Source organism: Brevundimonas sp. Br13, from assembly GCF_055391505.1.
The window spans coordinates 110731-329348 of sequence record NZ_AP044008.1; the positions used below are offsets into that span (position 1 = coordinate 110731).

The following is a 218618-nucleotide window of genomic DNA, read 5'->3' on the forward strand; positions in this document are numbered from 1 at the left end:
GCGCCGGCGAAGCCCTGGACATGGATGCGGTGAACGCGCCAGCCGACCCCGTCCTGGGCCGTCAGATGATCCACCGTCCCCTGCCAGATTTCCGGCGAAGAGCTGAGGCCGGGGATCAGGATGATGTCGCGCCCGTCCATGTCGCCGTCGATGCGGACGTGGATGCGGTCGGAGGCGAAGTCCGCATGGTGGTGGCCGTGCGCCGAGCCGTGCTCGGAATGGGTCCCGTGGCTGTTCTGGGCTTCGGCCTGGGCCTGAACCGTGGTGGCGGCGAAAAGGGCCGCAGCGAAACTCAAGGCGCGAAACATGGCGAAACTCCCCTGTGAAGCCATCCTTATGACGTCTTCACTTTGCATTGTAAAGTTCTCTGAGGACTTCGTGAGGACAGACCCCGCGTCCCTCTGTTATGAGGCGCGCATGAAGCCCGCAGACGCCGCTCCCGTCCAGCCCCCTCAAGCCGAAGCCGCCCCGTCCAAGAGCGGCGCCCAGCCGTTCGGCAAGGGATTCGTCGCCGACGCCTGGTATTTCGTCGCCCTGTCGCGCGACGTCGCCCCGGCCGGGCTGAAACGCTATGAGATCATGGGCGAACCCGTCCTGATCGGCCGCACCCGCGCGGGGGCCGTCTATGGGATGCGCGACATCTGCCCCCACCGCGCCGCCCCCCTGTCGGCCGGGAAGCTGGTGGAGAAGCCCGGCGAGGGCGAGACGATCGAATGCCCCTATCACGGCTGGCGCTTCCGGCCCGACGGGGTCTGCGCCGCCATTCCGTCCCTGGTCGAGGATCAGGCGTTCGAGGCGAACCGCATCAAGGTGCGGTCCTATCCGGTGCGCGAGAGCCAAGGCATGGTCTTCGTCTGGATGGCCTCGGACGCCCGCAATCCGTCAGAACCGGACCATGAGCCCCCCGTCTTCCCCGGCGTCGTCGGATCCGGCGCGAAACTGGTCGAATGGATGGAGTTCGACAGCCATATCGACCATGCCGTCGTCGGCCTGATGGACCCGGCCCACGGCCCCTATGTCCACCAGCAATGGTGGTGGCGGTCCGAACATTCGATGCACGAAAAGGCCAAGGCCTTCGCACCCGTAGACTTCGGCTGGGCTATGGTGCGCCATGCCCCCTCGTCCAACAGCCGCCTCTACAAGATCCTGGGCGGCGCCCCGGCGACCGAGATCACCTTCCGCCTGCCCGGCTATCGCTGGGAGCATATCCAGGTGGGCGAGAAACAGGTCCTGGCCCTGACCTGCCTGACCCCCATCAGCGACACCAAGACCCGCATCACCCAGATCTTCTGGTCCGACCACTGGGTCTTCGACCTGGCCAAGCCCTTCCTGCGCCTGGGGGTGGTCGCCTTCCTGAAACAGGACGGCGGCATGGTGAACCTGCAGAACGAGGGCCTGCGCTACGACCCCGCCCTGATCTGGATCGACGACGCCGACAAACAGGCCAAATGGTACCAGCAGCTCAAGCGCGAATGGACCAGGAGCCGCGCCGAAGGGCGGCCTTTCGCCAACCCGATCCAGTCCACGACCCTGAGGTGGAAGAGCTGACACAAAACGACCCTCTCCCGCTTGCGGGAGAGGTGGCCCGGCGTCCGCGCAGCGGACCAGGGTCGGAGAGGGAAGTCTTGCTTAAAGCAAGAAGACTTCCCCCATCGTCAGCCGTCTCGCTCTGCTCGACGAGCTGACACTTCCCCCGCGAGCGGGGGAAGGTCCGGATTACACCCTCAGCCCATGCTCCCCGGCCAGGTCGGCCAGTTTCACCATCGGGCGCGGGCCCCAGTGGGCGATGACTTCGGAGGCGGCCAGGGAACCCAGTTTCCCGGCCTCCTCCAGCGACAGACCGCGCGCCAGACCCAAGAGAAAGCCGGCGGCGTACTGGTCGCCGGCGCCCGTGGTGTCGATCACCTTGGCGACCGGATAGGCGGCGACCGCGACGCGCTCAGCACCCTTGATCACCACCGAGCCCTGCTCCCCGCGCGTCACGGCGGCGATCTCGACAATGGCGGCCAGTTTCGCCGCAGCGGCGTCGAAATCATCGGTTTCGAACAGGGCGCCCAGTTCGGCCTCATTGGCCAGGACGATGTCGGCCGACTGTTCGATAAAGCTCAGCAGTTCGGCGCGCCAGCGGGCCACGACGAAGGTGTCCGACAGGGTGATGGCCACCTTGCGGCCGGCCTTGTGCGCGGCGGCGGCGGCGCGTTCGAAGGCGGCGCGCGCCGGGGCCGGGTCGAACAGATAGCCTTCCAGATAGACGATCTGGCTGGCGCCGATCAGGGCCTCGTCGATGTCGTCGGCGAACAGCTGATTGGCGGCGCCCAGGAAGGTCGCCATGGTCCGCGCCCCATCGGGCAGGACGTTGATCAGGCAGCGGCCGGTGCCGAAACCCTGGTCGGCCCCGCCGGTCAGGACCGGGGTGTCGAAATGGACGCCGGCGGCGCGGATGTCGTGGGTGAAGACCTGACCCAGGACGTCGTCGGCCACCTTGCCGATATAGGCCGCCCGGCCGCCGAAGGAGCCGACGCCCGCCACGGTGTTGCCGGCCGATCCGCCAGAGGCCTCGACGCCCGGCGCCATGGCGTCATACAGGGCGGCGCTGCGTTCGGCGTCGACCAGCTGCATCGAGTTGGGGGCCAGGTCCTGGGCCGTCAGAAAGGCGGCGTCGCAGGGGCTGAGCACGTCGACGATGGCGTTGCCGACGGCGCAGACGTCATATTGGGCGGTGTTCTGGGTCATGGGCGCGCCTTAGCGGTTGAAGACCGGCACGTCACCCGAAAACCTATAAGGAAGCCCTTATATGTATCGGCCGGTTGCGATAGGCAGGGCGCATGACCCGGATCGCCGTCCTGACCCCCGACCCCGCCGACAAATCCTACATCGGCCGCTGGCCCGAGGTGTTGGCGCGTCTGAAGGCCACGCTGGAGACGACCGGCGCAGAGATCACGCCCACGCCCTGGACCGACCATGTCGAGGACGCCTCGGGGCTGGAGGGCCATGACCTGATCCTGCCGGTCATCGCCTGGGGCTATCACCGCGACCACGCCCGCTGGCTGAAGGCCTGCGCGACCTGGGCGACGGCCGGCCTGCCGATCGCCAATGCGGCCTCGGTCCTGGGTTGGAATTCGGACAAGACCTATCTGGCCCGGTTGGCGGACAGGGGCGTGCCCATTCCCCCGACCCGCTGGAGCGAGGCGATCACCCAGGACCAGGTGGACGCCGCCTTCGCCGAAACCGGCGCCCCGACCCTCATCATAAAGCCGACGGTGTCCGCTGGCGCCTTCCGCACCCTGCGCCTGACGCCGGGACAGCCCCTGACCGAGGCGCCGGAAGGTCCGGCCATGATCCAGCCCTATCTGAAGTCGATCGAGACCGAGGGCGAGACCTCCCTGCTCTTCTTCGGCGGCCGGTTCAGCCATGCGGTCAACAAGCGGCCGGTCCCCGGCGACTTCCGCATCCAGATCCAGTTCGGCGGCCTCTACACGACCGTGACGCCCGACGCGGCGGCCATGGCCCTGGCCGAACAGGTGCTGGCGGCGGTCGAGGAACCGCTGCTCTACGCCCGCATCGACCTGGCGCGCGACGACGCCGGGGCCTGGGTGCTGATGGAGGCCGAACTGATCGAGCCCGACTTCTATCTGGACCATGACCCGGCGAACGGCGCCGGGTTCGCCCAAGCGGCTCGAAACCGCCTTTAGAAGGCTTGCCACTCGCCTGCCGCAGCGACCAGACGCGGGCGAGGGCGCAGGGTCTCGGCGGCGAAGGCTTCGATCCGGGCCTGGGCTTGGCGGATCGGCGCGGGTGCCGCCTCGCCTTGCCCCTCGGACAGTCGGAACCGGCCGACCAGTTCGGCCAGGTCGGTCGCCTCGCGGTCGAGGCTCAGGCTGGCGGCCGTCGATTCCTCGACCATCGCAGCATTTTGCTGAGTGACCTGGTCCATGTCATTGACGGCGTTGTTGACCTCGGCCAGGGCCACGGCCTGTTCCTGGGTCGAGGCGCGGATTTCGGCCATCAGGTGCGTGACGTCGTGGATGCGCGTGGCGATGCCCGAAAGCGCCTCGCCCGATTCCCGCACCAGTTTGACGCCGGACTCGACCTGAGCGCTGGAGGTGGAGATCAAGGCCTTGATCTCGCGGGCCGAGTCGGCGGACCGCTGGGCCAGGGCGCGGACCTCGGAGGCCACGACCGCAAAGCCGCGACCAGCCTCGCCCGCCCGGGCCGCCTCGACCCCGGCATTGAGCGCCAAAAGATTGGTCTGGAAGGCGATCTCGTCGATGACGCCGATGATCTGGCCGATCTGGGCGGAGGAGGCCTCGATCTGCTCCATGGCGGAAACGGCGCGCTGAACCACTGCTCCGCCGGTCTCGGCCTGGGTGCGGGTCTGGCCCACGACCGCATCGGCGGACTGGGCGTTCTCGGCTGTCCGGCGCACGGTGGCGGTGATCTGGTCCAGGGCGGCGGCGGTCTCTTCCAGTCCGGCGGCCTGACGCTCGGTGCGGCGCGACAGGTCTTCGGCGGCGCTGCTGATCTCATTGGCGCCGGACTGCATGGAGGCCGCATTGACGCGAATGACCGCCACCGCCTGATCCAGGGCGGCGATCGCTCGATTGAAGTCTTCGCGCAGAACCGCATAGTCGCCGGGGAAGGCGTCGGTGATCCTGTAGGACAGATCGCCGGCCGCCAGGGCGGACAGGGCGCGCCCGGTCGATTGGACCACCGAGGCCTGAACCTGGGCGGCGAGACGGTCCGCCTCCAGACGCCGCTCGCGCTCGGCCTCGACGGCGGTGATGTCGGTGGCGAACTTGACCACCTTGCACGGCTTTCCGTCGATGTCGAAGATCGGATTGTAGCTGGCCTCGATGACCACGCGCGCGCCGTTCTTGGCGTAGCGGACGAACTTGTCGGCGATGAATTCGCCCGCATTCAGCCGGCGCCACAGGTCGGCGTAGGCGGGCGTATTGGCGTCTTGCGGATCGACGAAGATGCGGTGGTGGGCGCCCTGCACCTCGTCCAGGCGGTAGCCCATCACGGATAAAAAGTTCTCGTTCGCCTCCAGGATCGTCCCGTCCAGGGCGAATTCGATGACCGCCTGCGACCGCTTCAGCGCCGCGACCATGCCGGTCAGTTCCTGAAGCTCTTGTTGCTGGCGACGCTTCTGCGCTGTGCCGAACATTCCACACTCCTGTGTCTTCGTCGGAGGGTTATCGGCGAGATTGCCTAATGATTGATTATATCAAATTTGATATTTTTGATTTTTTCAGGTTTTGTGCTTAACAACCTGTGTTTGGGTGCGAACTCGCGCACCCGCGGCGGCTCGAGGAGGGCGAAATGGCGAAGGCGCAGATTGGTTCCGACGGGTTCCGCGATCTGGAGATCGACGCCCAGCTGTGCCTGGCGCTTCAGACCGGAGCCAGTCTGGTGACGCGCATCTATCGACGTCTGCTCGACCCCCTGGGTCTGACCCACCCCCAATATCTGATCCTGCTGGCCCTGTGGGAGAGCGGGCGTCCCCTGACCATGGGCGAGATTGGTCGGCGCACGCACATGGAGACCGGCGCCCTGACGCCTCAGGTCAAGCGGATGGAGGCGTCCGGCCTTCTGACCCGGCGACGCGACGCCGAGGACGAGCGTCGGGTCTGGGTCGAGCCCACCGAAGCGGGCTGGTCCCTGCGTGAGAAGGTGCTGGGCGTGCGTTGCCAGGTGGTGGAGCGCCTCCCCTTGTCCGGCGCCCAGATCGCCGAACTGCGCGCCATCCTGCAGACGATGAATGCGGATATGGAAGCCGCAGAGGCGGCGAACGCCGCCTGAAGCCCCTCAGGGCGCCGCCTCGCCCAGAGCCGCCAGCCCCGCCCGCGACGGACACAGGTCGGCGATGACGCAGGCCAGGCATTTGGGCCGGCGCGCCGTGCAGGTGTAGCGGCCGTGCAGGATCAGCCAGTGGTGGGCCTTGGGCAGCCATTGCTCCGGCACGACCTGGAACAGCTGGGCCTCCACCTTGTCCGGCGTATTGGCGTTGGCCAGGCCCAGCCGGTGCGAGACGCGGAAGACATGGGTGTCCACGGCGATGGCCGCCTCGATCCCCAGTTCGTTCAGCACCACCGAGGCGGTCTTTCGCCCCACGCCGGGCAGGGCCTGAAGATCGGCCCGGTTCAGCGGAACCTCCCCCCCGTGCTTCTCCAGCACCAGACGCGACAGGGCGATGACGTTCCTCGCCTTTCCCCGATACAGGCCGATGGAGGCGATGTAGGGAACCAGCCCCTCCTCCCCGAGAGCCAACATCTTCTGCGGCGTGTCGGCGACCTGGAACAGCCTGTCGGTGGCCTTGTTGACCGCGACGTCGGTGGTCTGGGCCGACAGGGCGACGGCGACGACCAGGGTGAAGGGATTGGAGAAGTTCAGCTCGGTCTTCGGCTCGGGCATGATCCCGGACAGCCGCTCGAAAATGGTCTCGACCCGGTCCTCGTCCGGGGGCCAGCGCAGCACCGGAACCGAGGCGCCGGTCATAACCGCCGGGCGTTTGGGACCGGGCGTCTTGGCCTTGGCGGCGGGTTTTTGGGCCTTGGTCGGCGTCATGCCTCGCTGTCGCCGTCGTCGCGGCGCGGGTCAAGACCCAGGATCGTCAGGGCGGCGTCCGCCGCCCGCTCACCCTCCATCCAGGCGCCGTGGGCCGTGCCGTAATAGACCGGCGCCGTCGCCTCGCCCGCCAGGAAGATCCGGTCCTCGACCGCGATCCGCAGCTTCGCCCGGTCCCCCGCATGGCCCGGCAGGGCATGGGAATAGGCGCCGCGCGACCAAGGATCGACGCCCCAGTTCGACACCGCCGCAGCCTCCAGCCGCCGCCTCATGTTGGACCCCAGGGCCGCGACCAGTTCGGACACGGCGAAGTCGACCAGGGCGGCGGGCCCCTGCGCCTCCAGCCCCCAGGCCAGGTCGGCGCCGAAATAGGCTTCTATCATCGGCCGTCCGAACGGTCGCAGATGATAGCCGCCGGTCTCGGCCGTGTCGGTCCGCGTCCACAGCTGGGTGTCGGGCTGGAAGTCGCCCGCACCCCGCACCGTCATATGCACCTTGGACGCCAGGCCCAGGGGCACGCCCGCCGTCGCCTCCAGCCAGGCGGGAACCGGCGGATCGATCCGCACAGCCTCGCTGGCGATCAGGCTGTTGGGGACCGTCAGGATCACGGCCCGCGCCGTCAGCTCGCCCCGGCTGGTCTCCAGCCGCAAAAGGGGGCCGGAGCGGTCGATGCGCCGCACGGCGCAGTCGCGCACCACGGCGTCCGACACCGCCTCGCCCAGCCAGGCGACCAGCCGGCCATACCCCTCGCGCACTCGCCAGTTCACCCCGGTGTCGCCATAGGCGTCGTAGTCCAGGCTGGACACCTCGGCGAACCGCGCCCCGTTCAGGGCGCCCGAGATGGCGTCCATCCGGGCGTTCCAACGGCAGTCGGGGTCGAAGAAGTCGGAGGCGGGCCGGTCTTCACCCCGCGCCGCCGCTTCGCTTACGCGCTGATCGAAGGCCGCGAAGGCCTCGCCGAACTCGGCCAGGTCGGCGCGCGTAATCTCGTGATCGAAGGCCTGGGTCCGCCACGGCGGCGGGGTCCGGTCCAGGGTCAGGCCCTCGGCCTCCACCCGCCGGGCCAGGACATTGTCGTCGGCCGAGTGCAGCCAGCCGCAGCCCATGTCCAGGCCCTCGCCTTCGACCTGGGCCGTCCAGGCGCGCCCGCCGATCCGGTCGCGCGCCTCCAGCACCAGAACCGACAGGCCGGGCCGCACCAGCCGCCGCGCGGCGGCGATCCCCGCCGCCCCTGCCCCGACGACCGCCACATCGACTTCGGACGGCAGGGGATTCGAAGCTCGGGCGCGGTCGGTCATGAGGCGAGGACATACACGAAAACCAGGCGTGATCGGGCTTCTGGCGATTGGAGATTGATTTTTGGACGGCGACGTCCATTTTAGCGCCGCTTCAAAACGCCGCACCCTCCCCCGGATGTCCCCATGTCCCCTGAACTGAAGAAACGCCTGCCGCTGTTCGCCGCGATCCTCGTCGGTCTCGCCCTGATCGCGGGCGGGATCGTCTGGTGGCTGAACGGCCAGAGGTGGGAGAGCACCGACAACGCCTTCGTCCAGGCCGACACCACCCTGGTCAGCCCCCAGCTGGCCGGCCGGGTGACCGAGGTCCTGGTCGGCGACAACCAGCGGGTCGAGGCCGGTCAGGCCCTGGTCAAGCTGGACGACAGCGACCAGCGCGCCGAACTGATCCGCGCCGAAGCCAATCTTCAGGCGGCCATCGCCGCCGTCGGCAATGTCGACGCCCAGGCCGAGCAGGAGAAGGCGACCGTCGCCGCCCGCGCCGCCGCCGTGGCCCAGGCCCGCGCCCAGGCCGGCCTGGCCCGCGCCGAGGTCGACCGCTACGGCAAGCTGGCCCAGCAGGGCTGGGTCTCGCAGCAGCGGATCCAGACCGAACGCGCCACCGCCGTCACCGCTGACGCCGCCGTGGCCCAGGCCCAGGCCGCCCTGGTCGCCGAACAGCGCACCGCCGGGGTGCTGGGCTCAACCCGCGAACAGAGCGTCGCCGCCGTCGAACAGGCCCGCGCCCAGGTCGAAAAGGCCCGCATCGCCCTGGACCGCACGGTGATCCGCGCGCCCATCGCCGGCGTCGTCGGGGCCCGCAGCGTCCGCCCCGGCCAGTTCGTCAACGCCGGAACCCAGCTGCTGTCGATCGTGCCCCTGACCCGGACCTATATCGTCGCCAACTTCAAGGAGACCCAGCTGGACCGGATGCGGCTGGGCCAAACCGTCGAGATTTCCGCCGACGCCTTCCCCGGCCGCAAGATCGAAGGCCGGATCGACAGCTTCGCCCCCGCCACCGGTTCCGAATTCGCCCTGATCCCGGTCGAGAACGCCACCGGCAACTTCACCAAGATCACCCAGCGCATACCTGTTCGGATCGTCGTCAGCGGCGCCGACCGGAACCTGGCCCTGCGCCCCGGTCTGTCGGTGGACGTCAAGGTGGACCTGAAGAGCCAGGGCGGCGCGAGCTTCGCCGAAGCCTCCATCGCGGCCCCCCGCCCGTGACCGCCGCAGCCCCAGCCGCCTCAGGCGGGGCCCCGTCCGACGCCAGGGCCCCCGTCGCCGGCCATCCCGAGATCAACTGGACCATGCTGCTGCTCGGCTTCGCCGGCATGGTGGTGGGCCAGTTCATGGCCATCCTCGACATCCAGATCGTCGCCGCCTCCCTGCCCCAGATCCAGGCCGGGGTCGGCGCCTCGGCCGACGAGATCAGCTGGATCCAGACCGCCTATCTGATCCCCGAGGTCGTCATGATCCCCCTGTCGGGCTTCCTGTCACGGCTGTGGGGCACCCAGCGGCTGTTCCTGGCGTCCTGCGCCGGCTTCGTCCTGATGAGCGTGGCCACCGGCCTGTCGACGTCCATCGACATGATGATCCTGTTCCGGGCCATCCAGGGCTTCGTCGGCGGGGCCATGATCCCGACCGTTTTCGCCGTGGCCTTCACCGCCTTTCCGCCGGACAAGCGGGTCACGGCCAGCGTGGTCATGGGCCTGATCGTCACCCTGGCCCCCACCGTCGGCCCGACGCTCGGCGGCCACCTGACCGAGTGGCTCAGCTGGCGCTGGCTGTTCTTCATCAATGTGGGGCCGGGCCTGCTGGTCCTCTTCCTGGTCGGACGGTACGGGAACTTCGACAAGGGCGACCCGTCCCTGGCCAAGGGGTTCGACTGGTGGGGCCTGGGCCTGATGGCCGCCTTCCTGATGTCGATGCAATATGTGCTCGAGGAGGGGGCCAAGAACGACTGGTTCGACGACACCCATATCCTGATGCTGACGGTCGTCGCCGCCGTGGCCGGGCCGATCTTCGTCTGGCGCTCCCTGACCTATCGCCAGCCGATCGTCGAGCTGCGCGCCTTCGGCAACCGCAACTTCCTGGTCGGCTTCGTCATGACCTTCACGGTCGGCTTCGCCCTGTTCGGCGGCACCTTCCTGTTGCCCCTCTTCCTGGGGCGGGTGCGGGAGTATTCGTCGTCGGAAGTGGGCACGACCATGGTCGTCTCGGGTCTTGCGATGTTCGCCACCGCCCCCTTCGCCGGGCGCCTGGTGCGCCGGATGGACGCGCGGATCCTGATGTTCGGCGGCTTCATGCTGTGCGCCTGGGGCATGTGGGAGGCGCGGATCGTCACCGACGACTGGGGCTTTTGGGAATTCGCCTCGGTCCAGGCCTTCCGCGGGGTCGGCGTCATGCTGGCCATGATCGCCTCGCAGCAGGTGACCATGGCCACCCTGCCGCCGCACATGGTCAAGAACGCCTCGGGCCTGGTCAACCTGTCGCGCAATGTCGGCGGCGCCTTCGGCCTGGCGATCCTGAACACCGGCCTGACCACAAATACCGCCATCCACATGGGCGAACTGACCAGCGGCATCACCCAGGGCGACCAGGCCATGCGCAACATGATGGCCGGCATGGCCCAGCGCTTCGCCGGCACCATCGACCCGGCCGCTTCGGCGATGAAGGCCGTCTATGGCATCCTGCAGAAACAGGCCACGACCATGGCCTTCGGCGACGCCTTCGCCTTGCTGGGCATCATGTGCGCCGGCGCCGCCTTCGTCACCCTGCTGGCCCAGCCGGTCAAGGCCCAGCCGGGCGCGCCCCCTTCGGACGCCCACTGATGGCGCGCCGCCGGGGCCAGGTCGACGAGAAGAAGAGCGAGGCCATACTGGAGGCAGCCGCCGCCCTGTTCGCCGAGAAGGGCCTGTCGGCTTCGATGGAGGAGATCGCCCGTCTCGCCGGGGTGTCGAAACAGACGGTCTACAACCGCTTCGCCTCCAAGCTGGAGATCGCCCGGGCCATGGCGAACCAGAAGGCCGAGGCGATCGTGGCCCCGCTGCGATCCAGCGGATCGCCCCTGGTCGTGCTCGAAGCCTTCGCCCAAGGCCTGCTGACCCTGGTCTGCCACCCGGACAAGGTCAGTTCGATGCGCGGCGTGGTGCTGCTGTCGGCCGATGCGCCAGAACTGGCCCAGACGGTCTATGAGGCCGGGCCGCGCCGCAGCCTGAGCCTGCTGTCGGCCTGGCTGGCCGAACAGACCCGCGCCGGTCGGCTGAACACGCCTAACCCCGACGAGGCGGCCGAGATGTTCACCGGCCTGGTCCTGGGTCACGCCCATCTGCGGTCTATGCTGAACGTGCCCCAGATCGACGATGAGCGCCGCGCCCATCGCGCCCGAGAAGCCGCGAGGATCTTCGTCACGGCCTATGCGCCGACGCTGGATCAAGCTAGGTGAGACGGTCGCGTAAAGGAGTTCGCCCATGCTGATCCACCTGTCGTCCTGGCCCGAGATCGACGCCCGCATCGCCTCTGACCAGCCCCTGTCCAAGACGGTCGTGGTTCCCATCGGCTCCAATGAGCAACACGGCCCGACAGGTCTGCTCGGCACCGACTGGCTGTGCCCCGAGATCATCGCCCATGAGGCCGAGCGCGCCGACGCCGCCCTGACGGTGGCGCCGACCTTCAACATCGGCATGGCCCAGCATCACCTGGCCTTCGCCGGCACCATCAGCTTGCGTCCCTCCACCTTCATGGCGGCCATCACCGACTGGGTCTCGTCGCTGAGCCGGCACGGGTTCGAGCGGATCTATTTCCTCAACGGCCACGGCGGAAACGTCGCCACCATCGAGGCGACCTTCTCTGAAATCTACGCCGAATGGAGCTTCATGGAGGAGGAGCCGCCCTTCGTGCTGAAGCTGAAGAACTGGTGGGACCTGCCGGGCGTCCAGGCCCTGTGCAACGACATCTTCCCCACCGGCCACGGCATGCACGCCACCCCGTCCGAGATCGCCGTGACCCAGGCCGCCTATCCCGACCGGATCAAGACGGCCGACTACAGCCCTCAGATCGCGCCCAGCGGCCCGATCCGCGACGCCCTGGATTATCGCGCCCGCTTCCCCGACGGCCGCATCGGCTCCGACCCGGCCCAGGCCAGCCCCGAAAAGGGCCGCCGCATCATCGATCTGGCGGTCCCCGCCCTCCTGTCCGACGTCGCGGCCTTCGCCGCCGAGACGCGGCCCCAAGCCGTGTCGGGAGCCGGGTTCTGAGCCGCAGGGCCCGCGTCCCCGCCGCCGTCGCGCCGGCGGTGCTGGGCGCCGAACTGCTGAACGCCTCGGCCCAGGTGATCGCCGCCCGCACCGGGCGAATGGTTCAGGGGCTGACCGATCCGGCCGGACAGGATCTGGCCGAGCTGTCGCTGATGACGACCGAGAAGACCGAGGCCCTGGCCGCCTCCGCCGCCGCCCTGTCGGTTCGCGCGGGCGCCGTGGGCGAACGCCTGGGCCAGGCGGCCCTGGACGAGGGGGCGCGGGCGATGCAGGCCGCGACCGAGATCGCCTGCGCCCTGACCCCCGCCGCGGCCGCCCAGGCCCAGTTCCGCTACGCCCTGGGCTGGTGGAGCCGCGCCGCCGGCCAGACCCTGACCCTGAGCGCCGAACTGACCCAGGCCCAGACCGCCGCCCTGACCCCCATCCACAAGACCGCCGTCGCCAACGCCAAACGGCTGAGGAAGACGTAGGGCGACGCTTGTCTCCTCCCCGCTTGCGGGGAGGGGGACCGCGAAGCGGTGGAGGGGGCCTCTCCGCCCCCCGCTTCGTCATCCTCGGGCTTGACCCAAGGACCGGGCGCCGATCGGGCGCTGCGCCAAGATCATCGCACCAGCGGCGGACCGCTCGATCCTCGGGTCAAGCCCGAGGATGACGACTTGGGGTCCAAAGGCGGACATTGCGAAGGACTGTTTGGGGTGGGAAGCAGACTCAGGGCACGTGCACCGACCAGACTTCGATTAGACCTTTCTCGCCATCGGCTCGGGCGTGGAGGACCAGATCGCTGACTGGCTCTTCGGTGGTGCTCAGATCAATCAAGAACTGCCAGTTCGGGCTGTCCCAAACGTAGATCGACCGTTCCCAAACCTCCTCGCTCAGAGGGGCGAGCGTGGCCCCGTAGGCGTTGATATGCTCCGCGATGAAATCGCCCAAGCGCCCGTCTATCGGCGCGACCCCGTCGAGCCTGGGGTTAGAAAGCTGAAAATCTCCAGCTACCAGTGCGCCTACCAAGTCCCGAAAACGAGGCCGAAGCCCTTCCGGTATCGGGTGCTCTTTGTCATCTCGTGCAAGCATGAGCCCGACGATGAAGTGGGAAGGCAACGTCCGCAACGGGTCGATTTGCGAAATCAACGTCTGACCTCACAACGGACGCTGCCGCGCTCTCCTGTCTCCTCCCCGCTTGCGGGGAGGGGGACCGCGAAGCGGTGGAGGGGTTCTGGACGCCGCAGAGGCCGGCCTTGCGATTTGGACGGGACGCGGACCCGAAGGCCGCCTAAGCCGCGCCCGTCCCCTTCTCGCGATGAGGGCACCCCGGCCAGCAGCAGGGGCGGCGCTTGCCGTCGCTCAGGTTCTCGCGGCCCCAGTCGATCCGCTTCAGCCGGGTCTCGGTCTTCTTCGCCGACTCGACCCAGCAAATCCATTCGTTGCGGGCCAGGGGCGTGATCGACATCCAGGTGGCGCAGGCGGCGACGTCACGGCTCACCGCCTCCGCCAGATCGGCGGGCAGGTCATGAACCACGCCTCCGGGCAGGTCTGTCGGATCAGCCATGCCGGGAGGGTCTCAGCCCCTGGCGTGCGACGCAAGCCGTTTCGCCGCCTCCCCGCCGTCAGGCGACCTCGACCACCTTCAGCCTGGGCTTCTTGGCCTTGCCGGGCTTGGCGGGGCGGACGGCCTTCTTGGCGGCCTTTTCGGCCTTCTTGGCTTCCTTCTCGGCCAGTTTCGCGGCCTTCTTGGCGGCCTTGGCCTCAGCCTTAGCGGCGTCGGGGGCGGCGTCGGCGGCGGCGGCCAGCTCGGCCAGCTGGTTCAGGAAGATTTCGCGCTGGCCCTTGGGCAGCAGGGCCATGATCCGTTTGTCGGCGGTCTCGACCAGGGGACGGGCGGCCTCCAGTCGGGCGGCGCCCTCCGGCGACAGGCGAACCGCCTTGGCGCGGGCGTCCAGGGTCGAGCGTTCGCGCTCCAGGAGGCCCTTGGCGGTCATCCGCGTGACCAGATCCGCCAGGGTCGAACGGTCGATGCCGGTCATCCGAACCAGTTCGGTCTGGGTCAGGCCGGCCTTCAGCGAGGCGGCCTCAAGCACGGCGAACTGGCGCTGGGTCAGGCCGTCGGGGCCCATTTCCTCGGAATAGATGTCCAGCGCCAACTGCAAGGCCCGGTGCATCAGATGGCTGGGCGAGGTTCCAAGCGGCCCGACCTTCCGCGCCGCCTTGCCAGACTTGACCATATCGACCGTCCCCCGAGTGTCTTTCGTCCGCATGCGTATCAGCGGGGCTTTACGATTTGACGCGAGAAGTATGTCGGTTACGCGACATTTTGTCTGTAAGCTCCCGTCATTCCGCCATCAGAGGCCGGGATCGGGCGAGATCGGACCCGGCTCTTCGTCCTTGATCATATTCTTCATGATCAGCGGCACCTGGGACAGGCCGAACAGGGAGGCGGCGATCCACAGAACGCCCCGGAAACTGGTCCAGACGTCGTTGGGATTGGGCGTCTCACGCCCCAGAGCATGCCAGACGGCCGTGACGGCCTCAGGGCTGCGGAACACCTCGTTCAACAGGGCGACGGCCAGGAAATAGAGGCCGTAGCGCAGGGTCAGGGTGCGCCAGGCGGCGTCATTGACCCGGAGGGCCGAGCCCAGCAGGGCCTTGAACGGATATTTCTTCAGCGGGATGGAGCCCAGCAGCACCACGGCCAGAAGCCCGTTCTGAACCGTCAGCTTCAGCTTCACATAGAGGTCGTCGTGGGTGAACAGGGTCAGCATGCCGAACACCAGGGCGAACAGGCCGGTGATCAGCGGCAGGGGCGCGAAGCGCCGCTCCACCGCATAGCCGACGACCAGGGCCAGGGCCGAGGCGCCGACCAGGACCCAGGTCGCGAAGATCATGTCGCGGGTGGTGAAATAGCTGATCATGAAGGCGGCGAGCGCCCCGAAATCGACCAGCTGGCGGATCCACTGGCGGTTCTTGGGCTCGGGGGCGGGGGCGTCGGTCATCTCAGTCCTCCAGCCCCACCAGGGAGCGCGAAAAGGCGCGGGCGTCGAAGGGTTGCAGATCCTCCACCCCCTCGCCCACGCCGATCAGCATCAGGGGGGCGTCGGACGCCTGGGCCACGGGCACCAGCACCCCGCCCCGCGCCGTTCCGTCCAGCTTGGTCATCACCACCCCGGTGACGAAGGCGGTGCGGCCGAAGATCTGTTCCTGGGCCAGGGCGTTACGGCCCACGGTGGCGTCCAGCACCAGAAGGGTGTCATGCGGGGCGTCCGGATCGACCTTCTTCAGCACCCGCACGATCTTCAGCAGTTCGTCCATCAGGGCCGACTTGTTCTGCAGCCGCCCGGCCGTGTCGATCAGGACCACGTCGAACCCCTCGGCCCGCGCCCGGGTATAGGCGTCAAAGGCCAGGCCCGCCGCATCGGCCCCGTCGCGGCGGCTCTCGAAATGGGCGCCGGCCCGTTCTGCCCAGACCTTCAGCTGTTCGCGGGCCGCGGCGCGGAAGGTGTCGCCGGCGACGATCATCACCTTGGCGCCCTTGGCCGTCAGATCGGCGGCGATCTTGCCCAGGGTCGTCGTCTTGCCCGAGCCGTTCACCCCGACGAACAGGACCACATAGGGTTTGGGGCCGGACAGGGGATCAAAGGTCGCCTGACGCGGCGCCAGTTCGGCGGCGACCGCCTCGGCCAGGGCCTCCTTGACCTCGCGTTCGGGGGCGTCCTTGCCGAACTTTAGGGAACGGAACCGCTCGACGATGCGGGCGGTGGCGGCTGGGCCAAGGTCGCTTTCCAGCAGATGCTCTTCCAGCTGCTCCAGCGAAGCCTCGGACAGGGGCTCCTTGACGAAGGCGGAGACGACCTGGTCGGTCATCTGTTTGGAGGAGCGGGAGAGCCCTTGCGACAGGCGCTGGAACCAGCCCTTTTTCGGCGTATCGGTCATGACAGGGCTTTAGCTCCCGCAAGCCCCGGCGTCACCCGCATTCGCGACGTCGGACGATCCGCCGCCTTGCGGCAGGGGCGGGCGCCGGAAAAACAGTGTCCGATGTGTCCGATGTGTCCGGTGGGGCGGATCGCCCCTCTCCCGCCTGCGGGAGAGGCAGGCCGGCGTTCGGCGCCGCCGAACCGGGGGCGGAGAGGGCAGGCGCGGGAAGGTCGGCGACGCGGCCTCGGCGCGCGAAAAGCAGTGTCCGATGTGTCCGATGTGTCCGATTGCCTCTCCCCTCCGTCGCTATTCGCATTATGCGCCGGTGGGGCGGGGCGAACGGTCGATTGGCTCCAGCAGCTGCAACCGGTTGATATTGCAGAGGCGACGTCGCATCGGACCTGGGGACCTCCCGCGCCGGCTTGCGCCGCGCCGAGAGGGAGAGATATACGAAACATATTCGAATCATATCAGGGCCATCCCATGGGCATCGTCAATATCGAGGATGATCTGCACGAACAGCTGCGGCGGGCCAGCAAGGCCTCCTATCGGTCGATCAACGCCCAGGCCGCCTTCTGGATCAGGCTGGGCATGTTGTGCGAGACCCATCCGGGGATGAGCTTTCAGGAGCTGATGGCGCGCGAGCTGCGGGCGGCGGGGGTGGAGACGCCGAACCTGTCGGGCGCGGCGGCGTGACCAAGACCCCGGCCGAGATCGCCCTGATGGCCGAGGCGGGGCGGCGGCTGGCCCAGGTCTTCACCCATCTGGACGGCCTGCCCCTGGAGGGGATGAGCACCCTGGAGATCAACGACCGGGTCGAGGCCTTCATCGTCGATGAGCTGAAGGCGCGACCGGCCAGCAAGGGTCAGTACGGCTACGGCTTCGTGCTGAACAGTTCGCGAAACGCCGTGGTCTGCCACGGCGTGCCCTCGGCGGACGAGGTGCTGAAGGACGGGGACATCGTCAATCTGGACATAACGCTTGAGAAGGACGGCTTCATCGCCGATTCGTCCAAGACCTATCTGATCGGCTCGGTCGGACCCCAGGCGCGCAGGCTGGTGCGCACCACCTATGAGGCCCTGTGGAAGGGGATCAGGGCCGTGCGGCCCGGCGCCCGGCTGGGCGACATCGGCTTCGCCATCGAACGCCACGCCAAGACGGCCGGCTATTCGGTCGTGCGCGACTACTGCGGCCACGGCATCGGGCGCGAGATGCATGAAGAGCCCCAGGTGCTGCATTTCGGCCAGGCCGGGACCGGCCTGCCCCTGAAGGAAGGCATGGTCTTCACCATAGAGCCGATGCTGAACCAGGGCGTGCGCACCGTGCGGACCGAGGACGACGGCTGGACGGTGACGACGGCCGACGGCAAGCTGTCGGCCCAGTTCGAACATACGGTGGCGGTGACGGCCAACGGGGTGCGGGTGCTGACCCTGAGGCCGGACGAGGCGCGGTGAAGCCGTCTGAAATCCTCCCCCTCTGGGGGGAGGTGGATCGACGCGAAGCGGCGAGACGGAGGGGGCGTGAAGCGTCTGGCAGCGGTGCGGCGTCGCCCCCTCCACCGCCTACGGCGGTCCCCCTCCCCCAAGGGGGGGGGGGGGGGGGGGGGAGGAATGGGGCCGCCGAACCATTCCCGCCGTACGTCATTCCCCGCTATAGAGGTCCGGCCGGCGCGGGCCGGGTGATGCGGACGATGCGATGACCGAGAGCCACCCCTTTTTCTCGCCCAAGACCCACGGCTTCGTGCGGGTGGCGGCGGCGACGCCGGTCAGCCATGTGGGCGATCCGGTCGAGAACGCTCAGGCGCATCTGGCCCTGATCCGGCAGGCGGCGGACCAGGGTGTGGACCTGATGGTGTTTCCGGAGCTGTCGCTGTCCGCCTATGCGATCGACGACCTGCACATGCAGGCGGCCCTGCTGGACGAGGTGGAGCGGCAGGTCGCGGTCCTGGCCCAGGCGACCGGGGGGGCGACGGCCGAGCATGAGCTGATCGCCGTGGTCGGGGCGCCGCTGCGGCAGGGGGACGCCCTGTTCAACTGCGCCGTGGTGATGGGCGGGGGCGAGGTGCTGGCCGTGGTGCCCAAGACCTATCTGCCCAACTATCGGGAATATTACGAGAAACGCTGGTTCGCCCCGGCGACGGCGCGGACCGACGACGTGATCCGGCTGAACGGGGAGACGGTGGATTTCGCGCCGGGCCTGGTGTTCGAGGCCGTCAATCGGCCCGGCTTCGTCTTTGCGGTCGAGATCTGCGAGGACTATTGGGCGCCCCTGCCCCCCTCGACCCGGGCGGCCCTGGCGGGGGCGCGCATCCTGCTGAACCTGTCAGCCTCCAACATCGTCATCGGCAAGGCGGACGAGCGGGCCATGCTGAGCGCCAGCCATTCGGCCCGGACCCTGTCGGCCTATGTCTTCGCCGCCTCGGGCTGGGGCGAATCGACCACCGACCTGGCCTGGGACGGTCAGGCGACCATCCACGAGCTGGGGTCCAAACTGGCCGAGGGCGAACGGTTCGCCCTGGAGAACCATCTGACGATCGCCGACGTGGACGTGGACCGGATCGGCCTGGACCGGCTGAGAAACGGCACCTTCGCCGACTGCGCCCGCAACGAGGGGGAGGCCGCGGCGGTCGTGCCCTTCATGGCGCGCGAGGACGTGGTGGAGAGCGAGTTGATCCGGCCGCTGGACCGCTTCCCCTTCGTGCCGGACGAGGCCGGACGGCTGGACCAGGACTGCTACGAAGCCTTCAACATCCAGGTCCAGGGCCTGATGCGACGGATGGCGGCGACGAACGGAGAGCGCCTTGTGATCGGCGTCTCGGGGGGGCTGGATTCGACCCAGGCCCTGCTGGTCGCGTGCCGGGCCTTCGACCGGATGAACCTGCCGCGGTCGAACATACTGGGCTTCACCATGCCGGGGTTCGCGACGTCCGAGGGCACCAAGTCCAACGCCTGGGCCCTGATGAAGGCCCTTGGGGTGACGGGGGCCGAGATCGACATCCGCCCGGCCGCCGAACAGATGTTCAAGGACATCGGCCACCCCTATGCGGCGGGCGAACCGGTGCATGACATCACCTTCGAGAATGTGCAGGCGGGCTTGAGGACCGACTATCTGTTCCGCCTGGCCAACCAGAACCGGGCCTTCGTGCTGGGGACCGGCGACCTGTCGGAACTTGCCCTGGGCTGGGCCACCTATGGCGTCGGCGACCATATGAGCCACTATAATGTCAACGGCGGGGTGGCGAAGACCCTGATCCGCCACCTGATCCGCTGGGTGGCCGATCGCGAACTGGTCGGCGCCGAGGCGAGCCCGACGCTGCACGCCATTCTGAACACCGAGATCTCGCCCGAACTGGTCCCCGCCAAGGACGGGGCGATCCAATCGACCGAAGGGACGGTCGGCCCCTATGCGCTGAACGACTTCTTCCTGTTCTACATCAGCCGCTTCGGCATGACGCCGTCCAAGGTCGCCTTCCTGGCGCATCAGGCCTGGGGCGAGGCCGGCGCCGGACACTGGCCCGCCAATACGCCCGACGATGAAAAGGTCGAATACGACCTGGCGACCATCAAGGCCTGGCTGCGGAAATTCCTGATCCGCTTCTTCCAGACCGCCCAGTTCAAACGCTCGGCCCTGCCCAACGGCCCCAAGGTGGTGACCGGCGGCTCCCTGTCGCCGCGCGGCGACTGGCGCGCCCCGTCGGACGGCAATGCGCGGGTCTGGCTGGGCGAGCTGGACGCGAACGTGCCGGATTAACTGTTTCCTCCCCGCTTTGCGGGGAGGTGGCTCGGAGCATAGCGGAGAGACGGAGGGGCTCTTTACGCCTCCAGTTCTCTGTTCTTCTCGCGGACCAAACCCCTCCGTCACGGCGCTGAAGAAGCGCCGCGCCACCTCCCCACGATGTGGGGAGGAGACACTGTTCAATAGCCGTATCTTTAGCGTGGATATTTGGCGATCCCCTCGCTAGAAGCTTGGCCATGACCGAAGACGTGACCAAAGACTCCAACGGCAACATCCTGGCCGACGGCGACAACGTGACCCTGATCAAGGATTTGAAGGTCAAGGGCTCGGGCGGGGTGACGCTGAAGCGCGGGACCCTGGTCAAGAACATCCGCCTGACCGGCGACCCCGACGAGATCGAGGCCAATGTCGAGAAGGTGCGCGGCCTGGTCCTGCGCACCGAGTTCGTCAAGAAGGCTTAAGGCCCCTCTTTCCAAACGGAACCTCAGCCGCCATCTAGCGGCCATGACCGACACCCTCGACGCCCCCGTCTCGACCGCCGCCCCCCAGGGTTCGGGCGGCAAGATCCCCGTCACCGTCCTGACCGGCTATCTCGGCGCGGGCAAGACGACGCTGCTGAACCGGATCCTGACCGAGGATCACGGCAAGCGTTACGCCGTCATCGTCAATGAGTTCGGCGAGATCGGCATCGACAACGACCTGGTCGTCGGCGCCGACGAGGACGTGTTCGAGATGAACAACGGCTGCGTCTGCTGCACGGTGCGCGGCGACCTGATCCGGGTGGTTGCGGGCCTGATGAAGCGGCAGCGTCCCGGCAAGCCGGCCTTCGACGCCATCATCGTCGAGACCACGGGCCTGGCCGACCCCGGCCCGGTGGCCCAGACCTTCTTCGTCGACGAGGACGTCAAGGCCAAGACCCAGCTGGACAGCGTCACCACCCTGGTCGACGCCAAGCACGTGATGGCGCGGCTGGACGACTCCAAGGAGGCGCGCGAACAGGTGGCCTTCGCCGACCGGATCATCCTGAACAAGGTCGATCTGGCGACCCCGGAAGAGATGGAGGCGGTCGAGGCCCGTCTGCGGGCGCTGAACCCCCTGGCGCCCATCGTCCGGGCCGAACGGTCGAACGTGCCGCTGGATCAGGTGCTGGGCCTGGGCGCCTTCGACCTGGACCGGATCCTGGAGGTCAAGCCGGACTTCGTGAACCCGCCGCACGGCGCCGAGGGCCATGTGCATGACGAACACTGCGGCCATGACCACCATCATCATGACCATGACCATGACCATGATCATCATGATCATGACCACAGCCACGGGGCGCGCGGTCACGCCCACCAGGACGACATCAAGGGGATTTCCCTGTCGCTGGACCGGCCGCTGGACGGCGCGAAGTTCACCGCCTGGCTGGACCGTCTGCTGGGCGAACAGGGTCAGAACATCCTGCGCGCCAAGGGCATCATCGACCTGAAGGGCGAAGACCGCCGCCTGGTCTTCCAGGCCGTCCATATGATCCTGGAGGGCGACCTGCAGCGCGAATGGGGCGAGAACGAACGCCGCTGGAGCCGCGCCGTCTTCATCGGCCGCGATCTGGACGAGGCGGAGCTGAAGGCCGGGTTCGAGGCCTGCGCGGCCTGAACCGTCCGGCGGGCTTGCGTCGCCCGCGCGCCCCATGCCAACTGGCCGTTGTTTGGGGGCGGGACCGTTGGAACAGCACAGTCAGCCGGATCTGACGATCGACCTGGGTTCGGGCGTGCGCGCCCTCGCCTCGGCCGATCCGGATTCGTCGATCCTGACCCGCTTCTTCGAAGGCTATGACCGGGCCTTCGTCCTGCCGGACGAGCGCGAGGATTTGGCGGGTTTTCGCAAATGCCTGGCCCTGAACCGGACGCATCGCCGGGCGTTCGGCCGCACCCACTGCGAACTGGTTGCGGTGCTGGAGGACGAAGGCGGCGCGCGTCTGGGCGGGATCAACTTCCTGGCCACCGCCGTCAACCGGGCCTCGGCGCCGGACATCGCGGTCGCATTGAACTATGTCTATGTCGAGGAGGCGGCGCGGGGGCGCGGCCTGCTGCGCCTGGCGCTTTCGGCGGTGCGCCGACTGGCGACCCAGGCCCTGGACGCCGGTCCGAACGCCCAGACCGCCGTCTTCATCGAACAGAACGACCCCTTGCGCCTGACGCCCGAGGAGGCCGCCGCCGACACCCTGCGTTCGGGCCTGGATCAGGTCGATCGACTGGCGATCTGGGCGCGGATGGGAGCCGAGGTGGTGGACTTTCCCTATGTCCAGCCGGCCCTGTCGGCGGATCAGGACGATGAGGACGGGCTGATCTACGCCGCCGTCGACTATCCGGGCGAGGCGGTGGATGCGGGTCTGCTGCACGACCATCTGGAGAGCTTCTTCAGGATTTCGGTGCTGAAGGGCGAGGCCGGACCGCCGGGCGGAGCGGCCGAGCGCCAGATCGCCGACCTGGCCGCGCGCCGGGAGCCGGCGGCCCTGTTGCCGATGACCCCGGCCCTGGCGCGGCTGCGGTCCGGCCGGGGGACGGGGTTCGACAGTTTCCGGGACTTGGCGAGGGAGGCCGCAGGTCGATGACGGTGCGAGGCGAGCGGCCGGAGACGGACGACTATGAACAGGCGCGCTCGGGCGCCCTGTATTGGACCCTGTCGCTCTATATCGGGCCGGATCGGGTGGCCGAGGCCCTGAATCTGGCGCCCGGAGAGCGGATCGAGCCGCCCGTCTTTCGCCGGACCCAGAGGAACCATCTGCCGTCCCTCGCCCTGGGCCACGCCATCGACCCCCTGATGAACGACATCGCCGATCGCGAAATCCGGGGCGAGTTGCAGGAGTTCCTGCTGTCCACGGCGGACGATGCGGGAATCAAGAACCTGGACGAGGCTGCGCTGGCCATCCGAAGCCATGAAGACCTGATCTTCAGCCTGCCCAAGTCCGTCTCCTGGACCACCGAGGGGGTGCGGTTTCACGCCCATCCGCCCGGAATGGACGATGACCGGCTGGTGCGGCTGCGCCGGTTCTGGCTGTCCCACAACGACGGCTCCCTGAGCTACCACCTCAGCTTCAGCCACTATTACGGCGGCGGCTATGTGGATGCGGAGGGTCGCCGGCGCTCGGGCTACGACCCCTCGACCTATTATTTCCTGTCCCTGCTGCAGAAGCTGGCCGCGCCCAAGGAATATGTGCTGGACCCGCAGCGCCTGAAGCCTGCCGAGGCCGATCCCCACCCCTTCCTGGACGTCTTCAGCGAGACCAAGCTGGACATCGGTCCTTTGGACGACATCAGGGTAAGGCGAGCGACCGGCCCTGAGGGCCAGGCCCCGGTCCAGGTTGAGGCCCAGCGGTTCTGGCCGTTCGTCAGGACGGTGTTCGAGCGCGACGCCGTCCGCCTGTTCCCCCGTCTGGCGGCGGAACTCGATCCCTCCAAGCCGCCCAGGCCCGGTTTCGAAACCCGTCTGCTGGAACTGGCGCCCGTCATGGAGACGCCGGGGCTGAAGGCGCCCAAGTCGCGCTTCATGTTCATGCTGCACGACGAACGCTTCTTCGACCGGCTGATGCCGGTGGACGAGGCGACGAAGATCCCGGCGCCGCGCAAGCGGATGGTGCAGCCGCTCTGTTACGACCCGTATCAGGACCGCATCCGCGCCCTGACCAAGCCCGTGAACGGCCGACCGCCCAAGGCGGTGCATCTGGGCGCCCCGCCCGCAGGGACCAAGGCCGGCGAAAGGGCTGATCCTGAGTTCTGGAACTGGGTCGAGCGCCGGGCGGACTATGAGGCCGCCTTGGAAGACGGGGTCTTCGTGCGTCGCAATCCGACGCCGGACCCGGCGCGCGGCGACGAAGGCCGGTGGCTGCCGATCTCGGACAGGGCGACGCCGCAGGCGCGGATGGCGGATTTCGTCGAGGCGATGCGGACCGGCCAGGCCGTCCAGATCAAGGCTTTTCGCAAGCCGGACGAAGCCGAGGCGCGCCCCCGGCTGGAGACGCCGATCGAGCATCACCTTCCCGCTTTCGAAATCGCGCGGGCGGACTGTCTGGACTATCTGTTCCTGGCGGGATTCAACCAGAACATCATAGACTTCATGAACCAGGACACCTCGGAGATCCTGGACAGCATCGACCCCATCTATCCCGACAGTTCCGAACAGAGCGACGAGCGGTTCTTCGTCCGCTACGCCAACCACCGGGCCATGATCACCTATGTGCCCAAGAGCCGCAGCCTGGAGATCGGCAACGACTATATCGGCGCCTGCCCCTACGCCTTCCTGATCCACGCCCTGGCCCTGCACAACGAGTTCCTGGCGCGGGAGCATGAGCAGAAGACCATGGCCCGGATCGATCGGATCGAGGCCCTGGTGGACGAGCGCGCGCCCGCCGACGATCCCCGCATCCGCGCCCTGGCGGATCGGGAGCCGCTGGACGGCGAGGACCGGCTGAGCCAGGCGGAGTTCGCCATCAACCAGGCCAAGCTGGCCGAGTTCGCCCAGTACGAAAGGTTCAGACACGCCAATCCCTTCCGTTACGACACCGAGCGGGACGTGTTCAAAAAGCTGGAGGAGCTGCGGGGCGTCAGCCGCAAGAACAAGGCCCTGTCCCTGGCGATCCAGAGCCTGGAGGACCACGCCAGCGACCTGGCCCGCCGCCAGCAGAAGCGGGCGGATGCAGCCCAGGCGGCGGCCGAGCGCAAGCAGAAGGATGCGGAAGAGGCGGCGGCCAAACGCGGCCGTCATCTGAACTTCCTGCTCAGCATGACCGGCGTGTTCGGCGCGGGGCAGATGTTCTACTGGATCGGCGAGAAGGCGGCCGGCGGAGAAGGCAAGGACGCGGAGCCGGCGCGTCAGTTGTTCGGGCTTCTGCCCTCGGCCCCCTGGGCGGGAAACTTGATCCTGTCTTTAACAGAAGGGCTGATGACCGTCGCGCTCATCCTGTTCTTCGTTCACCTGGGACGATGGGGCTACGCCGTTTTCGCCAAAAAGGGCTGATCCCGGCAGCCTGAAACCCCCAGGCCTTGCGGAGCCGCCGATCCATCGACCGGTTCAGCGCCGCAAGGCTGTTGGAAGGCTCAGCGCCGGGCCTTCTTGCGCTGGCCCGCCTTGCCCTTGGGTCGCGACAGGCGCACGACCTTGCGCGCGTTCTCTTCCGCCGTGGTGCGCACGGTGGGGATGGAACGCGGGGCCAGGCCGTAGAGGGAGGCCATGGGGGCGTCCTCGACCGCGGCGATCTCATGCTCGCCATAGCCGTTGAAGCCGGTCGTCATGGCCACCCCATAGGCGCCCAGCATGCCGATCTCGATGAAGTCGCCTTCGCGGATGTCGGCCGGCAGCCAGAAGGGGCCGGGCATATGGTCGATCGAATCGCAGGTCGGGCCGTAGAACTGGAAGGCCTTCAGCTCGCCCGAGGCTTCGCCGTCCCGGACCAGCTTGGTCGGGAAGGGCCAGCGCGAGTGGGTGGCGTCGAACAGGGAGCCGTAGGAGCCGTCGTTCAGATACAGGGCGTCGCCCTTGCGCAGATCGACGCGGGCCAGGATCGACGAGGATTCGGCGACCAGGGCCCGGCCGGGCTCGCACCACAGTTCGGTGGTTTCCGACACCGGCATTTCGTTGAAGCCGCGATGGATGGCGTCGGCGTATTCGCTCATGTCCGGCGGGACCATGCCCGGATAAACCGAGGGGAAGCCGCCGCCGACATCGACGATATCCACGATCACGCCCGCGCGGCTGATCGACCGGCCGACCTGGGCCATGGCGGCCTGATAGGCGGTCGGGCGCATGCACTGGCTGCCGACATGGAAGCTGACGCCCATCAGCCCGTCCTTGACCGCCTGGCGCGTGGCCAGCAGCAGGGCCGGGGCCTGATCGACCGGCACGCCGAACTTGCCCGACAGGGTGTAGGCGGCCCCGTCGGCCGAGACGGCCATGCGCACGATCAGATTCAGGTCGTCGGCGCCGCCGGTGGCGTCGAGGATCTTGTTCAACTCGTCCACGCAGTCGAGCGAGAAGGTCCGCACGCCGTGGTCGAAATAGGCCTTGGTGATGGCCGAGCGGCTCTTGACCGGGTGCATGAAGGCCAGGCGCGCGTCGGGGCTGACCGAACGGACCAGTTCGATCTCGGCAAGGGAGGCGACGTCGAAGCCGCAAACCCCGGCCTCGATCAGGGTCTCGATGACCCAGGCGGACGGGTTCGCCTTCACCGCATAGAAGACGTCGGCTTTCAGATTATCCTGGAACCAGCGCGCCGCTACGGAAACCGAGCGCGGCCGCACGAGGGCGACGGGACGCTCAGGGGACCGCTCACGGACCAGGTCCAGGGGAAGTTGGTACGTGCGCAATTCACGTAACCCCCTGCTAATTGTTAAACCCAGACCGGCGTTAGCGGCGCAGCATCAGACCTACGGGGTCCGCCGGAAGGCGCGATATGGGGGCATTGGACTGTCATGTAAAGGGGTTTTTTCGTGACAGGGCCTGGGTTCGAGGCCGAATTGACTGTCACAATTCCCTTTGACGGCGGTCAGCTGAACGGCGGTCAGGCAACCGCAGCGGTTCTGCGCCGTTGCCTCGGCTGGAGGGCGCAATGAATCGGTGGCTGTTCCTGTGGCGCAAATGGACGCGCCAACTGTGGGTCAAGGCGACCGCCTACGCCGGGGTGGGCGTGGCCGCCGCCCTGCTGGCTGCAGCCCTGGCCCCCTGGGTGCCCGACGACATGGCCGAACGGCTGGGCGGCGAGTCGGTCGAATCCATCCTGACCATCTTGGCCTCCAGCCTGCTGGGCGTGGCGACCTTCTCCGTCGGCGCCATGGTGACGGCCTATACGTCGGTCTCCACAGCCGCCAGCCCCCGCGTCGCCGCCCTGGTGACCTCCGACGACGAGACCCAGAAGGCTCTGGCCACCTTCGTCGGCGCCTTCCTCTACGCCATCGTCTCGGTGACGGCGATCAACGCCCATTATTACGGCCAGAACGGGCGGGCCATTCTGTTCCTGGTCAGCCTCGCCATGGTCGGGCTGGTGGCCTTTCGGCTGCTGGCCTGGATCAACCGTCTGTCCAGCCTGGCGCGGGTCGGCCATACGATCGACCTGGTGGAGGCGCGCGCGCTGAAGGCCCTGGAAACGCGGCGCGACGCCCCCTTCTTCGGCGGCCGGGAGGGCCGGCTAACCACGGGCGCCGAGATCGTCGCCCCCTGCACCGGCTACGTCCAGAACGTCGATCCCTCTCGGCTTCAGGCCATGGCCGAGGCGCGCGACTGTCAGGTGGAGATCGTCGCCCCTCCCGGCGCCTTCGTACGACGCGGCGCGGTGCTGGCGCGCATCAGCCTGGCGGCCTGCGACGAAGAGGCCCAGGCCGATTTCCGTTCGGCCTTCGCCCTGGGGGATTCGCGCTCCTTCGACCAGGATCCGCGGTTCGGACTGATCGTCCTGGGCGAGATCGCCGCCAAGGCCCTGTCGCCCGGCGTCAACGACCCCGGCACGGCCATTCAGGTGATCGGGACGGGGGTGCGGCTGCTGGACGTCTGGGTTCAGACGCCCGAAGACGACGGGCCCAGGCCGCCGCGCTGCGACCGACTGCTGGGGCCGGCGGTCACGGCCGAAGAGCTGCTGGAAGACCTGTTCGGTCCGATCGCCCGTTATGGGGCGGGCGATCTGGCCGTGGCCATGCGGCTGCAGAAGGGTCTGGCGGCGCTGGCGGCCACGCCGCGGCTGGCCGAGCCGGTCGCCGTCCTGGCCCAGGCGGCCGTGGAGCGATCGCGCGCCGCCCTGCCCATCGAGGCAGACATCCGACGGCTGGAAGCGGTCGCCCTGGCGCGGTGACAGGGCCGCTGCGACACCAGGCTGCAACGACGCAGGGACGACGGGGTCTGGACGAGATTGCGCCGGACGTGCGATTAAGACTTGCCCAAACGCCCCGGTCGCGTCATGCGGCGCCCGTTCGCCACAGCCTTCCCAGCGAGTTCATGAGTTCATCCGCAGCCGCCGCCCCAGGCCTGGTCCTGGCGCGTGACGTGTCGAAGACCTTCGGATCGCGAAAGGCGCTGGACGGCGTCTCGATCTCCGTCGCCTCGGGCGAGATGGTGGCCCTGATCGGTCCGTCGGGATCGGGCAAGTCCACGCTTCTGCGCTCCATCACCGGCCTTCAGTCCATCGACCCCGGCAAGGGGACGATCAGCGTCTTCGGCGAGACGGTGCAGAAGGACGGCCGCGTCACCGGCGCCGTGCGCCAGGCGCGCGGCCGGCTGGGCATGATCTTCCAGCAATTCAACCTGGTCGGCCGACTGACCCTGTTCTCCAACGTCATGCTGGGGGCGCTGGGCCGCCTGCCGACCTGGCAGGGCCTCTTGGGCCTGTGGCCCCAGGCCGACAAGGACCGGGCCATGGCCGCCCTGCACCGGGTCGGGGTCAGCGACTACGCCGGCCAGCGCGCCAACACCCTGTCGGGCGGTCAGCAACAGCGCGGCGCCATCGCCCGCGCCATCGTCCAGGGCGCCAAGGCCATCCTGGCCGACGAGCCGGTCGCCTCGCTGGACCCGGTGTCCGCCCGCAAGGTGATGGAGCTGCTGGTCGAGCTGAACCGGCGCGACGGCATGGGGGTGATCGTCACCCTGCACCAGGTCGACTACGCCATCCGCTACTGCGACCGCGTCATCGCGTTGCAGGGCGGCAAGATCGTCTATGACGGTCCCGCCACGGGCCTGGACCACCAGCGCCTCATCGACATCTACGGTCCCGAATTCGAGGACGCGTTCTGGGAGACCAAGGCATGAGCCTGTCCCGCACATCTCTTTCCCGTCGTCTGTTCGCAGCGGCCGGCGCCGCCGTCCTGCTGCTGGGCGTCGCCTCGTGCGGCGGCGGTGAGGAGAAGAAGACGTCCGGCGCCATGCCGTCGGAACTGACCTTCTCCATCCTGTCGGCCGAAGGCCAGGCCTCGTCCGGCCCGCTGTGGCAGCCCCTGCTGGACGACATGTCCAAGGCGATCGGCGTTCCGGTGAAGCCCTTCTTCGCCGGCAACTACAACGTCCTGATCGAGGCCATGCGCTTCAACCAGACCCAGGTGGCCTGGTTCTCGGCCAAGCCGGCGCTCGAAGCCGTGGACCGCGCCCAGGGCGAGGTCATCGCCCGGATCGTCGATCCGGAAGGCCGCGACAGCTACACCTCGACCCTGATCGTGCGTAAGGGTTCGGGCATTACGCTGGACAAGGTGCTGGCCTGCGGCAAGCAGTACGACTTCGGCATCGGCGACGCCCAGTCGACCTCGGGCACCCTGGCCCCCCTGACCTTCCTGTTCAATCCGCGCGGCATCGTGCCGAACCAGTGTTTCAAGACCGTGCGTTCGGCCAGCCACCAGGCCAACGCCTTCGCCGTGGCGACGGGCGTGGTCGACGTCGCCACCTCCAACTCGGTCAACACCGTCTTCATGCGCCGCGAGAACCCGCAGCTGGCGTCGCAGATCGAGGACATCTGGGTCTCTCCGCCGATCCCGGAATCGGGCATCGTCATCCGCGAAGACCTGGACCCGGTGCTGAAGGAGAAGCTGCGCAGCTTCTTCCTGACCTACGGCCAGGGCCAGGGGCCTGAAGCCGACCGTCAACGTCAGGTGCTGGCGGGGCTGAACTATTCGATGTTCCGCGCCGCCGACGATTCCTATCTGGACCCGGTGCGGGAAATGGTCGCCGACCAGAAGCTGGCCGAGGCCAAGGCCAAGAACGACCAGGCCGCCGTGGCCGCCGCCGAACGCGAACTGGCCGCCCTGCGCGCCAAGCGCGAGGTCCAGCCTTGACCGACGCCGCCGCCGAGATTGCCGCCGCCGACAAGGCCGCCCGCGGCGGCCTGGCCCCGGACGCCGTTCCCGCCGCGCCGAAGAAGCCCCTGTCCTCAACCCTGTTCGACCTGATGCTGTGGGGCGGTCTGGCGATCATCCTGATCGCCAGCTTCGGCAAGGTGGACATGCAGAACATCGGCCGGCTCTTCTCGGGCTCGTCGAACATCTCGACCTATGGGGCGGATCTGCTGCGGCCCGACTGGGGCGCCATCTTTCCGCCCGGGGACTTCTGGACCGCCTTCACCCATGTCTTCACCCAGCCGACCGCCAGCCTGGCGGGTCAGATGTGGCTGACGGTGCAGATCGCCCTGTGGGGCACCTTCCTGGCCGTCTTCCTGGCCCTGCCGCTCAGCCTGATGGCGTCACGCAACATCGCGCCCGGCTGGATGGTCTTCATCGTGCGCCGGGTCATGGACCTGCTGCGCTCGATCCCCGACCTGGTGATCGCCACCCTGTTCATCGTCGCCGTCGGCCTGGGCCCGCTGGCGGGGGTGCTGGCGCTTGCGCTGAACACCGGCGGCGTCCTGGCCAAGCTGTTTTCCGAAGCGGTCGAGTCGATCGACAAGGGGCCCGTCGAGGGGGTGCGCGCCACCGGCGCCGGCAAGCTGCATGAGATCGTCTGGGGCGTCTTCCCCCAGGTGGCGCCCCTGTGGACCTCCTTCGCCCTGTACCGGTTCGAATCCAACAGCCGGGCGGCCACGGTGCTGGGCCTGATCGGCGCGGGCGGCATCGGCCAGACCCTGTTCGAAAGCATCCAGGCCTTCGACTACAGCCGCGTCGCCGCCATCGCCATCGTCATCGTGGTCGCCGTGACCCTGATCGACACCCTGTCCCAGGTGATGCGCAAGCGCCTGCTGTAAGGCCCCGACCTCACGCTCATTGCCGGAAAAACCTTCACAATCCTCTGGTCTAACCGTCGCCAAACCGATGCTCAGGGAGAGCGCACGATGATCCGCACACTGAAACTGACGACGGCGGCCGCCGCCCTTCTGGCCCTGGCGGCCTGCGGCGACGGCGGAACCGGCGGCGGCGCCTCCAGCGCCCGCTCCGGCATCTGGGCGGCCGGTTCCTCGACCGTCTTCCCCTTCGCCACCCGCGTGGCTGAGAACTTCGCCCGCACCTCCGGCGGCGCCGCGCCCCGCGTTGAATCCCTGGGCACCGGCGGCGGCATTCAGGCCTTCTGCCAGGGCGTCGGCCCGACCACGCCCGACATCGCCAACGCCTCGCGCCCGATGAAGGCGTCCGAGTTCGACCTGTGCCAGAAGAACGGCGTGACCGACATCATCGAGCTGAAGATCGGCTTCGACGGCATCGTCATCGCCACCGCCCGCAACGGAAACAGCTTCAACTTCGAACTGAACGACCTGTATGAAGGCCTGGCCAAGGAAGTGCCGGGCGCCGACGGTCAGTTCGTCGCCAACCCGGCCAAGACCTGGAACGAGGTCAACAAGGGCCTGCCGAACCAGCGCATCCAGGTCTATGGCCCGCCGCCCACCTCGGGCACGCGCGACGCCTTCCTGGAGCTGGGCATGACCCCCGGCGCCAAGCTGGTTCCCGCGACCGCCGCCGTGGAAAAGGCCGACAAGAACCGGTTCGAAGCCCTGGCCCACACCCTGCGTGAAGACGGCGCCTGGATCGACTCGGGCGAGAACGACAACGCCATCGTCCAGACCCTGAGCCGCACCCCCGGATCGCTGGGCGTGTTCGGCTATTCCTTCCTGGAACAGAACCTGGACACGGTGAAGCCCGAGACCATCGACGGCGTCACGCCCAATGCCGAAACCATCGCCAGCGGGGAATATCCGCTGTCGCGCAGCCTCTACATCTATGTGAAGAAGGCCCACATCGGCGTCATCCCCGGCCTGCAGCAATTCGTACAGGAGTTCCTGTCGGAAGGCGCCGCGGGCAAGGGCGGCTATCTGGCCGACCGCGGCCTGATCCCGCTGCCGGAAGACCAGCTCCAGGCCCAGCGCGCTGCGGCTACGGCCCTGACCCCGATGCAGCGTCCCGCCGGCTGAGGCGGAACCGACCGCCGTCCCGCCCCTTCTTTCGCCGGCCCGCACCGGCTAAGAGGGGCGGGATAGCTGTCAGGATTCATTGATGACCACCACGCCCGCGCGTCTGCGCAAGGCCGTTCTGCCCGTCGCGGGCCTCGGCACCCGGGTTCTGCCCGGCACCAAGACGACCCCCAAGGAACTGCTGAACGTCGTCGATCGGCCGATCCTCTCCTACATCGTCGAAGAGGCCCGAGAGGCGGGGATCGAACACATCGTCTTCGTCACCGGCCGCTCCAAGGGGGCGATCGAGGACTATTTCGATCACCAGATCGAGCTTGAGGCTCAACTGCAGGCCAAGGGCAAGACCGACATCCTGGAAATGATGAATGCCGAACTGGCCTCGGCCGGCGAGATGAGCTTCACCCGCCAGATGCAGCCCAAGGGGCTGGGCCACGCGGTCTGGTGCGCCCGCGACATCATCGGGCATGAGCCTTTCGCCGTCCTTCTGCCCGACGTGATCGTGGATGGACAACCCGGCGCCTTGAAGCAGTTGCTGGAGGCCTACGAGGAGGTCGGCGGCAATCTGATCGGCGTCGAAGCCGTGCCCGAGAGCGAGACCCACAAATACGGCATCGTCGATCCGGCCGGCCGTGACGGCCGCCGAATCACCATGAAGGGCATGGTCGAGAAGCCGGCCCAAGGGACGGCGCCGTCGAACCTGTCGATCTCGGGCCGCTACATCCTGCAGCCGGAAATCTTCGACCTGCTGGCCACGCAGGAACGCGGCGCCGGCAATGAGATCCAGCTGACCGACGCCATGGCGCGGCTGATGGCGACCCAGAGCTTCACCGCCGTCGAATATGCGGGCGTGACCCACGACTGCGGCGACAAGATCGGCCTGTTGCGCGCAAACGTCGCCCTGGCCCTGAAGCGCCCAGACCTGGGCGAGGCTGCGCGGGCGGCGGTTTCGGCCCTGCTGTGACGCAAGCGAAGGCGGCAGGGGTTCCGGTTCGCGCCCACCCCTGCTAACCCTCCGCGCAAATCATCAGGAGACGAACCATGGCCACTTCCGAAGGCTGGGACATGCCGACCGGCGACCTCATGAAGGGCAAGAAGGGCCTGATCATGGGCGTGGCCAATTCCAGCTCGATTGCCTGGGGCATCGCCTCGCAACTGGCGGCCCAGGGCGCGGAACTGGCCTTCACCTATCTGGGCGAGAGCCTGGAGCGCCGCGTGCGCCCGCTGGCCGAGAGCGTCGGCGCCAAGCTGCTGATTCCGGCCGACGTCACCGACGACGCCTCGATGGACGCCGCCTTCGCCGAGCTGGAGAAGACCTTCGGCACGATCGACTTCGTCGTTCACTCGGTGTCCTTCGCCAACAAGGACGAACTGAAGGGCAGCTTTGTCGACAACACCACGCGCGACAGCTTCCTGCTGGCCCTGAACATCTCGGCCTTCAGCTTCGTGGACGTGTCGCGTCGCGCCGCCAAGCTGATGCCGAACGGCGGCAGCCTGATCACCCTGACCTATCTGGGGTCCGAACGGGTCATTCCGAACTACAACACCATGGGCGTGGCCAAGGCGGCGCTGGAGGCGGCGACCCGCTATATCGCGCGCGACCTGGGGCCCAAGAACATTCGCGTCAACGCCATCTCGGCCGGGGCCATGCGCACCCTGTCGCTGGCCGGAATCTCGGGCGGACGCGGCCTGCACTCCAAGAGCGCCCAGTTCTCGCTGATCAAGGAAGAGACCTCGATGGAGGGCGTCGCCGGCGCCGCCCTGTGGCTGTGCTCGGACCTGGGGCGTTCGACCACGGGCGAGGTCGTCCACGTCGACGCCGGCTTCCACGCCGTGGGCCTGCCGGAAGACATCGAGGGCTGAACCCGCTTCCGCCATCTGCGGTGAAGGTTTAAGGCCGGGGCATGACTGCTCCGGCCTTTTCCATGCGCCCTCCGCCCGCCTCAGCCTTTTCGTCGGCCGCCGTGGCCACGGTGATCGGCTTCGGCGGGACCGTGGCCTTGGTGGTGCAGGCGGGACAGGCCCTGGGCGCGGGCGCCGGCCAGATCGGCTCCATGGTCACGGCGCTGTGCCTGGCCATCGGCGTTCCCGGCGCCCTCTTGAGCTGGCGGCTGAGGATTCCCGTCGTCCTGGCCTGGTCGACGCCGGGCGCGGCCCTGCTGGCCGCTTCGACGCTGGGGCTGTCGTGGGCGACGGCGGTCGGCGCCTTCGTCTTTTCAGCCCTGCTGATGATCCTGACCGGCCTGATCCCGGCCTTGGGGCGGCTGGCGGGGCGGATCCCGTCGGCGATCGCCTCGGCCATGCTGGCGGGGGTTCTGCTGCCCTTCGTGCTGCGACTGTTCAAGATCGTGCCCGACGAGACAGCGCTGACGGTGGGTCTGATCGCGGTCTTTCTGGTCTTCCGGCGGCTTTGGCCGACCTGGGCCCTGCCCGCCGTTCTGGGCGCGGCCTTTGCGGTTCTGGCGATGCGGGGACAGTTGGGCCTGCCCGCCGGAACCGGCCTGTTCGGACATCTGGAGCCCGTCGCCCCCGCCTTCGACTGGAAGGCCGCGGTCAGTCTGGGCTTTCCGCTGTTTCTGGTGACCCTGGCGGCGCAGAATCTGCCTGGACTGGTGGTGTTGCAGAGCGCGGGCTATCCGCCGCCGGCCAAACGGCTGATCCTGTCGACCGGGATCGCCAGCCTGATCGCGGCGCCCTTTGGAGCCCACGGGGTCAATCTGGCGGCGATCACGGCGGCGATCTGCACCGGCCCTGACGCCCATCCGGATGCGGGCCGACGCTGGATCGTCGGGGTGATCTACGGCGGCTTCTACCTCATCGTGGCCCTGTTCGCCGCGCCGCTGGCGGGCCTGTTCATCGCCATGCCCCCGGCAGTGCTGGCGGCTGTGACGGGACTGGCCCTGATCGCCCCCCTGACCGGCGCCTTGCAGAGCCTGACGGCCGAGGCGCCCTCGCGCGAGGCCGCCGTCCTGACCTTTGCGGCGACGGCCTCGGGCCTGGCCCTGTTCGGGGTGGGATCGGCCTTCTGGGGGCTGGTCGTCGGATTTGCGGCCCTGGGCGCGGGCCGCCTGCTCCGTCGCGCCTAGTTCCGCGCTGGGATGTTCAGACCGCGCTGCACCGCAGGACGGGCCAGGCCGCGCTCCAGCCAGGCTGCGACGCGGGGGAAGTCCGCAAAGCCCACGATCTCGCCCGCCTCATAGAAGCCGATCAGATTGCGAACCCAGCCGAGGGTGGCGACATCGGCGATGGAATAGTCGCCCACCAGCCAGTCCCGACCTTCCAGCCGCGTCTCCAGCACGCCCAGCAGGCGGCGGCTCTCGGCGACGTAGCGGTCGCGCGGACGCTTGTCCTCATAGTCCTTGCCCGCGAACTTGTGGAAGAAGCCCAGCTGGCCGAACATGGGGCCGATCGCCCCCATCTGGAACATGATCCACTGGATCGTCTCGTACCGTGTGGCGGGATCGCTCGAGAGCAGTTTGCCTGTCTTTTCCGCCAGATAGATCAGGATGGCGCCGGATTCGAACAGGGCCAAGGGCTGACCGTTCGGGCCGTTCGGATCAAGGATGGCCGGGATCTTGCCGTTGGGGTTCAGCGACAGATACTCCGGCCCCCAGGTCTCATTGGCCATGATGTCGATCAGGTGCGGCTCATAGGCCAGGCCGATCTCCTCCAGCATGATGGAGACCTTCACCCCATTGGGCGTGGGCAGGGAATAGAGCTGCAGCCGATCGCGATGCTGGGCCGGCCAGCGGGTGGTGATCGGGAAGGCGGACAGGTCGGTCATGGAGAGGCCTCGGCTTTGCGATAGGCCTATGTCGGCGCCCGCCGCGCCATTCGCAACACCCTTGGGCGCGAATACCTCAGTCCGGCTCGCGCTCGCCGACTTCGGTCGGGGGCACGGCGGTCAGCCAGCCTTCGGAAAGCCGCAGCTCGGGCGTCGCTTCCTTGGTGAAGGGCAGATACCAGGTCGGGCCGCCGGTCGCGGGGGCGATCTCCAGCATGTCGTCGGCGCCGAAATTCTGGACCGACTTGACCGAGCCCATGACGGCGCCGGCGATGTCGCGGACCTCCAGGCCGATCAGGTCGGCGAGATAGAATTCGTCCTCCTCCGGCTCGGGGAAGCGGTCGCGGGGGACGTAGAGTTTCAGGCCGCGCAGGGCGTCGGCCTGTTCCTTGGTGGCGACCTCCTTGGCCCGGCCGACGACGCCGTTCTTGTCGGGCCGGGTCGAGGTCAGGGTCAGGGCCACCGTGCCGTCTGCGCGCAGCAGCGGACCATAGGCGGTCAGGGCCAGGGGATCGGCGGTGAAGGCGGTCACCCGCACCTCGCCCCGCACCCCGAAACCGCCGCCGATCTGGCCGACGAGGATGAGTCTGGAGTCTTTCGACATTCGGATCCTCAAGACCTTCCCCCGCTTGCGGGGGAAGTGTCAGGTCGTGGCGCGCAAGCGACACGCCTGACGATGGGGGAAGTCTTCCTCTTGAAAGAAAGACTTCCCTCTCCGACCCTGGTTCGCTGCGCGAACGCCGGGCCACCTCTCCCGCAAGCGGGAGAGGGTCGGCCACTTAGGCCTCGGTGGTCTCTTCGGCAGCCGGGGCTTCTTCAGCGGCGGCTTCGGCGGCCGGAGCCTCTTCAGCAGCCGGAGCGTTCTTGGCGGCTTCGGCCTCTTCCTTGGCGCGGGCGGCGGCTTCGGCGGCTTCAGCCTTGGCGGCGGCTTCGGCTTCCAGGCGGTCGGCTTCGCGCTGGGCGCGTTCAGCGGCGCGCTCCTGCGCCTTCTTGCCGGGGGCGCCCTTGTTCGGGTTGTTGCCCTGCGACCACTTCACCTTGGCGCCCAGGGTTTCGTCCTGCGACAGGAAGCGGGCGACGCGGTCGGTCGGCTGGGCGCCCTTGCCGAGCCATTCGGCGATCCGCTCGACCTTCAGGGCGACGCGCGGCTGGGCGCCGTCCTTGGGCAGCATCGGGTTGTAGGAGCCGACCTTCTCGATGAACTTGCCGTCGCGCGGGGCGTGCGAATCGGCGACGACGATGTGGTAGTAGGGGCGCTTCTTGGCGCCGCCGCGGGCCAGACGAATCTTCAGCATTTCAAGTCTCTTTCTAGGAAGTCGTTATTTCTTGGGAAGGCCAGGCAGGCCCGGAAGCCCCCCCGGCAGTTGTCCGCCGCCCAGACCCGCCAGGCGGTCCTGAATGGCTTTCAATTCGTCGGCCGAGGGCTCGGCCATCTTGCCGCCGCCCAGGGCCTTCAGTCGGTTCAGATCGGGGCCGCCGCCCATGCCGGGGATGCCCCCGCCGCCGCCGAGACCGCCCAGCATGGCGGCCATCTGCTGCATCTTCTTGGGACCGCCGCGCGCCATCTGTTTGACCATGTCGGCCATCTGGCGGTGCTGTTTCAGGACGCGGTTGACGTCCTGGACCTCGACCCCGGCGCCGGCGGCGATGCGTTTCTTGCGGCTGGCGTTCAGGAGGTCCGGCTTCTTGCGCTCGGCCTTGGTCATCGAGGAGATGATGGCTTCCTGGCGCAGGATCATTTTGTCGTCCACGCCGCTGTCGGCCATCTGGGCCTTCATCTTGGCCACGCCGGGCAGCATGCCCATGATGCCCTGCAGCCCGCCCATCCGCTTCATCTGCTGAAGCTGGCCGGCGAGATCATCCAGGTCGAACTGGCCCTTGGCCAGTTTGCGGGCCATCTTCTCGGCCTTGGCCTGATCCAGATCCTGGGCGGCCTTTTCGACCAGGGCGACGATGTCCCCCTGACCCAGGATGCGGCCGGCGACGCGGCGGGCGTCGAACACGTCCAGCGCATCGACCTTTTCGCCGGCGCCCAGATATTTGATCGGCAGGCCGGTGACGGCCCGCATCGACAGCATGGCGCCGCCGCGGCCGTCGCCGTCGGCCCGGGTCAGGACCAGGCCGGTCAGGGGCAGACGTTCATGGAAGGCCTTGGCGGTGCGGACGGCGTCCTGGCCGGTCAGGCTGTCGGCGACCAGCAGGGTCTCGACCGGCTTGGCGATGTCGGCGACCTCGGCCACCTCGTTCATCAGCCCCTCGTCCAGGGTGATGCGGCCGGCGGTGTCGAGGATCAGGACGTCGAAGCCCTGAAGCTTGGCGGACTGCAGGGCCCGGCGGGTGATCTGGACCGCGCTCTCGCCCGCGACGATGGGCAGGGTCGCGACCTCGATCTGTTTGCCGAGCGTGGCCAGCTGTTCCATCGCCGCCGGACGGCGCGTGTCCAGCGAGGCAAGCATGACCTTCTTGCGGTCGAACTTGGTCAGGCGCAGCGCCAGCTTGGCCGAGGTCGTGGTCTTGCCCGAGCCCTGAAGGCCGGCCATCAGCACCACGGCGGGCGGGTTGGCGTTGGTGTTCAGCGGGACCGGCTCTTCGCCGCCCAGCATTTCGATCAGGCCGTCATAGACGATCTTGACCACCTGGTCGGCCGGCTTGACCGAACGGATGACCTCTTCGCCGGTCGCGCGTTCGGTGGCGAAGGCGATGAATTCCTTGACGACCGGCAGGGCGACGTCGGCCTCGAGCAGGGCCACGCGCACCTCGCGCATCGCCTCGGCGACATCCTTTTCGGACAGGGCGCCGCGCCCGGTGATCCGGTCGAAGACGCCTGTCAGCCGCTCGTTCAGAGCCTCGAACATTCACTACCTCATGTGGCGCAGGTGAAACGGCTCCATACGACAACGACCCCCGGCGACGATCACGTCGGCGGAGGGTTCTCGCCCACCTCGTCCCGACGGAGCGGGGGTCGTGTGGGTGGAGACGCGAGGTTCACTTGCGTCGGAAGCGGCGGCTTATGAAGGAAAACGGGGGGAAAGGCAACCGATGCGAGTCACGTCCCCGCCCGCTTTGCGTCATCCTCGGGCTTGACCCGAGGATCGAATGCGCCGCCGCTCTGCGCGGACGTCAGGCACACGTCTCGCTCCTCGCCCGATCCTCGGGTCAAGCCCGAGGATGACGGAGAAGACTAGGTCCAATCGACATTCAGGGATTCACGCGGGGCTTGATGCGTGATTCATAGGTCTCCGCTTTGGCGGAGGTTTGTGATGGGCGTGAAGCGTTATGAGCTGGACGAGGCGCAGTGGTTGCGGATCGCGCCGTTGCTGCCGGGTAAGGCGTCGGACCCCGGGCGGACGGGGTCCGACAACCGACTGTTCGTGAACGGGGTGCTCTGGGTGCTGCGCTCCGGTGCGCATTGGCAGGATCTCCCGGAGCGCTACGGCAAGTGGAAGACGGCGCACAAGCGCTTCAGCCGCTGGGCGGCGGCGGGGGTTTGGGAGAAGGTGTTCGACGACCTGATCAAGGATCGCGACAACCAGTATCTGATGCTGGATTCGACCCTTGTGCGGGCCCACCAACAAGCGACGACCGGCCGGGGCAGCGGCCAAAAAAAGGGGGCCCCGACCCGGCTGTGGGGCGTTCCAGAGGTGGACTGACGACCAAGGTCCACATGGCCTGCGACACGCTCGGACGGCCCGTTCGCTTCCTTATCGCAGCCGGTCAGAGCCACGACATCCTGGCGGCGCCGGCCCTTCTGGAAGGCCACCGCCCCGCCGCCGTGCTCGCCGACCGCGCCTATGACGCCAACAGCCTACGCGCCCATCTGGCCAGGATCGGAGCCGAGGCTGTCATACCCTCGACCCGATCTCGCAAGGCACAGATCCCGCACGATCCCCTGATCTACAAGCTGCGCAACTGCGTCGAGCGTTGCTTCAACAAGCTCAAGCACTTCCGCCGCTTCGCCACCCGCTTCGATAGGCTGGCGCGACACTACCTCGCCTTCGTCCACATCGCCGCTTCCATCCTCTGGATGCGCTGAATGTCGATTCGTCCTAGACATCAGTCCTCAGGCGTCTCTTCCGACCCCTCGTCCGCCTTCGGTTCCGAACCCGGCTCGGTCACCACAATCCCCTCCGGCGGGGCCGACAGTTTGGACAGGTCGCCGCCGGCGCGCAGGACGTCCAGGGCGCGTTGCAGCTGGTAGTCTTTTTCCTTGTCATAGGCCTCGCCCGGCGCTTCGCGGGGCGTGTGCGGCCCCTTGCGTTCCGCGCCGATGGAGGAGTCCAGGGCCGTCGCATAGGCGGCCTCGGAATAGATGAAGCTGGAACGCGAGACGATCCGGGCCTCGGCCTCGGACCGGGCGACCTCCAGGTCCGGCTCGATGCCGATCTTCTGGATCGAGGCGCCCGAGGGCGTGTAGTAGCGGGCCGTGGTGATCGACAGGGCGCCGTCGCGCCCCTGACGCAGCGGGATCACCGTCTGGACCGAGCCCTTGCCGAAGCTGGTCAGGCCGACGATGGTCGCCCGCTCGTGGTCCTTCAGGGCGCCGGCGACGATTTCGGAGGCGGAGGCCGAGCCGTAGTTGACCAGGACCACCAGAGGCAGGCCGCCGGTCAGGTCGCCGGGCTTGGCGGAATAGCGCTGAATCTGCTCGGGCTTCCTGCCGCGCTGGCTGACGATCTCGCCGCGCTCCAGGAAGGCGTCGGACACGTCGATGGCGGCGTTCAGCAGGCCGCCGCCGTTGTTGCGCAGGTCTAGGACATAGCCCTTCACGCCCGGCTTCTGAGCCTTGATCTTGGCGATGGCCTCGGACAGTTCGCGGCCGGTGTTCTCATTGAAGGTCGAGACGCGCAGATAGCCGAAATCGCCCTCGACCCGGCCCGTGACCGACTGGACCTTGATGATCTCGCGGGTCAGGGTCACCTCGCGCGGCTCTTCGCCGTCGCGCAGGAAGGTGACGCGCACGCTGGTGCCGGCCGCGCCGCGCAGCTTCTCCGACACCTGGCTGACGGTCAGGCCCGCCGCGTTCTGACCCTCGATGGCGCTGATGACGTCCCCGGCCTGGACCCCGGCCCGGGCGGCGGGGCTTTCGTCCATCGGAGAAATGACCTTCACCAGGCCGCCTTCGGAGGTGATGGTCAGGCCGACGCCCGAATACTGGCCCTCGGTCCGCTCGCGCAGTTCGTCATAGTTGGACGGCGGCAGATAGTTGGAGTGGGGATCCAGCGCCGTCATCATGCCCGCGAGGGCGGCCTCGATCAGCTTCTTGTTGTCGACCGGGACCACATAGGCCTGTTCGACGATGCCGACGACGTCGCCGAACAGCTCCAACATGCGGAAGGTTTCGTTGCGGGGCGTCTGGCTGGTGGCGACGGCGGCCGAGCCGCCGAGAACCAGGGCGGCGCAGCCGACGAGGAGCAGTTTACGCATTCGGTCTCTTTCGGTCGGGCCGATCATGGAAGGCGCCCGTTGGGAGGGTAGGGCCGCACAGACACGACGAAATCGTGGCTGAGCGGCGTCGGTCCGATAAAATCAGCGTCCGGCGGGAAAGCAAGGCCAATCGTCGCCCGAGGGCGCATCCGGCCGCTCATCGCAGCCAGGGACCGGGGTCGATCGGGCGCTCGTCCCGGCGCAGTTCGAAATAGACGTCGCCGTCCGGCCCGCTGCGGCCCAGGGTCTGGCCGTCGGAGACCCGGGCGTCCGCCTGGACGTCCAACTGCTCCAGCCCGGCGATCACCGCCCGCCAGCCGGGGCCGAGATCAAGAATCACCACCTGGCCCCAGCCCGTCAGGGGACCGGCGTAGGCCACCTTGGCGTCAGCCGGGGCGGCGACGGGGGCGCGGTCGGCGCGCCAGCGCCAGCCCGAGGTTCCCGCCCCCCAGGTCTGGGTCGGCGCGCCGCGCACGGGCGGACTGAGCCGGTTGCGGCCGGCCGGCAGGCGCGCGGTCTCGGCCTCGGCGGCCTCGGCCTCCTGGGCGGAGGGGACGGCGCCGCCCAGGTCGCGGATTCGGGCCTCCAGCGCCCGCGCCGCCCGTTCGGCGCTACGCGCCTCGGCGTTCAGCACGGCGGTGAGGGCGGTCTTGCGCGCGGTCAATCCCTCGATCCGGGCGCGGCGATCGCCCTGGGCGCTTTCGGTGGTCAAGAGCCGTTCCGAGGACAGGACCGCCAGGCGGCGAATGCGCATGATCTCGGCCTGACGCTCGGCCAGCGCCTTGGCGCGGCGCTCCAGCTCGGGCGTCATGGCCTTCAACAGGATGGAGGCGCGCACCGTGTCGATCGCCTTGTCGGCGGGAACCAGAAGCGGCGGCGGCGGGCGGCGGCTCATCATCTGAAGCGCGCTGAGCAGACGCCCCTGGGCGCCGCGCTCGCGGGCCAGGTCCGTGACCAGGTCCGCCTCCCGTTCGCTCAGCTGCTTCAGCCGGGCCCTCTGGTCCTCGATCTGGCGGTCGTCGGTCCGTTCGTCGGCGCGCAGGGCGGCGAGCCGACGCTCCAGCTGGGCCAGTTCGGCCTTGGCGGCCTCGGCGTCGGCGCGCAGGCGCCGCGCCCGCACCGCCTCGTCGCGATACTCAGCCTGGATCCGCGCCAGTTCGCTCTCAGACGCTTGCCGCCCCGCCGCAGGGGCGGCGAGGACCAGCCCCGTCATCAAGGCGAGAGAAAGTGCTGAGGCGCGGCCCATGTCAGTCGCGATGATAAGGCGATCCGGCCAGAATGGTCACGGCCCGATAGAGCTGTTCGGCCAACATGGCGCGGGCCAGGGCGTGGGGCCAGGTCTGGGGACCGAAGGCCAGGGTCGAGGCGGCGGCGGCGCGCACGCTTTCGTCCAGCCCGTCCGCCCCGCCGATGGCGAAGACCAGCCGCCGCTCGCCCTGATCGCGCAGCTTGGCGACATGGTCGGCGAAGGCGCGCGACGAATAGGTCTTGCCCCGTTCGTCGCAGGCGATCAGGTGCGCCCCTTCCGCGGCCGCAAGGATCAACTCGGCCTCCGGCGCCTTGCCGGGTTTACGGGCTTCCAGATCGATCAATTCGAGGGGACCGAGGCCCAGCGCGCGTCCCGCAAGGGTGGCGCGCCGGGCGTAGTCGTCGGCGAGCATCGCCTCAGGCCCCCGGCCCGGTCGGCCGATGGCGACGATGCTCAGCTTCATCCTCTAGTCGCGGACCATGCGGTGGGCCGAGTCCACGGCCCAGATCTTCTCGATATTGTAGAAGGTCCGCACTTCCGGGCGGAACAGGTGGACGATCACATCGCCTGCGTCGATCAGAACCCAGTCGCAGTGCGGCAGTCCCTCGACCTTGGCCTTGCCCAGGCCCTGGTCCTTCAGGGTGCGCAGCAGGTGGTCGGCGATGGCGCCGACGTGGCGGTGCGAGCGGCCGGAGGCGACGATCATTGTGTCGGCCATGGCGCTTTTGCCCTTCAGGTCGATCAGGACCATGTCCTGAGCCTTGTCCTCGTCGAGGCGGCTCAGCAGGGCTTCTTCAAGCGGAGTCGATCCGACCGGGCGGGGGACGGAATCCCCGAATGCGGCGGTCGTTTCAGATCCGTCTTCGGAATGGAGAGGTTCGATAGGGTCCATCTCGTGCGCCGTGTTCGAAACGGCGGCGTCTTGCGCGTCATACGCGGGCGAGGGGGTCAGCGGAGGGCTCCAAGAGCATTGACTAAAGCAGCCCCTTAGCACGGATGGGCGCGAACGTGAACCGGCGCCGAGATCACGACCCCGCGTCCGGCCTCTTCGAGGCCCGGATGGCGGTCGACGACAGGGGATTCAAAGGCGCCGTCAGATAGGTCCAGGCCGGGGCCGCCAGGGTCGGCAGAAGGCCCGCCTGTTCGGCCGGAATGCGGAAGGCGGCGAAGCGGGCGGCCGCCGGCGCCGTGCGGCTGTCGAGCAGCGATCCCGGCCGGGCGATCACCGCCACGGGCATCAGCCGCATGATGTCGGTCCAGCCCCGCCAGCGATGGAAGCCGGCCAGATTGTCCGATCCCATGACCCAGACGAAATGGACGCCCGGATGGCGGGCGACCAGCAGGCGCAGGGTCTCGACCGTCCAGACCACCCCGGCCCGGCTTTCGAAATCCGAGACGATCATGGACGGGCCTCCAACCCTGGCCTGGGCCTGGGCCGAGGCCATCCGTTCGGCCAGGGGGGCGCTGTCGCGCGCGTCCTTCAAAGGGTTCTGGGGGGAGACCAGCCAGACCACCCGATCCAGGCCCAGCCGCCGCATGGCCGTCTCGGCCACATGGGCGTGGCCTTCATGGGCCGGATTGAACGATCCGCCGAACAGGCCGACCTTCATCCCCGGCGTCAGGATCAGCCCGTCGCGAAGGGCCCCCGGTCGGGGGCCGGCGCCTTGGGGCGCGGGACCGGCGTGAAAGAAGGGCAAGCGAGGCGTCTCGGGGGTTATGCTCAAGGCGGCCTTATCATGGGGGCGACCGCCCTGTCCCCCGATTATTCGTCCGACCTCAGACGGCGGCTTCGAACAGGGCCTCGCGCGTCACGTCGGCGTGGGTCATGGGGAACATGTGACCGCCGCCGCGCACCACCTCGACCGAGACGTGCGGCAGGCCGCGCGGCGACGAGGGCACGTGGGTCAAGGCGCCGTGTTCCGCCTTTAGAATGCGGATTGGACCGCGATAGAGGCGAAGCGCCCGCCAGGGATCGTGCGCCTGGGCGGCGTAGTTGGCCGCCTCCCAGGCCGGGGTGGCGGCCAGGGCGAAGCCGTCGGGGCCTTCCACCAGACCTTCGGCCAGATAGTCGGCCAGCACCATGTCGGGCCAGCCCTTGAACGCCCCCCGACCGCGGTAGGCGGCCATGGCCTCCTCGCGGCTGGCGAACAGGGCGCGGCGGCGAAGCGTGGCGCGTGCGATCGGAATGCGGGACAGAAACCGGTGGGCGAAGGGCAGGTTGAACACCAGCATGGCGGACCGCCGCCAGATCACTGCGTCCAGCAGAACCAGGCTGGCGACCCGGTCCGGCCGCTCCGCCGCCGCCAGCAGGGAGGCGGTCCCGCCCATGGAATGGCCCGCCAGGACCGGCGGCGGACCGTCGATCGTCTCCATCAGGGCCAGAAGATCGTCGCGGTGATCCCGCCAGCTGGTCTTGGGCCGGGCGAACACCGGCAGGTCAGAGGCCCCATGGCCACGAAGGTCCGGGGCCCAGATCCGCAGCGACGTCGACAGGGGCGACAACAGGCTGCGATAGGCGCCGGCGTTGAAACCGTTGGCGTGGGAGAAGATCAGATCGACCGGACGCTTCGGATCCCCGAAGTCCAGGACCGACATCCGCCCCCCGCCCCATCGATTGTCGATCGGGACGCTGAGCCGGCGCGGCGGCGACATCAGGGCCGCATCCATGATCAGGCCGCATCCCGGCAGGCGGCGCACAGGCCGTGCGCCTCGATCGTGGTGCGGGCGATCGCATAGCCGGCGGCGGCGCCGGCGGCGGCGATGACGTCCTGGCCCGGCCCGTCGATCTCGCGCGTCACCCCGCAGCAGTCGCAGATCAGAAAGGCGGCCGCATGGTTGCCCCCGACCTCCTGGCCGGCGCAGGCGACATAGGCGCTGATCGAGGCGATCCGGTGGGCCATGCCATGGCGTTCCAGGAATTCGAGCGCGCGATAGACGGTGGGCGGCTTGGCGGCCTGTCCGTCCTCGCCGAACCGGGCGATCAGATCATAGGCCTTCACCGGCTCGCCGCTCTCGAGCAGCAGCGACAGCACCCGGCGGCGCGGCGGGGTCATGCGCTCGCCGGCCGAGACCACCCGCGCCTCCGCCTCGGACAGGGCGCGGTCCAGGCGTGCGCCGTCAAGGCCGGAATGAAGATGATCATGGTCGCAGACGGCGTTCATGAGCCACAGCTAATCCTTGATAAGCCCGGCCGCAACAGAACACGGCTTGCAGTCCGTGATGTTATCTCATAACAGAAACGCTTCCTCTCCTGAACCCCAGTGATGTCCATGCGTCAGACCGTCACCCGCTCGCTTTTGCTTTCCGCCGTCGCCTGGAGCGCCCTGGGCGCCGCCGCCCTGGCTCAGACCGGCCCCGGCCGTCCGGCCCAGGTCGATGACGTCATCGTCACCGCCACCCCCTATGGCGTCACCCAGCGCGCCACCACCATCGCCACCGACGTGCTGGACGACCAGGCCCTGGCCATCGCCCCGGCGACGTCTCTGGGCGATCTGGTCAACGGCCTGCCGGGCGTGCGCTCGACCGACTTCGCCCCCGGCGCCAGCCGCCCGGTGATCCGGGGCCTGTCCGGCCCGCGCGTCCAGGTGCTGACCAACGGCCTGGGCCAGATCGACGCCAGCTCCGTTTCGCCGGACCACGCCGTGGCCACCGATCCCGGCGAAGCCCATCGGATCGAGGTCGTGCGCGGCCCGGCCACCCTGGTCTATGGCGGCTCGGCCATCGGCGGGGTGGTCAACATCATCGACGACCGCATCCCTGAAGCCCTGCCTGAAGGCGGGGTCGAGGGTCGGGTCTCGACCCAATATTCCAGCGTGGACGACGGCCGCGGCGCCTCGGGCCATGTCACCGTCGGCGCCGGCCGGTTCGCCTTCAACCTGAGCGGCGTGACCCGCAAGACGGACGATTATGACATCCCCTCCCCCGCCCGGTCCCAGGTTCTGGCCGACAGCGACGGCGAGCCGCGCGGCGCGGGCGACAAACAGCCGAACTCCTGGTCCGAGCTGAACGCCTGGGGCGTCGGCGGCTCCTATATCGCCGACAAGGGCTTCGTCGGCCTGTCCTACAAGAAGACCGAAAGCGAGTACGGCACGGTCGCCGAGCCGGAAGTCTTCATCAATCTGGAGCAGGAGCGCTGGGACGGCCGCGGCGAATACCGGTTCGACGCCGGTCCCTTCGCCAAGGTTCGCGCCTCCTACGGCCACGCCGACTACACCCACACCGAGTTCGAAGGACCGGGCGAGCCGGGCACCGTCTTCAACTCCGACGGCTGGGAGACCCGCGGCGAGCTGGTCCAGCGCGAGCGGAACGGCTGGAACGGCGCCGTCGGCGTCCAGGCCCTGGAGCGCAATTTCGAGGCGATCGGCGAGGAGGCCTTCGTCCCGACCGTCAAGATCGAGGAACAGGGCCTCTACACCGTCCAGCGCTATGACCGCGACCGCTACGGCTTCGAGGGCGGGCTGCGCTATGACCGCCGCACCCTGAGCGCCGTTCCGCTGGGCGAGACGGCCGAGGTGGAGCGTCAGTTCGACAACTGGTCCGCCAGCGGCGCCGCCTTCCTGCGTCCCCAGGCCGGCCTGTTCCTGGGGCTGAGCCTGTCGCGGACGGAACGCGCGCCCAGCGAGGTCGAACTGTTCGCCGACGGCGTCCACGTCGCCACCGCCGCCTATGAGACCGGCGACCTGGGCCTGGACACCGAGAAGGTGACCACGCTGGAGGGCACGGTCCACTTCGACCGTGACCGGTTCTCCGGGGATATGCACCTCTACAAGGCCTGGTACGACGGCTTCATCGACGAACGCCGCACCGGCGCAGACTTCACCACCGACGAGGGCGAGACCTTCCCCGTCTATCGCTTCGTCCAGACCGACGCGGACTTCTACGGCTTCGAGGCCGAGGCCGCCTACGCCCTGTGGCAGGACGGGGATCGCAAACTGTCGCTGGAGGGGGCGGCCGACTATGTCCGCGCCGACACCGACCTGGGCCCGGCCGCGCGCATTCCGCCCTGGTCGGCGACCGCCCGCCTGGCCTGGACCTCGACGCTTTGGGACCTGACCGGCGAAGTGCGCCACGTCGGCGAACAGGACCGGCTGGCGGAAGGCGAACTGCGCACGGACGCCTATACGCTGGTCAATCTGCGCGGGGCGGTTCGGCCGTTCGCCGACAAGGACGTCACCGTCTTCGCCGAGGCGCACAATCTGACGGACGAGGAGGCGCGCGAGCATACCTCCTTCCTGAAGGACATCGCGCCCCTGCCTGGGCGCAACCTGCGGATCGGCGTCTCCTACGCCTTCTGACCGGTTCCTGATCGGGGCCGTTTGCCGCTGAGGCGGGCTTGGGCTAGAAGGCCCGCCTCATTCCACTCCAAGAGCGCCTGGCTCCTCATGACCGATACGAACAACTCGCCGCTCGAAGGCAACGTCCTCTTCTATACGAAGCCGGAACCGCTGGACCCGACCCTGCACGGCGCGCTGGGCGTCAACGCCGCCGACAAGCCCTACGCCTTCGTCGGCCAGACCAACATCGTGCCGCTGACGGTGACCGAGTTCGCCGCCGCCGCCCTGTCCTATCCGGTGATCTTCACCGGTGAGAACCGCCAGCCGGTCGTGGTCATGGGGCTGCGCCAGGGCGAGAACCTGTTCGTGGCGGACGACGGCGACTTCCGCCCCGACGCCTACATCCCCGCCTATGTGCGCCGCTATCCGTTCGTCTTCGCCGACGACAAGCAGAATCAGCGCCTGATCCTGTGCATCGACCGCGGCGCCTCGATCGTGGCCGAGGGCGGCCAGAACCCGCTGTTCGTCGAGGGCAAGCCCAGCGACTACACCAATATGGCGATGGAGTTCTGCAACAACTTCGAACAGGAGCGTCAGCGCACCGAAGCCTTCGTCAAGCTGATCCAGGACCTGGACCTGCTGGACGTGCGTGAAGCCGTCTTCACCCCGCGCAACCCGGACGGCACGCCCGGCGCGCCCCAGAAGCTGGCCGAATATTACGCCGTGTCGGAAGACAAGCTGAGGGCCCTGCCGGCCGAGAAGCTGGCCGAGCTGCGCGACAACGGCGCCCTGGGCCAGATCTACGCCCATCTGGTGTCGCTGCTGGGCTGGGACCGCCTGATCGCCCTGGCCTTCCTTCGCCAGGCCCCGGCCAGCGTCAACTGAGCCTCGGCCTGACGTCAAGGAGAACGCCCGCCGGTCGCACCGGCGGGCGTTTTCAATTTCAGCGGCGGGAGAACAGGGCGCGGGTCAGGCAGGAGAAGACCAGCCGCCCGGCCTCGTCCAGCAGATCGTGCTGGGCGATGACGATGCCCTTTCCGTCCCCGACCGGATCCTTGCCCATGACGGTCATCCGGCCCCGCAGCAGCTCGCCCGGCGGCGGATTGCGCAGATAACGCAGCCCGTCGACGGCCAGGATCTTGGTCTGGGCCCAGGCGCCCGACTTCTCGGCCGCCAATCGGCTCCACAGGGCGTAGATCATCGCATCGGGCGCCCCATAGGCGGCGTCCCAGCCGGGCGCGAACCGCTCGACGAAGAGGTCGAGCGCTCCCGGATCGACCGCACAGGCCCCCAGGGGCACGACCTGCCCCGTCTCCAGATCCTCGAAATGGACGAGCAGGGGGTCGCTCATGGAAATCCTTCAGCCTGGTTCTTCGGAAACACGGACCAGCAGCTTGCCGTCGTGGTCGCCGGTGAACAAGCGGTTCAACGAGTCCACCGCGCCTTCCAGGCCGTCATCGACGTGGACCTTCCACTTCACCTTGCCCTCGGCCAGCCACGGACCCATCTCCGCGACCATTTCGCGGGCGCGAGGCGCATAGTCCAGAACCAGGAAGCCCTGGACATGGAGCCGATGGGTGATGATCCGGGCGAAGTTGGGCGACGGCGGCGCCTTGGTGGCGTTGTAGGATGAGACGAGGCCGCACACCGCCATCCGGCCGTGGACCTTGAGCCGGTTGAAGACGGCGATCATGATGTCGCCGCCGACGTTTTCGAAATTGAGATCGATTCCGTCGGGCGCCAGCCGGTCCAGCGCGTCGCCGACGTCCTCGTTCTTGTAGTCGATCGCCGCGTCGAACCCGAGTTCGTCGGTCAGCCAGGCGCATTTCGCAGGCCCGCCGGCGACGCCGATGACGCGACAGCCGCGCTGTTTGGCGATCTGGCCGGCGATCGAACCCACCGCCCCCGCCGCCGCAGAGATCACCATCGTCTCGCCAGCCTTGGCTTTCAGCACGTCGGTGACGCCGAAATAGGCCGTAAGCCCGGTCATGCCCAGGACCGACATATTGGCCGTCAGCGGCAGGCCGGGCGCCCGGTGTACGGGCCGAAGCCCGGCTTCGGGCACGACGGCGTAATCCGCCCACCCACCGGCGGCGGGCATGACGACGTCGCCGACCTTGAACCGGTCCGACCGGCTGTGCTCCACCACCCCCAGGGTCAGGCCGCGCATGACCTCTCCCAGCCCCACAGGCGGCAGATAGCCTTCGGAATCGTTCATCCAGGTCCTGTTGGTGGGGTCCAGCGACAGATAGACGGTGCGGACCAGCACCTCGGATTCCTTCACCTCCGGCACGGGCGTCTCGACCAGCTCCAGGTCGCCGGGCTGAACCAGGCCCTTGGGCCGCTGACGCAGCACCCACTGACGATTGATCTTGGCGTTGGAAACCATGCGTCTCTCTCCGTGCGTTTTCTTTGAGGATCATCTTGGCCCTGTGCGCGGCGCGGGTCGAGGGCCGGGTTGAAAAGAAAAAGGCGGTCCAAGCGGACCGCCTTTGAAGTGGCATCATCGAGAATGAGGTGCGGAGGCGGCAGATTGGCTGTCGCCAATCTCAAGTCGGGGGGGCGTCGCCGCCTCCGCAGTCTCCTAACGGCGTGGGTGAACCCCGGTTCCCGACAACAGGCGGCTTTTTTTCGTGCCTGGCGCGAAAGATCCCGGGTAGGAACGCCGTTACTCAGGCGGCGTTGTGTCTGGTCATAAGCAACAGCCGGGACGCAGACCATGACGCACCAAGAACCGCAACCGAACAACGATCGTCTGGTCGATCGCCAGGGCGTAGATGCGCGCTCGGCTCGCCAGGGCCGATCCGGCAGCCGAATCCTGCTGATCCTTATCGCCTCCCTGGGCGGCGCGGCGCTTTTGCTGGGTCTGCTTTGGATGTTCAGCCAGGGCGGCCTGTCCCAGACCAACGCCAACGACGGGGACCAGGCGGTCGATGCGCGCGCCTTCAGCGGCGATGCTGCGACGCCGCCGGCCGCCGACGCGCCGACCGGCCCGAACGGCGAGCCGCAGCCCGTGCCGACCGGAGAGGCGGCGAACGTCAACGCCCCGACCCAGCCGTCCAGCTGATGTGAAAAAGCCCCGGCGCCGAGGCGGCCGGGGCTTCATCCGCGCCCCCCTTTTTTTTTTGGGGGGGGGGCGCAAGGGCGTCCGAGATTAAGCCGCTTCCTTGTGGCGCGACGGATGGAAGAACAGGGCTTGGCTGATCGCCGCCTTCACCGTCTCGGGCTGGAAGGGCTTGGTGATCAGGAAGGTCGGCTCAGGCCGTTCGCCGGTCAGAAGGCGTTCGGGGAAGGCGGTGATGAAGATCACCGGCACGTCGATGTCCTTCAGGATGTCCTTGACCGCATCAATGCCGGAAGAGCCGTCGGCCAGCTGGATGTCGGCAAGAACCAGGCCGGGCTTGTGGCGAGCCACCGCCTCGACGGCCTCGTCATGGGTGGTCGCAGCCCCGGTGACGCGGTGGCCCAGTTCCTTCACCAGGCTCTGAATGTCGGCGGAGATGATGGCCTCGTCCTCGATCACCAGGACGTCGGTGGCCAGTTCGGCGTCGATGTCCGACTGGGCGTCGGCGATCAGCCGCTCGACGTCGCGGGGATCGGCCGAAAGGATCTGGGCCGCTTCCGAAGGCGTGAAGCCTTCCAGGGCCGTCAGCAGAAAGGCCTGGCGCGAGCGCGGCGCGATCCGCATCAGGCGACGCGAAGCCTCGTCGCGGCCGTCGCCCAAGGCGCCGATCTGAGAGCCGCTTTCCAACTGGGCGCCGGTCGAGGACCAGATGGCGTGGAAGACGTGATAGAGGGCGACGCGCGGCGTCATGTCCGGCGAGAGCTGCTGCTCTCCCGCAGCCAGCGCTTCGAGTGCGACCCGCACATAGTTGTCGCCGGTCGATTGATCGCCGGTGAGGGCCCGCGCATAGCGGCGGACATAGGGCAGATGCGGCGCAAGTCTGGCCAGAAGGCTCATGCTGGATAGTCCCCGACAGAGGCTGCGCGCCCGAGGATGGACGACAGCGATACAGAGGCTGAAAACGCCAAAGCCCCGATGCGGTTCCGCAGCGCTTGCGCTCTGTCGATTTTTATTACCGCATCTGAGGAACCCGGAGCCAGAGGGACCGTTAATGGACCTGCATTTCTGCACTGCAGTTGGGTGGGCGGTGTTCTGTCTATGATTGACTCTTCCGATTCCTCGCGGCGCAAGGGCGCCGGCAACACGGGGGAGGCGGGGCTCGAAGAAGCTCGCCTTCGTCAACAGGCCATCGGCGTCAAGCTGCGGCACATGTTCGACGAGGTGGTCAACGAGCCCGTGCCTGACGAATTCCTGGATATTCTGAAGCGCGCCGACGCCAAGGCGTCGGACGGTGGCGCATGAGCACGTCCCGATTGGGCGCCGCGCCCAAACCCGCCTCTGCGGATGATGAGGGCTTCAAGCGGGAACTGGTCCTGCTGATTCCGCATCTGCGCGCCTTCGCCCGCACCTTGACGGGCGATGCGACGGCCGCTGACGATCTGGCCCAGGATGCGATGATGAAGGCCTGGGACGCGCGCGCCAGCTACCAGATGGGCACCAATATGAAGGCCTGGACCTTCATGATCCTGCGCAACCAGTTCTATTCCGAGAAACGCCGATCCTGGCGTCAGTCGCAGCTGGACCAGGAGGCCGCCGAGCGGACCCTGGTGGCGGTGGACGACCCCGAGGCGCCGGTGGCGCTGGACGAGCTGAGACAGGCCCTTAAGACCCTGCCGGAAGAGCAGCGCGAAGCCCTGATCCTGGTGGGCGCCGGGGGCTTCGCCTATGAAGAGGCGGCCGAGATCTGCGGCTGCGCCGTCGGCACGGTCAAGAGCCGCGTCAGCCGGGCGCGCCGCGCGCTTCTGACCACCTTGGAAAAGGGCGGATACAGCCGCGACGGCAAGGCCGCCGGGGACGCCATGCGCACCATTCTCGGCGAGGCCGACAGGCTGGCCGGCGCGCGGTCCTGAGCCTCGGTGAACCAGGCCGCCCAATCCGACGCCCCCGCTCCGAGGCCTCGCCTGGGACGACGCTGGAATTCGGCCCGCTTCCAAGGGATCCGCTTCCGGCTGGGCACGGCCATGGCGTTGGCCCTGCTGCCCATCCTGATCCTGATCATCATCCAGACCCAGGCGGACTTCCGCCGGCAGGCGGATGATCGCCGCACCGATCTGCAACTCGCCGCCGAACGCAGCGCCGGCAGCGCCAAGGCGCGGCTGGACAGCGCCCAGGTTCTGCTGCGCGCCCTCAGCCCCGACGCCCTGGGCCCCTATTGCGCGCCACGCCTGACCGCCCTGGTCGATCGGCTGGACGGTTATGAGGGCCTCTATCGCCTCAGCCCGACGGGCGAGGCCGTCTGTTCGTCCGGTCGGCCCGAGGGATTGCGGTCGGGCGTGACGCCGGCGGCGGGCTCGACCTGGTTTCAACGGCTTCGCCGCGGCGAGGATCTGGTGGTGGTTCGCGCCCCCGTCTACGCCGGCTATCCCGCCGCCCTGATCGTCGCCATCCGGGCCGAACGGCCGATGGGCCGGTTCGACGGCGCCATGGCGGCCGTCATCCCCCTGTCGGCGCTTCAGCCGGACACTCGCGATCCGGCCCTGCCCGACCAGTCCGAAGCGGCCCTGACGGACGCCGCAGGGCGGGTGCTGCTCGCCAGCGACCCCGCCGCCTTCCGCCTCTCGGACGGGGGGGACGTCACCGGCTGGGTGGAGCGCGCGCGAGACCAGGGCTCGGCCGTCTTCGCGGCGAAGGACAGCCAGGGCCAGCGCCGCGACTACGCCGGAGCGGTTCTGGCCGGGGGCGATCTCTACGCCCTGCTGTCGGCGCCGGCGCCGGGGCTGTTGTCCTGGGCGCGGCTCAATCCGATCGGCACCCTGCTTCTGCCCCTGGGCGCCTGGCTGACGGCCTTCGCCGCCGTCATGCTGCTGTCCGAGCGGATCTTCATCCGCTGGCTGGACTATCTGGAACGGATCGCCGCCCTCTATGCGCGCGGTCGCTTTTCGGTGCGGCCGCTCCAGGCCATGAACGCCCCGTCGGAAATCCGCGTCATGGCCCGGACCCTGGACGAAATGGCCGAGGCCATCACCCAGCGCGACCGGGAGCTGAACGCCTCCCTGGCCGAGAAGGACGCGCTGATGCGCGAAATCCACCACAGGGTGAAGAACAATCTGCAGATCATCTCCTCGCTTCTGTCGATGCAGCAGCGGGCCCTGACCGACGCCCCGGCCAAGGCGGCGCTGGGCGACACGCGCCAGCGCATCTCGGCCCTGGCCCTGATCTATCGCACCCTGTACCAGAGCGAGGACATCCGCCACGCCGACGCCCGCGACTTCCTGAACGAACTGGTGGGCCAGCTGATCGCCGGCGAGGCGGTGCGCGGCCATGTGGTCGTGAGTTCGGTCGACGCCGATTCCCTCTATGTCGATCCCGACAAGCTGGCGCCCCTGGCCCTGTGGCTGGTCGAGGCCGTCAACAATGCGCAGAAGCACGCCTTCGCCGGTCGCGGCGGCGCGCTGAAGGTCCGCTTCCGGGTCTATGGCGAGACGTCCATTCTGGAAGTCGAGGACGACGGTCCGGGCGGCTCGGCCGCCGCCGAGGCGGGCGTGGGTCAGACCCTGATGGGCGCCTTCGCCAAACAGCTGCGGGGCGAGACCGAGTTCGTGGAGGCGCCGGGCGGCGGCTCCATCGCCCGCATGACCTTCGCCACGCCCGAAGCCCTGTCGCCCGCCGACCCGGCCGACAAGGCCTGAAGCCGGAGGGAACCGCCGCCGTGGCGTCGCGTTCCTAGGGCAAGACCGACAGAACCCCATGTCGGCTGAACCGGAGCCTTCTCATGCGTAAGATCTTTGTCCTGGTCGCCGCCGCCGCCGCCCTGACCACCGCCGCCTGCAACACCGTCGAAGGCGTGGGCCGCGACACCCAGGCCGCCGGCCAGGCCGTGACCGGCGCCGCCCAAGACGCCAAGAACTAAGCCGCCGCCGCCTCGCCTTCCCGACAGGCGAGCCGCATCGGACTTGCAAGGCCCCGCTTCGTCGGGGCCTTGTTCGTTTCGGGACAGCCTCAGGAGATTGATCGTGAACCAGACCGCCAAGAACGCCGGCCTCGCCCTGATGCGCCAGCACGCCCTGATCGCCGGCGAGCCGATCCCGGCGAACGGGTCAGGCATTGCGGTGGACGACCCCGCGACCGGCGAGGTGATCGGCCATGTCCCCGAGCTGGGCGCCGCAGAGACGGACGCCGCGATCCAGGCTGCCGCCGAGGCCTTTCCCGACTGGTCGCGCGGCGATCCGCACAGGCGTGCGGCCTTTCTGCGCCAGTGGGCCGCCTTGATTGATCAGAACCTCGAAGGCCTGGGCGCCCTGATGGCCCTGGAGAACGGCAAGCCCTTCGAGGAGGCCAAGGGGGAGGTGACCTACGCCAACGGCTTCATCAAATGGTTCGCCGGCGAGGCCGAGCGGCTGATCGGCGAGACCCAGGACAGCCCGCTGGGCCATCTGCTGCTGACCTATCGCGAGGCGGTGGGGCCCTGCGCCCTGATCACCCCGTGGAACTTCCCGGCGGCCATGCTGACGCGCAAACTGGGACCGGCTTTCGCAGCGGGGTGCACCGCCGTGGTCAAGCCGGCCAGCCAGACCCCGTTCACGGCCATCGCCCTGGCCGAGCTCGCCTATCAGGCCGGCCTGCCGGTCGGCGCCCTGTCGATCGTGACGGGCGAGGCCTCCGTGATCGGCAAGGTGCTGACGGACAGCCCCCTGATCCGCAAACTGTCCTTCACCGGCTCGACCGGCGTGGGCCGCAAGCTGGCCGAACAGTGCGCCCCGACCTTGAAACGGGTGTCGATGGAACTGGGCGGGGCCGCCCCCCTGATCGTCTTCGCCGACGCCGATCTGGACCTGGCCGTCGCCGAGACCATCAAGGGCAAGTTCAGGAACTCGGGCCAGACCTGCGTCTGCCCCAACCGGGTCTATGTCGAGCGGTCCGTCGCCGAGGCCTATGCCGAGAAGCTGGCGGCCGAGGTGGCGAAGATCAAGGTGGGCGCAGCCTTCGAAGAGGGGGTCAAGGTCGGTCCCCTGATCGAGGACAAGGCGATCGAGAAGGTCGAGAAACATGTGACGGCGGTGAGGGCCGACGGCGGGCGGGTTCTGACAGGCGGATCGCGCCATGCGCTGGGCGGCCGCTTCTTCGAGCCGACCGTGACCCTGGGCGGCGACGACGCCCTGTTCCGCGAGGAAGAGACGTTCGGTCCGATGATCCCGGTCTTCGCCTTCGACACCGAGACCGAGGCGCTGGACAAGGCCAACGCCAGCGAATTCGGCCTGGCCTCCTATCTGTTCACCCGCGACCTGGATCGGGCCATGCGGTTCAGCCGCCGCATCGAGGCGGGCATGTGCGGGGTCAACACCGGCCTGATCTCCACCGCCGTCGCCCCGTTCGGCGGGGTCAAACAGTCCGGCTACGGCCGCGAGGGCTCGATCCACGGCATAGACGAATATGTGGATGTGAAGACCGTGACCCTGGCGTTGAGATGAGGCTCAGACCGGCAGGACCCCGCGCTTGACCACCGATCGCATGGCCACGCTGGACGAGACCCGGTGGACGCCGGGCAGGCGCGTCAGGGTCTTGGCGTGGACCCGTTCCAAATCATCGACGTCGCGCACCACCAGACGCAGCAGATAGTCGGCGCCCCCGGTCATCAGATAGCATTCCATCACCTCGGGCGCGGCGGCGACCGCCTGTTCGAAGGCGCTGAGCGCCGCCTCCGACTGGGACGACAGGGTGACGGTGACGAAGACGCTGATGGGCAGGCCCACGGCGCGTTCGCTGATCACGGCCGCATAATGATCGACCACCCCGGCCGCTTCGAGCGCCCGCAGCCGGCGCAGGCAGGCGCTTTCCGACAGGGCCACCTGACGGGCCAGGTCGGCGTTGGTCATGCGGCCGTCCTGCTGAAGCAGACGAAGCATCTTCCTGTCGGTTCCGTCCAGTTCGACGGCGGAAACGGTCTTCATGGGCCAACCTCTTCGCAGAAAATTCGCATGTACGGCGATCAGGTCCTGAAATGAACAGGATTCTGCGTTCGGCTCGGCGCTATATGTGCCGTCTGCGATCCGCCCAGGAGAGGCGGAGGTTTGAACCATTCACGGAGAGGCCCCATGCGAGTCGGCGTTCCCAGCGAGATCAAGAAGAACGAACACCGGGTCGGCCTGACGCCGACGGCGGTGCGCGAATATGTGGCCCACGGCCATTCGGTGTCGGTCCAGACCGGCGCCGGCCTGGGCGCCGGCTTCACCGATGCGGATTACGAGAAGGCCGGCGCGACCCTGGTCCCCGATGCGGCGACCGTCTTTGCGAACAACGACATGATCGTGAAGGTCAAGGAGCCGCAGAAGGTCGAGTGGGAGATGCTGCGCGAGGACCAGATCCTCTACACCTATCTGCACCTGGCGCCGGACCCGGAGCAGACCAAGGGCCTCCTGGCCTCAAAATGCGCCGCCGTGGCCTATGAGACCGTGACCGATGCGCGCGGCGGCCTGCCGCTGCTGGCGCCGATGTCGGAAGTCGCCGGTCGGATCGCCGTCTTCTCGGCGGCCGAGACCCTGTTGAAGCACAACGGCGGCATGGGTCTGCTGTTCTGCGGCGTGCCGGGCGTGGCCCCGGCCCGGGTGCTGGTGCTGGGCGGCGGGGTCGTCGGCCTGAATGCGGCCCGCATGGCCATGGGCCTGGGCGCCGAGGTGGTGGTGCTGGAGCGGTCGATCCCGCGCATGGCCTATATCGACGAAGTGACCAACGGCCGGGTCATCACCCGCTATTCCTCGATCGGCGCGATCGAAGAGGAAATCGTCAAGGCCGATGTGGTGATCGGCGCCGTCCTGGTGCCCGGCGCCTCGGCGCCGAAACTGGTCAAGCGCGAACATCTGGCCAAGATGAAGCCCGGCTCCGTGCTGGTCGACGTGGCCATCGACCAGGGCGGCTGTTTCGAGACCTCGCACGCGACGACCCACGAAGACCCGACCTATGTCATCGACGGCGTGGTCCACTATTGCGTCGCCAACATGCCGGGCGCCGCGCCCCGCACCAGTTCCGAAGCCCTGAACAACGCCACCCTGCCCTTCGGCCTGGCCCTGGCGGATCACGGTCTGGAGGCGCTTAAGAAGGACCCGCACCTGGCACGCGGCCTGAACGTGCTGAAGGGCGAGATCACCTATCCGGCCGTGGCCCAGGCGCTGGGCATGGACTGGAGCGATCCGTTCGGCGTCTGGGCCAAGGGTTGATCTAGACGCTCAGCGAGACGCCGGCCGTCCCCAGGTCGCGGCCGGCGGACTCGACCGCGCGCAGCGCCTCGGCGGCGGCCTGATCGGCCTCGTCCGCCTGTCGAGTCTGAGCAGGGTTTGAGCTCGCCTGCTGCTGAGCGCGCTTGGCCAGGGCCTTGATCTGGTTGGCGAGGTCGCGGACCTCCCTCAGAAAGTCGCGGTCCTCCTGTTGGGCTGCGCCGCGACGCGCCTGGTCCGCGATCCGCGCCTGGGCCTCCTCGGCCATGCGGCGATAGGGATTGGCGTCCGCCTTGGCGCTCTCGCCCGACTTTTCGTTTTCCGCCCCGGTCTCGTCAGAGCCCCGTTCGTTCTGACCCTCGGTCACCGGCGTCGTTTCAGTCGCCGTCTCGGTCGAAGGCGCGTCCTCACTCACGGCGACCTCGGCGCTCGCGTCGGAATCCGCCGGGTTTGACGCCGCCTCGCCTTGGACGGGCGCCGCCCCCACGCCGCCGCCCGCGTCGCCGCCGTACATCTTCACAGCGGCCTTCAGCTCTCGCGCCAGCTGGGCCAGCAGTTTGGGATCGGCCGAACCGCTCATTTGCAGCATGCGGATGCGGGCCTTGAGCTGTTCGACCTTCTGTTTGGCGGCGGCCTTGCGCTGCGCCTTGGCGTCATCGGCGGCGGCGCTCGCGCTCTTTTTCAGGGTCTCCACGGCGGAACGGGCGGCGTGCAGCTTGGCTTCGGCGCGCTCCTGCACCTGTTTTTCCCGCTGCGCCCGACTTTCCGCCAGGACAGTCGTCATGGAGGTTGCGACCGAGACATTCATTGGAGGGAGTCTGGCGCGACAGGCTTAACACCCTCTGAATGACGGGGCGCCTCGCCCTCGCCGCCGTCTTTTGGCATAAGCCCGCGATGAAGTTCCTCGACCAGGCCAAGATCTATATCCGCTCCGGCAACGGCGGCGCGGGCTCCGTGTCGTTTCGACGCGAGAAATTCATTCCCAACGGCGGCCCCGACGGCGGCGACGGCGGCAAGGGCGGCGACGTCTGGATCGAGGCGGTCGAGGGGCTGAACACCCTGATCGACTATCGCTACCAGCAGCATTTCAAGGCCCAGACCGGCCACCACGGCCAGGGCCGCCAGATGCACGGCGGCAAGGGCGAGGACGTGGTCCTGAAGGTGCCGGTCGGCACCCAGGTGCTGGACGAGGACAAGGAGACGGTGCTGCTGGACATGGATACGCCCGGCAAGGTCGAGCTGCTGCTGAAGGGGGGCAATGGCGGCTGGGGCAATGTCCGCTTCAAGGGACCGACCAACCAGGCGCCCGCCTACGCCAACCCCGGCCAGGAGGGCCAGGAGCGTTGGGTCTGGCTGAGGCTGAAACTGATCGCCGACATCGGCCTGGCGGGCCTGCCCAACGCGGGCAAGTCCACCTTCCTGTCGGCGGCCAGCGCGGCCAAGCCCAAGATCGCCGACTATCCCTTCACCACCCTGGCGCCCAATCTGGGCATGGTGGACCTGTCGCCGACCGAACGGTTCGTCATCGCCGACATCCCCGGCCTGATCGAGGGCGCCAGCGAAGGCGCGGGCCTGGGCACCCGCTTCTTGGGCCATGTCGAACGCTCGGCCAGCCTGATCCATCTGATCGACGGCACACAGGAGGACGTGGTCCACGCCTATCACATCATCCGGGGCGAACTTGAAGCCTATGGCGAAGGGCTGGCGGACAAGGCCGAGATCCTGGCCTTGAACAAGATCGACGCCCTGACGCCCGAAGAGCGCGAGGAAAAGGCGGCGGCCTTGGAGGCGGTCGCGGGCCGTCGGCCCATGCTGGTGTCGGGCGTGTCCGGCGAGGGCGTGCCCGCCCTACTGCGCGCCGCCTGGGCCGAGGTGAAGAAGACCCGGGGCGCCCTGGCCGGGGACAGCGAGGCGGATCAGGTCTCGGGCTGGCAGCCCTGATTGACGGCGGCCGCGCGCCCGACAGATGTGGCGCGCGCACGTCACCCTGAGATTTCGGCGATCTGGGTCTGCGTGAATGAAGCGGACAACGGTTTTCAATGCTATGCGTTAACCGTGCCAACGGTGAAGCTGGAGCACCCCGCCTGATGCGTCGTTTCTTGATATGGTCGGTTCTGGCCGCCGTGGTCGGTCTGGTTTTGGCCGGGACGGGCTATTGGGCCTATTGGAACTTCTATTCGCGCTTCCAGCCCGTCACCATCACGCGCAATCAGGCCCAGATTCAGCAGCTGCTGGACGAGGCTTCCTGGGTCTCTGGCGGCGGCGGGGGCGAACCCCTCTATGTCATCGGCTATCGCGACAGCGCCTCGACCCAGCGTTACGTCCGCGAAGAGATCGACAAGCTGAAGGCGGCCGGGGTGGAGCCCCGCATCATCCTGTTCGCCCGGGCCGACCGGGAAGGCGCAGCCCAGTCCACGGCGGCCGAACGGGCCACCGTCGCCGAACTGTGGCTGACCCGCGACTGGTCGCTGTACCAGCGCTGGATCCAGACACCCGCGCGAGAATGGACGGCGGCCGGCATTCCGGCGGCCGACGGCAATCTGGCCCGCGCCGCCGTGGTCGAGGCCAGTCGTCAGTTCGACGCCCGCCTGACCGAACTGCTGAAGGACGCAGGCGTGCAGATCACCTATCCGCTGGTGCTGTGGCGGGATCGGGACGGATTCCTGAAGGCCTGCGGCTGCGCCGACAACCGCGCCTGGCCGTTCATCCGCGACGACCTGAACGCGCCGGATCGGGTCGGGACGGCCACGCCCGATGCGGACGCCGCCTCGGCGCCTTACGGCGGTGAAACGCCCGCTCCGGGCTCCGATCCCTCCGCCCTGCCCTATCCGAACCTGCCGGCCGTTCCGCCGGCCGCCACCCCGCCCGGAGCCGCTCCACAGGCTCCAGGCGCGCCGACGCCGGGCGCCCAGGGTTCGGCCCCCAATGGGCAGGCCACAAACCGAACGCCGACGCCCCGCGCCGCGCCGACGCCCAAGACCCAGGACGACAGCACCTTTTTCTGATCGGGCTCCCGCCCCTTCACGCCGCCTTCACACCGCCCGGCAGGCCGCGATCAGCCGATCCACGTCCGCGGCGTCCTGATAAAGGCCGAAGCCGAAGCGGATCACGTCGTCGCGGACGTCCGTCACCACCCCCGCCGCCAGCAGGGTCGCGCGCCACGCCTGGGCGTTGGGATGACGCAGGGCCAGGAACCGGGCGCGCGTCCCGTCGCCGACGACGGGGTTCAAAATCTCGGCCTCGCCGAAAACACCCGCCTCGCCCGCACCGACCGCCGCCTGGAACTGCAATGCCAGCGCCCGGCCGTGTTCGGCGACATCCTCCGTCGTCAGCCCCGCCTGGCTCAGCATCCCGCGGGCGGCGTTGAACCGGTACAGGGCCGAACTGTCGAAGGTGGCCCCCCAGAAACGGCCGCCGTCCGAGCGATACTGAACCCCGCCGGGCGGCCCCGACAGATCCCCGAACTCGGCGAACCAGCCGGTGATGACGGGCCTGGCGCCGAAACCGTCCGGCGCATGCAGGAAACAGGCGCCCTCGCCCGCCATGGCGTACTTATAGCCGCCGGCGACATAGAAGACCCGGCCTGCGACGCCCGACAGGTCGGTCGGCGTGGCCATGAAGCCGTGATAGCCGTCGATCAGCACCCAGGGCCCCTCTGGCCGGGCCAGCGCCGCCAGAGCCTCGATCCGGTCGAACAGCCCCCCGGTGCGGAAGAAGACATGGCTGACGACGATCCAGTCGTAGCCGCCGCCCTGGGCCGCCGCGACGAACCGCTCTGCAAAGGTCTCGAACGGGGCCAGGGCCACGCGGGTGACGACGGCCTGGCCCGCCTCCTCCCACCGGTCGGCCTGGCGACGGAACGAGTGGAACTCTCCGTCCGTCGACAGAATCCGCACGGGCCGGCGCTCGATCGCCGAAAAGACCCGCAGCAGCAGATCGTGCGTGTTGGGGGCGAAGACCAGGCTGTTCGGGTCGGGAAGCCCCAGTTCGGCCGCGACCTCCGCCTGGGCCCGGGGAATGACCTCGCCGAAGATCAGATCCCATTTGCGATCGGCGTGCAGATTGGCGTCGAGCCAGGCCTGCTGCTGCGCCTCGAATGAGGCGTCAGGCCACAGATGGTGGCTGTGGGCGGCGAAATGCAGGCGCTCAGGCGCCAGGGACAGGGCGCGTGAAAAGAGGGCTTTGAACGACATGGGCGCACCATGACGGCTTCGACCCCGAACGTCGAGATCAGCGCGCCCGCCGGAGCCCCAACATCCCCAGCCAGCCGCCGCTGGTCAGCAGGGCCACGTCCAGCAGGGCCAGGGGCAGGGGCGTGGGGACTGGCGCGGCGATGAAACGGGCCTTCCATTCGGGGCCGAACTTGCCCTTGTAGCTGCGCAGACCCTGGAAGCCGTAAAGGGCGCCGCCCTCTTCGAACACCAGGGCGCCCACCCGCGCGAAGACAGGGGCGATGCGGCGATCCTCCAGCCCCGCCAGGGGCGCCATGCCCAGGTCGAACTCGGCGATCCCCTCGGCCTTGGCCCATTGGACGCAGCGGGTGAACAGATAGTCCATGACCCCGTGCGGGGCGTCGGGCGTATAGCGCATCAGATCCACCGCCGCCTCGCCCGGCGTGACCAGAAGATTGGCGAAGGCCACGATCCGGTCGCCCTCGCGCATCACCGCCAGCGGCGTCAGGTCCAGATAGTCGATGTCGAACCGGCCCAGAGAGAAGGCCTTTTCGGCCCCGTTGTGCATGGCCAGCCAGGCGTCCGAAATGGCGCGCAGTTCGGCCTCCAGAGGCCGGGCTGACCCGGGCGGCAGGACTTCGAACCGCGCCCCTTCTCGCTCGGCCCGGTTCAAGGCCGTGCGGAGGTTCTGCTTGCCCTTGCCCTCGGTGGTGAAGGTTTCCGTGCGGATCACCGCCGTCTCCCCGACCTTGCGAAGGGCCAGGCCCATGGTCGCCAGTTCGCCCAATATGTCGTCGCCGACGGAATAGAAGACCGCCGAACCGCCGTAGCTGTCCGCCATTTCGGCGAAGGCCCAGAGCAGCTCCTGCCGCTCCGCCATCAGGCCGGCGGGTTCGCCCATGGCGATCCAGCGCCGCCCGCGCACGCGATAGGCCAGGAAGCTGCGGCCCGACGGGCTGAACAGCAGGGCCTTGTCGCCCAGCATGGCCAGCCAGGCTTCCGGGGCGGCGGCGTCGGCCGTCTCCAGCGCCTGACGCGCGCGTTCGATCTCCTCGCGCGACGCCGGGCCGTGGCTGTCGGCGCCGGGCGAACTGAGCAGAGACCGGCCTGCGACCAACAGGGTCAGCAGGGACAGGATCAGCCCGGCCCGCAGGAAGCCGGAAGCCTGGCGATCGACCAGGAAACGCCACCACAGTTCGTCCGAATAGGCCACGTCCCGATAGGCGAAAAACCCCAGCCACAGCATGGAGATCACCACGGCGATCAACAGCAGCAGCCAGCCCGGCCGCAGAGGCTCGCTGAGACGCGAACGCCGGTTGAAGGCCGAACGGCACGGCGCCAGCAGGACAGCCACGAGGATCAGATCGATCGATTCCCGCCAGTCCAGCCCCTTCAACAGAGAAAAGACCGCCCCCGCCGCCAGGGCCGCCATCGCCGCCCAATAGGCGCCGCGCCTGCGCCGCCACAGGCCCGCCGACAGCAACAGCAGGATAAAGCCGGCGATGCTGGCCATGAAATGCGACAGGTCGATCAGTATGGGCGAGACGACGCCCGTCAGGAGCCGTAACCGCTCGTCGAACTCGGGCGTCACCGCCGAGATCAGCATCAGCGCCCCCGCGCCGAAGGCGAGGACGGCGAAAACCTGGGGCGTCAGCTCATAGGCCAGCCCGAGCAGCCGCCGCACGAGCCGAGGCCCATAGATGTTCTTCTGGCTCACAGAGCCCCCCGATTCGCCTTTTCCGCCCCATCATAGACCAAGACTCGTCCAACCGGGGCGGGTCCAAGGTCATTTAGAGGCGCGTGAAACAATCCGTAACACGGCGGGTTTGGTCGATGCGGGCGCCGGGCCCGCTTGTACGAGGGTATAGTCCCATGAACATCAAGACCGCTTTTCTGACTAGCGCCGCCGCCGCCTTTCTGATCGCCGCGCCGGCCCTGGCCCAAGACGCCGCCTCGACCCCGCCGGCCTCTCCAGACGCCGCGGCCGCAGCTTCGAGCCAACAGAGCCTGCAACTGACGCCGGGCGTCTCGGTGCAAGGCCCTGACGGCGAGCTGGGCAAGCTGGAAGGCGTTCAGACCAACGCCTCGGGCGCTCAGGAGCTGACTGTCCGCGGCGCGGACGGCCAGGTTCGCGCCGTGCCGCTGAACGGCATTCGCCAGGAAGGCGAAGCCGTTAAGGTGGATTACACCAAGGCTGAGTTCGACGCCGCAGCCGCCATCGCGGGCGAGGCTTCCGCCACCCCCGACGCGACGACGCCGCCCGCTGACGACGCCATGACGTCCCCGACCGCGCCCGAGCCGACGACTGCGCCCGACGCGGCGGAACCGACGCCGCCGACCCTGCCCGCCGAGCCGGCGCCGACTGAACCGACGGACCCCGCGACCTCGAGCGATCCGACGACCCCGCCGGCCAGCCCCCAGGGCTGATCGCGGCAAGCCTCTGAAGGCTTGATCCTGGAAGGCGGTCGGCTCAGCCGGCCGCCTTTCCTGTGTCGGTGATCCGAGCCGGACAAAAAGAAGGGGCGGTTCCTGCGAACCGCCCCTTCGTCTTATATTGCCTTAAGTCGGGTGTCAGGCGCGACGCTTGACCAGGCCCAACAGGAACAGAAGGATCACGGCGCCGATGGTGGCGACGATGGTCGAACCGATCCAGCCGCCCCAGCTGATGCCCAGGGCGCCGGCGATGAAGCCGCCGATCAGGGCGCCGATGACGCCGACGATCAGATTGGTGATCAGGCCGTGGTTACGACCCATGATCTGTTCCGCGAGCCAGCCCGCGACGATGCCGATGATGATCCAGGCGATAATGCCCATGAGTTTGGTCCCTTCCTTCAAAAGCCAAGCTGCCGACTAAATGCGTCCGCCCGGATCGGGTTGCGCGCCGGCGTTTCGATTCCTGGCGAGGTTCGCCGGCGCCTCGCGGCCCCCGTCGCGGCATGGGGATTGCGTGATTTGGAGCGAGCCGTACCAGTTCGGGACGGGTTGCACATGAGGACCTGGGGGCCATGGCCACCGACATCGATCTCCACCTGGGCCGCCGTCTGCGGCGTCGCCGTCGCCTGCTGGGGCTGACGCAACAGCAGTTGGCCGTGCAGGTGGGCATCCGCTTCCAGCAGATTCAGAAATACGAATGCGGCGCCAACCGCATCTCGGCCGCCCGCCTGTGGCAGCTGGCCCAGGCGCTGGAGACGCCCGTCAGCTATTTCTACGACGGCGTCGCCGAAGCCCTGGAGACCAAGGGCGGCCTGCCCACGGCCCAGGAGGTCTTCTCGCGCAAGGAGACCCTGGATCTGATCCAGGCCTATTATCAGCTGGAAGAGCGGCCGCGCCGCCGCCTCCTGGACCTGGCCAAGTCGCTGCACGACTCAAAGGACGTCGCCGCCTGATCTGACGCCTCAGCCGGGCCCCTTTCGGTTCCGTCCCGACCGATCATGCTCTAAGAGCCGCGCATGACCGAGTTCGAATCCTTCGCCGTGGAACTGGCGCACGCAGCCGCGCGCGTCACCCTGCCCTTCTTCCGTTCCGACATCGGCCATGAGGACAAGGGCGGCGCCAAGGGCTTCGACCCCGTGACCGAGGCCGACAAACAGGCCGAGGCGGCGATCCGCCGCCTGATCGCCGAACGCTATCCCGACCACGGGGTGATCGGCGAGGAATACGGCGAGGACCGGCCGGACGCCGATCATGTGTGGGTGCTGGACCCCATCGACGGGACGCGGGCCTTCATCTCGGGCCTACCGCTGTGGACCACTCTGATCGCCCTGCGCGTCGGCGGCAAGCCGACCGTCGGCGTGATCGCCCAGCCCTATCTGGACGAGATCTTCATCGGCGGCCCGTCCGGCGCCCGGCTGCTGCGCGGCGAAACCGAGACGCCGCTCGCCGTGCGGGCGTGCGCGCATCTGACCGAGGCCGTCATCTCGACCACCGATCCGAACATCTTCAACGGCGCCGAACTGGGCGCCTGGACCCAGGTCCGCGCCGCCGCCCGCCTGGCCCGCCTGGGCTGCGACGCCTATGCCTACGCCATGGTGGCGGCGGGCAGGATGGACCTGGTCGCCGAGACGAGCCTGAAACCCTGGGACTGGTCGGCCCTGATCCCGGTCATTGAGGCCGCCGGCGGCCGGGTGGTCAACTGGCGCGGGGAGGCGCCGGACGGCAGCGGACAGATTTTGGCCGTCGGGGATGAGCGGCTGATCGGTCAGGCGCTGGTGACGCTGAAGCGGGCGGCGGCCTGAAAGCAGACGTCGGGATTGGCTGCAAAGGGTGGATAGCGGACATTGGTCCCGGTAAGCGTTCATAACCTGAAGAGGTAGGCCAACATGCGCTGGTATTATCCGCTATTCGCCTGTGCGGCTGTCCTTCTCTTGGTAGGCGTCACGCTCGCACAGTTTTTCTGGCCGCTGTTTTTTCTCGGCCCGATTTTCTGGATGCTGATGGGGAACTCGCTTCGATGCCCTCGCTGCCGACGGGACATCACGGACACGGGGAAGGGCTACGTTGCACCTTGGCTGCGGACGCCGAAGACCTGCGTAGGTTGCGGACGCCGGAAAGACGACATCTGGCCTTTCCAATGGGCACTTCGCCCAGAAGCGGAGCCTCGCAAGAGCCGGTAAGGGTCGATTTGCGAAATAGACCTCGGCACCGAAATCCGACCTTGCCCTAACCTCAGCGGCACAAATCTCTCCTGCCGTCATCCTCGGGCTTGACCCGAGGACCGGGCGCGGATCGAGCTCTGCGCTTGCCCCCTTCGCACAAGCGGCGGATCGTTCGATCCTCGGGGCAAGCCCGAGGATGACGACAGGGGGGTAGGCCCCTCACGCCACCGACGGCGTCTCCTCCGTCACGTCCTCGACCCGCGCCGACGGATCGGCCACGGCCCCCTTCGGCGGGGAGACATATTCCGCCATGGCGTCGAACTCGTCGAGGAAGACGGCGCGCATGGGGTCGGCTTCCATGATGACTTCGTGCTTGGCGCCGGGGACCTCGACATAGCGGCCGCGGCCCAGGCGTTTGGCGGCCCAGCGGGCGGTCTGTTTCCAGACCACGTCGTCGGCGTCGGCCTGGACGATGGAGACGGGGATCTTGACCGTCTTGAGGGCCTTGGGCTTGAGCGCGCGCTCGCCGGCGTCCAAGGCGAAGGCCAGCCAGCCGTAGGTGGGGCCGCCGATGGCCAGGTGGGGGCAGGCGTACAGCTGCTGGCGCCACATCTCATAGCGGGTCTCGTCCGAGGTCAGGGCGTCCTCGGCGAAGGTGTGGTCGAACGGATCGTCCGGGTCGCCCAGCAGATAGTCGCCCGCATGGCCGTGGCGGATGCTCCAGCGCACGGCCAGCTTGACCGACCACATCGACCGTTTGCCCGTCTTGATCCGCAGCATGGGGCTGGACAGGACGGCGCCCGAGAAGCGGGTCTCCCCGGCTTGCAGGGTCAGCAGGTTCAGACAGGCGCCCATCGAATGGCCGACCATGATCCAGGGCTTGGGGCACTGGTCCTCGAAGGCGTCCAGCAGCCGGCCGTAGTCGTCCAGAAACTCCTCCACCGCCCGGGCATGACCCTTCAGCCGGTCGGGCAGCAGCCGGGCCGACAGGCCCTGGCCGCGCCAGTCATGGGTCAGGACGCACCAGCCGCGCGCCAGGAAGTTGCCGATGACCTCGAAATATTTCTCGATCGGCTCGGTGCGGCCGGGGCTGAGCACCACGGTGCCGCGCGGCTGTTCCGCGGTCAGGTGGGAAGGCTTCCAAATGGCGGCGCGCAGCCGCATGCCGCCGGCGCCCCGATACCATTCGCCCTTGCCGCCGGGCGGCGAGGACGCGCCGGGAACCCCCATAAGGGGTGCGTTGGCGGCGAAGGCTTGGGCGCGGTTCACTCGGGCTTCCTGAACTTCAAGGTCATACGGTCGCTTTCGCCGATCGCTTCAAACTTGGATCGGTCGAAGGTCGGGTCGGCGGGCTGGCCCTGGGGAGCGGTCAGACGCATCGGCGGCAGGGTGTCGACACCGAACGGATGGTCCTTGGTGTCCTTCTCATTGGCGTTGATCTCGGAGGCCGCGACGAAGACGAAGCCGGCCTCGGCCGCCAGCTGTTTGACGAAGGCTTCCTGGACATAGCCGTTGGCGGCCACCGGATCCTGGTCCTCCTCCGGGGCCAGCCGGTGCTGCACCACCCCCAGAACCCCGCCGGGCTTGAGCGCCGCAAAGGCGTCGGCGAAGGCCTTTTCGGCGATGCCCGCCGCCATCCAGCCGTGCAGGGTGCGCATGAACAGGCACAGGTCCACCGTCCCGGCCGGCGCCACGGGGCCGGAGGCCGCGCCGAAGGTGGTGAACTGGGGCTCGCCGTACAGCTTCTTGTCCGCACTGAACCGGGTCTGGAAGGCGGCGTTCAGCGCGGTCTGGGCCGGGTCGGCGGCGGGGCCCTCGGGAAAGAGGGCGGCGATATAGCTGCCCTTGCCGCGCGCCAGATAGGGGGCCAGGATTTCGGTGTACCAGCCGCTGCCCGGCCAGAATTCGACCACCGTCATACTGGGCTGAAGACCGAAGAAGCGCAGGGTCTCCATCGGGTGGCGAAAGGCGTCGCGCGGCCGGTCCTGGGCGCGCCAGGGGCCGGCGACGGCCCATTCCAGCGAACCTTCCGGCGGACCGGAGGGGGCCGGCGGCGCCTCGGGAGCGGCCTCCTTCTTGCGGCCGCAGGCGGCCAGGCCGGTCAGGGCCAGACCGGTCGCGCCGGTCAGCAGGAAGCGGCGGGACAGGCCGTGGGACGTCGCAGAAAGATCAACCATCAAAACACCCCCTCGGAAGCCGGCCCCCGCGTCCGGCTAACCTTGGTCGAACGGGCTTACCCACGTTCGCGACGCGGGTCAAAAGAGACTATTCGGGTTTGCGGAAACGCAGGGTCATACGGTCGCTTTCGCCGATCGCGTCGAAGGCCGCACGCTGGTCCGGGGTCAGCGCCCCCGAGCCGTCGCGGGCCTGGGACTGGCGCACCGGCGGCAGGGTCCAGACGCCGAACGGATGGTCGTGGTCGTCCTTGGGATTGGCGTTCAGCTCGCTGCGCGCCTCCAGCACGAAGCCGGCGTCCTGGGCCTCATGGATCACATAGCTTTCCGGGACATAGCCGGTGGAGGCGACGTCGGCGACGTTCAGGCCTTCGGCGCTGCGGTGTTGCTCGACCGCCAATACGCCGCCGGGCTTCAGGGCGGCGTAGAAGGCCTTCAGATAGGGTTCGGTGCGGCCGTCGCGCGACCAGTTGTGGAAGGCGCGGGCCACCAGGATGAAGTCGGCAGAACCGGGGGCGACCTCCATCGTCTCCAGCGGGCGGTTGACGGCGACGTATCGACCGCCGGTCGCCGCGGCGTAGGGTTCGAGGATATGGCGCCACCAGCTGGCGCGGCCGGGCTCGATCTCCACCACCGTCATGCCGGGCTGCAGCCCCCAGAAGGTCAGGGATTCGTAAGGATGGCGGGCGGCGTCGCGGGCGCGGTCTTCGGCCGGGCGGGTCTCGGCGGCGACGGCGGCCTGAAGCGCCTTATCTTCCTCCAGGGTCGGCAGGGTGCTGGACAGGGCCGAGCGCGGCGGGGTCCAGGCGCCTTCCGTCTGGGCTGGGACGGTTTGGGCGGCGGCGGGAAGGGCGACGAGGACGGCGGCGAGGCCGAGCAGATGAAGGCGCATGGGGGACGGGCTCCTGGTGCGGGTCATCTTCCTTAAGAGACCTGAGGCCGAGCGCAAATGACGATCCCGAGACACCGACATTCGGTCGCAGCACGGGCGCCCCTTGACGGCCGATCTGCGCCTCCCATCTTTGTCTCCGAGAGCGCCGATGTCGGGCTCTCCGGACGGACGAGGCCGGTTTCGGGTCGTCGGTCTGAACTCCCACCGTCCGGGCAAATCGCCGGGCGGCTCAACCTTGCTGATCCTCAGGAGGATGCTGATGCGTACCTATGATTTCACCCCGCTGTACCGTTCGGCCGTCGGTTTCGACCGCCTGGCCAACCTGCTGGAAACCGCCGCGCGGACCAGCCAGGACAGCGGCTATCCCCCGTACAATATCGAGACCACGGGCGAGAACGCCTATCGCATCGAGATCGCCGTCGCCGGATTTTCTCCCGACGAGCTGAACATCGAGGTGAAGGAGAATCTGCTGACCGTGACCGGGCGCAAGACCGCCAATGACGACGCCGCCGCGCAGAAGACCTATCTGCACCGCGGCCTGGCCGAGCGCGACTTCGAACGCCGCTTCCAGCTGGCCGACTATGTGGTCGTGACCGAGGCCGATCTGGTCAACGGCCTGCTGTCGATCTCGCTGAAGCGCGAGCTGCCCGAGGCGCTGAAGCCCCGCCGGATCGAGATCGGTGGCGCCCAGCCCCTGATCGAGGGCAAGACCGAGAAGCCCAAGGCGGCCTGATCGGTCCCACAGAACTGGAGAAGGGCGGCGTTCGCGCCGCCCTTTTTTATGTCGCCAGGTGCGCGAAGGCGGCGACCACCTGTTCATAGGCCGGGCGTTTGAACGGCACGATCAGGTCGCAGGCCTCGGACAGATCGCCCCAGCGCCAGGCGTCGAACTCGATCTCCTCGTCGGCCTGCAGGTCGATCTCGCTGTCCTGGCCGGTGAAGCGGAAGGCGAACCACTGCTGGCGCTGCCCCTTGAAGCCGCGCCAGGCCTTGGGATTGTCCATCGCCTCGGGCGGAAAGTCGTACAGGATCCAGTCGTCGGTCCGGGCGAGGAACTCCACCGAGGTCACGCCGGTCTCTTCCTTCAACTCGCGCAGTGCGGCGGCCAGCAGATCCTCGCCCTCATCCACGCCGCCTTGCGGAAACTGCCAGTTATAAGGGCCGGGGGTGGCGTGACGGCGACCGTACCAGACCTGGCCTGCGCCGTTGAACAGCACGACCCCGACATTGGGGCGGTAGAGGGTGAGGTCGGTCATCGAGTGGCGAGTGGCGAGTGGCGAGTGGCGAGGACGCACGGCCACATCCATGCGCTCGGACGGCGAGCGTTCTCACTCGCCACTCGCCACTCGCCACTCGCCACTTCTCAGCGCCCCGGCCGAAGCGTCATCGCAGACGCCGGCGCCAGTTGCAGGCCGCGCTGGTCCAGGCCGGCGGTCCAGCGGGCGGCGGCCTCGACGGTGACGGGATAGGCGAAGCCGGTCCCCATCGCCGAGCCGCGCAGCTTGGCCTGGGCTTCCAGACTGTTCAGGGCGCCGATGATGGCGGCGGGCGACTGGGTCTGGTCGATGACCTTGTCGGCGCTGGCCCGAGCCCAGGCGCCGGGACGGCGCTGGAAAGAACCGTCGTCCAGGAAGGCGACGCCGCGCTGGCGCAGGATCAGCAGGAAGGCGTTCATGCCCGTGTCGGAGGTCGCGAACCGGTCGCCCAGATAGTTGGTCACGCCGAAATAGCCTGTGGCGCGACCCAGCAGCCAGTCCAGCTTGGCCTCGACATCGTCGGGCGTGCCGTTGGCCAAAAGCGTATAGGGGCCGGGGTCGTTGTCGGGATAGCCGCTGGGCTCCATCGGCATTTCCAGCATGACCTCATGGCCCTGGGCCCGGGCCTGGTCGATCCAGGACTGGAGATTGTCGGCATAGGGGACGAAGCTGAGGGTCACCTCGGCCGGCAGGCGTTCGATGGCGGCGCGGGTGGTGACGGCGTTCAGCCCCAGGCCGCCGACGATCAGGGCCACGCGCGGCTTGCCGTTCGAGCGGAAGGGCCGGGCGTAGGCCTGGGCCGGGACGCGGCCGTCGGGCGCGATCATCGGCAGGGGACCGCTGGGGCCGGGCTGGGACAGGCCGGCGATCGGCGCCTTGGGCAGGGGCGAGGCCGGCTGGACCGGGGCGCTGTAGCTGGCGCCGCCCGCGACGGAAGCGCCGTCCGGCAGGGTGATCAAGGCCTCGCCGCCCGCCGCGCCCGACGGATCGCCGCTTCCCGTCAAATCCTGATAAAGGCCCATGGCTCCCATGGAGAAGGCTTCGAATCCGGTCGGGGCGGGGGCGTCCGGCGCGGCCGGCGCCCGGTCCAGGGCGATGCGGGCCGAAGGCGTGCCGGCGCGCGGGTCGCCCAGGACGGTCAAGAAGAGGGCGGTCGAGGTCAGCAGGAAGACGCCGGCCAGGGCCGCGACCACCGGCGGCTTCTTCAGCACGGCGACGACGGGTTTCAGACTCGGCTTGGCGCGCGGCGCCGGCGGGGCGCCGGCGGCGGCGGCGAGGGCGGACTGGCGTTTGGCGAACATGGACACGGGGCGGAATCCTTCACCCCCATGCTGCCATGCGCTCAGTTAAGAAATCCTAACGGGCGTTCACCACGATTGGAGCTGAGGGCGGCTGTCACGGATCGTGCGTTGACGGGCGTGTTTGCGGCCCCTCAGATGGGCTTCTCCCCACGCCGACCGAGGATATTCGCCGATGATGAGCCCTGCCGCCGACGACGCCCTGCGCGAAGAAGTCCGACTGCTGGGCGGGCTTCTGGGCGAGGTCATTCGCGCCGAAGGCGGAGAGGCCCTGTTCGAACACGTCGAGGCCGTGCGCCAGGCCTCCGTCGCCTATCACCGCGACCCCGCCTCCCATCCGGCGAAGCGGCTGGAGAAGCTGCTGACCGCCATGAGCGTGGATCAGGCGGCGGGTCTGGCGCACGGTTTCGCCCTCTTTTCCCTGCTCGCCAACATCGCCGAGGACCGGGCCACCCGCCGACGCGCCCAGCACCAGGCCGAGGCCGGCGCGCGTCCCGACACGCCCGAGGGCGCCTTGCTGCGGCTGGCCGATCAGAAGATCGACAAGGCGGCGGTGCGCGCCCTGCTGGACGAGGCCCTGATCTCGCCGGTCCTGACCGCCCACCCGTCCGAGGTGCGGCGCAAGAGCGTCATCGACCGGATCACCGCCATCTCCGATCTGCTGGATTCCTGCGACAAGGCCGGCGACGCCTGTTCGACGGCCCAGATCAACGAACCCCTGCGCCGCCAGATCGTCATCCTGTGGGCCACCCGCCTGGTGCGCACCCAGGGTCTGGTGGTGCAGGACGAGATCGACACCGTCGTCTCCTTCCTGGACCGCATCTTCCTGCGGGTCGCGCCGAAACAGCTGTCGGCCTGGCGTCGTCTGCTGGACGCGCCCCAGCTTCAGCCCTTCCTGCGGGTGGGCACCTGGGTCGGGGGCGACCGGGACGGCAATCCGAACGTGGACGGCGCGGTGCTGAGCGCCGCCTTCCGCACCCAGGCGCGGGCGGTCCTGGGCTTCTATCTGGAAGAGGTCCACGCCCTGGGCGCCGAGCTCAGCCTGGCGGCGGAACTGGCCGAGGTCTCGCCGGAACTGGCGGCCCTGGCCGACGCCGCCCAGGACCCGTCGCCGCACCGGGCGGACGAGCCCTATCGCCGCGCCCTGACCGGGGTCTATGCGCGTCTGGCCGCCACCTATGAGGCGCGGGGCGGCGCACAGCCCCCCCGCCGCGCGGCCGTTGCAGCCGAAGCCTATCCCGGCCCAGACGCCTTCGAGGCCGATCTGCGAATCCTGCGCGACAGCCTGGTCTCGCACCACGGCGAGGTGTTCGCCGACGACCGGCTGAACGATCTGATCACGGCGGTGGAAATCTTCGGCTTCCACATGGCGACCCTGGACCTGCGCCAGAACTCGGATGTCCATGAGCGGGTCGTCGCCGATCTGCTGAAGACGGCCGGGGTCTGCGACGACTATTCCGCCCTGGACGAGGAGGGCCGGCTGGCGGTGCTGGCGGCCGAACTGGCCTCGCCGCGCCTGCTGTTCAGCCCCTATGCCGACTATGCGGCCGAGACCCTGAAGGAGCGGGCCATCCTCCAGGCCGCCGCCGACGCCCTGGCCGCCTTCGGCCCCCAGGCGATCCGCACCCATATCGTCTCCAAGACCGACGCGGCCTCGGACCTCTTGGAGGTCTATCTGCTGCTGAAGGAGGTCGGGCTTTACCGCCCCGAAGACCCCGCCGCCTGCCCGATCCAGGCGGCGCCCCTGTTCGAGACCATCGAGGACCTGCGCGCCTCCCGCCCCACCCTGGAGCGGCTGCTGAAGGAACCCTCCGCCCTGGCCGTCGCCAAGGCGCGCGGGGTGCAGGAGGTGATGATCGGCTATTCCGACTCCAACAAGGACGGCTCCTATCTGACTTCGGGCTGGGAGCTGCACGAGGCGTCGCGCGCCCTGGTCGAGGTCACCCAAGCCGCCGGTCTGAAGCTGCAGCTGTTCCACGGGCGCGGCGGCACGGTCGGACGCGGCGGCGGCTCGGCCTTCGCTGGGGTCCTGGCCCAGCCGGAGGGCACGGTCCAGGGCCGGATCCGCACGACCGAACAGGGCGAGGTCATCGCCAACAAATACGGCGAGCCGGAGATCGCCCTGCGCAATCTGGACGCCCTGACCTGCGGCGCCGTGCTGGCCTCCCTGGGCCAGGGACGGGACCAGGCCTTCACCGCCGAACACGGCGCCACCCTGTCGGACCTGTCGGCCCGGTCGATGGCCGCCTATCGCAAGCTGGTCTATGAGACCCAGGGCTTCGTCGACTATTACCGCGCCGCCACCCCCATCGCCGAGATCGCCGATCTGAAGATCGGCTCGCGCCCGTCGTCGCGGACCGCCTCGACCCGGATCGAGGATCTGCGCGCCATTCCGTGGGTGTTCAGCTGGTCCCAGAGCCGGGTCATGCTGCCCGGCTGGTTCGGCTTCGGCTCGGCGGTCCAGGGCTGCGACATGGACGAGCTGAAGGCGATGGCCGAGGCCTGGCCCTTCTTCAAGACCTTGGTTCAGAACATGGAGATGGTCATGGCCAAGTCGGACATGACCATCGCCCGCCGCTACGCCACCCTGGTCAGCGACGCGGGTCTGGCCGCCCGCATCTACGGCGAAATCCGCGACGAATGGCAGAGGACGCACGACGCCATCCTGGCCATCACCGGCCATGACAAGCTGCTGGGCGGCCAGCCGGAACTGGACCGTCTGATCCGCCTGCGGATGCCCTATGTCGAGCCGCTGAACCATGTGCAGATCGAGCTGATCCGCCGCCGCCGCGCCGGCGACGAAGATCCGCGGGTGCGCGAGGGAATCCTGCTGGCGATCAACGGGGTGGCGGCGGGGCTGAGGAACAGCGGCTGATCCCCGCCCTCATCCTAAATCCGATTTAATTGAACTGTCGCAGATCGGCGCCGCAATCCTCACTGCGCCGTTACAGAAGAAAGCTATTGCGCCTTCATCGCCATTTCGGGCGATTATCGTTCCCTAGGAGCTAAAACGATGAAGGTTCTCTCCCCCGTTCTCTTCGCCGTCGCCGTCCTGTCCGCCTCCTCCGCCCTGGCTCAGGACGTCCGGATCCCCTTCGGCGATCTGGACCTGGCCTCGACGGCCGGCGCCGCCGCCTTCGACGCCCGCCTCGATCAGGCGGCCGAGCGTCTGTGCCGCGACCTCGTCTTCACCTCGACCCGAATCACCAATCGGGGCGTCTGCCGCGCGGCTGTGCGGGCCGAGGCTCTGCGCCAGCTGCCGCGCGTCCGCCGCGTCGAATATGTCCGCGCCTCGCGGGACGCCCGTCCCGTCGTTCGCGCCGCGACCGCGTCCGACGAAGGCTGAACGGCGAACCGGCGAGGGGCGCTGCGTCCCTCGCCGGCGCTCTGCATCACAGCCATCTGGTCCGCTTGAAGGCGACGTAGAGGCCGAGGCAGACCCCGGCGATCACCGCCATGACGGCCGGATAGCCGTAGCGCCAGTGCAGTTCCGGCATGTGTTCGAAATTCATGCCGTAGATGCCGGCGATGGCGGTGGGCACGGCCAGCAGCGCCGCCCAGGAGGCGAGCTTGCGGGTGATGACCCCCTGCCTCTGCTGTTCCAGCAGATTGGCGACTTCAAAGACGGACGACAGGATTTCGGTCAGGCCGTTCAGGCGGCTGTTGACCCGTCGGACATGATCGCCGACGTCGCGGAAATAGGGTCGGACGTCGGGGTCGATACAGGGCAGGTCCAGCGACTGGAGCTTGCCCGCCACCTCCTCCATCGGCCCCAGGATGCGGCGAAACTTCAGCAGTTCGCGGCGAAGGGTGAACAGGCGGCGGATTTCGTTGCGCGACAGAAACGCCTCCAACGCCCTCTGCTCGATCTCCAGCACGGCGTCCTCGGAATGATCGACGATGGGCACATAGGCGTCGACGATGAAGTCGAGAACGCCGTGCAGCACAAAGTCCGGCCCGGCCCGCAGCTGGGCCGGCGAGGCCTCCAGCTGGGTCCGCAGGGCCGTGTGGGCGCGGTTCGAGCCGTGACGGATGCTGATGACGTGGTCATCCCCCACAAAGACGTGGGTTTCGCCGTACTGGATATGGTCCTCGATCTTTTCCGCCGTCCGAGCGACCACGAACAGTTCGCGCCCATAGACCTCGACCTTGGGCATCTGATGGGCCGACAGGGCGTCTTCGACCGCCAGGGGGTGCAGGTTGAAGCGCCGGACCAGAACCTCGAACTCGGCGTCGGTCGGGTCGTGCAGGCCGATCCAGACGAACTCGCCGGGTTGCAGGGCCAGTCCTTCGGGGGTCAGAGGCGCGGCGCGCTCCCTTTGACCGTCGCGATAGACGTAGGAGGCGACGACGGGCATGGGCGCTTCTTCTTTCTTCGGCAGTCCTCCCGACTTAGGCCAGACCGCGCGCAAACGAAACGGCCGGCGGATCGCTCCGCCGGCCGCAAACGTCATTCAGCCCGTTCGGGCCTCAAACAGGCCCCCGGATCAGGAAACCGGGAAGCCCCGGACCTTCAGCAGAGCCGCCACGTCGGGGTCGCGGCCGCGGAAGGCGCGGTAGGCCTCGGCCCGGTCGGTGGTGTTGCCCGGCGCCAGCATGATCGACTTGAACCGGCCGGCGATGTCCGGATTGAAGACGTCGCCCGACTCCTCGAAATAGGCCCAGGTGTCAGCGTCCATCGTCTCGGACCACAGGTAGCTATAGTAGCCGGCCGAATAGGCGTCGGACGTGAACAGGTGATTGAACTGCGGCAGGCGGTGCCGCATCACGATCTCCTTGGGCATGCCGATCCGCGTCAGGCTGGCCTTTTCGAAGGCGTCGATATCGGTCGGAGGCGTCGCCTGGGTGTGCAGATCCATGTCGACGATGGCCGAAGACAGGTAGCTGACGGTCGCATAGCCCTGGTTGAAGGTGGACGAGGCCTGGATCTTGTCCACCAGGGCCTGGGGCATGGCTTCGCCGGTCTGATAGTGTTTCAGATAGCCGTCCAGAATCGGCCGGCTCAGCACCCAGTGCTCGTGCACCTGCGACGGATATTCGACGAAGTCGCGCGGGGTGTTGCCGAAGGACGGATAGGTCACGTTCGACGAGAAATAGTGCAGGGTGTGGCCGAACTCGTGGAACAGGGTCTCGGCGTCGTCCAGCGAGATCAGCACCGGCTCGCCCGGCTCGGGCTTGGTGAAGTTGTTGTTGTTGGAGCCCAGGATCACCTTGGATCCGTCCAGGGTCGAGAAGGACCGATAGGTGGTCATCCAGGCGCCCGAACGCTTGCCCGGACGGGCGTAGTCGTCAGTGTAATACAGGCCGATCAGCTTGCCGGTGGCCTTGTCGTGCAGCTCATAGACCTCGACGTCCGGCTCGAAGGTCGGAACTGAGCCCTTGGGCAGTTTGGTGAATTTGAAGCCGTACAGACGCTCGGCCATGGCGAAGGAGCCGGCGCGGACCGCGTTCAGCTCGAAATAGGGCTTCAGCTGGTTCTGATCCAGGTCGTACTTGGCCTTACGCACCTTCTCGGCGAAGTAGAGATAGTCCCAGGGTTCGATGTCGAAACCGGCGATCGCCTTCATGTCGGCGACCTCTTCGGCGACGCGGGCCTTGGCCGGGGCCCAGACGCGGTCCATCAGATTTTGCGCATTGGCCGGAGTCTTGGCCATGGTGTCCTGCATCCGCAGTTCGGCATGGTTTTTGTAGCCCAGCAGCTTCGCCCGCTGGTCGCGCAGTTTCACGATCTCGGCGATGGTGGCGTTGGTGTCGTTGGCGTCGCCGTTGTCTCCGCGGTTGACGAACTTCTTCCAGACCTGTTCGCGCAGGGCCCGGTCGTCGGCGAAGGTCAGGAAGGGATCGACCGCCGAACGGGTGTTCAGAATGGCCCAGCCCTGCAGATTGCGGCTGCGCGCGGCCGCGGCGGCGGCGGCCTTGTTCGAGGCCGGCAGGCCGGCGACGCCGGCTTCGTTGGGGATCAGGGTCCAGCTGTTCTCATCGGCGACGACCTTCTGGCCGAAGCGAGTGAAGGCGTTGGACAGGGCGGTGTTGATCCGGCCCAGCTCGGCCTTGCCGGCCGCGTCCAGATTGGCGCCGGAGCGGATGAAGGCGTCGCGGCGGCGTTCGGCCAGACGCTTCTGCTGGGGGCTGAGGCCCATGGCGTCGGCGTTGTCGGCGACCGTCTTGATGCGCTGGAACAGTTTTTCGTTGAAGGTGATCTCGTCCGAGGCCGCCGACAGGATCGGCGACAGTTCGGTGTCGACGGCGTCATAGGCCTCGCCGCCGATGTTGGAGGTCATGACCCCATAGAGGTTGGATGCGCGGTCCAGCGGCTCGCCGGCCAGCTCCAGCGCCGTCATGGTGTTGGCGAAGGTGGGGGCTTCCGGATTGTTCGCGATGGCGGCGATGTCGGCGCGCTGCAGTTCGATGCCTTCCAGCATGGCCTCGCGCAGCTTGGCCGGGGTCACCTTGTCGAAAGGCGGCACGCCGTCATAGGGGCCGGTCCAGGGCTGGAGCAGTTCGGCCTTCGGCGTCGCCTTGGGCAGGACGGCGCGGGCGATCCGGGCCTCTTCGGCGAGGTCCATGGCGGCGGGCGCCGAGCCGGCCGGGGCGGCGCCGGAGCCGGTGGAGGCGCAGGCCGAGAGGGCCATCAGGCTGCCGCCCGCGATGAGAAGCTGGCGTCTGTGCATGGAATGCTCCGTGAAAAGGTCATGTCGCGGTCACACTTAGGCGCGCCGGGGCGGATCGTCACCTGTCCGACCCGTTAAAGCCCCGTAATCTTGTTGGAAGGATCGTCGCACTGTTCTAAAGCGCGCCTATGGCTATTGGCGTTTTCGACTCCGGCGTGGGCGGCCTGACCGTCCATCGTGAACTGACGCGGCGGTTCCCGCAGCGCGACTTCGTCTATCTGGCGGACCAGGCCCACGCCCCCTACGGCGGGCGCGGCGGCGAGGAGATCGTCGATCTGACCAAGGCCGGGTGCGAGCGGCTGTTCGAGGCCGGCGCCTCGGTCGTGGTCCTGGCCTGCAACACCGCCAGCGCCATCGCCCTGCGTCGCCTGCAACAGACCTGGATCCCCGGCCTGCGCGAACGGCTGGGCCGACCTGTGAACGTGCTGGGCATCATCGTGCCCACCATCGAGGCCGCGACGGGCCTGCCCTGGAGTTTCGAGGCCGAACGCCCCCAGGAGGGCGAAAAGATCCAGGCGGTGGACATCACCGGCGTCTTCTGCACCGCCGCCACCGCCATCAGCCGCGTGTTCGAGATCGAGATCGACAAACGGCGCGAGGACATCGCCGTCTTCTGCGAACCCTGCCCCGGCCTGGCCGGCCTGATCGAACTGGGCGCCCCGGTCGAAGAACTGACGGTCGTGGTCAATGATCACGTGGACGCGCTGCGCCGCCGCATCGGCCGCCACCCGGACAAGGCCATATTGGGCTGCACCCACTATGAGATCATCGCCGAACTGTTCGCCGCCGCCCTGCCGCCTGGGACGGCCCTGATCGAACAGCCGACGGCGGTGGCCGACGCCCTGGATCGCTATTTCGCCCGCCATCCCGAATACGCCCTGGGCGACGGCGGCCGCCGCGACTTCCTGACCACCGGCCAGGCCGGGCCTCAGTCGGACCTGATCGCCCGCTTCTGGGGCGCCCCGCTGACCTTCGATCAGGCTTAAGCGCAGCGGCTCAACACCCCGGACAGTCCGGCAGGGGTTCGTTCTCCAGCTGGAGCGTGGTGTGGCGGATCGCATGGCGTCGCGCCACACCCTGGGCCTCTCGCAGAAGCGTATCGCCGTCCGGCCGGTCGTGGACCAGGTGGGCCGTCAGGGCGGTCTCGGTCGTGGACAGGGCCCAGACGTGCAGGTCGTGCACCGCGCGCACGCCCGGCAGGGCGCACAGTCCCTGTTCCAGCGCCGTCATGTCGACGTCGTCCGGCGCCCCGTCCATCGCCAGATGGACCGAGTCCTTCAGCAGGCCCCAGGTCGACCACAGGATGACGGCGACGATGACCAGGCTGACGATCGGATCGACCACGGACCAGCCGGTCAGCAGAATCATGCCCCCCGCCAGGACGACGCCCAAGGACACCCCCGCGTCGGCCATCATGTGCAGATAGGCGCCGCGCGCGTTCAGATCGTGCTGGGACTTCATGAACAGCAGGGCCGTGCCCAGATTGATGATGAAGCCGACGGCGGCCACCGCCATGATGACGCCCGAGCCGACCGGCGCCGGTTCCGCAAACCGCCGCACGGCCTCGAAGGCGATGGCGCCGCAGGCGAAGATCAGCAGCACGGCGTTGGCCAGGGCCGCCAGGACCGTCGCCTTGCCGAAACCGTAGGTGCTCCGTCCGCCCGCCGCCCCGTGCGCCCCGCGCCGCGCCAGCCAGGCCGCCCCGCCGGCCATGGCCAGGCCCAGGACATCCGACAGATTATGGCCGGCGTCGGCCAGAAGCGCCGTGGAATCCGCGATGAGCCCGGCCGCGAATTCGCAGACCACAAAGGCCAGATTGACCGCCAGGCCGACGGCGTAGCGCCAGTCTCCTGTGTCCACGGGGCCATGGGCGTGCCCATGGCCGTGATGGTGATGATGACGCCCCCCGTGCGCGTGGTGATGACCGTCGTGCGCATGATCATGGTCGTGATCATGGTCGTGGTGGGCGGAGGGGTTTTCGGGCTGGGCTGTCATGGCTCTCGCCTATACGCCAATTCCGCAAACAGCGAAGCTGCTACATGATAACGCTTTGAATGTTATCATGTAATATCCCATCAATGCTGGTGCAGCGCGACCAGCAGCCCCAGGCCGATCAGGGCCAGGCCCAGCACCGCGCCTTCATAGCGCGCCCATCGCTCCAGCCGCAGGATCGAGGCGCCCGCGCTGGCCAGGGCCGTGAAGACGGCCATGCCGGCGATGGTGCCCAGGGCGAAGATCAGGGTCAACAGGGCCAGGGCCGCCATCCCCTCCGAGGCCGAAGACAGATAGATGGGCAGCAGAACCTCGCCCGGGGACACGGCCATCATCGCCACCAGCCCCAGGAAGGCCGCCTTGTCCGACACGGCGGGGGCGGCGATCTCCAACGCGGGGCCGCCCGCCACGGCCGGGCGTTTCAGCGTGGCCCGCGCCAGATAGAAGGCGCCGAACAGGAACAGCAGGACGGCGGCAAGATGCGGCAGCAGACCCTCCACCCAGCGCTCGAGCGCCAGGCCTGCCGCCACGATCAGCCCGCCGACCAGGGCGGTGGTGGCGATATGGGCCAGGCCGGCGACGGCCACCACCGCCAGCACCCGCGACGCGCGCCAGCCCTGCGCCCGCCCCACCAGGGTGAAGGGCAGCCAGTGGGTCGGAAGGGCCGCATGCAGGAAGGCCGCGACGAAGCCGCCTCCCAGGAGAGACAGCAGGACAGGCGGGTCGGACGGCGGGGACATGACCGGGCCTATAGCTTGTTACTTTATAACAGTCGAGACCAAATCGCCCTTACAGCCAGTCTGCGAAAGGCTCGCGATCCAGCATCTCCTCATAGGTCGGCCGCGGACGAATGACCGCCCACTGTTCGCCGTCCACCAGAACCTCGGGGACCAGGGGACGGCTGTTGTACTCGCTGGCCATGACGGCCCCATAGGCGCCGGCGCCGGTGAAGACCACCAGATCCTCGGGCTCCAGCGGCGGCAGGAGCCGGTCGCGGGCGAAGGTGTCGCCGGTCTCGCACACGGGGCCGACCACATCATAGGGTCGGGCCGCGCCGGGCCGGGGATTGACCGGGCGGATGTCGTGATAGGCGTCATACAGGGCCGGACGCATCAGATCGTTCATCGCTGCGTCCAGCACCAGGAAGCGGCGGCCGTCCGAGCGTTCATTGACCTGGATCACCTGGCTCAGCAGCACCCCGGCGTTGGCGGCCAGAAGACGGCCGGGCTCGAAAGCCGCCTCGACCTCCAGCCCCGCCAGGACGCGGGCCGCCATGGCGACATAGTCGGCCGGAGACGGCGGCTCCGTTCCCCCGGCGTAGGGCACGCCCAGACCGCCGCCCAGGTCGAGCCGGGTCACGGCGTGGCCCTGGCGTCTCAGCTCGCGGGTCATGTCGGCCAGGATCGTGAAGGCCGCCTCCAGCGGCGCCAGGTCGGTGATCTGGCTGCCGATATGACAGGCCAGGCCCACGGGCGTGGCGTGGGGCGAGGCCGAGGCGCGGGCGTAGAGCGCCATCGCCTCCTCGACCGGAACGCCGAACTTGTCGCCCTTGCCGCCCGTCGTGATCTTGGCGTGGCCGCCGGCCCCGACATTCGGATTGACCCGCACGGCGACGGCCGGGGCGGCCTGCATCAAGGCGGCGACGGCGATCAGCCGGTCCAGTTCGGCCCCGGACTCGATATTGATCTGGCGCACCCCGACGCTGATGGCGAAGGCGATCTCCATGTCGGTCTTGCCGACGCCGGAGAAGATGATCTTGTCGGCCGGCACCCCCGCAGCCAGGGCCCGGCGGATCTCCCCTTCCGAAACCGTATCGGCGCCCGACCCCAGCCGGGCCAGGGTCGCCAGGACCGAAAGGTTGGAGTTGGCCTTGACCGCAAAGGCGATCAGGGCCTCGCCCAGGGCGTCGCGGTGCGCGTCGGCGGCGGCGCGCAGCAGGCCGTAGTGCCGCTTCAGCGTCGCGGTCGAATAGACATAGACGGGCGTGCCCACCTCGTCGGCGATCAGGTCCAGCGGCGCGCCTTCGGCGTGCAGGGCGCCGTTCTTGAGATCGAAATGGTGCAAGGCGGCCTAGCGGGGGTCGTTGGCGGCGGGGTTGGCGCCGAAGGGATTGGAGGGGCCGCCGTCGATCGGCACGCTGCTGGACGGCCGGTTGATCGTCGCCGGCTCGGGCAGGCTGGGGGCGCGGCTGCTGCGGGGCGCCCGCTCGGTCTCGCGCCTGGGCGATTCCAGATCGGCCATACGACCGCAACCGGCGACCGACAGGGCGAGCAGGCCCGCGAGGATCAGGGTCTTTTTCCCAAAGACGTTCATAAGCGGGCTCTCCAGTCGGCGATACGCGCGCGGACCTGTTCCGGCGCGGTGCCGCCATAGCTCTGACGGCTCCGGCACGAAGCCTCGGCGGTCAGCACCTTGTAAACCGCTTCCGTGATCCCCGGCTCGAGTTTCTGCATTTCTTCCAGCGGCAGTTGCGACAGGTCCACGCCCAGGGCTTCCGCCTGTTTCACCGCCGCGCCCGTGACGTGGTGCGCCTTGCGGAAGGGCAGGTTCAGTTCGCGCACCAGCCAGTCGGCGAGGTCCGTCGCGGTCGAAAAGCCGGCGCCGGCTGCGGCCGCCATCCGTTCGGTATTGGGCCGCAAGGCCGAGACCATGGCGGTCATGGCGACCAGGGCTAGGTCCAGGGCGTCGAACGCCTCGAACACCGGCGGCTTGTCCTCCTGCATATCCTTGGAATAGGCCAGCGGCAGGCCCTTCATCACGGTGGACAGGGCGACCAGCGAACCCATGATCCGGCCGGTCTTGGCCCGAACCAGTTCGGCGGCGTCGGGATTGCGCTTCTGCGGCATGATCGACGAACCGGTGGTCAGGTCGTCGGGCAGGGTGGCGAAACCGAACATCGGCGTCATCCAGACCACGATCTCTTCCGCCAGGCGCGACAGATGGCCCGCGGTGATCGAGGCGGCGGCCAGGCTTTCCAGGGCGAAGTCGCGGTCCGAGACGGCGTCCAGCGAATTGGCCATCGGCCGGTCGAAGCCCAGCTCGGCCGCCGTCATGTGGCGGTCGATCGGGAAGGGCGAGCCGGCCAGGGCGGCGGCGCCCAGGGGGCTTTCGTTCATCCGCGTCCGGGCGTCGGCGAAGCGGCCGGCGTCGCGGCCGAACATTTCGACATAGGCCATCAGATGGTGGCCCAGGGTCACCGGCTGGGCGGTCTGCAGATGGGTGAAGCCGGGCATCAGGTCGGCCGCATGCTGTTCGGCCCGGTCCAGAAGCGCGGCCTGCAAGGCCTTCAGCTGGGCGATGGAGCGGTCGCAGGCGTCGCGGACCCACAGGCGGAAGTCCAGGGCCACCTGGTCGTTGCGGCTGCGGGCGGTGTGCAGCCGCCCCGACGGCTCGCCGATCAGCTCGGACAGCCGGGCCTCCACATTCATGTGGATGTCCTCGAACTGGTCGCGGAAGGGGAAGGTTCCGTTCAGAATCTCAGCCTCGACGGCGTCCAGCCCCTTCAGAATGGCCTCGGCGTCCGCCGACTGGATCACGCCCTGTTTGGCCAGCATCCGACAATGGGCGCGCGATCCGGCCAGATCCTGACGCCACAGACGCCGGTCCACCCCGATGGAGACGTTGATCGCCTGCATGATCTCGGCGGGGCGCGACGAAAAGCGGCCGCCCCACATGTCTTGACCTGCGGGCTTCGCCGGGGCCTTAGAAGCATCGACTTGGGCGGTATCGGAGGCGGCGTCGGTCATGAGTGGCTCGAGAAAGGCGATCTGGGCGGTCGTCGGCGCTCTGGTGCTGATCAGCACGCTCGCCGGCGCCGGCGGCTTGGCGATGTCGCTATACGCCAATCATAGGCAGAAGGCGCAACCCCAGACGACGCCCGTCGCAAAAAGCGATCTGGCCCGGTTCGCCGTCGGACCGCTGGCGGCGCTCCAGACGCCGTCCGAACTCAAGCCCGCGCCCGAATATATGTTCCGCGACCGCAACGGCACGGCCGTGCGGTTTTCGGCCTTCAAGGGCAAGGTGGTGGTCGTCAATCTATGGGCCATGTGGTGCGCCCCCTGCCGCACCGAAATGCCCACCCTAGCGGCCCTGGCCCGGTCCTATCAGACCAACGAGGACCTGATCGTCCTGCCGATCAATGTCGACGCCACCGCCGACGCCCTGGCCGACGCCAGGAGCTTCATCGACGTGCACGAGCCTCTGCCGCTGTACAGCGACATCCGCTTCCAACTGCCGTTCGAGTTTCCGGGCAAGGGCAAGATGCCCCAGACCGTCTTCCTGGATCGCGAAGGCCGCATCCGCGCGATCTTTGCGGGCGAGGCCGACTGGAACAGTCCCGAGGCCCACGCCCTGATCGACGCCCTGCTGGCGGAAGGCGCGCCCGCCGCCTGATCCGGGGGGAGCCTCAGTTTTCGTCGGGCACGCGCCGGTCGGTCGCGGGGTCCACGGCGCCCGGCCGACCTTCGGCGGCGGCCTCAGCCTGGTTTTCCTCCAGCTTGTCGGCGACCTTGCCGGCCCCGCTCTCGACCGCCTGAGCCGCCTTCATGGCGCCGGATTCGATCACTTCTCCGGCCTGGGACGCCGCCTCGGCGGTGTTGTCGGCGGCCGCCTCGGCATGGGCCTCGGTCTTTTCCTGCTCCGCCTGGGTGCAGGCGGCGGCCCCCAGGGCGAAGGCGGCGGCGACGGTCAGCAGCATCGACTTGCGGATGGTCATGCGAATTCTCCGGTCAAGGTTGTCCGCCGGTGAACGCCCCAGGGGCGTACCGGTTGCGCCTGTGGCCGAACCTTCGATGTCGGAGAAGAAGGGGAAGGTGGTGACTGGAGGCGGGATCGAACCGCCGACCTGTGGGTTATGAATCCACCGCTCTAACCATCTGAGCTACCCAGTCGTATCCCGCATCCGGGCCTTCGCGAGGCTTGGGCCAGCGCGAAAGAGGCGTGCCTATATCGCCGTCGCGCGCGCGGTTCAAGTCGTGTCGATGCAGATCGTGCGGCGATAGGGCGCAAGACGGGGCAGGAGCGGACAGATAACGCTGGGGTTTCTTCGTTACCGACGCCCCCAACCCGCCCGGAGCCGCCTATGCGCCCCATCGCCCTCGCCGCCTCGACCGCCCTGCTCGTCCTCGCCGCCGCCTGCGGCGCGAACGGAGAGACCGCCTCCGCATCCGGCCAGTCGGGCGCCCCGCTGGAGACCCGGCCCGCCAACAATCCCGACCAGCAGCCCGCCTTCCCCGGCCAGACCCGGGCGCCGGGGGTGAAGACCGAACAGGCGATGCGCCACAGCGTGGTCGCCTCGGGCTTGTCGCATCCCTGGGGCTTGGCCCTGATGCCCGACGGGCGCTGGCTGGTGACGGAAAAGCCCGGCCGGCTGCGGATAATCACGGCCCAGGGCCAAGTCGGCGAACCGGTCCAGGGCCTGCCCCGCGTCGATGCGCGCGGCCAGGGCGGCCTGCTGGACGTCGTCGTCAGCCCCGGCTTCGCCCAGGACCGTCTGATCTACTGGAGCTATGCGGAGCCTCGGGACGGCGGCAACGCCACCTCGGTCGCACGGGGGCGGCTGTCCGACGACGGCGCGCGGGTGGACAATGTCCAGGTCGTCTTCCGCGCCCTGCCCGCCTATGACGGCGACAAACATTTCGGCTCGTCCCTGGCCTTTGCGCCGGACGGCAAGCTGTTCATCACCCTGGGTGAACGCTCCGACCGGCCGATGCGGCCCCAGGCCCAGGATCTGGGCTCGCACATGGGCAAGACCATCCGCATCAACGCCGACGGCACAGTTCCCCAGGACAATCCCTTCGTCGGCCGCGCCGGCGCCCTGCCCGAGATCTGGAGCCTGGGCCACCGCAACGTCCAGGGGATCGCCGTCCAGCCCGGCACGGGCGCGATCTGGACCATCGAGCACGGGACGCGCGGCGGCGACGAGGTCAATCTGGACAGGGCGGGCCTGAACTACGGCTGGCCCGACGCGGCTTACGGCGTCGAATATGCGGGCGGCGCGATCAACAGCGGCGCGACCCAGAAGGCCGGCACGGAACAGCCCGTCTATTATTGGGATCCGGTCATCGCGCCGGGTGGGGCGGTCTTCTACCAGGGCGCCATGTTCCCGGCCTGGGACGGCGATCTGCTGGTCACCGCGCTGAAGGAGAAGCATATCGCCCGGCTGGTGATCGAAAATGATCGCGTCGTCGGGGAAGAGCGGCTGCTGACCGACCTGGGCGAGCGTGTGCGCGACGTGGCGATCGGCCCAGACGGCGCCGTCTGGGCGATCACCGACGAGAGCGACGGAAAATTGGTCCGACTGGCTGCGGCCGAGTAGTCTTTAGCGAAGCGCGGGCCCCGCCCCTGCGGGCCTCGCCCATAGGAGAATACCATGCGCCACGCTACATCCTGCATATGGGCGGCGACCCTGGTCGCCCTGCCGTTTATCGCCGCCTGCACCTCGACCGGCGTCGAAAACCGCTACCAGACCGAGCTGGACGCCCTGGAGGCGCGCTGTACGGCGCGGCAGGGGATATTGGTCACCACGGGTCTGCAGACCGGCCGTCCAGAGACCGACTACGCCTGCCGGATCAGCGGCGTCGCCAGCCGAATCCCCGGCGACTGACGGCTGGGGCGCCGCGCCTCGACCGCCTCACGCGCCTTGTTACTTGACGTTGACGTAAACGTAGGGTTCTTGGCGACCAAGCTTTGATCCGACCCGGCCATAAGCCGCGCCGCCCTTTCCGGGCGACGTCGCTCCGGCCCAAAGATGGAGACTCCCTGTCATGGCTGACGCCTATATCTACGACGCCGTCCGCACCCCCCGCGGCAAGGGCAAGAAGGACGGCTCGTTGCACGAGATCACCGGCCTCAGCCTGGCGACCCAGGTCCTGGAGGCCCTGCGCGACCGCAACGACCTGGACACCTCCAAGGTGGATGACGTCATCCTGGGCTGCGTCACGCCCGTGGGCGAACTGGGCGCCGACATCGCCCGCACCGCCGTTCTGTCCGCCGGCTGGTCGCAATATACGGCCGGGGTTCAAGTGAACCGCTTCTGCGCCTCGGGCCTGGAAGCCGTGAACATGGCCGCCGCCAAGGTGAAGTCGGGCGAGTCCGACTTCGCCGTCGGCGGCGGGGTCGAGGTCATGAGCCGCGTGCCCATGGGTTCGGACATGGGCGCCTGGCCGACCGATCCGTCGTCCGCCTTCCCGACCTATTTCGTGCCCCAGGGCGTGTCGGCCGACATGATCGCGACCAAGTACGGCTTCAGCCGCGACGACGTGGACGCCTATTCGGTCGAAAGCCACAAGCGCGCCGCCCGCTCCTGGGCCGAGGGCCGGTTCAACAAGTCGGTCATCGCCGTGAAGGATCAGCTGGGCCTGACCATTCTGGACCGCGACGAGACCATTCGTCCGAACACGGACATGCAGACCCTGGGCGGACTGAACCCCTCCTTCACCATGATGGGCGAAATGGCCTTCGACAGCGTGATCAACCAGCGCTATCCCGAGGTCGAGCGGGTCAACCACGTCCACACCCCCGGCAACTCCTCCGGCATCGTCGATGGTTCGGCGGGCGTGCTGATCGGTTCGCTTGAGGCCGGCCGGGCCCTGGGGCTGAAGCCGCGCGCCAAGATCCTAGGCGGCGCCTCGATCGGCTCGGAACCGTCGATCATGCTGACCGGACCCGAATATGTGTCCAAGAAGCTGCTCGGCAAGCTTGGCATGACGACCGACGACATCGACCTGTGGGAGTTGAACGAGGCCTTCGCCGCCGTGGTGCTGCGCTACATGCAGGCCATGAACATCCCGCACGACAAGATGAACGTCTGCGGCGGCGCCATCGCCATGGGCCACCCCCTGGGGGCCACCGGCGCCATCATCACGGGCACGGTGCTGGACGAGCTGGAGCGCTCGAACAAATCGACGGCCCTGATCACCCTGTGCATCGGCGGGGGCATGGGCACCGCCACCGTCATCGAACGCGTCTGATCCATTGCTCCCCCGTCGGGGGAGCTGTCAGCGAAGCTGACTGAGGGGGGCGAACCCATCGCCGGCGTCGGCGGCGGCCCCCTCCACCGCTTCGCGGTCCCCCTCCCCCGCTGGGGGAGGATCTGAGGAAGAGAGATTATGGAAAACTTCAAGATCGACATCGACGCCGACGGCATCGCCGTCATCGCCTTCGACGTGCCGGGCCGTTCGATGAACACCCTGACCAGCGCGGTGATGAAGGAGATCCCGGAACTGGTCGAACGGGTCAAGACCGACGAAACCATCAAGGGCGCCGTCATCACCTCGGGCAAGGCCTCGGGCTTCTGCGCCGGCGCGGACCTGGGCGACATGGCGGGCGGCGTGCTTTCCGGCGGCGGCGACCTGCAGAAGGCCTTCGACGCCGGCTGGGCGCTGAACGGCGCCTTCCGCGCGCTGGAGACCTGCGGCAAGCCGGTGGCGGCGGCGATCAACGGCTTGGCCCTGGGCGGCGGGCTGGAGTTCACCCTCGCCTGCCACTACCGCGTGGTCGAGAACGACAACAAGATCCAGCTGGGCCTGCCCGAGATCAAGGTCGGCCTCTTCCCCGGCGGCGGCGGCACCCAGCGTCTGACCCGTCTGGTCGGGGTCCAGAACGCCATGATGGCGATGAGCGAGGGCAAGTCCTTCCGCCCGAACGACGCCAAGGGCGCCGGCATCGTCCATGAGGTGGTCGAAAAGGGCCAAGCGGTCGAGGCGGCCAAGGCCTGGATCAAGAACGGCGGCAAGGCCGTCCAGCCCTGGGACGACAAGTCCTTCAAACTGCCCGGCGGCGGCCCCTATCACCCGGCCGGCATCCAGAACTTCATGGTCGGCAACGCCATGCTGCGCAAACAGTCCTACGGCAACTATCCGGCCGTGGTGAACCTGATGAAGGCCGTCTACGAAGGGACCCAGGTGCCGATGGACGCGGCCCTGCGGATCGAGACCCGCTATTTCATCAAGACCCTGATGACGCCCCAGGCCCAGGCCATGATCCGGTCCCTGTTCCTGTCCAAGCAGGAGCTGGACAAGGGCGCCGTGCGGCCCGCCGGCGTGCCGAAATCCGATCCCAAGAAGGTCTCGGTCCTGGGCGCGGGCATGATGGGCGCCGGCATCGCCTATGTGCAGGTCATGGCCGGCATCGAGACCGTGCTGATCGACCAGACCCAGGAAGCCGCCGACAAGGGCAAGGCCCATGTCGAGGAGCTGCTGAAGAAGCGTCTGTCGCGCGGTCAGATGACCCAGGAGAAGTATGACGCCACCCTGGCCCTGGTCACGGCGACGACCGACTATGACCACATCAAGGGGTCGGACCTTGTGATCGAGGCGGTGTTCGAAAACCGCGAGATCAAGGCCGATGTGACCAAGCGGGCCGAGGCCCAGCTGGTCGAAGGCGCCGTCTTCGGCTCCAACACCTCGACCCTGCCGATCACCGGCCTGGCCGAGGCCAGCGTGCGGCCTGAGGACTTCATCGGCATCCACTTCTTCTCGCCGGTCGACAAGATGATGCTGGTCGAGATCATCCTGGGCGAGAAGACGGGTCAGGCCGCCATCGCCAAGGCGCTGGACTATGTGCTGAAGATCAAGAAGACGCCGATCGTGGTCAACGATTCGCGCGGCTTCTACACCTCGCGCTGCTTCTCCACCTTCCTGATGGAAGGCATGGCCATGCTGGAGGAGGGTTACGGCCCGGCCCTGATCGACAATGTCGGCCGGATGACCGGCATGCCGCGCGGCCCGCTGGAGATGCACGACGACGTCGCCCTGGACCTGTCCTACAAGATCGCCAAACAGACGGCGCTGGACCTGGGCGACAAATACGTCCCGACCGAAGGCGCCGACATTGTCGCCAAGATGGTCGAGGGCGGACGCTACGGCCGCAAGAACGGCAAGGGCTTCTATGACTATGACACCAAACCCAAGACGATCTGGAAGGGGCTGAGCGAGCTGGCGCCGACCACCAAGGGCATCGATGCGCCCGAGGAGCCCGGCGCCTTCGCCCAGATCGACGAGCTGAAGACCCGCCTGCTGTATCGCCAAGCCGTCGAGGTCGCCCGCTGCTGGGCCGAGGGCGTCATCGACGACCCGCGCGAGGCCGACCTGGGCGCCATCCTGGGCTGGGGCTTCGCGCCCTGGACCGGCGGCCCGATCAGCATGATCGACGGCATCGGCCTGGCCAAGTTCGTCGAAACGGCGGATCGCCTGGCCGCGACCTATGGCGACCGGTTCAAGGTCCCGGACCTGCTGCGCGACATGGCCGCCAAGAACGAGACCTTCTACGGCCGGTTCGCCCCGGAGAAGGCCGCCGCCTGATCGGTTGCGGAAAGTGTGCGTACGGAACGGGCGGCCTTGGGGTCGCCCGTTGTGGTTTGAGGCCGCATTTCCCTTTTCGTCATTCCGGGCGAAGGGCCGCTTGGCCCGTAGACCCGGAACCCAGCGGCGCGCGAGAGCGCGAACCTGTCGCGGGCTCGGTGTTCAAGCATCGTGCGGCGGATGGATTTCGCCTTCGGCGCCTCCCCCGGTCCCGCTTCGCGGGCCGGAGGAGGACGAGGGGTTCCGGGTCTCCGCTGCGCTCCGCCCGGAATGACGAAAGGAGAGGATGCCGCGTCCCCCAAAAAAGACCCGCCCGACACGAGGTCGGACGGGTCGCTCCGCCGCCCCTCGCGGGGTCGGTGGCGGGTCGCTTGGGGCGACGGAGTGTCCTTAAGGTCCGGAGAGGCTCAGCCTTCCAGATCCTGGCCTTCGTCCGGCTCGGGCGTGCCCAGCAGTTCGTCGGCGATCTTGTTGGTCGAGGCGCGCACCGCCTTTTCGATCGAGGCGGCGATGTCGGGGTTCTGTTTAAGGAATTCGCGCACATTCTCGCGGCCCTGACCGATCCGGGTCGAGTCATAGCTGAACCAGCTGCCCGACTTCTCGATCACCCCGGCCTTGACGCCCAGGTCGATGACCTCGCCCAGTTTGGAGATGCCCTCGCCGTACATGATGTCGAAGATGACCTCGCGGAACGGCGGGGCGACCTTGTTCTTGACCACCTTGACCCGGGTGGTGTTGCCGACCACCTCGTCGCGGTTCTTGATCGCGCCGGTGCGGCGGATGTCCAGGCGCACCGAGGCGTAGAATTTCAGCGCATTGCCGCCCGTCGTCGTCTCGGGGCTGCCGTACATGACCCCGATCTTGTGGCGGATCTGGTTGATGAACAGGACGATGCATTTGGACTTGGAGATGGAGGCCGTCAGCTTGCGAAGCGCCTGGCTCATCAGACGGGCCTGAAGGCCGGGCAGGCTGTCGCCCATCTCGCCCTCGATTTCGGCGCGCGGCGTCAGGGCCGCGACCGAGTCGACCACCACGATGTCCACCGCGCCGGAGCGCACCAGGGTGTCCACGATCTCCAGCGCCTGTTCCCCGGCGTCGGGCTGGGACACCAAGAGATCGTCCAGGTTCACGCCCAGCTTCTGGGCGTAGACTGGATCCAGGGCGTGTTCGGCGTCGACGAAGGCGGCGACGCCGCCCTTCTTCTGCACCTCGGCCACCGTATGCAGGGCCAGGGTGGTCTTGCCCGAGGATTCCGGGCCGAACACCTCGATCACCCGCCCGACCGGCAGGCCGCCGATGCCGAGCGCCATATCCAGACCCAGCGAGCCGGTCGAGACGCTTTCGATCTCGGCCACAACCCCGGCCTTGCCCAGTTTCATCACCGAGCCCTTGCCGAAGGCGCGATCGATCTGGGCGATCGCCGCCTCGAGAGCCCGTTGTTTGTCGCCGTCTTCCTTACCCACCAGTTTCAAAGCCGCCTGTGCCATTGCCTTCGTCTCCCTTGCCATGATTCCCGTCAGAAGCTTGGGAGAGACCCGCCATGGACCCGCCCCCGTTTTGGTGAGGCCGACTATGTGCACGGTTTGTTCTGGTTCACAAGATGTTCTCATCAGAGACCGACGAATCTCTTCGGGTCTACGTCCGTTTTTGACGCATCACTCGGCGACGACGTCCACAGCCGAGGCCGGTTCGGCATGGCGCGCGGCGAGGGACAGGCCGCAGCCGAGGATCAGCACGGCCGCCGACAGGCCCGCGAGGGTGTGACTCCAAGGGCTGCGCGTTCCCGACGGCTCCCCCCGCATCGGCGCAAGGGGCCGGACCAGGACGAGGATCAGCAGGGCGATCAGGGCCAGGGCCCAGGCCTGGCTCATGCCCACGCCCAGGAAGATGAAATGGCCCAGGCCGAACAGCCAGCCGCCGACCAGGACCGTGGCCACGGCCGCCGGCGCCAGGGCCGCCCACCGCTCCAACCGGGCGCCGATCAGGGCGGCGAGCGCCGCCGCGAAGGCCGCCGCCAGGCCGGTCCAGACGAACAGCAGGGCCGCCTCGGGCGCGATCGCCTGAACCAGGCCGCCCAGAACCAGCACCAGGACGATCGCGCCCAGCCAGCCGCCCCAGACCGTCTCGTCCTCGCCGTCCGGCCAGAGGCTTAGGGCGACGCCGACCACGGCGGCGCCGAGCACCAGATAATCGACGCCGCCCAGGACCGTCGCCAGAACGGCCGCCGCCGCGACCACCCCGGCCAGCAACCGCCGCCCGATCAGGGCCCGACCCGCCATGAGGGCCAGCAGGACCGCCAGCACGGCCAGACCCACGCCGGCCTCCATCCACGGCAGGCGACGCAGCATCATGTAATAGGTCTCGGCGGAGTCGATCCGCTCGCCGATCGGCCCCGCCAGGACCCGCGCCGCCTGGGCCGCCACCATGCCGACGCTCAACAGCCACAGGCCGCCGGTGAAGCCCTTCACCCCCTGTCTCCAGGTCAGGCCGGTCGAATGACGCGCGCCCCAGGCGGCGAAGGCCGTGAGCCCAAGGGCCAGAGCCAGCAGGCCCCAGCCCGTCTCAGCCCCATGGCGCAGAAGCCCCAGGCCGAAGACGTCGGAATAGACGAGGTTGCGCGTCGCCTGCGGCAGGGTCGGCGCGCGCAACAGGGCGTCGGCCGTCTCCAGCGCCTGGGCGCCGATATGCTGGACGCTGCCCTGGTCGAGGGCGTCCGGCGTCGAACCGGGCGAATGGTACTGAGCCGGGCGGCCGATGAAGGCCAGATTGACCCCCGCCAATCCCCGGTCGGCGGCGATGGTGAAGTCGGTGCCGTTGGGCATCAGCCGATAGACGAAGACGGCGAGCGCATTGCTGGACGGCCCGCCCTCGGCCCGCCGCGCCGCCCGGGCGTACAGATCGACCGTCTGGGCGTTGCCCGGCCCGGTCTCGAACATCAGGGCCCGACCGCCGCCGCCCCGCGCCTCCAGGTTCACCACCGCCCCGACCCGGTCGCGCAGCGGATGTTCGCTGAAGAAGGCGCGCGCCCCGTCCAGGTTCAGTTCCTCGGCGTCGGTCAGGAGGACGATCAGCCCCCTATCGGCCGGGCCGCGCGCCTTGATCGCCCGCACCGCCTCCAGAACGGCGGCCACGCCGCTGGCGTCGTCGGCCGCGCCCGGCGACCCCGGCACGCTGTCGTAATGGGCCATCAGCACCACCAGAGGCAGGCGCGGGTTCCGGCCGGGCAGGACGCCCACCAGATTGACGGCCGAGACCCCTTCCGTGGAAAGGCCGTTCCGCTCCATCCGCCGCACGGCCGCCGGAGACAGGGCGCCGGCCTGGAACGTCGGCGACAGGCCCAGTTCCGCCATCCGGCCATAGAGATAGGCCTGGACCAGGGCGTGGTCGGTCGAGCCGACCGGCCGGGGCGCCCGGGCCGTCAGCCGCACGTCCTGCATCGCCCTTTCGGCGGAAAAAGCGGCGGCCGGCGCGCTCGCCGGCTGGGGTCGAGGGGTCTGGGTGGTGAGCACGGCCAGACCCAGGGCCGCCGTCAGAGCCGCCAACAACAAGACCAGCCGCATGCGATCCATCCCCCGAAGTCTCTAGCGGCACTAAGGACCGAGGCCGTGGCGTTTCGCAAGAGCGAGACGTCAGCGCCGCGTCAGCGCCTTGTCCGGTTCCGCTCGACCCGGTTGCCGACCGCCCCATCGCCGTCGTCGGCGCTTGAACCGAAGGGATAGCCCGCGTCATCGGCGCAATAGCGCCGGTTTCCCTCACGCGCGCCGACCACCACCGTGCGAGGTCGCAGCCAGCCGGCGTCCGAGAAGCTATTGTCCGCGATCTGATTATAGGACGGCGTCTGGTGTCGGATCACCCCGTCCTCGCCGCAGTTGCGGTACAGAAAGATCCCGCCCCGACCGCCCAGGGCGAACCGGTTGCCGATGATGCGATTGGCGCCTGACCCGTCCACGGCGATCATTTCGCGTCCGGTGCGCAGCACGAAGTCGTTGTCCTGGATCAGGGCGCCCGCGCTTTCGGCGTCCAGATAGACGGCGGTGGAGACCGAACGGCCGGTGAAGCGCGATTCCCGAACGGTCGTCCGCGTCACCCCTGGTCCGACATAGAGGGGAATGGTCCCTGTCGCCTGAACCCGCACCTGCTCCAGCACGGTCTCGGACGGAGCCGCCACCTGGGCTGCGGTCGTATGGTCCGGGCGGCGGGACGAGGCCAGAAGATCCCGCATCGACCCGCCCGCCCCCATGCCCCAGATGCGGATATTGCCGACGACGGTGCAGTGGCGCACCACCGCGCCGATCGGCCGGCTCCACCCCTGCGGCGTCTGGCGCGACCAGACGGCGACGGTGGGGGATTGGGCGGTCGCCTGACCCGGCTGGCGGACCGTCCCGCCGCCGCAGTCCAGACCGGCGCCTGAGGCTTCCGCCCCCTCGATCAGGACCGGACGGGACACGTTCGCCCCCGCCAGGACGGCGCGACACAGCAGCCGATAGGGGCGGTCGGAGGGGGTGATCAGGTCGCGCACCTCCTGCGGCGTGCACGGTCTGGCGGCGGGGCGGGCGGCGGGACGGTCGTCGATCGGCGCCAGCAAGGACAGCAGCAGGAGGCCGACCATTTCAGTCAGCGGCCGTCGCCGCCAGGGCGGCCCGTTCGGCGGCGCATCCCGGATTGGTCAGGCCGGCGGCGCGGCGCGCCTCCAGCTCTCGCCGCGCCGCCTTTGCCTCGGCCTGGAAGGCCGGCGCGGCGATGATCTGTAAGGCGACGGCCCGCCCGAGGGCCGCGCCGGCGGCGACGTCGCTGGGATAGTTCATCGCGCAAACCATTCGGCTGACGCCGATCTGACGGCCGATGCGGCGCACCGCGCTCGCATGATCCGGCTCCAGCGCGGCCAAGACCTCGGCATAGGCCGCGCCCGCCGCCGCGCCCAGGGACGGATAGGCGGCGCTGTCGCGCGCCGTCGGCGTCAGCCGTTCGCAGGCCGGGCGGTCGGGATCGTTCGACACAGGCCGGGCGCGACGCGCGCGGGCCGCGACCTGTTCGGACACGGCCCGCACATCGTGAAACGCCTTGGCCGCCATCCGATCCAGCGTCGGCGTCTCTGCATCGCCGCCCAGCCGCAGCCCCAGGGCGCAGTCGAAATGTTGCAAGGCCAGGGGCGGACGAAGCTCGGCGTGGGCGGTGGCCAGCAGCCACCGATCCGACTGTTCCAAGGCCCGGAACCGGTCCGACTGATCGCGGTCTTGACGGTCGGCGGCCGAGCCCGCATCGGGAGCGGGCGGCGCGGCCTCTGCCAATCGCGCCAAGGCCTCGGGCGACAGATAGCCGCCGTCGGCCAGGACGAAGACCGGCGCGGGGGACGGCCGCCCCGCGCCCGCACAGGCCGACAGGACGAAGGCTGTCGTCAGGACCGCCGCGAATGAGGCGGCGAACGGCTTCACCGCCCTTCGCTCCAGCTCAGCTGCACGGAGGTCTCTCCGCCTTCGCCGGGGGCGGCGACGACGTGGATATTGGTCGCACCCGCCGGGCCGCCGGCGGCGCCATAGGCGCGGGCGTCGCCCTGGTTCATCCCCATGACGGACGAAAGGCCGGCCTGTTCGGCCCGTTCACGATAAAAGGCCACCACCTCATCGGGGCTGGCGGAGGTTCGGAAGGTGACCAGGCCGCCGTCTCCGTGCGGTCCGGTCGCCGTCGTCCCCGGCTGATCCATGACCGCGCCGGGATAGAGGGCGGCGTAGTCGGGCGCCCCCGGCGCGGCGGGCTCAACGCCGCCGCTCGAGGCGGGAGCGGGGGCTTCGGCTGGGGGCGGAATCGCCGCGTCGCGCGCCTCAGCCGGTCCCGCCTCAGCCGGCGCAGCAGCGGCGCGCCCTTGAGCCGGGCGGGCTTCATCCTCTCGGCTGCAAGCGGCGAGCGTCAGTATGAAGAAGGCGGCCGAGGCCGCCGAAAGGCGTATCATCGGGGAATCGTCCCTTGGACCCTTAGTCGAGGCGGCACCGTGGCCTAAGGATGCGGCGCCAGCAAGGCGTTCAGTCGCCGCCGCGCCCGCCCTCGACCGGATCGCCCGCCTCGCCGGTGAAGCGCCGCCCGGACTCTGCGACGGCGTCGGGCTCGGCGTTCGACGGCGACTGCGGGTCCGCCTCCGCCCGCCCTTCGGCCGCCAGGGCCTCATTGATGACCGCCGAGTCGGGATCGTCGTCCGACCCGCTCGCCGAGCCGCCGCGTAACGAGCCCGCCCTCAGGTCCGAACCGGAGTCCGAACCGTCCAGCGCCTCGATCAGGGCGTCGCCCCTGCGCCCCAGGTCGGGCTTCTCGCCCATGTCCTGAGCTTCACGGGAGTCCCGGCCTTCGAGTTCCGATTCTGCGCCCTTGTCTTCCGCGTCCTTGTCGATGTCGGTCATGGCGCCGTCTCCTGTTCTGTCTCACTGCGTCAAAGGTCTGTGACCGTCTTCGGGTTCCCGTCCGCCGCGCCTTCCGCCCCGCGCCCCTTGAACCCCCGACGCCGCTTCCGATCTAAGCGTCATGATCCCCTTTTCCGTTCTCGACCTGTCTCCCATCATCGAAGGGGGCGACGCCGGCCGCGCCTTCGACGAGACCCTGGCCCTGGCCCAGGCGGCCGACCGATTGGGCTATCAGCGGTACTGGCTGGCCGAGCATCACAACATGCCGGGCATCGCCTCCGCCGCGACCGCGATCGTCATCGGTCATGTCGCGGCGGGGACGGACCGAATCCGGGTCGGTTCGGGCGGGGTCATGTTGCCCAATCACGCGCCCCTGGTGGTCGCCGAACAGTTCGGCACTCTGGAGACCCTCTATCCCGGCCGTATCGACCTGGGCCTGGGTCGGGCGCCCGGAACCGACGGGGCCACGGCGCGCGCCCTGCGCCGCTATTTCGAGGGGGCGGACCATTTTCCGCGCGACGTGGTCGAACTGATCCAGTGGTTCGAGCCGGCCGCCGAGAACCAGCCGGTCCGGGCCGTGCCGGGCGCGGGGCTGCGCGTGCCGATCTGGCTCCTGGGCTCCAGCCTGTTCAGCGCTCAGCTGGCGGGGCAGCGGGGCCTGCCCTACGCCTTCGCCAGCCATTTTGCGCCGGAACTTCTTCTGGAGGCCCTGGCCCTCTATCGCCGCAACTTCACCCCGTCCGACCGGCTTGCCGCCCCCCACGCCATGGCCGTGCTGAACGTCTTCGCCGCCGAAACGGACGCGGAGGGCGTGCGCCTGGCCACCTCGATGCAGCAGAGTTTCGCCCGGCTTTCGACCGGCAAGCCCGGACGCCTGCCTCCGCCGGTCGATGACATCGCCGCCGTTCTGACCCCGCAGCAGATCGAGAGCGCGCGCAGCCGCCTGACCTATTCCGCCGTCGGCGGGCCAGAGACCGTCCAGAAGCAGCTGTCGGACTTCATCGCCCTGACCCAGGTGGACGAGTTGATGATCACCGGGATGATGTTCGACAAGGCCGCGCGAATCCGCAGCCTGGAGATCGTAGCCGAGGCGCGCGAACGCCTGGCGGCCTGATCTTCGGACCGCAGGACGTCAGGCGCGCAGCTTGCCGCCCTGCTTCTCCACCGCCGCCACCACCTTGGCGGTCAGGGCCTCGATCTCGGCCTCGGCCAGCGTGGCCTCGCGCGGCTGGATCACGACCTCCAGGGCGACGGACTTGAAGCCCTCGTCCACCCCCTTGCCGCGATAGACGTCGAACACGCGGACGTCGGCGATCAGCGCCTTGTCGGCGCCGGCTGCGGCCCGGACCAGATCGCCGACCGGCTTGGCCTCTTCGACCACGAAGGCGAAATCGCGGGTCAGGGGCATGAAGGCCGACAGGTCGGCGGTTCCCCGCGCCTTGCCCGACCCATTCTTGCCTTTCTGGCCGCGCGGCTCGGGCACGGCGTCCAGCACGATTTCGAAGGCCAGCATGGGCGCATCGGCGTCCAGCGCCTTCAGCACGCGCGGATGCAGCTCGCCGAATTCGACCATCACATTCTTGGGCCCCAGCTGCAGGCGGGCCGAACGGCCGGGATGCCACCAGTCGCGGTTCTGGCCCTGGACCAGTTGCAGCGAGGCGACCGGGGCGCCGATCTCCTCCAGCACGGCGGTCAGATCGGCCTTCAGGGCGAACAGGGCGTCTTCTCCGGCGCCGGCCCAGTGGCGAGCGGCGTGGGGCGCGACCAAGCCCGCGACGACGGTGCGCTGATCACCAGGACCGTCGCCCAGATAGATGGGGCCGATCTCGAACAGGGCGGCGTCGGCGAAGCCGCGCGCGGCGTTCCTCGCCGCCGCCTGGATCAGGTTCGGCAGGGCGGAAGGCCGCATGCAGTCCAGATCGGCCGCAATCGGGTTCTCCAGCACCAGCCGTTCGTCCCCGCCGCCGAACAGGGCGGCGGTCGATTGTTTGGTGAAGGACCAGGTGACGGCCTCGGCATAGCCAAGAGCGGCAAGCGCCCGGCGCGCCGTGCGGACGCGGGCCTGGCGGGGGCTCAGCACCCCGCCGGCGGGGCGGGCGACCTCGGGCAGGGGCGTGTCGGGCAGGCGGTCGAAGCCCTCGATCCGCGCCACCTCTTCCACCAGATCCGCCCGACCCTCGACGTCGCGCCGCCACGAGGGGGGGGTGACGATCCAGGGTTCGGCCTGACCGGCCGGGGCGGCCTGAACCAGGAAGCCGAGCTGGCCCAGGATGGTCCCGATCCGATCCGTCGGCAGATCCATGCCGCTGAGCCGCTTCACATAGGCGGGGTCGAAGGCGAAGGGCGCCGGGCTGGCCGGGGGTTCGCCGACGAAGACGATCTCGGACGGTTCGCCGCCGCACAGGTCCAGGATCAGGCGGGTGGCCAGCTCCAAGCCGGGCGTGACCGAGACCGGATCGACGCCGCGCGCGAACCGATACTGGGCGTCGGAATGGATGCCGAGCGCACGGCCCGTCTGGGCGATGACCAGGGGGTCGAACCAGGCGCTTTCCAGGAAGACGTCGGTGGTGTCGTCGTCGCAGCCGGTGCTTTCGCCGCCCATGACCCCGCCCAGGCCGATGGGGCGCTCGCCCCCGGCGTCGGCGATGACGCAGTCGGCGGCGGAGACCGCATAGGTCTTGCCGTCCAGGGCGATCAGATGCTCGGGCTCGGCGCCCTCGATATGGGCTGTCCCGGCCGAAACCTGTCCGCCCCGCACCACGATCTCGGTCCCAGACAGCTTGGCCAGGTCATAGACGTGCAGCGGGCGGGCGCGGTCGTAGGCGATCAGATTGGTCACATCGACCAGGCGGTTGATCGGGCGCAGGCCGATGGCGGTCAGGCGTTTCTGCAGCCAAGCCGGCGACGGGCCGTTCTTGACGCCCCGGATCACCCGACCGGCGAAGACCGGGCACATCTCGGGCGCGTCCAGCCGCACGCTGATCGGCGACGGGAAGCCCCCGCGCACCACGGCGATGTCGAAATGCTTCAGCTTGCCGACGCCGGCGGCGGCCAGATCGCGCGCGATCCCCGCCACGCCCAGCCAGTCGGGCCGGTTCGGCGTGACCTCGAAGTCGATGACGGGTTCGGCGCCGAACAGGCCGGCGACCGGGGTTCCCACCGGGATCTCCGGCGGCAGTTCCTGAATACCGTCGCTTTCGTCGGCCAGCTCAAGCTCGGAGGCCGAGCACAGCATGCCGTTGGACACCACGCCGCGCACCGGCTTCTCGACCAGGGTGACGCCAAGACCCGGCACATAGGCGCCGATGGGGGCGTAGATGGTGGTCAGGCCCGCCCGCGCGTTCGGGGCGCCACAGACGATCTCCTTGATCCCGTCCACCGTCTCGACCTGACAGACCTGCAGCCGGTCGGCGTTGGGGTGGCGTTCGGCCGACAGGATCTTGGCCACGGTGAAGGGCGCGAGCTTGGCGGCCGGGTCGAGCACCTCCTCGACCTCCAGCCCGGCCATGGTCATGGCCTCGGCGATCTGATGGACGTCGGCCTCGGTTTCGAGGTGATCCTTGAGCCAGGAAAGGGTGAACTTCATGCCGGAACCCCGCCCAGAACCTGCTGAATATTGGTCAGAAACTCCGGCGTCCCGGTGAAGCCGACGCGCAGGAAGCGGCAGTTGACGAAGCTGCAGTCCTGGAAGGCGACCGTGCCGGTGACCTTTTCAGGGCCGACCGGCTGAAGCAGCAGATTACGCGGGTCGCCCATGGCGTCACCCATGTTGCAGCCGTCGAAGCTGCACCCGCCGACGGCCAGCAGCACAGCCGGCCCTTCCAGAAAGCAGTCGCGGAAGGTCTTGCCGGCGATCATCGCCTCGCCGCGCTGCGCGGCCTCAATGACCAGCTGCGGCAGCCAGATGTGGACGCCCTCATAGGCGGGACCGGCCCCGATCAGGGGCAGTTTCAGCGTGTCGTCTTCGATCTTCATGATTCAGCTCAGGCCCGAAGCCGGATTGGGGGCCGCAAAGGCCGAAAAGCCGTAGTGCGCCAGCCAGCGCGTGTCGGCCTCGAACATGGGGCGCAGGTCGGGCACGCCGTATTTCAGCATGGCCAGCCGATCCACCCCCATGCCGAAGGCGAAGCCCTGATATTCGTCCGGGTCGATGCCGCAGTTCTTCAGCACATTGGGATGCACCATGCCGCAGCCCAGGATCTCCAGCCAGTCGTCGCCGGTGTTGAACACCAGCTTCCCGCCGGATCGGTCGCAGCGGATATCCATCTCCGCCGACGGTTCGGTGAAGGGGAAGTGGTGCGGACGGAAGCGCGCCTGAACCGCGTCCAGTTCGAAGAAGCGGGCGATGAAGGTCTGAAGCGTGGTCTTCAGATGACCCATATGGATGTCGCGGTCGATCACCAGACCTTCGATCTGGTGGAACATCGGCGTGTGGGTGGCGTCCGAATCCTTGCGGAAGGTGCGGCCCGGCGCGACGATGCGGATCGGCGGCTTTTGCGACATCATGGTGCGGACCTGCACCGGGCTGGTGTGGGTCCGCAGCACCTTGCGCTCGCCCGTCTCGGGATCGGGCTTCAGGAAGAAGGTGTCGTGCATCTCCCGCGCCGGATGTTTCGGCGGGAAGTTCAGGGCGGTGAAGTTGTGGAAGTCGTCCTCGATGTCCGGGCCTTCCGCGACCGCAAAGCCCATCTCGGCGAACAGGGCGATCATCTCGTCCATCACCTGCATGGTGGGGTGAACCCCGCCCTTCCTGCGCGGCCGGGCCGGCAGGGTCAGGTCGATCCGCTCGGCCTGAAGCCGGGCGTCCAGTTCGGCCGCCTCCAGTTCGGCCTTCCTGGCCGTGATGGCGGCGGACACGCGGTCGCGCAGGCCGTTGATCATCGGCCCCTGTTCGCGGCGTTGGTCGGGGCTCATGGCCCCCATCCCCTTCAGCAGGCCGGAGACGGAGCCGGACTTGCCCAGGGCGGCGACGCGCACCTCCTCCAGGGCGGCGACGGTGTCCGCGCCGCCGATGGCGTTGATCAGGTCGAGTTCGAGTGTGGCGAGATCGGTCATTTGGCCCGTGCCTTAGAGCATGATCGTTTCGGACGGAACCGCTTCGCGGTTCCGGCTGAAGCGTAAATCATGCTCTCGGTTTGATCTGGAGCCTGATTCACGGCTTCAGCGGGATGGCGAAGCGATCCCTCTTCAGCCGATCAGGCTCTAGCGGGCCGGAGCCGTTTCGTCACCCTTCAAGGCGGTTTGCGCGCCGGCGATGGCCTCGAGCTCCGAGGCCGGCGCCTTGTTCGCCGCGACGATCCAGGCCGGTGGCTCCGGCTCCCAGCGGATGGGCTTGCCCTCGGTGCTGGTCCAGCGGTGCAGCCACGAGATTCCATTGGCGCGGACATAGGTGTCGGCGTGCTGATAGATCGGGTCCGCCAGCGCCTCCTCCAGCGGCACGAACCGATAGCCGCGCGCCAGATAGAGGGCGTGGATCTGCGGATAATAGGTCTGGTTCAGGCTGTTGGCGTGCAGCAGCAGGACCTGGGCCGGCTCGCGCCCCCCGTTCAGCTCGGCGCTATAGGGTTCGTAGAAGTCGAGCACCCGGGTCATGTGGGCCACATAGGCCTCGCCGATCCGCCGCTTCAGCGCCGCGTCGCCCAACTGCTCGGCCTTGCGATAGACGTCGGCGAACATCCAGTCGTTGTTGTCGATCGTGACCGGCGCGACCGTATAGCCGCGCTCGGCCAGGCCGGCGGCGATGGCGTCATGCTTTTCCTGGGTCTCGCCGGTGAACAGATAGGGGTGGCGGAACCAGCGCAGGGTCCGCCCGCGCGCCTGAAGCGCGGCCCGTGTCGTCGCAGCACCGGCGTCCACATCGGCCAGATAGGCTTCCGCCGTCGTCTGGTGGATGTTGATGTGGCTGAAGCTGTGATTGCCCAGGTCGAGCCCGGCGTCCAGCCACAGGTTCAGAACCGTCGGCAGGGTCGAGGCCCGCGTCGCTTCGCACACCCGCCCGTCGTTGACGAAGGCCGTCCCATGGGTGTCCAGCGGCTTGAGCATGGCCAGGAAATCCGTCGTGAACCGCATCAGCTGCGCCGGGTCGCACAGGACCGCCGCCGGCCCCTGATAGGGCAGGTCGTCAAAGGTCACGGCCACCTTCCGATCCTGGGCGAGGGCCGGGCTGCCGAGACCGGCGACCAGGGCGAGGATCAGGCTGAAGAGGCGGCGCGTCATACCCAAAGCCTAACGCCTGTCGCCGCACGCGCAACCCCGGCTTATTTCATCAGCTTACGGATCAATTGTCGGAAAGGCGCCGCGAAAGGTTCATCTACGGCAAAGCTGATGTTAAAGATCAATCGCTAAGCCCCCCGATGTGGACATTGGGGGGCCGAATGCCGCTGGTGGGTGACTTTGTCGAATTGATCGCGCCGGTCGCCCCGTCCACCCTGGGCGCCGAGGTGTTCGACCGTTTCCAGCGAGAACCCAACACCCTGGCGATCGCGGTGGTGGGGCAGGACGGACGGCCTTTGGGGCTGATTGAGCGCAACGCCTTCACCCTGCGGATGGCGGCGGAGTACGGCCGCGCCCTCTACGCCCGCAAGCCGGCGGCGAGTTTGATGGACCGCAACGCCCCGGTGGCCGAGGCTTCGACCAGTGCGGAGTTCTTTTTCCAGGCCTATGGGGCGGCCGAACTGGGCGCCCTGCTGGGCGGCTTCATCGTTGTGGCCGATGGCCGCTACCTGGGGGTCGGCACCGCCCTGCAGATCGTCCAGGCGGGCGCCGCCTTGCACCGCCAGCGCGCCGAGGAAATGGGCGCCCTGGCCCGCGACCTGGCCGCCGCCGAGGCCGAGGCCGTCGCCTCCAGCCGCGCCAAATCGGAATTCCTGGCCGTGATGAGCCATGAAATCCGCACCCCTCTGAACGGCGTCCTGGGCGTCGCCGCCCTGATGGAGAAGAAGCTCGAGCAGGAAGAGCTGCGGCCTTACGTCCGCACCGTCATCGATTCCGGCCAGAGCCTGCTGCGGCTGTTGACCGACGCCCTGGACATGTCTCGCGCCTCGGCCGGGATGCTGACCCTGGAGGAGGAGCCGCTGAACCTGTCGGCCGTGGCCTTCGACATCGACGCCCTGTGGCGCGCGCGCGCCGAGGAGAAGGCGCTGAGCCTGACGGTCCGCACCGAGTTCGAGGCCGGCCCCTGGGTCAGGGCGGACGGCATGCGCATCAAACAGTTGCTGAACAATTTGGTCGGCAACGCCCTGAAGTTCACCCAGAGCGGCGGTGTGATCGTCTCCCTGTCCAGCCACTTGACCCCCGACGGGGTCAGGGTCGAGCTGACGGTGGACGACAGCGGTCCGGGCGTGCCTGAAGCGGCGGCGGCGACCATTTTCGAACCCTTCAACACCGGCAAGGCGGGGCGCGAAGGCGCCGGCGCCGGCCTTGGTTTGGCGATCTGTCGCCAGATCGCCGAACGGATGGACGGCGGCATCGGCCTCAGCGTCTCGCCCCTGGGCGGCGCGCGCTTCCATGTCGTCCTGCCCCTGACCGCCTGCGCGGCCGAAGAGGCCGCCGCCGCCGTTCCGATGGCCGAGCCCACCGCGCACGAGACCCTGCATGTCCTCGTGGTCGACGACAACGCCGCCAACCGTTTCGTCGCCGCCAAGCTGCTGGAGATGTTCAACTGCACGGTCGAACTGGCCGAGAACGGACAGGAGGCGCTGGACGCCGTCAGCAACCGCCCCTTCGACCTAGCTTTGATGGACATCAAGATGCCGGTCATGGATGGGATCGCGGCGACCCGCGCCATCCGCGCCCTGCCCGGACCGGCCGCCCGCCTGCCCATCCTGGCCCTGACGGCCAACGCCGACGAGCGCGACGAGCTGGACTATGTCGCCGCCGGCATGAACGGGGTGGCGCAAAAGCCGATTCAACCCGACGCCCTGTTGAACGCCATTCGCCTGGTCCTGGCCGAAGCCGAAGCAGAGACCCCGGCGGCCGAGAGGGCCGCAGCCTGATCCCTGAAACGAAGAACGCCCGCCCCGGCGAACCGGAGCGGGCGTTGATCCTTGTCGCGAAGACCCGGCTTAGGCCAGGGCGGCGCGGACCTTGTCGGCGATCGCCTTGAAGCCGGTCGGATCGGCGGCGATGGCGGCCAGAACCTTGCGGTCCAGCTCGACACCGGCCTTGTTCAGGCCGTTGATGAACTGGCTGTAGGTGAAGCCTTCGATACGGGCGGCGGCGTTGATGCGCTGGATCCACAGGGCGCGGAAGTTGCGCTTCTTGGCGCGACGGTCGCGATAGGCGTATTGCCCGGCGCGGTCGACGGCGGCCTTGGCCGTACGGATGGTGTTCTTGCGGCGGCCGGAGAAGCCCTTGGCCTGCTCCAGAACCTTCTTGTGCTTGGCGTGCGAAGTTACGCCACGTTTCACGCGAGCCATGTCGCTATTCCTTCAAATTCTTTGGGTTGGATCAGTTCGTACAGCGCGCGCCGATCAGGCGTACGGCATGTAGGACTTAATCTTCTTGGCGTCGGCGTCGGACATGGTCTCGGTGCCGCGGTTCTGGCGGATGTATTTCGAATTGTGGCTGATCAAGCGGTGACGCTTGCCCGCAACCCCGGCCTTCACCTTGCCAGTGGCCGTGAATTTGAAGCGCTTCTTGGCGCCCGACTTCGTCTTCAGTTTCGGCATTTCAGTCTCCTTGTTGGAGGGGCGACCGTCCTTCGGACTGCTTGAGCCCGTCGGGTGAGGTGTCTCTCCAGAGTTATGAACCGCCCAGGCATGCCTGTTCGCCCGGCGGTTCGGTACGCGAAGGCGCGGCTTCTACGCGAAGACCGAGGCCAGCGCAAGATGAGTCAGGCCGGGGCTTTCACGCCGTCATCGACCTTGCGAATGACCCGCCCCGCATTCAGCGCCATCACCGCCGCCGGAACTGTCAAGAGCGCGCCGATCAGGAAGGGCCAGTCATGCCCCAGGCCGGAGAACAGGCCCCCAGCGACCATGGGGCCGAAGATGCGCGCCACCGAGCTGGAGGCCATGTTGAGCCCCAGCATGGCCCCCTGCCGATCCGGCGGCGAGGCTCGGCTGATCATGGCCGAGATATTGGGCATGGCCAGGGACATGCCGCAAGCGCCCACGGCCATGATGATCGGAACGACCCATCCCTGCACCACCGGCAGGGACAGGCCGCCCAGCTCCAGCCGGGCCGCCGGGAACCACTCGACCGGCGCCAGCACCTGAAGCACCAGCGAGGCCCCGAACAGCAGCATGCCGGTCGCCAGCACCCGCGCCTCGCCGAACCGGCGCGCCAGCCGCCCTGCCAGGAAGCCCTGATTCAGGACCGAAATCACGCCCACGATCATGAAGCTGAGCCCCACCTCGCGCGCACCCCAGGCGTAGCGGCTTTCGGACCACAGGCCGAAGACGCTCTCCATGGCCGAGAAGCCGGCCATATAGATCAGGGTGACGACCAGAACCCGCGACACCACCGGATTGGTCCGCGCGTCCTTCAACCCCGCCAGGAAGGCCGGACGCGCCGCCGTGGGATCGGCCTTGGCCCGGCTTTCGCGCAGAAAGACCATCACCCCGACGGCCGCCAGGGCCGCCAGGGCTGCGGCCAGGAAGATCGGCAACTGGTAGCCCAGCCGCCCCAGCTGCGGCTGGGTCAGCAGTCCGCCCAGCCCCGGCCCGACGATGAAGCCCAGGCCGAAGGCCGCGCCGATCAGCCCCATCCGCCCCGCCCGCTGTTCCGGCGGGGTGACGTCGGCCACATAGCCCTGGACCGTCGAAATATTGCCCGCCCCCAGGCCGGTGAACAGCCTGACCGCGACGGCCAGCCAGATATTGGGCACGAAGGCCAGCATCAGATAGCCCAGCGCATTGGCCACGAGCGTGACCAGCAGCACAGGTTTTCTTCCCACCCGATCCGACAGCCGCCCCCAGAAGGGTTCGGCGAAGAACTGGCCGAGCGAATAGGCCGAAAACATCAGGGTGATCTGCCAGGCCTCGGCCTTCAGGCTCTGGGCGAAGAAGGGCAGCAGCGGCACGACCAGCCCGAACCCCACCAGATTGATGAAGACCACCGCAAACAGAACCGCCAGGGCGGGCGCACGAACGGCGGGGCTCGGGGTCGTCTGGGTCATGCCCCACGCTTAGCGCGACGCTTGGCCTGCGAGAAGCGCCGTCCTGACGTCGTCGATCGAATCCCCGCCGGATGCGCCGCCCAAACCTTCACTGTCCTCCGAGCCACGCCACGAGGCCGCCCGCCAAGGCTTTCCAGACAGGATTGGGATAGAGCGACGTGGCCACGACCAACCAACCGATCGCCCAGGCAGTGGCCCATGCCACACCCGCCGATATCCGTCGATGCATGACGAGGTCGAGGAACATAGGGGCGAGCAGGGCGAGAGCGCTGAACCCGCAACCGGTGATGAAGGCACAGGCGAATCCATCGCCTAGCACTGGCTGTAAGGACTGGCCCAGAAGCGCGAAACTCCAACGTCCGAAACCTGCGTCGGCGAGCGCCAGGGTCGATAACAGCATCAGCCGTTTGTGCAGCGCGCCCTTGGCGCGATTGATGAAGCCCGCGCAGACCAGACCGGCGAAGCTGATCATGTCGCTCATGGACACGGCCAGGAAGGCGGGATCCGCCGCCGGGGAACCCAGGCGATTCACTTGGACGATGAGCGCCGTCGCCGGCCCCAGGACCAACATTACCCCCGCGAGCGCCATCGCCGCCAAGCCCAGGGTCCGATGCAGGCCGAACCTGCCTTGACGGATAAAGACGACCTGGGCGGTAAACACCACCAGCCAGCCCGTGAACACCAAGGCGTGAATATGCACGATCAGCGGGTAGGTGAGATCGCCGGCGCGAGACTGGCGCACCATTTCGCCGCCGAACCCCATGATCACGCCCAGCCAGACCACTGCGGTCATGACGGGAAAGAACCAGGCGTCCGCCTTGGGCCGCGGCGCCGCAGCCGTGGCGAGATGATTCATCGGACCCCCCCTCGCGCCGATCCCCATCGACTTCGCGAAACTTAGAAGTCCTTTAGACGCGGCGCCAGTCTCAAGGACGGGCCGTCAGAAAATTTGCCTGAGACCGGCGTCAGTTCGCGCCCACTGGATTGTTCATTTCCAGGAACCGCACCGTCTCGCGCAGCATCTGCATCCGGGTGTCGGCGCGCGACAGCCAGTGATCCTCGCCCCTCAGCTCGATGAACTCGACCGGCTTGTCCGCCCGTCGCAGGGCCTCGGCCATGACCCGGCTCTGTTCGATCGGAACGACCGTATCGTCGCGGCCATGGAGCAGCAGCAGAGGGCCGGCGCTCGCCTGGGCCTGATAGGCCGGCGACAGGGCGTCCAGCCCGCGATCGTTCAGGCGTTCGGCCCCCATGAACCGGTTCCAATAGCGAACGGTCTGGCTGTCGCGGCGGGCCTCCTGGCGCGCCTCCCAGTTGACCATGCGGCGCAGATCTGAGACGCCCGCCACGGCGACGCCGCAGCGATAGACCCCCGCGTCCAGGGTCATGCCCGCCATGGCCGCATAGCCGCCGTAGCTGGCGCCCACGATACAGACCCGCTCGGGGTCGATGATCCCTTCGGACGCCAGCCAGCGGACGCCGTCCGACAGGTCGGTCTGCATCTTGCGGCCCCATTCGCCGTAGCCGGCCTCCATGAAGCTGCGGCCGTAGCCGGTGGAGCCGCGGAAGTTGGCCTGGAGCACCGCATAGCCGCGCGACGCCAGGGCCTGGGCCCACCAGTCGAAGCCCGCCTCGTCGCGAGCGGCCGGCCCCCCGTGGGCCAGGACGATCAGAGGCAGGGCCTTGGGCGTCTCTACGCCCGGCGGCAGGGTGAGATAGGCGGGGATCTCCAACCCGTCGGCGGCCTTATAGGCCACCCGTCGTGTCGCGCCGACCTGTTCGGGCAGGACCGTCGGATAGGGTTCGGCCAGAATCTCCGCCACGCCGCGGCGGAAGTCGATCAGCTGATAGACACCCGCCTCGCCCTGATCCGTGAAGACCACAATCTGGTCTTGCGCGTCGTTCCACGACACCAGCTTCGGCCGCTTGCCGGCAAAGGCGCGCTCGATGGCGGCCCAGCGACGCGCCGCATCCGCGTCGATGAACTCATAATGGACGCCGTCGTCCTCGGTCCGGCCCGCGCCGATCAGAAGTTGGGTGACGGGATGATGCACCAGAAAGTCAGGATGGTGTTCGAAAGGCAGGGGGCTCCACTCGCCGCTGTCCACATCCACCTCGAAAAGCACGTCCAGGGTTTCCGCCTCCGGATCCGCAGGCGCCAGATCGGGTCGATCCGCCCCGATGATTATCGATCGCGCCGTGCGGCCCAGACCATAGAAGGCCGGGGTGTCGATCGGCGCCTCCGTCGACCAGCCGTCGCGGAAGAAATTCCCCTGCTTGAGGCGCAGCGTCCATTGTTTGCTGCGCTCGACATAGCGGCCCATGGCGATCACGTCGCCGGACGGGTCCTGCACGAAGTCTTCGATCTCCCGGTCCATGCCCTTGACGGGACGGCCGCGCCCGGAGGTCAGGCTGATGGCGTGAAGATCGATCTGATTGGTCACCAGATTGACGCCGCGCGCATAAAGCGTCGCGCCCTCATCCGAGCGACGGATCGTAGCCGGGCCGTACAGAACGGCCAGCACGTCCGGCGTCCGGTTCAGAACCTGGACCATTCGTTGGGTCTGAAGGTCGAGGATCTGACCGAAATACAGTTCGGACCTGGGCACCCCCAGAGAGGCGATGCTCTCGGTGCGAGAGGTGACGACCAGCACCTTGTCCTCGCCGAGCCAGCGCAGGTCGCGGACCTTCACATCCCCGACGTCGGCGACGAACAGGAGCCCGCCGCTCATATCCGTAACGACCAGGGCGCGGATTTCGCCGGCGACGGTGATGCGGGCCAGGCGATCGCCGCTCGGCGACAGCTCCAGATATTCGATCGCCGGCAAGGCGCCGTAGGCCTCCAGCGGCGGCGCGTTCTGAGCCGAAGCCTGAGCCGGAATCGCACCGCCCCCGCACACGGCCGCCGCGACCGCCACGGCGGCCGCCCAAATCCTCAATCCGAACACCACGCCCGTCCTCCCCCGAGTCCCGGCTCCTTTTCAGACCCTCAAAGCCCAGGTTGCAAGACCTCTTCGCTCAGGACGCAAAAAAGAAAACGCCCCGGCCGTTTCCGACCGGGGCTTTCAGAACTCGGCGATGAATCGGTCGATCAGCGCGGGGCCAGGATCATGATCATCTGGCGGCCTTCCATCTTGGGCGCGAACTCGACCTTGGCGATTTCGTCGAAATCGGCCTGGACCTTGTTCAGCAGCTTCATGCCCAGTTCGGGGTGGGCCATTTCACGACCGCGGAAGCGCAGGGTGACCTTCACCTTGTCGCCCTCGTCGAAGAAGCGGTGCATGGCCTTGGCCTTCACCTCATAATCGTGGGTGTCGATGTTGGGACGGAGCTTGATCTCCTTCAGCTCGACGACCTTCTGGCGCTTGCGCTGCTCGGCCTTCTTCTTCTGTTCCTGGAAACGGTGCTTGCCGTAGTCGAGGATCTTGGCCACCGGCGGCTCGGAGGTGGAGACGATCTCGACCAGATCCAGCCCGGCTTCCTCGGCGGCTTCCAAAGCGGCGGAGGTGGGCATGACGCCCTGCTTTTCCCCGTTCTGGTCGATGAGAAGAACGCGAGGGGCGCGGATATCCTGGTTCATACGCGGCCCGTCTTTCACGGGTGGCGCTTGCATGGGACGGCGAATGGGCGTCGTTTCCTTATGTGGTCAAAGAAGGCGTGTGTCGTGATGAGCGAACGGGCGCGGCTGTGGCCACGGTCCCCTCTCGCCCGGCAATATGCGTCAGGAAGCCCTATTTTTCAAGGCTCGGCGGGCGCTCCGGCGATATAGGCGTCGTGCAGGGCCAGCACGGCCTCGAAGACATGTTCGACCGTCAGGTCCTCGATCGGGGCGAACTGGCCGCGCGTTTCGTTCGAGGCGGCGGTGCGGGTCTTGGCCCCCCAGGGCCCGTACAACCACCATTCCGTGGGCCCGAACAGGCCCAGGGTCGGGCGCCCGAGGGCCGCCGAGACGTGCATCAGGCCCGAGTCATTGCCGACGAACAGATCGGCCCGGTCGATGGCGGCGGCCGAGGCCAGGATGTCGCCCTTGCCGACGAAGTCGATCCCCCGCGGCCCCGCCGCCTCCAGGGCCGGGGTCGCCGGCGGCCGGTCGCCCGGTCCGCCCACGGGCATGAAGCGCCAGCCGTCGAAACGGGGCTCGGCCTTCAGCTTCTCGACCAGGGCGCCCCAGCGGTCGGCGGGCCAGCTCTTGCCCGGCTGGTGGGCGATGGGGGCGAGCGCAATGATCGGTCCGGGACCGGCGCCGCCGGCCAGCTGCGGATCGATGACGGCGGCGGCCTCGGCCCGCGCCTGGTCGTCCAGGAAGATTTCGGGATCGAGCGGCGTCTGCGACCCCATCAGGCGCGACACCATCTCGACCTTGCGCAGGCCAGTCTCCCAGGATCGGTTGTAGACGATGCGCCGTTTCGCCGGGATCAGATAGGCCAGGGCCGAACCGCGAATGTCGATCACCAGGTCCCAGCGCGTACCGACGACCTGTTTCCAAAGATCGACCCAGTGACCGGCCATCTTCTTCTTGTCGAGCACGAGGGTCCGGACCACGCCCGGCGCCGAGCGGAAGAAGGGGGCGGGCGGGCGACCGCAGGCGACGGTGATCTGCGCCCCCGGAACCTGACGCGCGATCTCTCGGATCACGCCCGAGGAAATCACGCAGTCGCCGATGCGGTTGGAGGTGACGAACAGGACCTGGGGTGCGGACAAACGACTGACCTTTCACACCGTCATCCTCGGGCTTGACCCGAGGATCGGGTGCGCCGCGAAAGACTGCGGATGGAGTGGCGACTGTCGCCGCCTTCAGCCGTCCGTGTGCGTCACGCCCGATCCTCGGGTCAAGCCCGAGGATGACGAAGACGCGAACAGGAGGATGACGCCCATACAAAGTCGCGGCACAAGAGCCCCATGAACGATCTTCAACACCTGTCCCGCCCCGATGGCGAAACGCTCGCCTTCAAACGGATCAACGGCTCCGGTCCCACCGTCGTTTGGATCGGCGGCTTCCGTTCGGACATGGAGGGGACCAAGGCCCTCGCCCTGGACGCCGCCGCGCGCGACCGCGGTTGGAGCTTCATCCGCTACGACCATTTCGCCCACGGCCAGTCGTCCGGCGACTGGCGCCGGGCCACCATCGGTCGCTGGCGCGAGGATGCGATCGCCCTGATCGACAGCCTGTCGGGCCCGGTCATCCCGGTCGGCTCGTCGATGGGCGGCTGGGTCTCGCTGCTGGCGGCCTTGGCGCGGCCACAGCGGATCAAGGGTCTGGTCCTGATCAATCCGGCCCAGGACTTTACCGAACGGCTGATGTGGCCAGGCCTGGCCGACCACGAGCGCCAGGCCATAGTGCGCGAGGGCGAGACCCTGATCGTCGAGGAGGGCCTGGGCGAATACGTCCTGACCCGTCGCATGTTCGAGGAGGCGCGGAACTGGCTGCTGCTGGACGGCGTCATCGACATCGCCGCCCCGGTCCATATCCTCCAGGGGCGGGCCGACGACGTGGTGCCCTGGCGCCATCAGGTCGAACTGATCGAGCGGCTGACGGGCGGCGACGTCCGCCTGGACCTGATCGACGGCGGCGACCACCGGCTGTCGTCGCCGGCGGACCTTGCGCGACTTGTGGCTGCGGTTGAGGGGATGCGGGACTAACCCCAACTTGTCGTCATCCTCCGGCAAGCCGCATCTTCGCGGCGCAGACCGGGGGACCCAGCGGCGCCGAAGGCGATGCGTCCACCGCACCACTGCAAAAACCTCGTCCGCGGCAGGTTCGCGCTATCGCGCGCCGCTGGGTTCCCCGATCTCGCTACGCTCGCCGGAGAATGACGAAAGGAACCTACGCCCCGCCCGTCAGCGCGCCATACAGATCCGTCCGCCGATCACGGAAGAAGCCCCAGGCCGCGCGATACTGGTCCAGTTCGTCCAGGTCGAAGCGGTGCACCAGCACCCCCTCCTCCTCGGCGCCCAGGCTCTCGACCAGCGTTCCCTGCTGATCGGCGATGAAGGAATGGCCGTAGAAGGTCTGGCCGACCTCGGTCACCGTCTCATGGCCGATGCGATTGGCCCCGACCACCGGCACGGCGTTGGACACGGCGTGGCCCTGCATGGCCCGACGCCACGGCTCGGCCGTGTGCAGGCTGGCGTCGTGCGGCTCGGTGCCGATGGCGGTCGGATACATCAGCACGTCGGCGCCCATCAGCATCATGGCCCGCGCGGCCTCGGGGAACCACTGGTCCCAGCAGATGCCGACCCCGACCTTGCCGAACCGGGTCTTCCAGACCTTGAAGCCCGTATCGCCCGGCCGGAAATAATACTTCTCCTGATAGCCGGGGCCGTCAGGGATATGGCTCTTGCGATAGACGCCCAGCGCCTCGCCGTCCGCGTCCAGCATGACCAGTGAGTTGTAGTACTGGGGTCCGTCCTTCTCGAAGATCGAGACCGGTATGGCCACGCCCAGCGCCTTGGCCACCGGCGCCAACGCCGTGACACAGGGATGCTCGCGCCACTCATAGGCTTGGCTGAACCAGTGCTCCTCCTGCGACACGCAGAAATACGGCCCCTGGAACAGTTCCGACGGCAGGATCACCTGCGCGCCCTTCGCCGCCGCTTCGCGGATGAAGCCGACGGTCTTGGCGATATTGGCCTGCATGTCCTCGCCGTAAGAGGTCTGGATGCCGGCTACGGTGATGGTGCGGGTCATGCGGGCTCCTGCTGGGAGATACAGTGGAACGAGCCGCCGCCGGTCAGGATAGCCTTGGACGGAAGCGGGATGATCTCGCGATCGGGAAAAGCGGTCTTCAGCGCCTCGCAGGCGAAACGCGCCGCCTCGTCGTCGCCATAGGTCGGCACGATCACCGCCCCGTTGGCGATCAGGAAGTTCATGTGGCTGGCCGGGATCGGGCGCTCGTCCTCGTCCAGGACGAGGCCCGGCGACGGGATCCTCAGCACACGGATCTTGCGTCCCGCTGCGTCGGTCATGCCCGACAGGTCGCGGGCCACGGCGTCATAGACTTCGGCGTTCGGATCGTTGCGACCCCAGGCGATCGGGCAGGCCACGACACCCGGCGCGACGAAACGCGCCAGATTGTCGACATGACCGTCGGTATGGTCGTTCAGCAGCCCGTCGCCCAGCCAGAGCACCTTTTTCGCCCCGATGGCGGCTTCCAGGGCGGCGGTCGCGACCGCCTCGTCCTGGTTCCAGGCCGGGTTGCGGTTCGGGTTCAGCAGGCACTGGCGCGTGGTCAGGACCGTGCCCTCCCCGTCATGATCCAGCGACCCGCCCTCCATGATAAATTCGTTCCAACTCAGGGCCGCGCCGGAATGAAGGCCGATCTGCTCCGCCACCGTCTCGTCGCCCGGCATCACATATTTCTCGCCCCAGCCGTTGAACCGGAAGGCGGCCGCCGTCTTCGACCCGGCCCGGAACAAGGGACCGGTATCGCGCAGCCAGACGTCGCCGAATACGCCCGGCACGACCTCGACGTTCGCGACGTCGGCGAAGCGCGCCCGCACGCCCTCCGCCAGCTCCGGCGCCCCGACCATCAGCTTCACCCGTTCGCGCCCCGGCCCGGCCAGGGCCCGCACCAGAGCCTCGACCTCGTCCTGGGCCTTTTCGAACGGCTCGAACCAGTATTCCGCATGGCTGGGCCATCCCACCCACATGGCGCGGTGCGGAGCCCATTCGGCGGGGAGAGGAGCGGTCATGGGCGGCGAAGTCCTGTCAGGGTTCGAAGGCGACGGGCGGGCGACCCGCGAGCCGCGCCATATGGCCCCAACCGCCCCCGACTTCAACGGCGCCGGACGCCCAGGGGCCGCGGCCAAAGAAAAAGGGCGGCCCGCGACCGGACCGCCCTTCGTCAGCACATTGCTCGCTTCACTTAGAACGAGATGCGGGCGCCGAACTTAATCTGCCAGGTCGAGGCCGGCAGTTGGGCGTTCGGGCGCTTAGCCTCACCACCGAGCGGCGTTCCGGCAGCGCCTGCGCTTTGCAGCGAGGAGTACTGGTACACTGCATTGGGGGCGGCGCAGGAGGAGGCGACGCCGGCCGTCTGGCAGTTCAGCACAACCGTACCGACGCCGCGATAGAACGGATACTGCTCCAGAACGCCCCACTTCTCGTTGAGTAGGTTCCCGAAGTTCTCGATGTCCATGTACAGCTTCAGCTTGCCGGTCGGCAGAACCGGAACCGGGATTTCCTGCGACAGGCGCAGGTCCACCGTGGTGACGGCGCCGGTGCGGAAGGCGTTCCGCGGCGCAATCGAGCCGGCGTACTTGATCAGACCCGTGTTGTTCAGGAAGGCGTTGAAGTCCGTCAGATTAAAGCCCGACGCATAGGTGATGCGGGGATCGCTCGTGGCGGTGACGACGCCGTTGCCGTCGGTCTGGGGCACGTAGAAGAGCTGGTTCGACGTACCCAGGGCGCCGGAGTACGACTGCGGAACGGCGTTGCCGAAATCGTTGTCGTAGTTGCCCGTGCGGCTGCTGTGATAAACGTAGGAGAAGGGCAGGCCCGAGCGTCGTTGGGCGAAGACGTTGATGGACGTTTCGTTGTCGCCGAAGAAGGCGCGGGTGTAGTTCGCGTTGACCGTGAACTTGTGACGGATTTCGTAGTCCGACGTCGCCAGCACCGGGTTGTTGTGATCAGCCGAAGCGAAGCGGACATAGGACGAGTCCGGCTGCGAGCTGGTCATCGGATTGCCGTCTTCCGATTCCGTGTAGGTGTAGGTGCTGCGGACGTCCAGACCTTCGAACACACCGTCGCGCCACGTCTTCTGACCCGTCAGAGCGACCGAGGTGGAGGATCCGCCGTCCTTCAGATTATCCAGCAGCAGATCGAAGACCACCGGGCCGGTCGGGTGGGTATAGACCGGACGACCGTCCGGCGCTGAACCCGAGCGGGTTGCGAGCAGATCTCGGTAATAGAGGGCGTTCTCGAAATCCGTACGGATGACGTCCGCCTGCAGACGGAAGTCTTCGATCAGCGGCAGGCGGAAATCGCGGGCGACCGTCAGGTTGTACTTCCAGGCGCTGGGGATTTCGAAGTTCGGATCCAGCGCCACCACGCTGCCGTTGCCGGGCGTGAAGGTGCAGTTCGCGCCGGTGGGAACGACGGAGAGATCCGTCACGCCCCGAATGGCGCCGGTGCAGACCGCATTGGTGATCCGCGCGCCGTCGTTGCCGAAGGGGTTGCCGATCTGGACGTTGGTGCCGATGGCCGAGAAGCGACCGACGCCGCCCGAGATCGACCAGTCGCTGGGCGTCCAGTTGAAGCCAAGGCGCGGCATCAGCAGGTCACGACCGTCCAGATTGGCGGTGTTGTCGAAGCCGTTGCGGGTGCGGAAGTTGGTGTTCAGCACCGGACGGTCGTCCATGGCGAACCAGTCGTAGCGCAGGCCGTAATTCAGGCGAAGCGTGTCGCTGATCTGCCAAGTGTCTTCGGCGTACAGCGAGTTCACGTCGTAACCGAATTCGACGGCCCCGTCGCGCGCAGTGCCGAACCGAGCGGGAACGGTGCCGCCGGTCGGGTTGACGGCGCCGCGAATGACCAGACCGGAAGCGTTACCGGCCAGGAAGTCGGCATAGCTGTTGAACGTCCACTGACCCAGCGACTGCGACACGAAGACGTTGGTGAAGTCGCGCGTTTCAATCCGCGCGCCGGCCATGAAGTCGTGCGAACCCCAGCTATAGCGGCCGATCAGTTCGGCGTTCTTCACTTCACTGTACAGATAGTTGTCGTGACGGAAGTTGTCGGCGCCGAACTGGATTTGCGGCGTGCCCGAGCCGGCTTGAACACCCGCCAGATCGGAAACGTTGACCGTGACTTGGCCGACAGTCAGTCCGCCGACAGGCAGCTGGGTGGTTTCAGTTTCCTTGTAGCCGACCCGCAGTTCGGTCGAGAAGGCGTCCGTCCACTGCGAGTTCAACTGAGCGTTCCAGGTCGTGAGGCGCTCATCCTTGACATACTGGCTGGATTCCAGCGCCAACCGCGGCTGCGTGGTCGAGCCGCCGTTAATGAAGGCCGACGTGGTCGAACCGTTGAACGAGGTGCCGGTCGTCTCTTGGAAGGTCACGGCCAACCGGTGGTTGGCGTTGATGTTCCAGTCGATTTTCGCAAGGTACTTCTCGTCCTGGACGGGAGGCGCCACATTGACGAAAGAACCGGTTTCATAGCCGTAGCGCGTCTTGGCGCCTTGCCGGAAGGTTTCGACGGCCGAAGTGGTGATGCGCGGAATCGGATTTGCGAAGCCGGCGTCGACCGGACCTTCGTTCAGCGAGAACTGCGACTCAAACTTTTCGTAAGACGCGAAGAAGAACAGGGTGTCGCGGATGATCGGACCGCCCAGGGTGGCGCCCCAGGTCTTTTCGTCGAAGACGCGGTTATAGTCTTGGCGGGCGCGGAAACCGTTGCCGCGCGGGCCGTAACCCCAGTACCGGTCGCCCAGCAGGCTGTCGTCCGACTTCTCATAGAAGGCCGAGCCCGAGAAGGTGTTGGTGCCGGACTTGGTGACGGCGTTGATCGAACCGCCGACAAAGCCGTTGTTGATGACGCTGAAGGGCGCCACCGAAACGTTCAAAGCCTGAATGGCGTCGATGGAGATCGGCGACCGTTGGGTGGGATAGCCGTTGCCGTTCAAGCCGAACTCGTCGTTCTGGCGAATGCCGTCGACGGTGAACTGGTTCTGGCGCGTATTGGTGCCGGCGAACGACAGGGCGTCTTCGTTCGAGGGGTCAAGCGTCACAAACGGATCGAGGCGCGCGATGTCCTTCGGATCACGGCTGATCGAGGCGGCGGCGGCGATGTCGCCCGCGCCGTAGTTCGAGCCGGTGCCGTAGCCGAAGTCGTTGGAGAAGCGCTGGCCGGTCACCGTAATGGCTTCCAGCTCGGCGGCGGCCTGATTGACGATCACGTCGCCGTTGACGGCGTCGCCCACACCGATGCTGTCCAGCTGAATGCCGCCTTCACCGGCCGCGCTTGACACCGTCACCGTGTATGGTCCGCCGGCGCGCAGACCCCGCGCGCTGTAGAAGCCCGACGAGTCCGACATGGTGGTGACGGTCGTGCCGGTGGGCTCGTGAACGATGGTCACCGAGCCGACCACGGCCGCGCCGGAGCCGTCCAGGATGCGGCCGCGGATAGCGCCGGTCGTCTCTTGAGCAAAGACGGCCGTCGAGGCCGACATCATGATGGCGGCGGCCGAAACGCCATACGCCAATTTACGGAAGGTCATTCGCTATCCCCAGCTGGTGGACCAAAAAAGTCGGAAACGTGGTCGTCACGTCTAAATCCGGCCCCGTGTACGATCCATCTTGTAATGCTAGGTGACACATATGTGTCAGAATCGTGACAACACGCTTGGGTGGCTCAGAGAGCACACCCTTGACGCCCTTAAGCGCAAATTTTGTTCAGGAAACCCGTTCGAACACGTCCGCTACGCCTTCTGCGGTGCGCCGAATGGCGCGCGGCTCGTGGAAATTGCCGTTGACCTGGCTCTGGGCGATCACATGGGCGCGGAACCGGGCGAACAGAGCAGGGTCCGGGGCCTGGGGTTTGGACCAGAAGGCGTTCAGCCCCTGCTGATCCGTCAGACCGTCGAAGTCGAAGAAGGCGTCGCCCAACACCTTGACCGGCGTCTGAAATCCCAGGGCCGAAAGCGCGGCCGAAGAGTTGTTGACCACCATGCCCTGAGAGGCGCGGCACAGCTGGGCCAGGTTTCCGCCGTCTATGAAATCGACCCGGCCTTGCAGCTCCCGCTCGATGACCAGGCGCCGCGTGACGGCTTCCAGATCGATCAGGCCCGGGTCCAGAGGGTGGTTCTTGATCACCAGCCGCGCCGCCTTGGGCGCATGGACGGCGAAACTGGTCATCACCTCGGCGAGGAAGGCCGTATTGTCGGCATAGCGAGAGTAGCGCAGCAGCTGGGCGTCGCCCTCCCGCTGAAGACAGGCGATGAAGAAGGGGCCCCGCGCCGCAATGGCCTCCACATCGTTGCGCGACGGCGACTGAAGGGCCAGGCCGAAATATCGCCGGACGTGACCCAGGCACTGGCTGAGCGGAGAGGCGGTGTAGTGGTTGGCGTGGCGCGGAAAGAGAAAGCCCCCCACGGCCTGAGCCAGATGATAGGCGGTGATGTTGACCACATGGTGCGGCAGGATTCGCCCCACGGGTTTCGGATCAGGCAAAAGCGGCGCCGGCTCCGGATAGCCGTCCTTGAAACGCGGCAGGCCGCTTGAGGCGTTCACGCCGTTCTGTTCGACGGTGATCCAGTCCGGGCGGAAATAGCCGTTCTCCAACACCCAAACGCGTGGCCCAAGTCCTTCCGCCGCAGACAGAACCGCGCGATTGTAAGGGCCGCCCTCGCCGAACAGCAGAAGATCGGTGAAATCGGCCGTCAGTTCCGCCAGTCGCGAAGCCCAGACCTGGGCGGAGTGTTTGAACACCCTTCCCCCCGCTCGCGGCCAGTTCAAGGCGTCGCCCGCATTGAAGATCATTCGCTGGACGGTCGCGCCGCGGGCTTCGAGAGTCCGCGCCAAGGCGACGCCGAACGGCCCGAACGGCGCCGAGATGATAAGGAATCTCCGACCATCCAAGCTTTGGATCGCGCGACCTGGCCCGGCCTCCGCACCGTTTTTTTGAGACGAAGGGAAGACGGCGATTTCGGCCGCCCGCTGCGGCGTGGGGGTGCGAAGGCGAAGCTGAGGTCGAGGCGCGCTCATGACCTCTCCGCGAAGCCGGTAGCGCCTGCGCCGCCGGCCCAAGAAGGTTCGATTGGAGTGTCTTAAATCGACCATCTAAGGGGTTCCACGCCGTCCGGCCTGGCGATCCATACAACGCCAGGTCGCTTCACCTCTCCGATCAGAACATCTGGCGCAAGAGAATTTGTTCGATGGCTTTGTCGCGCTTAGCCGAAGAGGGATCAACCCACTAAAGCTGAGCGATGGGAAAAATGCGGGGGCGGCTGAGGCAGGCACGCGAAGAAGCCGACGCCCTGGATGCAAGGGCGCCGGCTCTCCAACTTTCCGCTGACAGACTTCCAAGAACAAGACCCGATCTGACGATGTCAGACCGAGTCTTGCCTGTCTTAGAAGTTGATGTCGATGGTGGCGCGACGGTTGAGCGGTTCGCGCACGCCGTCGGCGGTGGGCTTGGCCAGGGCGGTTTCACCCTTGCCGTCCAGGGCGATGACGCCGCCGTTGACGCCTTGGGCGACCAGGGCGTCCGCGACGGTGCGCGAACGACGGTTCGAGAGGCCGACGTTATAGGCGGCCGAGCCCGAGGTGTCGGTGTAGCCGACGATCAGGACGCGGGTCGGACGGCCCGACTTGGCGTAGTTGGCGGCCTGAGCGACCACCGAGCGGGCTTCAGCCGTCAGGTCCGAGCGATCCCAGTCGAAATAGACCACGAACTGACGCGCGGCCGGGGTCTGCGGAACCGGCGGCGGGGGCGGCGGGGGCGGAGGCGGCGGGGGCGGCGGAGGCGGCGGAGGCGGCGGAGGCGGCGGGGCCGCTTCTTCGGCGCCGAAGCTGTAGCGCAGGCCCAGGGTCACGGTGTGGGACTGATCGTAGTCGCCGTCCCATTCGCCGAAGGCGGTGGCGCCGGCGCCCGTGCCGGCCGTGGTCGATTCCCACGAGGCGTCGCCCGTCAGATAGCGGTAGGTCAGGTCGATGTTGGCGCGCTCGCTGACGGCCCAGGCCAGACCGGCGATCGCCTGAGCGGCGAACTTGGTCGAGCTGTCGTCGATGGCGAACGCGGCGCCGCGGTTGGCGCGAAGATTGCCGATGGTGTCGACGTTGACGCGGTTCACGCCGGCGCCCAGGCCGACGAAGGGACGCACGCCCCAGGCTTCATAGCCGAAGTCATAGATGACGTTGGCCATCAGGGTGGCGGACTCGATGTCGCCTTCCGGAGAGAAGCAGCCGCCCGTCGCCGGGGTCACGTTGCACAGGCCCTGGGTGCCCGAAACGGCGCGCACCGTGCCGATGTCGCCCGAGCGGTAGCCGCCTTCGAGCTCGACGCGCCAGTTGGGGTTGAAGCGATAGCCGAGGCGAGCAAAGGCCGCCCAGCCGTTGTTCACCTCATAGTTCCAGTTCGCGCCGGTGGTCGACGACTCGGCGTTGATGTCGTCGATCATGTGGTAACCGGCGTCAATCGCGCCATACCAACCGTTGGGATCTGCCGAGGCCGCGCCAGCTGAGAACAGCCCGGCGACAGCGACGGATGCGAGAAGTTTGAGCTTCATAGCTTCCTCGTTCTGTAAAAAATGCCCGAAGCCGAGCTGTCCGCCCGACGTTCAGGAGCCGAACGGCAGGCTGCGGCTGCGGTTCCCTCGCATCTGCGAACAATGTGGCGACTGTGGCGCCGTTTCAACACAAAAGACCTGGGCGCCGACGGCCCCGCGAGCCTCTCCGCTTGCCTTACCGCAGGGGGAGGCGCCTAAGTTCCGCCCATGAGGAAACACGGCCGCGCCTCCAAAGCGGCGAACGAAACCGGGAAGGACCCTCCATGCGCGAAGCCGTCATCGTCTCCACCGCCCGCACCCCGATAGGCCGGGCCTATCGCGGGGCCTTCAACGACACCCAGGCCCAACAGCTGGGCGCCCATGCCGTCAAACACGCGGTCCAGCGCGCCGGCGTCGATCCGGCCGAGATCGAGGACGTGATCATGGGGGCGGCCCTGCAGCAGGGTTCGACCGGAACAAACGTCGCCCGCCAGGTCGCCTTGGCGGCCGGCCTGCCGTCTTCGGTTCCGGGCATGAGCCTGGACCGTCAATGCGCCTCGGGCCTGATGGCCATCGCCACGGCGGCCAAACAGGTGATCTTCGACCAGCAGAAGATGGCGGTCGGCGGGGGCCTGGAGAGCATCTCCCTGGTCCAGAACCAGTATATGAACCTGTACCGCGGCAAGGACGAGGCCCTGCTGAAGCTGGCGCCCCATATATATATGTCGATGCTGGAGACGGCCGAGGTCGTGGCCCGCCGCTACAACATCAGTCGCGACCGCCAGGACGAATACGCCCTTCAGTCCCAGCAACGCACGGCGGCGGCCCAGGCGGAAGGCCGACTGGACGCCGAGATCGTGCCCATGACGACCACCATGCTGGTCACCGACAAGGCGACCGGCGAGACCGCTTCGAAAGAGGTGACCCTGTCCAAGGACGAGGGCAACCGGCCCGAAACCACTCTGGAAGGGTTGAAGGCGCTGAAACCCGTCTTCGGCAGCGGCGAGGCGATCCAGCAGGGCGAATACATCACCGCCGGCAATGCGTCCCAGCTGTCCGACGGCGCCTCGGCCTGCGTCGTCATGGAGGCCGGCGAGGCGGTGAAGCGCAATCTCCAGCCGCTCGGCGCCTATCGCGGCATGGCGGTGGCGGGGGTGGAGCCGGAAGAGATGGGCATCGGCCCCGTCTACGCCGTGCCCAAGCTGCTGAAGCGCCACGGACTGACGGTGGACGACATCGGCATCTGGGAGCTGAACGAGGCCTTCGCCGTCCAGGTTCTCTATTGCCGCGACCAGCTGGGCATCCCCGACGAGCTTCTGAACGTCTCGGGCGGCGCCATCTCCATCGGCCACCCCTATGGCATGTCGGGCGCCCGGATGACCGGCCACGTCCTGATCGAGGGCAAGCGGCGCGGGGCCAAATACGGCGTCGTCACCATGTGCGTCGGCGGCGGCATGGGCGCGGCGGGACTGTTCGAGATCTATTGAGGGGCGGCCACGCCCCATTCCAAATCCGTCATCCTCGGGCTTGACCCGAGGACCGGGCGTGGATCGGGCTGTGCATCGCCTTTGGCGCAATGCGGCGGACCACCCGGCCCTCGGGTCAAGCCCGAGGGTGACGGTGGCGCGGGATCAAACCTTCTCGCTGATCTTGATCGCCGCGCGGCATCCCGCCTTGATCACCCCGCTCAGCAGCCGATAGGCCGGCGCCTCGCGGCTGCCGTGCTCGACGGCGTGGTCGTGGTGGGCCAGCTCCTCGTCGCGGAACTGTTTCAGCTCGGCGGCCAGGGCCGGGTCGCGGTCGCCGATCTCGGCGATCTGGTCGGCGTAGTGTTTCTCGATCACGCTCTCGACCGCCTCGGTGCAGGCGTGGGCCGCCTTTTCGCCGATCAGGGCCGTGCCGGCGCCCAGGGCCGAGGCGGCGATGCGCCACAGCGGCGTCATGGCCGTCGGCCGCACGCGGCGTTCGTTCAGCAGCCGCTCGAACCGGGCCAGGTGAACCGCCTCCTGATCCTGCATTTCGCCGAGGTCGCGCACGATGTCGCCGCGCGCCTTGCGCCCCTCGAACACGGCCTTCTGGGCGCGATAGATCAGGACCGCCGCATATTCGCCGGCGTGATCGACGCGAAGGATTTCGTCCATCCGCGCCCTGTCCGCGCCCAGGCCCGGGCGGGGCAGAGGAGTGTGCGGGGCGGCGTCGGTCATGGGATCAGGCCCTTTCGAAGCGGGGGGCGCGGGCGTCCTTGGGGCGTTTGGTCGCCAGCAGGCTGAACCCGGCCAACGCCAGGGAGATCAGGGCGTTCCAACCGGCCATCGACAGGCCCAGCCAGCTCCAGGCCACGGAATCGCACATGGCCACCCTCTGGGCCGGCCCCGTGCCCAGGGCCAGGGCGGTCAGGCTCTCCAGATCGACCGACCCGCTGCTGACGCAGGTCGCCGGCAGGCTCCACCACTTGTATTCGCCGCCCATATGGAAGACGGCGGTGATCGCGCCCGTCGCAAACACGGCCGCCAGCAGGAAGGCGGCGATCCGGGGCGTGCCGCGTCGCCCGCCGCTCAGCACCGTCCAGGCCGTCGCCACGGCCGCCACGGCCACGGCGCCCCAATAGACCTCGCGCTGTTTCAGACAAAGGTTGCACGGCGCCAGGCCCGCGAACCGTTCGAACCCATGGGCCGCGCCCAGCATGGCCAGCGACGCGGCCAGGGCGAAGGCGGTCCACCAACGGGTCAACAGGCGATAGAGGCTTCTCATTGCGAAACGGTCTTACTCCGGTCCGGTCTCCGCGTCGACTTACAGAAGCTTCACCGCGATTATCAGGCCGACCAGCAGAACCAGGCCGGTCCCCGACCACAGAGCCAGGCGCTTTTCCACCTGGGCCAGCATGGCCTGGCCCCAGCGTTTCAGAATCCAGGCCTCCAGGAAGAACCGCCCGCCCCGTGTCACGACCGACGCCGCCATGAAGACCGGAAAGCTGAAGGCCGCCAGGCCCGAGGCGATGGTCACCAGCTTGTAGGGGATCGGCGTCAGCCCCTTGATCAATATGACCCACAGACCCCACTGGGCGAACCACTGGCGGAAATGATCCAGCCCGTCGGCATGGCCCAGGAACCGCAGGATCGCCAGGCCCACGTCGGTCAGGAAATAGCCGATGGCGTAGCCCAGCATCCCGCCCAGAACCGAGGCGATCGTGCAGACCCCGGCGTAGACATAGGCCCGCTCCGGCCGGGCCAGGATCATCGGCGCCAGCATGACGTCGGGCGGAATGGGAAAGAAGGAACTCTCGGCGAAGGAGACCGCCGCCAGGGCCGGCGTGGCGTGGCGATGGCGCGCCAGGTCGAACACGCCGTCATAAAGTCTGCGAAGCATGGAGATTTCCTCGAACCGCCCCGCCCTAGCAAGACCCGGTCCCGCCGTCACCCGCTGCGACACCGCAACGCTCGCGACCGGCCCCGTCGCGCGTTATGCCCCCGCCATGACCCCCTCCCGCCCCGCGCCTCAGGTTGACGACGTCAGCCACGACATCACCCGCCTGCTGCGCCGCCTGTCCGACGAAGGGGGCGAGGCCGGCCTGACCCTGGACGAGATCCGCGATCGGCTGGACGAGCGCGCCTACGGCCTTTTGATCCTGCTGCTGTCCATCCCCTGCCTGGTGCCGGGCCTTTACGGCGTGCCCCAGGTCGTGGGCGTCATCGTCATTCTATTGGCCGCACAGATGCTGGTCGGGCGCGAAGAGCCCTGGCTGCCGCGCTGGTTCCTGAAGCTGCGCGCCAAGGGCTCCTGGCTGAAGGCCATGGCCGATTTCGCCGAGTCGAAACTGGGCTGGATCGACCGGCTGTCGCGCCCCCGCTTGCGGCGTTTCGCCGACGGACCGGGCGAGAAGCTGGCGGCGATCTTCATGATCCTGGCTACGGCCACCATCGTCCTGCCCCTGACCAACACCGTCCCCTCCGTGGCCCTGGCCCTGCTGTCGGTCGGCCTGATCCAGCGCGACGGCCTGTTCGTGATCGCCGGGGCGGCGGTGACGACGGCCTGGCTGACGATTTTGGGCGCGGTTGCGACAGGGCTGCTGCTGGGCGCCGAGTGGGCGACGCGGCTGCTGCCGGGCTGAACCCCGTCTTAAACGGAGGCGGGTTTTGGCAGTGCGATCCGGACGCCCATCCACAGCAGGGCGCCTATGGCCGATATTCCGGCGTTGACGACCAGTCCGACGACCAGAAGAAACAGGAGAACGCCGACCGCCTGTACAGGCGAAGTGGCCGGAGCGCCGTTCATGAAGAACAGGCCGGGCGACAGAAATGCGAGAAGTAGTCCCAACAGGGCCATCAACACCTGAAACGTCGCCGCCACCGTGAATGTGACCAGGAACAGTCCGCCAAACGGCGCGCGTTTTAGATAGTCCATGTCTGCCTCCCCCAATGGCCATCCATCTGGCACGCCAGGATTGCGGATGTCCATCAGAACGCCCTCCGCATCACGACCCCGTGGGACCGCCTTGGCTCTGTCGTCATCCGCGACTAGGTTCCGCGCCAATCGGCGGCCCCTTTCGGTTAAGCCCGCCTCAGAACGCTACGCGGGAGACGCGCCATGAACGACATGACCCCCAACCCCCATCAACCGACGGCGGAACAGATCGACCGGGAGAACCCCCTGGGCGTCGACGGTTTCGAATTCGTCGAATTCACCGGCCCTGAGCCCCAGGCGATGATCGCGCGGCTGGAGATGATGGGCTTCACCAAGACCCATGTGAACCCCAAGACCGACGTGGTGCGCCTGAAACAGGGCGACATCTCCTTCCTCGTCCACCGCTCGCCAAAGGGCCAGGCGGCGGACTTCGCCAGGGATCACGGCCCCTCGGCCAACGGCATGGCCTTCCGCACCAATGACGCCAAGGCCGCCTATGAGGGGGCGCTCCAGCGCGGCGCCGTGGCCGCGACGGATGCCGACGGCGGCGCCCTGGGCGACTATCCCTACATCCTGCAAGGCATCGGCGGCTCGCTGCTGTACGTCATCGACCAGTACGGCGACGCCGGCTCCCTGTATGACGCCTGGGACGAGATCGAGGGCTGGGAAGAGGCCGAGCGCAAGAACAACGTCGGCTTGGAGGTCCTGGACCACCTGACCCACAACGTCCGTCGCGGTCAGATGCGCACCTGGTCGGGCTTCTACAATTCGGTCTTCAACTTCGAGGAACAGAAGTATTTCGACATCAAGGGCAAGGCGACCGGCCTCTTCTCCCAGGCCATGATCGCGCCGGACCGCGCCATCCGCATCCCGCTGAACGAGAGCCAGGACGAAAACTCCCAGATCGAGGAGTTCATCCGCCGCTACAACGGCGAAGGCATCCAGCACATCGCCCTGACCACCGAGAACATCTTCGAGACGGTCGAGGCCATGCGCGCCCGCGGCGTGGACTTCCAGGACACGATCGAGACCTATTTCGAACTGATCGACAAACGCCTGCCCAACCACGGCGAGGACGTGGAGCGGATGCGCAAGAACCGCATCCTGATCGACGGTTCGGACAAGGAAGGCCTGCTGCTGCAGATCTTCACCCAGGACACCTTCGGCCCGATCTTCTTCGAGATCATCCAGCGCAAGGGCAACGAAGGCTTCGGCAACGGCAATTTCCAGGCCCTGTTCGATTCCATCGAACTGGACCAGATCCGTCGCGGCGTCATCAAGGTCGACGCCTGAATGAAGATGCGGCCGCCGACCTGGCTGCCCTGGCTCGGCCCGGCCCTTGCGGCCGGCGCCGGCGCCCTGGCCGGGCGTTTCTGGCTGGAGGGCGGCTTCTGGACGGTCCTGATCGCCGCCCTGATCTGCGGCTTCGCCCCCATCGTCGCCTACAGGATCTGGAAACGGCTGCACCACCGGGGGTGAGGGGTGAAGTTGGCGCTCGCCAGCAAGTGGATGGATCGAGAATACTGGGGAGTTGTAGCGGCAGTTAGAACTGCCAACACGTTCGACAACGAGTATGCCGTGCCGAAGCACAAGAAGCTCATCCCAAAGAACGAGCGTCATCATTGGTGGCCGAAGACGCTATCACGGCACTGGGCTGACAGCGCTGGCCTGGCTCACAGCCTGTCTTGCGACGGTGAGCTCGTAACATCCAAGCCGGAGCAATTTGGAGCGATCCGCAACGACAACAATATCTATCTTAGCGATGTGGCGAGCCCTTGGGACGAGTCGTTCGAACACACATTCGGACCACCCGACGCTCTGATCACTCCGTTGATTGACTGGTTGAAAACGGCGGAGTCGCCGATCGTTCCCTCCGACAGCACACTCTCTAAGCGCCTCACGCCGCTTATCGTCGATGAGGAACGTTTCACGTCACTCACCAAAGTTCTCGCTTCGCTTATCGCCCGTAGTCCCAGTTTCCGTCACAGAGTTAAAAGCGGGACGCGCGCACTACGCGAACGCATTGGGCTCGACCCCAACAACGGTGATCGTGGCCTGCTCGGCATGAATGTTCGCAATGCTCAAGCGACGCTGTCAGAGGCTATGACGCGAGGCAAGTTCGCCGTGCTTCTCAGCGGTAGTCGTGAGTTCATATTTGGCGATGGTTTCTTCCACAACGTGCACTCGGTCGCCAACTCTCCACGGGGTGTCCGTTGTATCGTTCCGCTGACGCCAGCGATTGCAATCTTCTACACACACCCAATGCGCTATCATTCCTACCCACGCGCCTTTGTGTTGAATCTAACAAACGACGAAATCGATTTCGTAAATCGCTCGGTTCAGATCTATTCCAAGCGCTTTGTCTTCTATCGGTCACAGCCGCCCAACATTGAAGAGACGTTCACTCGGTGCACTCATCTACAATGGCAGTACGATAAAGTTCATTGGACAGACGCATTGGAGACCGCCGTAGCGGATACGTTCTTCGGAAACGACTCGATGTTTTACCCACCCGCTGAGTAAGCAGTTGGGCTAATCTAGAAATCAGCGTGACGAAGGAATGTCTGCAGCTGGGTGGAATGCTGAACGTCGCTTAGTGGTCGATTAGCGACCAACCCTGCAAGATCAAAGAGACCTTCCGCTAATGGGCGGCTCCAACTCACGCGGGCGAGCCATCTCAACGCCCAAACTCAACACTCTGATTTTCCCTCGTTTCCGATTTTCTTCGGCCAATCGACCTGACACGCCCGCACACGGCGTTACACTGCGACAGACCGGCGTCTCGGAGGAATGTGCACCCATTGCACTCGGTTTTTCGGCGCGGAGGAGTTTCACCATGCGCATCGCCTGTTCTGGACTGATTGCACTCTTTGCACTGTGTTTTTCCTCGGCCCAGGCCCAGGACGCCGCGCCGCGCTGGTCGCTGGCGATCCACGGTGGGGCGGGCGTGATCGAGCGGTCCAGCCTGACGCCCGCGCAGGACGCGGCATATCGCGCGGCGCTGCAAGCCGCGCTGGACGCCGGTTCAGCCGTGCTGAAGAGCGGCGGCTCGGCGCTGGATGCGGTCCAGGCCGCCGTCGAGGTCATGGAGGACGATCCCCTGTTCAACGCCGGGCGCGGGGCGGTCTTCACCGCAGCGGGTCGTAACGAGCTGGACGCCGCCGTCATGAACGGATCGGACCTGACCGCCGGCGCGGTCGCCGGCCTGACCACCACCCGCCACCCCGTCGCCGCCGCCCGGGCGGTGATGGAGCGGTCGCCCCACGTCATGTTGATCGGCCCCGGCGCCGACGCCTTCGCCGCCTCGGTCGGGTTGGAGCAGGTCGATCCGGCCTTCTTCTTTACCGAGCGCCGCTGGCAGGGTCTGGTCAAGGCCCTGACCGAGGCCGGCCTGCCCATACCGGAACGCCCCGCCGGCGCCGCCGCGCCCGTCGACCGATCGGCCGCCCCCCACGCCAGCGTCGCCCCGCCCCTGAACGAGAAGAAGTTCGGCACGGTCGGCGCCGTGGCCCTGGACAGCCAGGGCCGCCTCGCCGCCGCCACCTCGACCGGCGGCATGACCGCCAAACGGTGGGGCCGGGTCGGGGACGTGCCGATCATCGGCGCCGGCGCCTATGCCTCCAACGCCGACGGCTGCGCCGTCTCGGCCACCGGCTCGGGCGAATATTTCATCCGCTCCACCGTCGCCCGCGACATCTGCCGCCGCACCGCCGACGGCGCGACCGTCCAGGCGGCGGCGGAGGCCGAAATCGCCGACGTCGGCTCGATCGGCGGCGACGGCGGCGTCATCGTCATGGGCCTGAACGGAACCCCCGCCTTCGCCATGAACACCTCGGGCATGTATCGGGGGGCGGTGTCTTCGAATACCCCGACCCGCGTCGCCATATACGCCGACGAAGGAGACCCCCGTTGACCGACGACGAACTGACCAAGATGGCCGAGGAGGAGCTGGACGCCGCCTGCGCCATGCCCTTCGTCGAGCTGAAGAAGATCACCCCCTGGGGCGATGCGTTCGAGGGGTTCGCCCCGTCGGGCCGCACGGTCGAGGTCGAGCGTCGCTATCTGTGGGCGGTCGAGCCCGAGGGCGGCGTCATCGTCGAGGTCGAGGTGCGCGACCGCGCGGCCCGGACCGGCGCCGAGGCCCGCGCCCTGCTGACCCCTGCCGCCTGAGGGCTGTCGTTAACCTTTTTCTTGGCCCGGCTTCGCCGCTGCGGCATCATGGTTCGGCGAACAACGGGTCAGACAGGGTGCGGCATGTCGGCGAGCGTCTCCAACTATCCGCAGGATTTCCAGACACCCGATCCGGCGGCGTTAGAACCCGTTGACTCCACTCTACTCCTTGGCGTCCACCCGCTGCTGCTCCTGCTGCTGGCGGCCCTGATCCTGGGTCTGACGGTCCTGGCCTGGCGGGCCGGCAAGGGCGCCACGACCACCCAGGCCGACGCCGCCGAATCAATCTGGCGCGCCATCGACCGCGCCTGCCACGCAGCCATGACCGCCAACAGCGACGCCCTGGTCGGCGCCGCCAAGGCCCTGCGCGCCACCTATGACGACTGTCTGGGCGCCGTCGTCGTCCTGGCCGAGGGGCCGTCCAAGCCTCTGAAAGCCGTCGATCACGCCCTGAAGGGCCGGATCAAGGAGACGGTCAAACCCAAGGAAGAGACGCCCCCGCAAGACCCGACGGCCAAGCCCGACCAAGAGGCCCACCGTCCACCCCCCCCTCACCCCGCCGTCCCGGCCAATGTGACCGTGGTCTCCAACAGCCATGTGGTCATCAAGGGCGACCGGGTGGAGCACGCCCGCGCCGAGGAATCCGGCCCCGCCCAAGCCTCCGGCGTCGCCGGGCTGGACAAGCCCCCCTACGCCCCGCTCCCGCCCCAGCCCGTCCCGCCGCCCGTTCCCGCCAAGCCGGTCGAGGAGATCGAGCGAGAGATGACAAAGGCCGAACAGCTGACCGCCTTGCGCGAGGCCGTGGCCCAGTTCAACGACCACTGGTGCCGCCGCAAGGAGCGGATCGAGGAACTGCGCGCCGCCCACCGCCAGCTGTCCACGCCGCGCCCCGGCGGCCAGACCCCCGGCCACGGCCGCAGCGTCCACTGATCCCTCCCTCTGTTCCCCCCGGCGCGATTTCGGTCTAGGCGTTGGGCATGAAACTCGCCTCGCTCAAGCACGGCCGCGACGGCCGCCTCGTGGTCGTCTCGCAGGACCTGCACTGGTTCACCGACGCCTTTCTGATCGCCCCCACCCTCCAGGCCGCCCTGGACGACTGGGACCGCTGCGGCCCCCAGCTGGCGGCCCTGGCCGAGAGCCTGGAGCATGAGGCCGTGCCGCGCGGCCGCTTCCATGAACGGGACGCCGCCTCCCCCCTGCCCCGCGCCTATCAGTGGGCCGACGGCTCGGCCTATGTGAACCATGTCGAACTGGTGCGCCGGGCGCGCGGCGCCGAAATGCCCGAAAGCTTCTGGACCGACCCCCTGATGTACCAGGGCGGCTCCGACGGCTTCCTGGCTCCCCGCGATCCCATCCCGCTGGCCGATCCGGCCTGGGGCTGCGACCTGGAGGCCGAGATCGTGGTCGTGACCGGCGACGTGCCCCAGGGCGCGACGCGAGACGAGGCCCTGGCCGCCGTCCGCCTGGTCGGCCTGGTCAATGACGTCTCCCTGCGCAATCTGATCCCGGCCGAACTGGCCAAGGGCTTCGGCTTCGTCCAGTCAAAACCCGCCAGCGCCCTGTCGCCCGTCTTCGTCACGCCCGACGCCCTGGGCGACCGCTGGAAGGACGGCAGGCTGCACGGCGAACTGACGGTCCAGCTGAACGGCAAGGACTTCGGCAAGGCCGACGCCGGGGTCGACATGACCTTCGACTTCGGAACCCTGATCGCCCATCTGGCCAAGACCCGGTCCCTGTCGGCCGGAACGATCATCGGCTCGGGCACGGTGTCCAACCGCGACGCCGACGGCGGACCCGGCAAGCCGGTCACGGAAGGCGGCCTGGGCTATTCCTGCATCGCCGAGGTCCGCACGGTCGAGACGATCCTGCGCGGCGCGCCCGAAACCCCCTTCCTGACCCACGGCGACACGGTGCGGATCGAGATGCTGGACGATCACCACCGGTCCATCTTCGGCGCGATCGAACAAACGGTGGCCCCGCTTCCGGCCGGGTCCTGACGGGTGTAGGCTGGGCCGCGTCGGCTTCCGGGGGGAGGCCCGGAGAACGACATGCCGCCTGAAAAACTGATCCCGCTTCTGGTCTTCCCGGCCGTCCTGGCGCTTGTCCTGCTGCGGAACCGGCGGCGGCGGCCGCTGAAGCTGAAGTTCATCTGGGTGACGCCTGCGGTGGTCCTGCCGCTGATCGCGCTTGGCCTTTGGGGTTCGACCCAGGCGCCCGGCGCGGTCCACGCGCCGTTCGGCCCCGCCGGCTGGGCGATCCTGGCCTTGGGCGGACTGTTGGGGGGCTTGGCCGGCTGGTATCGCGGCAAGACCGTGGCCATCGAAAAGGAGCCGGACGGCAGCCTCATGGCTCAGGCCTCGCCCCTGGGGCTGATCCTGCTGGTCGCCCTGTTCGCGGGCCGCACGGCCCTGCGCGACCTGATCGAAGGTCATGCGGCCCAGTGGCATCTGAACGCAATGGCCGTGACCGACGCCTTCCTGGTCTTCGCCATGGGGCTGATCGTCATGCAGCGCGTCGAAATCTACATTCGCGCCAAACGCATCCTCGCCGGCGGGACCGACGCCCATGTGGAGGTCGCGGCGCCGCCCGCCGCTTGACGGTGGGCCGACGCCGACGCGGTTGAATTGCGGCCGAGGCCGGTATAGGAGCGGTGCCTTCGCGCCTGTGCGGGTGTGGTGGAATTGGTAGACGCGCTGGACTCAAAATCCAGTTCCGAGAGGAGTGTCGGTTCGAGCCCGACCACCCGCACCAAAGATCAGATCCGGCGGACGCCGCCGCAGCCGCGCCCGCCGTCTCTCTTCTCGTCTCTTCAGTCTTCGATCGGGGTCGTCCGACCTGCGCCCGCCCCTGCGCCCAGGTCCGCGCCGGTCACGGGGTCCGACTCGGGGTCCGACATGGTCCGGCTCATGAAGGCTTCCACCGCCTTGCCCGCCTTGGCGTCCATCTCGACCGTGGCGTGGCCGTCGCCGCCGTCCACCGCCATCTGCATCTCGCGATCGGACACCACCTCCCACTGCTCGCCCTCGTTCCAGGGACCGGAGGCGTCGCCCTCGCCTTGGGACATGTTGTAATATTTGTCGGCGAACTCCGGCCGGCCGGGGATCTTGCCGGGAGGGAAGTTGGCGGGGATGGCGTAGAGCGCCTTTTCGAACGACTTCTGGTGCGCCACTTCGCGCGTCATCAGGAAGGACAGGGCGTCCTTGATCCCCGGATCGTCGGTGACATTGATCAGTCGTTCATAGACGATCTTGGCGCGAGCCTCGGCGGCGATGTTGGAGCGCAGGTCGCAGGCCGGATCGCCGATGGAGTCGATATAGGCGGCCGTCCACGGCACGCCGGACGAGTTCACCAGGGCCGTGCCGCCGCCATAGAGGATCGACATGGTGTGGCTGTCTCCGCCGGAGGTCATGCTGGCGTAGAGATCTGCCTCTTCCTCGGCCGCCTCGGCCAGCTTGCCCTTGGCGCCGCGGTTCAGCATGGCGACGATGGAGCCGATGACTTCCAGATGGCTCAGTTCCTCGGTCGCGATGTCCATCAGCATGTCGCGCCGATTGACGTCCTCGTCGGCCAGGCCCTGGGTGAAGTAGCGCATGGCCGCCGCCAGCTCGCCCTGCGGCCCGCCGAACTGCTCCAGCATCAGGGTGGCCAGGCCGGGATTCGGCTCCGCCACCCGCACCGTATACATCAGCTTCTTGTTGTGCATGAACATGGGTCAATCCTTGATTGCGTAGCCGATCAACGGCTGGGGTTTTCGCCGTCGCGTTTCAGACGCAGATATTTCTCGGTCAGGGTCGGCAGGCTCTCATCGACCCAGCGGGCCATCCGCTGCTCCTCCTCCAGGGTCGCGGTAAGCGGATCGAGGGCTGCGGAGTAATCACCGTGCCGGGCCAGGAGGATCAGCCCCTTGTAAACGGCCGCCTCATAGTTCTCGAAGGCGAAGTTGGCGAAGGCGTTCTTCAGGATCTCGTCCTCGGCGAAGACATGGCCCATGGCCGCCATTGATCCGCCCAGCGAAAGGGCGGCGTCCTTCAGGCCGGAAGGCGTCTCGTCAAACTGTCCCAGCAGCTGTTCCAGCCGGGTGATCTGCTGTTCGGTCTCGGCCCGGTGCGCCGTCAGCTGATCGGCGACCTCGGTGAAGTTCTTGGCGCGTTCGATCTGCCGGTCCATCAGGGCCAGGGCCTGATGTTCGACCCCATGGGCGTTCTTCAGTCCGGTCACGAACACCTCGCGCCAGACGTCGTCTGTCATCACAGCCATACATCCGCTCCTTGATTGGGATGCGGAGGTAACCGGACCTGCCGGCCGATGTTTCCGGGTGTCGAATAGCGGACGCGCCGGAACGATCGCCGCCGTAATGCGCGTGCCGGACGGCCGGACCTGTGATGTGGAAGGGTCGCCTCTGCGGCGCGATCGGAAAGGCGGTTACACCGGGCCGACACTGCACGGCCTGTACCGGAGCCAGTCAGGTTCGGCGCGTCGCCGCGTCGGAGCCAGCCAGGTTCGGAACAGGCCGTGGAAGATCGAGGTACGATACAGGTTCGACCTGCGAAGGCTTTTGCCACTAAGTCGCAGTGTTGAAAAGATGCTTTTGCGCTTAAGCAAGTGTTTCGTCGTCCCGGTCCAAGGCGCGTCGCAGGAATCCGGTCACATCCTTCAAAACCGGGGCCTTGGCGCGAAACAGGGGCGAGAAGCTCGCCACCAGATCGGCGTGATCCAGGCCGGGATAGAGCTTGGCCTCAGACCGGCCGCCGACGGCGCGCTGGCGCGCGTGCAGCAGGCGGGTGTCCTCGTCATGGACCACGACGTCCGCCGTGCCGTGGCCCAGCCAGATCGGCGGAGCGTCGGGGCGGACGAAGGTGATCGGCTGGGTCAGGGTCGGATCGGGCGCCCGGCCGAAGGCGTTGCGGGACGCCGCCACATCGAAGGGCAGAAAGTCGTAAGGCCCCGCCAGACCGGCCGCGGCCCGGATCAGGTCCGGCCGTTCGACCGCCGCCATATAGCGCCGATCCAGGGTGATCATCATCGCCAGATAGGCGCCGGCCGAATGGCCCAGCACGCCCAGGCGGCGGGGGTCGCCGCCGTGGTCCGCCGCCGCCTCGGCCGCTGCAGCCGTCGCGGCGGCGGCGTCCTGAACGAAGGCGGGAAAGACCACCTGCGGAACCAGCCGATAGTCCGGCAGGGCGACGACGAACCCCTGGGCCGCCAAGGCCTGCGCCGCCCAGCCATACAGGTCGCGCGACCCTGAATCCCACCCCCCGCCGTAGAAGAAGACCAGGACCGGATGGGGACCCGGCGCCTTGGGCGCATAGAGGTCCATGCGCTGGCGCGGGTCGTCGCCGTAAGGCAGGTCGCGCGCCACGCGACGCGCGCCGGCATCCCGCGGCCCCAGGCTGTTCAACAGGCCGAGCGGCGAAAGCGCCGGGGAGCTCAGGGGCGAACAGGCCGCCGCCACCAGTCCCAGGGCGGGCGCGAAAAGGCCCCGGCGCGTCATCTGATCCGATCCATGGACCTCAATACGCGCGACGAGGCGGATCGGCTCACACCGTCGAGACTCTTTTCCGGAAGGCCCTATCGCGCGCCGGCGATCAGCTGGCCGCAGTTGGCATCCTCCGCCAGACCAGGATCGACGAAGGCGAACAGGGCCGTCACCGGCGCCGCCACCGTCGCCAGAAGGCCGGCTAAGCCGCCCTGGCTCGCCACAGCGCCGACGTCCACCCCGACGCGGGGCGCCGTCAGCGGCCCCTGTACGGTGATGGGCGCCCAGACCCGTAGCAGGCGCGGCTTCTTGGACTCGCCGTCGATCCGCAGATTCAGCGTCTCCTGGCCCAGGTCGATCGACCCCCCGCCCTGGGCCAGCACCACATCGGTGTCGATGACCAGGGTCTTGGCGGCGGCCGTCCCGCCGCTGACGTTGAAATCGGCGACGGCGCAGCGGATCTGGGCGGTCGACTGATCTCCGCTCAGCAGCTTCAACAGACCCGCGCTGGCGTTGATGCCCAACAGTTCGGCGAAGGCGGCCCGCATCCGCCCGTCCGGCACGACCAGGCTGATCGTGCCCTTGGACGAGGCGGCGAACTGGTGGACCGAGGCGCCCGGTCCCTCCAGTCGGGCGCGGCCCAGGGCACGACCCGTCAGCGGCGGCGCGCCGTTCCGGGCGGGGACGATGGACTCCAGAGGATAGCCGCTCAGCCGCAGGTCGACGCGGCTGTAGGGCCGCGCCTGGGTGGCGTCGATCCGCGCCGTCCCGTTCAGCGCCCCGCGATTGAAGTCGAAGCTGATCGGATCGAGGTTCAAGATCCCGTCCTTCAGCTCGGCGCCCAGGTTCACCGCCCGCACGTCCAGCTCATTGGCCTTAACCGCAGCGGCGCGATAGGTCAGATGTCCGTCCATCTGGCGCAGCCGTTCGGTCTGGAGGGGCGCGTCCGGCAGCAGTTTTCCGCCCTTCGCCACGGGCGCCTCCGTCTCGGTTCCGCGGGCATTGGTGACGGTCCGCGCCCCCAGGACGGCCGCGAGGTCGTCGATGTCCAATCGACGCGACGCCAGTTCGGCCTCGACCCGCAGCCGGCCGCCGCCCTGGACCCGCAGGTCGCCGGACAGGTCCGACGCCCCGACCCGGCCGTCAAAGTCGTTGAAGGTCCAGACGGCCTCGTTCCGCTTCAGGGCGCCGCTCAGCCGATAGGGCGGCGTATTGGGCAGGGTCAGGCCCGTCAGCAGGTAGAGGTCCGCCAGATCGCGCCCCTCCAACGTCAGGGTCGCGTCGAACCGACCCAGGTCAAAGGGCCGGGTGACGGCGCCCGTGGCGGTCAGGCTGGAGCCCGCTCCCGCCATCCGGGCCTTGAAGCGATAGGGCCGGTCGCGGCGAATATTGACGAAGGGCCCGCCCTCGATCCGCAGCGTCAGAGGCGACCGGTTGACCGTCCCTTCGCCTTGCAGGAGGAAGCCCGCGTCGCCGTCCGCGCCCTCGTGCGCATCGACGGCCGCGTCCAGGGTCATCTTGCGCCGCCGCTCTTCGAACACCAGACGCCCGTCGGTGATGACCAGCTTCTGAATCACCGGCAGTTTCATGCCTTGGCCGTCGTCGGCGTGGTCGGCGTTCAAAGCCCAGCTCTTGCGGCCGTCTTCGGCGGCGATCAGGACCACCTGCGGCCGGGTGAAGCGCAGCAGGGGCATTTCGACCTGGCCCGCCAGCAGCCGCCGCAACCGCACCGAGGCCTCGACCGTGTCGATTCTGGCCGTGTCGCGATCGCGCGCCCAGTCCGGGCCGCCGATCTTCAGTCCCTGGACCCTGACCGAGGGGGTCCAGCTGAAGAGATGAACATTCAGATCGCCGTCGATGGCGATGTCGCGGTGATATTCCGCCGAGGCCCACCGGCCGATCGGCCCCCTCAGCCGGTTCCAGTCGAACCAGGCCAGAAAGATCAGGACGACGGCGATCAGAAACAGGGTCAGGCCGCCGGCCCACCATTCGGCCGGTCCTGGGCGGCGCACGGCGGCGTAGACGGGATCATTGCGCCTGATCCAGTCGCGTCCCTGGACGGCGCGCGCCTTAGCCGAGGCGGCGCCCGCGCCGATCCGCGTCCTTAAGGCGTTCCAGTTCAACATCTTGGGCAAGGGCCGGCCTCCAGAAGCAGAGACAACGCCCCAAGGCGGTTTTGGCGCCGCCGCCCCTTTCGGGCCCGCCTCATCCGCCTCGATATTGGTCCGTTTACCGCATATTTTTCGCAATAGCTTTACATTGTAGAAAATGCGCGCATATTTGGTCCGAGTCCTGACTTTAATTCAGGCCGTAGGAGGATGCCCGATGACCCGTTTGATCACCCCCGCCCTGATCGCCGCCGCCTTGATCGCGCCCGGTCTGGCGCACGCCCAAACCCAGCCCGAAACGCAGGATAAGCCCCGTCTTCAGGCCGTTCGCGCCGAGCTCGACCGCGCTCAGACGCGCAGCTCTGCCGTCCAGCCGGTGATGATCTGTGAAACCGACGCCGCCACCCGGCGCGCCTACCAGCGCGAGTTCGGCGCCGCGCCCGTCTTCGTCACGGCGGAGGACGCCATGGCCGCGCGCCGGGCGGGTGAACATTGGGCCGCGCCCCGTTGCATGACCGAGCGGCAGTACGAGCGGCTGGTCTCCTCGACCCAGGACCGCGCCGGCCTCTAACCCCGTCGCGCATTAAAAAAGGGGCGCGGCCTTTGCGGCTGCGCCCCTTCGTCGTTCCGGCGTCGTTCCGGAGCACCGCCCCTATTGGGCGGGGGCCAGGTGTTTGTTCAGCCAGCCGAACACCTCATTGTGCCATTGCAGGCTGTTGGCCGGCTTCAGCACCCAGTGGTTCTCGTTCGGGAAGACGATCAGGCGGCTGTCGATTCCGCGGCGTTGCAGGGCGGTGAAGGTGGACAGGCCCTGAGCCGTCGGAATGCGGAAGTCCAGGTCGCCCTGGACCACCAGCATCGGCGTCTTCCAGTTCTCGACATGGTTGGCCGGGTTGAACTTCTGATAGCCCTCCGGCCTGTCCCACGGCGTGCCGCCGTATTCCCACTCGGTGAACCACAGCTCCTCGGTCGAATAGCCCATGCCGAAGGTGTCGAAGACCCCATCGTGATTGACCAGGCACTTGAAGGCGTCCGACCAGTTGCCGGCGATCCAGTTGATCATATAGCCGCCGTAGGAGGCCCCCAGGGCGCAGGCGTTGGCGCCGTCCAGGAAGGCGTACTTCGCTTGAGCCGCCGCCCAGCCCTTCTGAAGGTCCTCCAGCGGCCGGTCGCCCCAGTGCTGGCTGATGGCGTCGGTGAAGGCCTGGCCGTAACCGGTCGAGCCGTGGAAATCGATCATCACCACCGCATAGCCGGCGCCGGCGTAGGTTTCGGGATTCCAGCGATAGGACCAGCTGTCGCCGAACGACCCCTGAGGCCCGCCGTGGATCAGGAAGGCGACCGGATATTTGCGACCCTCGACATAGCCGACCGGCTTGATGACATAGCCGTGGACCGTCTCATTGTTCCAGCCGGGGAAGCTGAACTGCTCGTATTCCCCGAAGGCCTTGGCGTCCAGGGCCGGATTGGCCTGGGTCAGGCGACGCGGCGTTTCACGACCCAGATAGGTCTTGAAATACAGATCGCTGGGCGACTTCAGACTGTCCTGGGCGAAGACGAAGCCCGACGGCGTCTGCTGGAAGGCCGAGACATGGCCGGGTCCGGTGACCGGCGTCACCACCCCGTTGCGCGTATCCACCGCGAACAGCTTGGTCGAGCCGACGTCGCCGGCGGTCGTATAAAGGGTCTGGCCGTCGCGCGACCATTGCAGGGTGTCGGCCGAGCGATCCCAGTTCGAGGCGATCTCGCGCTTCTGACCGCTCTGCACGTCCATCAGCACGATCTGATAGCGATCGGCCTCAAAGCCCGGCCGCGCCATGGCGCGATAGGCCAGGGTGCGGCCGTCCGGCGAAAACACCGGGCCCGCGTCCCAGGCCGGATTGTCCTGGGTCAGATTGGTGAAGGTCCCGTCCCCGCTCAGGCCGTTGGTCTTCCACAGGTCGAAATTGGTGCTCCACGGCTCGCTCTTGCCGGCCAGACGCGCCGAAAAGACGATGGAGTCGCCGGCCGGGGTGAAGACGAAGTCGCTTTCGTCGCCGAACGGCTTGGACGGGGTGTCGCCGTCGAAGCCCTTGGTGACCCAGACCGGATTGCCGGTCGCCTGGCCGTTGCGGCCGATCGACTGGACGAACAGGTGGTTCTGGGTGTGGTCATTCCACGTGTCCCAATGGCGCACGAACATCCGGTCATAGACCTGGCCGGTCGACTTCCGCTCTGCCACGGCCTTGCCCATCTCGACCGAGGCGTTCAGGTCGGCCGCGTCCGGATAGACGGCCAGAGACACCGCCACCTTGTCGCCCGAGGGACTGATCCGATAGGCGTTCACGTCCAGCGGCAGATTGGTCACCTGCACCGGCGCGGCCGTCGGCGAGGCGATGCGCCACACCTGGCTGGTCCCCGACTTGCCCGACAGGAAATACAGATTGCCGTCGGCGCCCCAGCGGGCGGTGTTGGCGCCCTGGTCCGAAATGGCCAGCCGGCGCGGCGCGGCGTCCGGCGTTTCCAGGTCCAATATCCACAGGCTGCCGCTGCGGCGGTTCGCCTCCACATCCGTCGTCGTCACCGAATAGACGACGTAACGGCCGTCCGGCGACACCTGCGGATCGCCCAGCCGGTTGGCCGAGATCATGTCCTGATAGGTGAAGGCGTCAGGCGTCGCGGCCGGCGCCGGAACCGGGGCGGGCGGAACCTGGGCCAGGGCCGGAGCGGCGCTCATCAGGGCGCCCGAGAAGGCGACGGCCGCGCAGGCGGCGAACAGGAGGGAACGGTGGCGCATGAAGCAGTCCTCGCAAAGCTTGCAGCGGCGAGGCGTAGCACCCTCGTTCGCCGGGCGGAAGTTGCTGACAGCTCAGAAGTTAGCTAAGCTGCTTGGACCAAGGAGCGCGACATGACCACCGTCACCGTCCACCACGCCAAGACCCATCTCTCCAAACTGATCGCCGCCGCCGAACGCGGCGAAGAGGTGGTGATCGCCCGCGGCGACAAGCCGGCGGTGCGGATCGTGCCGTTCGAGGCGGCGAAACCTGAACGCAGGCGAGGTCGGCTGAAGGGCATGGGGCGTTTCGACGAGAGCTTTTTTGATCCGCTGCCCGAAGAGGAACTCCGCCTCTGGGAGGGCCGGGGAGATTGAACCTCCTGCTCGATACCCACGCCCTGATGTGGTGGGTTTGGGACGACGAACGGCTGTCGGGCGCAGCCGACGACGCCATCCGGAACGCTGACGCCGTCTTTGTCAGCAGCGTGTCGGCCATCGAGATCGCGATCAAGTTTCGCATCGGCAAGCTGCCGAACGCCCACGCCCTGGCCGAGCAGTTTGCGGACGTCATGCGTCGAGAGGGGTTCGCCGAACTCCCTGTGAGCTGGCGCGAAGCCAGCCTGGCCGGTCGGATGGCCGGCGATCACCGCGACCCTTTCGACCGGCTGCTGATCGCCCAGGGCCTGCTCAACGACCTGACCCTGGTCTCGAACGAAACCCTGTTCGACGGCTTCGGCGTGGCCCGGCTCTGGTAGGCTTGCTCCCTTTCGCCGAACCGGCGACAAGCGGTCGTCCATGAATTCCGCCGCCCTTCCCGTCCGCCGCTCGCCCCACATCGTCGATGTGCTGATCGCCGAGCGTGCGCCCCGTCTGACCGCCTCGCCGCTGTGGCCGGCGGTGCGCCCGCTGCTCTATTCGATCTTGAACTACAAGGCGGCCGTGCGGATGGCCGACGCTGTGCGTGACCGCTCGGGCTCCGAGAGCCTGGACTATGTGTCGGACCTGCTTCGGCTGAAGGTGACGGCGTCCCCTCTGGACCGCCTGCCCGCGACGGGCCGGTGCGTCGTCGTCGCCAACCATCCGACCGGCATAGCCGACGGGGTCGCGGTCTATGACGCCGTAAAACGGCGCCGTCTCGACGCGGTCTTCTTCGCCAACGCCGACGCCCTGCGCGTCTCGCCCCGGCTCGCCGAGACGGTGATCCCGGTCGAATGGGTTCACGACAAACGCACCCGCGAGAAGACCCGCGCGACGCTGAACGCCGCCAAGGCGGCCTTCGAAGCCGAACGCTGCGTGGTCATGTTCCCCGCCGGCCGTCTGGCCCGCGTCGGCGCCGACGGCCTGCTGACCGACCCCGAATGGGCGCCGACCGCCGCCTCCCTGGCGCGGAAATACGGCGCGCCGGTCGTGCCCATGCACGTCGCCGGCCCCTACAGCCGGCTGTTCCACCTGTTCGACAAGGTTTCGCAGGAGCTGCGCGACGTGACCCTGTTCCACGAACTGCTGAACAAGGCGGGCAAGCCTTTCGATATCTTGGTCGGCCGCCCCATCCCGCCCGAACGGCTGGACGTGGACGCCGTAAAGGCCACCGTGGCGCTGAAACATTTCACCGAACGCACCCTGGCCGCCGATCCAGACGCGGTCTTCCCATGAAGGTCGAACTCCCTGACGCCGAGGCCACCACCCGTCTGGGCCAAGTCATCGCCCCCCTTCTGGCGCCGGGCGACAGCCTGCTGCTGTACGGGCCGCTGGGCATGGGCAAGTCCACCCTGGCGCGCGGCCTGATCCGCGCCCTGACCACGCCGGAAGAGGAGGTGCCGAGCCCCACCTTCACCCTGGTCCAGTTCTATGAATCCGACCTGCCCGTCGCCCATTTCGACCTCTATCGCCTGACCCGACCGGAAGAGGCGTTCGAGATCGGCCTGGACGAGGCCCTGGACGAGGGCTGCGCCCTCATTGAATGGCCCGAGCGGCTGGGCGAGGATCCGGGCCGGTTCTTGGGGCCCGACCGCCTTGTCATTGAGATTTCCGAACACGGCGACGGCCGTGTTGCGACCGTTTCCGGCGTAGGCCGGTGGGAAGACCTGATCGACCATGTCCGTCTCTGATCGCGAACAGCTTCGCCTCGACTTCCTGGCCGCCGCCGGCCTGGCCGAGGCTACGCGCGCGCCTCTGCCGGGCGACGCCTCGACGCGGCGCTACGAACGGCTGACCCCGCCGGGCGGCCCCACCCTGATGCTGATGGACCAGGCGCCCGCCGCCGAGAGCCCGCCCGCCGATCCGGCCTGGACGCCCGAGCAGCGTCACGCCGCAGGCTGGAACGCCGTCGCCCGCCTTTCGGCCGGTCGGATCGAGGCCTTCGCCGCCGTCGCCGCCCATCTGAAGTCGCTGGGTCTGTCCGCGCCTGAAATCCCGGCCTTGGACGCGCCCAACGGCCTGGCGGTGCTGGAGGATTTCGGCGACGCCCTGTTCGCCCGCGTCATCGAGGACGGCGCCGAGGAGACGCCCCTCTATCTGACCGCCATCGAGGCCCTGGCCGCCCTGCACGAGGCCGGGACCCCGCCTGAGGTGCTGACCGGTCCCGGCGGCGACTGGCCGCTCCTGACCTATGACGAGACGGCGCTCCAGGGCGGGGCCGACCTGTTCGTCGACTGGTTGCCCCGTCTGGACGCGCGCGTCGCCTTCGACGCCGCCGCGGTGGCGGAATGGCGAGAGGCCTGGGCGCCGATCGTCGCCTCGGGCGCCGCCGGGGCCTCGGTCATGGCCCATCGCGACTATCACGCCGAGAACCTGATCTGGCTGCCCGAGCGTGAAGGCCCCGCCCGCGTCGGCATGATCGACTTCCAGGACGCGGTCCGCGCCCACCCGTCCTGGGATCTGCACTCCCTCCTTCAGGACGCCCGCCGCGACGGGTCGCCGGCACTGGAGGCCGAGGCCCTGGACCGCTATTTCGCCCTGCGCCCCCAGGTGGACCGCGCCGCCTTCATGGCCGACTACGCGGGGCTCGCCGCCCTGAACGAGGCGCGGATCATCGGCGTCTTCGCCCGGCTGATCGCGCGCGACGGCAAGCCCCGTTATCGTCAGTTCCTGCCGCGCATGTGGCGGCATCTGAACGCCAATCTGGACCAGCCGGCCCTGGCGCCCGTCGCCCGCTGGTTCGACCGTTACGTTCCTGCCGAGGCGCGCGCATGACCCACGCTCCCAAGACTGCGATGGTCCTGGCCGCCGGCCTGGGCACCCGGATGCGTCCCCTGACCGACGACCGGCCCAAGGCCCTGGTCGAGGTGGCGGGCTGCGCCCTGATCGACCATGTGTTGGACCGTCTGGCCGACGCCGGAGTGGAGACGGCGGTCGTCAATGTGCACTGGTTCGCAGACCGGCTGGAAGCCCATCTGGCCGCGCGCGGACGCGGCCCCCGCATTCTCATCTCCGACGAACGGGCCGAACTGCTGGAGACCGGCGGCGGGCTGAAGAAGGCCCGCCCCCTGCTGGGCGACGCCCCCGTCTTCGTCGCCAATATCGACAGCGTCTGGATCGACAGAGGCGACGCCCTGACCGATCTGATCCGCCTGTGGAACCCGGACATGATGGACGCCGCCCTCTTGCTGGCCCGCCGCGAGGGCTCCATCGGCTTCGAGGGCGACGGCGATTTCTTCCTGGCCGACGACGGCCGCCTGACCTTCCGCGGCGACGCCCCGTCCGCCCCCTTCGCCTATATGGGCGCCCACATCACCCGCCCCGGCTACGCCGACCACGGCCCCGACGGCCCCTTCTCCCTCAGCCCCCTGTGGCGCAAGTCCGCCGCCGAGGGCCGTCTGTTCGGCTGCGTCCTGGACGGCGACTGGATGCACGTCGGCGATCCCCAGGCGCGGGAAGAGGCCGAGGCGAAACTGGCGGGATTGGGGTGACGACACCTGTTTTTTCCTCGTCATCCTCGGGCTTGTCCCGAGGATCCATACGCCCGGTTTCAAAGGGTGCGCACCGGCCGCGACCGAGTCTATGGATCCTCGGGACAAGCCCGAGGATGACGGATTGTGAGGGAGGGGGATGACGATGGCCGCCATGTCTCCCTTCGATCCTTTTACGGCGGCCGGCCCCCGCTGGTACGCCGTCCCCGCGCACCGGCCCTTCCTCGAAGACCTGGCCGCCGGCGTCCTCGCCTGGCTCGGCGATCTGCCGCCCGAGACCCTGTCGGACGCCACACTCCTTCTGCCCAACCGGCGCGCCGCCCGCGCCTTCACCGACGCCCTGTCTAAACTCTCCCAGGGCCGTCCCATCCTGCTGCCCCAGGTCCGGCCGCTGGGCGATCTGGAGGAGGACGAGCCTCCCTTCACCCCCGGCGCCCTGGGTCTGGACCTGCCGCCCGCCATCCCCGCCCTGACCCGCCGGTTCGAGATGGCGCGGATGATCGTCGAGCAGTTCGACGACAGCCTGACGCCGATGCGCGCCCTGGATCTGGCCGATGCCCTGGGCGGCTTCCTCGATTCCTGCCAGTTGGAAGAGGTTCCGAACCCCGAACGGATCGCGACCCTGGTCGACGGCGAAATGGCCGAACACTGGGAACGCTCGGCCGAGTTCCTGGGCCTGGCGGTCGAGGCCTGGCCCAAACGCCTCGCCGAACTGGGCCTGGTCGATCCCGCCTGGCGCCGCGCCACGCTTCTGCGCCGCCTCGCCGAACAGTGGGACCACACGCCCCCGACCCAGGCCGTCATCGCCGCCGGTTCGACCGGCACCGTCCCCGCCGCCGCCGACGTCCTGGGCGCCGTGGCCAGAGCGCCCCTGGGCTGCGTCGTCCTGCCCGGTCTCGATCTCGACCTGGATCCGGCGGTCTGGGACCGGTTGGACGAACAGCATCCGCAAAGCGCCATGAAGCGACTGCTGGACCGGGTCGAGGTCACCCGCGCCGACGTCCGCCCCTGGTTCGCCCCGACCCGGCCGCCCGCCGCTCTCGCCCGCGGCCAGGCCCGCCAGCGCCTGGTCAACGAGGCCCTGCGGCCCGCCGAGGCCACCGACGACTGGCGCCGCGCCATCCGCGACCTCCGCTCGACCGCCGCCGCGCGCGGCGAGGCCCGCGACCCCATAGCCGAAGGGCTGCAAGGCCTGTCCCTGCTGACCGTCCGCGCCGAGGAGGAGGCCGCCGCGGCCATCGCCCTGATGATGCGCGAGACGCTGGAAACCCCCGGCAAGACCTGCGCCCTGGTCACCCCGGACCAGGCCCTGGGCCGCCGCGTCGCCGCAAGACTGGAACGCTGGGGCGTGGTCCCGGATTCCTCGGCAGGCAGCCCCCTGTCGCGCCTGCCCGCCGGCGCCCTGGTCGATCTGTGCGCCCGCTGGATCGCCGATCCCGTCCAGCCCCATCTGCTGCTGGCGATCATCAAACACCCGCTGGTCCGGTTCGACCTGGGCGACGCTCCTCAGGCCGCCGCCGTCGCGGCGCTGGAAGAGCACGCCCTGCGCGGCCCGCGCCCCCGCGACTTCGCCGCCGTGCGCCGCCGTCTGCTGGAAGCCGTTCAGCCCGACCGGCGCGGCAAGGCTCCGCCCGAGTGGAAACGGGAACGCCTGTCGGCCGCCACCCGCCTGGTCGAGCGTCTGCAAACCGCCGTCGAGACCGCTACCGCCGTCTTCACCCCCGACGCAGACCTGAACGTCGCCGCCTCCGCCCTGACGCGCCTGATCGAGACCCTGGCCGGCCAGGACGCCTGGGCCGGTCCCGACGGCGAGGCCGCCGCCGCCCTTCTGTCCGGCCTGATCGAGGGGGGCGCCGCCCTGGGCCGTATCGACCGGGCCGACCTGGCCGAGCTGACCTCCTCCCTGGTGCGCGAGACCGTGGTCCGCACCGGGGGCGCCACCCATCCGTCTCTGCGGATCCTGGGGGCCATAGAGGCGCGGCTTGTGCGCGCCGACCGGATGATCCTGGCGGGCTTGGAGGAAGGCGTCTGGCCCCAGGCCGCGCCCACCGACCCCTTCCTGTCGCGCCCGATGCGCAAGGCCCTGAGCCTGCCCCCGCCCGAACGCCGCCTGGGCCAGACGGCACAGGACTTCGTCCAGGCCGCCTGCGCCGAGGAGGTGATTCTGGTCCACAGTGAACGACGCGGCGGCCAGCCTGCCGTCCGCTCCCGCTGGCTGTGGCGGCTGGAGATGCTGACGCGGGGGGCGGGAGTCGACCTGCCCCGCCCCAGCACCGTCCTGGACTGGACCCGCGCGCTCGACGCCCCTCCGCCCGGACCGCCGCGCTTCGCCAAACGGCCCGAGCCGCGCCCGCCGGTGCATCGCCGCCCGCGCAGCCTCTATGTCACCCGCATCGAACGCTGGGTGCGCGACCCCTACGCCATCTACGCCCTGTGGGTGCTGGGGCTGGAGGCGATGGAGCGTCCCGGCGCGTCCGCCGAAGCGCTCGCCCGTGGCGACGCCGTCCACGCCGCTGTCGAACGACTGACGCTGGACTGGCCCCATGACCTGCCCGACGACTGCGAGGCCGTCCTGCACGACCACCTGTTGCGTGAACTGGGCGCGCGCGGTTTCGAGGACGCGGCCATGGCGCGCGAGGCGCCGCTCGCCCGCAACTGCGCTCGCTGGCTGACCGATTTCGAGCGCCGCCGCCGTGCACGCGGGATCGAAATCCTGGTCGAGCAACAGGGCGCCCTGACCTTCGACGCCCCCGCCGGCCCCTTCACCGTCAAGGCCTTCGCCGACCGGATCGAACTGTCGTCCGACGGGGCGGCGGTGATGGACTTCAAGACCGGGGCGGCGCCGTCCGCCAAACAGGTCAAGTCCGGCTTCGCCCCGCAGTTGACCCTGACCGCCGCCATCCTGGCCGACGGCGGGTTCGAGGGCGCCAAGGGCCCGGTCACGCCCGACGAACTGACCTATGTCCGCGTGGTCGGGCGCAAGACGGCGGGCGAGGTCATCACCCGCGCCTCGGGCGCCGAGGCGGCCGACCTGGCCCAGGCGGCGCTGGACGGGCTGAAGCGCCGCGTCGCCCGCTTTGACGACCCGAACACCCCCTATGTCTCCTGGGCCGCGCCCCAGTTCATGGGCAATCAGGGCGGCAACTACGACCATCTGGCCCGCGTCTGGGAATGGTCGGTGATCGGCGACGGCGAGGACAGCGAATGACCGCCCCCTCCCCTCAGATCATCGCGGCCGACCCGCGCCTGACCGTCTTCGTCACCGCCAACGCCGGCTCGGGCAAGACCACCACCCTGGTCAACCGGGTGGCGCGGCTGTTGCTGGACCAGGTCGATCCCGGCGCCGTCCTGTGCGTCACCTATACCAAGGCCGCCGCCGCCGAGATGCAGGCCCGGCTGTTCGACCAGCTGGGCGGCTGGGCCGTGCTGGACGACGCCGCCCTGTCGGAAAAGGTCGCAGAGCTGGACGGGCGCGATCCGAAGACCCTCGATGGTCAGGCCCTGTCGCGCGCCCGCAAACTGTTCGCCCGCGCGCTGGAAACGCCCGGCGGGCTGAAGATTCAGACCCTTCACGCCTTCTGCGAGAAGCTGCTGCGCCGGTTCCCGCTGGAGGCCGGGGTCTCGCCCCGTTTCACCGTGCTGGAAGACCAGGCCGCCGCCGCCCTCAGCCATGCCGCGCGCGAAGACCTGGCCCGCGCCGCCGTCGCCGATCCGGACGGCCCTATCGGCCAGGCCTACAGCCATTTCGCCGTCGAGCTGGACTGGCAGCGGTTCCAGGCCCTGCTGTCGATGATCGAGGCCAGGCGCGCCGACCTGCTGGACTATATCGACCGCGTCGAGGCGGGGACTGCGCCCGACCCTTACGCCCTGACCGGGGCCGAAACGGGCCGCAGCCCGGAAGATCTGGAGCGGGACTTCGTCGCCTGGATCGACCCCGCCGAATGGAACCGCATGGCCGAGGCCATGGCGACCGGCTCGACCAACGACCGCAAGATCGCCGACGCCATGAGCGTCGCCGCCCCGCCCTACGCCGGCTTCGCCGCCCTGGCGGGCGTCTTCTGCACCCAGGCGGGCGAGCCGCGAAAAAGCATGGGCACCAAGTCGGCGCCCCAAGGCGCCGTCGGCTGGCTGTTGGACCTCCAGACCAAATACCTCGCCGCCCGCGAGGCCCTGCGTAAGGCCAAGGTCGCCGACGACACGATCAAGGTCCTGACCCTGGCCCGCGCCCACGCCGCCTTCTACGAGGCCGCCAAGGCCCAGCGCGGGGCGCTGGACTTCCCCGACCTGGTCGCCCGCGCCGCCGCCCTTCTGACCCGCAGCGGGGCCGCCGCCTGGGTGCTGTACAAGCTGGACGGCGGGGTCGACCACGTCCTGATCGACGAGGCCCAGGATACCGCCCCCGACCAGTGGGCCATCGTCCGCGCCCTGACCGGGGAGTTCTATTCCGGCCAGACGTCGGGCCGCACCGTCTTCGCCGTCGGCGACGAGAAACAGTCGATCTACTCCTTCCAGGGCGCCCGCCCGGAACGTCTCCGCCAGGAACGGGCCGACTTCCTGGCCCTGGCCGAAGGCGCCGGCGAGCCCTTCGCCGGACCGGAGCTGAACACCTCCTACCGCTCGACCGAGGAGGTGCTGACCTTCGTCGACGCCGTCTTCGCCGATCCCGACCGCACCCGCGCCCTGACCGGCCCCCAGGGCGACATCGCCCGCCATATCCCCGCCCGCATCGGCCAGCACGGGGCCGTCGACCTGTGGCCCCTGTTCCTGGACGAACCCGCGCCCGAGACCGACGCCTGGGACGATCCGGTCGATCAGGAAAGCGCCGGCAGCGCCAGGAAGCGCCTGGCCCGCGACCTGGCCCGCGAGATCCGCCGCCAGGTCGAAAGCGGCCTGGCCGTCTTCGACAGCCGAACGCGGGATCTGCGCCCCGCCGGCTACGGCGACTACATCGTCCTGGTCCGCCGCCGCGACGCCACCTTCGAAGAGATCATCCGCGCGCTTAAGACCGAGGGCGTCCCCGTCGCCGGCGCCGACCGGCTGAAACTGTCCAGCCATATCGTCTTCGACGACCTGATCTCTCTGGCCCGCTTCGCCCTCTTCCCCGACGACGACCTGTCGCTGGCCGAGGTGCTGCGCAGCCCCCTGTGCGACGTGGACGAGGACGGCCTCTATGCGCTGGCCGGGCGCGAGAACCGCAAGGGCGGCCAGCTGTGGCGCGACCTGCGCGACCGGGCGCACGAACGCCCCGAATGGACGCGCGCGCGGGATGCGCTCCAGGCCGCCATAGCCGCGCGCGGCGGCGACCCGTTCGCCTTCTTCTCCCAGGCCCTGAACCGGGTGGACGACTTGGGGCTCTCCGGCCGCGCCCGCATCCTGACCCGGCTGGGCCGCGAGGCGGAAGAGGCGATAGACGAAACCTTGAACCAGGTGCTGGCGGCCGAGAACCGCGGCGCGATCGACCTTGAATCCTGCCTCGCCCAGCTCGAGGCCGCCGACGTCGAGGTGAAGCGCGAACTGGAAGGAGCGCGCGGCGAGGTCCGCGTCATGACCGTCCACGGCGCCAAGGGGCTGGAGGCGCCGATCGTGATCCTGCCCGACACCACCATGAAGGCGAAGGCGCAGGGGCCGTCCCTGATGCCCGCCGTAGTGCCTGACGGCGAAGGCGAGGCCTGGCTGATGGCGCCCGGCTCGGCCCGTGACGACTGCCCCGCCTCGGCCGACGCCCGCGCCGCGCGTCAGGCCCGCACCGACGACGAGACCCTGCGCCTGCTCTATGTAGCCCTGACCCGCGCACGGGACCGCGTCATCGTCATGGGCCGCGCCTCCAGCCGGGGCGCCGAGGCCGGCAGCTGGTGGTCGGTGATCGAGGAGACCTTCGACCGGCTGGGGGATCAGGTGCGCGAGGTCGAGAACGGCGTGCGTCGCTTCGGCGTCGACCCCGAACATCGCCCGACGCAGGCCGCCGCGACCGCCGCCGCCGACGCCCTGCCCGCCTGGGCCGCAGTGCCGCCCCCGCCCGACGCCGCCGCCCGCTTCGCCTCGCCGTCGCGGATGGAAGGCCAGGTCCGCATCCCCGCTCCCTCGCCGCTCGCCCGCAGCGCGGCGGGCGGCGCGGCCCTGGGCCGGTTCCGCCGCGGCGACCTGATCCACCGGCTGCTGGAGCGCCTGCCCGAGATCGCGCCCGCTGATCGCGCCGACGCCGCCCGCCGCCTTCTGGCGCGCGAGACCGATCTGGACGAGGCCCAGCGCGCCGAAATGATCGCCGCCGCCTTCTCGGTGCTGGACGACGCCCGTTTCGCCCCCGTCTTCGGCCCCGGCTCCCGCGCCGAGGTCGCCCTGACGGGGTCCGCCCCCGGCCTGCCGTCCGGCGTCGCCGTCAACGGCCGCATCGACCGGCTGGTGGTCACGCCCGAGCGGGTCCTAGTCATCGACTACAAGACCAACCGCCCCGCCCCGGACGCCCTGGACCGGGTCGATCCCGCCTATGTGCTCCAGGCCGCCGTCTATGTCGCGGTGCTGAAACGCCTCTATCCCGACCGCCCGGTCGAGGCCGCCCTGGTCTGGACCGACGGACCCAAGCTGATGCCGATCCCGCAGGCGATGTTGGACGCGGCGCTCGCGCCCTAACCCCCGTCATCCTCGGGCTTGACCCGAGGACCGGGCGCAGGTTGGGCTGTGCGTCGCCGTCTTCGCACGAGCTGCGGAACATCCGATCCATGGGTCGAGCCCGAGGATGACGGACGGAGAGAGGGAGCGACGGCGGGAGTTGAATTGCCCGCGATTCGCTCCCACATCTGCGGCCGAACCCGGACGGATCCGGCCAACCCAATTTGCGCGCGAGCGGCAAGGCCCTAGCGCCGAGCGTCAGCGCCCAAGGAGCCATTGATGGCGACAGTCAAAGTCACGGATGAAAGCTTCGACGCCGACGTCCTGAAATCCTCCACCCCCGTCCTGGTGGACTTCTGGGCCGAATGGTGCGGCCCCTGCAAACAGATCGGGCCGGCCTTGGAACAGATCGCCGACGAACTGGGCGGCCAGGTCACCGTGGCCAAGATCAACATCGACGACAGCCCCCTGACCCCGTCCAAACTGGGCGTGAAGGGCATCCCCACCTTGATGCTGTTCAAGGACGGTCAGATGACCTCGATGAAGGTCGGCGCCATGCCCAAGGGCAAGATCGTCGAATGGCTGGCCGAGGCCGGCGTCAAGGCCGACGTCTGATCCTTCCGCCTGTCCGACAGGATCGAACGCCCGCCGGTTCCGACCGGCGGGCGTTTTTGCTAGAAGGCCGCCTATGAGCGACGAAACCCCGCCCGACGACACCCCGGACGACATCCCCGGCGAAACCCCGGTTCAGAAGGCCCTGCGCCTGAAGAACGCCAAGCTGGAGGCTCGGCCCAAGCCGCCGCGGGGCGGACGTTTCCAGCGCGAACAGGCCGCCCGCATCGCGGCGGGCAAGTCCAAACCCTGGATGACCCGCTAAACGGGCCAGGTCTCCGGGCTGGCGCCCAGCACCTCGCCCGCCAGATACAGCGACCCGCAGATCGCCACCCGGCCCGCACCGAACCGCAAGGCAAGGTCCAGGGCCTCGCCCACCGAGCCCGCCGGGGTCGCCGCCAGCCCATGGCCGCGCGCCACGGCCGCCAGGGCCGCAGGTTCGGCCGCCGCCCCGTCGAAGCCGACGGTGAAGACCGTGGCCTGGCTGTCCTTCAGGGCCGCAAAGAAACCACCGGCGTCCTTATTGCCCAGCATGCCGCAGATCAGGGCCAGGGGGCGCGGCGCCCGCGCCTGACGCTCGGCCAGAAAGGCCGCCAGCGCCCGTCCGGCATGGGGATTGTGCCCCCCGTCCAGCCAAAGCTCGGCCGCCGCCGCCTTGGCCGCCTGCCCATAGGGTCCGGTCGAGATCCGCTGGAGGCGCGCGGGCCAGCGCACGGCCTTCAGCCCTTCGACGATCGCGCTTTCCGGCAGGTCCAGCTCCAGGGCCGCGGCTATGGCCACGGCCGCATTGTCGATCTGGTGCGCGCCCGCCAGGGCGGGCGCCGGCAGGTCCATGAACAGGTCCGCCGTCTGGAAGGCCATGCCGCCCCGCTCGGCCCAGGCGTCGAAATCCACCCCCAGCACCGTCAGCCGCGCACGGACGTCGGCGGCCCGGCGTTCGATGGCCTTGAACGCCTCCTCACGCTGGCGCCCGATCACGCCCGGCGCCCCCGCCTTCAACACCCCGGCCTTTTCCGAGGCGATCCCGGCCAGGTCCGTGCCCAGAAACTCGGCATGATCATAGTCGACCGGGGTGATCACGCTCAGCAGCGGCCGCTCGATGACGTTGGTGGCGTCCAGCACCCCGCCCAGGCCGACCTCGATCACCGCCAGATCGGCCGTTGTCTCGGCCATGGCCAGGAAGGCGGCGGCGGTGGTGCTCTCGAACACCGTGGCCTCGCCGGACACGCCCTCGATCCGGTCGAGGATGGCGTTCAGATGATCGTCCTCGATCAACCGCCCCGCCAGCCGGATCCGCTCGTTGAACCGCACCAGATGGGGCGAAGTATAGGCATGGACCTTCAGCCCCGCCGCCTCGGCGATGGCCCGGATCAGGGCCACGGTCGATCCCTTGCCGTTCGTCCCCGCCACATGGACCACCGGCGGCAACCGATGCTGCGGATCGCCCAGGGCCGCGCACAGGGCGCGCATCCGGTCCAGCGACAGATCAATCCGCTGCGGATGTCGGGCGCGCAGCCGCTCGGAGATGGGGTCCAAGGCCGTCAGGCCGCCAGGCGGTTTCCGCCCATCAGCATGGACAGGATCCGGCCCAGGACGCGGGGCAGATCGGCGCGGGTCACGACCCGGTCGACCATGCCCTTCTCCTGCAGATATTCGGCGCGCTGGAAGCCCGGCGGCAGTTTCTCGCGGATGGTGGCCTCGATCACGCGCGGACCGGCGAAGCCGATCAAGGCCCCCGGCTCAGCCAGATGCACGTCGCCCAGCATGGCGTAGGAGGCGGTCACCCCGCCCGTGGTCGGGTCGGTCAGCACCACTACATAGGGCAGTTTCGCCGACTTCAGCTCTTCGATGGCCAGGGTGGTGCGGGCCATCTGCATCAGCGACAGGGCGCCTTCCTGCATCCGCGCCCCGCCGGCGGCGGTGAAACAGACCAGCGGAACCCTGCGGGCCACGGCCTCGCGCGCCGCCTTGATGAAGGCCTCGCCCGCCGCCATGCCCAGCGACCCGCCCATGAAGGTGAAATCCTGAACGATCACCACCGCCTTCTGACCGCCGACCGAACCCCAGCCGATGGCCATGGTGTCCTTGCGCCCCGCCGCCTTGCGCGCGGCGTTCAGCCGGTCCTTGTAAGACTTGCCGTCCGAGAATTTCAGCGGATCCTCAGGCACGTCCGGCGTCTCGATAGGCTCGTATTGGCCGCCGTCGAAGGTGGCCTTCAGCCGCGTCGGCGCGTCGATCCGCATATGGCGGCCGGTCGGCGTCACCCACAGGGCGGCCTCCAGGTCCGAGCGGTACAGCATCTCGCCGGTGTCGGGGTCCTTGACCCACAGATTGTCGGGGGTGTCGCGGCGCGACACGATCTTGCGGACGCCGGGCGCGAAACGGCTCAGCCAGCCGCCGCGCTTTTCCTGGGGTTTGTTCTTGTCGACCATGGGCGGGCTCTTAGACGGTTTCCGTCACGGAAGCACTAGTCACCGATCGAACCGCGTCGCCCAGCGCCTTGACCCGGGCCAGCACCCGCGGCGCGGCAGGCTCATTGGCCTCCAGAGCGGCGGCCACCTCGTCCACCAGGGCCGAGCCGACCACCACCGCATCGGCGACGCGAGCGATCTCGGCCGCCCGTTCCGGCGTCTTGACCCCGAAGCCGACCGCGACCGGCAGGCCCGAGGCCTTGCGCACCCGCTCCACCGCCGGCGCCACGACGTCGGCGTTCGCCTCCTTGACGCCGGTCACGCCCGCGACGGCGACATAATAGACGAAGCCCGACGTGCCCTGGACCACGATCTTCAGCCGGTCGTCGTCCGAGGTCGGGGTCGCCAGCCGGATCAGCGAGATCGACACCTTGTCCAGCGCTTCGATCAGCGGCCCGGCCTCTTCCGGCGGGCAGTCCACCACGATCAGCCCGTCGATGCCGCACTCGGCCGCATAGGCGGCGAAGGCGTCGTATCCCAGGCTCTCGATCGGGTTCAGATAGCCCATCAGGATGATCGGCGTCGTCTGGTCGTCCTTGCGGAAATCCCGCGCCAGATCCATGGTCGAGCGCAGGCCGAACCCGGCCTTCAGTCCGCGAATGGCGGCCCGCTGGATCGGCGGCCCCTCGGCCATCGGATCGCTGAACGGAAAGCCCAGTTCGATGATGTCCGCCCCGGCGGCGGGCAGCCCCTTCAGGATCTCCAGCGCCGCCTCGCGCGACGGGTCCCCCCCCATCACATAGGGGATGAAGGCCGCGCGGCCCTCGGCCTTCAGCGCGGCGAAACAGGAGTCGATTCGAGCGGTGGTCATTGCGGCGGGGTGTCCGAAGCGGGCTTCTCGGCCGCGGCGGCCTGGGCGCAGACGTCGCCGGGCACGACGGCGAAGCCCAGATGGCCGGGCAGTTCGGCGACGGCGGTCTTTGTGGTGTCGTAGAAGGCGATCAGCTGCATCCCCTCGCAACCGCCGCCATCGCGACGCTTGATCAGGACGACGCGGTTCTCATCGCCGCCAGCCGCCAGCCAACCCTTGGTCGCCAGATCGGCGATATAGGCGTCGGCCAGGGCGCCGACCTGGCCCAGGGGCGCGGTGACGCACCAGGCGCGGCCGGCCAGATTGTTCAGCCCGCCGCAATCGGGCGACAGCTGCGCGCCGGGCAACAGGCCGACATCGGCCGGTTTAACCTCAACCGGCGTCTGGGCCTGAACGGCGGTCGAAAGGCTCAGGAGGGCGGCGGCGATCGCCGACAGGCTGCGGATCACAGTTCCACTCCCAGATGACGGGCGACCTGGAAGATGTCCTTGTCGCCCCGGCCCGACATCAGCAGGACGACGTCCCCGCCCTTGCCGACTTCGCGCGCCACCTCGCCCGTTCGCGCCAGCGCATGGGCCGGCTCCAGAGCCGGGATGATGCCTTCCAGCTTCGAGCACAGCTGGAAGGCCTCCAGCGCCTCATTGTCCGTCGCCGACCGATATTCGGCCCGGCCGATGTCATGCAGCCAGGCGTGCTCCGGCCCGATGCCGGGATAGTCCAGCCCGGCCGAGATCGAATGGCCCTCGACGATGTTTCCGTCCTCGTCCTGCAGCAGATAGGTACGATTGCCGTGCAGCACGCCCGAGCGACCGCCCTTCAGCGAGGCCGCATGGTCCGGCGTGTCCAGCCCGTGGCCCGCCGCCTCGACCCCGATCAGCCGCACGCCTTCGTCTTCGATGAAGGGGTGGAAGGCGCCGATGGCGTTCGATCCGCCGCCGATACAGGCCACGACGGCGTCCGGCAGCTTGCCGAACTGAGCCTGGGACTGGCGCTTGATCTCCTTGCCGATCACCGACTGGAAGTCGCGCACCATGGCCGGGTAGGGGTGCGGCCCCGCCGCCGTGCCGATGATGTAATAGGTGTCCGAGACGTTTGTGACCCAGTCGCGCATCGCCTCGTTCATCGCGTCCTTCAGGGTCGCGGCGCCGGCGGTGACGGGGAAGACCTCGGTCCCCAACAGACGCATGCGGAAGACGTTCGGCTGCTGCCGCTCCACGTCGACCGCCCCCATATAGACGGTGCAGGGCAGGCCGAACCGCGCCGAGACGGTCGCCGAGGCGACCCCGTGCTGGCCGGCGCCGGTCTCGGCGATGATCCGGGTCTTGCCCATGCGCCGGGCCAGCAGAATCTGGCCCATACAGTTGTTGATCTTGTGCGCGCCGGTGTGATTCAGATCCTCGCGCTTCAGCCAGATCTTGGCCCCGCCGAAATGTTCGGTCAGCCGCTCGGCGAAATACAGCGGGCTCTCGCGACCCACATAGTGGGTCAGATAGCCGTCCAGTTCGGCCTGGAAACTGGGGTCCGCCTTGGCCGCCTTATAGGCCGCATCCAGCTCATGGATCAGCGGCATCAGGGTCTCGGCCACGAACTGCCCGCCGTAAGGCCCGAACCGTCCCTGCGCGTCCGGCCAGGCATAGGCGTTGGAGAGCGGCTGAGCGGGATCAGGAGCTTGGATGGGCGTTTGAGCGTTCACGGTTTCGACTTTCACGCGGAGAGGCGTCGTAATTACGACCGGCGCGCATTTCGGATGAAGGCCGCGATCCGGTCGGCGTCCTTAACACCCGGCGCGCTTTCGACGCCAGAGGAGACGTCCACCATCGGCGCCCCGGCGATCCGCAGCGCCTCGGCCACATTGTCGGGATTGAGCCCCCCCGCCAGGAACCACGGATGACGGAACGCCCGATCCGCCAGCAGGGTCCAGTCGAAACTGTGCCCCACCCCGCCGGGCAGGACCGACCCCTCCGGCGGCTTGGCGTCGAACATCAGATGATCGGCGTGGTAATCCCATTCGTCGGCGGCGGCGAAGTCGTCGCCGTGCCGGATCGGCAGGGCCTTGATCACCCCGGCGCCGGTCAGGGCCCGCAGGGCCTCCGCCCGCGCCGGGCTCTCCGCCCCGTGCAGCTGGATGAAGTCCGGCCTCAGCGTCCGCGCGATCTCTTCCAGCAGGGCGTCGTCCGGATCGACCGTCACCGCCACGATCTTCGCCCGCCCCCGCGCCCGTTCGAACAGGGCGGCCGCAGCCTCAGGCGCCAGGTGGCGCGGGCTCTTAGGGAACACCACCGCCCCCACGAAATCCGCCCCGCCCTCCAGGGCGGCGTCCAGGGTGTCGGTGGTGGTCAGGCCGCAGATCTTGATGGCCGTCATAACGAAACAACCTCCACGCCCTTCAGCCTTGCGGCCGCCGCAAGCTCCTTGTCGAGAGTGGCCAAGTCAAAACCGTGCCGCAGGACCACGGCCAGATGTAGGGCGTCGGGTGTTCGTAGCCGTGCTCCATCGCGCAACAGCGCACGGCATCTCACAAAATCCAGGTCGTCCAGACGGCATTCGTCACGCCCGACGCGCCAGCCATCGAACTCCGCCTCGATCTGATCGCGCTTGTCCGCCTTCATAGCGCCCGACCGCACACGCAAGCCCAAGGCTGAGCTGAACTCGGCCTCGACCCACCGGCTGACCACCACGTCAGCCCTGCGGATCAGCAACGCCGCCGCCCATTCCGAATGCTCGTCTTGAACAAAGGCCGAGACGAGGACGCTGGTATCCAGGTAGAGGGCCAAAATCAGTCTTCGTCGCGCATCTGGCGGACCAGATCGACGGCGTTCAGACCGTCCTCCGGCTTGGCGCGGATCCGTCTGAACCATTCCATATCGACATGTCTGGGCGCTGGCTTGCTCTCCTGCGCCGGCTCAAGCCGAGCGATCGGCACGCCGCGTCGTGTGATGGTCACGGCCTCGCCCGCCAGCATGCGATCCAGCAGCTTGGGCAGGTTGTTCTTGGCTTCGGCGACGGAATAGCTGGACATGGCCATCAAGATAGCCATCCAGCGTCAAATGTCCACGATCTCGGCTCAGACGAAGATCGACGCGATCTCCTCCGGCGTCAGCAGCCGCCATGCCCCCGGCGCCAGATCCTGCGGCAGAACCAGCCCTCCCAGCCGCTCCCGGTGCAGGGTCTCCACATGGTTGCCGACGGCGGCGAACATGCGCCGCACCTGATGATAGCGGCCCTCCGTCACCGTCAGCAGGGCCTCGGTCGGGGACACGGCCTCCAGCATCGCCGGTGCCAGGGGCTTGTCCTCCCCCTCCAGCACCAGTTCGCCGGAGGCGAACAGCGCCCCTTCCGTTCCCGTCAGCGGCCGCGCCAGCCCGGCGCGATAGACCTTGGCCACATGGCGTTTGGGGCTGATCACCCGGTGCAGCAGGTCGCCGTCGTCGGTCAGCAGCAACAGGCCGCTGGTTTGCTTGTCCAGCCGGCCGATGGTCGAGATGGCCGGATCCCGGCGCCGCCACCGGTCCGGCAGGATGTCATAGACCAGCGCCCCCTCTTCCTTGTGGGAACAGGTCATGCCCAGCGGCTTGTTCAGCAGGATCACCAGACCCTGCACCGGATCCAGCGGCGCGCCGTCGACCTCCATCCGGCTGGGCAGGTCCGGCGTCACGGCGATCCGCTTCGACACGTCCGTCAGGTCCGCGCCGTCCAGCACGATCCCGCCCGCCTTGGCCATCCGCGCCATCTCGGCCCGCGACCCGTAGCCCATGGAGCCGAGCAGTCGATCGACGCGCGATGTGGGGGTCCTTTTCATGCGCTGACGCCCTTCGGGCTGCGGGAGCGCGGGCTCACTTCACCGCCTCGAACAGCTTGTACCCGCCCTCGTCGGCGACCAGGCGCACCCGGCCGAAGGCGGCGTTCAGCTCGGCCTCATAGGGCAGATGCCGGTTCGCCACGATCCAGGCTGTCCCGCCCTTCTTCAGCAGTTCCGCCGCCTTGCGGATGAAGGCCTGGCCCAGCCGTCGATCCTCGGCCCCGCCGTCGTGGAAGGGCGGATTGCTGACGACGAAATTCAGGTCGCCTCCGGCGGGCAGGGTCCGCACATCGGCCCACTCGAAGCTCGCGCGCGGATCTTCGACATTCTTCCGCGCCGCCTCGACGGCCCGGCGGTCCAGGTCGATCAGCCGCAGGCCCGTCACCCCCGGCGACCGCAGGACCACCGTCGCCAGCGCCCCATAGCCGCAGCCCAGATCGGCGCCCGCCCCCTTCAGCGCCGGCAGGTGCTGCGCCAACAGGGCGGAGCCCGCGTCGATCCGGTCCCAGGCGAAGATCCCCGGCTGGGACCAGGCCTCCAGCCCCGGCACGATCCGCGCCGCCCCCTCGGCTATGGCCTCGTCGATCCCGGCCATCGTCTCGGGTCTGACCACGATGCAACGCCGGTGGTGCGCCTTGGCCGTCTCGCCCACCTCGACGCCGAAGCCGGTCAGCTCCTTCTTCAGACGCGACCCGCCCTTGTCCTTCAAGGCCATGACGTCCAGCCGCCCCCCGACCTTCAGCGCCTTCAGCGCCAGGGCCAGGGTGTAGCGCCGCTCCAGCACGCCGGGCGGGGCGTAGATCATGATCTCGTCGACCGAGCCTTCGCTCACAGCCTCCAGGGCGGTCGAGCCGGGGATCAGGGGCGAGACTTGGATCGCGGCGCCGGCGCCGGCGGTGGGCGGATCGAAGACGACCGGCGGTCGGCCGTAAAGAAGCGTGCTCATGCCCCGCCCCTTAGAGGCTGGGGGCGAAAATCGCCAGCCGGGGCGTCAGAACCCCGCCTGCAACAGGGCCAGACCGACCACCCCGACCACGATCCGCCACCAGGCGAAGGGGCCAAAGCCGTGCTTGGAGACGAAGTCCAGCAGGAAGCGCACCACCACCAGGGCCGTCAGGAAGGCCACCACGAAGCCCACCGCGATCAGACCGACGTCGCTGAAGTCCAGCGTCTTATGGTTCTTCAATAGGTCATAGGCCACCGCCGCCCCCATGGTGGGCAGGGCCAGAAAGAAGCTGAACTCGGCCGCCGACCGCTTGTCGGTCTTCAGCAACAGGCCGCCGGCGATGGTGGCGCCGGATCGCGATACGCCGGGGATCATGGCCAGGCACTGGAACAGGCCGATCAGAAAATAGACCCGCATCGGATACTGGCTGGCGTCCAGCCACTGCGGCCGCTTGTCCATCCGGTCCAGGGCCAACAGGATCACCCCGCCGACGATCAGGGCGACGCAGATCACCTGGGGCGTTTCGAACAGCACGTCTTTGATGAAGCCATAGGCCAAAAAGCCGACCGCCACGGCGGGCGCAAAGGCCAGCAGCAGGCCGATCAGGAACCGCCGCGCCTCCGGATCAACAGGCCAGCGCGTGGCCAGGGTCCACAGCCGTTTGAAATAGACGCTGACGATGGCCAGCAGCGCCCCCAGCTGGATGACGATCTCGAACGTCTTGCCCGCGCTCTCGAAGCCCATGAAATGGCCCAAAAGCAGCATGTGCCCGGTGGAGGACACTGGAATGAACTCGGTCAGTCCTTCGACCAGGCCGAGAATGATCGCCGCAAGCCAGTCCGACATGAAGTCCCCGTCACAGGCCGGAGGTCAGTGCGCGCCCGGCTCGGGCCCCACATAGCGCAATCGCGCCCGGATAGGCGAGCCGTCCGTCGCCTGATCCACAGCATGGGCCAAAAGGCCGACCAGCCGCCCCAGCAGCAGCAAGTCGCCCGCTCCCGTCGGCCCCAGGTCCAGCCGTCGCGCGATCAGGGCCAGGGCCAGATGGAAGCCGGCCGGCCGGCCCGCCGCCGCCTCGCCCTCGGCGAGCAGGGCCTGGAGATCGGCCGGAAGCCCCGCCGCCTCCAACAGCGCCCGCGCCCGCGGATCGACCCGGCCGAAGGCCGCCGTCTCCTCGAAGCCCGGAACCCCGCCCTTCAGGGCCAGCCAGCGTCGCGCCGCGCCCGACGGATCGCGCCGCGCCTCCCCGACATAGGCCACGACCTCGCCCAGTTCGCCCAGAGGGGCCCCGCTCAGGGTGGTGATTCCGGCCAGGACCGCCCCGGCCAGGGGCGCGCCGCCGAAGGCCGCCGCCCGCGTCGCCAGCACCGCCTCGTCCAGACCGCAGTCGGCCCCCAGCACCAGGGCGCGGCGGATCAGAGGACTGTCGCGTTCGAACGCCTTGAAGCCGCGCGCCAGCCTCTGGTGCAGATACAGGCGCGGCCCGGGCCCGGAGACGCTGTCCACCACCTCGTTCAGCAGCGAGGCCGCCTCCTGTTTCAGGCCCGCCGGATCGTGACTGCGCAGGGAGCGGTCCTCGATCGCGCGACGGCCCAGCACGGCCAGAACCCGCCTCTGTGTCGAACCGCCGACGATCGGATCGATACGCGGCTTCAGTCCGACGAAGGGGTCCCCGTCCCGCACGTCCCACAGCAGGCGGGCCGCCGCCTCGACGGTCGCCGTCTCGGCCAGCTGCACCGCGTCCAGACCGCGATAGAACAGCCGGCCCTCGGCGATCAGGCCTACGGAGGATTGAATGTCGGCCTCGCCGCGCGCCGCCGCCCCCACGACCGGCGTCCGCACCTCGGTCTCGCCTTCGGCCCCGTCGCCGCACAGCCGGGCCACGTCGGCGGCGGCGTACAGGCTTCTGCGGGGGTCGGCGGGGTCGGGACGGGCGGCGATCCGTCCCCGACTGACATAGGCGTACAGGGTCTGGGCCTTGACCCCCAGGCGGGTCAGGGCCTCATGTCTCGCGATCCAGCGTTCGTCAGCGTCCATGCCGCCCCCACGACTACGACCGATGCCCCGTATGAACGGAAACCGACATAGCGCCGTTTCGTCTCCTTAATCCTAATGACGCGCCCGATCCAGTTGGACCAGTCCAAATGAGCGCCCCGGTTGGCTTTCCGCCACGATTGCGCGACAAGACCAGCCGATGACGCCGACGCCCGCCCCCGCCCGACCGCCCGCCCCGCCCCCTTCGGAGGATCCGCATCTGGCCACGCGCCGCATCACGCGGCTGTCGGTCGGGGCGGCCCTGACCCTGATCGCGCTGAAGGCCTTCGCCCTGGGCGCCTCCGGCTCGGTCTCCATCCTGGCCAGTCTGACGGATTCGGTTCTGGACCTGGCGGCCTCCCTGGCCACCTTCTTCGCCGTGCGCTGGGCCGCCGCGCCCCCGGACGAGGATCATCGCTACGGCCACGGCAAGGGCGAGGCCCTGGCGGCCCTGGTCCAGGCGGGTCTGGTCTTCGCCTCGGCCCTGTTCATCGGCTGGGAGGGGCTGCAGCGCATCTTCGACCCGCGTCCTGTCACCGCCGGCGGCTGGGCGGTCGGGGTGATGATCGCCTCCATCGCCGTCACCGCCTGGTTGGTCTGGATGCAGACCCGCGCTCTGAAGACCAGCGGCTCCCTGGCGGTCGCGGGCGACCGGGCCCATTACGCCGCCGACCTGGCCTCCAACCTCGTGGTGCTCGTCGGGGTGATCTCGGGCGCCTTCCTCAGGGCGCCGGGCCTGGACGCCGCCGCCGGACTGGTGGTCGCCGTTTGGCTGTTCTGGGGCGCGATCGGCATGTTGAGGGCCGCCGCCGACCATCTGCTGGACCGCGCCGCGCCGGAAAGCGACCGCGCCGCCATCGCCCAGGCGGTGCTGGCCGACCCCCGTATCCAAAGCGTCCACCAGCTGCGCACCCGGATGGCCGGTTCGGTCATGATGATCCAGATGCATGTCGATCTGGACCCCGATCTGCGTCTGGACGCGGCCCACGCCATCGTCGTCGAGGCCGAACACCGCGTGCTCAGCCACTATCCCACGGCCGACATCCTGATCCACGCCGACCCGCGCGGGCGCGCCCTCGCTCCCGCCGCGCCCGAACCGGCGCCCGCCGCCGAGGCCCAGCCCCCTGCTGCGGACACGCCGCCTGCCCCGCCCAAGGGTCCCTGGTCCTGACAGCCCCGCCGTCGATGCGGTAAACGGACATTAACGGGTGCGGGCGCATCTAGGGCCTATGTCCGGCTCCTGCGTCCTGTTCCACTTCCCCTTCCAGCCCGCCTCGCGCGCGGCGCGCCTGGGCCTGGGCGAGGCGCGGATCGAATGGACCGACACGCCGGTTCGTCCGTGGGAAGAGGATTGCCCGGTCAATGATCTGAACCCCTCGGGCCTGCCGCCCGTCGTCCAGACGACCGACCGCGGCCGCCCCCTGACCCTGTGCGAACTGCCGGCCGTCCTGGGCTGGATCGAGGACCAGCAGAAGGCCCCCCTGCTCCTGCCCGCCGACCCCGCCGAACGGGCCGAAGCGCGCCGCCTGACCGGCTGGTTCGAGCGCCGCTTCACCGACGAGGTCGACGCCGTTCTTCTGCACGAGCGGATGGAGAAACCCCTGCTCAAGCTCGGTCCGCCCGAGGCCCGCGCCCTGCGCCACGGTCGCGACGCGCTGAAATCCCACCTCGCCATGTTGGAAGAGCTGGTCGCCGTCCGCGACTGGCTGGCGGGACGCCGGCTGTCCCAGGCCGACCTGATCGCCGCCGCCCATCTGTCGGTGCTCGACTATTTCGGCGAGGTGCAGTGGACCCACTGGCCGTCGCTGAAGCTCTGGTACTCCAAGCTCAAATCCCGCCCCTGCTTCCGTCCCCTGCTGGCCGACCGCTTCATCGGCGTGCCCCCGTCGGCCTGGTACGCGGATTTGGACTTTTAAAGTGCCTCGGCCCCCAATCGCGCGATCCACAGCTTCGCTCGACTGACCAGCTCATCCTTGCGGCGCAGGTCCGAGACGTCCGCCGGCAGACGGTCCAACTGCTCGAAGCGGAAATCCTCGGGTGCGTGCGCCTTCCAGGCCGCCTGGAGCGACCGATAGGGGCTGCCGCCGTGACGCAGCGCGAACCACAGGCCGTTCTGTTCGGTGTCGATGTGGCGGCTCTTGCCGACCCAGACCTGGCCCGTCGCGCTGCAGATCACAGCATAGACCCCGGCGATGGTCGGCCGCTCCTTATATTCCGCGATCAGGGTCTTGCGATCTGTCTGGGTCATGGCGCTCTCTTATTTATCCGGGTATAAACATGACGACTAATTTCATCCGGGTAAATATATGGGCGACGAAAATCGCAATCTGGTTCTGTTCGACGGCCCCCGCCGCATCGCCAGAGGCTCGGACGCCGCTGTAGCGGCCGCCTTGCGCAAGGCCCTGGAGGCGGCGCCTCAAGCCGCGCTGCGCGTGTTCGATCTGGCGACCGGTCGGCCGGTCGACCTGGACCTCCGCGAGACAGAAGCCGCTCCGGCCGCCAGGCGCGGCCGTCCGCGCCTGGGCGTCGCCGCGCGCGAGGTCACGCTCCTGCCTCGCCACTGGGACTGGCTGGCGAGCCAGCCGGGGGGCGCCTCGGCCGCCCTGCGGCGTCTGGTGGACCAGGCCCGCAAGACCGGGGCGGACGAAGACGCGCGGCGCCGCCGCACCGAGGCCGCCTATGGCTTCATGGTCGAGATGGCCGGCGACGCCCCTGACTTCGAAGAGGCCAGCCGCGCCCTGTTCGCCGCAGATCGCGACCGGCTCGCCGCCCTGATCGCCCCGTGGTCGCCCGACATCCAGGCCCAAATTCTTGAGCTGTTCGACGGCGCCGCATCGACCGAATGACCGCCCCAGAATCCTCTCCGCTTGCGGGAGAGGTGGCCCGGCGTCCGCGCAGCGGACCAGGGTCGGAGAGGGAAGTGTCGCCAAAGGCTGAACTTCCCCCATCGTCAGCCGTCTCGCTCCGCTCGACGCGCTGACACTTCCCCCGCAAGCGGGGGAAGGTCTTCCTCGCCCGATTTCGTGCTATCCCCGCCCCGTGTCCGACCGCCTGAAAACCTTCATCCGCCGGCGCGCGGCCGAGCTCGGCTTCGACGTCTGCCGGTTCGCCTCGGCGGCCGACGCCTGGCCGGCGGGCGAGCGGCTGCGGCGTTTCGTGGACGAGGGCCGGCATGGCGACATGGAATGGATGGAAACGACGCTGGATCGCCGCGCACACCCCACCGCCATGTGGGACGAGGCCAGGACCGCCATCGTCCTGGGCATGAACTACGGCCCCGACGATAATCCGCTGGACCAGCTGGCCGACCGTTCCGCCGCCTATATCTCGGTCTATGCGCGGGGCGATGACTATCATGAGGTCATAAAGGGCCGGCTGAAACAGCTGGCGGGCCAGATCGCGGCCCGCAACGGCGCCGACATCAAGGTCTTCGTCGACACGGCGCCCCTGATGGAAAAGCCGTTGGCCCAGCGCGCCGGACTGGGCTGGCAGGGCAAACACACCAATCTGCTCAGCCGCACCCACGGCAACTGGTTGTTTCTGGGCACGATCCTGACCGCCGCCGAGATCGAGCCGGACGCGGCCGAGACCGAACACTGCGGCCGCTGCACCGCCTGTCTCGACGCCTGCCCCACCAAGGCCTTCCCCGCCCCGTTCCAGCTCGACGCCCGACGCTGCCTCTCCTACCTGACCATCGAATTCGGCGGTCCCTGGCCGGTCGAATTCCGCACCCTGACCGGATCGCGCATCTATGGCTGCGACGACTGTTTAGCCGTCTGTCCGTGGAACAAGTTCGCGCAAGAGGCCCGCGAGATCCGGCTTCAGCCCCGCCCGGCCCTTGAAAGCCCACGCCTGGACGACCTGCTGGGGCTGGACGACCCCGCCTTTCGCGCCCTCTTCGCCAAGAGCCCGGTCAAGCGGATCGGCCGGGATCGGTTTCTCAGGAACGTGCTCTACGCCGTGGGAAACTCGGACGACGCGACGCTGATCGCCCCGACGAAAGCCTTGCTGGCCGACCCCTCGCCCCTGGTGCGCGGCGCCGCCGTCTGGGCCCTGTCGCAGCTGACGCCGGCCGCCGCCTTCGCGGCCTTGGCCCAGGCGACGACCGAAACCGATCCCCAGGTTCTGGAGGAATGGCGGCGGTCCGAAACGGCTTGGTCCTCATGACCCACGCGATGGACGGATGCGATTTCAAAGGCTTGCTCGAAATCAGCGCTCTTCAACCCACCGCGCGCGCCGAGACGGTTATACTGCCGTCCTGATCTTTGACATTCACCGCAACGCTGCGAGCCGATCGCAAAAATCTGCACGAAAGTGCACTCAAAAAATTCGCGGTGCACTTTTCGTCTCCTCCCCACGACGTGGGGAGAAGACGGATCGTGCGGGCCTCACCCCATCGCGGTCCCGACGCCCGATCCGCCGCCCGGCGCCTTGGCCACGTCCAGCAGCTTCAGCCGGAAGATCAGGACCGAATTGGCCGGAATCTTGGGGCTGGCGCGTTCGCCATAGCCCAGCTCGGGCGGCACATAGAGGATCCATTCGTCGCCGACATGCATCTTCTGCAAGGCTTCGGTCCAGCCCTTGACCACCTCCTCGGGGGTGAAGATGGCCGGCGCGCCGCGCGCGAAGGAGCTGTCGAAGACGGTGTCGTCGATCAGCTTGCCCTCGTAATCGACCTTGACCAGGTCGTTGCGGTCCGGACTGACGCCGCCGGCCGGGCCCGACTGGACGACCTTGTACTGAAGCCCGCTGGGCAGGGTGACGACGCCCTCTTCCTTGGCGTTCTTCTCCAGAAAGGCGACGGCCTCGGCCTTGCCCGCGTTCGGATCGACCGGCTCGGATCGGCCGCAGCCCGCCAGCAACACGGCCGCCAGCAGCGCCGCCCTACCCCATCCGAAGTTCATAGCCGCGTTCCTTCAAGGCCTCGCCGATCTCGTCGGCGTGGGTGCTATCGCGCGTTTCGACCATGATGTCGAACTCGGCGCCCTTGGCCGGCACGTCCAGGGCCAGGCGGTTGTGGACCACGTCGATGATGTTTCCGCCCAGGCCGCCGATCACCGCCGCCATGGCCGACAACATGCCCGGCCGGTCGTCGCCCAGGATGCGATAGACGATCAACCTCCGTTCACGGACCATCTCGCGGTTCAGCACCACCGCCAGCATCCGCGGATCGATATTGCCGCCGCACAGCTCCAGCCCGACCTTCATCCCCTTGAACCGATCAGGATAGGCCAGAAGCGCCGCCAGACCGCCGGCGCCCGCCCCCTCCGACACCGTCTTCTCATAGGTGACGTAATAGGAGACGGCCCGTTCGAAGTCCGCCTCCTCGCAGACGAAGACCTCGTCGATCAGCGGATTGGCCAGGGCGAAGGGGATGTCGCCCACCGCCTTGATGGCGATCCCCTCGGCTATGGTCTGACCGGTGCAGACCGGCGGCTGGCCCGCCCGTTTGGCGGTGAAGGAGGGATAGCGCGCCGCCTCGACCCCGAAGACCTTGATGTCCGGCTTCATCGCCTTGGCCGCAATGGCGCAGCCGGCGATCAGCCCGCCCCCGCCGATCGGAATGACCAGGGCCTCCAGATCCGGCGCATCCTCCAGGAACTCGATGGCGCAGACCCCCTGGCCCGCCACTATGCCTTCGTCGTCGAAGGCCGAGACGAAGACGTAGCCCTTCTCCGCCTCCAGCCGCTTGGCCGCCTCGGTCGAGCCGGTGAAGTCCAGCCCCTCGATCACCACGGTCGCCCCGTGCGACCGGGTGCCGTTGATCTTGGCGAAGGGCGTGCCCTCCGGCATCACAATGGTGACCGGCACCCCCAGCCGTCCGCCGTGATAGGCCAGGGCCTGGGCGTGGTTGCCGGCGCTGGCCGCGACCACGCCGCGCTTGCGCTCCTCGGGGGTCAGCATCAGCAGCCGGTTCAGCGCGCCGCGCTCCTTGAAGCTGCCGGTGAAGTGCAGATTGTCGAACTTGACCCAGACCTCGGCCCCCGTCAGCTGCGACAGCTTGCGGGAATAGCGGGCGGGGGTGCGGTCCACCTGACCGGCGATCCGGCCCTGGGCCGCCTCGATATCGGCGAAGGTGACGGTCATATAGGCGGGCTCCAGTACTGCCTGCCGGGCGCTGCGCCCGAGCATTTCCGCCGCCTCTTTCGCGCTTTGTCGGTTCCGGGTCCAGAGGGTGCAACCTTGACCGTGGCGAGGGCGTTGTGGGTCGTGCGATAATGGACCGTCGCATCCCGGCCCTTCCCCTGGGGCCGGATTCTCGGAAGGAAGCCCCCATGTCGATCCGCCCCCTCGCCCTGGCCGCCGTCGCGGCCGCCGCCCTTTCGGCCTGCGCCCCCACGACCTTCCCCGCCGGCGCCCCGACCGGCGGCCCCGCCGCCTTCAACGCGGCCGACTTCGCCTGGTCCCAGCGCACCGGCCAGGCCGCCATAGAGGGCCGCGTCGCCTACACCCAGGACGGAAAGTCCTACGCCTGCGTCGCCTCGGCCGGCCTGACGCCCGAGACCCCCTATACCCGCGCCCGTTTCCGCACCCTCTACGGCTCCACCGACCGGGCCGCCGTCCCCGCCGCCGTGGTCCGGGCCCGCACCGTGCCCGACGCCAGCGCCGACTACACCGGCTTTGTCCGATCCGAGCCCTGCCGCGACGGCCGGTTCCGTTTCAGCGACCTGCCCGACGGCGGCTGGTTCCTGATCGTGCCGGTGCGGACGGGCGACGAGCCGCCCCTGGTCCTGATGCGGCGCGTTGACACGCGCGGCGGCCGCGTCGTCAACGTCACCCTGTAAGCTGATCCGTAGCGTCCCCACGATCCTCCGCCCGGCGAACCGCCGGGCCCCGTTCAGGGAGACTGACATGAGACCCGCCCCGATCCTCGCCGTCCTCCTCCTGTCGTCGGCCGGCCTTTCGGTCGCCGCCCCGACCCAGGCCCAGGCTCAGACCTATTCCAGCTACGGCTCCTACCGGACCTATGAGTACGGCTATGGTCATGATGACCGGGCTTGGCGCCGCGACGCCCACCGCCGCTACGACTTCAACGGCCAGGCGGATCGGCCGGGCGACTATCGCTGCGACCGCTATTGGGACGCCGGCCGCAGCGACTGCGGCGCCGCCTGGCGCGACCAGCGGCCGGTCCGCGATCGGGCCTGGAGCGATCGCCGCTGGGCGCCGGATTACGGCCATGGCCGCCCCGGCGTCTATCCCGGCGCCTACGGTCGCCCTGACCTGATCTATCCCGGCGGCGGCGTCGGCTACGGCCAGGACTATGGACGGGGTTACGGCTACGGCGCGGCGCGCGATCCCTATCGCGTCGCCTGGTGCCGAGCCTCCTATCGCTCCTATGACCCGGTCGGCGGCTACTACCGCATCTACGACGGGCGACTGGTCTTCTGCGGCTGAGCCGCAGAACCGTCTTCGTACGGATGAAGCTCACGAAGTTGCGATTCCGGTAACGGGGATCGCCATCTTCTGGCCGCGACCGGCCCCGACTTATCCCCGCCTGTCGCCGAAGATCAGGGGAGGGTCTTGATGTCCCAGCATAATATCATCGGGTCCGAAGCCTTCACCCGGGGTCCGATGATCCTGGTTCGCCAGTATCGGGCGGGCGGCGCGCGCCGTCGCCGCGCCCGAACGGCGGCCGCCTTCATCGCCGGGGCGACCGCCATGCTGCTGGCCGGCCTGGTCGGAGCGGCCGTGGTCTACGGCCCCGGCCTGGCAGGCTGATCGAGAGGCGCGGCTCAGGCCAGCCAGACCATCATCCGCGTGTCCGCCTCGGCGCCCCGCGCGCGGCTCCAGGCGCGGCGGGTCTCTCCGGTGTAGAGAAAGCCCGCCTTCTCCAGCACCCGGCCCGACGCCGGATTGTCGGCGAAATGGCCGGCAACCAGGGCGCGCCGCTTCCACCGCCGTCCGGCCCAGACAAGGGCGCCGTCCAGCGCCTCGGTCGCAAACCCGCGCCCCCAATAGTCTCTGCCGATCCAATAGCCGGTCTCAGGCACCCGGTCCTCGCCTTCGAACAGGCCGATCACCCCGATCGGCCCTTCCGCCTCATGCTCGATGACGAAGGTGTTGGCCCGCGCCGGGTCCTGGGACGCGACCTGAATGACGAAGTCTTCCGCATCCTCGATGCGGAACGGGTGCGGCATGCGCTTGGTCATGCGCGCAATGTCCAGATCATTGGCCAAGGCCGCGATGCGCGGCGCGTCCTGCGGCGCAGGGGCGCGCAGGATCAGGCGCCGGGTCTCCACGACGGGAGAGGTTTCGATGACGCACATGGCGTTCGCCTCCGTTCGGACCGCCTCCTTGGAGGGCTCGGGCGGTCTTCGAGGCGGGGAAACGCAAACGGGGAGCCTGGTGATCCAGACTCCCCGCGGAATAGTTCCCTGGTCCGGATCGGCTGCTTCGGTGAGCAACGCGATCCGGTATGTTCCAGACTGCGTTACTCGGCGGCGAGCGCCTGGGCGGCGTCGTCATTCGCCGCAAGGATCGACACGTAACAACGGCCGCCGCGTTTGGTGGTGAACTTCACCGCACCGTTTGTCAGGGCGAACAGGGTATGGTCGCGGCCCATGCCGATGTTCTCACCCGGGTGGAAGGTGGTGCCGCGCTGACGCACGATGATGTTGCCGGCCAGCACGCGCTCGCCGCCGAACTTCTTCACGCCGAGGCGCTTCGACTCAGAGTCGCGACCGTTGCGCGACGAACCGCCGGATTTCTTGTGAGCCATCTTGCCGCTCCGTCTTTCCTGAGCGTCCTACCGGCCTGTCGGCCTACTTGAGGACGTCTCTCTTAACTGGTCTGGCGCCAGGGCGCCGGTGAATGTCTTAGGCTTCGTCGCCGGCGGCTTCAGCCTTGGGCGCGGCCTTCTTCTTGGCCGGGGCCTTCTTGGCGGGAGCCGAGCTCTCGACCACGGCGGCCTTGACGTCGGCGCCGTCGGCTTCGGTCACGACCGTCTCGGTCGAACCCAGCGACGAGGTCGCGCCGCGGGTCGCGAGACCGCGGGCCCGCAGATTGATCTCGGCCTTGGTGATCAGCTCGACCTTGCCGTCCCACTTGGCGGACTGGCCGGCGCCTTCGATGCCGGTGATGCGCAGGACCGATTCCATCTGGCGATGGCCGTTGGTGCGGCGATAGCCCTGGCGACGGATTTTCTTGAAGATCTTGATCTTCTCACCCTTGCGGGTCTCGATCAGGGTTGCGCCGACGAAGGCGCCGTCGACCAGGGGCGCGCCCACGGTCACGCCGTTGTCGCCGCCCAGCATCAGGACGCTGTCGAACTTCAGCTCAGCGCCGGCGTCGCCGTCGAGCTTTTCGACGACGATGGTGTCGCCCGGTTGAACCCGGTACTGCTTGCCGCCGGTCTTGATCACCGCGTACATGTTGAAGCCTCAGCGCAAACGCAAAAAAGAATACGCCCTCCGGGAGGACCCCCGGGGGCGAAGAGCGGCGACATATACGGAAGGGCGTCTCAGAGTCAACGCCGAACCGGCCGCTTTTATCGTCAGTCCAGCGCGCAGATGTCCGGCAGGCCGCGCAGGCCGCCGGCGTTGTCCAGGCCGTAGCCGACCAGAAACCGGTTCGGCGCCTCCCAGCCGACGAAGTCCGGCTCGGGCGCGCGGGGGGCGGGCCAGGGCTTGCGGGCGAAGACGCAGGTCAGGACTTCGGACGCCCCGCCCTCGCGCGCGATCCGCGCCGCCTCGGCCAAGGACAGGCCGGTGTCGAAGACGTCGTCCAGGATCAGCACCTTGCGCCCAGCGATCGGCCGCTGGAACGGCGCATAGACGTCGATCGCGCCCCGGCTGGTCTTCTCGTCCCCATAGGAGGCGAGCCAAAGCGCGTCGAAACGAACGTTGCGGCCGATGCGGGACAGGGCGCGGGTCAGGTCGGCGGCGAACCACAGCCCCCCGGTCAGAAGGACGGCCGCCACCGTCTCGTCGTCGGTGACGGGGGCGATGCGGGCGGCGAGGTCCGCCACGATGCGGGCGATGTCGGCCTCGGCCAGGAGAACGGTCGGCGTGGGGGAAGGATCAGCCATGAGAGGCGGATACCGCCTCCCCATGAGCCCTGTCCACCGTCGCGAGGGGTCGGGCCTCGACCGGAGCGCCCTGACGGCCGCCCATCCCCGGCGCCACCGCCGAACGCAGGCCGTTGGAGGCCGGCGCCAGTTCCGCATGGGCGTTGGCGGGCGCGTGGCCTTCGGAAGCGGCGGCCGGCGCATGATCGGCCGGAGCGTGGGCGGCGGCGGGCGGCGCATGGGCCTCGCCGTGGGCCTCGGCCCCATGGCCTTCGTCTCCATGGCTTTCGGGCGATCCATGGGAAGCCGCTGCGTGGCCGTTCAGCGCTCCGTGCGCCTTGGCCGGCGGGGCGTGCGGCGTCTCGGCGGTGACGAAGTTGACGCCGATGTCGGCGGCGTGTCCGCCGGGGTCGGGGATCAGGACGGCGAAGCCCTGCACCTTGCCGGGCAGGACCGGAGCGGCGTCGATGGTCACCAGCTTGAAGCCGATCTCAGCGCCGTGTTCGTCCAGCAGGGCCACCCGCACCGGCGGGGCCACGATCTCGGTGTCACGGACGTTGCGCAGGGCCCCGGAGACCAGGACCATGCCGGGCCGCGAAGGAACCTCCTTGGCGCTCATGGCCTCGAAGTCGAGGCCGACGGGGTTCACCGGGGCGCCGACCGCGGCATAGGCGGCCGCAGCGCGGGGAAAGGCGTCGACCACCTCGATCCGGAACAGGAAGGCTGAAACGATCAGGCCCACGAAGACGCTGGCCAGACCGGCCCAGACCACGCCGTGGGTTGCGGCCCGACGCAGGCGTCGCTGCTGTTCGGCGCGGGCGCGGAAGGCCTTGGGCAGTTCCGGCGCCGGGGTTTCGGCCAGGCTGGCGGGCTCAGAGACGGCTTCCGGCTCGGGCGTAGAGATGACGCGCGGTTCGGGCGCGACGCTCAGCTCCAGCGGTTCATCGGGGCTCGCCCGCCACACCTCGCCGCAGGATTTGCAGCGGACCTTGCGGCCGTTCGCCCCCAAGGCGTCGTCGGGAATGAAATAGCTGGTGGCGCAGGCGGGGCAGGTCAGTATCATGTGGCTGACTGCGAGGCTGTCGCCCCCTCCCGTAAGGCGCGGTCCACGCCCTGTCCCTGAAAACAAACCCTATGCCGTCCCCGCCCCCCAGCGCCGCCGATTCCGCCCCCGTCGCCGAGACCGCCCGCCTGTCGGGCGTGGGTTTCGGCTATGCGGACGCGCCCGACGTGCTGCGAGACGTTAACCTCATTCTGACGCGAGGCTCTTTCCACTTCCTTACCGGACCGTCCGGCGCCGGAAAGTCGTCGCTGCTGCGGCTTCTGACCCTGGCCGACCGGCCGACCAAGGGAAGCCTCCGCCTGTTCGGGACCGACGTTTCACACATCGACCGGCGCGACATCCCCGCTTTTCGGCGCCGCATGGGGGTGGTGTTTCAGGATTTCCGCCTGCTGGACCATCTGTCCGCCTTCGACAATGCGGCCCTGCCGCTGCGGCTGGCGGGCGGGCGCGAGGCCGACTACGCCGCCGATGTCGAAGAGATGCTGAAATGGGTCGGGCTGGGCCGCCGGATGGACGCCCGTCCGCCCGCCCTGTCCGGCGGCGAGAAGCAGAGGCTGGCCATCGCCCGCGCCGTCATCACCCGTCCCGGCCTGATCGTCGCGGACGAACCGACCGGCAGCGTGGACGCCGTCATGGCCGACAAGCTGCTGCGCCTGTTTCAGTCGCTGAACCGCCTGGGGGCCACCGTCCTGATCGCCAGCCACGATCAGGCCCTGGCCGAACGGTCGGGAGCCAAGGTTTTGAAGCTGGACCAGGGCCGGTTGAGCGAAGCCGGCAGGATGGCGGCATGACGCCGTCGATCCTGGCCCGGAGCCTTCCCCGACGTCGACCCGGCCTGCTGCCCCCCGCCGCTGCGGGCGAGCCCTGGCTGATGACGGTCATCGCCGTCCTGTGTTTTCTGGCCTGTCTGGCCGCCGTCGCCGCCTCGGCCGCCGATCGGGCCGCCCACGGCTGGGCGCGTCAGCTGGGGGCCGAGGCGACCGTCCAGGTGCGGCCCCGTGTCGGCGAAAGCGGCGACACCGCCGCCGCCCGCGCCGCCGAAACCCTGGCGGGCGTGCCCGGGGTCGAAGAGGCCGCCGCCCTTGACCGCAAGGCGGCCGAGGATCTGCTGCGGCCCTGGCTGGGCGACGCCGTCCTGCCGGACCTGCCCCTGCCGCATCTGGTGACGGTCCGGCTGGACCCCGACGCCCCGGCCAGCGCCGTGACCCTGAGCCGCGCCCTGGCCGAGGCCGGTCTGGACGCCACGGTGGACGACCACAGTCTGTGGCGAGGCGAGGTCGAACGGTCGGCCGCCCTGATCACGGTCCTGGCGGGCGCGGCCTTCCTGGCGATCGCCTTCGCCGCCGCCGCCGCCATCGCCTACGCCACCCGCGCCGGCCTGGCCGCCGGCCGAGGCGTGATCGAGACCCTGAGCCTGAACGGGGCGACCGACGGGCGCATCGCCTGGCTGTTCCAGCGGCGGTTCGCCCTGATCGCGGCCGGCGCCGGCGCCGTCGGCGCCGTGCTGGCGGCCCTGCTTCTGGCCTTTGTGCGGTTCCTGGGCGGATCGGGCGGCCTGACCCAGGCCCTGCCCGTGACCTGGGGGGATCTGCTGTTGCTCTCGCCATGTCCGCTGCTGGCGGCTACGGTGGCGCTTGTCGCGGCCAGATTCGCCGCCATGCAGGTGCTGGGCTCAGGCAGGGGGAAGGCATGAGACTGCTCGTCGTCATCGGCATCGTCGCCCTGATCTGGCTGGTCGGCCTGTTCGCCTTCGCCCATCGGGTGCGCGAACTGACCCCGGCGGAAGAGCCCGCCCCCGCCGACGCCATCGTGGCCCTGACCGGCCCCTCGTCCGAACGGGTCAACGCCGCCATCCGCCTGCTGGAGCAGGGAAAGGGCGAACGGGTGCTGATCTCGGGCGTGAACCGCGAGGTCCGCCGTCGCGAACTGCGCGAACTGACGCCCGGCTCCAGCCGCCTGTTCAACTGCTGCGTCGATCTGGGCTTCGAGGCCGAGGATACGGTGGGCAACGCCCAGGAGATCGCCGCCTGGGCGAGGTCCAAGGGCTATGATCATCTGATCGTCGTCACCTCCGACTATCACATGCCCCGCTCCCTGGTGGAGATCCGCGGCCAGGCGCCGGGCGTGGAACTGACCCCCTACGCCGTCTCCACGCCGTCGCTGGACAATCGGCACTGGTGGCGGGCCACGGTCACGGCCCGACGGATGACCCTGGAATATATGAAATACCTCGCCGCCCTGGGGCGCGAGGCCGTGCGACGGCTCAGCCGAGACGCCCCCGCCCCAGCCCCAGCCTCAGCCTCAGAGCCCGAGGCTTCCGCCCCGACCGAAAAGGCCCCCGCCTAAGTGAACACCCTGCGTTCCCTGCTCTTCACCGCCTGGCTCTATCTGTCGATGCCGATCATCGCCATCGGCCTGTCGCCCATCCTCCTGGCGCCGCACCGCTACGTCCAGGGCGTCTGCAAGCTGTGGGCGCGGATCGCCCTGTTCGGGCTGCGCTGGATCGCCGGCGTCAAGGTGGAGGTGCGCGGGCTGGAGAACGCCCCCTCCGGCGCCGCCCTGATCGCCTCCAAACACCAGGGGATGCTGGACATCGTCGCCCTGCTGGCGGTCCTGCCCGACGCCTGTTTCGTCATGAAGAAGGAGCTGATGCCCCTGCCCTTCTTCGGCTGGTTCGCCTGGCGCGCCAAGATGATCGCCGTGGATCGCGCCGGTCACGCCAAGGCGCTCAAGGACATGACCCGTCAGGCCAAAGACCGCCTGGCCGAAGGCCGTCAGATCGTCATCTTCCCCGAAGGCACGCGCAACGCACCCGGCGTCCCTGGCGATTACAAGCCCGGCGTCGCGGCCATCTATCGCGATCTGGAGGGACCCTGCTGGCCCGTGGCCACCAACTCGGGCGTCCACTGGCCCGCCCACGGCTTCCGCCGCTATCCGGGGACGGTGGTGTTCGAGTTCCTGGAGCCGATTCCCGCCGGACTGAAACGCGGTCAGATGATGGCGTTGCTGGAAAGTCGCATCGAGACGGCTTCCGCCGCCCTGTTGGAGCCAAAGGCCGCGCTCGAACGTATGGGGTGACCGATCCCGTATGAGGAAGCTCCCCCATGTCCCTGCGCCGCCTGGCCCTGACCGCCGCCGCCTTCACCGCCGCCGCCCTGACCGCGGGCGCCGCCCTGGCCCAGTCCCAGCCCTATGAGCAGATCCGCCCCGCGGCCGACGGCTGGACCGTCGATCTGGGCGTCGGCGCCCTCTACAGCAAGGACAGCGGCGGCGACACGGGCTCTGAGACGCGGGTCGTGCCCTGGGTCTCAGCCAACTATCGCGACGTCGTCTATCTAAACGCCATCGACGGCCTGGGCTGGAATGCGATCAAGACCGACAGCTTCCGCGCCGGGCTGCAATTGCGCCCTCGCTTTTCGCCGGAAGACATCGAGGGCCTGGACCTGGATCGGCCGGACTTCGGCGCCGACGTCGCCGCCTACGCCTTTCAGCGCCTGCCGGGCAACATCGTGGTCGGCGGCCGGGTCAGCCGCGACGTGTCGGACGTCAGCGAGGGTACGGAATACTACGCCTCGGTCGGCCACCAGCGCGTGACGCCGATCGGCCTGATGAATGTCTCGGTCTATGCGCGCGGCGGCGACGCCAAACTGGCCGACGCCTATTACGGCGTCAGCCCCGAAGAGGCCGCCCGGAACGGCATCGCCCCCTATTCGCCGGGCAGCGGCCTGCAAGGCGCCGGCGCCAGCCTTTTCCTGCTGGTCCCGCTGAACGACAAATGGGGCGCCGGCGCCCTGATCAACTATGAGCGCCGGCTGGGCGACGTGGCCGACAGCCCCCTGTCTGAGGAAGACGACACGATCCGCACGGGCGTCTTCTTCGCCCGTCGCTTCGGCGGCTGAAGCGGAATGCGGCGACCGATCAGGTCGCCGCGAACTCGCTGAGCGCGTCGATGACGGCGCGGTTCTGGTCTTCGGTGCCGATGGTGATCCGCAGGCCCTGCGGCAGACCGTAGCCGCCGACCGGCCGCACGATGATCCCCTTGCCGTTCAGATAATCGCTGGCCGCCGCCGCCCGTTCGGCCGTCTCGAACAGCACCAGCACGAAGTTGCCCGCGCTGGGCAGGACCTCCAGGCCGAAGCCGCGCAGGGCCTGGGTCAGGCGCGGCTTCCACGTGGCGATCAGCTCGCGCGACGCCTGCTGGTGCGCCTCGTCGCCCAGGGCCGCCGTCGCAGCCTCAAGCCCCGGAACCGAGACGTTGAACGGCAGCCGGATGCGGTCGATCGCCTCGGCCACCTTCAGCGGCGCATAGCCGAAGCCGATCCGCAAACCGCCCAGGCCGTGGATCTTGGAGAAGGTGCGGGTGACGACGATGTTCTCGGCGTCCTTCGCCAGGGGGAAGGCCGTCTCCCAGTCCGGCTCGGTCACATATTCGGCATAGGCCTCGTCGATCACCAGGATGACGTGGGCCGGAAGAGCCGCGTGCAGGCGGCGGACTTCTTCGCCTGAGTTGTAGCTGCCGGTCGGGTTCGACGGATTGGAGACATAGACGATCTTGGTCCGCTCATCGACCTGGGCCAGAAGCGCGTCCACCTCGGCCTTGTAGTTGGGCTCGGGCGCCAGCTTGACCTCGGCCTCGCAGGCCTTGGCGCTGATGCGATAGGCCAGGAAGCCGTACTGGCCGCAGACGATGTTGTCGCCCGCGGTCAGATAGGTCTGGTTCAGCAGGGCGAAGACCTCGTCCGAGCCGTTGCCGAAGATCAGCCGCTCGGGCTCCAGCCCGTGGGTCTGGGCCACGGCGGTGCGCAGTTTGGTCGCCCGCCCGTCCGGATAGACGTGGATGTTGCGAACCGCCGCCTCATAGGCCGCACGGGCCTTTTCCCCGGCGCCCAGCATGTTCTCGTTGGAGGACAGCTTCATCGGTTCGGCGACGCCGACGATGGACGACTTGCCGCCGACATAGGGGGCGATGTCGAGGATGCCGGGCTTGGGCTGGGGGCCCTGGGGCGCGTCGGTCATGGAAAACCTTGATCTCAGAAGATGGGGGCGGCGCCGATGACGCCGGTCAGGCGGCCGGGGGCGTTCGTCAGCCGCCCGTCCTCGGCCTGCACATAGCCTGCCAGGGCGAACAGCTTCAAGCCGCCTGCCGCAGCCAAAGGATCGGCGATCAACCCGGCCTCGCCCATGGCTTCCACGATCTTAGTGTCGGACCAGCCGCTGTCGGTGACCCAGAAGGTCCGATCCTCGCCGGTCGGCCCGGACCCCTCGCGCGTCACCAGAAAGGCTTGGGGACGGGCGCGGGCGTCGTCCGGCAGGGCCGCAGCGATCTTCAGCTCCGGCCGGGCCAGGAGCCGACCCCACCAGGGACGATCGGACGACAGGTCGATCAGAGCCCGCGCCCCCTCCTCGGCGGCCTTCAGCGCCTCTTCGGCCGGCAGGGGCCGCCCGCCCAGGCCGTACCGGTCAGCCGCCAGCGCCTGGGCCAGGCCGCCGCTGGTGATCAGGGCCGGCCCGACGGCGGCCTCGATCCGCCCCCATAGGGCCTTCAGCACCTTCGCATCGACAGGCTGCGCCCCGGCCAGAAGCGCGCGCAAAGTCAAGGCCGAGGCGTCCAGGCGCGTCCTGGGGCCGGCGGCCAGGCGCGCCCGCACCGCCTCGACCACCGCGCGGTCCAGGGCGTCCAGGGCCGCATCGGCCGGGGGCTCGTTCAGGAACGCCATCAAAACAGCTTGGGCGCAGGGGCCAGGGCGAAGGGCCCCAGCCAGGTCCGGCCGTCGCGGAAGACCAGGGTCAGCGGAACCTCTTCGCCCCCGGCCGCCTGGGCGGCGCCCGCCGCTGCGGCGGCCCCGGCCTCGCCCAGACGTTCGCCGGGCCGGCTGCGGCTTTCCAGCAGGCCCGAAAGCGCCGGCAGCGGCTTTTGGGACTGGACCGTCACCTGGCCGGTCAGCCGCCCGTCGGCGTCGGCCCTCAGAACGTCGCTGCTCAGGGTGGCGCGGCTTTCGCCGGCCTGAAGATCGCCGCGCAGATTGCGGAAGGTCCCGCCGCCCTTGGTCCAGGCGGAAAAGACCCCGGCGGCGTCCGCCCCCTTCAACAGACTGGCCTGACCGATCGTGGCCTCCAGCTGGGTCGTCAGCTGTCCGTCCTGAGCGAAGCCCTCGACCGGCCCATCGCGTCGCCCCTGGCCGTCGACCAGTCGGAACATGACGTCGATGTCGTCGGTCGCAACGGTCGAGCCTTCCAGATGCGGCCGCGTGTAGAATTCGATCCGCGCCGCCCGGGCGATGGGGAAGGGCTCGCCCTGGGGCAGGGCCGTGAAGATCGGATTGACCAGCTCCAGCGCCAGATTGGGCCAGCGCTGATCAATGCCGCTGGCGCTCATGCGGATCGCATCGCCGTGGACCGCCACCTTGCCCTTGCCGGCGCGGGTCAGGACCAGCCCCTCCGGCGCCGCGACCACCCATTTGGTCGGCTGATAGGCGTTGGCCTCGGCCTCCAGCTCCGGCGCCGCCAGGGCCAGGCCCGAAGGCGCGGCCACGGTGACGTGGGTCAGGCGCAAATGGGCGCGGAACGGCCAGCCGACGATCCGCTTGTCGGCGTAGCGGACCTCCCACCCCTGCTGGCGCAGCTTCGCCGCCTGGGCCTCCAGCCCCGCGTCGATCCGGCGGGTCAGATAGAACCACCAGCCCGTCCAGGCGGCCAGGGCGATCAGCACCAGGATGAAGGGGCCGTAAAGGCCGGCGCGGCTGTGTCGCGGGGTCGAAGGCTGGGTCATGCAAACTCCGGTTTAAGGCCGCTATAGCCCAACCGACCCCGGCCGCATAAGGCGTCAGGCCGTCAGATCGACCAGCCGCGCGGCCGCCGCCCGCACCGCCTCGTCCGGCGCCAGGCCCAGCAGCAGCCCCCTTTGGCCGCCGTTGATCAGGATCTGGTCGAACAGCGCCGCCGTCTCGTCGAACAGGGTCGGCACGGCCTTGCGCTGACCGAAGGGACTGACCCCGCCGACCTTGTAGCCCGTCAGCCGCTCGGCGTCGGCGGGTTTCATCATCTGGGCCGATTTGGCGCAGAGGGCGGCGGCCAGCTTCTTCATGCTGACCTCGGCGTCGGAGGGAATGACGACGCAGGCGGGCGCCCCGTCCGCCAGGGTCATCAGGGTCTTGAACACTTCTTCCGGCGGCCGCCCCAGGGCTTCAGCCGCCTGAAGCCCCGTGCGCGGCGCATCGGGATCATAGGAATAGGGAAACAGTTCGAACGCGACGCCCGCCTTGGCGAGGGCGACGGTGGCGGGCGTGGTCTTCGACATCTCAATCGGTCTCGGTCTGCGGCGTCGTCTGAAGAAAGTCACGGGTCAAGGCGACGGCGTCGGCCAGACCCATGCGCTGCACCTCTATCCCAGGCGGCAGGCTGGCGAACAGCCGCGTCGGGGTGGCGGCGTCCAGCATCAGGAAGACCCCCTTGTCGTCCGCACGGCGGATCAGCCGGCCGAAGGCCTGGGCGATGCGGGCGCGGGCCAGGGCGTCGTCATAGCCCCTGCCCTGCCCGAACTGGCCGCCCAGCCTTTCGCGTCGCGCCTTGTGCAGCAGGTCCGGGCGCGGCCAGGGCGCGCGATCGAAGGCGAGGACTCGCAGCGACCGGCCCGGCACGTCCACCCCGTCGCGCACCGCGTCCGTGCCCAGCAGGCAGGCGTTCTCCTCGACCCGGAACATGTCGACCAGGGCGCCCACCTCCAGCGGATCGACATGCTGGGCGTACAGCGGCACTCCGGCTTTCGCGAGGTCCGGCCCCAGCCGCTCATAGACCGCCTTCAGCCGACGGATGGCGGTGAACAGGCCCAGGCCCCCGCCCCCGGCCGCCAGGAACAGCTCACGCATTGCCGCCGCCGTCTGGCGCGGATCGTCCTTGACCAGGTCGTTGACGACGATGACCCGGCTGTTGGCCGTATAGTCGAACGGGCTCTCGACCTTCAGGGTGCGCGGCGGCTCGATCAGCCGGGCCGAACCGGTCCTGAGCCGCGCCAGATCGAACGGATCGTCCTGCAAGGGGTCCGACAGGGTCGCCGAGGTCACCAGCACCCCGTGCGAGGGCGCGATCACCGCCGCCTCGAGCGGGACGGTGGGATCAATCCAGTGGCGGCGCAGGGCCACGTCGTGGATGCGGCCGAAGGCGGTCTCGGCCGACAGCCAGTCGACGAAGTCGGGATCCGGTTCGCTCCCGCCGTCCTCCAGCGCCGCCAGCATCGACCGCCAGCCGGGCAGGGTCATGCGGGCGCGCCGGTCCAGGCCCCGCAAGGCCCCCTCGATCCGCGACCGCTGCGAGCCGTCCAGCTCGGCCGCTTCGTCGTCGAGGACGTCCTCCAGATGCCGGGCCAGGGCCAGAAGCGGGGCCTCGACCGCCGCCAGGGCCTGGGCCGCCGCCCGCGCCGTTTCCGCCACGGGATCGGTCACGGGCTTGAGCGCGCACTCCATGCCGAACTCGGCCCCGCCATAAGGGGTTTCGGCCGTGCGGGCGCGCAGCTGATCCAGGGCGGCGGCTAAAAAGGCCTCGATCGGCCCGATCGGATTGACCTCGCCCGAGGCCGGGGCCACCCGGCCGGACACCCCCTCGCCGGGCAGGGCGGCGGCCGCGCGGATCGCGTCCTGAAGCGCCTTCAGCGCCGCCTCATTGTCCCCGACCAGATCGCCCAGCCTCTGTTCCAGACCGCGTCCGCGCCGCCCCCGCCCCTCGGGTCCGCGAATCCAGCGGCGCAGCTCGGCGGCCTCCTGGCCCGACAGACAGGCGGAAAAGGCGCTGTCGGCGGCGTCGAACAGATGGTGGCCCTCGTCGAAGACGATCCGCTTCAGCGCCGCCGTCTCTCCGTCCTGCTGCTGCCCCCGAGCCGAGCGCGCCCCGTCGAAGGCCGCCTGGATCAGGACCAGGGCGTGGTTGGCGATGACCAGGTCGGCGCGACGGCTGGCGCGTATGGTCTTTTCGACGAAACAGGTGCGGTAGTGGGGGCAGGCGGCGTGGACGCACTCGCCCCGCCGGTCGACCAGATTGGCCGCGCCGGCCGCATGGGCGGGCGGGACGGCGAACAGGCCCGACAGCCAGCCGGGGAAGTCGCCGCCGGTCATGTCCCCGTCGCGCGTGTGCAGGGCCCAGCGTCCGGCCAGGCCCAGGCCGATCAGGTCGCCGCTCCCCAACTGGGCCGCCTGGACCATGTCCTGAAGATTGAGGACGCACAGATAGTTCTCGCGCCCCTTGCGGATCACCGTCTTTCGGCGGCGCTCCTCCGGATCGGGCCACAGAGCATGGCTTTCCCGGTCGATCTGGCGTTGCAGGGCCCGCGTATAGGTCGAGATCCAGGCCGCCCCCTGGTTCCGCTCGGCCCAGAGTGAGGCCGGCGCCAGATAGCCCAGGGTCTTGCCTGTCCCCGTCCCCGCCTCGGCCAGCAGCACCCGCGGCCGCCCCTCTTCATTACGCGGCGAAAAGGCGAAGGCGGCCTCGGCGGCGTAGTCGGACTGGGTCGGGCGCGTCTCGTCCAGACCCGAGGCCTGAAGCAGCTTCTCCAGCCGGATGCGGGCGCTCTCGCTGTCGACCGGCGCCGACCCCGCCTCGCCGCGCGGCGCCTCGTCCTCCCATTCCGTCAGCCGGCTCCAGACGTCCAGGCCCGAGCCGCGATGCTGGCGCGCCCGCACCCCGCCCGCCTCCAGGGCCTCAACCACCCGCTCGCCCCAGGCCCAGCCCGCCCGTTGCAGGGTCAGGGCCAGCACATAGGCGGCTTCACGTTGGGGATAGGCGGGCGCCGCCAGCTCACGCAGCAACACGGCCGCCGCTTCACGCAACACCGCCGCCTGCGCCTCGGGCGACTTCGGCTCCGCCAGCTCCAGGACAAGAGCCAGCCCCGTGGGCGACGGGGCGCAGAACCGCGCCGGCCGCACGAAGGCGTACAGCTCCAGCACATCCATCAGGTCGCCGGACCGAGGCGGCGGCGTCAGCCCCAGCCGCCGCGCGGTCAGCGACGCATGGGCCACCAGCACCGGCCCGCCGGTGAAGAAACCCTCGGCCGCCCCCCGCCCGATCTTCCTGGCCCCCGCCTCATCGCACACCGCCCCCGCGCCGGGCGGGGTGGCGAGCGCCGGCGGCAGATCGAGCCAGGGCTCGGCGCCGGTCAGGCGGGATTCGGCGGTGACGGATTCGTCGGACACGGCCGCAGCATAGCGAGCTGACCAGCGAAACGGAACGGGAACATCTGGTTTCGCCGGCCTTCTGGCTCTATATGTCGTCCAAACGAGGAGATCGCCGTGAACAAGCCGATTGATCCCGATGCGTGGCTGGAAGCGCTCGCCGCTCGCGTCGAGGCTGACGGCCCTCAAAAGCTGGAGGTCGAAGGCCACGATCCTTTGGTCGTGATCCCCCTGAATCGGTTCCAGGAAATGCAGAAGCGCAAACCGACCATGCTGGAGATTCTCCGCGGCATGGACTGGTCCGACGTCGATCTTACCCGCGACCCCCGGCCGGCGCGCGAGGCTGATTTTTGAGGTTTCTGCTCGACACCAACGCCATCAGCGAACTGGGCAAGCCTCGCCCCGACCCCGGCTTCATGGCGTGGCACGACCAGCAGGCCGAAACTGCGGACCGGCAAGAGGGAATTTTCCTAAGCGTTCTTCTACTGGGCGAGATGGATCGCGGCATTCTGAACCTGCCTGAAAGTCCCAAGCGGGCCGAGCTTTCGAAGCGGCGGGATTTGATCCTGTCGGTTTATCGAAAGCGGATCCTGCCCGTCGATGTCGACGTCGCGCGGCGATGGGGCGCCGTCAGCGACGCACATCGGAGGCAGGGTCTGACGCCCGGCGTGATCGACGAACTGATCGCGGCGACCGCCCTAGTCCATGATCTGACCCTCGTCACCCGAAATGTCCGCCATTTCGAACACAGCGGCTGCCGTCTGCTGTCGCCGTGGAGCGGATGACGACGCTTCCGCCCCTGTTCACCGACTGGTTCGCCGGGCGCGGCTGGTCGCCCCGCCGTCATCAGTTGGAAATGGTCGCGGCGGGCCAGGCGGGGGCGCACGCCCTGCTGGTCGCCCCCACCGGCGGCGGCAAGACCTTGGCGGGGTTTCTGCCCAGTCTGATCGACCTGGCGGAACGCGGCCCCAAGCCGCAGACGGGGCCGGGTTCGGGCGTCCACACCCTTTATCTGTCGCCGTTGAAGGCCCTGACCACCGACGTCGAACGCAATCTGATGACGCCGATCCGCGAGATCGGGCTGAACATCCATGTCGAGACGCGGACGGGCGACACCAAACAGTCGAAACGCCAGCGCCAGCGCGACTTCCCGCCCGACATCCTGCTGACCACGCCGGAACAGTTGGCCCTGTTCTGCGCCTGGGAAGGCGCGCGGTCCTATTTCGCCGATCTGAGATGCGTGGTGCTGGACGAGGTCCACGCCATTTGGAGCGGCAAGCGGGGGGACCTGCTGTCGCTGGGCCTGGGGCGGTTGCAGAGCTTCGCCCCCGGGATGCGACGGGTGGGTCTGAGCGCAACGATCGAAGACCCGGACCTGATCCGGGGATGGCTGGCGCCGCGCTTCAATCCTCCCCCATTGGGGGAGGGGGACCGCGAAGCGGTGGAGGGGGCCGACTTAGACGCCGAGTTCGAAGCAAGCCCCCCTCACCAGGCTTCGCCTGGTCCCCTCCCCCCATCGGGGGGAGATTTGGTGCGCCTGGTCAAGGGCGATCCCGGCGCTCCCGCCGTCATCGACGTGCTCATTTCCGAGGGCCATGTGCCCTGGGCGGGCCATACCGGCCGCCACGCCATCCCCGAGGTCTACGCCGCCATTGAGCGCGCCAACCTGGCCCTGATCTTCGTCAACACCCGCTGGCAGTCGGAGTTCGTCTTTCAGCAGCTGTGGGAAATCAATGATGCAAGCCTGCCCATCGGCCTGCACCACGGCTCCCTGGCCGCCGAACAAAGACGCAAGGTCGAGGCGGCCATGGCGCGAGGCGACCTGCGGGCCGTGGTCTGCACCTCGACCCTGGACCTCGGCATCGACTGGGGCGACGTCGATCTGGTCATCCAGATGGCGGCGCCCAAGGGCTCCAGCCGTCTGGTCCAACGGATCGGCCGCGCCAACCACCGGCTGGACGAACCGTCGCGCGCCCTCTTGGTGCCCGCCAGTCGGTTCGAAATGCTGGAATGCCAGGCGGCGCGCGAGGCGGTCGCCGACAACGCCTTCGACTGGGAGCCGATCCATATCGGCACGTTGGATACGCTGGCCCAGCATGTGATGGGCGTGGCCTGCTCCGAGGCCTTCGACATGCAGGCCCTGTACGACGAGATCACCGGCTGCGACCCCTATCGCGGCCTGAGCTGGGAGCAGTTCGAGGAGGTGGTCGATTTCGTCGCCACCGGCGGCTATGCGCTGCGCACCTACGACCGGTTCGCCCGCATCGTCAGGACGCCGGACGGCCGCTGGAAGGTGCGCAACCAACATATCGCCCAGCGCCACCGGATGAATGTCGGCGCCATCGTCTCGGCCGGAACCTTGAACGTGCGGGTGGCGGGCCGTCGCGGCGGGGCCTCGCGTCAGCTGGTCCCCGGCCGCAAGGTGGGCGAGGCCGAGGAATGGTATTTCGAACAGCTGACGCCCGGCGACACCTTCCTGTTCGCAGGCCAAGTCTGGGCCTTTCAGGGCATCGTCGGAACCGACGCCCTGGTCACCCACGCCAATGACAAGGAGCCCAAGATCCCGTCCTGGGGCGGGTCCAAGTTTCCCCTGTCCACCTCCCTGGCCGACCGGGTGCGGACCATGGTCCAGGATCCGGACCACTGGCGCGTCCTGCCGCCGGACGTGCAGGAATGGCTGGAACTTCAGGCCGAGCGCTCCACCATCCCCGACGCCGAATCCATGCTGGTGGAGACCTTTCCGCGCGGCAGTCGGCACTTCCTGGTCGCCTATCCGTTCGAAGGCAATCTGGCCCACACCACCCTGTGCATGCTGCTTACCCGGCGGCTGGACCGGCTGGGCGTCGGACCGCTGGGCTTCGTGGTGACCGACTATTCCCTGGCCGTCTGGTCCATCAAGCCGATGGACCAGATCGATCTGGACGCCCTGTTCCAGCCGGACATGCTGGGCGACGACCTCGAGGCCTGGCTGGAGGAGAGCTTCATGATGAAGCGGTCCTTCCGCAATTGCGCCCTGATCTCGGGCTTGATCGAGCGCCGCCAGCCGGGCGCCGAAAAGACCGGCCGGCAGGTGACCTTCTCCACCGACCTGATCTACGACGTGCTCCGCCGCCACCAGCCCGACCATCTGCTGCTGAAGACCGCCCGCGCCGACGCCGCCTCGGGCCTGTTGGACGTGGCGCGCCTGGGCCAGATGCTGACGCGGATCGAAGGTCGGATTCGACATCAGCCCCTGACCCGCCCCTCGCCCTTCTGCGTGCCGGTTCTGGTCCAGATCGGGCGCGAGCGGGTGGGCGGCGACGCGGCCGAAATGATCCTGGACGAAAGCGCCGAACAGTTGATCGCCGAGGTCATGGACGAGGGCCCCGTATGAACGCCGCCCTGCGCCAGACCCTGTCCCCCACGCGCAAGCCCTGCGGGTCCTTGCGGGTCCAGATCGCGGGCGAGACCTGCGTGCTGCGCTGTTCCGGGGCTTTGTGGCTTCCCGCCCATCGCACCCTGATCGCGGCAGACCTGCACCTGGAAAAGGGCTCGGCCTTCGCCGCGCGCGGCCAGATGCTGCCGCCCTACGACAGCCGCGCCACCCTGGACCGGCTGGAAGCCGAGATCGCCGAACTGGACCCGGTCCGGGTCATCCTGCTGGGCGACAGCTTCCATGACCGAAAAGCCGTGCCACGCATGGCGGTGGAAGACCGCCTCCGCCTGGACCGGCTGGCGGCCGGGCGCGACTGGACCTGGCTGGAGGGCAATCACGACCGTGAAGCCCTGACCGCCTCCACGCTCGGTTTGCCCGGCGTGGTCCTGGCGGAGATGCGGCTGGGCGGGCTTCGCCTGACCCACGAGCCCGAGCCCCGCACCGGGACGGACGACCGCCAGGGCGAGGTCGCCGGCCACCTGCATCCCGCCGCCCGCGTGGTCGCCTATGGCCGCGGCGTTCGCCGCCCCTGTTTCATCACCGACGGATCGCGCCTGATCCTGCCGGCCTTCGGCGCCTTCACCGGCGGACTGGACGTCTGCGATCCGGCCATAGCCGACCTGTTCGGCTCAGAACCGATGGCCGCCGTCCTGGGGCGCGACAAGGTTCATGCCGTGTCTTGGAAGACCTGCGCCGAGCCCGCCGGCCTGGACCGCCGGCGTTCCGGCCGGTTCGCCTGACGCCGTGATCCGACGAAATTCAGGGCTCCAGCTCGATGTCCCAGTACAGGATATTCGATGCCGCGAACTCTCGTTCTATCCTATTGATAAAGCTGATTTTTCTAAGAACTTAGGAAATCTCAGCGACGATTGGTCACCATATGGTCACCAGAAGAGGGGAAGAGCCAGCAATCTGGATCAATACCCACTTCCTGAAATCCCATAGCAGAAACCCGGTCGGAAATCTCCCGACCAGCGGCCGCTGAGCCGCCGAAAGCCCTAGCCCAACTTAGTGAGCCAGCAGTGGGGTGCGTGCGGGCTATCCTCGCTGTGCGACCAGCAGCCGTTTGCATCAGCAGACGCTGGAGGTGAGAACATCTAATGTCCGCCTCCGATCCGCGATCGGCCCCGAGCTCACCCTTTCGGCGTGCCGAGATCGTTGTTAGTCGGTCAGCGTGCTAGGCTTATGCATCGACCCCGAAGCCTCAATAGCAACTATCACCTCGACACGGAGACCGCCTCCTGGTGAGCGCAAGAACTGCACCTGTCCCCCATGGGCCTTCACTGTGGCGAGGACGATAGAGAGGCCCAGACCGCTCCCTCCGGAAGGTGCATTGGCCGCACGGAAGAAGCGCCTACCCAGCCGATGCAGATCCGAGAAGGCCACGCCCGGGCCGTCGTCCTCGACGATTAAACGCCCGGAAGTCGGGTCGTAACTGATCACGACTGAGGATGCCGCATGCGCCTGCGCGTTGGCGAGGAGATTGGCAGCCGCTGCCTCGAAGCGATCTGGATCCACGTTAAGCAGCGCGTCACCTTCAACGATCGACACCCGATCATCGCCTTCCGCTCCTGCAAACAGCGACCGAAGCGTCACCCAGCGGCGATCTTCGTCGCTAACCGGCATCTCGTCCTCGCGCGCCAAGACGAGAAGACCTGTGACGAGGCGGGCAGTGCGATCGACAGAGGTCTGGATCTGCTCCAGCGCGCGTCTTCGAACGGCCGTATCCGAAGACGACGCCGCAATCTGCGCCTGGACGCGCAGGCCTGCCAGAGGCGTACGCAATTCGTGCGCGGCAGCGGCCGTGAACTCGGCCTCGCGACGTCGCGCTGCGCCAAGGCGTGACATCAAGTCGTTCAGCGCCAGGGCGAAGGGACGGAGTTCGCGGGCGTCCGGCGATACGTCCAACGCCGTCAGATCTTCCGCATCCCGTACCGCAAGGCTGCGGGTCATTTGTCGAATAGGGGTCAGCCCCCGCCCTACCGACCACCAGATCAATACGCCAAGCACCAGCAGACCAAGGACCGCCGGACCGATCAAAGCGGTGACGACATTGCCGACCAGGTGCTCGCGAACGGCCAGATTGTCCCCGACCATGACCCTGAAACCGGCATCACGATCATGCACCGTGTAGACGCGCCAGCGCTCGCCCCGGATCGTGCGTTCTGAAAAACCGTCGCCCCCTTCCGACAACCGCTCCGCAGGCGCGCTTTGGGACCGACCAATCAGATCGCCTTCCAGCGACCAGATCTGGCAGGAGAGCTGACGGTCGTAGACATCGGCGGCCCCGCTTTCCGGAGCCTGCATCGCCGGGCGCACGCTGCCGGCCTGCATCAGGGACGAGACCATGCGGGCCGACTCCATCAGGCGCCGGTCCAGCACCCGTTGCACCTCGGCCCGGGTCTGGATCTCGACCCAGACGACCGCGCCGCCCCAGACGAGGGCGGTCACGAGCGCGAGGGTGGCGAACAGACGCAGGCGGATCGAGCTCATTGCAGGGTGTATCCTACGCCGCGGACGGTGCGGATGAAGCCGGCTCCCAACTTGGCCCGGAGATAGTGGATGTGCACTTCCACCGCGTTAGAGCCGATCTCCTCCTGCCAACCGTACAGGCGTTCTTCTAGCTGACTGCGCGAGAGGACCTGTGCAGGCCGTTCCATCAGGGCCTCCAGGATGGCGAACTCACGTCTCGAAAGGGGCAGGTCCCCCTCTTCACGCCAAGCCAGACGCGACTGGGGATCAAGGGTCACCCCGCCGTGGCGCAAGGCGGGCGCCGAGCGCCCAAGCAGGCGACGCCGCACCGCGCGCAGTCGCGCCGCCAGTTCGTCGAGATCGAAAGGCTTGCCGACATAGTCGTCCGCGCCGGCGTCCAGACCCACAATGCGGTCCCGACTGTCATCGCGCGCCGACAAGACCACCACGCCGACATCCATGTCGCGCTCGCGAACGAAACGCAGCACCGAAAGGCCGTCGCCATCAGGAAGACCCAAATCCAGCACGACCGCATCGAACGCCGAGCTTTCCAGCGCCGCGAGGGCGTCCTCGACCCGCCCGACGACTTCGACCGTCCAGCCGCAGGCGCTGAGCCCGACCTGGAGGCCGTCGGCGAGAACGGGATCATCTTCTATGGCGAGCAGTCTCATGCGGCGTGAGGTGGAAGTTGCGGCTTAAGCCTGACTTAAGCTCGTTTGCCGACGAGATGGCCATGAGGTTTTTCCGCCGACTGTTGCCCGCCGCTCTCGCGATCCTGTCCTTCACCCTTCCGGGTTCGGCATTGGGTCAGGCTCCGCTATCGCCTGACAAGGCCTTCTCCCTGACGGTGACGCGTGAGGCTGACGGCGACCTGGCCTTCGCCTGGGACATTGCGCCCGGCCATTATCTCTATCGTGACCACACCGTCGCCAGCACGCCGGGCGGGAAAGCATCGCTGCCTCTGGAGCTTGCGACCGGCGAAACCAAGGACGATCCGGGCTTTGGCGTCGTCGACGTCTGGCATGACGAGGGTCGCGCGACCCTATCGGCGCAGACCCTGACGCAGGTTGGCGGCCCGACGTCGGTCAACATCACCTACCAGGGGTGCCTCGAGGACTCGATCTGCTACCCGCCGATGACGCGGACAGTGGACGTGCCGACCCGGCCGCAGTCCGAGGTTGCCGCTCGGGAGGCCGATGCGCAGACCGCTCAGGCCGCCGCTCTGCTGGCGATCCAGGCGCCGGGCGCTGCACCCACACCCGCACTCGCGAGTGATGAGGGCGCGTTGGCGCCTCCGCCGGTCGCGCCATCGCCGGCGGTCATCCCGGACCCCAGCCCGGGCTTCGTCGATCGCTTGGCGCTGCAGGGCGGGGCCACCTGGGTCCTGCTCGCCTTCTTCGGTTTCGGCGTGCTTCTGGCCTTCACGCCCTGCGTCTTTCCCATGTACCCGATCCTGGCCGGCGTCATCGGACGCGGCGTGGACGGGCGCGGTACGCGCCGAGGCCTGATGCTCTCGGTCGCCTATGTGCTGGGCCTTTCCGTCGCCTTCGCCCTGCTGGGCGTCGCGGCCGCCTGGTCCGGACAGAACCTGCAGATGGCGCTCCAGTCGGTTTGGGCGATCGGCGCTCTGGTTGTCGTCTTCGTCGTTCTCGCCGCGTCCATGTTCGGCGGCTTCGAGTTGCAACTGCCCTCGGCCTGGACCAGCCGCCTGTCCCGCGACAGCGGTGACGGACGGCGGTCCCTGCCCTCAGCCGCAGGTCTGGGCTTCGTCTCCGCCCTCATCGTGGGCCCTTGCGTCACCGCGCCCTTGGCGGGTGCCCTGCTCTATATCGCACAGACCGGCGACGTTGGGCTGGGCGCGGCGGCCCTGTTCTTCCTGGGCCTGGGCAAGGGGGTGCCCTTGATCGTGTTCGGCACGGTCGGCGCGCGCTTCCTGCCCAAGGCTGGGCCGTGGATGGACCGGGTGAAGATGCTGTTCGGCTTCATCTTCCTGGGCATGGCCTGGTGGCTGGCCGGCCGCATCCTGCCGCCGAGCGCGACGCTGGCTTTCGGCGCGGCGCTGGCGCTCGGTCTGGCGGCGGCTCTCGGCCTGTTCCAGCCGCTGAGCCCGAATCTGAGAAACGGCGTCGCACGTGTCGCTGGCCTGGCGGCCGCGACCTGGGGCCTGTTGCTGCTGGTCGGCCTCAGTCTCGGGGCGGACGACCCGTGGCGTCCGCTTGAGCCCCTGGCGCGGCCCGCTGGAATCTCAGCCGCCGCGCCGGTCGAAACCGCAGCGGTCGTGCTGGATCAGACGGCGCTCGACCGCGCCGTCGCCGATGCCGCCGCGCGCGAACGTCCCGCCCTGGTCTATTTCACCGCCGACTGGTGCGTCAGCTGCAAGGTGATCGAGCGGACGGTGTTCGAGGACCCCGCGGTCATCGCCGGCCTTTCGAACACCGACCTCATCAAGGTCGACGTCACGCGCAGCACGCCCGAGGCGCGCGCGCTTCTTGAGCGGCACGGAGTGATCGGACCGCCGACGATGATCTTCCTGTCGCCCTCGGCGACCGAAGCGCCGGGCAGCCGACTGATCGGAGAGATGTCGGCCCAAGACGTCGCCTCCGCCCTGCAGAGCGCCGGAGCCGCCGCATGAACGCCATCACCCTGGGCCCGCTCGTCCTGTCGGGCGAGCGGTTCGCCATCATCGCCGGCGTGTTCGTCTTCATGATCGGCGTCGGGCTGTTGGCCAGCCGGGTCAGCCCGCGCTTCAACCTGTGGAGCACGGTCCTAGTCTTCGGCGGTCTGGCGGTCGCCCGCCTCGGTCACGTGGCGACGCACTGGGAGTATTTCGGGGCTGACCCGTGGCGGGCGCTCGCGGTCTGGCAGGGCGGATTCAGTTGGATCTGGGTCGCGCCGGTCGTGATCCTGGCCACCATTCTGCTGCTGCGCACGACGCGCGAACGCGCCTGGGCCATTGCGCCTGTGCTGGCCAGCGCCTTGGTTTGGACCACCGCCCATCAGTTGGCCTCGGCGACGCAGCCCATGGCGCCGCCCGCCCTGACGCTGGCCGCGATGGACGCACCGGCGATCGACCTTTCGGCGCCGATCGATCGGCCTACGGTGATCAATCTCTGGGCCACCTGGTGCCCGCCCTGCCGGCGCGAGATGCCGGCTTTGGCCCAGGCCGAAAAAGCCCATCCGAATGTGCGCTTCCTCTTCGTCAACCAGGGCGAGGGCGAAGCCGGCGTTCGGGCCTTTCTGCAGAGCCAGGGGCTGGCCCTCGACCATGTGCTGTTCGACGAGGCCATGGCGCTGCCCCGCCACTACGGTACGGCCGGCATTCCGGTGACCCTGTTCCTCCACGCCGACGGCCGTCTGGCCAAGGCCCACATGGGGGAAATCGCCCCCGAACAGATCGCGACCGAAATCGCGCGTCTGCACTGACCCCCTCGCCTCACGGAGCTTCCATGAACCGCACCTTCGCCCCTGCCTTCGCCGCCGTCCTGGCGCTCGCCGCCTGCGGCCCGGCCGACGCCGACAACGGCGCGGCGCCCGCCAGCCCTTCCGCCGCCTCCGGACAAGACATGCCGCCCATCGCCCAGGTCGGCTTCAATGACCTGCTGCGCGATCCCGCAGCGCCCTTCATCGGCGCCGAGAACGCCGATGTGACCATCATCGGCTTCGTCGATTACAACTGCCCCTACTGCAAGAAGATGCAGCCTGAGATCGACGGCCTGCTGAAGGCGGACACCAAGGTGCGCGTCCTGTACAAGGATTGGCCGATCTTCGGCGACGTCTCGGAGACCGCCGCCCGGACCGCCCTCGCCGCCGCCTATCAGGGCAAGTACGAGGCCGTCCATAACGCCTTCATGCTGTCGCCGTCGCGCATCGGCGACCAGGCGGACATCACCCGTCTGGTCCAGTCGGCCGGCGTGGACATGGCGCGCCTGAATCAGGACCTGGCCGAACACCGCGCAGACATCGACGCGGTGCTGGACCGAAATGGTCGAGAAGCGGCGGCCCTGGCCCTGCAGGGCACGCCCGCCTTTATCATCAACGGCAATCTGATCCCCGGCGGCATGCCCCAGGCGCAACTCGAAGCGGTGATCGGTCGTATCCGCTCCGGACAACCGCTGCGCTGAAGCCGACCATGACCACCCTGACCCTGCTCCAGCTGAACGACCTCCACGGCTATCTCGAGCCGCATCCCGAACTGGTGCGCACCGAAGGCGGCTGGCGGTTCGAACGGCTGGGCGGGGTCGCCCGCATCGCGCGCCTCTTCGAAGAGGCGCGCGCCGAAGGTGCATGCCTGACCCTGGACAACGGCGACACCTTCCATGGCACGCGGGTCGCCGTCGCCAGCCGGGGCGAGGCGCTGGTTCCGATCATGAACGCCCTGAAGATCGACGCCATGACGGCGCACTGGGAGTTCGCCTATGGCCCGGCGGGGTTCAAGGCGTTGGCGGCGGGACTGGATTATCCCGTCCTGGCCGCCAATGTCTTCCGCAAGGATGACGGCGCGCCGGAGTTCGACGGGCGGTGGGTGTTCGAGCGCGGCGGTCTGAGGATCGGCGTGATCGGCCTGGCCTGCCCCATCATCGACAAGACGATGCCCCCCGCCTTCTCTGAAGGCGTGCGGTTTGAAATGGGTGTGGCCGAAGCCCGCGAGCAGCTGCACCAGCTCCGCGAGGAAAAGGTCGATCTGGTCGTCCTGCTGTCGCACCTGGGCTTTCCGCAGGATCTGAAGCTGGCCGCCGAAACGCCGGGCATCGACGTGATCCTGAGCGGTCATACCCATAACCGCCTGCACGAACCGGCCCGCGTCGGCGACACCCTGATCATCCAGTCCGGCTGCCACGGCGCCTATATCGGCCGGCTGGATCTGGAGATTGCAGAGGGCCGCGTGTGCCTGCGGCGCCATCGGCTCATAGCCGTGGACGCTGGCCCCGAAGACGATCAAGTCGCCGGCTTGGTGGAGATGGCCCTGGCGCCCGAGCGCGAGCGTCTGGCGCGCATCGTCGGCCGCACCGCCATCCCCCTTCACCGCTACGCCATGGCCAGCGCGCCGATGGACGACGTCCTGCTGGCGGCGGCGGCGCAGGCGGCGGGCGTGGACATCGCCTTCTCCAACGGCTGGCGCTACGGCGCGCCCGTCGCGCCGGGTCCGGTCACTCTGGGCGACCTCTACAATATGGCGCCGATGAATCCGCCGATCTCACGCACGACGCTGACCGGGGCCGAGTTGCAAGCGATGCTGGAAGAAAATCTGGAGCGCACCTTCGCCGCCGACCCGTATGAGCAGATGGGCGGCTACATCAAACGTTGCCGGGGTCTCACGGCCTTCGTGAAGCTTGAGAATCCCAAGGGGCAGCGCCTCGACCGCCTGCTGGTCGGAGACCGCCCTGTCGAGCCGGAGGCGGACTATCTGGTGGCCTTCGTCACCGCCCAAGGGGTGCCCGAACATTACGGGCGAGACCGCCGGACGCTCGACATCGACACTGTGGGCGCGCTTGAATCCTGGTTCGCCGACCATACGCCTGGCGAGACCGATCTGCCCGTCAGCGTCCTCATCATCTGAAGGAACACCTTATGGACTCCGTCGCCGCCCGCGACTTCTGGAACAGCCGCTATGACCGCCAGGACTATCTGTTCGGCGAGACGCCCAACGCCTTCCTGGCCGCTCAGATCGCGCGGCTCCAGCCCGGCATGACCGCTCTGGCGGTCGCCGACGGCGAGGGCCGAAACGGCGTGTGGCTCGCCGAACAGGGCCTGGCCGTCACCACCACGGATATCGCCCCGCGCGCGGTCGAGAAGGCCCTCGCCCTGGCCGAGCGACGTGGCGTCACACTGGACGCCCAGGTGGCGGACTTCGAGACCTGGGGCTGGCCGCAGGGTGCGTTCGACGTCGTGGTCGCCGTCTTCATTCAGTTCGCCCCGCCTCCCCAGCGCGACCGACTTTTCGAGCGTATGAAGGCGGCCGTGAAGCCTGGCGGCCTGGTCCTGTTGCAGGGCTATCGGCCGGAACAGATCGCCTATGGCACCGGCGGTCCGGGGCAGGTCGAGAACCTCTACACCGAGGCGCTGCTCCGCGACGCCTTCGCCGACTTCGACATCCTGCATCTGAAAAGCCACGACAGCGACGTCTCCGAAGGCGCCGGCCACAGCGGCCGGTCCGCCCTGATCGATCTCATCGCCCGCCGTCCCTGACCCCCAGCGCCCGCACACCGGAACCCGCCATGAAAACCCTCGTGATCGCCCTGTCCTTGGCCGCCTCCCTGGCGGCCTCCCCGAGCTTCGCCCAGGCTGTCTCAGGCTTCGGCGGCTTCAAGCCCCTGCCCGAGGCCGGCGAACAGCCGGATCCGTCGCGCATCTATCGGGTCATCTTCGACGTGTCCCAGGGCGGTGCGGACGACAGGCCGCTGAAGGGATTGGATCGCGTCGCGCGGCTGGTGAATATGCTGGCGGCGGGCGGCGTGGACGCCGACCACCGTCAGATCGTGGTCGTCCTGCACGGCGCCGCCACCCCTGCAGTTCTCTCCGACGCCGCCTGGACCGCGCGCGGCAAGGGCGACGCCAACCCCAACAGCGCCCTGATCCGCGCCCTCATCGCCGCCGGCGTCCAGGTTCGACTGTGCGGCCAGGCCATGGCGGGGAACGGCATCGCGCAAGCCGATCTCGAAGCGGGCGTGAGCGTTGATCTCGCCGCCCTGATGACGGTCATCCACCTTCAACAGGCCGGATACGCCCTGGTTGTGAACTGACGGCTCGGCATAGGCGGAACCTTTCCTGAGCATAAGAACTATTAGTTTGCGTAAGTATGTATGTAATTGTTCATTGGGGCGTCTGAAGGAGATATCGACATGACCGGACTGCCCCGCCTCAACGAACCCGCCCCCGACTTTCACGCCCGCACCACGCACGGGGATCGCAGCTTGGCCGATTACCGCGGCAAATGGCTGATCCTCTTCTCGCACCCGTCGGACTTCACCCCGGTCTGCACGACCGAGTTCATCGGGTTCGCCAAGCATGCGAATGAGTTCGCCGCCATGAACTGCGAGCTCCTGGGCCTCTCGATAGACAGCATCTTCTCGCACCTAGCCTGGACCCGGAACATCAAGGAGAAGTTCGGCGTCGAAATCCCCTTCCCCATCATCGAGGATCTGAAGATGGAGGTGGCCCAGGCCTACGGAATGATCCACCCCGGGGCGGCCGACACCTCGGCTGTTCGCGCCACCTTCCTGATCGATCCGGAAGGCAAGCTGCGCGCCATGGTCTACTATCCCATGAGCAATGGCCGCAGCATCGAAGAGTTCGTTCGGCTGCTCACCGCGCTCCAGGCGTCCGACGCCAACGGGGTCGCGACGCCTGAGAACTGGCGCCCTGGCCAACCGGCCATCGTCCCCCCGCCCAAGGCCGCCGAGGCGGCCGAGGCTCGCGCTTCCGAGGGTTACGTCTACACCGACTGGTATTTCTCGACGCGCGACCTCCCCGACGCCCCGAAAGCCGCCTGATCGGATTCCGGCCGGACCTCGCAAGCGGTCCGGCCTTTTTCTTCGCAAACCAAACGGAGCCTTCATGCAGATCATCGACCACGGCGGAGCGCGCATCGCGGCGCTCCACGACAAGAAGACCGGCAGTTGGCAGTATGTCGTCTCCGACCCGGTCAGCCGCAAATGCGCGATCATCGATCCGGTCTGGGATTTCGACGAGAAGGCGGCGGCGACCTCGACCCGCAACGCCGACGCCATCCTGGACTACGTCAAGGCGGAGGGCCTGACCGTCGAGTGGCTGCTGGACACCCATCCCCACGCCGACCACTTCTCCGCCGCGCCCTTCCTCAACGAGAAACTGGGCGCGCCGACCGCCATCGGCGAAAAGGTCATCGGCGTCCAGAAGCTGTGGAAGGACATCTACGGCCTGGACGACGACTTTCCGGCCGATGGTCGCCAGTGGGACCGACTCTTCAAGGCTGGCGACACGTTCGCTGTTGGCGACCTGCCGGCGCGGGTGATGTTCTCACCGGGGCACACCATGGCCTCCATCACCTATGTGATTGGCGGCAACGCCTTCGTCCACGACACCCTGATGATGCCCTATGCCGGCACCTCGCGCGCCGACTTTCCGGGCGGCGACTCGAAGACTCTCTTCCGAAGCATCCAGGACATCCTGGCCCTGCCTGAAGAGACCGCCGTCTTCGTTGGCCACGACTATGGCCCGGATGGCCGCGAGCCCGCCTGCTTCAGCACCGTGAGAGAGCAGAAGGCGGACAACATCCATGTCGGCGGCGGACGCGGCGAGGCGGATTTCGTGCGGCTCCGCGACGATCGGGACGCCACCCTGCCCTTGCCGAATCTGATGCTCTACGCGCTTCAGGTGAACATCCGCGGCGGGGTGCTGCCGCCGGCCGCGCCGGACGGGCGCGTCTATTTCAAGATTCCCGCCAATCACTTCGCCCCACCCCAGGAGAATTCTTGATGCGCCCGTCCGCACTGACGCTGGCCGCCCTCCTGAGCGCAACGGCCCTGGCCGCCCACGCCCAGACGCCCGCCGATCCACTTCATGTCTACGGTCCCGGCGGCCCCTCCCCCGCCATGCGCGACGCCGCGAAGGCCTATGAGGCGCGCACCGGTCGCGCCGTGGCCGTCGTCGCCGGACCCACGCCCCAATGGCTGGACCAGGCCAAGGCGGATGGCGACCTGATCTTCTCAGGCTCCGAGACGATGATGACCGACTTCGTCAGCGCCCTGGAGGGCCGCATCCGCGCCGAGGCGGTCGAGCCGCTCTATCTGCGCACCGCCTCCATCCTCGTTCGGCCGGGAAATCCGGACGGCATCGGCGGCCTTGAGGATCTTTTCCAGCCCGATCGCCGGGTCTTGGTTGTCAACGGCGCGGGCCAGAACGGCCTGTGGGAGGACATGGCCGGTCGCACCGGCGACATCGCCAAGGTGCGCGCCCTGCGTCGTAACATCGTCGTCTACGCCCGCAACAGCGCCGAGGCCCGACAAGCCTGGATCGACGACCCGACGCTGGACGCCTGGATCATCTGGGGCATCTGGCAGGTCGCCAATCCGGACCTCGCTGATGTGGTCGAGGTCGAAGAGCCCTACCGCATCTACCGCGACGCCGGCGCCGTTGTGACAGAGACCGGCCGCCAGGACGCCGACGCCCAGCCGTTCCTCGACTTTCTGAAGTCCGACGAGGGGGCCGCCATCTTCGCGCGGTGGGGCTGGCGGACCGGCCAACCTTAAGCCTGCCTTAAGGTGAACCCTGCGGTGTCGGCGGCATGGTTGATCGTCGCTCCTCAATCCTGAACCGCCGACACCTGCTGGCGGCCGCAGCGGCGCCGCTCTGGGTCTCTACGGCGGCGCGAGCAGCACCCGCGCCCGCCGCCTTTGACATCACTGTTCTGACTACAGCCTTCTACGCGGCCCGCGGCGGACGCCCCGCCTGGGCGGGGTCCGCGCGCCGGCAAGCCATGGACGCCCTAGCTCTGGCGGACCGCCACGGGCTGTCGGCGCCCGACGGTCTCGCCCTTAGCGAAGCAGAACTGACCCAGGCCGTCCTGATCCTGGCTGAGGCGCTCGCCCATGGCCGGGTCGATCCAGCATCCGTCGAGACGCTCTGGGAGATGGATCGCAACCAAGTCGACACGCCGCCTCTCCTCGCAAAGGCGGTCGACGACGGAACACTTGCGGCGACGATGGCCGGCCTCGCACCCCAGGACCGCGGCTATCAGGGCCTGTGCGACGGCTTCCTCCGCTATCGCGCCATCGCCGACCGCGGCGGTTGGCCGCCCTTTGCCCTGGGCGCGACGATCGAACCATTTGCGTCCGACCCGCGCCTTCCCGCCCTCCTGCCGCGCCTTCGGGTGGAAGGCGATTTAAGCGAAGCCGCCGCCGCGATGGTCGGCCCGTCTGGCGGTGAATACGGCTCCATTGTGCAAGAGGCCGTTCGGGCGTTCCAGGTGCGCCACGGTCTTGAAGCGGACGCCCGCATCGGCCCGGCGACACAGCGGGCGCTCTCGATTTCGGCCGAGGCCCGCGCTCGCCAGATCGCGCTGAATTTGGAACGCCGCCGTTGGCTGAAGAGAGACGTCGCCCCGGAACGGATCGAGGTGAACACCGCCGCCTCCATCATGGTCTACTGGAAGGACGGTCGGCCCGTGCATTCGATGCGGGTCGTGACGGGTGACGCCGACAATGCGACGCCCAGCCTCGAACGGCCCTTCGCCTCGGTGGTCGCCAATCCGCCCTGGACGGTGCCGACTTCCATCGCCCAGCGCGAGATCCTGCCACGCGGCGCCGCCTATATGCGGGCGAACAACATGACGATTCAGAATGGCATGGTGGTTCAGCGCGCTGGCCCGAACGCCGCCCTGGGCCAGGTCAAGTTCGAACTTCAGGACAGCTACGCCATCTTCCTGCACGACACCCCGTCGCGGGGTGCGTTCGACCGGAGCTTCCGCCATCTCAGCCACGGCTGCGTGCGGGTGCAGGACGCGGTCGGCTTCGCTCGGCTGCTGCTTGCGCCCGACCCCGCGAGGCTCGCCCGATTCGACGCCGCGCTGGACAGCGGCGAGACCGTCCGGGTGGCGACCGGTCGGCCGATCGACGTGCGCCTGCTTTATTGGACGGCCTTTCTGGACGGCCAGGGCCGCGTCGCCTTTCGCGATGACATCTATCGTCGCGACACCCGTCTGGCGGAGGCGTTGGGTATCGACCTGCACCTGCCGCGGCCCGACGACCGGCGCGCCGATGCGGACGACGTCGGCCCCTGACGGTTATTCGGTCGTGCGGCCGTCGAAATGCTCGTGGTCGGCGGAGGCCTCTTCCACCGTGGCGTGAACCGTACCGTCGCGATGCTCCGGCGGACCATAAAGGGTGTAGAGCCGAAGCGGCTCGGACCCCGTGCTGACCACATTGTGGCGGGCGCCCTGAGGGACGATGACCCCGTCATCCGCCTTCACGGCGTGACGAACGCCGTCGATCCAGATTTCGCCCTCGCCCGCCTCGATGCGGAAGAACTGGTCGCGGTCGTCGTGGACCTCTTCGCCGATCTCCTGGCCGTGCGGAATGGCCATGAGGACGAGCTGCAGATTGTGGCCGGTGTACAGAACGCGGCGAAAGTCTGTGTTCTCTTCCGTCAGACGTTCGATATTGTCGATGAAGCCCTTCACTAGAGTCTCCTGTGCGGGTTTGCCGTCAGCGACGTGCGACGGCGGTGATGCGGGCGAACTGAGCTGTGTCGCCGCGCGCCGGCGTCGATGTGCGGGGCGCCGGGGCGGCGGCTCGCGCGCCGACCGCCTTCGCATCGCCGCAGAAGATTTCGTAGAGCATCCCCATGACCGCCTGGGCGCGCTCGTCGGCGATCGAATAGAAGATCGAGCGGGACTGACGGCGGGTCTTGACCAGGCCATACTGGCGCAGCTCTGCCAGTTGCTGGGATAGCGCCGGCTGCTTGATGCCGAGGTCCGCCTCGAGCTGGCCCACCGAGCGCTCCTCTTCGGCGATATGACACAGGATCAGCAGCCGGTTGGCGTTGGCCAGCTGGCGCAACAGCTCTGCGGCCTCCGGCGCCTTTTCCTTCAACCGCTCCATCGCGGCCGCTTGATCGTCGGTCATGCGCTGCGCTCGCGATAGTACCAGGGTGCATCGCCGTCACCGTCGGCGATGGCGGCGTCCAGTGTGGTGGCGGCCGGCTCCAGCAGTGCGTCGCCGGGCGTCCAGCCCGCCGGCGTGGAGGCCGCCTCACGGTCCGAGGTCTGCAGGGCGGTGACGAGACGCAGCAACTCATCAACCGAGCGGCCGATGTTCATCGGGTACCAGCTGATGGCGCGCACCACGCCTTCGGGATCGATCACGAAGGTCGCGCGCACCGTGGCGCTGTCGCTCGAGCCGGCGTCCACCATGCCAAAGGCGTGGCCGATGGCCATGGAGGGATCTTCGATGATCGGGAACGGCACCTTCACGCCGAAGCGGCGGAAGATGTCCTTCAGCCAGGCCAGGTGCGAATACAGACTGTCCACCGACAGGGCCATCAGATCGCAGTCGATCGCCGCGAAGGCGTCGGCCTGCCGGGCCAGGGCCACGAACTCGCTGGTGCAGACCGGCGTGAAGTCCGCCGGATGCGAGAACAGCACCAGCCAGCGTCCACGGTAGTCGCTGAGGCGCCTTTCGCCCTGAGTCGTGCGCGCCGTGAAGTCCGGCGCCGTATCGTTGATGCGCAGGGCGCGCATTGCGGGGGGATAGACGGCTGGCCCGGTGTCGATCGTGTCCATAGCCGCAAGCTAAGCGCATCCCACCGTTTCCGCTACATTAAAATACATACTTGCACGAACTATGAATGAGTATATGTGTTGAGTCACCGAAACGGAGACACGTCATGTCCTCGCCCACACCCGACCCCGCCCGCGACGACGCCGCCGACATCGTGCGCGCCGCGCTGGGCGATCCTCGCCAACGCCCTGTCGTGAAATCGTTCTTCGACGAAGCCACCTTCACCGTCAGCCACGTCGTGCGCGATCCCGGCTCCGACGTCTGCGCCATCATTGACAGCGTGCTGGACTACGATCCGGCGTCGGGCCGCACCACGCACGCTTCGGCCGATGCGCTCATTGATTACGTGAAATCCGAAGGTCTCACGGTTCAGTGGCTGCTCGAGACGCACGCCCATGCCGATCACCTGTCGGCGGCGCCCTATCTCCAGGAAAAGCTCGGCGGTCAGCTGGCGATTGGCCATGAAATCCTCACCGTCCAGGCGGTCTTCGGCAAGATCTTCAACGAAGGGACCGACTTCCGCCGCGACGGCAGCCAGTTCGACCATCTGTTCAACGACGGCGACCGGTTTGAGATCGGTGGTCTGAAGGCCACGGTCCTGCACGTGCCCGGCCACACCCCGGCCTGTCTGGCCTATGTCATCGGCGACGCCGTCTTCCCCGGCGATACCATGTTCATGCCCGACTATGGTACGGCGCGCTGCGACTTCCCCGGCGGCGACGCCCGGACCCTGTACCGCTCGATCCATCGCCTGACCTCCCTGCCGGACGAGGCGCGGGTCTTCCTGTGTCACGACTACAAGGCGCCGCCGGGCCGGACCGAGTTCGCCTGGGAGACCACCATCGGTGCCCAGCGGACAGGCAACATCCATATTCGCGACGACGTCAGCGAGGACGAGTTCGTGGCCATGCGCACCCAGCGCGACGCCACCCTGCCCATGCCCAAGCTGATCCTGCCGTCGGTTCAGGTGAACATGAACGGCGGCCGCCCGCCCGAGCCCGAGGACAATGGGGTGCGCTACCTCAAGGTCCCGCTGAACGCGCTGTGAGGCGAGGCTCCGATGCTTGAGCCTCTTCCCTTCATCTGGCCGCTGGCCGGCGGTCTGCTGGTCGGCCTGTCGGCCGGTCTCTATCTGTTGCTGAATGGGCGCGTAGCCGGGATTTCCGGCCTGACCGCCGCAGCGACCGGCCTGTCAAAAGGCGCGCCGCGCATTCTGGGCCTGCTTTTCATCGCCGGCCTGCTGGGCGGCGCGGCCCTGGCCTCGGCCCTGATCCGCAGGCCCGAGGTGCAGATCACTTCGGAGGTCTGGCTGCTGGTGCTCGGCGGCCTGATCGTCGGCTTCGGCACCCGCTGGGGCTCGGGCTGCACCAGCGGCCACGGCGTCTGCGGCCTGGCCCGCCTGTCGCCCCGCTCCATCGTCGCCACCGGCGTCTTCATGGCCGTCGCGGCCCTGACCGTCTTCGTCACCCGCCACCTGTTGGGAGGCCTGGCGTGAGCCGGCTGATCGTCGCCGTCCTGTGCGGCTTGTTGTTCGGCGCCGGCATGGTGGTGTCCGACATGATCAACCCGGCCCGCGTCCTGGCCTTCCTGGATGTGACGGGCGCCTGGGACCCCTCTCTGGCCTTCGTCATGGGCGGGGCGCTGATCCCCTCCGCCATAGCCTGGCTGATCCGCCGGCGCATGGAGGCTCCGGTCGCGGCCGACACCTTCCATGTGCCCGAGGGCCGGACCATCGACACCCCTCTGGTCGGCGGGGCCGCCCTGTTCGGCCTTGGCTGGGGCTTGGTCGGCCTGTGCCCCGGCCCGGCGCTTGCGGCGCTGACGACCGGCGCCTGGCAGGCCTTCGTCTTCGTCGGCGCCCTCGCGGCCGGCATGGCGCTGTTCCGCCTGACCCTCGACCGAAACGCCTGAACCAGAAAAGACCCTAGGGAGACAAAGCCATGCATATTCGCCCTTTGGACGAGGCCCTGTCCGCCTCGCCCCAGATCGCCCCGGAAGACCTGCCCGACATCGCGGCCCAAGGGTTCCGGTCGGTGATCTCCAACCGACCCGACGGCGAAGAGCCCGGCCAGCCCAGCTCCGAAGATCTGCGCCAGGCCGCCGAGGCTGCGGGACTGGCTTTCGCCCATGTTCCCGTGGTCGGCGGCGCAATCTCCGACCAGGACGTGGCGGACTTCCGCGAGGCTCTGGCCAACCTGCCCCAGCCTGTGTTCGGCTTCTGCCGCACCGGCACGCGCACGACCACCCTGTGGGCGCTGGCGAACGTCGCCTCGATAAGCGCTGACGATCTGATCGCACGCGCCAAGAGCGCCGGCTACGACCTCGGCGCCCTGCGTCCCCGTCTCGAAGGAGCCGCGTCATGAGCGCCCAGTACGCCCCCCTGGAGTCCTGCGATGTCCTGATCGTCGGCGGCGGATCCGCCGGCATCGCCACAGCCGCCAGCCTCCTGCGTCGTCGCCCCGACCTTGATGTCCGCATCGTCGAGCCATCCGAACATCACTACTATCAGCCCGGCTGGACCATGGTCGGCGCCGGCGTCTTCACGCCCGAGCGGACCCGGCGCCGCACCGAGGACCTGATCCCCCAAGGCGCCCAGTGGGTGCGCGGCTCGGTCGCGGCTTTCGACCCCATCCACGATCGCGTCGAACTGACCGACGGCCGCTGGATCGGCTATCGCATGCTGGTCGCGGCGCCGGGACTGAAGCTGGACTGGGGCGCCATTCCGGGCCTGGCGGAAACGCTCGGGCGCAACAACGTCACCTCCAACTACGGCTATGAGACCGCGCCCTACACCTGGAAGCTGGTCCAGGCGATGCAGAGCGGTCGGGCGATCTTCACCCAGCCGCCCATGCCGATCAAATGCGCCGGCGCCCCGCAGAAGGCCATGTATCTGTCGGCCGATCACTGGCGCGACCACGGTCGAAACGACATCGAGATCGAATTCCACAACGCCGGCCCGGTGCTGTTCGGGGTCAAGGACTACGTTCCGGCCCTGATGGAATATGTCAGCAAATACCGCATCGACCTGAACTTCGGATCGAAACTGGTGGCGGTGTACGGCCCGGCGCGGATCGCGACCTTCGCCGTGACCGGTGCGGACGGTGAAGTTCGCCAGGTTCGGCGCGAGTTCGACTTCCTGCACGTCTGCCCGCCGCAGACGGCGCCGGACTTCATTCGCGAAAGTCCGCTGGCCGCCGAAAGCGGCTGGATCGAGGTGGATGACGCCACCTTGCGCCACAAGCGGTTCGAAAACGTCTTCGGTCTGGGCGACGCCTGTTCGGCACCCAACGCCAAGACTGCTGCGGCCGCCCGCAAACAGGCGCCCGTGGTGGCCGAGAACATCCTGTCGCTGCTGGACGGCCAGCCGATGCGGGCGGTCTATGACGGCTATGGCTCATGTCCGCTCACGGTCGAGCGCGGCAAGATCGTGCTGGCCGAGTTCGGCTATGGCGGCAAGCTCCTGCCCAGCTTCCCGAAATGGATGCTCGACGGGACCAAGCCGACCCGTCTGGCCTGGCATCTGAAGGCCCAGGCCCTGCCCGAAATCTACTGGCTTGGGATGTTGCGCGGTCGCGAATGGCTGGCCGGCCCCCACCACATCGAACCCGCCCCCCAGCTTCGCCCTGCTGTCGCCTGAGCCTGATCATGGACCTGTCTCCGCTGCAGTACGGCCTCGGCGCCGGCGCCGGCTCGCTCGTCGGCTTCACCCTGGGCCTGGTCGGCGGCGGCGGGTCCATCCTGGCCGTGCCGCTGATCGTCTATCTGGTCGGGGTCAAGGAGCCGCACCTGGCGATCGGCACCAGCGCCTTCGCCGTGGCCGCCAACGCCTTCGCCAATGTGATCAATCATGCCCGCCACGGCACGGTGAAATGGAAAATTGCCAGTCTGTTCGCGGTCGCCGGGGTGCTCGGAGCCTTTCTGGGTTCGAGCCTGGGCAAGGCCGTGGATGGTCAGAAGCTGCTGGCCCTTTTCGCCGTCCTGATGCTGGTCGTCGGCGTACTGATGTTGCGGGGCCGCTCCGCCGGCGGAGACCCGAACGTCCAGCTTGATCGGCGCAATGCACCCAAGCTCGTCGGCACGGGCCTGGCCACGGGCGTGATGTCGGGCTTCTTCGGCATCGGCGGCGGCTTCCTTATCGTGCCCAGCCTGATGTTCTCGACCCGCATGCCGATCTACTATGCCGTCGGCTCTTCCTTGGTCGGCGTCACCGCCTTCGGCCTGACCACGGCCTTCAACTACGCCCTTGATGGCTGGGTCGACTGGCCCCTGGCGGCCGTCTTCATCGGCGGCGGCGTGCTGGGCGGTCTGGTCGGCGCACGGCTCGCCAAGGCCCTGTCGGGACAGAAAGGCGTCTTGAATACCGTCTTCGCGGGGCTGATCTTCGTCGTCGCCTTATATATGCTTTACCGCAGCGCCGGCGCGCTCGGCTTGATCGGTTGAAACGCTTCCATGGAACTTGACGCCCTGATCCTGGCTCGGATGCAGTTCGCCTTCACCGTCGCCTTCCACATCGTCTTCCCGGCCTTCTCTATCGGCCTGGCCAGCTATCTGGCCGTGCTGGAGGCCCTGTGGCTGAAGACAGGGCGCGAGCTCTATCTGAACCTTTTCAAATACTGGCTGAAGATCTTCGCCGTCGCCTTCGGCATGGGCGTCGTCTCGGGTCTGGTGATGTCCTATCAGTTCGGCACCAACTGGTCGGTCTTCTCCGACAAGGCCGGACCCGTCATCGGCCCCCTGATGGCCTATGAGGTGCTCAGCGCCTTCTTCCTCGAGGCGGGCTTCCTGGGCGTGATGCTGTTCGGCCTGAACCGGGTCGGCAAGAAGCTGCACTTCCTGGCCACCCTGATGGTCGCCATCGGCACCTTCGCCTCGGCCTTCTGGATCCTGTCCGTCAACAGCTGGATGCAGACGCCGCAAGGCTACGCCATCAACGAGGTCGGCCAGTTCATCCCGGCCGACTGGTTCAAGATCGTCTTCAACCCGTCCTTCCCCTATCGCCTCGCCCACATGCTGCTGGCGGCCTACCTGACGACCGGTCTGGTGGTCGGCGCGGTCGGCGCCTGGCACCTCATGAAGGAGCGGACCAACAAGGGCGCGCGCAAGATGTTCGCCATGGCCATGGGCATGATCCTGGTCGCCGCTCCGGTGCAGATCTTCATCGGCGACATGCACGGGTTGAACACCCTGGAGCACCAGCCCGCCAAGGTCATGGCGATGGAAGGCCACTTCGAAAGCCACCCGGACGGGGCGCCGCTGATCCTGTTCGGCCTGCCCGATCGCGAGGCCGCCACCGTCCATGGCGCGGTCGAGGTTCCGAAGCTGTCGTCCCTGATCCTGAAGCATGATCCAAACGCGCCTCTGGCCGGTCTCGACACCGTCGCCCGCGCCGACTGGCCGCCGGTGGAGATCGTCTTCTGGTCCTTCCGCGTCATGGTGGGACTGGGCATGGCCATCCTGCTGCTGGGGCTATGGGGGTTGTACGCCCGCCTGCGCAGCCGCCTCTATGACGCCCCCTGGCTGCACCGCTTCGCCCTGATCATGGGACCGATGGGGTTCGTCGCCGTGCTGGCGGGCTGGATCACCACGGAGGTCGGCCGCCAGCCCTGGACCGTCTACGGCCTGCTGCGCACCGCCGACAGCGCCGCGCCTCTGGCGGCGCCTGCCGTCGCGACTTCCTTGGCCGCTTTCGCCGTGGTCTATTTCACCGTCTTCGGCGCCGGGGTCTTCTACATCCTGCGTCTGATGAGCCATGCGCCTCATCGCGGCGAGCCGGGCGTGGCGGAAACGCCGATCCGCACGGCGGGCATCACGCCTGCCCCCGCCATCGACCCCGACCGTCCCATCCCGACTGGCGAGGAGACTGATCATGAGCGTTGATCTGACCCTGGTCTGGGCCGGTCTGCTGGCCTTCGCCGTCTTCGCCTACATCGTCATGGACGGGTTCGACCTGGGTGTCGGCATCCTGTTCCCGACACTGAAGGCCGGCGATCAGCGCGACAAGGCGATGAACTCGATCGCCCCGGTGTGGGACGGCAACGAGACCTGGCTGATCCTGGGCGGTGGCGGCCTGTTCGCGGCCTTCCCCCTCGCCTATGCGGTCCTGATGCCGGCGGTCTACACGCCGATCATCGCCATGCTGCTGGGGCTGGTCTTCCGGGGCGTCGCCTTTGAATACCGCTGGCGCACCGTGCGGGCCAAGCCCGTCTGGGATGTCGCCTTCTTCGGCGGCTCCCTCCTGGCCGCCTTCTCCCAGGGCGTCACCCTGGGGGCCATCCTGCAGGGGGTCGAAGTGTCCGGTCGCGCCTATGGCGGCGGCTGGTGGGACTGGCTCAGCCCCTTCAGCCTGCTGACCGGTGTGGCCGTCGTCGTCGGCTACGCCCTTCTCGGCGCCACCTGGCTGAACATGAAGACGGATGGCGCGCTCCAGACCCACGCCCGGTCCCAGGCCTGGAAGTTGGGACCGGCGACCTTGCTGATGATCGGCGCGGTCAGCCTGGCCACCCCGTTCCTCGACGGCGAATACGCCCGCCGGTGGTTCGACTGGCCCGGCGTGCTTCTGACGGCCCAGGTGCCGTTGCTCGTCCTGATCGTCGCGGCCGCCTTCTTCTGGACCATGCGTCAGAAGCGTGAGGTCTGGCCCTTCCTGCTGTCGCTGGGCCTGTTCGCGGTGACCTTCGCCGGGCTGGGCGTCAGCGTCTTCCCTTACGCCGTACCCGACGAGATCACCCTCTGGCAGGCCGCAGCTCCCGCCTCCAGCCAGCTGTTCATGCTGGTCGGCGCCCTGATCCTGATCCCGATCATCCTAGCCTACACCGCCTACGCCTACTGGGTGTTCCGCGGCAAGGTCGGCGACGACGGTTACCACTGATGCGTCGCGGCTCCACAAACGGGCTCCGGCAGGGCCTCTGGTTCGTCGCGCTCTGGGCGCTGGGCGTGGGCGTCCTGGGCATCGTCGCCTATCTGCTGCGCGGCGTTCTCAAGCTGGCCGGGGGGTGAGCCCGCAGGCGCCGAACCGCTGGCCCTGGCCGCCGCTCATCACGGGCGGCGCCGTCCTTGTCGCGCTCATCACGGCGCGTCTGTGGTCCCCGCCCGCTCTCTTCCCCGGCGCCTTCGCCGCTGGCGGCCTCCTGGTCGGGCTCGCCCTTGGTTTGGACCTCTGGGCCATGCTGGTGATGCGGCGGTGGCGCGCCAACATCCTGCCGCACCGGGCGGCGACCGCTCTGGTCACGACCGGTCCGTTCGCCTGGAGCCGCAACCCGATCTATCTCGCCAACGGCCTGCTGCTGCTCGGCCTCGGCGGCCTGTTCGACAACGCCTGGTTCTTCGTGGCCGCCCCCGTCGCCGCCTTCGCCACCGACCGCCTCGCCATCCGGCGCGAGGAACGACACCTGACGGCCCTCTTCGGGCCAGCCTGGTCCGCCTACGCCGATCGCGTGGACCGCTGGTTTGGGCGGCGGATGCCGTCGCAATCACCTTAAGGCTGGCTTAAGCTTGGCCCGGCCTGTTGCGACAAAACGCAGCAGGAAACGACGATGGGAGACATCAAGAGGCCCGCGCCAACCACGGGAACGCTTGTCCGGTGCTGATGGGCCTCCTCATGAGCGGTGCGATCGCCGCCGCCGGGCAACCCACGGACGCCCAGGATAGCTGGCGCGTCTCCGGATCGGCGCGCGCGCGGGGAGAGACGCTGTCAGGCCAGTTTTGTCCGATGGCGGAGCCAAGCGACGCCGTCCTGACGACGCGGCTGACGCTGGCCGTCGAGCGGGATGTGGGTCACGTGACGTTCGGGCGAGGTGTTCGATTCGCGGGCGTTCGGGCAAGGTCCGCTGTCGTCGGTCGGCGTTGGCGAGGTCAATGCGCTGGAGTTGGTTCAGGCCTACGCCAAGATCCGTCTCGGCGCGCGACGTGAGCGGACACTGAAACTCGGCCGCTTCACCATGGATCTGGGTTCCAAGCGTTTCGTTTCTCGCCAGAATTTTCGCAACACCACCAACGCCTATACCGGCGCCCGTTTCGACACGCCCCTGGCCGACGGCGCGCTGACGGCCTTCTGGGTCATGCCGCAGGTGCGGTTGCCGGACGACAGGGCCGCCATCGAGGACAATCGGATCGCGTGGGATCGAGAGAGTTCCAACCTGCAGTTCGCCGGCCTGTTTTGGACTCGCGACCTCGGCCAGCGGCGGTCGCTCGACCTCTATGTCTACGGCCTGACCGAAAGCGATGACGCGGACCAGCAGACCCGAAACCGCCGGCTGGCGACGCCCGGCGTCCGTTGGCGCCATTCGCCGGCGGCCGGGGCGTGGGATGTCGAGGTCGAGGCGGCGGCCCAGGTGTGAGTTCCGGCACCCGATGCGACAAACCAAGCCTGAAATGACCCGTTAGCGGTGCCCAAAGCTCCGATTTCATCCACCAAAAACTGCGACAAAATCTAGGACTTTGGCAAATAATGCGACAAGATACCGAAGTGCATAAGCGCCGACGCATTCCGCCGGGCCGCCGCTCAGTGACAGGGCAGATGCCCTCGCGCTATCCGAGCGGACCGCTTCTTTACGAGTCCAAACTGGAACGCGATTTCCTGATGTCGCTGGAGGTGGACGGCCACATCCGCGACGTGGTCACTCAGCCGATGACGATCAGTCTTACGGTCGATGGCCAGGCGCGTACCTATACGCCCGACATCATGGCGGTCTGGCAGACACGCTCGCCTTGGCCTCACGGCTTTCGACGCGTGGTCTTCGAGGTGAAACCGCTGGCGATCCTACGCTCGGGGTATGGAACACTGGCGCCGAAGTACCGCGCCGCTCGCCGGTATTTCGCCGAGAGAGATGTCGGCTACCGCGTGGTGACCGAACGCACCATTCGCACACAGCGTCAGGTGAACGCCGAGCTGATCGCCCCGACCCTGCGAGGCAGCGTAGATCAGGAAATGGTGCGTCGGGTGCAGGCGATTGTCCTCGCCAAGGGGACGCACCGACTAGGCGACATCCGTTTCCGGCTGGAGGAGGAAGGGGCCATTCGCGGCGTCGTTATGGAAGCCCTCTCTTACATGCTGGGTGCGGAGCTTCTGATTGGCGACCTCAACAAGCCTCTCACCGACGATACGCCTCTGACGTGGTGGGTGAATGCGAAAATCGGAGCATTGCTTGAAGGGACTTAGGTTAGACGCCGGCGTCAATGTCACGATCGGCAAGCGCCCTGCCACTATCGTTCGCGTACTCGACCTGGACAGTTATCTGGTCCGCTTCGAGAGCGAGGAACATCGCCTCGTCGGGCGTAAGGACATCGACGATCCACGAAGCGTAAGCGCACCGATCCGCACTCTGGACGACTATAGCGCTAAAGAGACCGAGGAAGCTTACCGTTGGTGGGAAGTCCTCAAACCCCTTCTCACCGGCGCCATCTCGCGTGGTGAAAAGTCGGACTTCATAATCGAAGCCGGCAAGGTGCTCGGGGTTGATCGAGCGACCGTCTATCGCCGTGTGAAAGGCTACACCGGCTCGGTCATGAGCTTGCTTCCCAAGGGCGGGCAAGGCGCGCGCGGACAGCGGCGTATGAGCGCCGAGCGAGACGCCCTCCTCGATGCCATCATCAGGAAGCATTACCTGGTCAAAAATCAGCCCGCCCCTATGACGGTGTACAAGGAACACCTCGAAATCGAATTCGCAAAGGCCGGTTTACGCCCTCCGGTTCTCGCCACCTTCTACGCTCGCATCGCGGCGCTAGACCCGATCGAGGTCATCGAGGCGCGCCAGGGCAAGCGGGCATCGCACGACGCTAAGAAGCGCCTGATGGGCAGCTATCCTTTCGCTGAGGCGCCGCTCAGTTCAGTCCAGATCGATTATTGGGATTACGATCTCGAAGTGGTGGACAGCGTTGATCGCCTCCCCATCGGCCGACCTCGGCTGACGATGGTGATCGACACATTCAGCTTCATGCCCATCGGCTACTATCTCTCTCTGGATCCTACCGGCGCCTCCAGCGCCGGTCTCGCGATTTTCCATTCGATCACACGCAAAGAACGATGGCTCGCCGACCTGGGCGTGGAGATGGAGTGGCCCGTTTGGGGCTTCCCTAAGATGATCCATGCGGACAATGCCAAGGAGTTCAGGGGCTCCATGCTTCGACAGTTCATGGCCAACGTGGACGGGGAGCTGATGAACCGGAAGGTCAAGACGCCTCGATATGGCCCCCACATCGAACGCTACTTTGGCAAGCTAGCGTTCAGCGTGAAGCACCTCCCTGGCGCGACCGGATCGAATATTCGCGAGCGCGCAAAGCTTCCCGACCCGAGGAAGTCCGCCAGCCTCACGCTTGGGGAGCTTGAACTCTACCTCCTCAGCGTCATCAAGGAACACATCAACACCAAGCATTCCACGCTCGGCATGACCCCGCTGGAGAAATGGCGCTCGTACTTCTTCGAAGGGACCAGGCAGATCAACAAGCTGCCTGACGAAGTCGACAATCTCGATTTCTGGCGCAAGGAACTGATGCCGAAGACCGAGCGGACGCTACAAAGCTATGGTGTTCAGTGGGATCTCTTCCACTACGATTCCGACGGCTTGGTCGCCCTGCGTCAGCGACATGCGAAGACGCCAAGCAAGACCTTCACTGTCCGCCGCGACCCTCGCGATGTTTCGGAGGTGTACGTCTGGGATCCGGACAACAAGGTCTATCTGACCGTCCGCTACAGAAGCCCCATGAGCATCGTGACGTGACCCCCGTTTCTCATCCAGCCATAACGAGAGTCCTAGGTTGATCTGAGCTGTGATCGGCTGGGTTGGCAAGAGGCCGGTCTGCGCAGCCATCAACCAGCGCAGCAGGCCGGCCGATGTGTCCGGTGAGCGCTTCTGCATAAGCCTGCGGCGTCAGCCACCCGAGCTTCGAGTGCGGACGCTGCTCGTTGTAATCGCGTCGCCACGCCTCCAGCACGGCGCGAGCGTGCGGCAGCGAGCGGAACAGCGTCTCGTTCAGCAGCTCGTCACGCAGCCGCCCGTTGAAGCTTTCGTTGAAGCCGTTCTGCTGGGGCTTGCCCGGCGCGATGTAGTGCCAGCCGACGCCGGTGTCGTCGGCCCAGGCCAGGACCGCGTTCGAGGTGTACTCCGTGCCGTTGTCGCTGACGATGGTGTCGGGCCGCCCTCGCTGCCGGATGACGGCGTCCAACTCCCGCACGACCCGCGCGCCCGACAGCGAGGTGTCGGCCACCAGCGCCAGGCACTCGCGCGTACAGTTATCGATCACCGTCAGGATGCGGAAGCGCCGCCCGTCCGTCAGCTGGTCTGCGACGAAGTCCAGCGACCAGCGCTGGTTGGGCGCCAGCGGCAGGTCCAGCGGTCGCCGCGTGCCCATCGCTCGCTTCCGGCCGCCGCGCCGGCGCACCGTCAGTTGCTCGTCGCGATAGATCCGCTGGACCCGTTTCCTGTTGACCGCATGGCCCTCGCGCCGCAGCAGCACGTGCAGGCGACGATAGCCGAACCGTCGACGTTCCTGGGCCAGGGCCTTCAGCCGGTCGCGCAGAGCGCCGTCGTCCGGGCGCGTCGCCTGATAGCGCACGCTCGTCCGATCGACGCCCAGAACACGGCACGCCCGCCTTTCGCTCATCTCGTAGGCGGCCTGCAGATGGCCAGCCGCCTCGCGATAGCCGGCGGGCGTCACCACTTTTTTCCCAGCAGGTCCTTCAGGGCCACGTTGTCCAGCATCGCGTCCGCCAGCATCCGCTTCAGCCGGGCGTTCTCATCCTCGAGCGCCTTGAGCCGCCGAGCCTCCGACACGTCGAGCCCGCCAAACTTGGCCTTCCATTTGTAGAAGGTCGCCGAGCTGACCCCGTGGCGTCGGCACACCTCCGCCGTCGCTACACCGGCCTCCTGCTCCCGCAGGATCCCGATGATCTGCTCTTCCGTGAACCTCGATCGCTTCATTCTGTCCGTCCTTCGTTGGGCGGACTCTAGCTATTCCTGGAGGAGTTTCAGGGGGTCATGTGTGGACGACCTCCAAGACGCAAGAGTGGAAACGACGTTGGCGCTCGGTCGAGTGCAGTCATGTGTTCGGCCTGTTGATGCAGCTGTTTGCGCTGCTGGCCCTGATGAAGTCCGCGGACCGGCTCCCTAATCACGTCAACGCGCTCGAGGCGCTCTGACCCCCTGGGTTTCACCGATCCCCGGCTGCGGCCGGTTCGTCATCACGTCTCACCACTCCTTCGTCTACGGCGCCGGTCCTGGGTGAAGACCGGCCCGATCTCTATGCCGCTGTGGGCTTGTAGTCCTCCTGTCGCGCCATCAGGGTCCAGGCGATGCGAGCCGTCTTATTGGCCAAGGCCACGGCGGCGACCTTCGGCTTCTTGCGTTCGAGGAGATTGCCGACCCAGCCCTCGCGTCCTCGCTGCCGGGCCATTCGCAGGACCGCCGTGGCCCCGACGACCAGGAGACGTCGAAGGTAGCTGTCACCCATCTTGCTGATGCCGCCCTGGCGTTCCTTGCCGCCACTGCTATTGGCCCGCGGCGTGAGTCCCAGCCAGGCTGCAAACTGCCGACCGGAACGGAAGAGACTCGGATCTGGCGCGCTGGCCGCCATGGCGCTGGCAGTGATCGGCCCGATGCCTGGGATGGTCGCCAGTCGCCGGCTCGTCTCATCCTGCCGATGCCAATCGAGAATCCGACGCTCCATACGGCTGATCTCTGCGCCAAGGTGTTCGAGCTGTTCTGCCAGCCCGCCAAGCGCGGCATGCGCCAGATCCGGCAGGGCCTGACCCTCTTCACGCAGACTCTTCAGCGCTGCCCGCACCCCAGCTGGACCTTGAGGCGCGACGATGCCGAACTCCCCGAGGTGGCCCCGCAGTGCGTTGATCAGCATCGTTCGCTGACGAACCAGGAGATCCCGGGTCTTGTGCAGCATCAACACCGCCTGCTGGGCCTTCGACTTCACAGCCACGAACCGCATGGTCGGCCGGGTGACAGCCTCGGCAATCGCTTCAGCGTCGGCGGCGTCGGTCTTGCCGCGCTTCACATAGGCCTTCACGTACGCCGGCGGCATGAGCCGAACATCGTGGCCGATCGCCATCAGTTCACGCGCCCAGTGGTGGGCTGAGGCGCACGCCTCGATCCCGATCAGGCACGGCCCAATCGACTGGAAGAAGGCCAGCACCTGGCCGCGCCGCAGTTGCCGTCTCACGACGACCGTGCCGTCTGTGGCTACACCGTGAACCTGGAAAACAGTCTTCGCCAGATCGAGCCCGACGACAGCGATGGTCTGCATGATACCGCTCCTAGACGTGACGTCCCTGATGACGACACACCCAGAACAGCCCGTCAGGCGGAGGTCGTCCACACCATCACGTCAATGGACCAGCCGCGCCCGGTTTTCACATCATAAAGCTCGTCGCGATAGACGACGCCGGCGAGACTCAGGGCCGACTGGATGGCGCCGCTGATCGAGCGGTTATGGCTCGGCGACTTCTCATAGGGCGGGTCGTAGAAATAGTGAATCTTCACGCCGCCCGGCGCCTCGACCGTCTCGGTCCGCTCAAAGGCTCCGGCGGCGGCGCGTCGCGGCAGGGGCTCGAAAGCCCGGGTCCCGTCTCCGAGCTTGTGCGTTCCAGCCAGCAGGGTCACGCGCACGCCTTCAGGCAGGCGGTAGAACCGGTGATACAAGTAGGTGGCCAGCCACTGCGCATCGACCACCGGATCGCCGTTGTAAGGCGCACGGGCGGTCTCCTGATCCGCCTCGTTCCCCAGCAGGCGAACTTCCGTCCAGTCCTCCGTCAGGTCGTATCCTTCCTCGGCGGCCAGCTCGGTCACATCGATGACCTCGACGAGGTCGCCGTTCTCCAGCGTTCGCCGAAGACGCCCGTACCGCCCGTCGCGCTCGCAGAGGATCACCTCATTGACCGCGCCGGATTTGCAGGAGCGATAGACCATCCCCAGTCGGTTGGACGGCAGGGACGCCACCTTCGCGCCCATCCCGAAGTTCGCGTCCAGGCCCTTCTGCTTGCGGATGGACGAGGCTAGATCGCACATCCGGTAGAGCTCGGCGGCGTCCATCCCCGGTCCGGTGTTCCAGATCGCAAGCTTGGGCGTGTCGTTGAACGTCACAGTGCGGAAGATGACCTGACGACTGCCTTCGGGCGCGAGGGACGCGGCCTCCATTGCGTTCTTGGCCAACTCCCGCACCATCATGGTGCGCGGGCAACGCTCGATGGTGGTCGAGACGAGGAAATCGACATCGTCGATAAGGATCGGGGTGATGCTGGACTGGGTCATGGCGGCCTACAGCTTGAAGCCGGACTTGCGGGTCCGGGGAGCCTCGAAGCGGGCCTCGACCTCCGCGACGGCGTCACGCAGCGCCCGCATGATCTTCTTCACCTCCACGTCCTCGTACTCATAGACCTGCCGGTTCGACAGGTTGCCGATCCGGGCGATCGCATCGAGCGCCTTGGTGGTGCGACCTTCCGCCAGTTCACGGAATTTTTCGCGTTTCTGAGTCACGAATGAGCATCCTTGTGATCGTATTCGTCGATATTTTCGTCGAATACGAACCACACATCCGCACGATTTGCAATCACGCGGATATTTCAGGCCTATGGGGGAGCTGCCTCTCAGCTCCAGCGCGCGGTACCCTCGTCAGCTTTCAAGGGGCAGCAGGTCATCGACGACCCGGCCCGTCCGGGTCCGGCGGATGTGGACGATGATGTCGATGGACTGGGTGATCATACGGTGCGGGATCGCTGGCCCGACCTCGGCGATCAGATCCTCGATCCGGGACACAGCCTCGCGGGCGGAATTCGCGTGGATCGTCGAAAGGCCGCCCGGATGCCCGGTGTTCCAGGCCTTGAGGGTTTCGAGCGCCGCCGACCCTTCGCGCATTTCTCCAACGACGATCCGATCAGGTCGCATGCGCAAAGCGTCACGGACCAGGTCGACGACCCCGATCGGCACAGGGTGGCGGCGTGTGAGGGTGGCGACGAGATCCCACGCGGAACATTGAAGTTCGGGCGTATCTTCAATCAGGAAGACACGGTCGTTCGCAAACGCCGGCTCTGCGAGCAGCGCATTGGCCAGCGTCGTCTTCCCCGAACCCGTACCGCCCGAGATCAGCAGATTCCGGCGATCCCGCACCGCGGCGCGCAGGACCTCGGCCTGCCCCTCCGTCACCACGCCGTCACGGACATAGTCATCCAGGGTCCAGATCACGGCGGGTCGTTTCCGGATCGAAAAGGCAGGCGCGGCGGTTACCGGCGGGAGAAACCCCTGGAACCGCTCCCCGGTGACCGGAAGTACCCCTGCCAGACGTGGATTCTCCCGGGTGACCGGATCCCCGACATAGTCCGCGATCAACCGGATGACCCGTTCCCGGGCTTCTGACTCCAACTCGTGGCCGGTATCGGCGCGCCCGGTCCCGACGCGATCCAGGACCAGGCGCCCATCCGGGTTGACGAGGACTTCGACCACAAGCGGATCGGTGAGCGCCTCCAGGATGTCGGGCCCCAGCGCGTGGCGAAGCGCCTCCAGCTTCCGTTCGCCGACGATAGGATGGACGCTCATTCGGCCGTCCCGCGCTGCGGCCTGCCGCCCGAGATCAACCGGGCGGCCGTGTCATCGAGAAGCTGTTCGATCCGGCGGTCCACTGCGGCGCGGGCGACAGGATCCTGATCCGTGACGGCGTCCGGCAAACGCATGAAGAAGGCGCGGGCGACCTCGATGACCAGCTCCTGGATGATTTGCACGTCTCGCGCCGTCGACCGCATGTGGTCTCTTAGCGCGCGGTCGAGCTGAAGCAGACGGTCGTCCGGATCGGCGGGGAGGCTTCTGGCCAGGCCCTTCGCAAGCGAGCGTCCGGCGGCCTGGCTGATCGGAATATTGGCCGAGCGCGCTTCCCGCTGCAGGGCGGCGACCACGCGGGGGTCGGTGAGATAGACCTGAACCCGCGTCGCCCCGGTCTCACGCCCGCCCATCCCCGCCTCCCTGCAACCCGTCAAGCACCGCCTGTTCCGCCGCGAAGGCGGTCGAAATCCGCTCGTAGGTCTCGGCCGCCCTGGCGGCGACGCGTCGGTCATGGATCGCCGCCTCCACCTCTTTGAACAGCGGCAGGGCCGCCTCCGGATCCTCGCCCAGCCCCCGTCGTCCCGCCCATGGGTGAACCGGTGCGCCAGGCGTGTCGACGCCAGCCGCCTGATCCGGCGGCGGCAGGTCCGCGCGCGTCCGGAAGGGCCGCTCCCTGTCGTAGAGGACCTTGCGTGTCCGCAGCGGTCTGTGCCCTGCCGCAAAGGTCAGCTGCACCTCGTCCGGCAGCGCCCGGACTTCGCCCGGCTCCAGCAGGGGCCGTTCGATCTCGGAGCGGGACACCGAGCTCCGGCCGGCGCCCAGCCCCGCCGGACCGCTGCGGCTGGTCTTCCGCTCCAGCACGGTGCCGGTGAGCTTGGACACCTTGTCCTGTGTTAGCGGATCGAGAGCGCTGAAGGCGGTGTAGACATGGCAGTTGTCGAGGATGGTGTTGTTGGCCCCATAGGTCTCGACGATGTCGTTCAGGGACTGGGCGACGAACATTGTCTTGATGCCGTAGCCGCTCATCAGGCGCAGGGACTTCTCGAAGAAGGCCAGTCGGCCCAGCAGCGGGAACTCGTCCATGAGCATCAAAAGGCGCCGGCGCTTCTCGCGGCCCGCGTCGTCGGCGTGCTCTGCGGCGGTCAGGGCCTGGGCCGCCGCGTAGAAGAGAAGCCGGATCACCGGTCGCAAGGCGACGGCGTCGGCCGGAGCGACCTGCACATAGAGGGAGACCGGCGCCTCGGCGCACATCAGATCGCCGAGCGCGAAATCCGATGCCGACATCGCCCGAACCAGATCGTCGCCGGCCAGCCATTTGAGATAGCTGCGCGCCGTGCCCTGCACCGAGGTGCGAAAGCGGTCGTGCATCGCCGCGTAGCCCTTCACCGCCGTGGAGATGAACGGATGGACCTCGGGGACGCCCTCGGGACCCAGACGATGAAGGGTCCGGACCATGACGTCGGCGGCGGCGTCCAGATCGGCGAGGATCGTTCTCACCGTCAACAACGTCTTGTCCGCGTCCGGCGCCGTGTAGAGGACGTGCAGGATCACGGCTTCGAGAATCTCGGACGCCGCCTTGTCCCAGATGGCCTCGTCGTCCCGTGCGCCTCCCGGATCGCTGAGGATGGCGACCAGCCGCTGGACCTGCGCCAGTTCCTGGGGCCCCGGTCTGATCTCCGCCAGAGGATTGAAGCGCGCGGACGCCGGGTCTCGCGGGTTGAAGTAGAGCGCATGACTGTGCTGGGCGCGCCAACCGGCGGTCACCCGCCACAGCTCCCCCTTGGGATCATGGACCAGGACGCTGTCGGTCCAGCTCAACAGGGTGGGGACGACATGGCCCCGTCCCTTCCCCGCGCGGGTCCCGCCCGTCACGAGCGTCGGGCGCAGGTCGGTCGTCGCCAGAAGACGGCCCTGCAACCGCCCGAGGACGCACCCCGCGTCGTGCCTCAGGCCCGCACGGCGAGCCTCCGCCAGGCCG

At 68.2% G+C, this 218618-nt stretch carries 221 protein-coding genes, 2 tRNA genes and 1 pseudogene (2 of these 224 only partly in view); 112 read left to right on the top strand and 112 right to left on the bottom strand.

Translation table 11 applies throughout. From position 1 onward, the window contains the following. Positions 1 to 308, bottom strand: the start of a protein-coding gene (locus tag ACZ5M6_RS00550; RefSeq protein ID WP_464159208.1) for an alpha/beta fold hydrolase. 664 nt of this gene lie to the left of the window's left edge; the window shows 308 of its 972 coding nt (coding positions 1-308); it begins with the start codon at positions 306 to 308; its stop codon lies beyond the left edge, outside the window. Positions 309 to 417: 109 nt separating this feature from the next. Here ACZ5M6_RS00550 and ACZ5M6_RS00555 point away from each other — a divergent pair, with 109 nt between their 5' ends. After that, on the top strand, positions 418 to 1548 hold the full coding sequence (locus ACZ5M6_RS00555; RefSeq protein WP_191554584.1) for an aromatic ring-hydroxylating oxygenase subunit alpha: 1131 nt from the start codon (positions 418 to 420) through the stop codon (positions 1546 to 1548). A 168-nt stretch (positions 1549 to 1716) separates the two neighbouring features. Here the strand turns inward: ACZ5M6_RS00555 and ACZ5M6_RS00560 are convergent, their stop codons facing one another. After that, entirely contained in the window at positions 1717 to 2733 is a 1017-nt protein-coding gene (locus ACZ5M6_RS00560) for an adenosine kinase (RefSeq protein ID WP_191554585.1), read from the bottom strand. Between the two features lie 92 nt (positions 2734 to 2825). On the opposite strand from ACZ5M6_RS00560, the gene ACZ5M6_RS00565 reads away from it, so the two are divergent. Continuing rightward, complete coding sequence (locus tag ACZ5M6_RS00565) at positions 2826 to 3692, top strand: ATP-grasp domain-containing protein (protein WP_464159211.1); 867 nt, start codon at positions 2826 to 2828, stop codon at positions 3690 to 3692. On the opposite strand, the gene ACZ5M6_RS00570 is transcribed toward ACZ5M6_RS00565, so the two are convergent. Then, a complete protein-coding gene (locus tag ACZ5M6_RS00570) occupies positions 3689 to 5167 on the bottom strand; it encodes a methyl-accepting chemotaxis protein (RefSeq protein WP_054764019.1) in 1479 nt (492 codons plus the stop codon). The two genes, ACZ5M6_RS00565 and ACZ5M6_RS00570, sit on opposite strands and share 4 nt — an antisense overlap. 155 nt (positions 5168 to 5322) lie before the next feature. Here ACZ5M6_RS00570 and ACZ5M6_RS00575 point away from each other — a divergent pair, with 155 nt between their 5' ends. Continuing rightward, the gene (locus tag ACZ5M6_RS00575; RefSeq protein WP_054764020.1) at positions 5323 to 5802 is read left to right on the top strand and encodes a MarR family winged helix-turn-helix transcriptional regulator; all 480 of its coding nucleotides are present in this window, start codon (positions 5323 to 5325) and stop codon (positions 5800 to 5802) included. Between the two features lie 6 nt (positions 5803 to 5808). Here ACZ5M6_RS00575 and nth read toward each other — a convergent pair whose 3' ends face one another. Next, positions 5809 to 6567 (bottom strand): endonuclease III, encoded by a 759-nt coding sequence (gene nth, locus ACZ5M6_RS00580; protein WP_464159214.1) that lies wholly within the window; start codon positions 6565 to 6567, stop codon positions 5809 to 5811. Further along, complete coding sequence (locus ACZ5M6_RS00585) at positions 6564 to 7865, bottom strand: flavin monoamine oxidase family protein (protein WP_464159216.1); 1302 nt, start codon at positions 7863 to 7865, stop codon at positions 6564 to 6566. The genes nth and ACZ5M6_RS00585 overlap by 4 nt, the downstream gene beginning before the upstream one ends. 123 nt (positions 7866 to 7988) lie before the next feature. Between ACZ5M6_RS00585 and ACZ5M6_RS00590 the strand changes: the two genes are divergently transcribed. Genes ACZ5M6_RS00590 through ACZ5M6_RS00610 form a run of 5 tightly spaced genes read left to right on the top strand, consistent with a single transcriptional unit; the run spans position 7989 to position 12570 of the window. Continuing rightward, positions 7989 to 9068 carry an HlyD family secretion protein gene (locus ACZ5M6_RS00590; RefSeq protein WP_464159218.1) on the top strand — a complete coding sequence of 360 codons (1080 nt, stop codon included), beginning with the start codon at positions 7989 to 7991 and terminating at the stop codon, positions 9066 to 9068. Further along, positions 9065 to 10675, top strand: coding sequence for a DHA2 family efflux MFS transporter permease subunit (locus tag ACZ5M6_RS00595; protein ID WP_191554591.1), 1611 nt, complete (start codon positions 9065 to 9067; stop codon positions 10673 to 10675). The genes ACZ5M6_RS00590 and ACZ5M6_RS00595 overlap by 4 nt, the downstream gene beginning before the upstream one ends. Next, positions 10675 to 11289, top strand: coding sequence for a TetR/AcrR family transcriptional regulator (locus tag ACZ5M6_RS00600; protein WP_054764025.1), 615 nt, complete (start codon positions 10675 to 10677; stop codon positions 11287 to 11289). Before ACZ5M6_RS00595 ends, ACZ5M6_RS00600 begins: the two co-directional genes overlap by 1 nt. A gap of 25 nt (positions 11290 to 11314) precedes the next feature. Then, complete coding sequence (locus ACZ5M6_RS00605; RefSeq protein WP_464159221.1) at positions 11315 to 12100, top strand: creatininase family protein; 786 nt, start codon at positions 11315 to 11317, stop codon at positions 12098 to 12100. Between the two features lie 38 nt (positions 12101 to 12138). Further along, complete coding sequence (locus ACZ5M6_RS00610) at positions 12139 to 12570, top strand: phasin (protein ID WP_464159223.1); 432 nt, start codon at positions 12139 to 12141, stop codon at positions 12568 to 12570. 238 nt (positions 12571 to 12808) lie between these two features. Here ACZ5M6_RS00610 and ACZ5M6_RS00615 read toward each other — a convergent pair whose 3' ends face one another. The 5 genes from ACZ5M6_RS00615 to ftsY all read right to left on the bottom strand — a co-directional run bounded on the left by ACZ5M6_RS00615 (position 12809) and on the right by ftsY (position 16024). Beyond that, a complete protein-coding gene (locus ACZ5M6_RS00615) occupies positions 12809 to 13171 on the bottom strand; it encodes a DUF7668 domain-containing protein (protein WP_464160084.1) in 363 nt (120 codons plus the stop codon). Positions 13172 to 13370: 199 nt separating this feature from the next. After that, on the bottom strand, positions 13371 to 13646 hold the full coding sequence (locus tag ACZ5M6_RS00620) for a YdeI/OmpD-associated family protein (RefSeq protein WP_152948959.1): 276 nt from the start codon (positions 13644 to 13646) through the stop codon (positions 13371 to 13373). Positions 13647 to 13704: 58 nt separating this feature from the next. Then, positions 13705 to 14319, bottom strand: a complete 615-nt coding sequence (locus ACZ5M6_RS00625) for a MarR family winged helix-turn-helix transcriptional regulator (protein ID WP_228185208.1) — start codon at positions 14317 to 14319, stop codon at positions 13705 to 13707. Between the two features lie 117 nt (positions 14320 to 14436). Beyond that, positions 14437 to 15087, bottom strand: coding sequence for an inner membrane-spanning protein YciB (locus tag ACZ5M6_RS00630; protein ID WP_464159226.1), 651 nt, complete (start codon positions 15085 to 15087; stop codon positions 14437 to 14439). Between the two features lies 1 nt (position 15088). Next, a complete protein-coding gene (ftsY, locus tag ACZ5M6_RS00635; RefSeq protein ID WP_464159228.1) occupies positions 15089 to 16024 on the bottom strand; it encodes a signal recognition particle-docking protein FtsY in 936 nt (311 codons plus the stop codon). Positions 16025 to 16489: 465 nt separating this feature from the next. On the opposite strand from ftsY, the gene ACZ5M6_RS00640 reads away from it, so the two are divergent. From ACZ5M6_RS00640 to ACZ5M6_RS00670, 7 genes are all read left to right on the top strand, one after another. Next, on the top strand, positions 16490 to 16702 hold the full coding sequence (locus ACZ5M6_RS00640) for a ParD-like family protein (RefSeq protein WP_464159230.1): 213 nt from the start codon (positions 16490 to 16492) through the stop codon (positions 16700 to 16702). Beyond that, complete coding sequence (map, locus tag ACZ5M6_RS00645) at positions 16699 to 17460, top strand: type I methionyl aminopeptidase (RefSeq protein WP_464159232.1); 762 nt, start codon at positions 16699 to 16701, stop codon at positions 17458 to 17460. The genes ACZ5M6_RS00640 and map overlap by 4 nt, the downstream gene beginning before the upstream one ends. Before the next feature lie 241 nt (positions 17461 to 17701). Then, a complete protein-coding gene (locus ACZ5M6_RS00650) occupies positions 17702 to 19756 on the top strand; it encodes an NAD(+) synthase (protein WP_464159234.1) in 2055 nt (684 codons plus the stop codon). 221 nt (positions 19757 to 19977) lie between these two features. Continuing rightward, positions 19978 to 20202 (top strand): alkylphosphonate utilization protein, encoded by a 225-nt coding sequence (locus tag ACZ5M6_RS00655; RefSeq protein ID WP_152948964.1) that lies wholly within the window; start codon positions 19978 to 19980, stop codon positions 20200 to 20202. Positions 20203 to 20245: 43 nt separating this feature from the next. After that, positions 20246 to 21376, top strand: a complete 1131-nt coding sequence (locus ACZ5M6_RS00660) for a CobW family GTP-binding protein (protein ID WP_183218338.1) — start codon at positions 20246 to 20248, stop codon at positions 21374 to 21376. A gap of 67 nt (positions 21377 to 21443) precedes the next feature. Beyond that, on the top strand, positions 21444 to 22334 hold the full coding sequence (locus tag ACZ5M6_RS00665) for a hypothetical protein (protein WP_183218336.1): 891 nt from the start codon (positions 21444 to 21446) through the stop codon (positions 22332 to 22334). Further along, entirely contained in the window at positions 22331 to 24736 is a 2406-nt protein-coding gene (locus ACZ5M6_RS00670) for a hypothetical protein (RefSeq protein ID WP_464159237.1), read from the top strand. Before ACZ5M6_RS00665 ends, ACZ5M6_RS00670 begins: the two co-directional genes overlap by 4 nt. Before the next feature lie 80 nt (positions 24737 to 24816). On the opposite strand, the gene ACZ5M6_RS00675 is transcribed toward ACZ5M6_RS00670, so the two are convergent. After that, positions 24817 to 26082, bottom strand: coding sequence for a type III PLP-dependent enzyme (locus ACZ5M6_RS00675; protein WP_464159239.1), 1266 nt, complete (start codon positions 26080 to 26082; stop codon positions 24817 to 24819). A 242-nt stretch (positions 26083 to 26324) separates the two neighbouring features. On the opposite strand from ACZ5M6_RS00675, the gene ACZ5M6_RS00680 reads away from it, so the two are divergent. The 8 genes from ACZ5M6_RS00680 (at position 26325) to ACZ5M6_RS00715 (ending at position 34663) form a co-directional block, all read left to right on the top strand. Continuing rightward, the gene (locus ACZ5M6_RS00680; RefSeq protein ID WP_333896330.1) at positions 26325 to 27557 is read left to right on the top strand and encodes a DUF2254 domain-containing protein; all 1233 of its coding nucleotides are present in this window, start codon (positions 26325 to 26327) and stop codon (positions 27555 to 27557) included. A gap of 143 nt (positions 27558 to 27700) precedes the next feature. After that, positions 27701 to 28507: a phosphonate ABC transporter ATP-binding protein gene (gene phnC / locus ACZ5M6_RS00685; protein WP_464159241.1), complete on the top strand. Its 807-nt coding sequence runs from the start codon at positions 27701 to 27703 to the stop codon at positions 28505 to 28507. Then, positions 28504 to 29520 carry a phosphate/phosphite/phosphonate ABC transporter substrate-binding protein gene (gene phnD, locus ACZ5M6_RS00690; protein WP_201463224.1) on the top strand — a complete coding sequence of 339 codons (1017 nt, stop codon included), beginning with the start codon at positions 28504 to 28506 and terminating at the stop codon, positions 29518 to 29520. Before phnC ends, phnD begins: the two co-directional genes overlap by 4 nt. After that, complete coding sequence (gene phnE, locus ACZ5M6_RS00695) at positions 29517 to 30422, top strand: phosphonate ABC transporter, permease protein PhnE (protein ID WP_370513365.1); 906 nt, start codon at positions 29517 to 29519, stop codon at positions 30420 to 30422. Before phnD ends, phnE begins: the two co-directional genes overlap by 4 nt. An 87-nt stretch (positions 30423 to 30509) precedes the next feature. Further along, positions 30510 to 31580 carry a substrate-binding domain-containing protein gene (locus tag ACZ5M6_RS00700; protein WP_152948971.1) on the top strand — a complete coding sequence of 357 codons (1071 nt, stop codon included), beginning with the start codon at positions 30510 to 30512 and terminating at the stop codon, positions 31578 to 31580. Between the two features lie 82 nt (positions 31581 to 31662). Beyond that, entirely contained in the window at positions 31663 to 32541 is an 879-nt protein-coding gene (galU, locus tag ACZ5M6_RS00705) for a UTP--glucose-1-phosphate uridylyltransferase GalU (protein WP_464159244.1), read from the top strand. Positions 32542 to 32642: 101 nt separating this feature from the next. Further along, positions 32643 to 33440, top strand: coding sequence for an enoyl-ACP reductase FabI (locus tag ACZ5M6_RS00710; protein WP_464160085.1), 798 nt, complete (start codon positions 32643 to 32645; stop codon positions 33438 to 33440). Positions 33441 to 33502: 62 nt separating this feature from the next. Next, entirely contained in the window at positions 33503 to 34663 is a 1161-nt protein-coding gene (locus tag ACZ5M6_RS00715; protein ID WP_464159248.1) for a benzoate/H(+) symporter BenE family transporter, read from the top strand. Here the strand turns inward: ACZ5M6_RS00715 and ACZ5M6_RS00720 are convergent. From ACZ5M6_RS00720 to ffh, 4 genes are all read right to left on the bottom strand, one after another. Then, a complete protein-coding gene (locus tag ACZ5M6_RS00720) occupies positions 34660 to 35361 on the bottom strand; it encodes a glutathione S-transferase N-terminal domain-containing protein (RefSeq protein ID WP_464159250.1) in 702 nt (233 codons plus the stop codon). The genes ACZ5M6_RS00715 and ACZ5M6_RS00720 overlap by 4 nt on opposite strands. A gap of 76 nt (positions 35362 to 35437) precedes the next feature. After that, positions 35438 to 35971, bottom strand: coding sequence for a ribosome maturation factor RimM (gene rimM, locus ACZ5M6_RS00725; protein WP_224764373.1), 534 nt, complete (start codon positions 35969 to 35971; stop codon positions 35438 to 35440). Positions 35972 to 36140: 169 nt separating this feature from the next. After that, positions 36141 to 36656 carry a 30S ribosomal protein S16 gene (gene rpsP, locus ACZ5M6_RS00730; protein WP_054764044.1) on the bottom strand — a complete coding sequence of 172 codons (516 nt, stop codon included), beginning with the start codon at positions 36654 to 36656 and terminating at the stop codon, positions 36141 to 36143. A 24-nt stretch (positions 36657 to 36680) separates the two neighbouring features. After that, the gene (ffh, locus tag ACZ5M6_RS00735) at positions 36681 to 38216 is read right to left on the bottom strand and encodes a signal recognition particle protein (RefSeq protein ID WP_464159252.1); all 1536 of its coding nucleotides are present in this window, start codon (positions 38214 to 38216) and stop codon (positions 36681 to 36683) included. Between the two features lie 411 nt (positions 38217 to 38627). On the opposite strand from ffh, the pseudogene ACZ5M6_RS00740 reads away from it, so the two are divergent. Further along, positions 38628 to 39394 (top strand): annotated as a pseudogene (locus tag ACZ5M6_RS00740) (IS5 family transposase). Positions 39395 to 39414: 20 nt separating this feature from the next. On the opposite strand, the gene ACZ5M6_RS00745 reads toward ACZ5M6_RS00740, so the two are convergent. From ACZ5M6_RS00745 to ACZ5M6_RS00775, 7 genes are all read right to left on the bottom strand, one after another. Next, positions 39415 to 40785: a S41 family peptidase gene (locus ACZ5M6_RS00745; protein ID WP_228186461.1), complete on the bottom strand. Its 1371-nt coding sequence runs from the start codon at positions 40783 to 40785 to the stop codon at positions 39415 to 39417. A gap of 157 nt (positions 40786 to 40942) precedes the next feature. Beyond that, complete coding sequence (locus tag ACZ5M6_RS00750; protein ID WP_054764047.1) at positions 40943 to 42031, bottom strand: murein hydrolase activator EnvC family protein; 1089 nt, start codon at positions 42029 to 42031, stop codon at positions 40943 to 40945. 1 nt (position 42032) lies between these two features. Next, the gene (gene rlmH / locus ACZ5M6_RS00755) at positions 42033 to 42497 is read right to left on the bottom strand and encodes a 23S rRNA (pseudouridine(1915)-N(3))-methyltransferase RlmH (protein WP_054764048.1); all 465 of its coding nucleotides are present in this window, start codon (positions 42495 to 42497) and stop codon (positions 42033 to 42035) included. A 3-nt stretch (positions 42498 to 42500) separates the two neighbouring features. Next, the gene (gene rsfS, locus ACZ5M6_RS00760) at positions 42501 to 42926 is read right to left on the bottom strand and encodes a ribosome silencing factor (protein ID WP_082382550.1); all 426 of its coding nucleotides are present in this window, start codon (positions 42924 to 42926) and stop codon (positions 42501 to 42503) included. A 133-nt stretch (positions 42927 to 43059) separates the two neighbouring features. Next, the gene (locus tag ACZ5M6_RS00765) at positions 43060 to 43731 is read right to left on the bottom strand and encodes a nicotinate-nucleotide adenylyltransferase (protein ID WP_464159256.1); all 672 of its coding nucleotides are present in this window, start codon (positions 43729 to 43731) and stop codon (positions 43060 to 43062) included. A gap of 79 nt (positions 43732 to 43810) precedes the next feature. Continuing rightward, positions 43811 to 44701 (bottom strand): alpha/beta fold hydrolase, encoded by an 891-nt coding sequence (locus ACZ5M6_RS00770; protein WP_419716305.1) that lies wholly within the window; start codon positions 44699 to 44701, stop codon positions 43811 to 43813. Between the two features lie 2 nt (positions 44702 to 44703). Continuing rightward, positions 44704 to 45195 carry a transcriptional repressor gene (locus ACZ5M6_RS00775; RefSeq protein WP_464159258.1) on the bottom strand — a complete coding sequence of 164 codons (492 nt, stop codon included), beginning with the start codon at positions 45193 to 45195 and terminating at the stop codon, positions 44704 to 44706. 102 nt (positions 45196 to 45297) lie between these two features. On the opposite strand from ACZ5M6_RS00775, the gene ACZ5M6_RS00780 reads away from it, so the two are divergent. Both ACZ5M6_RS00780 and ACZ5M6_RS00785 read left to right on the top strand, forming a co-directional pair. Further along, positions 45298 to 47328: a TonB-dependent receptor gene (locus ACZ5M6_RS00780; protein WP_464159260.1), complete on the top strand. Its 2031-nt coding sequence runs from the start codon at positions 45298 to 45300 to the stop codon at positions 47326 to 47328. An 87-nt stretch (positions 47329 to 47415) separates the two neighbouring features. Then, the gene (locus tag ACZ5M6_RS00785; protein ID WP_054764052.1) at positions 47416 to 48192 is read left to right on the top strand and encodes a SapC family protein; all 777 of its coding nucleotides are present in this window, start codon (positions 47416 to 47418) and stop codon (positions 48190 to 48192) included. Between the two features lie 58 nt (positions 48193 to 48250). On the opposite strand, the gene ACZ5M6_RS00790 is transcribed toward ACZ5M6_RS00785, so the two are convergent. Together ACZ5M6_RS00790 and ACZ5M6_RS00795 are read right to left on the bottom strand one after the other, a co-directional pair. After that, positions 48251 to 48658, bottom strand: a complete 408-nt coding sequence (locus ACZ5M6_RS00790; RefSeq protein ID WP_054764053.1) for a hotdog family protein — start codon at positions 48656 to 48658, stop codon at positions 48251 to 48253. A gap of 9 nt (positions 48659 to 48667) precedes the next feature. Beyond that, entirely contained in the window at positions 48668 to 49696 is a 1029-nt protein-coding gene (locus ACZ5M6_RS00795) for an NADP-dependent oxidoreductase (RefSeq protein WP_191558105.1), read from the bottom strand. 330 nt (positions 49697 to 50026) lie between these two features. On the opposite strand from ACZ5M6_RS00795, the gene ACZ5M6_RS00800 reads away from it, so the two are divergent. Then, the gene (locus ACZ5M6_RS00800; protein WP_152948986.1) at positions 50027 to 50374 is read left to right on the top strand and encodes a hypothetical protein; all 348 of its coding nucleotides are present in this window, start codon (positions 50027 to 50029) and stop codon (positions 50372 to 50374) included. A gap of 87 nt (positions 50375 to 50461) precedes the next feature. Here the strand turns inward: ACZ5M6_RS00800 and phyR are convergent, their stop codons facing one another. After that, on the bottom strand, positions 50462 to 51268 hold the full coding sequence (phyR, locus tag ACZ5M6_RS00805; RefSeq protein ID WP_152948987.1) for an anti-anti sigma factor/receiver protein PhyR: 807 nt from the start codon (positions 51266 to 51268) through the stop codon (positions 50462 to 50464). 201 nt (positions 51269 to 51469) lie between these two features. Here phyR and nepR point away from each other — a divergent pair, with 201 nt between their 5' ends. From nepR to ACZ5M6_RS00830, 5 genes are all read left to right on the top strand, one after another. Further along, positions 51470 to 51673: an anti-sigma T factor NepR gene (nepR, locus tag ACZ5M6_RS00810; protein ID WP_054764057.1), complete on the top strand. Its 204-nt coding sequence runs from the start codon at positions 51470 to 51472 to the stop codon at positions 51671 to 51673. Further along, positions 51670 to 52281, top strand: a complete 612-nt coding sequence (locus ACZ5M6_RS00815) for a sigma-70 family RNA polymerase sigma factor (protein ID WP_054764058.1) — start codon at positions 51670 to 51672, stop codon at positions 52279 to 52281. Before nepR ends, ACZ5M6_RS00815 begins: the two co-directional genes overlap by 4 nt. Before the next feature lie 6 nt (positions 52282 to 52287). Next, positions 52288 to 54060 (top strand): sensor histidine kinase PhyK, encoded by a 1773-nt coding sequence (gene phyK / locus ACZ5M6_RS00820; RefSeq protein ID WP_323133045.1) that lies wholly within the window; start codon positions 52288 to 52290, stop codon positions 54058 to 54060. An 83-nt stretch (positions 54061 to 54143) separates the two neighbouring features. After that, positions 54144 to 54281, top strand: a complete 138-nt coding sequence (locus ACZ5M6_RS00825) for an entericidin A/B family lipoprotein (protein ID WP_017505506.1) — start codon at positions 54144 to 54146, stop codon at positions 54279 to 54281. Between the two features lie 103 nt (positions 54282 to 54384). Then, a complete protein-coding gene (locus tag ACZ5M6_RS00830; RefSeq protein ID WP_263596066.1) occupies positions 54385 to 55839 on the top strand; it encodes an NAD-dependent succinate-semialdehyde dehydrogenase in 1455 nt (484 codons plus the stop codon). Positions 55840 to 55842: 3 nt separating this feature from the next. On the opposite strand, the gene ACZ5M6_RS00835 is transcribed toward ACZ5M6_RS00830, so the two are convergent. Further along, a complete protein-coding gene (locus ACZ5M6_RS00835; protein ID WP_152948989.1) occupies positions 55843 to 56319 on the bottom strand; it encodes an Lrp/AsnC family transcriptional regulator in 477 nt (158 codons plus the stop codon). Between the two features lie 144 nt (positions 56320 to 56463). On the opposite strand from ACZ5M6_RS00835, the gene ald reads away from it, so the two are divergent. Then, positions 56464 to 57582 carry an alanine dehydrogenase gene (gene ald / locus ACZ5M6_RS00840; RefSeq protein ID WP_183218366.1) on the top strand — a complete coding sequence of 373 codons (1119 nt, stop codon included), beginning with the start codon at positions 56464 to 56466 and terminating at the stop codon, positions 57580 to 57582. Position 57583: 1 nt separating this feature from the next. Here ald and ACZ5M6_RS00845 read toward each other — a convergent pair whose 3' ends face one another. Then, positions 57584 to 58363 carry a hypothetical protein gene (locus ACZ5M6_RS00845; RefSeq protein WP_464159267.1) on the bottom strand — a complete coding sequence of 260 codons (780 nt, stop codon included), beginning with the start codon at positions 58361 to 58363 and terminating at the stop codon, positions 57584 to 57586. 110 nt (positions 58364 to 58473) lie between these two features. Between ACZ5M6_RS00845 and obgE the strand changes: the two genes are divergently transcribed. After that, positions 58474 to 59520 carry a GTPase ObgE gene (gene obgE / locus ACZ5M6_RS00850; protein WP_054764064.1) on the top strand — a complete coding sequence of 349 codons (1047 nt, stop codon included), beginning with the start codon at positions 58474 to 58476 and terminating at the stop codon, positions 59518 to 59520. A 146-nt stretch (positions 59521 to 59666) separates the two neighbouring features. Further along, positions 59667 to 60584 (top strand): hypothetical protein, encoded by a 918-nt coding sequence (locus tag ACZ5M6_RS00855; RefSeq protein WP_444572505.1) that lies wholly within the window; start codon positions 59667 to 59669, stop codon positions 60582 to 60584. Between the two features lie 27 nt (positions 60585 to 60611). Here the strand turns inward: ACZ5M6_RS00855 and ACZ5M6_RS00860 are convergent, their stop codons facing one another. Together ACZ5M6_RS00860 and ACZ5M6_RS00865 are read right to left on the bottom strand one after the other, a co-directional pair. Continuing rightward, on the bottom strand, positions 60612 to 61772 hold the full coding sequence (locus ACZ5M6_RS00860) for a kynureninase/PvdN C-terminal domain-containing protein (protein WP_444572506.1): 1161 nt from the start codon (positions 61770 to 61772) through the stop codon (positions 60612 to 60614). Positions 61773 to 61809: 37 nt separating this feature from the next. Next, positions 61810 to 63468: a GNAT family N-acetyltransferase gene (locus ACZ5M6_RS00865; RefSeq protein ID WP_336968515.1), complete on the bottom strand. Its 1659-nt coding sequence runs from the start codon at positions 63466 to 63468 to the stop codon at positions 61810 to 61812. Between the two features lie 155 nt (positions 63469 to 63623). Here ACZ5M6_RS00865 and ACZ5M6_RS00870 point away from each other — a divergent pair, with 155 nt between their 5' ends. Beyond that, positions 63624 to 64178: a hypothetical protein gene (locus ACZ5M6_RS00870; RefSeq protein WP_464159270.1), complete on the top strand. Its 555-nt coding sequence runs from the start codon at positions 63624 to 63626 to the stop codon at positions 64176 to 64178. 144 nt (positions 64179 to 64322) lie between these two features. Here ACZ5M6_RS00870 and ACZ5M6_RS00875 read toward each other — a convergent pair whose 3' ends face one another. After that, positions 64323 to 64565, bottom strand: coding sequence for a GlsB/YeaQ/YmgE family stress response membrane protein (locus ACZ5M6_RS00875; RefSeq protein ID WP_007442559.1), 243 nt, complete (start codon positions 64563 to 64565; stop codon positions 64323 to 64325). 191 nt (positions 64566 to 64756) lie between these two features. Here ACZ5M6_RS00875 and ACZ5M6_RS00880 point away from each other — a divergent pair, with 191 nt between their 5' ends. Both ACZ5M6_RS00880 and hisN read left to right on the top strand, forming a co-directional pair. Beyond that, on the top strand, positions 64757 to 65137 hold the full coding sequence (locus ACZ5M6_RS00880; RefSeq protein WP_152948997.1) for a helix-turn-helix domain-containing protein: 381 nt from the start codon (positions 64757 to 64759) through the stop codon (positions 65135 to 65137). Positions 65138 to 65200: 63 nt separating this feature from the next. Next, entirely contained in the window at positions 65201 to 65986 is a 786-nt protein-coding gene (gene hisN, locus ACZ5M6_RS00885; RefSeq protein WP_464159272.1) for a histidinol-phosphatase, read from the top strand. A 579-nt stretch (positions 65987 to 66565) separates the two neighbouring features. On the opposite strand, the gene ACZ5M6_RS00890 is transcribed toward hisN, so the two are convergent. From ACZ5M6_RS00890 to ACZ5M6_RS00900, 3 genes are all read right to left on the bottom strand, one after another. Next, positions 66566 to 67615, bottom strand: a complete 1050-nt coding sequence (locus ACZ5M6_RS00890; RefSeq protein WP_464159274.1) for an alpha/beta fold hydrolase — start codon at positions 67613 to 67615, stop codon at positions 66566 to 66568. Next, positions 67612 to 68523 carry a class I SAM-dependent methyltransferase gene (locus ACZ5M6_RS00895; protein ID WP_183218138.1) on the bottom strand — a complete coding sequence of 304 codons (912 nt, stop codon included), beginning with the start codon at positions 68521 to 68523 and terminating at the stop codon, positions 67612 to 67614. Before ACZ5M6_RS00895 ends, ACZ5M6_RS00890 begins: the two co-directional genes overlap by 4 nt. Before the next feature lie 88 nt (positions 68524 to 68611). Continuing rightward, positions 68612 to 69412 carry a class I SAM-dependent methyltransferase gene (locus tag ACZ5M6_RS00900; RefSeq protein WP_464159276.1) on the bottom strand — a complete coding sequence of 267 codons (801 nt, stop codon included), beginning with the start codon at positions 69410 to 69412 and terminating at the stop codon, positions 68612 to 68614. 259 nt (positions 69413 to 69671) lie between these two features. On the opposite strand from ACZ5M6_RS00900, the gene ACZ5M6_RS00905 reads away from it, so the two are divergent. Beyond that, positions 69672 to 70145, top strand: coding sequence for an Hsp20 family protein (locus tag ACZ5M6_RS00905; protein WP_464159278.1), 474 nt, complete (start codon positions 69672 to 69674; stop codon positions 70143 to 70145). A 46-nt stretch (positions 70146 to 70191) separates the two neighbouring features. On the opposite strand, the gene ACZ5M6_RS00910 is transcribed toward ACZ5M6_RS00905, so the two are convergent. Both ACZ5M6_RS00910 and ACZ5M6_RS00915 read right to left on the bottom strand, forming a co-directional pair. Next, the gene (locus ACZ5M6_RS00910; protein WP_228186485.1) at positions 70192 to 70668 is read right to left on the bottom strand and encodes an RNA pyrophosphohydrolase; all 477 of its coding nucleotides are present in this window, start codon (positions 70666 to 70668) and stop codon (positions 70192 to 70194) included. A gap of 107 nt (positions 70669 to 70775) precedes the next feature. Beyond that, the gene (locus ACZ5M6_RS00915; protein ID WP_082382551.1) at positions 70776 to 71969 is read right to left on the bottom strand and encodes a divergent polysaccharide deacetylase family protein; all 1194 of its coding nucleotides are present in this window, start codon (positions 71967 to 71969) and stop codon (positions 70776 to 70778) included. Between the two features lie 172 nt (positions 71970 to 72141). On the opposite strand from ACZ5M6_RS00915, the gene ppc reads away from it, so the two are divergent. Further along, complete coding sequence (gene ppc / locus ACZ5M6_RS00920) at positions 72142 to 74841, top strand: phosphoenolpyruvate carboxylase (RefSeq protein ID WP_464159280.1); 2700 nt, start codon at positions 72142 to 72144, stop codon at positions 74839 to 74841. 138 nt (positions 74842 to 74979) lie between these two features. Then, positions 74980 to 75312, top strand: a complete 333-nt coding sequence (locus ACZ5M6_RS00925) for a UrcA family protein (protein WP_464159282.1) — start codon at positions 74980 to 74982, stop codon at positions 75310 to 75312. A gap of 46 nt (positions 75313 to 75358) precedes the next feature. Here ACZ5M6_RS00925 and ACZ5M6_RS00930 read toward each other — a convergent pair whose 3' ends face one another. Both ACZ5M6_RS00930 and ACZ5M6_RS00935 read right to left on the bottom strand, forming a co-directional pair. Further along, positions 75359 to 76324, bottom strand: a complete 966-nt coding sequence (locus ACZ5M6_RS00930; protein WP_191554619.1) for a magnesium and cobalt transport protein CorA — start codon at positions 76322 to 76324, stop codon at positions 75359 to 75361. 129 nt (positions 76325 to 76453) lie between these two features. Then, complete coding sequence (locus tag ACZ5M6_RS00935) at positions 76454 to 78637, bottom strand: M3 family metallopeptidase (RefSeq protein WP_464159284.1); 2184 nt, start codon at positions 78635 to 78637, stop codon at positions 76454 to 76456. A gap of 128 nt (positions 78638 to 78765) precedes the next feature. On the opposite strand from ACZ5M6_RS00935, the gene ACZ5M6_RS00940 reads away from it, so the two are divergent. After that, positions 78766 to 79623 (top strand): glutamate racemase, encoded by an 858-nt coding sequence (locus ACZ5M6_RS00940; RefSeq protein ID WP_054764079.1) that lies wholly within the window; start codon positions 78766 to 78768, stop codon positions 79621 to 79623. 10 nt (positions 79624 to 79633) lie between these two features. Here ACZ5M6_RS00940 and ACZ5M6_RS00945 read toward each other — a convergent pair whose 3' ends face one another. The 5 genes from ACZ5M6_RS00945 to argH all read right to left on the bottom strand — a co-directional run bounded on the left by ACZ5M6_RS00945 (position 79634) and on the right by argH (position 84375). Next, entirely contained in the window at positions 79634 to 80632 is a 999-nt protein-coding gene (locus ACZ5M6_RS00945) for a cation diffusion facilitator family transporter (protein WP_464159286.1), read from the bottom strand. 80 nt (positions 80633 to 80712) lie between these two features. After that, positions 80713 to 81369, bottom strand: coding sequence for a hypothetical protein (locus tag ACZ5M6_RS00950; RefSeq protein WP_152949005.1), 657 nt, complete (start codon positions 81367 to 81369; stop codon positions 80713 to 80715). 49 nt (positions 81370 to 81418) lie between these two features. Further along, positions 81419 to 82693: a diaminopimelate decarboxylase gene (gene lysA, locus ACZ5M6_RS00955; RefSeq protein ID WP_464159288.1), complete on the bottom strand. Its 1275-nt coding sequence runs from the start codon at positions 82691 to 82693 to the stop codon at positions 81419 to 81421. Positions 82694 to 82699: 6 nt separating this feature from the next. Then, complete coding sequence (locus ACZ5M6_RS00960; protein WP_054764083.1) at positions 82700 to 82942, bottom strand: hypothetical protein; 243 nt, start codon at positions 82940 to 82942, stop codon at positions 82700 to 82702. Then, a complete protein-coding gene (gene argH / locus ACZ5M6_RS00965; RefSeq protein ID WP_183218115.1) occupies positions 82939 to 84375 on the bottom strand; it encodes an argininosuccinate lyase in 1437 nt (478 codons plus the stop codon). Before argH ends, ACZ5M6_RS00960 begins: the two co-directional genes overlap by 4 nt. Between argH and ACZ5M6_RS00970 the strand changes: the two genes are divergently transcribed. Beyond that, entirely contained in the window at positions 84374 to 85021 is a 648-nt protein-coding gene (locus ACZ5M6_RS00970) for a TlpA family protein disulfide reductase (RefSeq protein ID WP_152949008.1), read from the top strand. The genes argH and ACZ5M6_RS00970 overlap by 2 nt on opposite strands. A 13-nt stretch (positions 85022 to 85034) precedes the next feature. Here the strand turns inward: ACZ5M6_RS00970 and ACZ5M6_RS00975 are convergent, their stop codons facing one another. Both ACZ5M6_RS00975 and ACZ5M6_RS00980 read right to left on the bottom strand, forming a co-directional pair. Continuing rightward, on the bottom strand, positions 85035 to 85343 hold the full coding sequence (locus ACZ5M6_RS00975; RefSeq protein WP_054764086.1) for a hypothetical protein: 309 nt from the start codon (positions 85341 to 85343) through the stop codon (positions 85035 to 85037). A 98-nt stretch (positions 85344 to 85441) separates the two neighbouring features. Next, a tRNA-Met gene (locus tag ACZ5M6_RS00980) sits at positions 85442 to 85518 on the bottom strand. Between the two features lie 191 nt (positions 85519 to 85709). Here ACZ5M6_RS00980 and ACZ5M6_RS00985 point away from each other — a divergent pair. From ACZ5M6_RS00985 to ACZ5M6_RS01000, 4 genes are all read left to right on the top strand, one after another. Then, the gene (locus ACZ5M6_RS00985; RefSeq protein ID WP_191558114.1) at positions 85710 to 86945 is read left to right on the top strand and encodes a PQQ-dependent sugar dehydrogenase; all 1236 of its coding nucleotides are present in this window, start codon (positions 85710 to 85712) and stop codon (positions 86943 to 86945) included. Between the two features lie 54 nt (positions 86946 to 86999). Beyond that, complete coding sequence (locus ACZ5M6_RS00990) at positions 87000 to 87233, top strand: hypothetical protein (RefSeq protein WP_054764088.1); 234 nt, start codon at positions 87000 to 87002, stop codon at positions 87231 to 87233. Between the two features lie 160 nt (positions 87234 to 87393). After that, a complete protein-coding gene (locus ACZ5M6_RS00995) occupies positions 87394 to 88599 on the top strand; it encodes an acetyl-CoA C-acetyltransferase (protein WP_054764089.1) in 1206 nt (401 codons plus the stop codon). A 138-nt stretch (positions 88600 to 88737) separates the two neighbouring features. Next, a complete protein-coding gene (locus tag ACZ5M6_RS01000) occupies positions 88738 to 90930 on the top strand; it encodes a 3-hydroxyacyl-CoA dehydrogenase NAD-binding domain-containing protein (protein ID WP_464159293.1) in 2193 nt (730 codons plus the stop codon). 407 nt (positions 90931 to 91337) lie between these two features. On the opposite strand, the gene recA is transcribed toward ACZ5M6_RS01000, so the two are convergent. From recA to ACZ5M6_RS01030, 6 genes are all read right to left on the bottom strand, one after another. Then, a complete protein-coding gene (gene recA, locus ACZ5M6_RS01005; RefSeq protein ID WP_336968457.1) occupies positions 91338 to 92417 on the bottom strand; it encodes a recombinase RecA in 1080 nt (359 codons plus the stop codon). A gap of 168 nt (positions 92418 to 92585) precedes the next feature. Then, complete coding sequence (locus ACZ5M6_RS01010; protein ID WP_464159295.1) at positions 92586 to 94490, bottom strand: M20/M25/M40 family metallo-hydrolase; 1905 nt, start codon at positions 94488 to 94490, stop codon at positions 92586 to 92588. 80 nt (positions 94491 to 94570) lie between these two features. Continuing rightward, positions 94571 to 95539 carry a right-handed parallel beta-helix repeat-containing protein gene (locus ACZ5M6_RS01015; RefSeq protein WP_464159297.1) on the bottom strand — a complete coding sequence of 323 codons (969 nt, stop codon included), beginning with the start codon at positions 95537 to 95539 and terminating at the stop codon, positions 94571 to 94573. 1 nt (position 95540) lies between these two features. Next, positions 95541 to 96362, bottom strand: a complete 822-nt coding sequence (locus tag ACZ5M6_RS01020) for a phosphatase PAP2 family protein (RefSeq protein ID WP_464159299.1) — start codon at positions 96360 to 96362, stop codon at positions 95541 to 95543. Continuing rightward, complete coding sequence (locus ACZ5M6_RS01025) at positions 96359 to 96877, bottom strand: hypothetical protein (protein WP_054764093.1); 519 nt, start codon at positions 96875 to 96877, stop codon at positions 96359 to 96361. The genes ACZ5M6_RS01020 and ACZ5M6_RS01025 overlap by 4 nt, the downstream gene beginning before the upstream one ends. A gap of 70 nt (positions 96878 to 96947) precedes the next feature. Continuing rightward, positions 96948 to 97319 (bottom strand): hypothetical protein, encoded by a 372-nt coding sequence (locus ACZ5M6_RS01030; RefSeq protein ID WP_054764094.1) that lies wholly within the window; start codon positions 97317 to 97319, stop codon positions 96948 to 96950. 121 nt (positions 97320 to 97440) lie between these two features. Here ACZ5M6_RS01030 and ACZ5M6_RS01035 point away from each other — a divergent pair, with 121 nt between their 5' ends. Beyond that, complete coding sequence (locus tag ACZ5M6_RS01035) at positions 97441 to 98433, top strand: LLM class flavin-dependent oxidoreductase (protein ID WP_464159301.1); 993 nt, start codon at positions 97441 to 97443, stop codon at positions 98431 to 98433. Positions 98434 to 98451: 18 nt separating this feature from the next. Here ACZ5M6_RS01035 and pheT read toward each other — a convergent pair whose 3' ends face one another. The 4 genes from pheT to ACZ5M6_RS01055 all read right to left on the bottom strand — a co-directional run bounded on the left by pheT (position 98452) and on the right by ACZ5M6_RS01055 (position 103535). After that, a complete protein-coding gene (gene pheT / locus ACZ5M6_RS01040; protein ID WP_464159303.1) occupies positions 98452 to 100905 on the bottom strand; it encodes a phenylalanine--tRNA ligase subunit beta in 2454 nt (817 codons plus the stop codon). Continuing rightward, entirely contained in the window at positions 100902 to 101294 is a 393-nt protein-coding gene (locus ACZ5M6_RS01045; protein WP_221233743.1) for a hypothetical protein, read from the bottom strand. Before ACZ5M6_RS01045 ends, pheT begins: the two co-directional genes overlap by 4 nt. A gap of 3 nt (positions 101295 to 101297) precedes the next feature. Continuing rightward, positions 101298 to 102374 (bottom strand): phenylalanine--tRNA ligase subunit alpha, encoded by a 1077-nt coding sequence (gene pheS / locus ACZ5M6_RS01050; RefSeq protein ID WP_182714789.1) that lies wholly within the window; start codon positions 102372 to 102374, stop codon positions 101298 to 101300. 147 nt (positions 102375 to 102521) lie between these two features. Further along, positions 102522 to 103535 carry a polysaccharide deacetylase family protein gene (locus ACZ5M6_RS01055; RefSeq protein WP_464159306.1) on the bottom strand — a complete coding sequence of 338 codons (1014 nt, stop codon included), beginning with the start codon at positions 103533 to 103535 and terminating at the stop codon, positions 102522 to 102524. 158 nt (positions 103536 to 103693) lie between these two features. Between ACZ5M6_RS01055 and ACZ5M6_RS01060 the strand changes: the two genes are divergently transcribed. After that, positions 103694 to 105313, top strand: a complete 1620-nt coding sequence (locus ACZ5M6_RS01060) for a response regulator (RefSeq protein WP_464159308.1) — start codon at positions 103694 to 103696, stop codon at positions 105311 to 105313. A gap of 69 nt (positions 105314 to 105382) precedes the next feature. Here the strand turns inward: ACZ5M6_RS01060 and rplT are convergent, their stop codons facing one another. From rplT to ACZ5M6_RS01095, 7 genes are all read right to left on the bottom strand, one after another. Then, positions 105383 to 105736, bottom strand: coding sequence for a 50S ribosomal protein L20 (gene rplT, locus ACZ5M6_RS01065; protein WP_054764100.1), 354 nt, complete (start codon positions 105734 to 105736; stop codon positions 105383 to 105385). Positions 105737 to 105790: 54 nt separating this feature from the next. Further along, on the bottom strand, positions 105791 to 105988 hold the full coding sequence (gene rpmI, locus ACZ5M6_RS01070) for a 50S ribosomal protein L35 (protein ID WP_054766748.1): 198 nt from the start codon (positions 105986 to 105988) through the stop codon (positions 105791 to 105793). A gap of 164 nt (positions 105989 to 106152) precedes the next feature. Beyond that, positions 106153 to 107439: an MFS transporter gene (locus ACZ5M6_RS01075; protein WP_054764101.1), complete on the bottom strand. Its 1287-nt coding sequence runs from the start codon at positions 107437 to 107439 to the stop codon at positions 106153 to 106155. 88 nt (positions 107440 to 107527) lie between these two features. Further along, positions 107528 to 108295, bottom strand: coding sequence for a hypothetical protein (locus tag ACZ5M6_RS01080; RefSeq protein WP_152949079.1), 768 nt, complete (start codon positions 108293 to 108295; stop codon positions 107528 to 107530). Positions 108296 to 108404: 109 nt separating this feature from the next. Further along, on the bottom strand, positions 108405 to 110390 hold the full coding sequence (locus ACZ5M6_RS01085) for an alpha/beta hydrolase family protein (protein WP_227976010.1): 1986 nt from the start codon (positions 110388 to 110390) through the stop codon (positions 108405 to 108407). A 140-nt stretch (positions 110391 to 110530) separates the two neighbouring features. Next, the gene (infC, locus tag ACZ5M6_RS01090) at positions 110531 to 111052 is read right to left on the bottom strand and encodes a translation initiation factor IF-3 (RefSeq protein WP_039244129.1); all 522 of its coding nucleotides are present in this window, start codon (positions 111050 to 111052) and stop codon (positions 110531 to 110533) included. Between the two features lie 125 nt (positions 111053 to 111177). After that, complete coding sequence (locus ACZ5M6_RS01095; protein WP_464159312.1) at positions 111178 to 112140, bottom strand: glycosyltransferase family 9 protein; 963 nt, start codon at positions 112138 to 112140, stop codon at positions 111178 to 111180. Positions 112141 to 112338: 198 nt separating this feature from the next. Here ACZ5M6_RS01095 and ACZ5M6_RS01100 point away from each other — a divergent pair, with 198 nt between their 5' ends. After that, positions 112339 to 113079: an alpha/beta fold hydrolase gene (locus ACZ5M6_RS01100; RefSeq protein ID WP_333897660.1), complete on the top strand. Its 741-nt coding sequence runs from the start codon at positions 112339 to 112341 to the stop codon at positions 113077 to 113079. 184 nt (positions 113080 to 113263) lie between these two features. On the opposite strand, the gene aguB is transcribed toward ACZ5M6_RS01100, so the two are convergent. The 5 genes from aguB to ACZ5M6_RS01125 all read right to left on the bottom strand — a co-directional run bounded on the left by aguB (position 113264) and on the right by ACZ5M6_RS01125 (position 121664). Further along, positions 113264 to 114127 carry an N-carbamoylputrescine amidase gene (gene aguB, locus ACZ5M6_RS01105; RefSeq protein ID WP_464159314.1) on the bottom strand — a complete coding sequence of 288 codons (864 nt, stop codon included), beginning with the start codon at positions 114125 to 114127 and terminating at the stop codon, positions 113264 to 113266. Then, a complete protein-coding gene (locus ACZ5M6_RS01110; RefSeq protein WP_191554631.1) occupies positions 114124 to 115131 on the bottom strand; it encodes an agmatine deiminase family protein in 1008 nt (335 codons plus the stop codon). The genes aguB and ACZ5M6_RS01110 overlap by 4 nt, the downstream gene beginning before the upstream one ends. Before the next feature lie 173 nt (positions 115132 to 115304). Further along, a complete protein-coding gene (locus tag ACZ5M6_RS01115; protein WP_054764106.1) occupies positions 115305 to 118655 on the bottom strand; it encodes a TonB-dependent receptor in 3351 nt (1116 codons plus the stop codon). 175 nt (positions 118656 to 118830) lie between these two features. After that, entirely contained in the window at positions 118831 to 119958 is a 1128-nt protein-coding gene (locus tag ACZ5M6_RS01120) for a capsular polysaccharide export protein, LipB/KpsS family (protein WP_464159317.1), read from the bottom strand. Between the two features lie 548 nt (positions 119959 to 120506). After that, complete coding sequence (locus ACZ5M6_RS01125) at positions 120507 to 121664, bottom strand: OmpA family protein (protein WP_464159319.1); 1158 nt, start codon at positions 121662 to 121664, stop codon at positions 120507 to 120509. A 263-nt stretch (positions 121665 to 121927) separates the two neighbouring features. On the opposite strand from ACZ5M6_RS01125, the gene ACZ5M6_RS01130 reads away from it, so the two are divergent. Beyond that, positions 121928 to 123130, top strand: a complete 1203-nt coding sequence (locus ACZ5M6_RS01130; protein ID WP_464159321.1) for an acetyl-CoA C-acyltransferase — start codon at positions 121928 to 121930, stop codon at positions 123128 to 123130. A 144-nt stretch (positions 123131 to 123274) separates the two neighbouring features. Here ACZ5M6_RS01130 and ACZ5M6_RS01135 read toward each other — a convergent pair whose 3' ends face one another. Genes ACZ5M6_RS01135 through ACZ5M6_RS01145 form a run of 3 tightly spaced genes read right to left on the bottom strand, consistent with a single transcriptional unit; the run spans position 123275 to position 125009 of the window. After that, the gene (locus ACZ5M6_RS01135; RefSeq protein WP_183218055.1) at positions 123275 to 123847 is read right to left on the bottom strand and encodes a demethoxyubiquinone hydroxylase family protein; all 573 of its coding nucleotides are present in this window, start codon (positions 123845 to 123847) and stop codon (positions 123275 to 123277) included. A 4-nt stretch (positions 123848 to 123851) separates the two neighbouring features. Then, positions 123852 to 124394: a disulfide bond formation protein B gene (locus tag ACZ5M6_RS01140; RefSeq protein WP_054764110.1), complete on the bottom strand. Its 543-nt coding sequence runs from the start codon at positions 124392 to 124394 to the stop codon at positions 123852 to 123854. 39 nt (positions 124395 to 124433) lie between these two features. Next, complete coding sequence (locus ACZ5M6_RS01145; protein ID WP_183218050.1) at positions 124434 to 125009, bottom strand: YqaA family protein; 576 nt, start codon at positions 125007 to 125009, stop codon at positions 124434 to 124436. A 106-nt stretch (positions 125010 to 125115) separates the two neighbouring features. On the opposite strand from ACZ5M6_RS01145, the gene ACZ5M6_RS01150 reads away from it, so the two are divergent. Continuing rightward, positions 125116 to 125751 carry an exopolysaccharide biosynthesis protein gene (locus tag ACZ5M6_RS01150; protein ID WP_464159324.1) on the top strand — a complete coding sequence of 212 codons (636 nt, stop codon included), beginning with the start codon at positions 125116 to 125118 and terminating at the stop codon, positions 125749 to 125751. Positions 125752 to 125759: 8 nt separating this feature from the next. On the opposite strand, the gene ACZ5M6_RS01155 is transcribed toward ACZ5M6_RS01150, so the two are convergent. After that, the gene (locus ACZ5M6_RS01155) at positions 125760 to 126098 is read right to left on the bottom strand and encodes a hypothetical protein (protein ID WP_182715123.1); all 339 of its coding nucleotides are present in this window, start codon (positions 126096 to 126098) and stop codon (positions 125760 to 125762) included. Between the two features lie 129 nt (positions 126099 to 126227). Here ACZ5M6_RS01155 and hppD point away from each other — a divergent pair, with 129 nt between their 5' ends. The 9 genes from hppD to ACZ5M6_RS01200 all read left to right on the top strand — a co-directional run bounded on the left by hppD (position 126228) and on the right by ACZ5M6_RS01200 (position 132965). Further along, the gene (hppD, locus tag ACZ5M6_RS01160; protein WP_464159326.1) at positions 126228 to 127337 is read left to right on the top strand and encodes a 4-hydroxyphenylpyruvate dioxygenase; all 1110 of its coding nucleotides are present in this window, start codon (positions 126228 to 126230) and stop codon (positions 127335 to 127337) included. Next, entirely contained in the window at positions 127338 to 127523 is a 186-nt protein-coding gene (locus ACZ5M6_RS01165; RefSeq protein ID WP_054764115.1) for a hypothetical protein, read from the top strand. A gap of 9 nt (positions 127524 to 127532) precedes the next feature. After that, positions 127533 to 128567 carry a hypothetical protein gene (locus tag ACZ5M6_RS01170; RefSeq protein ID WP_464159328.1) on the top strand — a complete coding sequence of 345 codons (1035 nt, stop codon included), beginning with the start codon at positions 127533 to 127535 and terminating at the stop codon, positions 128565 to 128567. Between the two features lie 313 nt (positions 128568 to 128880). Beyond that, positions 128881 to 129957 (top strand): isoaspartyl peptidase/L-asparaginase family protein, encoded by a 1077-nt coding sequence (locus ACZ5M6_RS01175; RefSeq protein WP_464159330.1) that lies wholly within the window; start codon positions 128881 to 128883, stop codon positions 129955 to 129957. Next, positions 129954 to 130214, top strand: a complete 261-nt coding sequence (locus ACZ5M6_RS01180) for a hypothetical protein (RefSeq protein WP_224764472.1) — start codon at positions 129954 to 129956, stop codon at positions 130212 to 130214. Before ACZ5M6_RS01175 ends, ACZ5M6_RS01180 begins: the two co-directional genes overlap by 4 nt. An 84-nt stretch (positions 130215 to 130298) precedes the next feature. Further along, positions 130299 to 131144: a hypothetical protein gene (locus ACZ5M6_RS01185; protein WP_464159333.1), complete on the top strand. Its 846-nt coding sequence runs from the start codon at positions 130299 to 130301 to the stop codon at positions 131142 to 131144. Between the two features lie 47 nt (positions 131145 to 131191). Next, entirely contained in the window at positions 131192 to 132211 is a 1020-nt protein-coding gene (locus ACZ5M6_RS01190) for a fumarylacetoacetate hydrolase family protein (RefSeq protein WP_464159335.1), read from the top strand. Between the two features lie 51 nt (positions 132212 to 132262). Next, a complete protein-coding gene (locus tag ACZ5M6_RS01195) occupies positions 132263 to 132811 on the top strand; it encodes a CcdC protein domain-containing protein (RefSeq protein ID WP_054764120.1) in 549 nt (182 codons plus the stop codon). A 69-nt stretch (positions 132812 to 132880) separates the two neighbouring features. Next, a tRNA-Leu gene (locus tag ACZ5M6_RS01200) sits at positions 132881 to 132965 on the top strand. A 58-nt stretch (positions 132966 to 133023) separates the two neighbouring features. On the opposite strand, the gene ACZ5M6_RS01205 is transcribed toward ACZ5M6_RS01200, so the two are convergent. The 4 genes from ACZ5M6_RS01205 to ACZ5M6_RS01220 all read right to left on the bottom strand — a co-directional run bounded on the left by ACZ5M6_RS01205 (position 133024) and on the right by ACZ5M6_RS01220 (position 137816). Further along, the gene (locus tag ACZ5M6_RS01205) at positions 133024 to 133923 is read right to left on the bottom strand and encodes a manganese catalase family protein (RefSeq protein WP_152949091.1); all 900 of its coding nucleotides are present in this window, start codon (positions 133921 to 133923) and stop codon (positions 133024 to 133026) included. Positions 133924 to 133949: 26 nt separating this feature from the next. Beyond that, complete coding sequence (locus ACZ5M6_RS01210; RefSeq protein ID WP_228185814.1) at positions 133950 to 134471, bottom strand: ferritin-like domain-containing protein; 522 nt, start codon at positions 134469 to 134471, stop codon at positions 133950 to 133952. Between the two features lie 337 nt (positions 134472 to 134808). Continuing rightward, the gene (locus ACZ5M6_RS01215) at positions 134809 to 135705 is read right to left on the bottom strand and encodes an alpha/beta hydrolase (RefSeq protein ID WP_395942038.1); all 897 of its coding nucleotides are present in this window, start codon (positions 135703 to 135705) and stop codon (positions 134809 to 134811) included. 77 nt (positions 135706 to 135782) lie between these two features. Next, positions 135783 to 137816 (bottom strand): AsmA family protein, encoded by a 2034-nt coding sequence (locus tag ACZ5M6_RS01220; RefSeq protein WP_464160086.1) that lies wholly within the window; start codon positions 137814 to 137816, stop codon positions 135783 to 135785. 199 nt (positions 137817 to 138015) lie between these two features. On the opposite strand from ACZ5M6_RS01220, the gene ACZ5M6_RS01225 reads away from it, so the two are divergent. Beyond that, positions 138016 to 138369 carry a hypothetical protein gene (locus ACZ5M6_RS01225; protein WP_054764123.1) on the top strand — a complete coding sequence of 118 codons (354 nt, stop codon included), beginning with the start codon at positions 138016 to 138018 and terminating at the stop codon, positions 138367 to 138369. Positions 138370 to 138450: 81 nt separating this feature from the next. Here ACZ5M6_RS01225 and ACZ5M6_RS01230 read toward each other — a convergent pair whose 3' ends face one another. Then, on the bottom strand, positions 138451 to 140574 hold the full coding sequence (locus ACZ5M6_RS01230; protein WP_152949093.1) for a S9 family peptidase: 2124 nt from the start codon (positions 140572 to 140574) through the stop codon (positions 138451 to 138453). 111 nt (positions 140575 to 140685) lie between these two features. On the opposite strand from ACZ5M6_RS01230, the gene ACZ5M6_RS01235 reads away from it, so the two are divergent. From ACZ5M6_RS01235 to ACZ5M6_RS01280, 10 genes are all read left to right on the top strand, one after another. Continuing rightward, positions 140686 to 140928, top strand: coding sequence for a type II toxin-antitoxin system Phd/YefM family antitoxin (locus ACZ5M6_RS01235; RefSeq protein WP_054764125.1), 243 nt, complete (start codon positions 140686 to 140688; stop codon positions 140926 to 140928). Next, entirely contained in the window at positions 140925 to 141308 is a 384-nt protein-coding gene (locus ACZ5M6_RS01240; protein WP_054764126.1) for a type II toxin-antitoxin system VapC family toxin, read from the top strand. Before ACZ5M6_RS01235 ends, ACZ5M6_RS01240 begins: the two co-directional genes overlap by 4 nt. A gap of 40 nt (positions 141309 to 141348) precedes the next feature. Next, positions 141349 to 142206, top strand: coding sequence for a GNAT family N-acetyltransferase (locus ACZ5M6_RS01245; protein WP_054764127.1), 858 nt, complete (start codon positions 141349 to 141351; stop codon positions 142204 to 142206). Then, positions 142203 to 142661, top strand: coding sequence for a tRNA (adenosine(37)-N6)-threonylcarbamoyltransferase complex ATPase subunit type 1 TsaE (tsaE, locus tag ACZ5M6_RS01250; protein WP_464159342.1), 459 nt, complete (start codon positions 142203 to 142205; stop codon positions 142659 to 142661). The genes ACZ5M6_RS01245 and tsaE overlap by 4 nt, the downstream gene beginning before the upstream one ends. After that, positions 142648 to 143745 carry an N-acetylmuramate/N-acetylglucosamine kinase AmgK gene (gene amgK, locus ACZ5M6_RS01255; protein ID WP_464159344.1) on the top strand — a complete coding sequence of 366 codons (1098 nt, stop codon included), beginning with the start codon at positions 142648 to 142650 and terminating at the stop codon, positions 143743 to 143745. The genes tsaE and amgK overlap by 14 nt, the downstream gene beginning before the upstream one ends. A gap of 20 nt (positions 143746 to 143765) precedes the next feature. After that, the gene (gene murU, locus ACZ5M6_RS01260; protein ID WP_464160087.1) at positions 143766 to 144461 is read left to right on the top strand and encodes an N-acetylmuramate alpha-1-phosphate uridylyltransferase MurU; all 696 of its coding nucleotides are present in this window, start codon (positions 143766 to 143768) and stop codon (positions 144459 to 144461) included. Between the two features lie 154 nt (positions 144462 to 144615). Further along, positions 144616 to 147669: a double-strand break repair protein AddB gene (gene addB, locus ACZ5M6_RS01265; protein WP_464160088.1), complete on the top strand. Its 3054-nt coding sequence runs from the start codon at positions 144616 to 144618 to the stop codon at positions 147667 to 147669. After that, positions 147666 to 151088, top strand: a complete 3423-nt coding sequence (addA, locus tag ACZ5M6_RS01270) for a double-strand break repair helicase AddA (RefSeq protein ID WP_464159346.1) — start codon at positions 147666 to 147668, stop codon at positions 151086 to 151088. Before addB ends, addA begins: the two co-directional genes overlap by 4 nt. A 258-nt stretch (positions 151089 to 151346) precedes the next feature. Next, positions 151347 to 151682, top strand: a complete 336-nt coding sequence (trxA, locus tag ACZ5M6_RS01275; RefSeq protein ID WP_464159348.1) for a thioredoxin — start codon at positions 151347 to 151349, stop codon at positions 151680 to 151682. Positions 151683 to 151755: 73 nt separating this feature from the next. Continuing rightward, entirely contained in the window at positions 151756 to 151944 is a 189-nt protein-coding gene (locus ACZ5M6_RS01280; protein WP_228185827.1) for a hypothetical protein, read from the top strand. Here ACZ5M6_RS01280 and ACZ5M6_RS01285 read toward each other — a convergent pair. The 12 genes from ACZ5M6_RS01285 to ACZ5M6_RS01340 are packed head-to-tail and all read right to left on the bottom strand — an operon-like array spanning position 151941 to position 161743. Further along, positions 151941 to 153215 (bottom strand): bifunctional folylpolyglutamate synthase/dihydrofolate synthase, encoded by a 1275-nt coding sequence (locus ACZ5M6_RS01285; protein ID WP_464159351.1) that lies wholly within the window; start codon positions 153213 to 153215, stop codon positions 151941 to 151943. The genes ACZ5M6_RS01280 and ACZ5M6_RS01285 overlap by 4 nt on opposite strands. Before the next feature lie 5 nt (positions 153216 to 153220). After that, positions 153221 to 154111 carry an acetyl-CoA carboxylase, carboxyltransferase subunit beta gene (gene accD / locus ACZ5M6_RS01290; protein WP_464159353.1) on the bottom strand — a complete coding sequence of 297 codons (891 nt, stop codon included), beginning with the start codon at positions 154109 to 154111 and terminating at the stop codon, positions 153221 to 153223. Between the two features lie 10 nt (positions 154112 to 154121). Next, entirely contained in the window at positions 154122 to 154961 is an 840-nt protein-coding gene (trpA, locus tag ACZ5M6_RS01295; protein WP_464159355.1) for a tryptophan synthase subunit alpha, read from the bottom strand. After that, positions 154958 to 155410, bottom strand: coding sequence for a hypothetical protein (locus tag ACZ5M6_RS01300; RefSeq protein WP_464159357.1), 453 nt, complete (start codon positions 155408 to 155410; stop codon positions 154958 to 154960). The genes trpA and ACZ5M6_RS01300 overlap by 4 nt, the downstream gene beginning before the upstream one ends. After that, complete coding sequence (trpB, locus tag ACZ5M6_RS01305) at positions 155407 to 156636, bottom strand: tryptophan synthase subunit beta (RefSeq protein ID WP_152951024.1); 1230 nt, start codon at positions 156634 to 156636, stop codon at positions 155407 to 155409. The genes ACZ5M6_RS01300 and trpB overlap by 4 nt, the downstream gene beginning before the upstream one ends. 50 nt (positions 156637 to 156686) lie before the next feature. Continuing rightward, a complete protein-coding gene (locus tag ACZ5M6_RS01310) occupies positions 156687 to 157325 on the bottom strand; it encodes a phosphoribosylanthranilate isomerase (protein ID WP_054764139.1) in 639 nt (212 codons plus the stop codon). After that, complete coding sequence (locus ACZ5M6_RS01315; protein WP_054764140.1) at positions 157322 to 157735, bottom strand: type II toxin-antitoxin system VapC family toxin; 414 nt, start codon at positions 157733 to 157735, stop codon at positions 157322 to 157324. The genes ACZ5M6_RS01310 and ACZ5M6_RS01315 overlap by 4 nt, the downstream gene beginning before the upstream one ends. A 2-nt stretch (positions 157736 to 157737) precedes the next feature. Further along, positions 157738 to 157998: a type II toxin-antitoxin system Phd/YefM family antitoxin gene (locus tag ACZ5M6_RS01320; RefSeq protein WP_082382556.1), complete on the bottom strand. Its 261-nt coding sequence runs from the start codon at positions 157996 to 157998 to the stop codon at positions 157738 to 157740. A 27-nt stretch (positions 157999 to 158025) separates the two neighbouring features. Next, positions 158026 to 158760, bottom strand: coding sequence for a pseudouridine synthase (locus tag ACZ5M6_RS01325; RefSeq protein ID WP_464159360.1), 735 nt, complete (start codon positions 158758 to 158760; stop codon positions 158026 to 158028). Positions 158761 to 158794: 34 nt separating this feature from the next. Further along, positions 158795 to 159706, bottom strand: coding sequence for a class I SAM-dependent methyltransferase (locus ACZ5M6_RS01330; protein ID WP_464159362.1), 912 nt, complete (start codon positions 159704 to 159706; stop codon positions 158795 to 158797). 45 nt (positions 159707 to 159751) lie between these two features. Further along, a complete protein-coding gene (locus ACZ5M6_RS01335) occupies positions 159752 to 160552 on the bottom strand; it encodes an undecaprenyl-diphosphate phosphatase (RefSeq protein WP_348684800.1) in 801 nt (266 codons plus the stop codon). A gap of 24 nt (positions 160553 to 160576) precedes the next feature. Next, on the bottom strand, positions 160577 to 161743 hold the full coding sequence (locus tag ACZ5M6_RS01340) for a citrate/2-methylcitrate synthase (protein WP_464159365.1): 1167 nt from the start codon (positions 161741 to 161743) through the stop codon (positions 160577 to 160579). 157 nt (positions 161744 to 161900) lie between these two features. Between ACZ5M6_RS01340 and ACZ5M6_RS01345 the strand changes: the two genes are divergently transcribed. Beyond that, complete coding sequence (locus ACZ5M6_RS01345) at positions 161901 to 162911, top strand: cation diffusion facilitator family transporter (protein WP_464159367.1); 1011 nt, start codon at positions 161901 to 161903, stop codon at positions 162909 to 162911. Between the two features lie 58 nt (positions 162912 to 162969). Next, on the top strand, positions 162970 to 163656 hold the full coding sequence (gene fzlA, locus ACZ5M6_RS01350) for an FtsZ-binding protein FzlA (protein ID WP_464159369.1): 687 nt from the start codon (positions 162970 to 162972) through the stop codon (positions 163654 to 163656). On the opposite strand, the gene ACZ5M6_RS01355 is transcribed toward fzlA, so the two are convergent. Continuing rightward, a complete protein-coding gene (locus ACZ5M6_RS01355) occupies positions 163653 to 163988 on the bottom strand; it encodes a GIY-YIG nuclease family protein (protein WP_464159371.1) in 336 nt (111 codons plus the stop codon). The two genes, fzlA and ACZ5M6_RS01355, sit on opposite strands and share 4 nt — an antisense overlap. A 58-nt stretch (positions 163989 to 164046) precedes the next feature. Between ACZ5M6_RS01355 and ACZ5M6_RS01360 the strand changes: the two genes are divergently transcribed. Together ACZ5M6_RS01360 and queG are read left to right on the top strand one after the other, a co-directional pair. Next, positions 164047 to 164586, top strand: coding sequence for a DUF2239 family protein (locus ACZ5M6_RS01360; protein ID WP_464159373.1), 540 nt, complete (start codon positions 164047 to 164049; stop codon positions 164584 to 164586). 193 nt (positions 164587 to 164779) lie between these two features. Next, positions 164780 to 165907 (top strand): tRNA epoxyqueuosine(34) reductase QueG, encoded by a 1128-nt coding sequence (gene queG, locus ACZ5M6_RS01365; RefSeq protein ID WP_464159375.1) that lies wholly within the window; start codon positions 164780 to 164782, stop codon positions 165905 to 165907. A 221-nt stretch (positions 165908 to 166128) separates the two neighbouring features. Here the strand turns inward: queG and ACZ5M6_RS01370 are convergent, their stop codons facing one another. Together ACZ5M6_RS01370 and ACZ5M6_RS01375 are read right to left on the bottom strand one after the other, a co-directional pair. Beyond that, entirely contained in the window at positions 166129 to 166644 is a 516-nt protein-coding gene (locus tag ACZ5M6_RS01370) for an FKBP-type peptidyl-prolyl cis-trans isomerase (protein ID WP_054764150.1), read from the bottom strand. After that, complete coding sequence (locus tag ACZ5M6_RS01375; RefSeq protein WP_464160089.1) at positions 166625 to 167827, bottom strand: threonine ammonia-lyase; 1203 nt, start codon at positions 167825 to 167827, stop codon at positions 166625 to 166627. Before ACZ5M6_RS01375 ends, ACZ5M6_RS01370 begins: the two co-directional genes overlap by 20 nt. Before the next feature lie 188 nt (positions 167828 to 168015). Here ACZ5M6_RS01375 and ACZ5M6_RS01380 point away from each other — a divergent pair, with 188 nt between their 5' ends. The 3 genes from ACZ5M6_RS01380 to ACZ5M6_RS01390 all read left to right on the top strand — a co-directional run bounded on the left by ACZ5M6_RS01380 (position 168016) and on the right by ACZ5M6_RS01390 (position 169459). Beyond that, positions 168016 to 168525: a hypothetical protein gene (locus ACZ5M6_RS01380; protein WP_201463296.1), complete on the top strand. Its 510-nt coding sequence runs from the start codon at positions 168016 to 168018 to the stop codon at positions 168523 to 168525. Positions 168526 to 168592: 67 nt separating this feature from the next. Next, the gene (locus ACZ5M6_RS01385; RefSeq protein WP_464159378.1) at positions 168593 to 169135 is read left to right on the top strand and encodes a BA14K family protein; all 543 of its coding nucleotides are present in this window, start codon (positions 168593 to 168595) and stop codon (positions 169133 to 169135) included. A gap of 129 nt (positions 169136 to 169264) precedes the next feature. Beyond that, a complete protein-coding gene (locus ACZ5M6_RS01390; protein WP_182714603.1) occupies positions 169265 to 169459 on the top strand; it encodes a hypothetical protein in 195 nt (64 codons plus the stop codon). Between the two features lie 14 nt (positions 169460 to 169473). On the opposite strand, the gene ACZ5M6_RS01395 is transcribed toward ACZ5M6_RS01390, so the two are convergent. From ACZ5M6_RS01395 to ACZ5M6_RS01415, 5 genes are all read right to left on the bottom strand, one after another. Continuing rightward, on the bottom strand, positions 169474 to 170007 hold the full coding sequence (locus tag ACZ5M6_RS01395) for a GNAT family N-acetyltransferase (protein WP_054764154.1): 534 nt from the start codon (positions 170005 to 170007) through the stop codon (positions 169474 to 169476). A 164-nt stretch (positions 170008 to 170171) separates the two neighbouring features. After that, positions 170172 to 170459, bottom strand: a complete 288-nt coding sequence (gene rpmA / locus ACZ5M6_RS01400; protein ID WP_054764155.1) for a 50S ribosomal protein L27 — start codon at positions 170457 to 170459, stop codon at positions 170172 to 170174. Between the two features lie 97 nt (positions 170460 to 170556). Further along, positions 170557 to 171111, bottom strand: a complete 555-nt coding sequence (rplU, locus tag ACZ5M6_RS01405) for a 50S ribosomal protein L21 (protein WP_152949121.1) — start codon at positions 171109 to 171111, stop codon at positions 170557 to 170559. A 122-nt stretch (positions 171112 to 171233) separates the two neighbouring features. Beyond that, a complete protein-coding gene (locus tag ACZ5M6_RS01410) occupies positions 171234 to 171767 on the bottom strand; it encodes a phosphoribosyltransferase (protein WP_152949122.1) in 534 nt (177 codons plus the stop codon). After that, positions 171760 to 172809 (bottom strand): MJ0042-type zinc finger domain-containing protein, encoded by a 1050-nt coding sequence (locus ACZ5M6_RS01415; RefSeq protein ID WP_464159382.1) that lies wholly within the window; start codon positions 172807 to 172809, stop codon positions 171760 to 171762. The genes ACZ5M6_RS01410 and ACZ5M6_RS01415 overlap by 8 nt, the downstream gene beginning before the upstream one ends. Positions 172810 to 172880: 71 nt before the next feature. On the opposite strand from ACZ5M6_RS01415, the gene ACZ5M6_RS01420 reads away from it, so the two are divergent. The 5 genes from ACZ5M6_RS01420 to ACZ5M6_RS01440 are packed head-to-tail and all read left to right on the top strand — an operon-like array spanning position 172881 to position 176708. Then, positions 172881 to 173600, top strand: a complete 720-nt coding sequence (locus tag ACZ5M6_RS01420; RefSeq protein ID WP_464159384.1) for a cell division ATP-binding protein FtsE — start codon at positions 172881 to 172883, stop codon at positions 173598 to 173600. Further along, the gene (locus ACZ5M6_RS01425; RefSeq protein WP_182714607.1) at positions 173597 to 174502 is read left to right on the top strand and encodes a cell division protein FtsX; all 906 of its coding nucleotides are present in this window, start codon (positions 173597 to 173599) and stop codon (positions 174500 to 174502) included. Before ACZ5M6_RS01420 ends, ACZ5M6_RS01425 begins: the two co-directional genes overlap by 4 nt. Beyond that, positions 174499 to 175155 carry a YdcF family protein gene (locus ACZ5M6_RS01430; protein WP_464159387.1) on the top strand — a complete coding sequence of 219 codons (657 nt, stop codon included), beginning with the start codon at positions 174499 to 174501 and terminating at the stop codon, positions 175153 to 175155. The genes ACZ5M6_RS01425 and ACZ5M6_RS01430 overlap by 4 nt, the downstream gene beginning before the upstream one ends. After that, on the top strand, positions 175156 to 175887 hold the full coding sequence (locus ACZ5M6_RS01435) for a lysophospholipid acyltransferase family protein (RefSeq protein ID WP_054764162.1): 732 nt from the start codon (positions 175156 to 175158) through the stop codon (positions 175885 to 175887). Between the two features lie 26 nt (positions 175888 to 175913). Then, entirely contained in the window at positions 175914 to 176708 is a 795-nt protein-coding gene (locus ACZ5M6_RS01440; RefSeq protein WP_348685233.1) for a MipA/OmpV family protein, read from the top strand. A 19-nt stretch (positions 176709 to 176727) separates the two neighbouring features. Here ACZ5M6_RS01440 and hisC read toward each other — a convergent pair whose 3' ends face one another. The 5 genes from hisC to ACZ5M6_RS01465 are packed head-to-tail and all read right to left on the bottom strand — an operon-like array spanning position 176728 to position 182987. Further along, positions 176728 to 177825, bottom strand: a complete 1098-nt coding sequence (hisC, locus tag ACZ5M6_RS01445; RefSeq protein WP_287397503.1) for a histidinol-phosphate transaminase — start codon at positions 177823 to 177825, stop codon at positions 176728 to 176730. A gap of 14 nt (positions 177826 to 177839) precedes the next feature. After that, complete coding sequence (locus ACZ5M6_RS01450) at positions 177840 to 178526, bottom strand: hypothetical protein (RefSeq protein ID WP_464159391.1); 687 nt, start codon at positions 178524 to 178526, stop codon at positions 177840 to 177842. After that, on the bottom strand, positions 178526 to 179578 hold the full coding sequence (locus ACZ5M6_RS01455; protein ID WP_464159393.1) for a DUF2125 domain-containing protein: 1053 nt from the start codon (positions 179576 to 179578) through the stop codon (positions 178526 to 178528). The genes ACZ5M6_RS01450 and ACZ5M6_RS01455 overlap by 1 nt, the downstream gene beginning before the upstream one ends. A gap of 54 nt (positions 179579 to 179632) precedes the next feature. Beyond that, positions 179633 to 180106, bottom strand: a complete 474-nt coding sequence (ybaK, locus tag ACZ5M6_RS01460; RefSeq protein WP_464159395.1) for a Cys-tRNA(Pro) deacylase — start codon at positions 180104 to 180106, stop codon at positions 179633 to 179635. A 1-nt stretch (position 180107) separates the two neighbouring features. Next, positions 180108 to 182987 carry an ATP-dependent DNA helicase gene (locus ACZ5M6_RS01465; protein WP_464159397.1) on the bottom strand — a complete coding sequence of 960 codons (2880 nt, stop codon included), beginning with the start codon at positions 182985 to 182987 and terminating at the stop codon, positions 180108 to 180110. 96 nt (positions 182988 to 183083) lie between these two features. On the opposite strand from ACZ5M6_RS01465, the gene ACZ5M6_RS01470 reads away from it, so the two are divergent. From ACZ5M6_RS01470 to pdeM, 4 genes are read left to right on the top strand one after another with little or no spacing between them, the layout of a single operon-like run. Beyond that, entirely contained in the window at positions 183084 to 183320 is a 237-nt protein-coding gene (locus tag ACZ5M6_RS01470) for a hypothetical protein (RefSeq protein WP_054764169.1), read from the top strand. Further along, the gene (locus ACZ5M6_RS01475; RefSeq protein WP_201463305.1) at positions 183317 to 183751 is read left to right on the top strand and encodes a type II toxin-antitoxin system VapC family toxin; all 435 of its coding nucleotides are present in this window, start codon (positions 183317 to 183319) and stop codon (positions 183749 to 183751) included. Before ACZ5M6_RS01470 ends, ACZ5M6_RS01475 begins: the two co-directional genes overlap by 4 nt. Beyond that, positions 183748 to 186339 (top strand): ligase-associated DNA damage response DEXH box helicase, encoded by a 2592-nt coding sequence (locus ACZ5M6_RS01480; RefSeq protein WP_464159400.1) that lies wholly within the window; start codon positions 183748 to 183750, stop codon positions 186337 to 186339. The genes ACZ5M6_RS01475 and ACZ5M6_RS01480 overlap by 4 nt, the downstream gene beginning before the upstream one ends. Next, entirely contained in the window at positions 186336 to 187121 is a 786-nt protein-coding gene (pdeM, locus tag ACZ5M6_RS01485; protein ID WP_183217849.1) for a ligase-associated DNA damage response endonuclease PdeM, read from the top strand. Before ACZ5M6_RS01480 ends, pdeM begins: the two co-directional genes overlap by 4 nt. Positions 187122 to 187542: 421 nt before the next feature. Here pdeM and ACZ5M6_RS01490 read toward each other — a convergent pair whose 3' ends face one another. Next, entirely contained in the window at positions 187543 to 188874 is a 1332-nt protein-coding gene (locus ACZ5M6_RS01490) for an ATP-binding protein (protein WP_035308677.1), read from the bottom strand. Beyond that, positions 188871 to 189524, bottom strand: coding sequence for a response regulator (locus ACZ5M6_RS01495; protein ID WP_035308676.1), 654 nt, complete (start codon positions 189522 to 189524; stop codon positions 188871 to 188873). The genes ACZ5M6_RS01490 and ACZ5M6_RS01495 overlap by 4 nt, the downstream gene beginning before the upstream one ends. Before the next feature lie 62 nt (positions 189525 to 189586). On the opposite strand from ACZ5M6_RS01495, the gene dsbD reads away from it, so the two are divergent. From dsbD to ACZ5M6_RS01545, 10 genes are all read left to right on the top strand, one after another. Beyond that, positions 189587 to 191485, top strand: coding sequence for a protein-disulfide reductase DsbD (gene dsbD, locus ACZ5M6_RS01500; RefSeq protein ID WP_224764426.1), 1899 nt, complete (start codon positions 189587 to 189589; stop codon positions 191483 to 191485). Next, entirely contained in the window at positions 191482 to 192276 is a 795-nt protein-coding gene (locus ACZ5M6_RS01505; RefSeq protein WP_035308673.1) for a TlpA disulfide reductase family protein, read from the top strand. The genes dsbD and ACZ5M6_RS01505 overlap by 4 nt, the downstream gene beginning before the upstream one ends. 23 nt (positions 192277 to 192299) lie before the next feature. Next, positions 192300 to 192974, top strand: a complete 675-nt coding sequence (locus ACZ5M6_RS01510; RefSeq protein WP_035308672.1) for a DsbA family protein — start codon at positions 192300 to 192302, stop codon at positions 192972 to 192974. An 8-nt stretch (positions 192975 to 192982) separates the two neighbouring features. Then, on the top strand, positions 192983 to 194410 hold the full coding sequence (locus tag ACZ5M6_RS01515; protein WP_035308671.1) for a bifunctional metallophosphatase/5'-nucleotidase: 1428 nt from the start codon (positions 192983 to 192985) through the stop codon (positions 194408 to 194410). Between the two features lie 11 nt (positions 194411 to 194421). Further along, positions 194422 to 195039 (top strand): SAM-dependent methyltransferase, encoded by a 618-nt coding sequence (locus ACZ5M6_RS01520; protein ID WP_035308670.1) that lies wholly within the window; start codon positions 194422 to 194424, stop codon positions 195037 to 195039. Positions 195040 to 195068: 29 nt separating this feature from the next. Then, positions 195069 to 195593, top strand: coding sequence for a DsrE family protein (locus ACZ5M6_RS01525; protein WP_052005017.1), 525 nt, complete (start codon positions 195069 to 195071; stop codon positions 195591 to 195593). A gap of 99 nt (positions 195594 to 195692) precedes the next feature. After that, positions 195693 to 196343, top strand: coding sequence for a peroxiredoxin (locus ACZ5M6_RS01530; RefSeq protein ID WP_054764173.1), 651 nt, complete (start codon positions 195693 to 195695; stop codon positions 196341 to 196343). A gap of 64 nt (positions 196344 to 196407) precedes the next feature. Further along, positions 196408 to 197307, top strand: a complete 900-nt coding sequence (locus tag ACZ5M6_RS01535; RefSeq protein ID WP_052005015.1) for an MBL fold metallo-hydrolase — start codon at positions 196408 to 196410, stop codon at positions 197305 to 197307. Further along, the gene (locus ACZ5M6_RS01540; RefSeq protein ID WP_035308668.1) at positions 197307 to 198080 is read left to right on the top strand and encodes a substrate-binding domain-containing protein; all 774 of its coding nucleotides are present in this window, start codon (positions 197307 to 197309) and stop codon (positions 198078 to 198080) included. The genes ACZ5M6_RS01535 and ACZ5M6_RS01540 overlap by 1 nt, the downstream gene beginning before the upstream one ends. Positions 198081 to 198115: 35 nt before the next feature. Then, positions 198116 to 199609 (top strand): L,D-transpeptidase family protein, encoded by a 1494-nt coding sequence (locus tag ACZ5M6_RS01545; RefSeq protein WP_081836188.1) that lies wholly within the window; start codon positions 198116 to 198118, stop codon positions 199607 to 199609. A 3-nt stretch (positions 199610 to 199612) separates the two neighbouring features. On the opposite strand, the gene ACZ5M6_RS01550 is transcribed toward ACZ5M6_RS01545, so the two are convergent. From ACZ5M6_RS01550 to ACZ5M6_RS01560, 3 genes are read right to left on the bottom strand one after another with little or no spacing between them, the layout of a single operon-like run. Then, entirely contained in the window at positions 199613 to 200008 is a 396-nt protein-coding gene (locus tag ACZ5M6_RS01550) for a cupin domain-containing protein (protein ID WP_035308666.1), read from the bottom strand. 25 nt (positions 200009 to 200033) lie between these two features. Next, complete coding sequence (locus ACZ5M6_RS01555; RefSeq protein WP_035308664.1) at positions 200034 to 200453, bottom strand: ArsR/SmtB family transcription factor; 420 nt, start codon at positions 200451 to 200453, stop codon at positions 200034 to 200036. Continuing rightward, positions 200450 to 201109, bottom strand: coding sequence for a peroxiredoxin (locus ACZ5M6_RS01560; RefSeq protein ID WP_035308662.1), 660 nt, complete (start codon positions 201107 to 201109; stop codon positions 200450 to 200452). Before ACZ5M6_RS01560 ends, ACZ5M6_RS01555 begins: the two co-directional genes overlap by 4 nt. 104 nt (positions 201110 to 201213) lie before the next feature. Here ACZ5M6_RS01560 and ACZ5M6_RS01565 point away from each other — a divergent pair, with 104 nt between their 5' ends. From ACZ5M6_RS01565 to ACZ5M6_RS01625, 13 genes are all read left to right on the top strand, one after another. Continuing rightward, positions 201214 to 202155: an MBL fold metallo-hydrolase gene (locus ACZ5M6_RS01565; RefSeq protein WP_035308659.1), complete on the top strand. Its 942-nt coding sequence runs from the start codon at positions 201214 to 201216 to the stop codon at positions 202153 to 202155. A 12-nt stretch (positions 202156 to 202167) separates the two neighbouring features. Then, positions 202168 to 202602, top strand: a complete 435-nt coding sequence (locus ACZ5M6_RS01570) for a YeeE/YedE family protein (protein WP_035308657.1) — start codon at positions 202168 to 202170, stop codon at positions 202600 to 202602. Further along, the gene (locus ACZ5M6_RS01575; protein ID WP_035308654.1) at positions 202599 to 203018 is read left to right on the top strand and encodes a DUF6691 family protein; all 420 of its coding nucleotides are present in this window, start codon (positions 202599 to 202601) and stop codon (positions 203016 to 203018) included. Before ACZ5M6_RS01570 ends, ACZ5M6_RS01575 begins: the two co-directional genes overlap by 4 nt. A gap of 29 nt (positions 203019 to 203047) precedes the next feature. After that, complete coding sequence (locus ACZ5M6_RS01580; RefSeq protein WP_035308653.1) at positions 203048 to 203470, top strand: protein tyrosine phosphatase family protein; 423 nt, start codon at positions 203048 to 203050, stop codon at positions 203468 to 203470. Continuing rightward, positions 203467 to 204744, top strand: a complete 1278-nt coding sequence (locus ACZ5M6_RS01585) for an NAD(P)/FAD-dependent oxidoreductase (protein WP_066627968.1) — start codon at positions 203467 to 203469, stop codon at positions 204742 to 204744. The genes ACZ5M6_RS01580 and ACZ5M6_RS01585 overlap by 4 nt, the downstream gene beginning before the upstream one ends. An 8-nt stretch (positions 204745 to 204752) precedes the next feature. After that, positions 204753 to 205547: a sulfite exporter TauE/SafE family protein gene (locus ACZ5M6_RS01590; RefSeq protein ID WP_035308649.1), complete on the top strand. Its 795-nt coding sequence runs from the start codon at positions 204753 to 204755 to the stop codon at positions 205545 to 205547. Positions 205548 to 205556: 9 nt separating this feature from the next. Then, a complete protein-coding gene (locus tag ACZ5M6_RS01595) occupies positions 205557 to 206984 on the top strand; it encodes a cytochrome ubiquinol oxidase subunit I (protein ID WP_066627970.1) in 1428 nt (475 codons plus the stop codon). Then, positions 206974 to 207975, top strand: a complete 1002-nt coding sequence (gene cydB / locus ACZ5M6_RS01600) for a cytochrome d ubiquinol oxidase subunit II (RefSeq protein ID WP_035308644.1) — start codon at positions 206974 to 206976, stop codon at positions 207973 to 207975. Before ACZ5M6_RS01595 ends, cydB begins: the two co-directional genes overlap by 11 nt. Then, complete coding sequence (locus tag ACZ5M6_RS01605) at positions 207975 to 208103, top strand: DUF2474 family protein (protein ID WP_137721941.1); 129 nt, start codon at positions 207975 to 207977, stop codon at positions 208101 to 208103. Before cydB ends, ACZ5M6_RS01605 begins: the two co-directional genes overlap by 1 nt. Continuing rightward, positions 208100 to 208585, top strand: coding sequence for a methyltransferase family protein (locus ACZ5M6_RS01610; RefSeq protein WP_054764186.1), 486 nt, complete (start codon positions 208100 to 208102; stop codon positions 208583 to 208585). Before ACZ5M6_RS01605 ends, ACZ5M6_RS01610 begins: the two co-directional genes overlap by 4 nt. Positions 208586 to 208900: 315 nt before the next feature. Continuing rightward, complete coding sequence (locus tag ACZ5M6_RS01615) at positions 208901 to 209443, top strand: alginate export family protein (protein WP_054764187.1); 543 nt, start codon at positions 208901 to 208903, stop codon at positions 209441 to 209443. A 179-nt stretch (positions 209444 to 209622) separates the two neighbouring features. Then, positions 209623 to 210264, top strand: a complete 642-nt coding sequence (locus ACZ5M6_RS01620) for a TnsA endonuclease N-terminal domain-containing protein (protein ID WP_464159415.1) — start codon at positions 209623 to 209625, stop codon at positions 210262 to 210264. Then, positions 210251 to 211822: a Mu transposase C-terminal domain-containing protein gene (locus ACZ5M6_RS01625; RefSeq protein WP_197458382.1), complete on the top strand. Its 1572-nt coding sequence runs from the start codon at positions 210251 to 210253 to the stop codon at positions 211820 to 211822. Before ACZ5M6_RS01620 ends, ACZ5M6_RS01625 begins: the two co-directional genes overlap by 14 nt. 10 nt (positions 211823 to 211832) lie before the next feature. Here the strand turns inward: ACZ5M6_RS01625 and ACZ5M6_RS01630 are convergent. Continuing rightward, positions 211833 to 213022 (bottom strand): IS3 family transposase gene (locus tag ACZ5M6_RS01630; RefSeq protein ID WP_165906610.1). Its coding sequence is split into 2 segments (ribosomal slippage): positions 211833 to 212770 and positions 212770 to 213022, totalling 1191 coding nucleotides; the frame shifts between segments, so codons are not numbered across the junction. Positions 213023 to 213081: 59 nt separating this feature from the next. Between ACZ5M6_RS01630 and ACZ5M6_RS01635 the strand changes: the two genes are divergently transcribed. Beyond that, positions 213082 to 213240, top strand: a complete 159-nt coding sequence (locus ACZ5M6_RS01635; protein WP_271652833.1) for a hypothetical protein — start codon at positions 213082 to 213084, stop codon at positions 213238 to 213240. 101 nt (positions 213241 to 213341) lie between these two features. Here ACZ5M6_RS01635 and ACZ5M6_RS01640 read toward each other — a convergent pair whose 3' ends face one another. From ACZ5M6_RS01640 to ACZ5M6_RS01665, 6 genes are all read right to left on the bottom strand, one after another. Further along, the gene (locus tag ACZ5M6_RS01640) at positions 213342 to 214355 is read right to left on the bottom strand and encodes an IS110 family RNA-guided transposase (protein ID WP_114150059.1); all 1014 of its coding nucleotides are present in this window, start codon (positions 214353 to 214355) and stop codon (positions 213342 to 213344) included. A 53-nt stretch (positions 214356 to 214408) separates the two neighbouring features. Continuing rightward, positions 214409 to 215359 (bottom strand): hypothetical protein, encoded by a 951-nt coding sequence (locus tag ACZ5M6_RS01645; protein ID WP_464159418.1) that lies wholly within the window; start codon positions 215357 to 215359, stop codon positions 214409 to 214411. Positions 215360 to 215365: 6 nt separating this feature from the next. Next, the gene (locus tag ACZ5M6_RS01650) at positions 215366 to 215584 is read right to left on the bottom strand and encodes a hypothetical protein (RefSeq protein ID WP_054764205.1); all 219 of its coding nucleotides are present in this window, start codon (positions 215582 to 215584) and stop codon (positions 215366 to 215368) included. Between the two features lie 135 nt (positions 215585 to 215719). Beyond that, positions 215720 to 216640, bottom strand: a complete 921-nt coding sequence (gene trbB, locus ACZ5M6_RS01655; protein WP_054764206.1) for a P-type conjugative transfer ATPase TrbB — start codon at positions 216638 to 216640, stop codon at positions 215720 to 215722. After that, entirely contained in the window at positions 216637 to 217050 is a 414-nt protein-coding gene (locus ACZ5M6_RS01660; RefSeq protein ID WP_054764207.1) for a hypothetical protein, read from the bottom strand. Before ACZ5M6_RS01660 ends, trbB begins: the two co-directional genes overlap by 4 nt. Next, positions 217037 to 218618: the 3' portion of a type IV secretory system conjugative DNA transfer family protein gene (locus ACZ5M6_RS01665; protein WP_082382754.1), read on the bottom strand. Its footprint extends 296 nt past the window's final position; only the last 1582 of its 1878 coding nucleotides appear in the window; its start codon lies beyond the right edge, outside the window — the gene reads right to left on this strand; the stop codon is at positions 217037 to 217039. The genes ACZ5M6_RS01660 and ACZ5M6_RS01665 overlap by 14 nt, the downstream gene beginning before the upstream one ends.

Excerpts from the sequence above, each read along its gene's own strand:
- ACZ5M6_RS00720 (WP_464159250.1), bottom strand. The coding sequence starts at position 35,361 with ATGACCGACCTGTCCGCCTTCCCGATCACCACCCGCTGGCCGGCCCAG.
- ACZ5M6_RS00780 (WP_464159260.1), top strand. The coding sequence starts at position 45,298 with ATGTCCATGCGTCAGACCGTCACCCGCTCGCTTTTGCTTTCCGCCGTC.
- ACZ5M6_RS01540 (WP_035308668.1), top strand. The coding sequence starts at position 197,307 with ATGCGCCCGTCCGCACTGACGCTGGCCGCCCTCCTGAGCGCAACGGCC.
- ACZ5M6_RS01150 (WP_464159324.1), top strand. The coding sequence starts at position 125,116 with ATGACCCCCTCCCGCCCCGCGCCTCAGGTTGACGACGTCAGCCACGAC.
- ACZ5M6_RS00895 (WP_183218138.1), bottom strand. The coding sequence starts at position 68,523 with ATGGTTGATCTTTCTGCGACGTCCCACGGCCTGTCCCGCCGCTTCCTG.
- ACZ5M6_RS01490 (WP_035308677.1), bottom strand. The coding sequence starts at position 188,874 with ATGAGCTCGATCCGCCTGCGTCTGTTCGCCACCCTCGCGCTCGTGACC.
- ACZ5M6_RS01660 (WP_054764207.1), bottom strand. The coding sequence starts at position 217,050 with ATGGGCGGGCGTGAGACCGGGGCGACGCGGGTTCAGGTCTATCTCACC.
- ACZ5M6_RS01320 (WP_082382556.1), bottom strand. The coding sequence starts at position 157,998 with ATGGCTATCTTGATGGCCATGTCCAGCTATTCCGTCGCCGAAGCCAAG.
- ftsY (WP_464159228.1), bottom strand. The coding sequence starts at position 16,024 with ATGACCGATACGCCGAAAAAGGGCTGGTTCCAGCGCCTGTCGCAAGGG.
- ACZ5M6_RS01010 (WP_464159295.1), bottom strand. The coding sequence starts at position 94,490 with ATGCGGCTGGTCTTGTTGTTGGCGGCTCTGACGGCGGCCCTGGGTCTG.
- ACZ5M6_RS01620 (WP_464159415.1), top strand. The coding sequence starts at position 209,623 with ATGCCCTCGCGCTATCCGAGCGGACCGCTTCTTTACGAGTCCAAACTG.
- ACZ5M6_RS01455 (WP_464159393.1), bottom strand. The coding sequence starts at position 179,578 with ATGACCCAGCCTTCGACCCCGCGACACAGCCGCGCCGGCCTTTACGGC.
- trbB (WP_054764206.1), bottom strand. The coding sequence starts at position 216,640 with ATGAGCGTCCATCCTATCGTCGGCGAACGGAAGCTGGAGGCGCTTCGC.
- dsbD (WP_224764426.1), top strand. The coding sequence starts at position 189,587 with ATGAGGTTTTTCCGCCGACTGTTGCCCGCCGCTCTCGCGATCCTGTCC.
- ACZ5M6_RS01585 (WP_066627968.1), top strand. The coding sequence starts at position 203,467 with ATGAGCGCCCAGTACGCCCCCCTGGAGTCCTGCGATGTCCTGATCGTC.
- ACZ5M6_RS01325 (WP_464159360.1), bottom strand. The coding sequence starts at position 158,760 with ATGAAAAGGACCCCCACATCGCGCGTCGATCGACTGCTCGGCTCCATG.
- tsaE (WP_464159342.1), top strand. The coding sequence starts at position 142,203 with ATGAAGGTCGAACTCCCTGACGCCGAGGCCACCACCCGTCTGGGCCAA.
- ACZ5M6_RS01225 (WP_054764123.1), top strand. The coding sequence starts at position 138,016 with ATGACCCGTTTGATCACCCCCGCCCTGATCGCCGCCGCCTTGATCGCG.
- ppc (WP_464159280.1), top strand. The coding sequence starts at position 72,142 with ATGATGAGCCCTGCCGCCGACGACGCCCTGCGCGAAGAAGTCCGACTG.
- ACZ5M6_RS00745 (WP_228186461.1), bottom strand. The coding sequence starts at position 40,785 with ATGCGTAAACTGCTCCTCGTCGGCTGCGCCGCCCTGGTTCTCGGCGGC.
- ACZ5M6_RS00875 (WP_007442559.1), bottom strand. The coding sequence starts at position 64,565 with ATGGGCATTATCGCCTGGATCATCATCGGCATCGTCGCGGGCTGGCTC.
- murU (WP_464160087.1), top strand. The coding sequence starts at position 143,766 with ATGGTCCTGGCCGCCGGCCTGGGCACCCGGATGCGTCCCCTGACCGAC.
- ald (WP_183218366.1), top strand. The coding sequence starts at position 56,464 with ATGCGAGTCGGCGTTCCCAGCGAGATCAAGAAGAACGAACACCGGGTC.
- ACZ5M6_RS01025 (WP_054764093.1), bottom strand. The coding sequence starts at position 96,877 with ATGATACGCCTTTCGGCGGCCTCGGCCGCCTTCTTCATACTGACGCTC.
- ACZ5M6_RS01055 (WP_464159306.1), bottom strand. The coding sequence starts at position 103,535 with ATGACGCGCCGCCTCTTCAGCCTGATCCTCGCCCTGGTCGCCGGTCTC.
- ACZ5M6_RS01030 (WP_054764094.1), bottom strand. The coding sequence starts at position 97,319 with ATGACCGACATCGACAAGGACGCGGAAGACAAGGGCGCAGAATCGGAA.
- ACZ5M6_RS00935 (WP_464159284.1), bottom strand. The coding sequence starts at position 78,637 with ATGCACAGACGCCAGCTTCTCATCGCGGGCGGCAGCCTGATGGCCCTC.
- ACZ5M6_RS01440 (WP_348685233.1), top strand. The coding sequence starts at position 175,914 with ATGTCCCTGCGCCGCCTGGCCCTGACCGCCGCCGCCTTCACCGCCGCC.
- ACZ5M6_RS00995 (WP_054764089.1), top strand. The coding sequence starts at position 87,394 with ATGGCTGACGCCTATATCTACGACGCCGTCCGCACCCCCCGCGGCAAG.
- ACZ5M6_RS01185 (WP_464159333.1), top strand. The coding sequence starts at position 130,299 with ATGTCGGCGAGCGTCTCCAACTATCCGCAGGATTTCCAGACACCCGAT.
- ACZ5M6_RS01075 (WP_054764101.1), bottom strand. The coding sequence starts at position 107,439 with ATGACCCAGACGACCCCGAGCCCCGCCGTTCGTGCGCCCGCCCTGGCG.
- ACZ5M6_RS01165 (WP_054764115.1), top strand. The coding sequence starts at position 127,338 with ATGAAGATGCGGCCGCCGACCTGGCTGCCCTGGCTCGGCCCGGCCCTT.
- ACZ5M6_RS01380 (WP_201463296.1), top strand. The coding sequence starts at position 168,016 with ATGTCGATCCGCCCCCTCGCCCTGGCCGCCGTCGCGGCCGCCGCCCTT.
- ACZ5M6_RS00975 (WP_054764086.1), bottom strand. The coding sequence starts at position 85,343 with ATGACCATCCGCAAGTCGATGCTGCTGACCGTCGCCGCCGCCTTCGCC.
- ACZ5M6_RS01495 (WP_035308676.1), bottom strand. The coding sequence starts at position 189,524 with ATGAGACTGCTCGCCATAGAAGATGATCCCGTTCTCGCCGACGGCCTC.
- ACZ5M6_RS01080 (WP_152949079.1), bottom strand. The coding sequence starts at position 108,295 with ATGAATCATCTCGCCACGGCTGCGGCGCCGCGGCCCAAGGCGGACGCC.
- ACZ5M6_RS00750 (WP_054764047.1), bottom strand. The coding sequence starts at position 42,031 with ATGGGCCGCGCCTCAGCACTTTCTCTCGCCTTGATGACGGGGCTGGTC.
- pheS (WP_182714789.1), bottom strand. The coding sequence starts at position 102,374 with ATGACCGATCTCGCCACACTCGAACTCGACCTGATCAACGCCATCGGC.
- ACZ5M6_RS01215 (WP_395942038.1), bottom strand. The coding sequence starts at position 135,705 with ATGACGCGCCGGGGCCTTTTCGCGCCCGCCCTGGGACTGGTGGCGGCG.
- ACZ5M6_RS00925 (WP_464159282.1), top strand. The coding sequence starts at position 74,980 with ATGAAGGTTCTCTCCCCCGTTCTCTTCGCCGTCGCCGTCCTGTCCGCC.
- ACZ5M6_RS00990 (WP_054764088.1), top strand. The coding sequence starts at position 87,000 with ATGCGCCACGCTACATCCTGCATATGGGCGGCGACCCTGGTCGCCCTG.
- ACZ5M6_RS01580 (WP_035308653.1), top strand. The coding sequence starts at position 203,048 with ATGCATATTCGCCCTTTGGACGAGGCCCTGTCCGCCTCGCCCCAGATC.
- ACZ5M6_RS01330 (WP_464159362.1), bottom strand. The coding sequence starts at position 159,706 with ATGAGCACGCTTCTTTACGGCCGACCGCCGGTCGTCTTCGATCCGCCC.
- galU (WP_464159244.1), top strand. The coding sequence starts at position 31,663 with ATGACCACCACGCCCGCGCGTCTGCGCAAGGCCGTTCTGCCCGTCGCG.
- phyR (WP_152948987.1), bottom strand. The coding sequence starts at position 51,268 with ATGAGCCTTCTGGCCAGACTTGCGCCGCATCTGCCCTATGTCCGCCGC.
- ACZ5M6_RS01340 (WP_464159365.1), bottom strand. The coding sequence starts at position 161,743 with ATGGACGCTGACGAACGCTGGATCGCGAGACATGAGGCCCTGACCCGC.
- ACZ5M6_RS01245 (WP_054764127.1), top strand. The coding sequence starts at position 141,349 with ATGAATTCCGCCGCCCTTCCCGTCCGCCGCTCGCCCCACATCGTCGAT.
- ACZ5M6_RS00790 (WP_054764053.1), bottom strand. The coding sequence starts at position 48,658 with ATGAGCGACCCCCTGCTCGTCCATTTCGAGGATCTGGAGACGGGGCAG.
- recA (WP_336968457.1), bottom strand. The coding sequence starts at position 92,417 with ATGGCACAGGCGGCTTTGAAACTGGTGGGTAAGGAAGACGGCGACAAA.
- rsfS (WP_082382550.1), bottom strand. The coding sequence starts at position 42,926 with ATGGACCCTATCGAACCTCTCCATTCCGAAGACGGATCTGAAACGACC.
- hisC (WP_287397503.1), bottom strand. The coding sequence starts at position 177,825 with ATGACCGACGCGCCCCAGGGCCCCCAGCCCAAGCCCGGCATCCTCGAC.
- hisN (WP_464159272.1), top strand. The coding sequence starts at position 65,201 with ATGACCGAGTTCGAATCCTTCGCCGTGGAACTGGCGCACGCAGCCGCG.
- ACZ5M6_RS01420 (WP_464159384.1), top strand. The coding sequence starts at position 172,881 with ATGCCGTCCCCGCCCCCCAGCGCCGCCGATTCCGCCCCCGTCGCCGAG.
- ACZ5M6_RS00985 (WP_191558114.1), top strand. The coding sequence starts at position 85,710 with ATGCGCCCCATCGCCCTCGCCGCCTCGACCGCCCTGCTCGTCCTCGCC.
- ACZ5M6_RS00560 (WP_191554585.1), bottom strand. The coding sequence starts at position 2,733 with ATGACCCAGAACACCGCCCAATATGACGTCTGCGCCGTCGGCAACGCC.
- ffh (WP_464159252.1), bottom strand. The coding sequence starts at position 38,216 with ATGTTCGAGGCTCTGAACGAGCGGCTGACAGGCGTCTTCGACCGGATC.
- ACZ5M6_RS00775 (WP_464159258.1), bottom strand. The coding sequence starts at position 45,195 with ATGAACGCCGTCTGCGACCATGATCATCTTCATTCCGGCCTTGACGGC.
- ACZ5M6_RS01175 (WP_464159330.1), top strand. The coding sequence starts at position 128,881 with ATGCGCATCGCCTGTTCTGGACTGATTGCACTCTTTGCACTGTGTTTT.
- ACZ5M6_RS00970 (WP_152949008.1), top strand. The coding sequence starts at position 84,374 with ATGAGTGGCTCGAGAAAGGCGATCTGGGCGGTCGTCGGCGCTCTGGTG.
- ACZ5M6_RS01145 (WP_183218050.1), bottom strand. The coding sequence starts at position 125,009 with ATGCTTCGCAGACTTTATGACGGCGTGTTCGACCTGGCGCGCCATCGC.
- ACZ5M6_RS00870 (WP_464159270.1), top strand. The coding sequence starts at position 63,624 with ATGAACATCAAGACCGCTTTTCTGACTAGCGCCGCCGCCGCCTTTCTG.
- ACZ5M6_RS01430 (WP_464159387.1), top strand. The coding sequence starts at position 174,499 with ATGAGACTGCTCGTCGTCATCGGCATCGTCGCCCTGATCTGGCTGGTC.
- ACZ5M6_RS01060 (WP_464159308.1), top strand. The coding sequence starts at position 103,694 with ATGCCGCTGGTGGGTGACTTTGTCGAATTGATCGCGCCGGTCGCCCCG.
- cydB (WP_035308644.1), top strand. The coding sequence starts at position 206,974 with ATGAGCGTTGATCTGACCCTGGTCTGGGCCGGTCTGCTGGCCTTCGCC.
- pdeM (WP_183217849.1), top strand. The coding sequence starts at position 186,336 with ATGAACGCCGCCCTGCGCCAGACCCTGTCCCCCACGCGCAAGCCCTGC.
- ACZ5M6_RS01595 (WP_066627970.1), top strand. The coding sequence starts at position 205,557 with ATGGAACTTGACGCCCTGATCCTGGCTCGGATGCAGTTCGCCTTCACC.
- ACZ5M6_RS01375 (WP_464160089.1), bottom strand. The coding sequence starts at position 167,827 with ATGACCGTCACCTTCGCCGATATCGAGGCGGCCCAGGGCCGGATCGCC.
- ACZ5M6_RS01310 (WP_054764139.1), bottom strand. The coding sequence starts at position 157,325 with ATGACGGCCATCAAGATCTGCGGCCTGACCACCACCGACACCCTGGAC.
- ACZ5M6_RS00600 (WP_054764025.1), top strand. The coding sequence starts at position 10,675 with ATGGCGCGCCGCCGGGGCCAGGTCGACGAGAAGAAGAGCGAGGCCATA.
- trpA (WP_464159355.1), bottom strand. The coding sequence starts at position 154,961 with ATGACCACCGCTCGAATCGACTCCTGTTTCGCCGCGCTGAAGGCCGAG.
- ACZ5M6_RS00940 (WP_054764079.1), top strand. The coding sequence starts at position 78,766 with ATGGCTATTGGCGTTTTCGACTCCGGCGTGGGCGGCCTGACCGTCCAT.
- ACZ5M6_RS01125 (WP_464159319.1), bottom strand. The coding sequence starts at position 121,664 with ATGAAGCTCAAACTTCTCGCATCCGTCGCTGTCGCCGGGCTGTTCTCA.
- rpmA (WP_054764155.1), bottom strand. The coding sequence starts at position 170,459 with ATGGCTCACAAGAAATCCGGCGGTTCGTCGCGCAACGGTCGCGACTCT.
- amgK (WP_464159344.1), top strand. The coding sequence starts at position 142,648 with ATGTCCGTCTCTGATCGCGAACAGCTTCGCCTCGACTTCCTGGCCGCC.
- aguB (WP_464159314.1), bottom strand. The coding sequence starts at position 114,127 with ATGACCCGCACCATCACCGTAGCCGGCATCCAGACCTCTTACGGCGAG.
- ACZ5M6_RS00770 (WP_419716305.1), bottom strand. The coding sequence starts at position 44,701 with ATGGATGCGGCCCTGATGTCGCCGCCGCGCCGGCTCAGCGTCCCGATC.
- nth (WP_464159214.1), bottom strand. The coding sequence starts at position 6,567 with ATGACGCCGACCAAGGCCCAAAAACCCGCCGCCAAGGCCAAGACGCCC.
- rpmI (WP_054766748.1), bottom strand. The coding sequence starts at position 105,988 with ATGCCGAAACTGAAGACGAAGTCGGGCGCCAAGAAGCGCTTCAAATTC.
- ACZ5M6_RS00655 (WP_152948964.1), top strand. The coding sequence starts at position 19,978 with ATGACCGAAGACGTGACCAAAGACTCCAACGGCAACATCCTGGCCGAC.
- ACZ5M6_RS00845 (WP_464159267.1), bottom strand. The coding sequence starts at position 58,363 with ATGACGACTGTCCTGGCGGAAAGTCGGGCGCAGCGGGAAAAACAGGTG.
- ACZ5M6_RS01390 (WP_182714603.1), top strand. The coding sequence starts at position 169,265 with ATGTCCCAGCATAATATCATCGGGTCCGAAGCCTTCACCCGGGGTCCG.
- ACZ5M6_RS00585 (WP_464159216.1), bottom strand. The coding sequence starts at position 7,865 with ATGACCGACCGCGCCCGAGCTTCGAATCCCCTGCCGTCCGAAGTCGAT.
- ACZ5M6_RS00555 (WP_191554584.1), top strand. The coding sequence starts at position 418 with ATGAAGCCCGCAGACGCCGCTCCCGTCCAGCCCCCTCAAGCCGAAGCC.
- ACZ5M6_RS00650 (WP_464159234.1), top strand. The coding sequence starts at position 17,702 with ATGACCGAGAGCCACCCCTTTTTCTCGCCCAAGACCCACGGCTTCGTG.
- ACZ5M6_RS00715 (WP_464159248.1), top strand. The coding sequence starts at position 33,503 with ATGCGCCCTCCGCCCGCCTCAGCCTTTTCGTCGGCCGCCGTGGCCACG.
- ACZ5M6_RS01345 (WP_464159367.1), top strand. The coding sequence starts at position 161,901 with ATGACGCCGACGCCCGCCCCCGCCCGACCGCCCGCCCCGCCCCCTTCG.
- ACZ5M6_RS00860 (WP_444572506.1), bottom strand. The coding sequence starts at position 61,772 with ATGTCGTTCAAAGCCCTCTTTTCACGCGCCCTGTCCCTGGCGCCTGAG.
- ACZ5M6_RS01230 (WP_152949093.1), bottom strand. The coding sequence starts at position 140,574 with ATGCGCCACCGTTCCCTCCTGTTCGCCGCCTGCGCGGCCGTCGCCTTC.
- ACZ5M6_RS01505 (WP_035308673.1), top strand. The coding sequence starts at position 191,482 with ATGAACGCCATCACCCTGGGCCCGCTCGTCCTGTCGGGCGAGCGGTTC.
- rlmH (WP_054764048.1), bottom strand. The coding sequence starts at position 42,497 with ATGAAGCTGAGCATCGTCGCCATCGGCCGACCGGGCCGGGGGCCTGAG.
- ACZ5M6_RS01140 (WP_054764110.1), bottom strand. The coding sequence starts at position 124,394 with ATGAGAAGCCTCTATCGCCTGTTGACCCGTTGGTGGACCGCCTTCGCC.
- ACZ5M6_RS01155 (WP_182715123.1), bottom strand. The coding sequence starts at position 126,098 with ATGGACATCCGCAATCCTGGCGTGCCAGATGGATGGCCATTGGGGGAG.
- ACZ5M6_RS01545 (WP_081836188.1), top strand. The coding sequence starts at position 198,116 with ATGGTTGATCGTCGCTCCTCAATCCTGAACCGCCGACACCTGCTGGCG.
- ACZ5M6_RS00670 (WP_464159237.1), top strand. The coding sequence starts at position 22,331 with ATGACGGTGCGAGGCGAGCGGCCGGAGACGGACGACTATGAACAGGCG.
- ACZ5M6_RS01135 (WP_183218055.1), bottom strand. The coding sequence starts at position 123,847 with ATGACCGACGCCGCCCCGCACACTCCTCTGCCCCGCCCGGGCCTGGGC.
- ACZ5M6_RS00615 (WP_464160084.1), bottom strand. The coding sequence starts at position 13,171 with ATGCTTGCACGAGATGACAAAGAGCACCCGATACCGGAAGGGCTTCGG.
- ACZ5M6_RS01590 (WP_035308649.1), top strand. The coding sequence starts at position 204,753 with ATGGACCTGTCTCCGCTGCAGTACGGCCTCGGCGCCGGCGCCGGCTCG.
- ACZ5M6_RS01565 (WP_035308659.1), top strand. The coding sequence starts at position 201,214 with ATGTCCTCGCCCACACCCGACCCCGCCCGCGACGACGCCGCCGACATC.
- ACZ5M6_RS01640 (WP_114150059.1), bottom strand. The coding sequence starts at position 214,355 with ATGCAGACCATCGCTGTCGTCGGGCTCGATCTGGCGAAGACTGTTTTC.
- ACZ5M6_RS01370 (WP_054764150.1), bottom strand. The coding sequence starts at position 166,644 with ATGAACTTCGGATGGGGTAGGGCGGCGCTGCTGGCGGCCGTGTTGCTG.
- ACZ5M6_RS00945 (WP_464159286.1), bottom strand. The coding sequence starts at position 80,632 with ATGACAGCCCAGCCCGAAAACCCCTCCGCCCACCACGACCATGATCAC.
- ACZ5M6_RS00905 (WP_464159278.1), top strand. The coding sequence starts at position 69,672 with ATGCGTACCTATGATTTCACCCCGCTGTACCGTTCGGCCGTCGGTTTC.
- pheT (WP_464159303.1), bottom strand. The coding sequence starts at position 100,905 with ATGAAGTTCACCCTTTCCTGGCTCAAGGATCACCTCGAAACCGAGGCC.
- ACZ5M6_RS01235 (WP_054764125.1), top strand. The coding sequence starts at position 140,686 with ATGACCACCGTCACCGTCCACCACGCCAAGACCCATCTCTCCAAACTG.
- ACZ5M6_RS01335 (WP_348684800.1), bottom strand. The coding sequence starts at position 160,552 with ATGTCGGACTGGCTTGCGGCGATCATTCTCGGCCTGGTCGAAGGACTG.
- ACZ5M6_RS00785 (WP_054764052.1), top strand. The coding sequence starts at position 47,416 with ATGACCGATACGAACAACTCGCCGCTCGAAGGCAACGTCCTCTTCTAT.
- ACZ5M6_RS00835 (WP_152948989.1), bottom strand. The coding sequence starts at position 56,319 with ATGAAGACCGTTTCCGCCGTCGAACTGGACGGAACCGACAGGAAGATG.
- obgE (WP_054764064.1), top strand. The coding sequence starts at position 58,474 with ATGAAGTTCCTCGACCAGGCCAAGATCTATATCCGCTCCGGCAACGGC.
- ACZ5M6_RS01110 (WP_191554631.1), bottom strand. The coding sequence starts at position 115,131 with ATGACCGCTCCTCTCCCCGCCGAATGGGCTCCGCACCGCGCCATGTGG.
- ACZ5M6_RS00815 (WP_054764058.1), top strand. The coding sequence starts at position 51,670 with ATGAGCACGTCCCGATTGGGCGCCGCGCCCAAACCCGCCTCTGCGGAT.
- ACZ5M6_RS00930 (WP_191554619.1), bottom strand. The coding sequence starts at position 76,324 with ATGCCCGTCGTCGCCTCCTACGTCTATCGCGACGGTCAAAGGGAGCGC.
- ACZ5M6_RS00880 (WP_152948997.1), top strand. The coding sequence starts at position 64,757 with ATGGCCACCGACATCGATCTCCACCTGGGCCGCCGTCTGCGGCGTCGC.
- nepR (WP_054764057.1), top strand. The coding sequence starts at position 51,470 with ATGATTGACTCTTCCGATTCCTCGCGGCGCAAGGGCGCCGGCAACACG.
- ACZ5M6_RS00605 (WP_464159221.1), top strand. The coding sequence starts at position 11,315 with ATGCTGATCCACCTGTCGTCCTGGCCCGAGATCGACGCCCGCATCGCC.
- ACZ5M6_RS00620 (WP_152948959.1), bottom strand. The coding sequence starts at position 13,646 with ATGGCTGATCCGACAGACCTGCCCGGAGGCGTGGTTCATGACCTGCCC.
- ACZ5M6_RS01410 (WP_152949122.1), bottom strand. The coding sequence starts at position 171,767 with ATGGCTGATCCTTCCCCCACGCCGACCGTTCTCCTGGCCGAGGCCGAC.
- ACZ5M6_RS00660 (WP_183218338.1), top strand. The coding sequence starts at position 20,246 with ATGACCGACACCCTCGACGCCCCCGTCTCGACCGCCGCCCCCCAGGGT.
- fzlA (WP_464159369.1), top strand. The coding sequence starts at position 162,970 with ATGTCCGGCTCCTGCGTCCTGTTCCACTTCCCCTTCCAGCCCGCCTCG.
- ACZ5M6_RS01555 (WP_035308664.1), bottom strand. The coding sequence starts at position 200,453 with ATGACCGACGATCAAGCGGCCGCGATGGAGCGGTTGAAGGAAAAGGCG.
- ACZ5M6_RS01000 (WP_464159293.1), top strand. The coding sequence starts at position 88,738 with ATGGAAAACTTCAAGATCGACATCGACGCCGACGGCATCGCCGTCATC.
- ACZ5M6_RS01395 (WP_054764154.1), bottom strand. The coding sequence starts at position 170,007 with ATGTGCGTCATCGAAACCTCTCCCGTCGTGGAGACCCGGCGCCTGATC.
- ACZ5M6_RS01645 (WP_464159418.1), bottom strand. The coding sequence starts at position 215,359 with ATGACCCAGTCCAGCATCACCCCGATCCTTATCGACGATGTCGATTTC.
- ACZ5M6_RS01130 (WP_464159321.1), top strand. The coding sequence starts at position 121,928 with ATGCGCGAAGCCGTCATCGTCTCCACCGCCCGCACCCCGATAGGCCGG.
- ACZ5M6_RS01450 (WP_464159391.1), bottom strand. The coding sequence starts at position 178,526 with ATGGCGTTCCTGAACGAGCCCCCGGCCGATGCGGCCCTGGACGCCCTG.
- ACZ5M6_RS01530 (WP_054764173.1), top strand. The coding sequence starts at position 195,693 with ATGACCGGACTGCCCCGCCTCAACGAACCCGCCCCCGACTTTCACGCC.
- ACZ5M6_RS00795 (WP_191558105.1), bottom strand. The coding sequence starts at position 49,696 with ATGGTTTCCAACGCCAAGATCAATCGTCAGTGGGTGCTGCGTCAGCGG.
- ACZ5M6_RS01035 (WP_464159301.1), top strand. The coding sequence starts at position 97,441 with ATGATCCCCTTTTCCGTTCTCGACCTGTCTCCCATCATCGAAGGGGGC.
- ACZ5M6_RS00915 (WP_082382551.1), bottom strand. The coding sequence starts at position 71,969 with ATGTTCGCCAAACGCCAGTCCGCCCTCGCCGCCGCCGCCGGCGCCCCG.
- infC (WP_039244129.1), bottom strand. The coding sequence starts at position 111,052 with ATGCAAGCGCCACCCGTGAAAGACGGGCCGCGTATGAACCAGGATATC.
- phnD (WP_201463224.1), top strand. The coding sequence starts at position 28,504 with ATGAGCCTGTCCCGCACATCTCTTTCCCGTCGTCTGTTCGCAGCGGCC.
- ACZ5M6_RS01525 (WP_052005017.1), top strand. The coding sequence starts at position 195,069 with ATGAAAACCCTCGTGATCGCCCTGTCCTTGGCCGCCTCCCTGGCGGCC.
- rpsP (WP_054764044.1), bottom strand. The coding sequence starts at position 36,656 with ATGCTGAAGATTCGTCTGGCCCGCGGCGGCGCCAAGAAGCGCCCCTAC.
- ACZ5M6_RS01280 (WP_228185827.1), top strand. The coding sequence starts at position 151,756 with ATGAGCGACGAAACCCCGCCCGACGACACCCCGGACGACATCCCCGGC.
- ACZ5M6_RS01535 (WP_052005015.1), top strand. The coding sequence starts at position 196,408 with ATGCAGATCATCGACCACGGCGGAGCGCGCATCGCGGCGCTCCACGAC.
- ACZ5M6_RS00625 (WP_228185208.1), bottom strand. The coding sequence starts at position 14,319 with ATGGTCAAGTCTGGCAAGGCGGCGCGGAAGGTCGGGCCGCTTGGAACC.
- ACZ5M6_RS01115 (WP_054764106.1), bottom strand. The coding sequence starts at position 118,655 with ATGACCTTCCGTAAATTGGCGTATGGCGTTTCGGCCGCCGCCATCATG.
- hppD (WP_464159326.1), top strand. The coding sequence starts at position 126,228 with ATGAACGACATGACCCCCAACCCCCATCAACCGACGGCGGAACAGATC.
- ACZ5M6_RS00590 (WP_464159218.1), top strand. The coding sequence starts at position 7,989 with ATGTCCCCTGAACTGAAGAAACGCCTGCCGCTGTTCGCCGCGATCCTC.
- ACZ5M6_RS01415 (WP_464159382.1), bottom strand. The coding sequence starts at position 172,809 with ATGATACTGACCTGCCCCGCCTGCGCCACCAGCTATTTCATTCCCGAC.
- ACZ5M6_RS01045 (WP_221233743.1), bottom strand. The coding sequence starts at position 101,294 with ATGAAGATCGAAGACGACACGCTGAAACTGCCCCTGATCGGGGCCGGT.
- accD (WP_464159353.1), bottom strand. The coding sequence starts at position 154,111 with ATGGTCGACAAGAACAAACCCCAGGAAAAGCGCGGCGGCTGGCTGAGC.
- ACZ5M6_RS01220 (WP_464160086.1), bottom strand. The coding sequence starts at position 137,816 with ATGTTGAACTGGAACGCCTTAAGGACGCGGATCGGCGCGGGCGCCGCC.
- phnC (WP_464159241.1), top strand. The coding sequence starts at position 27,701 with ATGAGTTCATCCGCAGCCGCCGCCCCAGGCCTGGTCCTGGCGCGTGAC.
- ACZ5M6_RS01480 (WP_464159400.1), top strand. The coding sequence starts at position 183,748 with ATGACGACGCTTCCGCCCCTGTTCACCGACTGGTTCGCCGGGCGCGGC.
- ACZ5M6_RS00855 (WP_444572505.1), top strand. The coding sequence starts at position 59,667 with ATGCGTCGTTTCTTGATATGGTCGGTTCTGGCCGCCGTGGTCGGTCTG.
- ACZ5M6_RS01605 (WP_137721941.1), top strand. The coding sequence starts at position 207,975 with ATGCGTCGCGGCTCCACAAACGGGCTCCGGCAGGGCCTCTGGTTCGTC.
- ACZ5M6_RS00680 (WP_333896330.1), top strand. The coding sequence starts at position 26,325 with ATGAATCGGTGGCTGTTCCTGTGGCGCAAATGGACGCGCCAACTGTGG.
- ybaK (WP_464159395.1), bottom strand. The coding sequence starts at position 180,106 with ATGTCGAAGACCACGCCCGCCACCGTCGCCCTCGCCAAGGCGGGCGTC.
- ACZ5M6_RS01515 (WP_035308671.1), top strand. The coding sequence starts at position 192,983 with ATGACCACCCTGACCCTGCTCCAGCTGAACGACCTCCACGGCTATCTC.
- ACZ5M6_RS01100 (WP_333897660.1), top strand. The coding sequence starts at position 112,339 with ATGAACGATCTTCAACACCTGTCCCGCCCCGATGGCGAAACGCTCGCC.
- ACZ5M6_RS01385 (WP_464159378.1), top strand. The coding sequence starts at position 168,593 with ATGAGACCCGCCCCGATCCTCGCCGTCCTCCTCCTGTCGTCGGCCGGC.
- ACZ5M6_RS00825 (WP_017505506.1), top strand. The coding sequence starts at position 54,144 with ATGCGTAAGATCTTTGTCCTGGTCGCCGCCGCCGCCGCCCTGACCACC.
- ACZ5M6_RS01195 (WP_054764120.1), top strand. The coding sequence starts at position 132,263 with ATGCCGCCTGAAAAACTGATCCCGCTTCTGGTCTTCCCGGCCGTCCTG.
- ACZ5M6_RS01355 (WP_464159371.1), bottom strand. The coding sequence starts at position 163,988 with ATGACCCAGACAGATCGCAAGACCCTGATCGCGGAATATAAGGAGCGG.
- ACZ5M6_RS01425 (WP_182714607.1), top strand. The coding sequence starts at position 173,597 with ATGACGCCGTCGATCCTGGCCCGGAGCCTTCCCCGACGTCGACCCGGC.
- ACZ5M6_RS01520 (WP_035308670.1), top strand. The coding sequence starts at position 194,422 with ATGGACTCCGTCGCCGCCCGCGACTTCTGGAACAGCCGCTATGACCGC.
- ACZ5M6_RS00710 (WP_464160085.1), top strand. The coding sequence starts at position 32,643 with ATGCCGACCGGCGACCTCATGAAGGGCAAGAAGGGCCTGATCATGGGC.
- addB (WP_464160088.1), top strand. The coding sequence starts at position 144,616 with ATGTCTCCCTTCGATCCTTTTACGGCGGCCGGCCCCCGCTGGTACGCC.
- ACZ5M6_RS00640 (WP_464159230.1), top strand. The coding sequence starts at position 16,490 with ATGGGCATCGTCAATATCGAGGATGATCTGCACGAACAGCTGCGGCGG.
- ACZ5M6_RS01570 (WP_035308657.1), top strand. The coding sequence starts at position 202,168 with ATGCTTGAGCCTCTTCCCTTCATCTGGCCGCTGGCCGGCGGTCTGCTG.
- ACZ5M6_RS00950 (WP_152949005.1), bottom strand. The coding sequence starts at position 81,369 with ATGTCCCCGCCGTCCGACCCGCCTGTCCTGCTGTCTCTCCTGGGAGGC.
- ACZ5M6_RS00900 (WP_464159276.1), bottom strand. The coding sequence starts at position 69,412 with ATGCGCCTTCATCTGCTCGGCCTCGCCGCCGTCCTCGTCGCCCTTCCC.
- ACZ5M6_RS00960 (WP_054764083.1), bottom strand. The coding sequence starts at position 82,942 with ATGAACGTCTTTGGGAAAAAGACCCTGATCCTCGCGGGCCTGCTCGCC.
- ACZ5M6_RS01210 (WP_228185814.1), bottom strand. The coding sequence starts at position 134,471 with ATGGCTGTGATGACAGACGACGTCTGGCGCGAGGTGTTCGTGACCGGA.
- ACZ5M6_RS00565 (WP_464159211.1), top strand. The coding sequence starts at position 2,826 with ATGACCCGGATCGCCGTCCTGACCCCCGACCCCGCCGACAAATCCTAC.
- ACZ5M6_RS01360 (WP_464159373.1), top strand. The coding sequence starts at position 164,047 with ATGGGCGACGAAAATCGCAATCTGGTTCTGTTCGACGGCCCCCGCCGC.
- argH (WP_183218115.1), bottom strand. The coding sequence starts at position 84,375 with ATGACCGACGCCGCCTCCGATACCGCCCAAGTCGATGCTTCTAAGGCC.
- ACZ5M6_RS00800 (WP_152948986.1), top strand. The coding sequence starts at position 50,027 with ATGACGCACCAAGAACCGCAACCGAACAACGATCGTCTGGTCGATCGC.
- ACZ5M6_RS01190 (WP_464159335.1), top strand. The coding sequence starts at position 131,192 with ATGAAACTCGCCTCGCTCAAGCACGGCCGCGACGGCCGCCTCGTGGTC.
- ACZ5M6_RS00630 (WP_464159226.1), bottom strand. The coding sequence starts at position 15,087 with ATGACCGACGCCCCCGCCCCCGAGCCCAAGAACCGCCAGTGGATCCGC.
- ACZ5M6_RS01015 (WP_464159297.1), bottom strand. The coding sequence starts at position 95,539 with ATGGTCGGCCTCCTGCTGCTGTCCTTGCTGGCGCCGATCGACGACCGT.
- rplT (WP_054764100.1), bottom strand. The coding sequence starts at position 105,736 with ATGGCTCGCGTGAAACGTGGCGTAACTTCGCACGCCAAGCACAAGAAG.
- trxA (WP_464159348.1), top strand. The coding sequence starts at position 151,347 with ATGGCGACAGTCAAAGTCACGGATGAAAGCTTCGACGCCGACGTCCTG.
- rplU (WP_152949121.1), bottom strand. The coding sequence starts at position 171,111 with ATGTACGCGGTGATCAAGACCGGCGGCAAGCAGTACCGGGTTCAACCG.
- ACZ5M6_RS01510 (WP_035308672.1), top strand. The coding sequence starts at position 192,300 with ATGAACCGCACCTTCGCCCCTGCCTTCGCCGCCGTCCTGGCGCTCGCC.
- ACZ5M6_RS00575 (WP_054764020.1), top strand. The coding sequence starts at position 5,323 with ATGGCGAAGGCGCAGATTGGTTCCGACGGGTTCCGCGATCTGGAGATC.
- ACZ5M6_RS00570 (WP_054764019.1), bottom strand. The coding sequence starts at position 5,167 with ATGTTCGGCACAGCGCAGAAGCGTCGCCAGCAACAAGAGCTTCAGGAA.
- ACZ5M6_RS01205 (WP_152949091.1), bottom strand. The coding sequence starts at position 133,923 with ATGTTCATGCACAACAAGAAGCTGATGTATACGGTGCGGGTGGCGGAG.
- ACZ5M6_RS01560 (WP_035308662.1), bottom strand. The coding sequence starts at position 201,109 with ATGGACACGATCGACACCGGGCCAGCCGTCTATCCCCCCGCAATGCGC.
- ACZ5M6_RS00910 (WP_228186485.1), bottom strand. The coding sequence starts at position 70,668 with ATGACCGACCTCACCCTCTACCGCCCCAATGTCGGGGTCGTGCTGTTC.
- addA (WP_464159346.1), top strand. The coding sequence starts at position 147,666 with ATGACCGCCCCCTCCCCTCAGATCATCGCGGCCGACCCGCGCCTGACC.
- ACZ5M6_RS00700 (WP_152948971.1), top strand. The coding sequence starts at position 30,510 with ATGATCCGCACACTGAAACTGACGACGGCGGCCGCCGCCCTTCTGGCC.